The sequence below is a fragment of the Natronomonas salsuginis genome, from assembly GCF_005239135.1.
GTDB lineage: Archaea > Halobacteriota > Halobacteria > Halobacteriales > Haloarculaceae > Natronomonas > Natronomonas salsuginis.
This window is the reverse complement of the sequence record NZ_QKNX01000003.1, coordinates 1-222049: the sequence shown is the minus strand read 5'-3', so window position 1 is coordinate 222049 and position 222049 is coordinate 1. Positions and strand designations below refer to the sequence as shown.

General features: G+C 64.2%; 229 protein-coding genes, 3 tRNA genes, 3 rRNA genes and 1 pseudogene (1 of these 236 cut by a window edge). 127 read left to right on the top strand and 109 right to left on the bottom strand.

All coding sequences use genetic code 11. From position 1 onward, the window contains the following. Positions 1 to 833, bottom strand: partial view of a PrsW family intramembrane metalloprotease gene (locus DM868_RS09450; RefSeq protein WP_137276635.1) — the 5' portion only. It extends 217 nt beyond the left edge of the window; the window shows 833 of its 1050 coding nt (coding positions 1-833); it begins with the start codon at positions 831 to 833; its stop codon lies off the left edge, out of view. 105 nt (positions 834 to 938) lie between these two features. Here DM868_RS09450 and DM868_RS09445 point away from each other — a divergent pair, with 105 nt between their 5' ends. Both DM868_RS09445 and DM868_RS09440 read left to right on the top strand, forming a co-directional pair. Next, a complete protein-coding gene (locus tag DM868_RS09445; RefSeq protein ID WP_137276634.1) occupies positions 939 to 1313 on the top strand; it encodes a DUF7532 family protein in 375 nt (124 codons plus the stop codon). After that, positions 1310 to 2716, top strand: coding sequence for a DUF402 domain-containing protein (locus DM868_RS09440; RefSeq protein ID WP_137276633.1), 1407 nt, complete (start codon positions 1310 to 1312; stop codon positions 2714 to 2716). Before DM868_RS09445 ends, DM868_RS09440 begins: the two co-directional genes overlap by 4 nt. Here DM868_RS09440 and DM868_RS09435 read toward each other — a convergent pair. Beyond that, positions 2713 to 3801: a molybdopterin-dependent oxidoreductase gene (locus DM868_RS09435; RefSeq protein WP_137276632.1), complete on the bottom strand. Its 1089-nt coding sequence runs from the start codon at positions 3799 to 3801 to the stop codon at positions 2713 to 2715. The two genes, DM868_RS09440 and DM868_RS09435, sit on opposite strands and share 4 nt — an antisense overlap. A 64-nt stretch (positions 3802 to 3865) precedes the next feature. After that, positions 3866 to 5005, bottom strand: coding sequence for an SPFH domain-containing protein (locus DM868_RS09430; protein WP_137276631.1), 1140 nt, complete (start codon positions 5003 to 5005; stop codon positions 3866 to 3868). Between the two features lie 111 nt (positions 5006 to 5116). Here DM868_RS09430 and DM868_RS09425 point away from each other — a divergent pair, with 111 nt between their 5' ends. Beyond that, positions 5117 to 5314, top strand: a complete 198-nt coding sequence (locus DM868_RS09425) for a DUF7333 family protein (RefSeq protein WP_137276630.1) — start codon at positions 5117 to 5119, stop codon at positions 5312 to 5314. A gap of 22 nt (positions 5315 to 5336) precedes the next feature. Here DM868_RS09425 and DM868_RS09420 read toward each other — a convergent pair whose 3' ends face one another. The 3 genes from DM868_RS09420 to DM868_RS09410 all read right to left on the bottom strand — a co-directional run bounded on the left by DM868_RS09420 (position 5337) and on the right by DM868_RS09410 (position 8103). Next, positions 5337 to 6698 (bottom strand): MFS transporter, encoded by a 1362-nt coding sequence (locus DM868_RS09420; protein ID WP_137276629.1) that lies wholly within the window; start codon positions 6696 to 6698, stop codon positions 5337 to 5339. A 45-nt stretch (positions 6699 to 6743) separates the two neighbouring features. After that, positions 6744 to 7793 (bottom strand): quinone-dependent dihydroorotate dehydrogenase, encoded by a 1050-nt coding sequence (locus DM868_RS09415; protein WP_137276628.1) that lies wholly within the window; start codon positions 7791 to 7793, stop codon positions 6744 to 6746. Positions 7794 to 7905: 112 nt separating this feature from the next. Continuing rightward, the gene (locus tag DM868_RS09410) at positions 7906 to 8103 is read right to left on the bottom strand and encodes a hypothetical protein (protein ID WP_137276627.1); all 198 of its coding nucleotides are present in this window, start codon (positions 8101 to 8103) and stop codon (positions 7906 to 7908) included. Positions 8104 to 8344: 241 nt separating this feature from the next. On the opposite strand from DM868_RS09410, the gene DM868_RS09405 reads away from it, so the two are divergent. From DM868_RS09405 to DM868_RS09380, 6 genes are all read left to right on the top strand, one after another. Continuing rightward, on the top strand, positions 8345 to 8656 hold the full coding sequence (locus DM868_RS09405) for a non-histone chromosomal MC1 family protein (RefSeq protein WP_137276626.1): 312 nt from the start codon (positions 8345 to 8347) through the stop codon (positions 8654 to 8656). 1045 nt (positions 8657 to 9701) lie between these two features. Then, positions 9702 to 11168, top strand: a 16S ribosomal RNA gene (locus DM868_RS09400). A gap of 99 nt (positions 11169 to 11267) precedes the next feature. Next, positions 11268 to 11339 (top strand) — tRNA-Ala (locus DM868_RS09395). A gap of 209 nt (positions 11340 to 11548) precedes the next feature. Then, positions 11549 to 14468 (top strand): 23S ribosomal RNA (locus DM868_RS09390). Between the two features lie 112 nt (positions 14469 to 14580). Beyond that, positions 14581 to 14702: ribosomal RNA gene (gene rrf, locus DM868_RS09385) — 5S ribosomal RNA — on the top strand. The 16S, 23S and 5S rRNA genes sit together here with 2 tRNA genes alongside, the layout of an rRNA operon. A gap of 133 nt (positions 14703 to 14835) precedes the next feature. Then, positions 14836 to 14911: transfer RNA gene (locus DM868_RS09380), tRNA-Cys, on the top strand. An 87-nt stretch (positions 14912 to 14998) separates the two neighbouring features. On the opposite strand, the gene DM868_RS09375 is transcribed toward DM868_RS09380, so the two are convergent. After that, a complete protein-coding gene (locus DM868_RS09375; protein ID WP_137276625.1) occupies positions 14999 to 15730 on the bottom strand; it encodes a polysaccharide deacetylase family protein in 732 nt (243 codons plus the stop codon). 132 nt (positions 15731 to 15862) lie between these two features. Between DM868_RS09375 and DM868_RS09370 the strand changes: the two genes are divergently transcribed. Continuing rightward, positions 15863 to 16861 carry a quinone oxidoreductase family protein gene (locus tag DM868_RS09370; protein ID WP_137276624.1) on the top strand — a complete coding sequence of 333 codons (999 nt, stop codon included), beginning with the start codon at positions 15863 to 15865 and terminating at the stop codon, positions 16859 to 16861. Between the two features lie 98 nt (positions 16862 to 16959). Here the strand turns inward: DM868_RS09370 and DM868_RS09365 are convergent, their stop codons facing one another. Together DM868_RS09365 and DM868_RS09360 are read right to left on the bottom strand one after the other, a co-directional pair. Then, positions 16960 to 17196, bottom strand: coding sequence for a hypothetical protein (locus DM868_RS09365; RefSeq protein ID WP_137276623.1), 237 nt, complete (start codon positions 17194 to 17196; stop codon positions 16960 to 16962). Between the two features lie 43 nt (positions 17197 to 17239). Then, positions 17240 to 17422 (bottom strand): DUF7331 family protein, encoded by a 183-nt coding sequence (locus DM868_RS09360; RefSeq protein WP_137276622.1) that lies wholly within the window; start codon positions 17420 to 17422, stop codon positions 17240 to 17242. A gap of 160 nt (positions 17423 to 17582) precedes the next feature. Here DM868_RS09360 and DM868_RS09355 point away from each other — a divergent pair, with 160 nt between their 5' ends. Together DM868_RS09355 and DM868_RS09350 are read left to right on the top strand one after the other, a co-directional pair. Further along, positions 17583 to 18011 carry an HIT family protein gene (locus tag DM868_RS09355; protein WP_137276621.1) on the top strand — a complete coding sequence of 143 codons (429 nt, stop codon included), beginning with the start codon at positions 17583 to 17585 and terminating at the stop codon, positions 18009 to 18011. Positions 18012 to 18074: 63 nt separating this feature from the next. Beyond that, complete coding sequence (locus DM868_RS09350) at positions 18075 to 18779, top strand: CpsD/CapB family tyrosine-protein kinase (RefSeq protein WP_137276620.1); 705 nt, start codon at positions 18075 to 18077, stop codon at positions 18777 to 18779. Here the strand turns inward: DM868_RS09350 and DM868_RS09345 are convergent. Beyond that, the gene (locus DM868_RS09345) at positions 18772 to 19266 is read right to left on the bottom strand and encodes a DUF7858 family protein (protein ID WP_137276619.1); all 495 of its coding nucleotides are present in this window, start codon (positions 19264 to 19266) and stop codon (positions 18772 to 18774) included. The genes DM868_RS09350 and DM868_RS09345 overlap by 8 nt on opposite strands. 169 nt (positions 19267 to 19435) lie before the next feature. Between DM868_RS09345 and DM868_RS09340 the strand changes: the two genes are divergently transcribed. The 4 genes from DM868_RS09340 to mutL all read left to right on the top strand — a co-directional run bounded on the left by DM868_RS09340 (position 19436) and on the right by mutL (position 25546). Next, on the top strand, positions 19436 to 20302 hold the full coding sequence (locus DM868_RS09340; protein WP_394347528.1) for a transcription initiation factor IIB: 867 nt from the start codon (positions 19436 to 19438) through the stop codon (positions 20300 to 20302). A gap of 43 nt (positions 20303 to 20345) precedes the next feature. Continuing rightward, positions 20346 to 20636 carry a DUF5789 family protein gene (locus DM868_RS09335; RefSeq protein WP_137276617.1) on the top strand — a complete coding sequence of 97 codons (291 nt, stop codon included), beginning with the start codon at positions 20346 to 20348 and terminating at the stop codon, positions 20634 to 20636. Between the two features lie 104 nt (positions 20637 to 20740). Further along, positions 20741 to 23407: a DNA mismatch repair protein MutS gene (mutS, locus tag DM868_RS09330; protein WP_137276616.1), complete on the top strand. Its 2667-nt coding sequence runs from the start codon at positions 20741 to 20743 to the stop codon at positions 23405 to 23407. A gap of 63 nt (positions 23408 to 23470) precedes the next feature. Next, the gene (gene mutL / locus DM868_RS09325; protein ID WP_137276615.1) at positions 23471 to 25546 is read left to right on the top strand and encodes a DNA mismatch repair endonuclease MutL; all 2076 of its coding nucleotides are present in this window, start codon (positions 23471 to 23473) and stop codon (positions 25544 to 25546) included. Between the two features lie 53 nt (positions 25547 to 25599). Here the strand turns inward: mutL and DM868_RS09320 are convergent, their stop codons facing one another. The 4 genes from DM868_RS09320 to DM868_RS09305 form a co-directional block, all read right to left on the bottom strand. Beyond that, positions 25600 to 26715, bottom strand: coding sequence for a type I restriction enzyme HsdR N-terminal domain-containing protein (locus tag DM868_RS09320; protein ID WP_246049050.1), 1116 nt, complete (start codon positions 26713 to 26715; stop codon positions 25600 to 25602). 141 nt (positions 26716 to 26856) lie between these two features. Then, the gene (locus DM868_RS09315) at positions 26857 to 28680 is read right to left on the bottom strand and encodes a tRNA ligase subunit PheS family protein (protein ID WP_137276614.1); all 1824 of its coding nucleotides are present in this window, start codon (positions 28678 to 28680) and stop codon (positions 26857 to 26859) included. Then, on the bottom strand, positions 28680 to 30194 hold the full coding sequence (gene pheS, locus DM868_RS09310; protein ID WP_137276613.1) for a phenylalanine--tRNA ligase subunit alpha: 1515 nt from the start codon (positions 30192 to 30194) through the stop codon (positions 28680 to 28682). The genes DM868_RS09315 and pheS overlap by 1 nt, the downstream gene beginning before the upstream one ends. A 93-nt stretch (positions 30195 to 30287) precedes the next feature. After that, positions 30288 to 31283 (bottom strand): DUF5784 family protein, encoded by a 996-nt coding sequence (locus DM868_RS09305; protein ID WP_137276612.1) that lies wholly within the window; start codon positions 31281 to 31283, stop codon positions 30288 to 30290. A gap of 111 nt (positions 31284 to 31394) precedes the next feature. Between DM868_RS09305 and DM868_RS15110 the strand changes: the two genes are divergently transcribed. Then, a complete protein-coding gene (locus DM868_RS15110; RefSeq protein ID WP_222845519.1) occupies positions 31395 to 31565 on the top strand; it encodes a DUF5786 family protein in 171 nt (56 codons plus the stop codon). Between the two features lie 31 nt (positions 31566 to 31596). Here DM868_RS15110 and DM868_RS09300 read toward each other — a convergent pair whose 3' ends face one another. Then, complete coding sequence (locus DM868_RS09300; RefSeq protein WP_137276611.1) at positions 31597 to 32358, bottom strand: SDR family NAD(P)-dependent oxidoreductase; 762 nt, start codon at positions 32356 to 32358, stop codon at positions 31597 to 31599. Positions 32359 to 32494: 136 nt separating this feature from the next. Here DM868_RS09300 and DM868_RS09295 point away from each other — a divergent pair, with 136 nt between their 5' ends. The 6 genes from DM868_RS09295 to DM868_RS09270 all read left to right on the top strand — a co-directional run bounded on the left by DM868_RS09295 (position 32495) and on the right by DM868_RS09270 (position 38162). Beyond that, positions 32495 to 33247: an IclR family transcriptional regulator gene (locus DM868_RS09295; protein WP_137276610.1), complete on the top strand. Its 753-nt coding sequence runs from the start codon at positions 32495 to 32497 to the stop codon at positions 33245 to 33247. Between the two features lie 162 nt (positions 33248 to 33409). Further along, complete coding sequence (locus DM868_RS09290) at positions 33410 to 34273, top strand: ZIP family metal transporter (protein ID WP_394347527.1); 864 nt, start codon at positions 33410 to 33412, stop codon at positions 34271 to 34273. 306 nt (positions 34274 to 34579) lie between these two features. Next, positions 34580 to 35515, top strand: coding sequence for a methyl-accepting chemotaxis protein (locus tag DM868_RS09285; protein WP_137276608.1), 936 nt, complete (start codon positions 34580 to 34582; stop codon positions 35513 to 35515). Between the two features lies 1 nt (position 35516). Next, positions 35517 to 35948 (top strand): chemotaxis protein CheW, encoded by a 432-nt coding sequence (locus DM868_RS09280; RefSeq protein WP_137276607.1) that lies wholly within the window; start codon positions 35517 to 35519, stop codon positions 35946 to 35948. 92 nt (positions 35949 to 36040) lie between these two features. Next, positions 36041 to 36868, top strand: a complete 828-nt coding sequence (locus DM868_RS09275; RefSeq protein WP_137276606.1) for an SDR family oxidoreductase — start codon at positions 36041 to 36043, stop codon at positions 36866 to 36868. A 1-nt stretch (position 36869) separates the two neighbouring features. Further along, positions 36870 to 38162 (top strand): glycerate kinase type-2 family protein, encoded by a 1293-nt coding sequence (locus DM868_RS09270; protein WP_137276605.1) that lies wholly within the window; start codon positions 36870 to 36872, stop codon positions 38160 to 38162. A gap of 18 nt (positions 38163 to 38180) precedes the next feature. Here DM868_RS09270 and DM868_RS09265 read toward each other — a convergent pair whose 3' ends face one another. The 3 genes from DM868_RS09265 to aspS all read right to left on the bottom strand — a co-directional run bounded on the left by DM868_RS09265 (position 38181) and on the right by aspS (position 41604). After that, the gene (locus DM868_RS09265; protein ID WP_137276604.1) at positions 38181 to 39248 is read right to left on the bottom strand and encodes an ArsA family ATPase; all 1068 of its coding nucleotides are present in this window, start codon (positions 39246 to 39248) and stop codon (positions 38181 to 38183) included. A 93-nt stretch (positions 39249 to 39341) separates the two neighbouring features. Next, on the bottom strand, positions 39342 to 39947 hold the full coding sequence (locus DM868_RS09260; RefSeq protein ID WP_137276602.1) for a hypothetical protein: 606 nt from the start codon (positions 39945 to 39947) through the stop codon (positions 39342 to 39344). A 355-nt stretch (positions 39948 to 40302) separates the two neighbouring features. After that, the gene (gene aspS / locus DM868_RS09255) at positions 40303 to 41604 is read right to left on the bottom strand and encodes an aspartate--tRNA(Asn) ligase (RefSeq protein ID WP_137276601.1); all 1302 of its coding nucleotides are present in this window, start codon (positions 41602 to 41604) and stop codon (positions 40303 to 40305) included. A 140-nt stretch (positions 41605 to 41744) separates the two neighbouring features. Here aspS and DM868_RS09250 point away from each other — a divergent pair, with 140 nt between their 5' ends. Next, a complete protein-coding gene (locus tag DM868_RS09250; protein ID WP_137276599.1) occupies positions 41745 to 42659 on the top strand; it encodes a DUF6159 family protein in 915 nt (304 codons plus the stop codon). Between the two features lies 1 nt (position 42660). Here DM868_RS09250 and DM868_RS09245 read toward each other — a convergent pair whose 3' ends face one another. The 3 genes from DM868_RS09245 to DM868_RS09235 all read right to left on the bottom strand — a co-directional run bounded on the left by DM868_RS09245 (position 42661) and on the right by DM868_RS09235 (position 46232). Continuing rightward, complete coding sequence (locus DM868_RS09245) at positions 42661 to 43233, bottom strand: cysteine hydrolase family protein (RefSeq protein ID WP_137276598.1); 573 nt, start codon at positions 43231 to 43233, stop codon at positions 42661 to 42663. 63 nt (positions 43234 to 43296) lie between these two features. Further along, a complete protein-coding gene (locus tag DM868_RS09240; RefSeq protein WP_137276597.1) occupies positions 43297 to 43887 on the bottom strand; it encodes an NAD(P)/FAD-dependent oxidoreductase in 591 nt (196 codons plus the stop codon). Between the two features lie 131 nt (positions 43888 to 44018). After that, positions 44019 to 46232, bottom strand: a complete 2214-nt coding sequence (locus tag DM868_RS09235; protein WP_137276595.1) for a twin-arginine translocase subunit TatC — start codon at positions 46230 to 46232, stop codon at positions 44019 to 44021. A 179-nt stretch (positions 46233 to 46411) separates the two neighbouring features. On the opposite strand from DM868_RS09235, the gene DM868_RS09230 reads away from it, so the two are divergent. The 3 genes from DM868_RS09230 to tatC all read left to right on the top strand — a co-directional run bounded on the left by DM868_RS09230 (position 46412) and on the right by tatC (position 48288). Continuing rightward, positions 46412 to 47098 (top strand): AzlC family ABC transporter permease, encoded by a 687-nt coding sequence (locus DM868_RS09230; protein ID WP_137276594.1) that lies wholly within the window; start codon positions 46412 to 46414, stop codon positions 47096 to 47098. After that, entirely contained in the window at positions 47095 to 47451 is a 357-nt protein-coding gene (locus tag DM868_RS09225) for an AzlD domain-containing protein (RefSeq protein WP_137276592.1), read from the top strand. The genes DM868_RS09230 and DM868_RS09225 overlap by 4 nt, the downstream gene beginning before the upstream one ends. Positions 47452 to 47514: 63 nt before the next feature. Next, positions 47515 to 48288: a twin-arginine translocase subunit TatC gene (gene tatC, locus DM868_RS09220; protein ID WP_137276590.1), complete on the top strand. Its 774-nt coding sequence runs from the start codon at positions 47515 to 47517 to the stop codon at positions 48286 to 48288. A 56-nt stretch (positions 48289 to 48344) separates the two neighbouring features. Here the strand turns inward: tatC and DM868_RS09215 are convergent, their stop codons facing one another. The 5 genes from DM868_RS09215 to DM868_RS09195 form a co-directional block, all read right to left on the bottom strand. Then, positions 48345 to 49241, bottom strand: a complete 897-nt coding sequence (locus tag DM868_RS09215) for a hypothetical protein (protein WP_137276589.1) — start codon at positions 49239 to 49241, stop codon at positions 48345 to 48347. Then, positions 49238 to 50302, bottom strand: a complete 1065-nt coding sequence (locus DM868_RS09210) for a glycosyltransferase family 4 protein (RefSeq protein WP_137276587.1) — start codon at positions 50300 to 50302, stop codon at positions 49238 to 49240. Before DM868_RS09210 ends, DM868_RS09215 begins: the two co-directional genes overlap by 4 nt. Beyond that, positions 50299 to 50676, bottom strand: coding sequence for a 6-pyruvoyl trahydropterin synthase family protein (locus DM868_RS09205; RefSeq protein ID WP_137276585.1), 378 nt, complete (start codon positions 50674 to 50676; stop codon positions 50299 to 50301). Before DM868_RS09205 ends, DM868_RS09210 begins: the two co-directional genes overlap by 4 nt. Positions 50677 to 50726: 50 nt before the next feature. Further along, positions 50727 to 51716: a zinc-dependent alcohol dehydrogenase gene (locus DM868_RS09200; RefSeq protein WP_137276584.1), complete on the bottom strand. Its 990-nt coding sequence runs from the start codon at positions 51714 to 51716 to the stop codon at positions 50727 to 50729. 174 nt (positions 51717 to 51890) lie between these two features. Next, positions 51891 to 52769 carry a hypothetical protein gene (locus DM868_RS09195; RefSeq protein WP_137276816.1) on the bottom strand — a complete coding sequence of 293 codons (879 nt, stop codon included), beginning with the start codon at positions 52767 to 52769 and terminating at the stop codon, positions 51891 to 51893. Between the two features lie 88 nt (positions 52770 to 52857). Here DM868_RS09195 and DM868_RS09190 point away from each other — a divergent pair, with 88 nt between their 5' ends. The 7 genes from DM868_RS09190 to DM868_RS09160 all read left to right on the top strand — a co-directional run bounded on the left by DM868_RS09190 (position 52858) and on the right by DM868_RS09160 (position 59359). Beyond that, the gene (locus tag DM868_RS09190; RefSeq protein WP_137276815.1) at positions 52858 to 54831 is read left to right on the top strand and encodes an aldo/keto reductase; all 1974 of its coding nucleotides are present in this window, start codon (positions 52858 to 52860) and stop codon (positions 54829 to 54831) included. A gap of 49 nt (positions 54832 to 54880) precedes the next feature. Next, entirely contained in the window at positions 54881 to 55270 is a 390-nt protein-coding gene (locus DM868_RS09185) for a DUF7475 family protein (RefSeq protein WP_137276583.1), read from the top strand. A gap of 160 nt (positions 55271 to 55430) precedes the next feature. Beyond that, positions 55431 to 56204 carry a CDP-alcohol phosphatidyltransferase family protein gene (locus tag DM868_RS09180; protein ID WP_137276582.1) on the top strand — a complete coding sequence of 258 codons (774 nt, stop codon included), beginning with the start codon at positions 55431 to 55433 and terminating at the stop codon, positions 56202 to 56204. A 308-nt stretch (positions 56205 to 56512) separates the two neighbouring features. Then, a complete protein-coding gene (locus DM868_RS09175; protein ID WP_137276581.1) occupies positions 56513 to 56980 on the top strand; it encodes a metal-dependent hydrolase in 468 nt (155 codons plus the stop codon). A gap of 57 nt (positions 56981 to 57037) precedes the next feature. After that, positions 57038 to 57598 (top strand): phosphatase PAP2 family protein, encoded by a 561-nt coding sequence (locus DM868_RS09170; RefSeq protein ID WP_137276580.1) that lies wholly within the window; start codon positions 57038 to 57040, stop codon positions 57596 to 57598. Positions 57599 to 57965: 367 nt separating this feature from the next. After that, positions 57966 to 58580 carry a histidine phosphatase family protein gene (locus DM868_RS09165; protein ID WP_137276579.1) on the top strand — a complete coding sequence of 205 codons (615 nt, stop codon included), beginning with the start codon at positions 57966 to 57968 and terminating at the stop codon, positions 58578 to 58580. 83 nt (positions 58581 to 58663) lie between these two features. Continuing rightward, on the top strand, positions 58664 to 59359 hold the full coding sequence (locus DM868_RS09160; protein WP_137276578.1) for a sensor histidine kinase: 696 nt from the start codon (positions 58664 to 58666) through the stop codon (positions 59357 to 59359). Positions 59360 to 59389: 30 nt separating this feature from the next. Here DM868_RS09160 and larE read toward each other — a convergent pair whose 3' ends face one another. The 3 genes from larE to DM868_RS09145 form a co-directional block, all read right to left on the bottom strand. Then, positions 59390 to 60268 (bottom strand): ATP-dependent sacrificial sulfur transferase LarE, encoded by an 879-nt coding sequence (larE, locus tag DM868_RS09155; protein WP_137276577.1) that lies wholly within the window; start codon positions 60266 to 60268, stop codon positions 59390 to 59392. An 80-nt stretch (positions 60269 to 60348) separates the two neighbouring features. After that, a complete protein-coding gene (locus DM868_RS09150) occupies positions 60349 to 60564 on the bottom strand; it encodes a hypothetical protein (protein ID WP_137276576.1) in 216 nt (71 codons plus the stop codon). A 32-nt stretch (positions 60565 to 60596) separates the two neighbouring features. Beyond that, positions 60597 to 61967, bottom strand: a complete 1371-nt coding sequence (locus tag DM868_RS09145) for a phosphoglucomutase/phosphomannomutase family protein (RefSeq protein ID WP_137276575.1) — start codon at positions 61965 to 61967, stop codon at positions 60597 to 60599. An 82-nt stretch (positions 61968 to 62049) separates the two neighbouring features. Between DM868_RS09145 and DM868_RS09140 the strand changes: the two genes are divergently transcribed. Continuing rightward, complete coding sequence (locus DM868_RS09140; protein ID WP_137276574.1) at positions 62050 to 63486, top strand: single-stranded-DNA-specific exonuclease RecJ; 1437 nt, start codon at positions 62050 to 62052, stop codon at positions 63484 to 63486. A 51-nt stretch (positions 63487 to 63537) separates the two neighbouring features. On the opposite strand, the gene DM868_RS09135 is transcribed toward DM868_RS09140, so the two are convergent. Next, positions 63538 to 64020: a hypothetical protein gene (locus DM868_RS09135; protein ID WP_137276573.1), complete on the bottom strand. Its 483-nt coding sequence runs from the start codon at positions 64018 to 64020 to the stop codon at positions 63538 to 63540. A gap of 209 nt (positions 64021 to 64229) precedes the next feature. On the opposite strand from DM868_RS09135, the gene DM868_RS09130 reads away from it, so the two are divergent. Beyond that, the gene (locus DM868_RS09130; RefSeq protein ID WP_137276572.1) at positions 64230 to 66149 is read left to right on the top strand and encodes a beta-CASP ribonuclease aCPSF1; all 1920 of its coding nucleotides are present in this window, start codon (positions 64230 to 64232) and stop codon (positions 66147 to 66149) included. Between the two features lie 12 nt (positions 66150 to 66161). On the opposite strand, the gene DM868_RS09125 is transcribed toward DM868_RS09130, so the two are convergent. Continuing rightward, on the bottom strand, positions 66162 to 67511 hold the full coding sequence (locus DM868_RS09125; protein ID WP_137276571.1) for a DEAD/DEAH box helicase: 1350 nt from the start codon (positions 67509 to 67511) through the stop codon (positions 66162 to 66164). 88 nt (positions 67512 to 67599) lie between these two features. On the opposite strand from DM868_RS09125, the gene DM868_RS09120 reads away from it, so the two are divergent. Together DM868_RS09120 and dnaK are read left to right on the top strand one after the other, a co-directional pair. Further along, positions 67600 to 68256: a nucleotide exchange factor GrpE gene (locus DM868_RS09120; protein WP_137276570.1), complete on the top strand. Its 657-nt coding sequence runs from the start codon at positions 67600 to 67602 to the stop codon at positions 68254 to 68256. 134 nt (positions 68257 to 68390) lie between these two features. Continuing rightward, entirely contained in the window at positions 68391 to 70286 is a 1896-nt protein-coding gene (gene dnaK, locus DM868_RS09115; protein ID WP_137276569.1) for a molecular chaperone DnaK, read from the top strand. A gap of 263 nt (positions 70287 to 70549) precedes the next feature. Here the strand turns inward: dnaK and DM868_RS09110 are convergent, their stop codons facing one another. Further along, the gene (locus tag DM868_RS09110) at positions 70550 to 70747 is read right to left on the bottom strand and encodes a DUF7535 family protein (RefSeq protein ID WP_137276568.1); all 198 of its coding nucleotides are present in this window, start codon (positions 70745 to 70747) and stop codon (positions 70550 to 70552) included. A 136-nt stretch (positions 70748 to 70883) separates the two neighbouring features. Between DM868_RS09110 and dnaJ the strand changes: the two genes are divergently transcribed. Continuing rightward, complete coding sequence (gene dnaJ / locus DM868_RS09105) at positions 70884 to 72029, top strand: molecular chaperone DnaJ (protein WP_137276567.1); 1146 nt, start codon at positions 70884 to 70886, stop codon at positions 72027 to 72029. Here dnaJ and sppA read toward each other — a convergent pair. After that, positions 72026 to 73024: a signal peptide peptidase SppA gene (sppA, locus tag DM868_RS09100; protein WP_137276566.1), complete on the bottom strand. Its 999-nt coding sequence runs from the start codon at positions 73022 to 73024 to the stop codon at positions 72026 to 72028. The genes dnaJ and sppA overlap by 4 nt on opposite strands. A gap of 84 nt (positions 73025 to 73108) precedes the next feature. Here sppA and DM868_RS09095 point away from each other — a divergent pair, with 84 nt between their 5' ends. The 3 genes from DM868_RS09095 to DM868_RS09085 are packed head-to-tail and all read left to right on the top strand — an operon-like array spanning position 73109 to position 74768. Continuing rightward, positions 73109 to 73570 carry a PUA domain-containing protein gene (locus DM868_RS09095; RefSeq protein ID WP_137276565.1) on the top strand — a complete coding sequence of 154 codons (462 nt, stop codon included), beginning with the start codon at positions 73109 to 73111 and terminating at the stop codon, positions 73568 to 73570. Positions 73571 to 73608: 38 nt separating this feature from the next. Beyond that, positions 73609 to 73998 (top strand): nascent polypeptide-associated complex protein, encoded by a 390-nt coding sequence (locus DM868_RS09090; protein WP_137276564.1) that lies wholly within the window; start codon positions 73609 to 73611, stop codon positions 73996 to 73998. Between the two features lie 38 nt (positions 73999 to 74036). Further along, positions 74037 to 74768, top strand: a complete 732-nt coding sequence (locus tag DM868_RS09085; RefSeq protein ID WP_137276814.1) for a methyltransferase domain-containing protein — start codon at positions 74037 to 74039, stop codon at positions 74766 to 74768. 4 nt (positions 74769 to 74772) lie between these two features. Here the strand turns inward: DM868_RS09085 and DM868_RS09080 are convergent, their stop codons facing one another. From DM868_RS09080 to DM868_RS09070, 3 genes are all read right to left on the bottom strand, one after another. After that, a complete protein-coding gene (locus DM868_RS09080) occupies positions 74773 to 75450 on the bottom strand; it encodes a hypothetical protein (RefSeq protein ID WP_246049049.1) in 678 nt (225 codons plus the stop codon). After that, positions 75408 to 76673, bottom strand: coding sequence for a DUF3179 domain-containing protein (locus DM868_RS09075; RefSeq protein ID WP_137276563.1), 1266 nt, complete (start codon positions 76671 to 76673; stop codon positions 75408 to 75410). Before DM868_RS09075 ends, DM868_RS09080 begins: the two co-directional genes overlap by 43 nt. 115 nt (positions 76674 to 76788) lie before the next feature. After that, positions 76789 to 77115 (bottom strand): transcription factor S, encoded by a 327-nt coding sequence (locus tag DM868_RS09070; RefSeq protein ID WP_137276562.1) that lies wholly within the window; start codon positions 77113 to 77115, stop codon positions 76789 to 76791. Positions 77116 to 77235: 120 nt separating this feature from the next. On the opposite strand from DM868_RS09070, the gene DM868_RS09065 reads away from it, so the two are divergent. Then, positions 77236 to 78510, top strand: a complete 1275-nt coding sequence (locus DM868_RS09065; protein WP_137276561.1) for an MFS transporter — start codon at positions 77236 to 77238, stop codon at positions 78508 to 78510. A gap of 40 nt (positions 78511 to 78550) precedes the next feature. On the opposite strand, the gene DM868_RS09060 is transcribed toward DM868_RS09065, so the two are convergent. Then, complete coding sequence (locus tag DM868_RS09060; protein ID WP_137276560.1) at positions 78551 to 79564, bottom strand: arsenic resistance protein; 1014 nt, start codon at positions 79562 to 79564, stop codon at positions 78551 to 78553. A 272-nt stretch (positions 79565 to 79836) separates the two neighbouring features. Between DM868_RS09060 and DM868_RS09055 the strand changes: the two genes are divergently transcribed. Further along, entirely contained in the window at positions 79837 to 80205 is a 369-nt protein-coding gene (locus tag DM868_RS09055; RefSeq protein ID WP_137276559.1) for a DCC1-like thiol-disulfide oxidoreductase family protein, read from the top strand. An 18-nt stretch (positions 80206 to 80223) separates the two neighbouring features. Here DM868_RS09055 and engB read toward each other — a convergent pair whose 3' ends face one another. Next, positions 80224 to 80841 (bottom strand): GTP-binding protein EngB, encoded by a 618-nt coding sequence (engB, locus tag DM868_RS09050; protein WP_137276558.1) that lies wholly within the window; start codon positions 80839 to 80841, stop codon positions 80224 to 80226. Between the two features lie 612 nt (positions 80842 to 81453). On the opposite strand from engB, the gene DM868_RS09045 reads away from it, so the two are divergent. Both DM868_RS09045 and DM868_RS09040 read left to right on the top strand, forming a co-directional pair. Further along, the gene (locus DM868_RS09045) at positions 81454 to 82752 is read left to right on the top strand and encodes a TIGR00341 family protein (RefSeq protein ID WP_137276557.1); all 1299 of its coding nucleotides are present in this window, start codon (positions 81454 to 81456) and stop codon (positions 82750 to 82752) included. Positions 82753 to 82836: 84 nt separating this feature from the next. Then, positions 82837 to 83577, top strand: a complete 741-nt coding sequence (locus tag DM868_RS09040; RefSeq protein ID WP_137276556.1) for an SIMPL domain-containing protein — start codon at positions 82837 to 82839, stop codon at positions 83575 to 83577. 53 nt (positions 83578 to 83630) lie between these two features. Here DM868_RS09040 and DM868_RS09035 read toward each other — a convergent pair whose 3' ends face one another. From DM868_RS09035 to DM868_RS09020, 4 genes are all read right to left on the bottom strand, one after another. Then, positions 83631 to 84608, bottom strand: coding sequence for an NOG1 family protein (locus DM868_RS09035; RefSeq protein WP_137276555.1), 978 nt, complete (start codon positions 84606 to 84608; stop codon positions 83631 to 83633). Positions 84609 to 84816: 208 nt separating this feature from the next. Next, positions 84817 to 85341: a Holliday junction resolvase Hjc gene (hjc, locus tag DM868_RS09030; protein ID WP_137276554.1), complete on the bottom strand. Its 525-nt coding sequence runs from the start codon at positions 85339 to 85341 to the stop codon at positions 84817 to 84819. A 93-nt stretch (positions 85342 to 85434) separates the two neighbouring features. Beyond that, positions 85435 to 87273 carry a ribosome biogenesis/translation initiation ATPase RLI gene (locus DM868_RS09025; RefSeq protein ID WP_137276553.1) on the bottom strand — a complete coding sequence of 613 codons (1839 nt, stop codon included), beginning with the start codon at positions 87271 to 87273 and terminating at the stop codon, positions 85435 to 85437. Beyond that, a complete protein-coding gene (locus DM868_RS09020) occupies positions 87273 to 87590 on the bottom strand; it encodes an EMC6-like membrane protein (RefSeq protein WP_137276552.1) in 318 nt (105 codons plus the stop codon). Before DM868_RS09020 ends, DM868_RS09025 begins: the two co-directional genes overlap by 1 nt. 143 nt (positions 87591 to 87733) lie before the next feature. On the opposite strand from DM868_RS09020, the gene DM868_RS09015 reads away from it, so the two are divergent. Then, positions 87734 to 88015 carry a helix-turn-helix transcriptional regulator gene (locus tag DM868_RS09015; protein WP_137276551.1) on the top strand — a complete coding sequence of 94 codons (282 nt, stop codon included), beginning with the start codon at positions 87734 to 87736 and terminating at the stop codon, positions 88013 to 88015. A gap of 7 nt (positions 88016 to 88022) precedes the next feature. On the opposite strand, the gene DM868_RS09010 is transcribed toward DM868_RS09015, so the two are convergent. From DM868_RS09010 to DM868_RS09000, 3 genes are all read right to left on the bottom strand, one after another. Then, the gene (locus tag DM868_RS09010; protein ID WP_137276550.1) at positions 88023 to 88643 is read right to left on the bottom strand and encodes a class I SAM-dependent methyltransferase; all 621 of its coding nucleotides are present in this window, start codon (positions 88641 to 88643) and stop codon (positions 88023 to 88025) included. 232 nt (positions 88644 to 88875) lie between these two features. Next, on the bottom strand, positions 88876 to 89619 hold the full coding sequence (locus tag DM868_RS09005) for an endonuclease V (protein WP_222845517.1): 744 nt from the start codon (positions 89617 to 89619) through the stop codon (positions 88876 to 88878). Further along, on the bottom strand, positions 89620 to 90546 hold the full coding sequence (locus DM868_RS09000) for a rhomboid family intramembrane serine protease (RefSeq protein WP_137276549.1): 927 nt from the start codon (positions 90544 to 90546) through the stop codon (positions 89620 to 89622). A 177-nt stretch (positions 90547 to 90723) separates the two neighbouring features. Between DM868_RS09000 and DM868_RS08995 the strand changes: the two genes are divergently transcribed. The 5 genes from DM868_RS08995 to DM868_RS08975 all read left to right on the top strand — a co-directional run bounded on the left by DM868_RS08995 (position 90724) and on the right by DM868_RS08975 (position 93186). Continuing rightward, positions 90724 to 91257, top strand: a complete 534-nt coding sequence (locus tag DM868_RS08995) for a 50S ribosomal protein L16 (RefSeq protein WP_137276548.1) — start codon at positions 90724 to 90726, stop codon at positions 91255 to 91257. A 14-nt stretch (positions 91258 to 91271) separates the two neighbouring features. Then, on the top strand, positions 91272 to 91997 hold the full coding sequence (locus tag DM868_RS08990) for a creatininase family protein (RefSeq protein ID WP_137276547.1): 726 nt from the start codon (positions 91272 to 91274) through the stop codon (positions 91995 to 91997). A 64-nt stretch (positions 91998 to 92061) separates the two neighbouring features. After that, positions 92062 to 92487, top strand: coding sequence for a universal stress protein (locus DM868_RS08985; protein ID WP_137276546.1), 426 nt, complete (start codon positions 92062 to 92064; stop codon positions 92485 to 92487). Positions 92488 to 92538: 51 nt separating this feature from the next. Beyond that, the gene (locus DM868_RS08980; protein WP_170964469.1) at positions 92539 to 92994 is read left to right on the top strand and encodes a universal stress protein; all 456 of its coding nucleotides are present in this window, start codon (positions 92539 to 92541) and stop codon (positions 92992 to 92994) included. 107 nt (positions 92995 to 93101) lie between these two features. Further along, a tRNA-Ser gene (locus DM868_RS08975) sits at positions 93102 to 93186 on the top strand. 128 nt (positions 93187 to 93314) lie between these two features. On the opposite strand, the gene DM868_RS08970 is transcribed toward DM868_RS08975, so the two are convergent. Together DM868_RS08970 and DM868_RS08965 are read right to left on the bottom strand one after the other, a co-directional pair. Next, entirely contained in the window at positions 93315 to 94106 is a 792-nt protein-coding gene (locus DM868_RS08970; protein ID WP_137276544.1) for an enoyl-CoA hydratase/isomerase family protein, read from the bottom strand. Positions 94107 to 94148: 42 nt separating this feature from the next. Then, positions 94149 to 94442, bottom strand: a complete 294-nt coding sequence (locus DM868_RS08965; protein WP_187349120.1) for a hypothetical protein — start codon at positions 94440 to 94442, stop codon at positions 94149 to 94151. Positions 94443 to 94501: 59 nt separating this feature from the next. Between DM868_RS08965 and DM868_RS08960 the strand changes: the two genes are divergently transcribed. Further along, entirely contained in the window at positions 94502 to 94939 is a 438-nt protein-coding gene (locus tag DM868_RS08960; protein WP_137276543.1) for a bifunctional nuclease family protein, read from the top strand. On the opposite strand, the gene DM868_RS15105 is transcribed toward DM868_RS08960, so the two are convergent. Both DM868_RS15105 and DM868_RS08955 read right to left on the bottom strand, forming a co-directional pair. Then, positions 94940 to 95110: a DUF7556 family protein gene (locus tag DM868_RS15105; RefSeq protein WP_170964468.1), complete on the bottom strand. Its 171-nt coding sequence runs from the start codon at positions 95108 to 95110 to the stop codon at positions 94940 to 94942. A gap of 231 nt (positions 95111 to 95341) precedes the next feature. Next, on the bottom strand, positions 95342 to 95872 hold the full coding sequence (locus DM868_RS08955; protein ID WP_137276542.1) for a DUF7097 family protein: 531 nt from the start codon (positions 95870 to 95872) through the stop codon (positions 95342 to 95344). A gap of 104 nt (positions 95873 to 95976) precedes the next feature. Here DM868_RS08955 and DM868_RS08950 point away from each other — a divergent pair, with 104 nt between their 5' ends. The 3 genes from DM868_RS08950 (at position 95977) to DM868_RS08940 (ending at position 99831) form a co-directional block, all read left to right on the top strand. Further along, on the top strand, positions 95977 to 96327 hold the full coding sequence (locus tag DM868_RS08950) for a DUF192 domain-containing protein (protein WP_137276541.1): 351 nt from the start codon (positions 95977 to 95979) through the stop codon (positions 96325 to 96327). Positions 96328 to 96489: 162 nt separating this feature from the next. Beyond that, positions 96490 to 98025 (top strand): (R)-citramalate synthase, encoded by a 1536-nt coding sequence (locus tag DM868_RS08945; protein WP_137276540.1) that lies wholly within the window; start codon positions 96490 to 96492, stop codon positions 98023 to 98025. Positions 98026 to 98100: 75 nt separating this feature from the next. Further along, positions 98101 to 99831 carry an excinuclease ABC subunit C gene (locus DM868_RS08940; protein WP_137276539.1) on the top strand — a complete coding sequence of 577 codons (1731 nt, stop codon included), beginning with the start codon at positions 98101 to 98103 and terminating at the stop codon, positions 99829 to 99831. A 100-nt stretch (positions 99832 to 99931) separates the two neighbouring features. On the opposite strand, the gene DM868_RS08935 is transcribed toward DM868_RS08940, so the two are convergent. Further along, a complete protein-coding gene (locus tag DM868_RS08935; RefSeq protein ID WP_137276538.1) occupies positions 99932 to 100360 on the bottom strand; it encodes a hypothetical protein in 429 nt (142 codons plus the stop codon). Positions 100361 to 100473: 113 nt separating this feature from the next. Further along, entirely contained in the window at positions 100474 to 100689 is a 216-nt protein-coding gene (locus tag DM868_RS08930; protein WP_137276537.1) for a DUF7535 family protein, read from the bottom strand. 119 nt (positions 100690 to 100808) lie between these two features. Here DM868_RS08930 and leuS point away from each other — a divergent pair, with 119 nt between their 5' ends. Beyond that, positions 100809 to 103475 (top strand): leucine--tRNA ligase, encoded by a 2667-nt coding sequence (gene leuS / locus DM868_RS08925; RefSeq protein WP_137276536.1) that lies wholly within the window; start codon positions 100809 to 100811, stop codon positions 103473 to 103475. An 87-nt stretch (positions 103476 to 103562) separates the two neighbouring features. Beyond that, positions 103563 to 104567: a threonine aldolase family protein gene (locus DM868_RS08920; protein ID WP_137276535.1), complete on the top strand. Its 1005-nt coding sequence runs from the start codon at positions 103563 to 103565 to the stop codon at positions 104565 to 104567. Here the strand turns inward: DM868_RS08920 and DM868_RS08915 are convergent, their stop codons facing one another. After that, positions 104568 to 104750, bottom strand: coding sequence for a DUF7859 family protein (locus tag DM868_RS08915; RefSeq protein ID WP_137276534.1), 183 nt, complete (start codon positions 104748 to 104750; stop codon positions 104568 to 104570). A gap of 107 nt (positions 104751 to 104857) precedes the next feature. Between DM868_RS08915 and DM868_RS08910 the strand changes: the two genes are divergently transcribed. Beyond that, positions 104858 to 105604 (top strand): ArsR/SmtB family transcription factor, encoded by a 747-nt coding sequence (locus tag DM868_RS08910; RefSeq protein ID WP_137276533.1) that lies wholly within the window; start codon positions 104858 to 104860, stop codon positions 105602 to 105604. Between the two features lie 141 nt (positions 105605 to 105745). Here DM868_RS08910 and DM868_RS08905 read toward each other — a convergent pair whose 3' ends face one another. Continuing rightward, a complete protein-coding gene (locus DM868_RS08905) occupies positions 105746 to 106264 on the bottom strand; it encodes a metallophosphoesterase (RefSeq protein ID WP_137276532.1) in 519 nt (172 codons plus the stop codon). 105 nt (positions 106265 to 106369) lie between these two features. Here DM868_RS08905 and pdxT point away from each other — a divergent pair, with 105 nt between their 5' ends. From pdxT to hisE, 3 genes are all read left to right on the top strand, one after another. After that, positions 106370 to 106948, top strand: coding sequence for a pyridoxal 5'-phosphate synthase glutaminase subunit PdxT (gene pdxT / locus DM868_RS08900; RefSeq protein ID WP_137276531.1), 579 nt, complete (start codon positions 106370 to 106372; stop codon positions 106946 to 106948). Between the two features lie 86 nt (positions 106949 to 107034). Next, positions 107035 to 107481 carry a bifunctional nuclease family protein gene (locus DM868_RS08895; RefSeq protein ID WP_137276530.1) on the top strand — a complete coding sequence of 149 codons (447 nt, stop codon included), beginning with the start codon at positions 107035 to 107037 and terminating at the stop codon, positions 107479 to 107481. After that, positions 107478 to 107786 carry a phosphoribosyl-ATP diphosphatase gene (gene hisE, locus DM868_RS08890; protein ID WP_137276529.1) on the top strand — a complete coding sequence of 103 codons (309 nt, stop codon included), beginning with the start codon at positions 107478 to 107480 and terminating at the stop codon, positions 107784 to 107786. The genes DM868_RS08895 and hisE overlap by 4 nt, the downstream gene beginning before the upstream one ends. A 31-nt stretch (positions 107787 to 107817) precedes the next feature. On the opposite strand, the gene DM868_RS08885 is transcribed toward hisE, so the two are convergent. Further along, on the bottom strand, positions 107818 to 108027 hold the full coding sequence (locus DM868_RS08885; protein ID WP_137276528.1) for a hypothetical protein: 210 nt from the start codon (positions 108025 to 108027) through the stop codon (positions 107818 to 107820). A 145-nt stretch (positions 108028 to 108172) separates the two neighbouring features. Here DM868_RS08885 and DM868_RS08880 point away from each other — a divergent pair, with 145 nt between their 5' ends. Then, positions 108173 to 109201 carry a Cdc6/Cdc18 family protein gene (locus DM868_RS08880; protein ID WP_137276527.1) on the top strand — a complete coding sequence of 343 codons (1029 nt, stop codon included), beginning with the start codon at positions 108173 to 108175 and terminating at the stop codon, positions 109199 to 109201. 11 nt (positions 109202 to 109212) lie between these two features. Here the strand turns inward: DM868_RS08880 and DM868_RS08875 are convergent, their stop codons facing one another. Next, a complete protein-coding gene (locus DM868_RS08875) occupies positions 109213 to 110457 on the bottom strand; it encodes an RNA-guided endonuclease InsQ/TnpB family protein (RefSeq protein WP_137276526.1) in 1245 nt (414 codons plus the stop codon). Between the two features lie 368 nt (positions 110458 to 110825). Here DM868_RS08875 and DM868_RS08870 point away from each other — a divergent pair, with 368 nt between their 5' ends. The 6 genes from DM868_RS08870 (at position 110826) to DM868_RS08845 (ending at position 116554) form a co-directional block, all read left to right on the top strand. Continuing rightward, the gene (locus DM868_RS08870; RefSeq protein WP_137276525.1) at positions 110826 to 111518 is read left to right on the top strand and encodes a nucleotidyltransferase domain-containing protein; all 693 of its coding nucleotides are present in this window, start codon (positions 110826 to 110828) and stop codon (positions 111516 to 111518) included. Continuing rightward, positions 111505 to 112017, top strand: coding sequence for a hypothetical protein (locus DM868_RS08865; protein ID WP_137276524.1), 513 nt, complete (start codon positions 111505 to 111507; stop codon positions 112015 to 112017). The genes DM868_RS08870 and DM868_RS08865 overlap by 14 nt, the downstream gene beginning before the upstream one ends. 303 nt (positions 112018 to 112320) lie before the next feature. Continuing rightward, complete coding sequence (locus DM868_RS08860; protein WP_137276523.1) at positions 112321 to 113256, top strand: hypothetical protein; 936 nt, start codon at positions 112321 to 112323, stop codon at positions 113254 to 113256. A gap of 3 nt (positions 113257 to 113259) precedes the next feature. Then, a complete protein-coding gene (locus DM868_RS08855) occupies positions 113260 to 113565 on the top strand; it encodes a hypothetical protein (RefSeq protein ID WP_137276522.1) in 306 nt (101 codons plus the stop codon). 2 nt (positions 113566 to 113567) lie between these two features. After that, positions 113568 to 115733, top strand: coding sequence for a type B DNA-directed DNA polymerase (locus tag DM868_RS08850; protein WP_170964467.1), 2166 nt, complete (start codon positions 113568 to 113570; stop codon positions 115731 to 115733). An 86-nt stretch (positions 115734 to 115819) separates the two neighbouring features. Then, complete coding sequence (locus DM868_RS08845; protein ID WP_137276520.1) at positions 115820 to 116554, top strand: IS6 family transposase; 735 nt, start codon at positions 115820 to 115822, stop codon at positions 116552 to 116554. Positions 116555 to 116685: 131 nt separating this feature from the next. Here the strand turns inward: DM868_RS08845 and DM868_RS08840 are convergent. The 6 genes and pseudogenes from DM868_RS08840 to DM868_RS08815 all read right to left on the bottom strand — a co-directional run. Further along, positions 116686 to 116988, bottom strand: a pseudogene (locus DM868_RS08840) (restriction endonuclease); the annotation flags it as partial. Beyond that, complete coding sequence (locus DM868_RS08835; protein WP_137276519.1) at positions 116984 to 118330, bottom strand: hypothetical protein; 1347 nt, start codon at positions 118328 to 118330, stop codon at positions 116984 to 116986. The pseudogene DM868_RS08840 and the gene DM868_RS08835, both read right to left, overlap by 5 nt. Beyond that, a complete protein-coding gene (locus tag DM868_RS08830) occupies positions 118323 to 119891 on the bottom strand; it encodes an AAA family ATPase (RefSeq protein WP_137276518.1) in 1569 nt (522 codons plus the stop codon). Before DM868_RS08830 ends, DM868_RS08835 begins: the two co-directional genes overlap by 8 nt. A gap of 349 nt (positions 119892 to 120240) precedes the next feature. Then, on the bottom strand, positions 120241 to 120552 hold the full coding sequence (locus DM868_RS08825; RefSeq protein ID WP_137276517.1) for a hypothetical protein: 312 nt from the start codon (positions 120550 to 120552) through the stop codon (positions 120241 to 120243). Positions 120553 to 120583: 31 nt separating this feature from the next. Continuing rightward, the gene (locus tag DM868_RS08820; protein WP_137276516.1) at positions 120584 to 120862 is read right to left on the bottom strand and encodes an ArsR/SmtB family transcription factor; all 279 of its coding nucleotides are present in this window, start codon (positions 120860 to 120862) and stop codon (positions 120584 to 120586) included. Between the two features lie 88 nt (positions 120863 to 120950). Continuing rightward, the gene (locus DM868_RS08815; protein ID WP_137276515.1) at positions 120951 to 122360 is read right to left on the bottom strand and encodes a DUF4397 domain-containing protein; all 1410 of its coding nucleotides are present in this window, start codon (positions 122358 to 122360) and stop codon (positions 120951 to 120953) included. Positions 122361 to 122569: 209 nt separating this feature from the next. Between DM868_RS08815 and cbiT the strand changes: the two genes are divergently transcribed. The 12 genes from cbiT to DM868_RS08755 all read left to right on the top strand — a co-directional run bounded on the left by cbiT (position 122570) and on the right by DM868_RS08755 (position 132542). Further along, positions 122570 to 123109, top strand: coding sequence for a precorrin-6Y C5,15-methyltransferase (decarboxylating) subunit CbiT (gene cbiT / locus DM868_RS08810; protein WP_137276514.1), 540 nt, complete (start codon positions 122570 to 122572; stop codon positions 123107 to 123109). Next, positions 123106 to 123948, top strand: coding sequence for a cobalt-factor II C(20)-methyltransferase (locus DM868_RS08805; protein WP_137276513.1), 843 nt, complete (start codon positions 123106 to 123108; stop codon positions 123946 to 123948). The genes cbiT and DM868_RS08805 overlap by 4 nt, the downstream gene beginning before the upstream one ends. Then, positions 123945 to 124826, top strand: coding sequence for a cobalt-precorrin-4/precorrin-4 C(11)-methyltransferase (locus tag DM868_RS08800; protein WP_137276512.1), 882 nt, complete (start codon positions 123945 to 123947; stop codon positions 124824 to 124826). Before DM868_RS08805 ends, DM868_RS08800 begins: the two co-directional genes overlap by 4 nt. A 3-nt stretch (positions 124827 to 124829) precedes the next feature. After that, entirely contained in the window at positions 124830 to 125810 is a 981-nt protein-coding gene (gene cbiG, locus DM868_RS08795) for a cobalt-precorrin 5A hydrolase (RefSeq protein WP_137276511.1), read from the top strand. Beyond that, the gene (locus DM868_RS08790) at positions 125807 to 126790 is read left to right on the top strand and encodes a precorrin-3B C(17)-methyltransferase (RefSeq protein ID WP_137276510.1); all 984 of its coding nucleotides are present in this window, start codon (positions 125807 to 125809) and stop codon (positions 126788 to 126790) included. Before cbiG ends, DM868_RS08790 begins: the two co-directional genes overlap by 4 nt. 1 nt (position 126791) lies before the next feature. After that, positions 126792 to 127763: a precorrin-3B C(17)-methyltransferase gene (cobJ, locus tag DM868_RS08785; protein WP_137276509.1), complete on the top strand. Its 972-nt coding sequence runs from the start codon at positions 126792 to 126794 to the stop codon at positions 127761 to 127763. A 2-nt stretch (positions 127764 to 127765) separates the two neighbouring features. Continuing rightward, the gene (locus tag DM868_RS08780; RefSeq protein ID WP_137276508.1) at positions 127766 to 127999 is read left to right on the top strand and encodes a ferredoxin; all 234 of its coding nucleotides are present in this window, start codon (positions 127766 to 127768) and stop codon (positions 127997 to 127999) included. A gap of 227 nt (positions 128000 to 128226) precedes the next feature. Further along, positions 128227 to 128916, top strand: coding sequence for a cobalamin biosynthesis protein (locus DM868_RS08775; RefSeq protein WP_137276811.1), 690 nt, complete (start codon positions 128227 to 128229; stop codon positions 128914 to 128916). After that, the gene (locus DM868_RS08770; RefSeq protein ID WP_137276507.1) at positions 128916 to 130103 is read left to right on the top strand and encodes a CbiX/SirB N-terminal domain-containing protein; all 1188 of its coding nucleotides are present in this window, start codon (positions 128916 to 128918) and stop codon (positions 130101 to 130103) included. The genes DM868_RS08775 and DM868_RS08770 overlap by 1 nt, the downstream gene beginning before the upstream one ends. A gap of 10 nt (positions 130104 to 130113) precedes the next feature. Further along, positions 130114 to 130485 (top strand): DUF3209 family protein, encoded by a 372-nt coding sequence (locus tag DM868_RS08765; RefSeq protein ID WP_137276506.1) that lies wholly within the window; start codon positions 130114 to 130116, stop codon positions 130483 to 130485. Then, positions 130478 to 131677, top strand: coding sequence for an outer membrane protein assembly factor BamB family protein (locus DM868_RS08760; protein WP_137276505.1), 1200 nt, complete (start codon positions 130478 to 130480; stop codon positions 131675 to 131677). The genes DM868_RS08765 and DM868_RS08760 overlap by 8 nt, the downstream gene beginning before the upstream one ends. A 52-nt stretch (positions 131678 to 131729) precedes the next feature. Next, positions 131730 to 132542 (top strand): hypothetical protein, encoded by an 813-nt coding sequence (locus DM868_RS08755; RefSeq protein ID WP_137276504.1) that lies wholly within the window; start codon positions 131730 to 131732, stop codon positions 132540 to 132542. Here DM868_RS08755 and DM868_RS08750 read toward each other — a convergent pair. From DM868_RS08750 to DM868_RS08735, 4 genes are read right to left on the bottom strand one after another with little or no spacing between them, the layout of a single operon-like run. Then, positions 132539 to 132862 carry a (2Fe-2S) ferredoxin domain-containing protein gene (locus DM868_RS08750; protein WP_137276503.1) on the bottom strand — a complete coding sequence of 108 codons (324 nt, stop codon included), beginning with the start codon at positions 132860 to 132862 and terminating at the stop codon, positions 132539 to 132541. The two genes, DM868_RS08755 and DM868_RS08750, sit on opposite strands and share 4 nt — an antisense overlap. A gap of 7 nt (positions 132863 to 132869) precedes the next feature. After that, positions 132870 to 133634 carry a CbtA family protein gene (locus DM868_RS08745; RefSeq protein WP_137276502.1) on the bottom strand — a complete coding sequence of 255 codons (765 nt, stop codon included), beginning with the start codon at positions 133632 to 133634 and terminating at the stop codon, positions 132870 to 132872. Positions 133635 to 133637: 3 nt separating this feature from the next. Further along, a complete protein-coding gene (locus DM868_RS08740; protein ID WP_137276501.1) occupies positions 133638 to 133823 on the bottom strand; it encodes a CbtB domain-containing protein in 186 nt (61 codons plus the stop codon). A gap of 60 nt (positions 133824 to 133883) precedes the next feature. After that, complete coding sequence (locus DM868_RS08735) at positions 133884 to 135962, bottom strand: VWA domain-containing protein (RefSeq protein WP_137276500.1); 2079 nt, start codon at positions 135960 to 135962, stop codon at positions 133884 to 133886. A gap of 31 nt (positions 135963 to 135993) precedes the next feature. Between DM868_RS08735 and cobN the strand changes: the two genes are divergently transcribed. The 5 genes from cobN to DM868_RS08710 all read left to right on the top strand — a co-directional run bounded on the left by cobN (position 135994) and on the right by DM868_RS08710 (position 142755). After that, positions 135994 to 139869 (top strand): cobaltochelatase subunit CobN, encoded by a 3876-nt coding sequence (gene cobN / locus DM868_RS08730; RefSeq protein WP_137276499.1) that lies wholly within the window; start codon positions 135994 to 135996, stop codon positions 139867 to 139869. Next, on the top strand, positions 139862 to 140563 hold the full coding sequence (locus tag DM868_RS08725) for a precorrin-8X methylmutase (protein WP_137276498.1): 702 nt from the start codon (positions 139862 to 139864) through the stop codon (positions 140561 to 140563). The genes cobN and DM868_RS08725 overlap by 8 nt, the downstream gene beginning before the upstream one ends. Then, positions 140560 to 141303 (top strand): cobalt-precorrin-7 (C(5))-methyltransferase, encoded by a 744-nt coding sequence (locus tag DM868_RS08720; RefSeq protein WP_137276497.1) that lies wholly within the window; start codon positions 140560 to 140562, stop codon positions 141301 to 141303. Before DM868_RS08725 ends, DM868_RS08720 begins: the two co-directional genes overlap by 4 nt. Positions 141304 to 141365: 62 nt before the next feature. Next, positions 141366 to 142151, top strand: coding sequence for a helix-turn-helix transcriptional regulator (locus tag DM868_RS08715; RefSeq protein WP_137276496.1), 786 nt, complete (start codon positions 141366 to 141368; stop codon positions 142149 to 142151). A 154-nt stretch (positions 142152 to 142305) separates the two neighbouring features. After that, positions 142306 to 142755 carry a hypothetical protein gene (locus DM868_RS08710; protein WP_137276495.1) on the top strand — a complete coding sequence of 150 codons (450 nt, stop codon included), beginning with the start codon at positions 142306 to 142308 and terminating at the stop codon, positions 142753 to 142755. Positions 142756 to 142758: 3 nt separating this feature from the next. Here DM868_RS08710 and DM868_RS08705 read toward each other — a convergent pair whose 3' ends face one another. Then, positions 142759 to 143496: a CbiX/SirB N-terminal domain-containing protein gene (locus DM868_RS08705; protein ID WP_137276494.1), complete on the bottom strand. Its 738-nt coding sequence runs from the start codon at positions 143494 to 143496 to the stop codon at positions 142759 to 142761. A gap of 124 nt (positions 143497 to 143620) precedes the next feature. Here DM868_RS08705 and DM868_RS08700 point away from each other — a divergent pair, with 124 nt between their 5' ends. From DM868_RS08700 to DM868_RS15100, 3 genes are all read left to right on the top strand, one after another. Beyond that, a complete protein-coding gene (locus DM868_RS08700; protein ID WP_137276493.1) occupies positions 143621 to 144667 on the top strand; it encodes a nicotinate-nucleotide--dimethylbenzimidazole phosphoribosyltransferase in 1047 nt (348 codons plus the stop codon). Continuing rightward, a complete protein-coding gene (locus tag DM868_RS08695) occupies positions 144664 to 145959 on the top strand; it encodes a cobyrinic acid a,c-diamide synthase (protein ID WP_137276492.1) in 1296 nt (431 codons plus the stop codon). Before DM868_RS08700 ends, DM868_RS08695 begins: the two co-directional genes overlap by 4 nt. 143 nt (positions 145960 to 146102) lie before the next feature. Next, a complete protein-coding gene (locus DM868_RS15100) occupies positions 146103 to 146276 on the top strand; it encodes a hypothetical protein (RefSeq protein ID WP_170964466.1) in 174 nt (57 codons plus the stop codon). A gap of 248 nt (positions 146277 to 146524) precedes the next feature. Here DM868_RS15100 and hisA read toward each other — a convergent pair whose 3' ends face one another. Then, the gene (gene hisA / locus DM868_RS08690) at positions 146525 to 147241 is read right to left on the bottom strand and encodes a 1-(5-phosphoribosyl)-5-[(5-phosphoribosylamino)methylideneamino]imidazole-4-carboxamide isomerase (RefSeq protein ID WP_137276491.1); all 717 of its coding nucleotides are present in this window, start codon (positions 147239 to 147241) and stop codon (positions 146525 to 146527) included. A 170-nt stretch (positions 147242 to 147411) separates the two neighbouring features. Here hisA and fer point away from each other — a divergent pair, with 170 nt between their 5' ends. Next, entirely contained in the window at positions 147412 to 147801 is a 390-nt protein-coding gene (fer, locus tag DM868_RS08685; RefSeq protein WP_137276490.1) for a ferredoxin Fer, read from the top strand. A gap of 215 nt (positions 147802 to 148016) precedes the next feature. On the opposite strand, the gene pstB is transcribed toward fer, so the two are convergent. The 4 genes from pstB to DM868_RS08665 all read right to left on the bottom strand — a co-directional run bounded on the left by pstB (position 148017) and on the right by DM868_RS08665 (position 152793). Continuing rightward, on the bottom strand, positions 148017 to 148883 hold the full coding sequence (pstB, locus tag DM868_RS08680; RefSeq protein ID WP_137276489.1) for a phosphate ABC transporter ATP-binding protein PstB: 867 nt from the start codon (positions 148881 to 148883) through the stop codon (positions 148017 to 148019). Position 148884: 1 nt separating this feature from the next. After that, positions 148885 to 150654 (bottom strand): phosphate ABC transporter permease PstA, encoded by a 1770-nt coding sequence (gene pstA / locus DM868_RS08675; RefSeq protein ID WP_137276488.1) that lies wholly within the window; start codon positions 150652 to 150654, stop codon positions 148885 to 148887. Continuing rightward, the gene (gene pstC / locus DM868_RS08670; RefSeq protein ID WP_137276487.1) at positions 150655 to 151629 is read right to left on the bottom strand and encodes a phosphate ABC transporter permease subunit PstC; all 975 of its coding nucleotides are present in this window, start codon (positions 151627 to 151629) and stop codon (positions 150655 to 150657) included. It abuts the gene before it with no gap. Positions 151630 to 151737: 108 nt separating this feature from the next. Then, positions 151738 to 152793, bottom strand: a complete 1056-nt coding sequence (locus tag DM868_RS08665) for a PstS family phosphate ABC transporter substrate-binding protein (protein ID WP_137276486.1) — start codon at positions 152791 to 152793, stop codon at positions 151738 to 151740. Positions 152794 to 153150: 357 nt separating this feature from the next. Between DM868_RS08665 and DM868_RS08660 the strand changes: the two genes are divergently transcribed. From DM868_RS08660 to DM868_RS08650, 3 genes are all read left to right on the top strand, one after another. Beyond that, positions 153151 to 154914: a DUF2070 family protein gene (locus DM868_RS08660; protein WP_137276485.1), complete on the top strand. Its 1764-nt coding sequence runs from the start codon at positions 153151 to 153153 to the stop codon at positions 154912 to 154914. 432 nt (positions 154915 to 155346) lie between these two features. Continuing rightward, positions 155347 to 156684 (top strand): RNA-guided endonuclease InsQ/TnpB family protein, encoded by a 1338-nt coding sequence (locus DM868_RS08655; protein WP_137276484.1) that lies wholly within the window; start codon positions 155347 to 155349, stop codon positions 156682 to 156684. Between the two features lie 397 nt (positions 156685 to 157081). Beyond that, complete coding sequence (locus DM868_RS08650) at positions 157082 to 157357, top strand: DUF2270 domain-containing protein (RefSeq protein WP_137276483.1); 276 nt, start codon at positions 157082 to 157084, stop codon at positions 157355 to 157357. A 24-nt stretch (positions 157358 to 157381) separates the two neighbouring features. On the opposite strand, the gene DM868_RS08645 is transcribed toward DM868_RS08650, so the two are convergent. From DM868_RS08645 to DM868_RS08635, 3 genes are read right to left on the bottom strand one after another with little or no spacing between them, the layout of a single operon-like run. Then, positions 157382 to 157633: a hypothetical protein gene (locus tag DM868_RS08645; protein ID WP_137276482.1), complete on the bottom strand. Its 252-nt coding sequence runs from the start codon at positions 157631 to 157633 to the stop codon at positions 157382 to 157384. Beyond that, positions 157611 to 158213, bottom strand: coding sequence for a hypothetical protein (locus tag DM868_RS08640; protein ID WP_137276481.1), 603 nt, complete (start codon positions 158211 to 158213; stop codon positions 157611 to 157613). The genes DM868_RS08645 and DM868_RS08640 overlap by 23 nt, the downstream gene beginning before the upstream one ends. A 49-nt stretch (positions 158214 to 158262) precedes the next feature. Beyond that, on the bottom strand, positions 158263 to 158787 hold the full coding sequence (locus tag DM868_RS08635) for a SprT-like domain-containing protein (protein WP_137276480.1): 525 nt from the start codon (positions 158785 to 158787) through the stop codon (positions 158263 to 158265). Positions 158788 to 158920: 133 nt separating this feature from the next. On the opposite strand from DM868_RS08635, the gene DM868_RS08630 reads away from it, so the two are divergent. The 3 genes from DM868_RS08630 to DM868_RS08620 are packed head-to-tail and all read left to right on the top strand — an operon-like array spanning position 158921 to position 161357. Next, on the top strand, positions 158921 to 159196 hold the full coding sequence (locus DM868_RS08630) for a hypothetical protein (RefSeq protein WP_137276479.1): 276 nt from the start codon (positions 158921 to 158923) through the stop codon (positions 159194 to 159196). Continuing rightward, a complete protein-coding gene (locus tag DM868_RS08625; protein ID WP_342776378.1) occupies positions 159197 to 160309 on the top strand; it encodes a DUF4350 domain-containing protein in 1113 nt (370 codons plus the stop codon). Then, positions 160302 to 161357 (top strand): AAA family ATPase, encoded by a 1056-nt coding sequence (locus tag DM868_RS08620; protein ID WP_137276477.1) that lies wholly within the window; start codon positions 160302 to 160304, stop codon positions 161355 to 161357. The genes DM868_RS08625 and DM868_RS08620 overlap by 8 nt, the downstream gene beginning before the upstream one ends. A 25-nt stretch (positions 161358 to 161382) precedes the next feature. Here the strand turns inward: DM868_RS08620 and DM868_RS08615 are convergent, their stop codons facing one another. The 3 genes from DM868_RS08615 to DM868_RS08605 are packed head-to-tail and all read right to left on the bottom strand — an operon-like array spanning position 161383 to position 164124. Continuing rightward, positions 161383 to 162279, bottom strand: a complete 897-nt coding sequence (locus DM868_RS08615; protein WP_137276476.1) for a hypothetical protein — start codon at positions 162277 to 162279, stop codon at positions 161383 to 161385. Further along, complete coding sequence (locus DM868_RS08610; protein WP_137276475.1) at positions 162276 to 162644, bottom strand: hypothetical protein; 369 nt, start codon at positions 162642 to 162644, stop codon at positions 162276 to 162278. The genes DM868_RS08615 and DM868_RS08610 overlap by 4 nt, the downstream gene beginning before the upstream one ends. Positions 162645 to 162693: 49 nt before the next feature. Continuing rightward, on the bottom strand, positions 162694 to 164124 hold the full coding sequence (locus DM868_RS08605) for a DUF58 domain-containing protein (protein ID WP_137276474.1): 1431 nt from the start codon (positions 164122 to 164124) through the stop codon (positions 162694 to 162696). Between the two features lie 92 nt (positions 164125 to 164216). Between DM868_RS08605 and DM868_RS08600 the strand changes: the two genes are divergently transcribed. The 4 genes from DM868_RS08600 to DM868_RS08585 all read left to right on the top strand — a co-directional run bounded on the left by DM868_RS08600 (position 164217) and on the right by DM868_RS08585 (position 169305). Beyond that, on the top strand, positions 164217 to 166370 hold the full coding sequence (locus DM868_RS08600) for a hypothetical protein (protein WP_137276473.1): 2154 nt from the start codon (positions 164217 to 164219) through the stop codon (positions 166368 to 166370). A 48-nt stretch (positions 166371 to 166418) separates the two neighbouring features. Further along, positions 166419 to 167459 carry a DUF1616 domain-containing protein gene (locus DM868_RS08595; protein ID WP_137276472.1) on the top strand — a complete coding sequence of 347 codons (1041 nt, stop codon included), beginning with the start codon at positions 166419 to 166421 and terminating at the stop codon, positions 167457 to 167459. A gap of 182 nt (positions 167460 to 167641) precedes the next feature. Next, complete coding sequence (locus DM868_RS08590) at positions 167642 to 168697, top strand: ATP-grasp domain-containing protein (RefSeq protein WP_137276471.1); 1056 nt, start codon at positions 167642 to 167644, stop codon at positions 168695 to 168697. Next, the gene (locus tag DM868_RS08585) at positions 168694 to 169305 is read left to right on the top strand and encodes a PIG-L deacetylase family protein (protein WP_137276470.1); all 612 of its coding nucleotides are present in this window, start codon (positions 168694 to 168696) and stop codon (positions 169303 to 169305) included. The genes DM868_RS08590 and DM868_RS08585 overlap by 4 nt, the downstream gene beginning before the upstream one ends. A 92-nt stretch (positions 169306 to 169397) precedes the next feature. Here DM868_RS08585 and DM868_RS08580 read toward each other — a convergent pair whose 3' ends face one another. From DM868_RS08580 to DM868_RS08555, 6 genes are all read right to left on the bottom strand, one after another. Next, positions 169398 to 170891: a tripartite tricarboxylate transporter permease gene (locus tag DM868_RS08580; RefSeq protein WP_137276469.1), complete on the bottom strand. Its 1494-nt coding sequence runs from the start codon at positions 170889 to 170891 to the stop codon at positions 169398 to 169400. Continuing rightward, the gene (locus DM868_RS08575) at positions 170888 to 171526 is read right to left on the bottom strand and encodes a tripartite tricarboxylate transporter TctB family protein (RefSeq protein ID WP_137276468.1); all 639 of its coding nucleotides are present in this window, start codon (positions 171524 to 171526) and stop codon (positions 170888 to 170890) included. Before DM868_RS08575 ends, DM868_RS08580 begins: the two co-directional genes overlap by 4 nt. Before the next feature lie 29 nt (positions 171527 to 171555). Beyond that, the gene (locus DM868_RS08570) at positions 171556 to 172587 is read right to left on the bottom strand and encodes a Bug family tripartite tricarboxylate transporter substrate binding protein (RefSeq protein ID WP_137276467.1); all 1032 of its coding nucleotides are present in this window, start codon (positions 172585 to 172587) and stop codon (positions 171556 to 171558) included. 122 nt (positions 172588 to 172709) lie between these two features. Further along, complete coding sequence (locus DM868_RS08565; RefSeq protein ID WP_137276466.1) at positions 172710 to 173216, bottom strand: helix-turn-helix domain-containing protein; 507 nt, start codon at positions 173214 to 173216, stop codon at positions 172710 to 172712. Positions 173217 to 173367: 151 nt separating this feature from the next. Further along, positions 173368 to 173796 carry a type II toxin-antitoxin system VapC family toxin gene (locus DM868_RS08560; protein ID WP_137276465.1) on the bottom strand — a complete coding sequence of 143 codons (429 nt, stop codon included), beginning with the start codon at positions 173794 to 173796 and terminating at the stop codon, positions 173368 to 173370. Further along, complete coding sequence (locus DM868_RS08555) at positions 173793 to 174068, bottom strand: hypothetical protein (RefSeq protein ID WP_170964465.1); 276 nt, start codon at positions 174066 to 174068, stop codon at positions 173793 to 173795. The genes DM868_RS08560 and DM868_RS08555 overlap by 4 nt, the downstream gene beginning before the upstream one ends. Positions 174069 to 174308: 240 nt before the next feature. Between DM868_RS08555 and DM868_RS08550 the strand changes: the two genes are divergently transcribed. The 3 genes from DM868_RS08550 to DM868_RS08540 all read left to right on the top strand — a co-directional run bounded on the left by DM868_RS08550 (position 174309) and on the right by DM868_RS08540 (position 179929). After that, positions 174309 to 176738 carry an MFS transporter gene (locus tag DM868_RS08550; protein WP_137276464.1) on the top strand — a complete coding sequence of 810 codons (2430 nt, stop codon included), beginning with the start codon at positions 174309 to 174311 and terminating at the stop codon, positions 176736 to 176738. Positions 176739 to 176881: 143 nt separating this feature from the next. Then, the gene (locus DM868_RS08545) at positions 176882 to 178345 is read left to right on the top strand and encodes an oligosaccharide flippase family protein (protein WP_137276463.1); all 1464 of its coding nucleotides are present in this window, start codon (positions 176882 to 176884) and stop codon (positions 178343 to 178345) included. Positions 178346 to 178438: 93 nt separating this feature from the next. Then, positions 178439 to 179929, top strand: a complete 1491-nt coding sequence (locus DM868_RS08540) for an alkaline phosphatase family protein (RefSeq protein WP_137276462.1) — start codon at positions 178439 to 178441, stop codon at positions 179927 to 179929. Between the two features lie 53 nt (positions 179930 to 179982). Here DM868_RS08540 and DM868_RS08535 read toward each other — a convergent pair whose 3' ends face one another. After that, positions 179983 to 181917 carry a hypothetical protein gene (locus tag DM868_RS08535; RefSeq protein ID WP_137276461.1) on the bottom strand — a complete coding sequence of 645 codons (1935 nt, stop codon included), beginning with the start codon at positions 181915 to 181917 and terminating at the stop codon, positions 179983 to 179985. A 437-nt stretch (positions 181918 to 182354) separates the two neighbouring features. Between DM868_RS08535 and DM868_RS08530 the strand changes: the two genes are divergently transcribed. After that, positions 182355 to 183545 carry a glycosyltransferase family 4 protein gene (locus DM868_RS08530; protein WP_137276460.1) on the top strand — a complete coding sequence of 397 codons (1191 nt, stop codon included), beginning with the start codon at positions 182355 to 182357 and terminating at the stop codon, positions 183543 to 183545. 94 nt (positions 183546 to 183639) lie between these two features. Further along, positions 183640 to 184821 (top strand): agl cluster protein AglQ, encoded by a 1182-nt coding sequence (locus DM868_RS08525; RefSeq protein ID WP_137276459.1) that lies wholly within the window; start codon positions 183640 to 183642, stop codon positions 184819 to 184821. A gap of 205 nt (positions 184822 to 185026) precedes the next feature. Here the strand turns inward: DM868_RS08525 and DM868_RS08520 are convergent, their stop codons facing one another. Then, the gene (locus tag DM868_RS08520) at positions 185027 to 186070 is read right to left on the bottom strand and encodes a DUF354 domain-containing protein (RefSeq protein ID WP_137276458.1); all 1044 of its coding nucleotides are present in this window, start codon (positions 186068 to 186070) and stop codon (positions 185027 to 185029) included. A 112-nt stretch (positions 186071 to 186182) separates the two neighbouring features. On the opposite strand from DM868_RS08520, the gene DM868_RS08515 reads away from it, so the two are divergent. After that, entirely contained in the window at positions 186183 to 187391 is a 1209-nt protein-coding gene (locus DM868_RS08515; protein WP_170964464.1) for a sulfatase-like hydrolase/transferase, read from the top strand. Position 187392: 1 nt separating this feature from the next. Here DM868_RS08515 and DM868_RS08510 read toward each other — a convergent pair whose 3' ends face one another. From DM868_RS08510 to DM868_RS08475, 8 genes are read right to left on the bottom strand one after another with little or no spacing between them, the layout of a single operon-like run. Further along, positions 187393 to 188604, bottom strand: a complete 1212-nt coding sequence (locus tag DM868_RS08510; protein ID WP_137276456.1) for a carboxylate--amine ligase — start codon at positions 188602 to 188604, stop codon at positions 187393 to 187395. Then, entirely contained in the window at positions 188601 to 189257 is a 657-nt protein-coding gene (locus DM868_RS08505) for a PHP domain-containing protein (RefSeq protein WP_281280697.1), read from the bottom strand. Before DM868_RS08505 ends, DM868_RS08510 begins: the two co-directional genes overlap by 4 nt. 32 nt (positions 189258 to 189289) lie before the next feature. After that, entirely contained in the window at positions 189290 to 190174 is an 885-nt protein-coding gene (locus DM868_RS08500) for a polysaccharide deacetylase family protein (RefSeq protein WP_281280696.1), read from the bottom strand. A 13-nt stretch (positions 190175 to 190187) separates the two neighbouring features. Continuing rightward, entirely contained in the window at positions 190188 to 191279 is a 1092-nt protein-coding gene (locus DM868_RS08495) for a glycosyltransferase family 2 protein (protein WP_137276453.1), read from the bottom strand. Next, entirely contained in the window at positions 191272 to 192651 is a 1380-nt protein-coding gene (locus DM868_RS08490; protein ID WP_137276452.1) for a nucleotide sugar dehydrogenase, read from the bottom strand. Before DM868_RS08490 ends, DM868_RS08495 begins: the two co-directional genes overlap by 8 nt. After that, entirely contained in the window at positions 192648 to 193625 is a 978-nt protein-coding gene (locus tag DM868_RS08485) for a Gfo/Idh/MocA family protein (protein WP_137276451.1), read from the bottom strand. The genes DM868_RS08490 and DM868_RS08485 overlap by 4 nt, the downstream gene beginning before the upstream one ends. Before the next feature lies 1 nt (position 193626). Then, entirely contained in the window at positions 193627 to 194721 is a 1095-nt protein-coding gene (locus tag DM868_RS08480; RefSeq protein ID WP_246049044.1) for a DegT/DnrJ/EryC1/StrS family aminotransferase, read from the bottom strand. Then, positions 194711 to 195292, bottom strand: a complete 582-nt coding sequence (locus DM868_RS08475) for an acyltransferase (RefSeq protein WP_137276450.1) — start codon at positions 195290 to 195292, stop codon at positions 194711 to 194713. Before DM868_RS08475 ends, DM868_RS08480 begins: the two co-directional genes overlap by 11 nt. Before the next feature lie 256 nt (positions 195293 to 195548). Between DM868_RS08475 and DM868_RS08470 the strand changes: the two genes are divergently transcribed. Both DM868_RS08470 and DM868_RS08465 read left to right on the top strand, forming a co-directional pair. Further along, entirely contained in the window at positions 195549 to 196049 is a 501-nt protein-coding gene (locus DM868_RS08470) for a hypothetical protein (protein ID WP_137276449.1), read from the top strand. Position 196050: 1 nt separating this feature from the next. Further along, complete coding sequence (locus tag DM868_RS08465) at positions 196051 to 196551, top strand: metal-dependent hydrolase (protein WP_137276448.1); 501 nt, start codon at positions 196051 to 196053, stop codon at positions 196549 to 196551. Positions 196552 to 196667: 116 nt separating this feature from the next. Here the strand turns inward: DM868_RS08465 and DM868_RS08460 are convergent, their stop codons facing one another. The 4 genes from DM868_RS08460 to DM868_RS08445 form a co-directional block, all read right to left on the bottom strand. After that, a complete protein-coding gene (locus DM868_RS08460; protein ID WP_137276447.1) occupies positions 196668 to 197768 on the bottom strand; it encodes a tRNA (guanine(26)-N(2))-dimethyltransferase in 1101 nt (366 codons plus the stop codon). 55 nt (positions 197769 to 197823) lie between these two features. Then, on the bottom strand, positions 197824 to 198240 hold the full coding sequence (locus tag DM868_RS08455) for an FAS1-like dehydratase domain-containing protein (protein WP_137276446.1): 417 nt from the start codon (positions 198238 to 198240) through the stop codon (positions 197824 to 197826). A gap of 70 nt (positions 198241 to 198310) precedes the next feature. Continuing rightward, on the bottom strand, positions 198311 to 198595 hold the full coding sequence (locus DM868_RS08450; RefSeq protein ID WP_137276445.1) for a type II toxin-antitoxin system RelE family toxin: 285 nt from the start codon (positions 198593 to 198595) through the stop codon (positions 198311 to 198313). After that, complete coding sequence (locus tag DM868_RS08445; RefSeq protein WP_137276444.1) at positions 198588 to 198866, bottom strand: ribbon-helix-helix domain-containing protein; 279 nt, start codon at positions 198864 to 198866, stop codon at positions 198588 to 198590. The genes DM868_RS08450 and DM868_RS08445 overlap by 8 nt, the downstream gene beginning before the upstream one ends. A 131-nt stretch (positions 198867 to 198997) precedes the next feature. On the opposite strand from DM868_RS08445, the gene DM868_RS08440 reads away from it, so the two are divergent. After that, a complete protein-coding gene (locus DM868_RS08440) occupies positions 198998 to 199396 on the top strand; it encodes a methylated-DNA--[protein]-cysteine S-methyltransferase (protein WP_137276443.1) in 399 nt (132 codons plus the stop codon). Between the two features lie 34 nt (positions 199397 to 199430). Here the strand turns inward: DM868_RS08440 and DM868_RS08435 are convergent, their stop codons facing one another. Next, a complete protein-coding gene (locus DM868_RS08435; protein ID WP_137276442.1) occupies positions 199431 to 200936 on the bottom strand; it encodes a carboxypeptidase M32 in 1506 nt (501 codons plus the stop codon). Between the two features lie 118 nt (positions 200937 to 201054). Between DM868_RS08435 and DM868_RS08430 the strand changes: the two genes are divergently transcribed. The 7 genes from DM868_RS08430 (at position 201055) to DM868_RS08405 (ending at position 205697) form a co-directional block, all read left to right on the top strand. Next, a complete protein-coding gene (locus DM868_RS08430) occupies positions 201055 to 201315 on the top strand; it encodes an AbrB/MazE/SpoVT family DNA-binding domain-containing protein (protein WP_137276441.1) in 261 nt (86 codons plus the stop codon). A gap of 1 nt (position 201316) precedes the next feature. Next, entirely contained in the window at positions 201317 to 201724 is a 408-nt protein-coding gene (locus DM868_RS08425; RefSeq protein ID WP_137276440.1) for a hypothetical protein, read from the top strand. A gap of 70 nt (positions 201725 to 201794) precedes the next feature. Further along, a complete protein-coding gene (locus DM868_RS08420) occupies positions 201795 to 203639 on the top strand; it encodes a PINc/VapC family ATPase (protein ID WP_137276439.1) in 1845 nt (614 codons plus the stop codon). 66 nt (positions 203640 to 203705) lie between these two features. Next, positions 203706 to 204074, top strand: coding sequence for a helix-turn-helix domain-containing protein (locus DM868_RS08415; protein ID WP_137276438.1), 369 nt, complete (start codon positions 203706 to 203708; stop codon positions 204072 to 204074). After that, the gene (locus DM868_RS08410; RefSeq protein WP_137276437.1) at positions 204074 to 204397 is read left to right on the top strand and encodes a hypothetical protein; all 324 of its coding nucleotides are present in this window, start codon (positions 204074 to 204076) and stop codon (positions 204395 to 204397) included. Before DM868_RS08415 ends, DM868_RS08410 begins: the two co-directional genes overlap by 1 nt. Positions 204398 to 204576: 179 nt before the next feature. Further along, positions 204577 to 204714 (top strand): hypothetical protein, encoded by a 138-nt coding sequence (locus DM868_RS15095; RefSeq protein WP_170964462.1) that lies wholly within the window; start codon positions 204577 to 204579, stop codon positions 204712 to 204714. Then, entirely contained in the window at positions 204708 to 205697 is a 990-nt protein-coding gene (locus DM868_RS08405; RefSeq protein WP_137276436.1) for a YeiH family protein, read from the top strand. The genes DM868_RS15095 and DM868_RS08405 overlap by 7 nt, the downstream gene beginning before the upstream one ends. Before the next feature lie 111 nt (positions 205698 to 205808). Here DM868_RS08405 and DM868_RS08400 read toward each other — a convergent pair whose 3' ends face one another. After that, entirely contained in the window at positions 205809 to 206318 is a 510-nt protein-coding gene (locus DM868_RS08400; protein ID WP_137276435.1) for a universal stress protein, read from the bottom strand. Between the two features lie 103 nt (positions 206319 to 206421). Between DM868_RS08400 and DM868_RS08395 the strand changes: the two genes are divergently transcribed. Then, positions 206422 to 206847, top strand: a complete 426-nt coding sequence (locus DM868_RS08395; RefSeq protein ID WP_137276434.1) for a universal stress protein — start codon at positions 206422 to 206424, stop codon at positions 206845 to 206847. 42 nt (positions 206848 to 206889) lie between these two features. On the opposite strand, the gene DM868_RS08390 is transcribed toward DM868_RS08395, so the two are convergent. Both DM868_RS08390 and DM868_RS08385 read right to left on the bottom strand, forming a co-directional pair. Beyond that, positions 206890 to 209103, bottom strand: a complete 2214-nt coding sequence (locus DM868_RS08390) for a PKD domain-containing protein (protein WP_170964461.1) — start codon at positions 209101 to 209103, stop codon at positions 206890 to 206892. 654 nt (positions 209104 to 209757) lie between these two features. Then, on the bottom strand, positions 209758 to 210105 hold the full coding sequence (locus DM868_RS08385; RefSeq protein WP_137276432.1) for a hypothetical protein: 348 nt from the start codon (positions 210103 to 210105) through the stop codon (positions 209758 to 209760). Between the two features lie 137 nt (positions 210106 to 210242). On the opposite strand from DM868_RS08385, the gene DM868_RS08380 reads away from it, so the two are divergent. Together DM868_RS08380 and DM868_RS08375 are read left to right on the top strand one after the other, a co-directional pair. Next, positions 210243 to 210806: a TATA-box-binding protein gene (locus DM868_RS08380; RefSeq protein ID WP_137276431.1), complete on the top strand. Its 564-nt coding sequence runs from the start codon at positions 210243 to 210245 to the stop codon at positions 210804 to 210806. Positions 210807 to 210909: 103 nt separating this feature from the next. Continuing rightward, positions 210910 to 212103 (top strand): lycopene cyclase domain-containing protein, encoded by a 1194-nt coding sequence (locus DM868_RS08375; RefSeq protein ID WP_137276430.1) that lies wholly within the window; start codon positions 210910 to 210912, stop codon positions 212101 to 212103. A gap of 17 nt (positions 212104 to 212120) precedes the next feature. Here DM868_RS08375 and hisG read toward each other — a convergent pair whose 3' ends face one another. Both hisG and DM868_RS08365 read right to left on the bottom strand, forming a co-directional pair. After that, positions 212121 to 212966 carry an ATP phosphoribosyltransferase gene (gene hisG, locus DM868_RS08370; RefSeq protein WP_137276429.1) on the bottom strand — a complete coding sequence of 282 codons (846 nt, stop codon included), beginning with the start codon at positions 212964 to 212966 and terminating at the stop codon, positions 212121 to 212123. Between the two features lie 47 nt (positions 212967 to 213013). After that, positions 213014 to 213331, bottom strand: a complete 318-nt coding sequence (locus DM868_RS08365; protein WP_137276428.1) for a DUF7573 domain-containing protein — start codon at positions 213329 to 213331, stop codon at positions 213014 to 213016. Between the two features lie 80 nt (positions 213332 to 213411). On the opposite strand from DM868_RS08365, the gene DM868_RS08360 reads away from it, so the two are divergent. Continuing rightward, positions 213412 to 213633 carry a hypothetical protein gene (locus tag DM868_RS08360; protein ID WP_137276427.1) on the top strand — a complete coding sequence of 74 codons (222 nt, stop codon included), beginning with the start codon at positions 213412 to 213414 and terminating at the stop codon, positions 213631 to 213633. On the opposite strand, the gene DM868_RS08355 is transcribed toward DM868_RS08360, so the two are convergent. Continuing rightward, positions 213587 to 214573, bottom strand: coding sequence for a 5,10-methylenetetrahydromethanopterin reductase (locus tag DM868_RS08355; protein ID WP_137276426.1), 987 nt, complete (start codon positions 214571 to 214573; stop codon positions 213587 to 213589). The genes DM868_RS08360 and DM868_RS08355 overlap by 47 nt on opposite strands. Beyond that, positions 214570 to 215322, bottom strand: coding sequence for a coenzyme F420-0:L-glutamate ligase (locus DM868_RS08350; RefSeq protein WP_137276425.1), 753 nt, complete (start codon positions 215320 to 215322; stop codon positions 214570 to 214572). Before DM868_RS08350 ends, DM868_RS08355 begins: the two co-directional genes overlap by 4 nt. 129 nt (positions 215323 to 215451) lie before the next feature. On the opposite strand from DM868_RS08350, the gene arcS reads away from it, so the two are divergent. The 7 genes from arcS to DM868_RS08315 all read left to right on the top strand — a co-directional run bounded on the left by arcS (position 215452) and on the right by DM868_RS08315 (position 219356). Further along, positions 215452 to 217206: an archaeosine synthase subunit alpha gene (gene arcS, locus DM868_RS08345; protein ID WP_137276424.1), complete on the top strand. Its 1755-nt coding sequence runs from the start codon at positions 215452 to 215454 to the stop codon at positions 217204 to 217206. Between the two features lie 106 nt (positions 217207 to 217312). Then, on the top strand, positions 217313 to 217699 hold the full coding sequence (locus tag DM868_RS08340) for a hypothetical protein (RefSeq protein WP_137276423.1): 387 nt from the start codon (positions 217313 to 217315) through the stop codon (positions 217697 to 217699). A gap of 20 nt (positions 217700 to 217719) precedes the next feature. Next, positions 217720 to 218001: a ubiquitin-like small modifier protein 1 gene (locus tag DM868_RS08335; RefSeq protein ID WP_137276808.1), complete on the top strand. Its 282-nt coding sequence runs from the start codon at positions 217720 to 217722 to the stop codon at positions 217999 to 218001. 3 nt (positions 218002 to 218004) lie between these two features. After that, positions 218005 to 218265 (top strand): hypothetical protein, encoded by a 261-nt coding sequence (locus tag DM868_RS08330; protein ID WP_137276422.1) that lies wholly within the window; start codon positions 218005 to 218007, stop codon positions 218263 to 218265. Further along, positions 218262 to 218621 (top strand): hypothetical protein, encoded by a 360-nt coding sequence (locus DM868_RS08325; RefSeq protein ID WP_137276421.1) that lies wholly within the window; start codon positions 218262 to 218264, stop codon positions 218619 to 218621. Before DM868_RS08330 ends, DM868_RS08325 begins: the two co-directional genes overlap by 4 nt. Positions 218622 to 218686: 65 nt before the next feature. After that, positions 218687 to 219091 (top strand): prefoldin subunit beta, encoded by a 405-nt coding sequence (locus DM868_RS08320; RefSeq protein ID WP_137276420.1) that lies wholly within the window; start codon positions 218687 to 218689, stop codon positions 219089 to 219091. 4 nt (positions 219092 to 219095) lie between these two features. Further along, on the top strand, positions 219096 to 219356 hold the full coding sequence (locus DM868_RS08315; protein ID WP_137276419.1) for a DUF3194 domain-containing protein: 261 nt from the start codon (positions 219096 to 219098) through the stop codon (positions 219354 to 219356). Positions 219357 to 219538: 182 nt separating this feature from the next. Here DM868_RS08315 and DM868_RS08310 read toward each other — a convergent pair whose 3' ends face one another. From DM868_RS08310 to DM868_RS08295, 4 genes are all read right to left on the bottom strand, one after another. Then, positions 219539 to 220189 (bottom strand): GDP-mannose 4,6-dehydratase, encoded by a 651-nt coding sequence (locus DM868_RS08310; protein WP_137276418.1) that lies wholly within the window; start codon positions 220187 to 220189, stop codon positions 219539 to 219541. A gap of 156 nt (positions 220190 to 220345) precedes the next feature. Then, positions 220346 to 220618, bottom strand: a complete 273-nt coding sequence (locus DM868_RS08305; protein ID WP_137276417.1) for a hypothetical protein — start codon at positions 220616 to 220618, stop codon at positions 220346 to 220348. Between the two features lie 237 nt (positions 220619 to 220855). Continuing rightward, complete coding sequence (locus DM868_RS08300) at positions 220856 to 221473, bottom strand: class I SAM-dependent methyltransferase (protein WP_137276807.1); 618 nt, start codon at positions 221471 to 221473, stop codon at positions 220856 to 220858. Positions 221474 to 221691: 218 nt separating this feature from the next. Further along, a partial coding sequence (locus DM868_RS08295; protein ID WP_137276416.1) for a PIN domain-containing protein occupies positions 221692 to 222049 on the bottom strand: 358 nt, incomplete at its 5' end.

The following is a 222049-nucleotide window of genomic DNA, read 5'->3' as shown; positions in this document are numbered from 1 at the left end:
ACGAGCGTGTTGTACGTCGCGTGGATGAACGCCGCGATGAGGAGCCCCTTCACGACGATCGGTCCGGCGTTCTCGCGGTTGAACTTCGACAATCCGAGATAGTATCCGGCGAACGCCGAGTACACGACGTGCCCCGGTCCCGCGAGCCCCCGTACGGCGGTGATCTGACCGCCGGCCTCGAGGGTGTCGGCGAACCCGTCGACGACCCCGATGCCGGTCTGGATGAGCATCGCTCCGGGCGTCTGGAGGTTCTGTGTGATGTACAGGACGTTCTCGATCGCGGCGAAGCCCAGTCCCGCGATGGCCCCGTAGACCGCGCCGTCGACGACGGAGTCGAACCGCGAGTCGCGATACGGATACAGCCAGACTGCGAGCAGTTTCACCGACTCCTCGACCGGTCCGACGACGAGGTAGTAAAACAGGATGAACCCGACGAGCGGCAACAACTGCAGAAAGCCGAACATGGAGTTGATCACCGCGGCGAAGCCCGCAAAGAGGATCGACAGCACGAACGTAGCGACCAGAAGCGACGGTGGTTCCTTCGTCGTGATGTCGGCTCGGTAGATGTACAGCGCGAGGCCGGCCGCCGGAATGATCGACAGGAGCGCCAACCCGAGGATGAACGGGTCCCGAATGATGAGTCCGCCCGCCCCGCTGGCCCCTAGGATGACGAGCAGTATCAACACCCCGAGCCCGACGACGAACCGTCGGCCGGCCCTGACGACGCCGCGATACGTTCGGACCGCCAGCCGATCGAGCGCCGTTCGGGGCTCCCACGACGCGATGTCGTAGAGATCCTCGTCGCCCGAGCGTTTCGCGACCGGATCCTTCATGCACGTGTACTCTCGCGCCGCGACCCTAACTGTTTGGCATGGTTTCGACCGTGCGCTCCGCCCCGAAGCCGGGACGCTTTCGGTCCTCGACCCCCAACGACGCCCATGCACTTCGACCAACGAACGCAGACGGCTCTCCGCGAGTTCGGCCTCGACACCGAGGAGATCGCGGAGCTCTCCCGGTCGGTCGCCGACGCGGCCGCCGCGGACGCTCGCGACATCGAGCGCTTCTTTTCGGGGCTCGACGTGGTCCATTCGGATATGACCCTCGCACATTCGAGCGCCGAGTTCCCGGAACACCGCCTCGAGTACGTCGATCTGTACACCCACGGCGCGGATCTTCGGGGGTACGTCGCCTTCGACGGCTGGGGCGTCCCCGTCGAGGGCGGACGGCTCCTCTCGGATTCGATCGTCGAACTGACGCTCGGGCCGACGGTTCACGACCGGGTTCGGTTCGCCGCCGACCGCGACGAGCTATGAACGTCCGGATCCGCGGGATCTACACCACGGCGCTCACCGAACTGCTCCGAGACGACCACGACATCGTCGACGCGTCGCCGCCGATCCGCGATCGTTTCGAGGAGCTCTTCGAGGTCGATGTCGCTGATGCGACGCTCCGGACGACCGACGACCGCGAGGGAACTGGCGTCGCCGGCGCGCCCGACGCCGTTCCCGAACTCGTCGACCGACTGGCCGATATCTCTCGGGATACGCTCTCGTGGCCCGACCATACCCCCGAGGGCGCGGTGTTCGACGGCGAGGTTCGCGAGACGCTCGGCTCCGGGGCGGTCGTCGATCTTGGTTCGGTCGACGGACGGCCGGTCTCGGGCTTTCTCCCCTACGACCGCGTCGACGGCTACGTCGACGAGGGCGACCGCTATCGCCTTCAGGTCGCCTCGTCGGAACCGCCCTGGAGCGACGACCGGCCGACGCTCGCAACGGCCCTTCGCGTGCCGGGGGGGCTCGTCGAACTCCGCCGCGGCGACGGCCGATCGACGAGCGAGACCGCCAGACTGGCGGACCTCCTCCCGGTCGATCCGATCGACGGGTGGACGCCGCGGTGGTCGCCCGCCGCCGACGATGCCTCCCTCGACGCGATGGCCGCGGCGCTCGAACGTGCGAACGCGCGCGCCGAGGAGATCGAAAACGCGATCGCGTCCCGCGACGACGACGCGCCGGCCCGACTCGCCGCTCCCGTCGCGGGCGCGTGGGTGTGGTTCGGCCGCGAGGGTCGATTCGCCCTCGACGACCGTCGTCGCCGAGTCGAGACGACGATGCCCGGCCACCACCGGACGAAGGCCGCGACCAACGCCGCGAGCGCGGCCGTCGATTTCGTCGAATCGATCTGTTCGTCGCCATCCGACACCGCGGCCGCCGACGTCGATTTCCCCTTCGACGTCGTCACTCGACAGTTCGGGCCGACGGCGGGCGACTCGGTCGCCATCCGACACGGGAAACCCGCCGGCCGAACCATCACTCTCGGCCGCGGCGAGGTCACCGAACGCGACCCGACGGGATCGATCACCGTCGAACGCGAGATGACCGGCGGCGGCACCTACGATGCCCTCGGCGTCGATCGGAGGACCGGCGACGTCGCGACGACGACGTTCGTCGAGGGGCGGTGGTGGTACGCGACCGTCTATCGGAGCGCCGCCGGCGAACGCCGCGGCACGTACGTCAACGTCTGCACGCCGGTCGAGATCTTCCCCCGCGCGGTTCGGTACGTCGACCTCCACGTCGACGTGGTCAAGGGCCCCGGCGGCGAGGTCCGTCGCGTGGACGACGACGAACTCGACGACGCCGTCGACGCGGGGCTAGTCTCCCAACCGCTGGCCGAGCGCGCGCGAAAAGTGGCAAGCTCCATCGAGAACGCACTGGGCTAGTCGAAGCCGCTCACGAGCGTGACGATCCACTGCGCTGGATCGCTCCCTTCGCGCACGTCGATCCGCGTGACCCACTTGACCCACTGGAAGCCGCGGCGGCCGGGAGCGACGAGTCTGACGGGTGCCCCGTGACCGTGGGTGAGACGCTCGCCGCCGACGTGTGTCGCGAGCAGCGCGTCCCGTGCCTCCTCGATCGGGAGCGACCACCGGTAGCCGGTCACCGACACGAACCGGACGTAGGCGGCCGACTCGTCCACCGCGACCGAATCGAGGAGGTCCCCGACGCGGATTCCGCCCCACGACTGGACGGTGTACCAGCCGCTGGTGCAGTCCAACAGCGCCTCCTCGGTCGCTGTCGGCCCGTCCACGAGGTCGGCGTAGTCGAGACGCAGCGGCGTCTCGACGAGGCCGCGAACCCGGAGCTCGTAGCTCGACACGTCGATCGGATCCGGATCGTCGGCGACCCACATCGTCACGGGGAACGAGCCGTTCCCCTCCCCCTCGGTCGGCTTCGAGCCGGTGAACCGCCGATCCGCGCCTGGCGCGCCGGCGATGCGGGTCGCCGCGTCGCCCAACCGGACGGCGAGCGCTCCCGCCGCGAGCAGCCCGAAGTACTTGAGCGCGACCCTGCGCTCGGCGACGTCGCGCCGCCTCGGCAGTCGAAACCGAGTGCGCATGTGGGCGAGGATGAGCGGGACCAACAGCAGGCCGAGGCCGACGTGGACCGCGAGCAGCGGCCAGACGGCGATCCAGACGAGTCCGACGACGCCCCACGCGACGCCGGTCGCCAGCGTCGCCGAGGCGACGATAAGCGTCGCGACCGAGAGCGCGGTCGACCGCTGCCACCGACCCGGATCGGTTAACCGCTGTCGAACTCGGGCGATCTTGAACGCGAGCAGCGGGACGAGGACCACGCCGACGACGCGGTGGCTCCAGACCCACAGCCACCCGAAGCCGTCGGGGACGCCGACGGTAAAGGAGTACAGCCCCGTGCCGGCCGAAAACAGCACGACGACGAGGATCGACCAATCGACGGCCCTCGGCGGCGGGGCGTATCGAACCAGCCGGTCCGCGACGCTCGACATGCGTGTGATTGGGGCTGTTTCGGCCTGAATCTGTCGCCGGTGTTGGGCCGGATCGTCTCTCGCCCTACGCGATGTCGTCCTCGAGTTCGATATCGGCGCTTTCGACCTCGATATCGACGTCTCCGTCGCCCGCCGCGAGCGCCTCGATGCTGTCGATCCCGAGCAGTTCGCGGGTCTCCTCGTCGAAGGCCCTCGATTCGAGCTCTGGACCTCCCTCGTCGTCGACCTCGCTGCCGGTGAGGTGTTTGCCGTAGCGGCCGACGAGGGAGGTGAGTTCCTGGGGGAGGACGAACGTGGTCGACTCGCCCTGGCCGATGGTTTCGAGCGTTTCCATGCCGCGTTCGATGACGGCGCGCTCGCCCATCGACTCGGCGGATTTCGCCCGGAGGACCGTCGAGATCGCTTCCCCCTGCGCCTCGAGGATCTGGCTCTGCTTTTCGCCCTGCGCCTCGAGGATGTTCGCCTGTTTGTCACCCTCGGCTCGCTCGACGACGGAGCGGCGTTCACCCTGCGCTTCGAGGATCATGGCCCGTCGCCTCCGTTCGGCGGAGGTCTGCTGTTCCATCGCCCGCTGGACGTCGGGGCTCGGGTTGACCTCTCGGACCTCGACGGCCTCGACGCGGACGCCCCACTCGTCGGTCGGCCCCTCTAGCTCCTGTTGGATGCGGCGGTTGATCTTCTCGCGCTTCGAGAGCGTTTCGTCGAGTTCCATGTCGCCCAGGACGGCTCGGAGCGTCGTTTGGGCGAGATACAGGGTCGCCCGCTTGTAGTCGTCAACTTGGAGGAACGCGCGCTTCGCATTCATCACCTTGATGTAGACGACGGCGTCGGCGGTCACCGGCGAGTTGTCCTCCGTGATCGCCTCCTGACGGGGCACGTCGAGCATCTGCGTCCGCATATCGAACGGATACGTGCGGGAGACGAACGGGGGGACGAAGTGAATCCCCGGTTCGAGGAGCGTCCGGAACTCGCCGAACACCGTCAGCGCCTCCTTCTCGTAGGCCTCGACGATCTCGACGGCGCTCGACACTGCGGCGACGGCAACGAGCAACAGCGCCACCCCCGCGACCAGGAGGGGATCGAACTCGACCACGCCCAACGCGACGGCCGCACCGACGGCGAGGAGGGCGAACAGGACGACCGACGCGCGCGTGGAGAGCCCCGCAGTCTTGCGACCGAGTTCGCGGGCGACGCTGTCAGACATGGTTTCCCTTGGGGCCGACGACACTTGAACCTGTACCGGGGCCGTCACCGTCGTACGCTGGGGTTCCTCGACAGCATGAACTATGACGCCGGAACTCCAACGAGACCTCATATGGAATTCAGCCTTCCAGTCTCGCTCGGTGCACTACTCGTAATCGTCGTCATCGGTGTCGCCGGCCTCGCCGGAAGCGGAGTAATGCCACTCGAAACGACGCTCATGATGGTGGCCCCCTCGATGCTCGCCTTCGGGTTTATCGCGTTCGCGCTCGGGATGAAACACGGCGAGTTCCGCGCCGGCTCGGTGCGGTAATCCGGTCCATCAGCCGGAACCGTCAACGGGCGATCGCCGCGTCGAACTCCCGTCCGGCGACGAGGAACAGCGCGACGCCGACGATGCCAATCGCGCTCGCGCCGACGAAGGCCGTCTTCGGCGAGGCGGCGTAGATCGCGCCGCCGATGGCCGCCGACGGGATGACGACGACGTTTCTGACGAGGTAGTACGAGCCGGTCACGCGACCGCTGGCCCCCGCTTTCGCCGGGCCGACGATGAGCGCTTTGTGCGCCGGTAGCCCCGCGAACCGGACCCCCGAGAAGGCGAACAACAGCGCCAACGCGGCGGCGTTCGGCGGGGCGTAGATCAGCGCAACCGGGAACACGGCGTACACCGCAAAGCCGAGCGCGACGACGGGTTTTAGGCCGATTCGGCGCGACAGCCGCGACACCGGAACCATGATCGCGAGCGCGACGAACATCTCGATCGCGAGCAACACGCCGAAGTACGCGTCCGGCGAGAGCGCCCCGACGACCGGGACCCGCGCCCCGACCGCGAGGAACTCCGTGACGACGATGACGAAGAAGACGTAGACCATGCCGTTCGAAAAGCGGATGAGCGTGTCGGCCGCGAGTAGCGGGCGCAACTCCGCGGGCATCGCGCGAAGGTCACCGAGCACCGTCGAGACGCCCTCGAACGATTTGCCAAGGCGATCCTCGCTCGCGTCGTAGAGGACGTGCTGGGCGAGCGTCGCGCCGAGCCCGAACGCCGCCGCGACCGCGAGTACGATCCGAAAGCCCGTCTCGAAGGCGAACAGCGTCAGTATCGCTGCGGCGAGGAGCGGGCCCAAGAGGAACGCCGTCCGGCGGAACGTCTCGGTGCTCGCGAAGCCGGTCGCCAGCCGATCGGGTTCGACGGCTTGCTTGACGATGGCGAACGTCGCACCGAGCCCGAACGACTTCCACGCCTGCGCGAAGAGCAACCCGAGGAAGATCGCGACAGGGATCGACGCGGGTTCGAGCCACCCGAGGACGAGTTCGCGGCCGAGGAGATCGACCGTCGTTCCGATCGGCGGCACGACGACGGTGCCAAAGGCGTCCGCGAACAGCCAGATGACGAACCCCGCCGTGGAAGCCAATCCGAACAGCGTCAGCGCGACCCGCGAGCCGATCCGGTCCGAGACGGCGCCACCGGGGTACGGATAGACTGCGCCGATGAGGTTGCCGAACGTGCCGAACAGGCCGATGGCCACGGCACCCGATCCAAGCACCGACATGTATCGCGGGACGTACCGGCTCGTCATCTGAAAGCCGAGGCTGAAGGCGAACATCGCGACCGAGAGGACGAGCACGTCGCGCTCGAGGGCGAAAACCCGCCGGAACGTGGTCGTGATCCCCCCATTATCACCGGCAGGGGCGTCCATACTCGACGTCCGATCGCCGCCGTGATAAACGTCGGTCTCGCGGCTTCAGAGGTCGGCGCCGACGGCATCCTCGACCGAGTCGAACCCGTCGCGTTCCAGCCGCTCGAGCAGCCCGCGGTTGATCTCTCTCGCGATCGAGGGGCCCTCGTAGATCAGCCCGGTGTACAACTGCACGAGGTGAGCTCCAGATCTGATCTTCGCGTACGCGCCCGCGGCGTCCGTGACGCCGCCGACGCCGATGACCGGCTTGTCGGTCCGCTCGGCGATGAACCGAACCATCGCCGTGGACTCGGACTCGATCGGCTTCCCGGAGAGGCCGCCCTCCTCGCTCGCGTGCCGTCCGCGGAGCGACGCGGGTCGGCTCGTCGTCGTGTTCGTCGCGATGATGCCGTCGAGATCGAGTTCCTCGACGACCGCGAGGGCGTCCTCGATCGCGGCGTCGGTGAGGTCCGGCGAAAGCTTCACCAGGAGCGGATCGGCACCGTCGTCCTTGAGGCTCCCGAGGATGGATGCCAGCCGGTCCCGCTGTTGGAGCTCTCTGAGACCGGGCGTGTTCGGCGACGAGACGTTGACGACGAAGTAGTCGCCCGAACCGACGCGTTCGAAGGTGTAGCGGTAATCGTCCTCCGCGTCGTCATTGGGCGTTGACTTCGACTTGCCGATGTTGACCCCGACCGGGACCGGGCAATCGGTCCCATCGAGCCGTTCGCCGATGACGTCCGCTCCGTCGTTGTTGAAGCCCATTCGGTTTATTAACGCGCCGTCCTCGATCAGTCGGAACAGCCGAGGACGGGGGTTTCCGGCCTGCGGTTCCGCCGTCACGCCGCCGACCTCGACGTGTCCGAAGCCCAACGCCGCGAGCGCGTTCGGAATCTTCGCGTTCTTGTCGAACCCCGCCGCGACGCCGATCGGATTTGGAAACGTCCGGCCCAGCGTCTCGACGCGCAGCCGCGAGTCGACGACCGTGTAGCGATCGGCAATCACCCGCTCGATCGGCGTGTGCTGGATCGCTTCGAGCGCTCGGCCGCCGAGGCCGTGGGCCGTTTCGGCATCGAGTCGAAAAAAAAGCGGCTTCGCGAGGTCGTAAGGCGTCATTGTTCTATGGGGCCGGCGGATTCGCTTAAGCCCCGCGATTCCCGGCGTTCGGGTCACGCGATGCTCCCTCGGTGGCGTCCATCGTCCGGTTGGTCCGTTCGAATTACCTTCTCTAGAACTCGTGTTCGACGTCGTCCGCGTCGGCTCTTTGAATGATGATCTTTCCGTCACGGACCCGGACGAACACCTCGTCTCCGATCTCCATGCCGGCAACGGCGAGTTCGTCCTCGTGGAGGTTCACGTGGACGTTGTGGTATTTGCCGTCCTCGTCTTTGGCGCCACTGGGGCTGAGCTTCTTCTTTCGCACCATCGCGTTATGTTGGGTCGTTCACCACACGAGATACATAAGTGTACCGTGCGAGGACCGAAATCGGGCGCGCACGAGTGGAAACGAGCGCCGTTTCGGGGATTTGAGCGGCTTCGAGCCCCCAACTCATCGCCAGTTCCGTCACTCTCGCTGAGATGTTTATAAAAAAACCGTACCAAGGGGGCGACTCCGGGGATATATTTATATTGACGTATGTTCAGAAATCACACGGAGGTTCGAAACCATGGCACGTGACGACGATACCCGAAACTTCGCGCTTCGGGAGAACAGCGGCGACGAATCGAGCGTTTTCTCCGGACGAACACCGAGGCAGGCGGCACTGAAGGCCGCTCGCCGACTCGATCCGGCAGCAAGCGAGGCTGACGCCGAGACGACGGAGCTTCGACTTCGCGAGAAGGGGACGAAGAAGGTCCACATCTACGAGGGCTGGGCGTGGGAGGAGACGGCTCCAGACGACAGTCCCGACTGGATGCCCGAGGAGATCACCGAGGCGAACGTCTCGAAACAGGGGATCGAACACCTCGAAGAACTCTAACGCGGTGTAACGTTGCGGTGGGTGTCTCCATTTCTACCCGACCGACCGCCCCCCGAGCGACTGCTCTCCGTGGACACCGCAATGGCTATGGCTCGCGCGGGGAAACCCCTCGACGCGCGGTAACTCACTCGCCCCGACTCTGCGTACGCACGCGCGTGGGATGACGGGGTCGCCTTCCAGCCGCGCAACAGTCGTGCCTGTGGCCACGACGCTGTATCGTCCGATACGCGATAGTGTCATTTATATTTAATATGATTGATGTTCTCTTTCGAGATACGCGCGCGAGCCGGGTGGGTCCGCTACGGTTCGCCAACGACTCCGCCATGTGTGAACTGCGTCAACCAGTGCGTGCACCACTCACACGCCCCGAGCGGCATGAAATCGAGTGACGAAGCCGGCATACTTCGACGGGCTTAATATGCCGACTCCCATCGCATCGAATGCGAACGGCACGGGGCGCGGTGCCCCGACGGGATGGCCCTCCGGGTCGTCTCGTTTCCGATGCCCACTCGGCCTCGGAGCAGCGTGCGACGACGGCCCGATGTTCCGATCGCTCGGAGCATCGATCCGATGCCCTTAAGTGTAACAGGGCACTCGGACTGAAATACGAAGGCCGGTCCGGAATCGCATTCCGGCGTCGACCTGACTCCGATGCCCTTAAGTGTAACAGGGCACTCGGATTGAAATGCGAAAGGCGAACCGGACTCCGTTCGGCTCGCTTCCGATTCGACGCCCTTATACATACAAGGGTGCTCGGAAAAGATACAACGTGGTCGAAGATGGTTCGAACCCATCTTCGCTCGCGGACCGGATGAACTCCGATGGGTTTATGACCCGTCGCGGGGTACAATCAGGTCCGAAGGAAATGAGGATTCCACCCCTGCGGTCCGCCGTATAGATGGGATCTGATGTTAGCCTTGGCAGTTCGGTGACACTCGGTCGGTCCGATTGTCATCGAACGCCGATAGACATTGATGGTAACACACCCACGCGGGTGTGTTCCCGCCAAACCCTCCCCGAGCTGGGTAACAAGTTCGGGGAACACATTCCGGTTGATCCTGCCGGAGGCCATTGCTATCGGTGTCCGACTTAGCCATGCGAGTTGTACGTATAACGTAGCAAACTGCTCAGTAACACGTGGCCAAACTGCCCTATGGACTGGGATAACCTCGGGAAACTGAGGCTAATCCCGGATAGTACATCCAGCCTGGAAGTGGCGGATGTGTGAAACGCTCCGGCGCCATAGGATGTGGCTGCGGCCGATTAGGTAGACGGTGGGGTAACGGCCCACCGTGCCGATAATCGGTACGGGTCATGAGAGTGAGATCCCGGAGACGGACTCTGAGACACGAGTCCGGGCCCTACGGGGCGCAGCAGGCGCGAAACCTTTACACTGCACGCCAGTGCGATAGGGGGACACCGAGTGCGAGGGCATAGAGCCCTCGCTTTTGTAGACCGTAAGGAGGTCTACGAATAAGGGCTGGGCAAGACCGGTGCCAGCCGCCGCGGTAACACCGGCAGCCCAAGTGATGGCCGATATTATTGGGCCTAAAGCGTCCGTAGCTGGCCGCGCAAGTTCGTCGGGAAATCCACTCGCTTAACGAGTGGGCGTCCGGCGAAAACTGTGCGGCTTGGGACCGGAAGATCCAAGGGGTACGTCCGGGGTAGGAGTGAAATCCCGTAATCCTGGACGGACCACCGATGGCGAAAGCACCTTGGAAGGACGGATCCGACAGTGAGGGACGAAAGCTAGGGTCTCGAACCGGATTAGATACCCGGGTAGTCCTAGCCGTAAACGATGCTCGCTAGGTGTGGCGCAGGCTACGAGCCTGCGCTGTGCCGTAGGGAAGCCGTGAAGCGAGCCGCCTGGGAAGTACGTCTGCAAGGATGAAACTTAAAGGAATTGGCGGGGGAGCACTACAACCGGAGGAGCCTGCGGTTTAATTGGACTCAACGCCGGACATCTCACCAGCTCCGACAACAGTAATGACGATCAGGTTGATGACCTTATCCGACGCTGTTGAGAGGAGGTGCATGGCCGCCGTCAGCTCGTACCGTGAGGCGTCCTGTTAAGTCAGGCAACGAGCGAGACCCGCACCTCTAGTTGCCAGCAGCATCTCGCGATGGCTGGGTACACTAGGGGGACTGCCGTCGCCAAGACGGAGGAAGGAACGGGCAACGGTAGGTCAGTATGCCCCGAATGAGCTGGGCTACACGCGGGCTACAATGGCCAAGACAGTGGGATGCGACACCGAGAGGTGAAGCTAATCTCCTAAACTTGGTCGTAGTTCGGATTGTGGGCTGAAACTCGCCCACATGAAGCTGGATTCGGTAGTAATCGCGTGTCAGAAGCGCGCGGTGAATACGTCCCTGCTCCTTGCACACACCGCCCGTCAAAGCACCCGAGTGGGGTCCGGATGAGGCTTAGTTTCTAAGTCGAATCTGGGCTCCGCAAGGGGGCTTAAGTCGTAACAAGGTAGCCGTAGGGGAATCTGCGGCTGGATCACCTCCTAACGATCGGGACTGAGGCATCCGCCTCAGCCCACCTTTGGCGCTATCGGCCTCGATGCGTGACCGACCGAGCACCTTTGAACTGTCAAGGCTAATGGTAGGGCCCATAGCTCAGTGGTAGAGTGCCTCCTTTGCAAGGAGGATGCCCTGGGTTCGAATCCCAGTGGGTCCATCTCACGTGCCCGAGTCGAACCGTGTCCCTTAAGTGGGGAACGCGGCACGATTCGGGTACGCAGAACCGATGCACCACTCCGTGCAAGCGCGAGTGGGAAGGGTCGACACATGTCCGCAGTCAACGGATGTGTGCATGAAACCGTGTGTACATGCGATCCAGACGCTCACTGGACCCGTTTCATCGGGTTTATGAGCGATCTATAATCATTACCGTGGCTACTGTGCCACCTGGTGAATAGCTCGGCTCGAGCGCCGACGAAGGACGTGCCAAGCTGCGATAAGCCGTAGGGAGCCGCACGGAGGCGAAGAACTACGGATCTCCTAATAGGAATCCTCACCGCAATTGCTTTGCGCAATGGGGAACGCCCCGGATTGAAACATCTTAGTAGGGGCAGGAAGAGAAAGCGAACGCGATGTCGTTAGTAACCGCGAGTGAACACGACGCAGTCCAAACCGAAGCCTTCACGGGCAATGTGGTGTTCGGACTGACTCTCATCGGACGAACAGTTTCGAAAAGTCTCCTGGAACGGAGCGCGATACAGGGTGATAGCCCCGTACCGGAACTCAGTAATCCGTGCGTCAGCTCCAGAGTATCGGGGATTGGAAATTCCTCGTGAATTTGGCAGACATCGTCTGCTAAGACTAAATACGTCTCGAGACCGATAGCGAACAAGTAGCGTGAGCGAACGCTGAAAAGCACCCCGAGAAGGGAGGTGCAATAGGGCTTGAAATCAGGTGGTGATAGAACGACGGGGCATAAAAGGTCCGCTGTGAAACGACCGAGACGCGAGTCTCCAGTAGGAAACATCGGAAGCCGGTGTTCCGTCGTGCGTTTTGAAAAACGAACCAGGGAGTGTACTTATTTGACGAGTCTAACCCGTTCATCGGGGAAGGCGTAGGGAAACCGACATGGCCGCAGCGCTTTGCGTCAGGGCCGCCGTGTTCAAGCGCGGGGAGTCAGATGGGTACGACCCGAAACCGGGTGATCTACGCGTGGACAGGACGAAGCGTGGCGAAAGCTACGTGGAGGTCCGTTAGAGTTGGTGTCCTACAATACCCTCTCGTGATCTACGTGTAGGGGTGAAAGGCCCATCGAACCCGGAAACAGCTGGTTCCGACCGAAACATGTCGAAGCATGACCTCTGCTGAGGTAGTTCGTGGGGTAGAGAGACTGATTGGGGGAGCGGACTTCGAGAGAAGTTCGCCCTCCTGTCAAACTCCGAACTCACGGACGCCGTGGACGCAGGGAGTCCGCTGTGCGGGGTAAGCCTGTGCAGCGTGAGGGAGACAACCCAGAGCTGGGTTAAGGTCCCCAAGTGTAGACTAAGTGCGATTGAAGGTAGTCCCGAGCCCAAGACAGCCGGGAGGTGAGCTTAGAAGCAGCTACCCTCTAAGAATAGCGTAACAGCTTACCGGCCGAGGTTCGGGGCGCCCAAAATGATCGGGGCTCAAGTCTACCACCGAGACCCAGCGGCACGCCTTACAGCGTGTTTCCGTAGGTCGGCACTCCGGTTGGGTGGAAGCTCGGACGAGAGTTCGAGTGGACCGACCGGTGACGAAAATCCTGGTTGCAGTAGCAGCGATAGTCGGGTGAGAATCTCGACGGCCAAATGAGCAAGGGTTCCTCGGCAATGTTTGTCAGCCGAGGGTTAGTCGGTCCTAAGATCTATCGCAATTCGAATAGATCAAATTGGGAAGCTGGTTAATATTCCAGCACCGTTGTGGACTAAACGCTGACGCCTTGGGGTCGACCGAACCGGGCCTTCGCCCGGTCGAACTGTCCAAATCCGTGGAAGCCGTAATGGCACGAAGCGGACGAACGGCAGGATAGCGCAAGTCGGTTCAACCTGGGGCCCGTGAAAAGGCAATCACAACGACCGTACCGAGATCCGACACAGGTGCTCATGCCGGCGAAAGGCAAGGCCTGTCGGGAACAACCGACGTTAGGGAATTCGGCAATCTGGCCCCGTAAGTTCGCGATAAGGGGTGCCTGCCTCGGAAAGAGGCAGGTCTCAGTGACTCGGACGCTCCGACTGTCTAGTAACAACACAGGTGACCGCAAATCCGAAAGGACTCGTACGGTCACTGAATCCTGCCCAGTGCGGGTATCTGAACACCTCGTACAAGAGGACGAAGGACCCGTCAACGGCGGGGGTAACTATGACCCTCTTAAGGTAGCGTAGTACCTTGCCGCTTCAGTAGCGGCTTGCATGAATGGATTAACGAGAGCGTCGCTGTCCCAACGTTGGGCCCGGTGAACCATACGTTCCAGTGCGGAGTCTGGAGACACCCAGGGGGAAGCGAAGACCCTATGGAGCTTTACTGCAAGCTGTCGCTGGGACATGGTCGCTGATGTGCAGGATAGGTAGGAGACACTACACAGGTGCGTGCGCCAGCACGTCGCCGAGTCAACACTGAAATACTACCCGTCAGTGACTGTGACCCTCACTCCGGGAGGAGGACACCGATAGCTGGGCAGTTTGACTGGGGCGGTACGCGCTCGAAAAGATATCGAGCGCGCCCTAAGTCCATCTCAGTCGGGACAGAGACCCGACGGAGAGTGTAAGAGCAAAAGATGGATTGACAGTGATCTTCCCAACGAGGATCGCTGACGCGAAAGCGTGGTCTAGCGAACCAATGAGCCTGCCCGATGCGGGCCATTGATGACAGAAAAGCTACCCTAGGGATAACAGAGTCGTCACGCGCAAGAGCACATATCGACCGCGTGGCTTGCTACCTCGATGTCGGTTCCCTCCATCCTGCCTGTGCAGAAGCAGGCAAGGGTGAGGTTGTTCGCCTATTAAAGGAGGTCGTGAGCTGGGTTTAGACCGTCGTGAGACAGGTCGGCTGCTATCTACTGGGTGTGTTTGACGCTTGACAGGAACGACCGTATAGTACGAGAGGAACTACGGTTGGGTGCCACTGGTTTACCAGTTGTCCGAGAGGGCACTGCTGGGCAGCTACGCACCACGGGGTAACGGCTGAATGCATCTAAGCCGGAAACCCACCTGGAAAAGAAGCGTCGCCGAGGTCTCTCGTAGAAGACGAGATCGATAGACTCGGGGTGTACGCGTCGAGGCAACGAGACGTTCAGCCCGCGAGCACTAACCGACCGAAGCCACCAATCTTGATTGCTCCGCCCGATGAAGCGGGTCCGGGCGTAAACTGGATCGCATGTACAGCACGGTAGCACCACCGGTATCGGTATACCATCGTGGTTCGACTCCACGAACCGGCGTTAAGGCGGCCAAAGCGGCGGGGCCACTCCCGTACCCATCCCGAACACGGAAGATAAGCCCGCCAGCGTCCCAGCGAGTACTGGAGTGCGCGAGCTTCTGGGAAATCTGGTTCGCCGCCTGCCACTCATTCAACCCCTGCACAGCATCCGCTGTGTGGGGGTTTTGTATTTTTATACGGCGAGTGACGTCGTCGCCGACGTAGCGGTCGCTTTGCACCGCTACGCTTAAATCGGCGTCTCCGTAACTCCTAGACGCGCCAAGGTGGCAGAGTCTGGCCTTACGCGGTTGCCTGCAGAGCAGCTACACGCCGGTTCAAATCCGGCCCTTGGCTTTTTACATCGGGCGAAACGCGCCGCTAGCGACGCGATCTGTCGTACGCATCAGCTGCGAATAAATAGGGTTGGATCCCCAAACTGCCTCACTCGATCCGAACGGGACGGATGCAGTCGAGGACAACGCCGCTCCCGCCGTTCTCGAACTGTTCGGCGACGGAGACGGGGTCGACGTCGGCGATCCACTGTTCAAACGCGTTGAGCCCATCGTGGTACTCGACGACTGGCGGGTGAAACAGGAACGGCCGATCTCCGCCGGCGTCCTCGCGGAGTTGGGCCATCACCTCACTCGGCGGGTGGTCGGGCAACAGCGCGATGTCGAACGGCGTCACGGGTGAGCGAATATCGACGTGGGAGTCACGCTCCGCGGAGCCGAGCACCCATTCGAATCCGACGTCTTCGATCGCCCGGACCGATCCATCGCTGAGATCGAGGAAGGGAACGAAGAAGCCGTCTGGGGTGACGCCGGTGGCGTCCTCGATAGCGGCCATGCCAGTGGTGATCGCGTCGTGGGCGTCGTCGTAGGAGAGGTTGGCGTAGGTGTGGTGGCGGTGGGAGTGAAACGCGATCTCGTGGCCGCCAGCGTCCAGTGTTTCGATGATCGCCGCCTGCTCGTCCGCATCGCGCCCCAAAAATGCGAAACTCCCCGACGCGTCGTTATCCGTCAGCATCGCCGACTGCGCCTCGAAGTCGTCGAGCTCGTACTCGGCGACGCAAAACCACGCTTTCCATCGGTCCTTTTCGGGCAGTTCACCGTCGGTAAAGAGGCTCAACCATGTCTCGAACTCGCGTAGTGTGGGTGCCTCGGCGTCGCGCATGTCGCTGCTCAATTTCGCGGAGACGGGATTAACGCTTTCGTAAAAGGCGGCTTTTATAATAACTGGTGGAGGCTCGCGGTGATTTGGGAACGTGTGGGTAGGTATATTATCTCGTGGAAGGTACCCGTGGGCATGCGCGCAGTACGCTTTCACGAGTTCGGCAAGTCCATCGATATGTATCAGGTCGACGAGATCGATCGCCCGGACCCCCGCGACGACGAGGTGCTGGTCGACATAAGCGCGTCGAGCGTGAACCCCGCGGACACGTACATGACCGAAGGGATGTACGCGCCGCCGGAACTCCCGTGGGTCCCCGGAATTGACTTCGCGGGGACGGTCGTCGAGGTTGGCGATCGGGTCGGCGACCCCGACGCAGCGGGCCAAGCGGCCCACTTCGAGGTCGGAGACCGCGTCTTCGGGACGGGTACCGGAAAGCACGTTCACGGCGGCTACCAGGAGTACGCGGCGATCCCGACGTCACGGGTCGTTCACCTCCCGGACAACATGGATCTGATAACGGCCGGCGGCGTCGGCTGTGCGGCCGTGACGGCGTGGCTGTGTCTCGTCGACTTCGCGGACCTGCAGGTCTCCGATCAGTGTCTCATCCACGGCGGCAGCGGCGGCGTCGGTCACACCGCGGTGCAGATCGCCGACGCCGCGGGTGCGCACGTCATCGCCACGGCGTCACCGGAAAACCACGATCGCGTGCGCGAGCTGGGCGCGGATATCGTCCTCGATTACGCGCGCGACGACCTCGCCGAGGCGATCATCGAGGCGTCCGGCGGCGGCGTCGACGTCATCCTCGACCACCGCCTCGACGAGTACCTCGATCTCGACGCCGAGGTCGCCAACATGGAGGCTCGCGTGATGGGTATCGGCGAGGCGGAGATGGACCCGTCCGTCGGCGTTGCAGCCTCCTCCGCCCCGCGACTGAAGAACCTTACCGTGAAGTTCATGAAGATGTTCAACACGCCCGACCTGAAACCCCCGCTCGAAGGAATCGCCGGGATGATCGAGCGCGACGAGTTGGTCATCGACGTCGCTCGCGAGTACACCCTCGAAGAGGCCGGTCAGGCCCACCACGACGTGATGGCGGACAGCTTCTTCGGGAAACTGATCATTCGACCCTGACCCGTCCCACAGTGCGCTTTTTGTAGTCGATTTCGCTCTGTCACGCGACCCGAAGTGAACGCCGGATACGGCTTTCTTGAACGCTCAGTCGCTGCGCACTACGACTCGTCGACGGTGTCTCGGAGCCGCGGAAGGACTTCGTCGAGTCCCAGTGCAACGATACCCGCGTACAGAGCGACCGCTCCCATGACGGACAGCCAGACCGCGAAGTGCAGGTTCCCGGCGGCGAGGTACTCGGCGCTCGTCAGTTCGGCGAGGACGCCGGCGACGGTGAACCCGGCCGCGATGACCGCGTAGACCAGCAGTTCAACGATCGGAGCGAGGAGCTCTTTCATACCGGTCGGTAGGCCGAGTGTCGTATAAAAAACTGCCGCAGTGCTACGCGCCGACTTCGACGACGAAGTCAGATTGGACCCACATCTCCGGATCGTTCCGGTCGTAGATGACGACCTCCCCGTTGTCGAGCGAAAGATGTCCATACTGTTGGGAGTCCAGCGGCGTTTCCGGCGGTTCGGTCGATGATCCGGGCGATTCGTCCGTATCGGAGGGTGCGTTACTCATTAGCATATATACCGTGGCGGTGGATCGCTATAAGGGTTCGGTCGCCGGTGGCTGGATCGTACATGTTATATGATGAATATGACGCGGACGGTACACACTCGCTCGGTGTCGGATCGGGCCGAGACCAACGTTCATAGGGTTCGACGTCCGAATCTCATTCATGTCCGACAGAACGATCTTCGAACGGATCATCGACGGTGATATCCCCGCGAACATTGTCCACGAAACCGAGCGCGCGGTGGCCTTCCTCGACGCGAACCCGCTCGCCCCCGGCCACACGCTCGTGGTCCCACGGGAACCGCACACCCGGCTTCGAGACGCCCCGCCCGAGGTCTCGGAGAGCGTCTTCGAGGTGGTCCGAACGATCGCGCCCGCCGTCGAGGAAGCCGTCGACGCCGACGCGACCACGGTCGGCATCAACGACGGCACCGCGGCCGGTCAGGAGGTTCCGCACCTCCACGTCCACGTCGTCCCTCGCTTCGAGGGCGACGGGGGCGGTTCGATCCACACCGTGATGGGCTCACTCGCGGACCTCTCCAATCAAGAGCAGGCCGAGATCGGTGAGCGGATCGCCGCTCACATCGAGTGACAGCGGACGAACGTCCACTTGGAGAACAGTACGCTTTTGTTCCGAACCGACCCGTCCGTACGTATGTCCACGACGGTCGCGTTCGTCGGTGCCGCTGGCGGAGTTGGAACCACGAGATTGACCCTCGAATCCGGTCGATTGCTGGCGGGTAACGGGATCGACACGGCAATCCTCGACGCGTCCTACGGGACGCAGGGACTCTCCGACCGTGTCTCCGGACGGCTCGATCCGGACGTGACCGCGCTCTGTCTCCGGGAGACGCCCCTGGAGGAGGGCTTGGTCGACCTGCCGATGGAGGGGGCCGGCCGGCTGGCCGCTTGTCCCGCCCACGCGCCGTTCGAGCGACTCGCTCGCGCGAAGGCCCCCGACGCCGCCGAGCGGTTCGGCGAACTGATCGACGAGGCGGCCCGCCACTTCGAGTGCGTCCTCGTCGATACGCCACCGGTGGCGACGAATCCGGCCGTCGCGGCCGTCACCGCGGTCGAGACGGTCGCGATGATCTGTGACGACGATCGTGCGCAGTCGGCGCTGCCCCGTACCGAGGATCGGTTGGCGGACGTCGGAACGGACTCGTCGGCGACGTTCGTCACCCGGACCTCAGAGCATCCAGACGCGGACGTGGCGATCCCGACGTTCGAGAGGTCGCCGGCGACTGCTCGCGAGACGGCCATCTACGACGCGCTCTGTGACGTGGTTGAGACGGTCACCGATGTGTCGATCGAACGCCCCGAGTCCGAAGGAGTTCTCGACCAACTCCGGTTCAAATGAGGTCGCTGAGACCGCTTCTGGCGTCCGAGAGCGGGTCCTCGTCGTCGAGCGAACACGCGTCGGCGATCGCGGCGTCGGCTCCCTCGATCGGATCGTGGGTCGCGACGTACGCGCCGAGCGCGAACTCGTTGTCGCCGACGCCAGCGAGCGTGCGCGCGTCCGTCCGCGACAGGTCGCCGGTCAGCCAGTCGTCGACGACCCGTTTCGCCGTCGGCGTCAGCGGATCGATCGGCTCCCCGAGGAGGTACAGCGTTTTGGCCGCGGTCGTCTTCGGCACGGTCGCCACGGCGGCCGCGCGGCCGACGCTCGCCCCCTCGGTGTAGGTTTCGACGACTGCGGCCGCGCGTTCGGCCGAACAGGGGAGCTGATCCTCGAACGCGGTGAGTCGCTCTCGAAGCGACGCGTTGGTTCCGTCCGCCGTCGCCACGCCGCGGTCGCGCTGGCGGGTCGTGACTTCGAGTCCGGCGGCGATCTCCGAGAGCGTCATGGATACTAATGGTATGTACTACGTAATAAATCTCGGGGTGATTCGAGACCCCCTCGACGAGCCATCGGATAGAGCGTACCAGTTACCGATACCCTTCTCGGGACGTTTCCCCGCTTATTTCGGCACCTACGCTCCGTTTTTAAAGTACCGTTGCGCCGAAGTCTCACATGTGATGAGCACGACGACACGACAACACTGCCCCGAATGTGATGGCCGACTTCGAAACGCGCGTGCGGAAACCGTTTGCAGCGAGTGTGGTCTCGTCGTCTCCGAGGGCGAACTGGACCGCGGTCCCGAGTGGCGTTCGTTCGCGAACGACGAGACGAATCCCGAGCGGTGCGGCGCTCCGTTGACGCGCTCGCGGCACGACCGGGGGCTCTCGACGGAGATCGGTCGATCGACACGCCTCAAGGGTCGGAAGCGTCGTCAGGTCGCCCGGATGCGAAAACAGCACAATCGGGCGCGGATCTCCTCGAAGCGTGAGCGCAATCAGGTGTACGGCTTCACCGAGATACGACGGCTCACGGGTCAACTGGAACTTCCTGAAACGGTTCGCGATCGCGCGTGCGTGCTCTTTGAGTCCGCACAGGAGGCCGACCTGCTTCAGGGCCGCTGTATCGAGGGGTTCGCGGCCGCGGCGGTGTACGCCGTCTGCCGAACCGCCTCGGTGTCGCGGACGCTCGACGAGATCGTCGCCGTCGCGAGCGCCGACGATGCGGAACTCAAGGTCGCCTACGGCGCGTTGAACCGCGAACTCGAACTTCCGACCGGGCCGATCGATCCCACCGAATACCTCGCGCGGTTCGCCTCGAAGCTCGACGTGCCGATCGACGTCGAACGGGCCGCGCGACAGCTGGCGACCGACGCGCACGAGTCCGGTCTCGCGACGGGACGGAATCCGAGCGGCGTGGCCGCCGCCTGCCTGTACACCGCCGCGCGCGAGGCGAGCTACGATCTCACACAGGCGGCCGCCGCTGACGTCGCGGGCGTTTCGGCGGTGACGATTCGGAACACCTTCCAGGATCTGCGCTCGTGAGGTGGTTCGTAAGGATTAGGATGGGACGTGCCGAAGCACGGCCATGAGCGATTCCGACGACGAAGCAGAAGGGCCTGCGGTTCCGCTCGGGGCGGGCGAGTCCGTCGAGGGCGCGCCGCTCGCGCGGGTGTCCTCGCGGCTCCACTACGCCATCGGCAAACGCGAGATCGTTCGCCGCGAAGGCGACACGGTCATCCGGACGCCAGACGGCCCTCGTGAACTGGCGTCGGTGCTCGAGGAGACTGACGAGGTGTATTTCGACACCAGACGGGCCTTCGAAGCGGCCGTCCAGGACGTCGTCGGGGTCGGTCCGGTGCCGACGGCTGACGAGTGACGATCGCTGCGTTCTGCGTTCAACGACACCGGAGCGGCAGCTTCGACCGCCGTCGCCGCGTCGCACCCGTCACGTTTTAGCGCTCCGCACCCGCCGGTGCGAACATGGCTTCGGGTATCGTCGGGGATTTTTTCGAACTGAAGGCCGACAGCGGGGCCGATCTGTTGGCGATGCAGATGGGTGATTTCTACGAGTTCTTCGGCGAGGACGCCGAGCTGGCCGGTGAGGAGCTCGATCTGAAGGTCTCGGAGCGATCTTCGGGTGGCGAACCGTACGCGATGGCAGGCGTCCCGGTCGACGACCTCACGCCGTATCTGAAGGCGCTCGTCGAGCGCGGCCACCGGGTCGCTGTCGCCGATCAGCGCGAGGTCGACGGCGAGATCGTCCGCGAGATCGTCCGTATCGTCACCCCCGGGACGCTCCTCGAAACCGACGACGAGACCGCACAGTACCTCGCCAGCGTCGCGCGCTCGGGCGACGAGTACGGCCTCGCGCTCTGCGACGTGACGACCGGCCGGTTTCGGGCGACGACGCTGTCGGGCGACCGCGCGATCGATCGGACAATGACGGAGCTGTACCGGTTCGATCCGGTCGAAGTGCTCCCCGGCCCGACCGTCCGCGGCGACGACGACTTCCTCGCGGGGATCCGGTCGGACCTCGACGCTCGATTGACGCTCCACGAGACGGAGACGTTCGCGCCGGGAAGGGCGCGCCATCGACTCGCTCAACAGTTCGGCGACGCCGTCGAGACGGTCGGTCTCTCCGAGGCGGCGACGGCGGCCGCGGGGGCGGCGATCGACTACATCGACGAGACCGGCGTCGGCTCGCTCGCCGCCGTGACCAGACTCGGCGCGTACGAATCCGACGACCACGTCGCGGTCGACGCGACGACCCAGCGCAACCTCGAACTGACTGATCCGATGACCGCGGGTGGAAAGACCCTCTTCGAGACGATCGATAACACCGAGACGAGCGCCGGCGGGCGGCTCCTCGGGGAGTGGCTCACGCGACCCCTGCGTCGGCGGGCCCTCCTCGAATCCCGACAGGCCGCTGTCGACGCGCTGCTCGGCGACGCGCTGGTTCGCGAGGGGATCGCCGAGACGCTTTCGAGCGCTTACGATGTCGAGCGGGCCGCCTCCCGGGCGGTCTCCGGAAGCGCCGACGCCGACGCCCTGCTCCGCGTCCGCGAGACGCTCGCATTGGTGCCCGATCTCTCGGAGCGCATCGACGGCTCGCCGGAACTCGCCGCCTCGCCCGTCGCGGCGCTGTTTTCGGACCTCGACCGGACCGCGATCGCCGATCTCCGAACGGACCTCGACGCCCTCGCGGACGACCCGCCGAAAACGCTCCGTGAGGGCGGGCTGATCGAGCGCGGCCACGACGACGATCTCGACGAACTCATCGAACGCCACGAGTCCGCCCTGGAGTGGTTCGAGACGCTCGAGGAGCGCGAATCGAAACGGCACGGTCTCTCTCGGCTGACCGTCGGCCGGAACAAGACCGACGGTTACTACGTGCAGGTCGGCAAGTCCGAGTCCGACGCCGTCCCCGACTCCTACGAGGGGATCAAGACGCTGAAGAACGCCGAACGGTACGTCTTCGACGAGCTGCGCGAGAAGGAGCGACAGGTCCTCCACCTGGAGGACAAGCGCGCCGAGCGCGAGTACGAGGCGTTCTGTCGGCTCCGCGACGCGGTTGCCGAGCGGGCCGAACTGCTCCGCGCGGTCGGCGAGGCGCTCGCCGAACTCGACGTCTACTGTTCGCTCGCGACCCACGCTGCGAGACAGGGGTGGTCGCGCCCGGAACTGGTCGACGAGCCCGTCCTCGATGTCGAAGCGGGCCGCCACCCCGTCGTCGAGACCGACACCCAGTTCGTCCCGAACGATCTGTATCTCGACCGCGACCGACGCTTCCTGCTCGTCACCGGCCCCAACATGTCCGGGAAGTCGACCTACATGCGGCAGGCGGCGCTCGTCACGCTGCTCGCGCAGGTCGGCTCGTTCGTCCCCGCAACGGCGGCCCGCGTCGGCCTCGTCGACGGGATCTACACGCGCGTCGGCGCGCTCGACGAGCTCGCCGGCGGGCGATCGACGTTCATGGTCGAGATGGAGGAGCTGTCGAACATCCTGCACTCGGCCACCGAGGACTCGCTCGTCATCCTCGACGAGGTCGGCCGGGGGACGGCGACCTACGACGGCATCTCGATCGCGTGGGCGGCGACGGAGTACCTCCACAACGAGATCGGCGCGTTCACGCTGTTCGCGACGCACTACCACGAACTGACCGCGCTCGCCGACGAACTGCCTCGCGTCGAGAACGTCCACGTCGCGGTCGCCGGCGAACCGGACGCCGAGACGCGGACCGGCGCCGCCGTGGACGGATCCAGCGAAGGCGTCACTTTCCTTCGAACGATCGAACCGGGGCCGACCGATCGATCCTACGGCGTACACGTCGCCGACCTGGCTAGCGTTCCGGCCCCCGTCGTCGATCGCGCCGGCGACGTTCTCTCGCGGCTCCGCGAGGAGCGCGCGATCGAGGCGAAAGGCGGCGACTCCGGTGAGCCGGTTCAGGCGGTCTTCGACCTCGCGGATGGCGAGTTCCAGGCCGACGAGCCCGCCGAAGCCGACGGACGCGACGACGCGGACCCGTCGGTCGATCCCGACACCGAGGCCGTCCTCGACGAGCTCCTGAACACGTCGCTCGCCGAAACCTCGCCGGTCGAGCTCATGACCCGCGTTCGAGAGTGGCAGCGACGGCTCGAGGAGGAGTGACGCGATCGGATCGGCCGAGCGAAACGATTACGCCCGATCCGACACACCCTCCGATAGATCCACATGCCGGAGATCAGGGAACTCGACGCGAAGACGCGCGATCGGATCGCCGCCGGGGAGGTCGTCGAGCGCCCCGCCTCCGTGGTCAAAGAACTCGTCGAGAACGCCCTCGACGCGGACGCGACCCGGATCGACGCACGGGTCGAGTCGGGCGGCACCGACCGCATCGCCGTCAGCGACAACGGCCTCGGCATGTCCGAATCCGACGCCCGACTCGCGATCGACGAACACACCACGAGCAAGCTCCAGTCGGTCGACGACCTCGATTCGATCGGCACGCTCGGCTTTCGGGGCGAGGCGCTCCACGCGATCGGTTCGGTCGCCCGGCTTCGCATCGAGACGAAACCGCGCGGCGGCTCGCGCGGGACGGAACTCGTCGTCGAGCACGGCGACCTCCTCTCGTGTGGCCCGACCGGCTGTCCCGAGGGGACGACCGTCGAGGTGACGGACCTCTTCGGCTCCGTTCCGGCGCGGCGGAAGTATCTCAAGACCGAGGCAACGGAGTTCGACCACGTCGCTCGGATCGTCACCGGCTACGCCCTCGCGCGCCCCGACGTCGCGATCTCGCTGCACCGCGACGGTCGCGAGACGTTCGCGACGACGGGCGACGGCGACCGGAAAAGCGCCGTCATGGCGGTCTACGGCCGCGAAGTCGCCTCGTCGATGCTCCCCGTCGAATCCAGTGGCGGCGACGCTCCGCTGTCCGGCGTCGAGGGGCTCGTCAGCCACCCGGAGACGAACCGCGCGGGCCGCGAGTACGTGACGACGCTCGTCGACGGCCGGTACGTGACCGCGGGTGCCGTCCGCGAGGCGATCGTCGACGCCTACGGGAGCCAGCTCGCACCCGACCGCTACCCCTTCGCCGTCGTCGACTTGCGGTTGCCGCCGGGCGGGGTCGACGTGAACGTCCACCCGCGAAAACTGGAGGTGCTGTTCGCCGAGGAAGCCGAGATCAAAGCCGGTGTCACCGACGCGGTCGAGTCGGCGCTCTCGGAAGCCGGATTGCTCCGTTCGCGCGCGCCGCGCGGGCGCTCTGCCCCCGAGCAGACCGAGGTGTCGCCCTCGAACCCCGACGCGGGTTCGCGCTCGTCCGATGAAGCCCGGGTGGACGAGACGAAACCGGACCGTTCCTCCCAGCCGGATCGCCCGTCGCCCGTCGACTCAGCACCTGAATCGAAGATTGACGACCGTTCGACGCGGATCGATGCGGACGATCGAACTGCCGACGGCGATGCCGCCTCGACGCTGTCCTCCCGGTCCGACCCCGACACGACGGACGCGGCCGCGACGCCCGACACTGTCGACGCGGTCGAATCCTCCCCGAAATCGGACGACCCCCGAGCGCCCGACCAGTCGGGGACACGACGCGACGAGCCGGGGTCCTCGCCCGCCCGAAACGCATCTCGGACCACGCAGCGAACCCTCGACGGCGCGTCGACGACCGGCACGCCGTCGGGCTTCGACCGCCTTCCAGCCCTGCACGTCCTCGGGCAGTTCGACGACACGTATCTGGTCGCCGAGTCCGACGACGGCCTCCTCGTGATCGACCAGCACGCCGCCGACGAACGGGTGAACTACGAGCGATTGCGGGCGGCGTTCGACGGCGACGTGACCACCCAGACGCTCGCGGAACCGGTGACCGTCGGCGTCACCGCCCGCGAGGCGGCCATCGCCGAGGAGTATGGGGAAGCGCTCGCGAAGCTCGGATTCAGAACGCACCTCGACGACGACCGGACGCTCGCGGTGACGACCGTCCCCGCGTTCCTCGCCGACCACGTCGGGGAGACCGCCCCCGAGATCGCCCGCGATTTGCTCGGGGAGTTCCTCGGCGGCGACCCCGATGGCACCGTCGAAGCGGTCGTCGACGACGTGTTGGGCGATTTGGCGTGTCATCCCTCGATCAAGGGCAACCGCTCGCTGCGGGAGGGGACGATCGCGGGGCTACTCGACGCACTTGACGATTGTGAGAACCCCTACGCCTGCCCGCACGGCCGGCCGACGATTCTGGAGTTCTCGACCGAGGAGATCGAGACCCGGTTCGAGCGCGACTATCCGGGCCACGGCGGGCGGCGGCGGTAGCCCGGCCAATATTGTTTATATGTGGTAAAAGTCTTTTTAAATAGCAACACTTCCTACCACTCGCCAAGAAATTCGACGGAAAGCCCCACGTGCTCCGCGAGATCACGAATACGAGTTTTCTTTCCTCTGACATTGAGTGATGTGTGGAGGTAGTATCCATTTACCAATTCGTACGGTATCCTCATTTCTTCCCCGTTTGGGTGCACTGGATCGGTGTTGATCGAGCAATTCTTTCGAGCCTGCGGAGGAAAATGTGGTATCTCTATCTGCTCGATCAATCCGTGTTCCTCTATTAAATAATCAACAGCTCGCCCCATGTTTCGTTTTTGTTTCGTATGTCCCCGATCGCTATTCTCTGGAATCCGTTTACCATCTGAAAAACGTATAATGTATCCACCTGTGGATTTTTCAGTATCTGGCGGTGGTGTCTCTATTGTTGTTCCTGTTTGACTCTCTGATCGGCTTGTATCGTCCGTTCCCGGTTCCTCGCTCACGAACTGCCGTTGTTCGCGGAGAACGTCGACGAGGTTCTGTGTGAATTCGCGCGACTGTTCTTCGAGATCGATCGTGAGTTCGCCGACCTCGTTTTCGACCGCTTCGGTCACCGCCGCCGTGACGCTGTCCTCGTTCCCCCGGAGATCTCGAATCGCGCGGTTCGTCTGTGCGACCTGTTCGGCCACCTCGTCGGATTTCCCGGAGCGTATCGACTCCTTCGTCAGCAGTTCGAGGACGTTCGGGTTTCCGGCGAGGTCGTCGAGGTCGAACTGCACGACCGACACCTCCTCGCCGCCGTTCTGCTGACGGTTCTTCGTCAGCACTTCGAATGACTTTCCGTTGGTCAAAATCCCCCAGTCCACGTCCAGCTCTTGGCGCATGTAGCTCCGCAACTGACGGATCTCTCCCTCGCTGAGCGTCGACCTGACTGGTTTCGCCTCGACGAACACGACGGGAGAGTCGCCGACCAACAGGGCGTAATCGACGTGTGTACTCCCCGACGCCATCGGAATCGTGTACTCCAGCGCAACTTCGGTCGAGTAGAGGTCCCAGCCGAGCAGTTCGAGAAACGGCTGTACGAGTTTGACCTTCGTGTTCTCCTCGTCCATCTGCGGTGACGCCTCGATGAGTTGCTGACTCCGCTGGATGTACTCGTCGATCGCTGCCCTGTCCATCGTCGGGGTGTCCGTAACGAACCCTTTTAAAAGGTGGTATGAGAGCGAGATGATCCCTCGAATTAGCAGGTAAATCTCGGAATAGCTCTGTCCGATTGCTTATAAACACGAAACCGGACCGCCCAGTCTACTTATAAACCCCTACCGCAGTCCGTCGAGTCGGAACTCGAACGCCGCGACCGGCAGTTCCAGATCGTGTTCGACCAACACCTTCGGGTGAACCTCGCCGAGGACGCCCACCGACTCGCCGTCGAGGACGATCTCAGCGGTCCGGCCGGATATAAACGAGGGGTGCTCGGCTGGCGGCGTTTCGAGCGTCTTGCCGAACGCCCGGGCGAGCGCCTGCAGGCGGGCCTTCGCGTCCTCGTAGGAGGCGTCGGTTCGGGCGAGCGCCCCGGCGACGGATCGGTGTTCGGCGACGCCCGTCGCCTCGTCGGGATCGACCGCCGAGACGAGACCGATCTCGGCGAGGTCCTGCGGGTACGCCCGGTGGGTGTTGTTCTCTAGGACCATCATGAGCGAGGGGAGCGCCCACGTCCGCACGACGGTGTACTCCTCGCTGTAGGGGCCGGTGATGGCCGGCGGATCGCGCGCCCCGAGCGCGTTGTCGTCTGGCGAGAGAGCCATCCGGTCGAACAGGGCGGCCTCGTTCGTCATGTAGAAGTTCAGCAGGTCCTCGAAGCCGAGGCCGACGAGGGCGTCGCGGGCGGCGTCCTCGAGCCGCGATCGCTCGTGGCGGCCGCCCACGGTCGAGACGTCGGGGTACGTCGGTTCGAGGTCGTTGAACCCGTAGGCGCGGCCGACGTCGTCGACGATGTCCATCGGGTGCAGCACGTCGACCCGGTAGGGCGGGATTTCGACCTCGTAGATCAACCCGTCGTCCGCCGTCGCCGTCGATCGGGCGGCGGTGTCGGGCTCTTGCGTTCGCCTCGGCACCGTTTCGAGCTCGACGTCGTCTGCGGGGATCTCCGGTTCGTCTCCGCCCGCGTCGCTCGTCGTCTCGGCGCTGAGGCCCGCCCGTTCGAGTAGGTCGACGACCTCTTTTCCGGGAATGTCGATGCCGAGCGTCCGCTCGATGCGGTCGTGGGCGACGCGCTTCGTCTCCGTCGAGAGGTCCGGGCGGACCAACTCGCGGTCGTCGTACCGCACGTCGACCTCCTCGATTCGCCCGCCGCGGGCGTCGAGGGCGTAGCAGACGATGGTGAGCATCCGATCGATCGTCCACTGGTCGGTGCCGGTCATCTCGATGAGCAGATCCCGGGAGTCCTCGTCGACCTCGGTCCGCTTGCCGTTGATCACCGGTGGGAACGAGAACAGGCCGATGTCGTCGTAGATCGCGGGGTAGCGATCCAGCCCCTCGACGAGATCGCGGTAGGTGTCACCCGTCGGGTGCGTCTCCAGCACCTCGGCGGGGGTCCGCTCGTCGTCGTCGTCGAGCGGAACGAACCGATCGCCGTCGGGTTCGACGCCTCGGTAGGTGATCGTCTTGGGCGCGTCGCCGTCACCGCTGGCCGCCCGGCCCTTGATCATCGCGAGGTCGTGGACGCCGATCGCGCCCTTGGCGCGGCCGCGCCCCATCGTCGCGTGGAGTTTCTCCTGCAGTTGGATGAGCGATTCGAGGCGGCTCTCGTCGAGGTCCAGCCCGCGGACGATCGCTCCCGTCACATAGGGGCGCTCCTCGGGAACCGATTCGTCGACCTCGATGATCCACTCGGCGTCGTTCGTCGTCGGGACGTAGACGCCGCGGTCGTGGCCGTACTGGTAGCGGAGCGATCGGGCGATCCCCTCGACGGAGAGTCGATCGAGCCGGTCGGGAGCGAACTCCAGTTCGAACTCGCCATCGTCGGTCTCGCCTTCGAATTCGAGGCCGAGCGCGAAGAGATCGTCTTTGAGCTCCGCGTCGGATTTGTCCTGAACGCTCGCCAGCGTCCGAAGCTCGTCGGGATCGACGTCGACGACAGGCATCAGTACACCACCTCCACGTTCCGAAGCAGGTCGAGATCACACAGCGTCCCGTGCACGTCGCGGATATCCTCGAAGCCGTACATGAGCATGAGCAGCCGCTCTAACGCGAGCCCCCACGCCATCACGTCACAGTCGACGCCGAGCGGGCTGAGCACCTCCTCGCGGAAGATACCTGAGTTGCCGATTTCGATCAGCTCGCCCGTCTCGGGGTGTTTGCCGAACAGCTCGAAGCTCGGCTCCGTGTAGGGGTTGTAGTGCGGTTTGAACTCCAGGTCGGTGATCCCGAACTGCTCGTAGAACTCCGTGAAGGTGCCCATCAGATCGCGCACGGAGAGTTCCTCGGCCATCACCCATCCCTCGATCTGGAAGAACTCGAGCAGGTGGGTCGGATCGAGCGTGTCGTTGCGGTAGACCTTCTCGACGCTGAAGTACCGCTGAGGCGGTTCGAGCTCGCCCACGGCGTGCCCCGAGAGGTATCGCATCGACAGCGAGGTGGTGTGTCCGCGCAGGGCAACCGCGCGGGCGAAGTCCTCGGACCACGGGGAGTGGTAGCCGTCGCCCTCGGTGCCGACGCCGTTCCGGTGGGCGTCCTCGACGCGCTCCATGAGGTCCTCGGGGAGGTCGTCCATCAGCGGCACGTCGAGGGCAAACCGGTCCCAGTGGGTCCGCGCCGGGTGGTCCTGCGGCATGAACAGGCAGTCGTTGATCCAGAAGTCGGCGTCGGCGTGGGGACCCTCCATCTCCTGAAAGCCCATGCCGACGAGGACGTTCTTGACGCGGTTGGCGGTCTGTCGGAGGATGTGCTCCTTGCCGCTGTGGACAGTTTCGGCGTCCGCCTCGACGTTGTACTCGGTGAACTCGACCTCGCGCCACTCCCCGGAGGTCAACAGCTCGGGGGTGACGGCGCTGACGGTCTCGGTCGCCTCGACGCCCTCCATGAGCGCCGTCACGCCGTCGTCTGTCAGCGTGACGCTTCGGACCGTCGTCTCGGTCCGCTCGATCAGCCCGCGGGATTCGAGCCGGTCGAGGATCCCGGAATCGAGATAGCCCGCGTTCCCGTCGGCGATGTCGTCGAGCGCCTCCGCTTCGGGGTCCTCGTCGGGGTCGTATTTGGGATCCGCGCCCAGCTGAACCGCCCCGCCCTCGATCGAGCCGTACCCCTTCCGGGCGAGATTCGACAGCGCGATGTCGACCTCCGGTCCCTCGAGGCCGGACGCGCCGATCAGTCGCCCCATCTCGGCCGGTTCCGCGTCGGCACCCGCCTCGACGGCGGCGGCTCGGAGGCGGAGTTCGGGAAGCCCGGCCTCGCGGTAGCGCTCGCCCTCCTCGGTGAGCGCCACGTCCTCGGCGACGTGTTCGTCGACCGCGAGCAGCCCCGCCTCCTCGAGTTCGAAGGCGGCTCGCGTGACCGCGGCCGTGTCTTCGCCGAGCTCGCCGGCGAACTGTGCAACTGTCCGCTGTTCCGTCGCGCTGGCGGCCTCCAGCAGCGCGAGTTGCGTTTCGGGCAGTTTCATTGTGTCGAGTTGTGCGAGGCTGGCTGTTAGCGGTTCCGACTCGGCGACGGCTCCGTGGGCCGCTGGCGACGCTATTGTATAAAAACCCTTCGGCTACAGGAGTTCGATCCCGCCGTCGAGGTCGAACGGGAGCGGTCCGTATCTGTACCCCTCGATCCACCCCTCGGGTCGCGCTCGGAACACCACGGTCGGCTCGTGGCCGACGCCCGGGCGCTCGCCCGTCACGGCCGCCCACTCCGCATCGGTAAACGAGGTGCAGTCGACGAACAGGGTCGCGTCGGGGTGTTTCGCGAGCTGGTCGCCGCGTTTCGCGCCGCCGGTCTCCTTGACGGCCGCGACCGGGTGATCGGCGTGCGAACGGCGCGCCGGCGGTTCGGGTCTGGTCACCTCGACGAGCCGCGAGCCGACGGCGAAATCGAGTGCGTGGCCGCTGTCCTGTTCGACCTCCGGGACGAACTCGAGTCCGGCGTCGGCGAGGATCTTCGCGACCGTAAACTCGCCCATCGTCGCGCGCATCCGGGTGAGGTCGAACCCCGGGGAGGTGCCGAGCTTCGAGGCCATCGTGTAGCGGTACTCGTCGAGCGTGCCGGTCGAGAACAGCGACTCGTAGAACTCGAGGCCGGCCTCGCGGCTCGCGTCGGGAAAGCCCGCCGCGTCCTCGTTGAAAAAGCGCCGGGTCGTGTCCCGGCCGTCCTTCGAGAAGAAGACGGGGAGGAAAAACCACGTGAGGTACTCGTAGTCGGCGAGCCACGGGTCCGTCACCTCGAGTCTGGCGGTGAGCTCGCGCTCGGCCCACCGCGAGACTGCGTAGGGTGCCTCGGCGAACGTCTCCTTGTCCGTCCGCCACAGCGCCTCGGGCGTCTCGGTGTTGCCGAGCCAGTACGCCCGCTCGGGGCTGAACGCGACGAGGGCGAAGTCGCCGTTCTCCATGTCGAGCCGGACGGCGTCGTATCGGCTGTCGCCGACCGAAAACCACGTGCCGTCGAGCCGGGCGCCGAACCGCTCGTCGAGCGGCGCGAGAAGTTGTGTCCGGATGCGATCGCGTGTCCACGTCCCCTCGGAGCGGCGGAATCGAAGCGGGCCTGCCACGCCCGTTTATAAGATATCGTCGCGTTTACCGGTTCCGCTTTTTTTCGTCCGCGCTCACTGTCACGGGTCCCGATACATTCATAGTGAACAATCGCCAAGGAGACGTATACCATGTCAATGGGTGCCTATGACGAGGACGAACACGAGCGCCGCGAAAAGAAAACCGCCACGGTCGACGCCGCCTTCGACGACGAGCGAACGAGCTACGAGGGGACCATCGAGTACGACTCCGGCGATTCGGCCGAAGCACTCATCGACCAGTTCAAGCGAATGCGCGAGTGACGGTACTGTTCTCGGGACGGCCTCTATCCGATCAACTCACCGAGTAGCCGCCATCGACCACGAGCCCGTGGCCCGTGATGAACGAGGCTTCCTCGGAGAGCAGAAACGCGATCGCGTCGGCGATCTCCTCGGGTTCAGCGAAGCGACCGAGCGGATACTGTTTTTCCGCCTGCGCTTTGGCTTTCTCCGGGTTCGACATCGACTCGAAGTGCATGTTGCCGAGCGAGGTCTCCACGAACCCCGGACAGACGGCGTTGGCGCGAACCCCGTCGCGTCCCGCCTCCGCGGCGATGGCGCGCGTGAAGTTCATCACAGCCCCCTTCGTCAGCGAGTAGACCGACTGTTTCGGCAAGCCCAGAAACGAGGCAAGCGAGCCGACGTTGACGATCGCGCCGTCGCCGCGCGCTCTGAAATGCGGGAGGGCGGCTCGACAGCCGTTCCAGACGCCGCGGACGTTCACGTCGACGACGCGCTCGAAGGTCTCCTCGGTCACGTCCTCCGTATCGGCCGGGGAGTGGCCGATCCCGGCGTTGTTGACGATGGCGTCGAGACCGTGCTCCCCGATCGCCGTCTCCACGACGGCGTCGAAGGCCTCGGCGTCGGTCACGTCGAGCTCGTGAAAGACCGCTTCGCCGCCGATCGCTTCGACCGCCTCGACGGTCTCGGTACCGCCCGTTTCGTCCACGTCGGTCGCGACGACGAACCCGCCGTCCTCGGCGACGCGAAGCGCCGTTGCCCGGCCGATTCCCGATCCAGCACCGGTGATGAACACCGTCCGATCTTCGAATCGCATACCGCTAGAAGCGATCCGCGCGACATAAATCCCGAGTGGACCGCGATCGCGGGTCGCGTCGGTGACTATCCGCGCCGACCGGGCCGTCTCCCGGCATCGAACAACGCTTATCAGCGGAGGTATCGAAGGGCCGCGCATGGAGGACGACCGCGTCCGCGCGACCGAGACCTCGATCCGGATGCTCGAGGGAATCATCGACCTCGGCGGCGAGGCGGGGATCACGGAACTCGCGACGCATCTATCGGTCGCCAAGAGCACCGTTTATAAACACCTCAGTACGCTCGAATCCAACGGCGTCGTCGTCAAGCACGACGATCGGTTCCGAATCGGGCTTCGAACCCTCGAGTTCGGCGGCTACGCACAGCGTTACGACGGCGTCTACGACACCGCCCGTCCGCAGATGCGAGCGATGGCCGACGAGACCGGCGAGCTCGCGAACCTCATGTTCGAGGAGAACGGCTGGGGCGTCTACATCCACACCTCGCGCGGCGAGGACGCCGTCGAGATCGACACACAGACCGGCCGGCGCGCGTATCTCCACTCGACGGGGCTCGGCAAGGCGATCCTCGCGAGCTTCGACGACGAACGCGTCGAGGAGATCGTCGAGTCCGTTGGTCTCCCCGCCGTGACTGAGCACACGATCACGGAGCCGGCGACGCTGTTCGACGAGCTCGCGGAGATCCGTGCGACCGGGTTCGCCTACGACCGCGAGGAGTGCGTCGACGGGATGGCGTGTATCGCCCGCTCGCTCTCGACGCCCGGGGACCGCCCGGCCGCGATCAGCATCACCGGCCCCGTCAGCAGGGTGACGACCGGCGAAGCCGAGCAGTCGATCCGGACGGTGCTCGAACAGGCGGGCAACGTCATCGAACTCAACCTCACCGGATAACGCGGGAATCACGCTTCGCTCGGACCGACGAGACGATCTCGTACGGCCGGGTGATGGACCAACCGATCTCGTCGCCCCCGATGCCGAATTTTTGTTTTAGGATGACCAAAATATATTATTGAATTGAAAAGTTTTTATACGCTCCCCGATCAACACGTGTCCGTGGAGAACTTCGTCTTCGTGTTCGTCGCCGGACTCGTTACCGCCTTGGCGACCGGCCTCGGCGCGCTCCCGTTTTTCTTCGTCGACGACTTCAGTGACCGGTGGAACGTGGCGCTGTGGGGAGTCGCATCGGGAATCATGGTCTCGGCGTCGCTGTTCGGGCTCGTCGACGAGGGGCTGGCGTACGCCGCGGACGAACTCCCGACCCTGCTGATCGGCGGCGTGATCGCGGGCATCGTGTTGGTCGAAGCGTCCGATCGCCTCCTAGACGGTGCCGAGTTCGGCGTCGCGGACGACGATGGCGACGTTCGCCTCGGCCAAGAGGGCGGGAACAGCGAGCGCGTCCTCGGCGCTCGGGCGTTCGCCGAGGGCGACCTGAAGAAGCTCGTCCTCATCCTCGGCATCCTGACGGTCCACAGCTTCCCCGAGGGCGTCGCAGTCGGCGTCTCCTTCGCGGAACTCGGTCTGGACGGCGGTCTCCGGATACTCGGATTCTCCGTGCCGCTGCTCGCGGTGTTCATGACGGTCGCGATCTCGATCCACAACGTCCCCGAGGGGACCGCCATCGCCATCCCGATGCGCGCGATGGGGCTGTCGAACTGGCGAATGGTCGGCGCGGCCGTCTTCTCGAGTCTCCCACAGCCGATCGGCGCGGTCATCGCGTTCGCGTTCGTCACGTGGGCTCAGGCGTTCCTGCCGTTCGGCTTCGGGTTCGCCGCGGGCGCGATGGTGTATCTGGTCGTGACGGAGTTCATCCCGGAGGCGCTCGAAACCGGCGCGGAGTTGCCACGTGGCGGTCGCCTCGAACTCGTCGCGGGGGTCGCTGCGGGCGTCGCGGTGATGCTTCCGCTGTTATTCATCTGATAGAGATACGAGCGCATGCCCTTGCCTTCCCGAACAGGCGGGGGTCGAGCGGACAACTCAGCGTCTCGCGCTCGGCCGTCTCCCAGCGGCTCACGGCGGTCGAATCGAAGCTCGTCGCCGAACTGATGCGGGGCGACGACAGCCGGATCGAGCCCGCTGCGACGGAGTGAGCGCGGAACGTCAGTCCGCCCTCGTTGCGCCGTTGCTGCGCGTTCGCGTATATATACGCTGTGACCGTGTGCCTCGCCGATCCGGCCGCTGAGACACCACCACTTCATATCGTCCGTTCGTGAGAAAAACGCACGAATGTCATCCATATCCGGTAGCGGGGACGACACACGCACTCACGAGGGCGACGGGGCCGATTCGGCGGAGCGAACCGAACGGGGGACCGACCTGACCTCCTCGATGGAGGAACTGCTCGAGGCGTCGACGGAGGTCGCCGAGAGCAGCGAGGAGATCAATCAGATGGCCACCGAGCAGGCGAAAAACCTTCAGGAGGTTTCACAGGAGGTGTCGAGCCTCAGCGCGACTGTCGAGGAGATCGCCTCCGGCGCCGAGGAAGTCAAATCGACCAGCGAGAACGCCAATCGGCTCGCCGAGGACGGCAAGCGATCCTCCGATGACGCGATGGACGCGCTCGAGAACGTCAACGAGGCGACCGATCAGGTCGACACCAACATGGAGGAACTGTTCGAGAAGGTCGAGGCGATCGACGAGATCGTCTCGGTCATTAACGACATCGCCGACCAGACGAACCTGCTGGCGCTGAACGCCTCGATCGAGGCCGCCCGAGCGGGCGAGGCGGGTGACGGGTTCGGCGTCGTCGCCGACGAGGTCAAATCGCTCGCCGAGGAATCCCAAAAGAAGTCCTCGGAGATCGAGCAGATGGTCGCCGAGATCAAATCGACCACGAACCAGACGGCCGAAAGCGTCACGATGGCCAACGAGGAAGTCGACACGAGTATCGACGAGGTCACGACGGCGCTGGAAAGCTTCGAGGAGATCTCCAACGCGGTCGAGGAGTCCGCCGACGGGATCTCTGAGGTCGCCGAGGCGACCGACGACCAGGCCGCGAGCACCGAGGAGGTCGCAAGCTTCGTCGACGACGCCGCCCAACAGGCCGAGGACGTCGCCCTCGAAGTCGAGAACGTCGCCGCGGCGAACGAAGAACAGACGGCGAAACTAGAGGAACTCTCGACGCACCTCGGCGGTGTCGGCGAATTTGAGCGGGACCGATAGCATGGCCGCCGCTTCGAACACTCAGGTCCTCGAGTTCGATCTCGGTACCGAACGGTACTGCATCGATATCGAATTCGTCAGCCAGATCGTCGACCGACAGCACATCACCCCGCTCCCGAACGCGCCGACCCACGTCGAGGGGGTGACCGACCTCCGCGGCGAGACGACGACGATCGTCGACCCAAAGGTGCTGTTCGACATCGAGGCGACCGGAGACGAGGATCACATCGTCGTCTTCGATTCGGACCAACTGGGCGAAGGCTCCGCGATGGGCTGGCAGATCGACATGGTCCACCGCGTCGTCGACGTCGCCCCCGACGAGATCGAGTCGTCGCCGATCGACGGGCAGACCGGGATCGAGGGAGTCATCGATCGCGGCGAGGGCGAGGGGTTCGTGATCTGGGTCTCGCCGGACGCCGAACCGCCCGAGTAGCGACCTCGCACTCGGTCCGTTCATTCTCATACCCCTTTCGCGATCCTCGCTTCCCTCGAATGGTATAACTACCGTCCCCTCGATCGGTCGATATGAGCAATCGGACGGTACTGATCACCGGCTGTTCGTCCGGCATCGGCCGGGCGGCCGCCTACGCGTTCTTGGACGAGGAGTGGCAGGTGTACGCGACCGCACGGAATCCCGCCGACATCGAGACGCTCGGCGAGGCCGGCTGTGACATCGGAACGATAGACGTTCGAAACGATGAGGACGTCAACCGGGTGATCGATCGGATCATCGACGAGGAGGGCCGCCTCGATGCGCTCGTGAACAACGCGGGCTACGGCCAGCACGGCCCCCTCGAGGACATCGACGACGAACTGTTCGCAAAGCAGTTCGACGTAAACGTCTTCGGCCCTCACCGACTCGTCCGCGCCGCGCTGCCGCACATGCGCGAGCGCGAGGACGGGACGATCGTCAACGTCTCCTCGCTCGCGGGGCGGGTCGCCGCGCCGGGGATGGGCGCGTACGCGGCGTCGAAACACGCGATCGAGGGGTACAGCGACTCGCTCAGACGCGAACTCGACCCGTTCGGGATCGATGTCAGCGTCGTCCAGCCCGGGCCGGTGCAGACGAGCTTCCGCGATCGGGTCGACGACGAGCTTCGGCGGCTCGATCGGACGGACGCCTACGAGGACCTCTACGAGTTCCAGGAGGACGCGACGCTCATCGGCGGCGACAGCCCGTTCGCCGTCCACCCCGCCGAGGTCGCGGAGGCGATCGTCGAGGCATCGGTGTCGCCCGACCCCGAGCCGCGGTACGTCGTCGGCCGGGCCGCGCAACTGCTGGTCTACGCCAGCTACCTGCCCGATCGGATCGCCGATCAGCTCTTCGGCGCGGTTCGGCGGTTCACCTCCTGAGATGTTCGATCGGTTCGAGACGCTCGCCGAGTCGCCGGCCCACGAACTCGCGTTGGACTGTCTCGCGGGCGGCATCGACGCCGTCCATCCACGGCGGGCGGTCGAACGTCACTGCGCGCTCGCGGGCGAGACGCTTCGGATCCGGAACGTCGAGTACGACCTCTCGGCGCACGATTCGATCCTCGTGCTCGGCGGCGGGAAGGCGGCCGACGAGCTCGCGGCGGCGTTCGAGACGCTGCTCGGCGATCGGCTCGACGGCGGTGTAGTCGTCACGAACGAACGGACCGCCGACCCGACGCGCGTCGACGTGCTCGAGGGTGAGCACCCGTCGCCGGGCGAGGGGAGCGTTTCGGGTGCGCGAATCGTCCTCGACCGGGCCTGCGCGGCCGACGACCGGACGCTCGTCATCGCTGCGATCGCCGGCGGCGGCAGCGCGCTGCTTTGCGCCCCCGCGTCGGGGCTCTCGGTGGGCGATCTGCGTGCGGTCACCGACGCGCTCCTCGACGCCGGGGCGTCGATCGACGAGATCAACGCGGTTCGGCGCGCCTGCTCGTCGATCAAGGGCGGCGGGCTCGCGGCGGCCGCGGCTCCGGCGACCGTCGTCGGCGTCCTCGTCAGCGACGTCGTCGGCGACGATCCGTCGGTCATCGCGAGCGGCCCGACGGTCCCGACGGGCGTCGATCTCGAGGCCGCGACCGCCGTGCTCGATCGATACGATCTCGACGTGCCGGCCGTCCGCGCACGCCTCGCCGAACCGGAGTCGAGCGCTCCGCCGGACGTCGACGTCGAGAACTACGTCATTGCATCCGGTCGCGACGCGATCGACGCCGCCCGCGAGGTCGCCGCGGATCGAGGGTACGAAACGTGCGTCCTCTCGACGCGGATCGAGGGCGAGGCGGCGGCGGCCGGCCGGCTCCACGCCGCGATCGGGGCCGAAGCCGCCGACAGCGGTGATCCCGTCGAGCCACCGGCGGTCGTCCTCTCGGGCGGCGAGACGACGGTTCGCGTGACCGGCGACGGGATCGGCGGCCCAAACGGTGAGTTCGTCCTCGCCGCCGCTACGGGGCTCCCCCCGGACGCGGTCCTCAGTGCGGTCGACACCGACGGCGGCGACGGCAGCACCGACGCCGCCGGTGGGTTGGTCGACGGCCGGACGGTCGACGATCCCGAGGCCGCCCGCGCGGCGCTCGCGGACAACGACAGCTACACGTTCTTGGACTCGAAGGGCGCGCTCTTGCGGACGGGCGCGACGGGGACGAACGTCAACGATCTCCGCGTGCTCGTCGTCCCCTGATAGGGCCAGGCGCGGCCATCACTCGAGACAGCGGCCGACGATCCCGAGCATCGCCTTGCCGTGTACCGCCTCGGCGAACAGCGGCACCCGCTTCACCTCTCGACCGCGGAACAGTTCGTGGGCCCGGGCGAGCGCGTCGCGCTGGACCTCCCATCGTCGCCGGCAGAACTCGCAGTGTTCGGTCTCGGGGGCGACGAACCAGTCCGCGTCGAGGCCGGTCACGGACGTGAGATCCTCGCTGACGCGGTTGACGACGACCGTCCGGACGGGGATGCCGAACTCCTCCAATCGACCGACGAGCCGCTCGCTCTCGACGACGCTCATCTTCTCGGGGACCATGACGACGCGGAAGTCGGTCCGTGACGGGTCTTCGAGCGCCGTCCGCAAGCGCTCGATCTTCGCGGATAGCTCGTCGAGGTTCGCGCTCGCGGCGGCATCGTCGTCCCCCCCGCCGAACAGCCCGCTCACGCTCCCCATCACCCCCGACAGAGACTCCCGAAGCGACAGCAGACGGCCCAGCATCGAGTCCATCACGTCGGGCAGCTCCAGCAGTCTGAGCGTGTGGCCCGTCGGCGCGGTGTCGACGACCACCCGCTCGAACCGCGGGTCGTCGAGGTACTCGATCAGAAGCGACATCGCGGCGGCTTCGTCCGCGCCGGGCATCGCGCCGCCCGCGAGGGGGTGGCTGCCCTCGCCCAACAGCGATTCGAGCCCGCCGAGTCCCACGTCGCTCGCGGCGTCGTCGTCCCACGCATCTTCGTCGAACGCCCCGTCATCGGGGGCGAACGGCCCGCCCGCCGACTCGGGATCGATCTCGACCGCGAACAGCGGAATTTCGTCGTCGATCCGCCCCGGCTCCGACGGGATCTCCGTTTCGAGGGTGTCCGACAGCGAGTGTGCGGGATCAGTCGAGACGACGAGCGTTGACGTGCCACCGCGCGCGCTCGCCAGCCCCGTCGCGGCCGCACAGGTCGTCTTCCCGACGCCGCCTTTCCCGCCGTAGAGGACGTACTCCGGGGCGTCGACGCCGGCTGGGAGGCCCGCCGCGTCGAGGGAGTCGACCGCCTCGACGGTGAGTTCGGTCATACTTGTCGTGGGTGATCACCGTTTGTGTACCCGTCGGTACTGGACGCGGCGTCGAAAGAAAATCGGTGGTGAACGAACGGACGAGCTCGGCGCTTACGCCGCGGTCGTCTCGCTGGCGGCCTCTTGGACGTTCTCCGTCACGTCCTCGAGTTGCTCCTGGATCGCCTCGGCCTGGGCTTCGAGCTGCTCTTGCATCTCCTCGCCGCGGGCCTCGAACTCGGCCTGCAGGTCCTCGAGACTGTCCTCGAGTCGCTCGAGCATCTCGATCGTCTGGCCTTCGAGGTCCTCGTGGGCGTTGAGCAGGGTCGTGACCTGCTCGTCGAGCGCCGAGAGGAACTCGTCGAGCATCTCGCCGGTCGCCTCCGCGCTCTCGTCGAAGCCGCTCTCGAGCTGATCGATGGCGTCGAGCTGACTCTCCTCGAACAGGTCGAGCTGCTCGTGGGTGATCTCGCGAACTTCCTCGACGCCGCTACCGGCGGGGACGACGGCCTCGATGGCGTCGAAATACGTGTCGACGCCCGTTCGGACGATATCCGTGCTACGCTCGGAGGCGTCGCGGGCCGGGGCGAATCCGTCGACCATCGCCGCGCTGAACTGCTTTTGCGCCTCGATGCCGTTCTCGACGACCTCGTGGGCGCTCTGGATCGTACTGCGCTGGAACTCGAACGCGACCGAAACCGGGGTGCTGTATTCGCTCATTGTGGCTTGACAGATGGCTTCCAACATAATAAACATGACGGCAAAAACCATCTCTTACCATCTGAGTACATCTGAAACCTCAGTTACCCGTGTGTTCGGCACGAAATGGGCGTTTCGTGTACGCACGGCCGGTTTCATCCACGATTGCCGTCGCTGTTCGGTGCACTCGTTTTCGTCGCAAAGATCGGTCGGTTTCGGGGTCGTCTACGGACTCAATCGCTGTCTGTCTTGGTGAGATTCGCTTCGCTCACCTCACTACCTCTCAACGCCTTCCCCCTATGGGCTCAGCCGTTGCCGGTCACGCGGGAACACCGTTGGACTCGCTTCGCTTGCCCAACGAGCACCCACGCGACCGTTACGGCGAGAGCCGTTGCCGGTCACGCGGGAACAATACAGCCTCGCGGATGTTGTCCAGATCGAGCATCGTCATGATGAGCCGCTCGGCACCGAGTCCCCAGCCGGCGTGCGGCGGCATCCCGTATTTAAACATCTTCGTGTAGTACTCGAACGCCTCGGGGTCCAGTCCCTGCGCCTCGAAGCCCGCGATGAGCTCCTCGCGGCGGTGTTCGCGCTGGCCGCCCGAGACGAGCTCCATTCGCGGGTGCATCATGTCGAACCCCGTCGACAGCGTCTCGTCGTCGTCGTGGTCCATGATGTAGAACGGCTTGATCTCGGCCGGCCAGTCGGTGATGAAGTAGTGACCGCCGACGTCGTTTCCGAGCGCCTTCTCGCCCTCGGTCGGCAGGTCGTCGCCCCACACGAGCTGCTCGTCGAGCTCGCCGGTCGCGTTGATGCGCTCGATGGCCTCCTCGTAGCTGATGCGCGGGAAAGGCGTGTCGGGCACCTCGAACTCGTCGAGTCCGAGCGCATCGAGTTCCTCGGCGCAGTTCTCCGCGACGGCCTCGTAGGCGGCGACGACGACCGACTCGCAGACGTCCATCGCGTCGTTGTGGTCGCAGAAGGCCCCCTCGAAGTCGATCGAGGTCGCCTCGTTGAGGTGCCGGGGCGTGTTGTGTTCTTCGGCGCGGAAGATCGGACCGATCTCGAAGACGCGCTCGAGGTTCGAGCCCGCGATGAGCTGTTTGAACAGCTGGGGGCTCTGGTTCATGAACGCCTCGCGGCCGAAGTAGGTGATCGGGAACAGCTCCGTGCCCCCTTCAGTCCCGGTGGCGACGATCTTCGGCGTGTTGATCTCGGTCGCGTCGGCCTCGCGGAACGCCTCTCGGACCGCGGCTTGGACCTCGCTTCGAATCGAGAAGATCGCCTGTCCTGCCTCCCGGCGGAGGTCGAGCGTCCGGTTGTCGAGCCGCGTCGAGAGCTCGGCGTCGACCTTCCCGGTCGGATCGAGGGGGAGTTCGGTATCGGCCCGCGACAGCACCTCGACGGACTCGGGGACGACCTCGACGTCGGTCGGCGCGCGCGGCTCCTCTTTCACGTCGCCGGTCACCGCGACGACTGACTCCCGGGAGACGCCGAGCCCCATCTCGACCAGTTCGTCGTCCATCTCGTCCTTCTCGAATTTGACCTGAATGCGTCCGGTCGTGTCGCGCAGGATGAGGAAGGCGATGCCGCCCAGATCGCGGATCTCGTGGACCCAACCGGCAACGGTTACCGTCTCGCCGGGCGTCGCCTCCGCCGTGTACGTTCGATCGTCCATACACTAGATTCTCCACGGTCGGACTTAAGCGCGGGGAAACGCGGCGGAGACGATCCGTCACCGACGAACCACGCTCCCGCGCCGACCGGTCGGCACTACGCCAGTACCGATAAGTCCTCTCGACGCGTCCCGTCTGGGGTATGGCACTACGTGCGCGATCGAACGGGGTGGGATTCGTCGATCGGCTCAAGACGGGGTGGACGCTGACGAAAGACAGCGTCGGCGTGATTCGTGAGTACCCGAAACTGCTCGTCTTTCCCCTGTTGGCGGCCGTCGCGAGCGTCTTCTTTCTCGTGTTCCTGTTCCTCCCGCTGGTGCTCGCCGACGTCATCGGCGGCGGGCTCGAGTACGTCGTCCTGTTCGTGCTGTACTTCCTGACGACGTTTGTCAGCACCTACTTCGCCGCCGCGCTCGTGTACGCGGCCAACGAGACGTTCCACGGTCGAGAGCCCGAAATCCGATCGAGCATGCGCGCGATCAACGGCCGACTCGGACCGATCGCGGTCTGGGCCGTGATCTCCGCGACGGTCAGCGTCCTCCTTCGGACGCTCGAAGACGCCGACAATCCCGTCGCCTCGATCCTGCGGTCGCTGTTCGCGCTCGGTTGGTCGATCATGACGTTCTTTATCGTTCCGGTCCTCGTCTTCGAGGACGTCTCGGCGACGGAGATGTTCGAGCGAAGCGGTGAGACGTTCAGGGACACGTGGGGCGAGACGCTGGGGGCCGGCTTCGGCATCACGGCGATCGTGGCGGTGCTCGGCGTCGTCCTCGTCCTCGCCGCGCTCGTCGTCTCCGCTCCGCTGGTCGCGGCGTTTCAGGGCGCGGGGGTCGCCCTCGCGATCGTCCTCGTCGCGCTCGCGTTGGTGTTCACGTATCTGATCAGCCAGACTGTCTGGGGAATCGCAAAGACCGCGCTGTACGTGTACGCTGCCGAGGGGACCACACCGTCGCAGTTCGAGAACTTCGACTTCCAGACGCTCGGCGGCCGTACCGAGCGCAGGGCGACGCCCGGGTCGCGGTCGGATCGCAGACCCGGCGAGTCGTTCGTCGAGTGAGTTACCGGAACTCGATCTCCGACCGCGAGTGCACTTCGCCGAAGAGCCACTTGGCGTGTTCGAGCGCGTACTCGCGGTGATCCTCCTCGATCGCGCCGACGGCGTCTTCGAGCAGAATCGGCCGGTAATCCCGCAACCCGGCGGACGCGGCGGTGTGGAGGACGCAGACGTTCGCGAGCGTCCCGCAGATCACGAGGTCGTCGACGCCGTGGCGTTCGAGCCACCCCTCCAGCCCCGTCTGATAAAAGGCGTCGTAGGTGTGTTTCTCGACGACGAGGTCGGCCGCATCGGGGTCGAGATCCTCGACGATCTCGGCCTCCCACGAGCCCTCGACGACGTGCTCACCCCAGCGGTCGAACTCGTCGTAGTAGTGGTTTGCCTCGAACTGCTCGGGCGGGTGCACATCGCGGGTGAAGACGACGGACGCGCCGGCCTCGCGGGCCGCCGAGACCAACTCGGCGCAGGGGTCGATCGCCGCCTCGCTCCCCGGCGCGTACAGCGAGCCGTCGGGATGACAGAAGCCGTTCTGCATGTCGACGACCACGACCGCGGTCTCCTCGGGATCGAGCTTCATACGCGCACTTCCGTCGGAAGCGACAAACCGTTTTCGCGGCGATGGACGGCTGTTCTCGCGGCGCTACTCCTCGGCCATCCCGCCGAAGACCGCGTCGGCGTCGGCGGGCACGTCGAAGTCGTGATAGTGTTCGCCCTTCTCCTTCGAGAGGATGTTCAGCGCCGCCGCGGCACCGTCGCCGGCGGAGATGATCGCCTGCCACTCCTCGGCTCGGACCATCGCACCCGTCGCGTAGGCGTTCTCGACGCTCGTCTCCATCGTCACGTCCACGTCGACGATCTCGTCGTCGAACGCACAGCCGAGCGAGTCGGCGAGGTCGCGGTTCGCGCCGGTCGCCAACACGACGTAGGACGCGGTGTACTCCTCGCCGTCGGCCTCGACCGCGAAGCCGTCGTCGGCCTCTGATACGTCGGTCACCTCGGCCTCGACGCGCTCGACGCCGAAACTGTCGACCTGCGATCGAGCGGCCGTCATGAACGCTGAGCCGTCGATCGAGTCAACGCCGAGGTAGTTGAACAGGTGCGCTTTGTGCATCCACGTCCCGTCGGTGTCGAAGCAGATCGTCTCCAGTCCGTTCTTCCGCGCGAAGAGAGCCGCACTCAGTCCGGCGGGGCCGCCCCCGACGACGAGCACGTCGGCGTTGGTTTCAGCCATACGCGATCTGGTTTGCCTTCCACGGACAAATATTCGTGGATGGCGTCAAATTCGCCCTCGCCGAGCCCGCCGTTCGTAATTGTAACTCCCTGGCGCTCGAAGACGACGCCGAGTGAGCGGCTCGCGCCGCTTCAGTCGGCCGGCTCGGTCGCTTCCGGCACCCGCCGACCGCCGAGCGTGTAGAGCCACAGCAATCCGAGGCCGAGGCCGTAGGTGGCGATCACCGGCAGGCCGAGCAGGAACATGGTGAAGACTCCCCGCGGCGACAGGAAGGCCCCCGCCGCGAGCACGGCGATCGAGACCTCCCGCCACCGGCCGCGCATCGCCGCGTAGGGGACGATCCCGCCGCGGTGAAAGAGAAGCATCGTGACGGGCACCATGACGAGGATCCCGATCCCGACGGTCAGGAAAAACACCAGCCAGCCGTAGTTGCTGATCCGGTAGGCGATCACCATCTCGGCGCGCAACACGTCCGTCGCGAGCCACGAGATGACCGAGGGGGCGACGTAGAGGAAGCCCAACAGGCTCCCGAGCGCCATCGAGGTCAGGAGGCTGCCGCCCCACAGCAAGAGGACGCGCCGATCGCCGCGGGCCACGCCGCGCTCTTTCAGGGCCGGCCACGCGTAGTACATGAGCAGCGGCACGACGGCGGCGAGGCCGAAGATCACGGCGACCTTGATCATGAAGATGAGCGCCTCGACCGGATGGAGCGTGACGATCGACACCTGTTCGGCGGCGAACTCGGAGGGCATGCCGCGCACGAACTGCTCGTGGAGACGGCCGATCCCGCCCTGATACAGCACGAAGAACGTCCCGGCCATGATGGCCATGAACAGTCCGACCAGTCGGAACGATTTCGAGGTGATGCTATCGAAGACGAACTTGAGATCGTAGGCGTAGCCGCCGATGTCGTCCTCGTCGATCTCGTCCTCGCTGAACGCGCCCAGGATGCCTGCCCCGCGGGCCGCCATGATCCGGCTGTCGTCGATCTCCTCAGTTTCGGCCGTTCCGCCGGTTTCGGCCGTGGGGGCGGTCGATTCGGCGTCGTCAGATTCGGCTGTTTTGGTCGCTTCGGCCTCGTCGCCCTCCGCGTCGGTGTCGACCGCGTCGAACCGATCGAGGATCGCCTGCGCACGGTCGACATCCTCATCGTCCATCGCCCGTCCGGCGAGGGCGACTGCCTCGGACTCCTCCATCGCATCGAACACCGCGTCCGGGGCCGACCGGATGCCGTCGAGGTCGAGCTCCGCCACGTCGATATCTTCGGGATCGACGCCCACGACGCTTGCCGCGGGCGCTTCGAGCCCGTCGTAGACGAAGTAAGCGAATCCGACGAGCCCGAAGCCGAGTCCGTAGAGCGATCCGACGACGGCGATGTACGTCGTTTCGGCCAGTCCGATCCCCGCGCCCGGCGCGAGGAACCGATAACTGGACCCGGCGGACGCGAGGACGTCGTTGACAGCGAGGTAGCCGCCGTAGGTATAGAAGGCGTACACGAGGGCGAGTCCCACCACGAACAGCCCGAGGAGGACGTTCCACCGGTCGCGCGCCGTCCCCCGCAGATCGATCGAGTCGCTCGATCGTTTCGTCGTCACGACGATCTTGCTCACGTAGAGAGAGGCCCCGTACAGCACGACCAGCGGCACCGCCCACATGATCTGCGTGAAGGGATCTGGCGGCGAAAACAGCGCGCCGAAGACGAAGATTGCGACGACCGCGTACTTCCACTTGTCGCGGAACGTCTCGTAGGGAACGATCTCCGTGTACGAGAGCGTGCTCATGAACAGCGGCAGCTGCGCAGCGAGTCCAAAGGACAGAGAGAGAAGGAAGATGAACTGCGCCCACATCGAGATCGAGTAGGTCGGCTGAAAGCCCGCTCCGACGGCGTTGTCCGCGAGAAACGCGAACATGATTGGGAAGAACAGGTTGTAGGCGTAGGCGACGCCGCCGAGAAAGAGCGTCGCGCTGATCAGCGCGAACGCGGCCCCCTTCCATCGCGGGAGGTTCTCCGGCCAGCGCCCGCGCTGTTTCAGCGAATCGCGGCCGAAGTACGCGAGCGCTGGGAACATGATGATGAGCCCGGCGACCAGTCCGATCTTCGCCTGCAGGAGGATGACCTCGAAGGGCGTGATGGCGACGACGACGATGTCCGGGTGGGCGTTGAGATCCCGCTTGAGGATATCCCAGATGTAGAGCCGCAATACGGTGAACGTCCCGAGGAAGCCGATCACGAAGACGATGAACACCTTCTGGAGATGCTTCTGTGCGGTTCGAAGCAGCGCGCCGAGGTGTGCGCGACCCTCCGAGACCGTCCGGACGACATCGTCGTCTACGGCGCTAGACACGGTGAACGGTTATTCGCTCGCGGTTATCAACCTTTTCCGTTAGTCCTCGGGATACAAGACTTTTCACCCCGCCGTGCGCGTCGTCGGCTGATGTCTACTGGTACCGGCTCCCGTGAAATGCCGATACGTCCGAATCCTGTCGTCTCGGGACGAACTCGCCTCCCTCGGGACCGTACGCGATGATCGACATCCATCCGGATCTCCGCGCCGGTATTCGCGATTCGGTCCCGTTTTACCTCGGGATTGTCCCGTTCGCGATGATCACCGGAATCGCCGCCATCGAGGCCGGCCTCTCCCCCGTGCAGGCGGTCGTGATGTCTGTCATCGTCTTCGCGGGCGCGTCCCAGATCGCCGCGTTCGAACTGCTCAGTAATTCGGCCCCGCTGCTCGTCGTGATCGGCACCGCCGTCGTGGTCAACCTCCGGATGCTCATGTACTCCGCCTCGATTGCGCCGCATTTCACCCGGTACAGCCGGCGCGTCCGAGCGGCGCTGGCGCACCTGCTCGTCGATCAGGTGTACGCGATGTCGATCGCAGAGTTCTCGCGCGACGACTCGCGCGACCGACTCCGGTACTACGCCGGACTCGGGCTCGCCTCCTGGGTCGTCTGGTCGGTGGGGACCGCCGCCGGTGTCCTCGTCGGGACGGGCGTGCCACCGGAACTCGAACTCTCGTTCGCCATCCCGCTCGTATTTATCGCGTTGCTCGTCCCGTCGCTGAAGGATCCTCCGACGATCGTCGCGGCCATCGTCTCCGGCGCGGGCGCGCTGCTCGCGGCCGGCGTCCCGTTCAACCTCGGGCTCTTCGTCGGCACTGTCTCCGGGATCGCCATCGGCCTCGCCGTCGAGGCGTGGGGGAACCGATGAGCCTGAGCGCCGGCGCGGGCGGCTACGGTTCGGCGGCCATCTGGTTCGTCATCGTCGTTCTCGCCCTCGCGACCTACGCGATCCGGCTCTCGTTCATCTACCTGTTCGGTCGGCTCGAATCGGTCCCCGAGGTCGTCGAACGCGTGCTCCGATTGGTCCCGGCGGCCGTTCTCGCAGCGCTGGCTATTCCGGCGATCGTCACGATCGAGCCGTCGCTTTCGGCGACCGTGCTCGACGAACGGATCGCCGCCGGGACCGTCGCCGTCGTCGTCGCGTGGCGGACCGAGAACGTGTTCGCGACGATCGCGAGCGGGATAGGGACGCTGTGGTTGCTCCGCGTCGTCGTCGTGTAGCCGACGCCCCCGACACTCACCCGAGAGAGAAGGCTTACAAACGCCGGGGACGGATGCACGCCAATGGCAGAGACGGCCGACGGGGGGTACGACGTCGACGAGGGGTTCGTCGGCGAGGGCCCCGAGAGCGACGAGGAGATGCCGCTGGCGGACCACATCGAGGAGATGGTCTACCGGCTGGGCATCGTCCTCGTCGTCATGGCGATCATCTCCGGGATCGTCTTCCCGTTTGGCGATCGGATCATCAACTTCCTGTGGTACTCCGTGCTTCCGGGCGGGGACATCGCCCGCCCGCGGGTGTATCACCCCCTGGGGCTCATCCTCGCGCGGCTGAAAGTCGCGACGCTCGCCGGCTTCGTCGTCGGCCTCCCCGTCTTCGTCTATCAGACGTATCTGTTCATGCGCCCGGGGCTGTACACCCAAGAGCGGCGATACTATCTCGCCTCCGTCCCGACGAGTCTCGTGTTGGGCGTGTTCGGCGTCCTCTTCGCGTACTTTCTCGTCCTGCCGGCGATCTTCACGTACTTTCTGACCTACTCGCAGGACGCGGCCACGATCGCGTTCGGCCTCACCGACACGTTCGATCTCATCGTGTTGATGATGGGGCTGTTCGCCGCGGTGTTCCAGATCCCGCTGTTCATGATGCTGGCGATCATGATGGGGTTGACGACCCGCGCGTGGCTGGCCGCGAAGCGGCTGTACTTCTGGGGCGCGTTCCTCGGCATCGCCTTCCTCTTCAGCCCGGATCCGACGGGAATGGCACCGATCATCGTGTCCGCGACGATGATCGGGCTCTTCGAGGCGACGCTTTTGGTGTTGCGGTGGGTCCGCCGCTAACGCAATCTCACCGTCGTTTCCTCCGATCTGTCCATCGGCGGGCTTTCCCTTTCAAATCATTTCTTGACGCACCCCAGGACGTCGAGTTGATGCGTAAAGTAGCACAACTCGGCGGAATCGATCTGTCTCCGACGCTCGGCCAGCCACGCTTCGAGCGTCTCGGTATCGTCGGTCACCTCACCGACGGCTTCCTCGATCGTATCGAGAATGTGCCGGAGAAAGTACGCCTCGTCGGCAGGATACGTTCCCTCGATAGGGCGGACGACCCAGTCCGAGCCGGCAACGCCGAGAAGCGTCACCCCGACGGCTCCCTGTAGCCGAGCGACGACATCTCCACCCGCCCGACTGCTTCCCCCCGGTTTCGCGTCCATGTGAGCGTGGTAGTGACGCTCGATCGTCCGGTCGCCCGGGAGTTCCGGCCGGAACCGAGTCCCACCGTCAAACGTGATGGGGAAATAACAGAGTCCGCCGGGCGAAAGCGCATCGAGCAACCGATCCAGCGCCTCGAGTTCGAGGAGATCCAGCAGCGCGCTGCCGACGACCAGATCCCACTCGCCAGTCGTTCGCTCGGCGTGCGCGACGGCCTCCGAGACTACCGGTTCGAGTTCGATACGACGGTTCGATCCCTCGAGAACGATCCGGTCCGTCTCGGAGACCGAAACCGATCGTTCGGCGGCCCACTCTCGGACGTACGGCACGACGGCTTCGATGGTGTCCGATTCGATATCGACCGCTGTGTATCGGATCTCTCCCGGCGGGAGTACGTCCCACTCGACGAGGCGGGCGAGCATCGTCCCGATGCCAGCCCCGACTTCGAGGACTCGAAGCGGGCCGTCACCGGCTTCCGTTCGGTTCCGGAGGCGTTCGCGAAGCGTTCCGACGAGCCGTTGATCGATCGCACGGTCGTCGACGGTCCGTTTCGCCCGAAGATAGCGCCGAAAGTCACCCGTCATGGTATCACCTCGAGAGCGGCGACGGCTTCGAGCAGCCCGCGGACGCGGGCGGTCGTCTCGCGCCAGTCTGGATGCGATTCGTATCGTCGTCTGGCGGCTTTACCCATCGAGGCCAGCCGATCGCGGTCAGCGTCGAACCGCGTCAGCGCCCCCGCGATCGCCGCTGAGTTCCCCGGATCGACGAGTACGCCCGTCTCGCCGTCGGTGACGACATCTGTTGCTCCCCCCGCTCGTGAGGCGATCGCCGGGAGCCCGAAACTCATCCCCTCCAGATAGACGATGCCGAACCCCTCGTATCGGGACGGCACTGCGAGGACGTGACTCGACCGGAGCACCGTTTCGAGTTCCTCCTCGGAGAGTTCGCCCGCCAGATCAACGCGGTCGGCGAGACCCTCTCGGCGGACGCTGCGTCGCACCGCGGCGGCGTATCGCTCGTCGGCCGATCGTCCTACGACGGTCAGTTTCACGTCGGTTTCGGCGGCCGACAGCCCCTCGATGAGCGTTTTCAGCCCCTTTCGGGGGGTAACGTTGCCGACGAAGACTACCCGAAGCGGTCGCTCCCGTGCGCGATGCTCGATCGTCCCGTCGTCGAGGTCGGGATCGAACTGGTCGCCGGCGGGCGGTGCGACGGCAGTCAATCCAGGATCGACGCCGAGGCCGGTAACGATGTCTCTGGTCGTCGTGCTGTTGCAGACTGCGCCGTCGACCGTTCCGAGATACCGGCGCTCGATGGCGCGGTACAACGGGGACAGACGTCTCGATTCGCTCGCTCGCAGGTGATGGACGATGCTGACGATCGGATACGGCAACTGACGGTTTGCCCGGAGCAGGGACGGATGGGCGAGTTCGTCCTGCAGCATGACATCGACATCGACATCCAATCGATCCCGGAGCCGTGGCGACGCGTTGTCGAGGAGTCCCCGAGGGTATCGCCGCCAGGGCAACTCAACGAGTTCAACGGTATCGCCGGCCGCTCGAAGCCCCTGGAGTAGTTTTCGATCGTAACGAAACCCCCCGGAGCGCTCGTCGATGTCACCGTACAGCGTCAGTCCGACTCTCATACCGAAACATCGTATGTGGCAGCCGCCGCGTCGTCTTCCCAGACCGTCACAGCCAGCTCGGTGACGGTCTCGTCGGTCACGGCCGCGGTCACGCGCTCGAAAATGACGCGGGCAAAGCGTTCGACGCTCGGGTTGTAGCCCTCGAACTCCGGAAGATCGTTGAGCAGCGTATCGCGGTACCGATCGGCCAGTGACGCGAGTGCAGCCTCGGCGTCGTCGATGTCGACGAGGTAGTCGTACTCGTTCAGTTCGGGACCGCAGAAGGTCAGTTCCACCTCGAAGTGATGGGAATGCGGGACTCCCTCGGGGCCCGGATCCGGAACTGTGAGGTAGTGCTGTGCCACAAAATCGGTCAGCACCGTCGTGGAGTACACGGACACGACAACGGGTGGCGGGCACCTAAATCCGGAGGATCGTTCTCGCATCACTCGTAGGTGAACACGATCTGGACGGCCTCGTCCTGTCGTTCCTCAAGCAGTCGGTAGGCATCGGCCGCGTGCTCGATGTCGAACTCGTGGGTGAAAAGCGCCGAGAGATCGTGCTCGGCCAGCCACGACCGGACGACGTCCAGCCGGCGGTCCTTGTCCCACCGGTCGGCGTGGTCGGGATCGATCCGGCTTACTTGGCTGCTCCGGAGGCGGATGTGGCTCCGATGGTACGTTCCGCCGAGATCCAGCGCCACGTCCTTCGTGCCGTACCAGGACCCGACGATGACCGTCCCCGCATAGCCCGCGACGTCGATAGCGTCGTCGAGTGCCGTCGGGTTTCCGGAGAGTTCGAACGCGATGTCGGCGTCCGCCTCGATCGCGCTCCCGAGGGCGTCGGGCGAGACGGCGCGGTCGGCACCCAGCGATTCCGAGAGCCGCCGCCGGGGCTCGTAGCGATCAACGGTGACGAGTTCCGAAAGCGGGAACTCAGATAGCAGCGCCGTCGTCAACAGCCCGATCGGTCCCTGGCCGAACACCACGACCCGCGCGCCGATCCGGGGCCGCGCGTCCATGACGAAGTTGACTGCCGTCTCGGTGTTCGGGATCAGGAGGGCTCGCTCGTCGGACAGCGCCGTCGGGACGAGCGTCTCGGGGTCAGCGAGGAAGTGACTCTCGTGGGGGTTGAACGCAAACACCCGCTGTTCGAGCCACTCGTCGTCGACGCCCTCGCCGACGGCCGTCACGCGCCCCACAGAGGCGTAGCCGTACTGCAGCGGGTACGAAAACGTGTTATCGAATGCGTCGATCGTCTCGTCGACCACCAGTTCCGGAGGGACCTCGTCACGGTAGACCAGCATCTCCGTGCCCGGACTGACAGTCGACCGTCTCGTCTGAACCCGGACCTCACCAGCGTCCGGATCAGGGATTGACGAGGTTCGGACTTCCACCGATCGAGGCCCGGTGAAGTACAGTGCCCGCCGAGTCATCCCCGCTCACGCCGCTCCGGTCTCCTGGGATGCTCGATCCGAGGGGTTGGATGTGGCGATCGATCGCGTCGGCGTTTCCCCTGGTGATTCACAGTCGAATCTATGTGGGTCTTTAACTAAAGATTACGGCTCCCGGCCCTGTGGTCCTCAATCACAACGACGGATCTCACCCCGTTATTGGGTTGATAAATACCCCAGCGCCGCCAGCCGCTCGCTGTCGGTCTCGGCACCGTAGATACGGCCCACTGGGAGCGGTTCCGGAGGTTCGAGGGTCGGGACGGAGCTCCGTCGACCCTGGCCGTCCGTCTCCGCCCACGGAACTGCGAGCAGAGCCGGCACCGGCGTGTGCATCGGATGACCGTAGAGACCCCACTCCCCGAAGAGATTGCCGTGATCGGCGGTGATCGCGACACGACCGGTAACGTTCTCGACGAGCGTCCGTACCTCGGCGAGCACGTACTCGAGGTTCGCTCTGTAGGCCGATCGAACCCGTTCGGTCGTGATTTCGCCACGGCGGAGTAACACCCACGGGTTCGCGTCGTTGCTGTGGCTGCCGGTCCGAGCCATGCCGTCGTCGCCCGCGATCGGATCCGGAACGAACGGGTGATGGGGTTGCATGTAGTGGACGACCAGCCGATCGGGATCATGCTCACGATCGAGCGCGATCGCTCGGTCGGTGATCGTCGCCGGCCGCACGGTACCGAGATCGTCGTCCCAGGCATACTTCCAGACTTCGTCGAGGGCAGCGAACGCGTCTGCCTCGAGGTACCGATCAGTCCAGGTGTTTCCGGTGACCATGACCGTCCGGCCGGTCTCGGCGCGGCCGCCGAAGGTGTTCTCGAGCCACTCCGAGGAGGAACTCCCGACCGACCGAACGGTTTCGACGGCGTCGAGAAAATCGACATCGGTCGCGACCGACCGCAGCAGATCCGCCCGGCAGGCGTCCAGCACGACGAGCACGTCCCACTCGCGGTCGTAAACGTTCTCGCCGTAGTCCATCCGCCGGCCGATCGCCTGCAGACATCGCAGATAACCCGTGCCGAGCCGGCTCATTCCCGGTTCCATCACGTTGGTCGGTCCGCGCCGTGTCGACTAAACGCCTCCGCCGAGGGAATATATGTCCGGCCGTCCTGGTACCGTCGTGAACTGTCTGTTCGTGGGCGCCGGGGCGATAGCGACCGAGTACGCGGCCGGACTGTCCGACAGTCCGCTGTCGCTGGCCGGCGTCTGTGACCTTGACGGCGAGCGGGCGGCAGTGCTGGCCGAGGACCACGTCTGTCCTTCGTTCACCGACTTGCAAGTGGCTCTCGAGACGGTCGACGCGCCGCTGGTGGTCAACCTGACGAGTCACGCCGCCCACGCGTCGGTGACGCGGGCGGCGCTCTCGGCGGATCGACACGTCTTCTCGCAGAAGCCGCTGGCGCTCGACGGCGACACGGCCGGCGAGTTGCTGGCGATGGCCCGCCGCCGGGGACTGGCACTCGGATGCGCGCCGACGACGTCGCGGGGCCCTCCCCAGCGCCGGGCAGCACGACTCCTCGCGGACGGGCGGCTCGGCCCCATCCAACTGGGCTACGCCCATGCTCACGTCGGTCGGGTCACCGACTGGCACGACCGTCCCGAATCGTTCCTGGAGATCGGCCCGCTGTACGACGGCGGCGTGTATCCACTTTCGCTCCTCGTCTCGTGGTTCGGCCCCGTCGAGCGCGTCCGTGTCGCCGACGCGCTTCACCTCTGGCCCGACCGTGAAGCGAGGCGGCCGACCGCGCCGAGCCACGTCGAGGCCACCCTCGCGTTCGCCTCGGGACCGACCGTCCGGTTGACGGCGAGCCTCTATGCGCCTCACCGGAGCCGGGAGTTCTACGGCCTCGAACTCCACGGCGACGACGGATCGCTGTATCTTCGGGGAACCGGTGCGATGGAATCATCTACCGACGACGTTCAGTTCGGCCGTCTCGGCCGTGAATACACGACCGTGCCGCCGCAGTCTCCCGCCGAATCACTCTCGTATCTCGACGCCGTCGAGCGACTCGCGACAAGCGTCGCCGACGGAACGCCCTCGAGATCCGGCGGTCAACGGGGTGCACACGTTGTTGCCGTCTGCAACGCCATCGAGACGGCTGCAGCGGACGGCGGTCCGATCCCGGTTCCCGCACACGGTGTGACGAGTGACTCCCTTCCAGAGCCGGTCGTCACTCCGCCGGGACGACATCTGCCTTCCGACAGCCCCAGATCACTCCGCCTCCCATCGATCGGGTTCGGTTGTTCGCGCTACCGCAACGGGGAGTACATCGATCGGATCGATTCGATCGTCACCGCCCTGGACGCCGGCTATCGGCTCCTCGACAGCGCGGAACTGTACGGCAACGAACACCGGATCGGGGACGTACTGGCCGCCCCTGGCACGCCAGATCGCGAGCGCCTCTTTATCATCGGGAAAGCGTGGCGCACCAATCACCGCCGCGAGCACCTGCTCGAAGCGTGTGCGGGCAGCCGCTCGGAACTCGGTATCGACGCGTTCGACTGCTACACGCTGCACTGGCCGTCGGCGCTGGCTTACCGCGGTGAACTCTCCCGTCTCGCCGAGAAACCGATCGAGCAACAGGAAGCGTTGACTTTCCCCAATGACGACGACGGTGATCTAGAAGCGGCGAACGTCCCGCTCTCGACCGCCTGGCGGAACCTGGAAGAGACCCACAACCGCGGCTGGGCACGCACTCTGGGCGTCTGTAACGTCTCGCGGACGCAACTGGAAACGATTCTCGAGACCGGTACGGTCCGGCCGGCCCTCGTTCAGATCGAACGCCATCCGTATCGACCACAGCACGAACTCGTTGCGTTCTGTCACGAGCGCGGTATCCGGGTCGTCGCTCACTCGCCGCTGTCGGCCCCCGGTCTCCTCGAGGAGCCGGTCTTGGCGGAGATCGCCGCCGATTGCGGGCTCTCACCGGCCGGCGTCGTCCTCGCGTGGAACGTCACACAGGGTATCGTTCCGATCCCTGCCAGTACCACGCCGTCACACGTCGTTGCGAATCTGGCCGCGGCTGCCGAACGGCTGCCCCCGGAGGCGTGTGCCCGCCTCGAGACCCTCCGGGATCCTGACTTCGATCGATAGCCCGCCTGTTTTGCAGTACAACTATGTCATCTCGTATCATATATGCGGTATGGCAACGAGCGAAACCCAGGGATTCAGCACAGAATCGTTGCGCGGCCCCCACTGGGTGGGTATCCTCGCGGCGCTGGTCTCCGCCGTTATACACGTTCTGCTCGGGGTTAGAATGAGCATCAGTATGTCCCCCTCGGCGATGAGCATCAGTTTCATCCTCGCCGGGTTGGGCTTTCTTGGCGGGATCGTACTCGTCGTCCTCGATCGCCGTCGGCGGGCGGTCTACGCCGCCGGGATCCCGTTCACGCTGCTCCAGATCGTCCTGTGGTACTATCTCAACTTCGCCGCCGGTCCGAAATCGTTCCCGGCGGATATTGGCACGCTCGGCGCCGTCGACAAGGTCGCACAGGTCGTTCTCGTCGCCGTCCTCGTCGTCTTGCTGCGGTAGCCCGTAGTCATGGATTTTGCCGCCTCACTCGCGTTTTAACCGATGTCTCCTCTAATCGCCTTACGGGTATTCCGAATGAACGATTTCGATGGTGTCGGGGTTTCGTTCCCCTCGACACGACGACGGCTGCGGCCCAGACAGCGCGGACCGGGAGGCGGTGATGGCTGAACTGCGGCGTAAGCGGTCAGTCTCGGTCGGTCTCGGGGTCGGTCTGCCGGCGTTCGCCGCGCTCTGTCTGGCTGCCGTCCTTTGGGGGGTTCTCCCACTCGACGAGACGGAACAGCTGCTGGTCTCTCCGGCCGTAGTCGCTGGGATCTGCTGGGCGGGACAGCTCTGGTACGTGGGGTACAGCGTCGACACCGTGGGCTTGACCGGTGGCGTCCGGCGTCGCCTGTTCGGGCTGGCGAACACGCTTACACTGCTCCGGGGGGCGCTCTATGCGGTCGTGGCTGGGTTCGTCGTCGTCCCGGCTACGACGGATCTCGCCTGGGTCCCGGCACTGTGTTACGGCGTTGGCGCCGTCCTCGACAAACTCGACGGCACCGTCGCCCGGAGCGTCGGCCAACAGACGGCTCTTGGAGCTCGCCTCGATACGGCCTTCGACACCTTCGGTTTCGTTGCCGCCCCGCTGTTAGCGGTGTTGTGGGGTCTGTTACCGATCTGGTATCTCTCGATTTCGGCCGCTCGATACGTCTTTCTCGCGGGCATTCGTTGGCGGCGCCTCCGTGACCGTCCCGTGTTCGATCGCCCCGACAGCGACCTCGGGAGGTATCTCGCAGGTGTTCAGATGGCCTTCATTACGATCGCGCTCGTCCCGTCGACGCCGACTGATCTCGTCTGGACCGTCGCGCCGATCGTGCTCGCGCCGTCGCTGGCCGTGTTCGCCCGGGACTCCCTCACCGTCAGCGGCCGGCTTCCCCGCACCAATACCTGATACTGTCGGTTATGGTACGTTGAGGGCCGTTGCGCGATTTGATCGACTTGGGCCCGTCGTTCAGCAGTTTCGAGGCGGAGCCTCCGGCCTCAAGGAGCGAGGACTTCTGACCCCGATCGGAAGGACGACGCGAGTCGGCCGGAGAGGACAGCGAGGCGCTGCGCGCCTCGGGCCGTGCGAGCGGGCCTGCGGCCCGCGCGCAGAAGCCGTGAGCGAGTAGGATGGGGTAGTTTACGTCGGCGATCGCTACCGATCGTTCACGGAGTTGTGACCGACAGTATGAGTACGTTCGCGACGACAGTACACACATGCTCTTTCTGACGCATCTCGCTGCTGCCGCCGTCGCCGGGAGAGTGTCCCGGTTATCGACGCCGTGGCTGCTCGTCGGCGCGGCGCTCCCGGACCTCATCGATAAGCCACTCGGGGCGCTCGGCGTAGTCGAGCTGTACCACTCAATCGGCCACAGTGTCTTTCTCGCCTTGCTTCTTGTCCCGATCGCACTGTACGGTCGGGCCGGGATGGCCGCCGCGATCGGGTGGGGCTCACATCTGTGTCTCGACGCCATACACGTCGTGATCAACGGGCGGCCCGGCCACGCGCTGTTCCTGCTGTGGCCGTTCGTCGAATCTGCCGACCCGCTCGCGATCCCTCCAGGAGCGTTCTTTTGGTACTACCTCGGCACGCCGTCGTTCTACCTCGAGGTCATCGTGTGGATTGCGTTGTTCGCTGCTCTCGCCGCCGATCGGTTCCTGCCGTCCCGCGTTCGGGCCGAATGAGCCGGGGCGACGGCGGGTGGGTATATCACTCTCCGACTGGAACCGTTCGGACGACCCATGGTGCAGTTACTCGGCGAACTCTTCGAATACGTCCTGGCGATCGATGCGCTCACTGTGGAGCTGATCCTCGAGCTACGCCACCCAATCCTGACAAATCTGATGACGTCCGTGACCGGACTGGGCTCCGTAGCGGCTGGACTCGCTGTCGTCGGACTGTTCTACCTGGCGGAGTGGCGCGAGGAGTTCCTGGTTACGCTCATCGCGCTTTCGATCACAGCGGTGGTCGTCGCGGTCCTGATGACGGTCGTCCAGCGCCCGTTTCCGACCCAGCCGGTCTGTCTGACTGACGGTGCCGGGACGCCGACGACGTCGTTCCCGTCCGGCCACGCGGCCGCCGTCACGGCGTACGCGATGGTGGCTCGGAACTCCGACGAGTTGCCGTTCAGATCGGTCGCCACGCTCGCCGCCGTCGTCGCCGTATCGCGGATCTATCTCGGTACCCACTTTCTGTCCGATACTGTGGCGGGTATCGCGATCGGCATCGCTTCGGTGATGATCGCCGAGCGAGTTCTTGCTTGCACGGACCTCGACGCAGTGTTCAGAAAACTGCCACAGTAGGCGGCTTCGAACCGGTTGCCGCCCTCACCGATAGGCTGAACGGACCCGCCGAATGCCCTGTCAGGCCTCGATTTCGGGCCCCCAGCTGGTCGCCTCACGCGGCTTCGAAACGTCGGCACAGATGTCGTGGACCTAACCGATTCGGGGATCGGGTTCTCGACGCATCCGGGTTCAGGGTTTGCCCCTAGCGTCTCGTTGATCACGTCGATGGCCACGTTAAAACAGTGGCGCCCGCCGGTCCCGACGCTGTAGGTCCATCCAGTTCGTCTCTCCCCGACGACTCCGGCGCGCGCTACTACCGGCACACGGACAGCGGATTGCACACTCTTCCGGTAGTCTGATACTGCTTTCGGGACTACAACGTCCCATGACGCGCGTGGTCGCCGTCCGTCACGGCGAAACCGACTGGAACCGAAACGGCCGGATGCAGGGGTGGGCCCCCGTTCCGCTGAACGAGACCGGGCGTGAGCAGGCGCGAAACGTCGGCCAGTGGCTGGCCGAGTCCTACGATGTCGACCGCGTCCTCGCCTCAGATCTCCTTCGAACGCGTGAAACGACCGATCTGCTTCTCGATTCGGTCGGCGATCGATCCGTTTCGTTCGAGTCGGCCTGGCGAGAGCGCGGCCTCGGGGTGTACCAGGGGCTCAGCTACGAGGACGTCGAGGAACGGTTCCCGATCTACGGTCTCAGCGAGACGGCCTACCGGGCGGTCGAGGCAACCCCGGAGGGCGGGGAGTCATTCCGCGACGTGAAAGAGCGCGTCGTCGGTCGGTTCGATGGTCTCGGCGGTGGCGACGACGAGACGCTCCTCCTCGTCACCCACGGCGGCCCGCTGTGCATCCTGCTCGGCCACGTCAAGGGGCTCGGTCTGACGGAGTCGCTGGTGAACCATCACCCGGAGAACTGCGCGGTCACGGAGCTTCTGGTGAACGGCGGCGAGACGACGATCGTTCGCGAGAGCGCCGTCCCGGACCGGGAGTAGAACGTCGCCGATGAGTGTGGGAGCCGGTCCCACGACGGAGGATTCTCGAACACTGATTTATTTCAGCCGGACGTAGTCCGAATATGGCCGACGACTCTCCCGAGCAGGCACGTCTTGAATCCCAGCGCGACGACCTCCGGCTGCTCAATCAGGTCATGCGACACGATATCCGAAACGATCTCCAGCTGATCGGCGCGTACGCCGAACTCCTCGAAGATCACGTCGACGAGGAGGGCGAGCAGTATCTCGACATCATCAAAGAGAGTACCGAGAGCGCGACCAAGCTGACGACGACGGCGCGAGATCTGGCTCGTGTGATGCTCGATACGGACGGTGGGAACCGGTCAGTATCGCTCGATGGCGTCCTCGCCCGACAGGTCGACGAGGTTCGGTCGAGCTATCCCGGCGCGGTGATCACCGTCGAGGAGCCCATCCCGAACGTCGACGTGGTCGGCAACGACATGCTCGGGTCGGTCTTCCGGAACCTGCTCTCGAACGCGGTACAACACAACGACAAGACGCCGCCAGAAGTCGAACTCTCGGCGACCGAAGCGGGCGACCACGCCGAGATCCGCGTCGCGGACAACGGTCCCGGAATCCCCGATACGCAGAAGGAAGACATCTTCGGGAAGGGCGAGAAAGGCCTCGATAGCTCGGGAGCCGGGATCGGGCTCTACCTCGTGCAGTCGCTCGTCGAAACGTACGGCGGCGACGTTTTCGTCGAGAACAATGATCCGGAGGGATCGGTGTTCGTGGTCACGCTCCCGACCGCCGAGTGAGTTCGCCCCCGCCCCGATCGGGCTCCGCGCTCAGTCGTCGACGGTCGGGTACTCCGTCCCCAGTACGGTCTCGACGTCGACCGCCGACTCGTCGCTTCCACCGTCGCTCGCCGGCGAGACGCTCCCCGTCCGGTATCCCTCCAGATCCAGCGTGACGTGATCGAAGCCGACGTCCGAGAGGTGTCGACAGACTGCTGCCGCGAACTCCGGATCGAGCGCCTGTTCGAGTTCGTCCGCTCCGACCTCGATCCTCGCGAGCCCGTCGTGATCGCGCACGCGGAACTGCTCGAACCCCCACGTTCGGAGCAACGTCTCGGCCTTCTCGATGCGGCTTAACCGCGATTCGGTGACTTCGAGACCGGTTGGGATGCGCGAGGAGAGACACGCCATTGAGGGTTTGTCAGCGACGGAGAGACCGTACTCGCGCGCGATGGCGCGCACGCCCTCCTTCTCGATGCCGTGTTCGAGCAACGGCGAGTAGGCGTCCAGCTCCTCGACGGCACGCAGGCCGGGGCGATGCCCCTCCCCGGGGTCGGAGGCGTTCGTCCCGTCGCAGACCGTCTCGATACCGAGTTCGCGCGCCGTCTCGAACATCTTCCCGAGCCGCATCGACCGGCAGTGATAACAGCGCTCGTCGTCGTTGGCGACGAACGCCTCGCTGTCGAGCTCCGAGAAGGAGACGACCTCGTGGCGGATGCCGATCTCCTCGGCGACCCGCGCGGCGTCCTCCAGTTCGGCGGCCGGCAGCGTCTCGCTTTTCGCGGTGCAGGCGACGGCGCGATCGCCCAGCGCCGCCTCGGCGAGTGCGGCGACGACCGCCGAGTCGACGCCGCCGGAGAAGGCGACGAGCACCCCGTCGAACCGACGGAGGTCCTCGATCGCGTCGTCGCGTGTGGCCTCGATATCCATATCCCACTCCTCGGGGTGCGCGTAAAAAAGCCCGGCGACGCGACGTGGGGCGGCGTGTCGGTCGATCCTCCGACCGTCGGTCAGGTCGATCGGCCGGATCCACGGCGGGCGATGTACCGAACCGCGACGCTGGCCACGAGCGTGTTCATGCAGACACTCGACAGCAGGAGGCACAGGTCCCGTCGCGTTTCCCACCGTTCGCGCGCGTCCCCGAACCGTGCGAGGACGTGCGCGGTGGCGGCCCCGAGCCAGCCGCCGATGGCGACGGTCAGTAGGATGCGGTGTATCGGTCGCATATCAACGATACAGGCCGAACCGCATTCAACGTTCACACGAGCGGTTCCAGCAGCGCCATCCCGGCCGAGAGCAGTTCGTCGACGCGTTCGTCGCTCCCGGCTTCGGCGTAGACTCGCAGCTTCGGCTCCGTGCCACTCGGCCGGACGAGGACCCACGAGCCGTCCGACAAGAAGAGCTTGAAGCCGTCGGTGCGGCCGACGCGGTCGATCGCGGAGCCGGCCACGGTCTCGGGCAACTCCTCGCCGAGGCGATCCAGTACGGCCGCCTTCCGGTCGTCGGGGCAGTCGATGCTCCGTCGGTCCTGGACGATGTCGCCGTACTCGGCTCGGAGGCGGTCGAGTCGGTCGTCGAGCGGCTCCTCGCCGTGGGCCGCCGCGACGACGAGCGCGATCAACACGCCGTCCTTGTTGCGCAGGTGCGCCGTGATCCCGAACCCGCCCGACTCCTCGCCACCGACGAGCGCGCCGTGATCGGCCATCGCCTCCGCGACCCACTTGAACCCTACGGCCGTCTCGTGGACCGCGCGCCCGTGCGCCTCCGCGATCCGATCGAGGATCGCGGTCGTCGAGACGGTTCGGACGGCGTCGCCGCCCGCCGATTCCAGCAGGTGGTCGTACAGCGCCGCGAACACCCAGTTCGGATCGACGACGCCGCGCTCGGGGGTGACGACCGCGATCCGGTCGGAGTCGCCGTCGTTGGCGATCCCCAACTCGGCGTCGCCGGATCGGACCTCGGCCTCGAGTTCCGCGAGCCGCTCGGCGGACGGCTCGGGCGGTGAGCCGCCGAACTCGGGATCGGCTTCGTTCCGGCGACGGGTGACCGTCGCCCCCGCACGCGAGAGCAGTTCGTCGGTGACGCCGCGGCCGCTGCCGTGCATCGCGTCGTGAGCGACGGCCATCCCGTCGAGGTCGGTCCCGACGAACGAGACGGCGTGGTCGAGGTACGGTCCGATCATATCGATCTCCCGGACCGATCCCCACCGCTCCTCGTCGATCGGCTCCGGCGGCTTCAGTTCGGCGACCAGCCGGTCGGTCACGTCGGGCAGTGCCGGTGCGCCGTCGCTCGGGACGAACTTGATCCCGTTGTACGTCGCCGGGTTGTGGCTCGCCGTCACCTGCAGCGCGCCCGACAGGTCGCGGTCGGTCACCGTCCACGCGACCACCGGCGTCGGCGTGTCACGCTCGGGGACGAGCGCGTCGAAGCCGTTGGCACAGAGGACGCGAGCAAGCTCTTCGGCGGCCGGTCGCGATCCCTCGCGGGGATCGTAGCCGATGGCGACGGGCGCGTCCTCGCCGGTTTCGCGCAGGTGGTCGGCGACCGCCTGCCCGACGGCGCGGATCCGCGGCGCGGTGAACTCGTCGACCGTCGTCCGCCAGCCGTCGGTGCCGAATTCGATGTCCATGCCGTCGAATCGACGGGATCGATTAAAAAGACCGTGGCAACGGCTGCGGGGGTTTAAATCTAAGAGCGCGCTACTGCGGCGTATGGCTGCCGCCGACGGTCCCGTCCCGGAGTTACAGAGTCGCGCCGACGCGTGCGCCGAGCGGCTGTGTTCGGCCGATCGCGTGTTGCTCGCCTCGCACATCGACGCCGACGGCCTGACGAGCGCGGCGGTCGCGGCGACCGCGCTCGAACGGGCGTCGATCCCCTTCGAGGCGGTGTTCGAAAAGCAACTCGACGCCGAATCCATCGCGTCGATCGCCGCCCGCGAGTACGAGACGGTGCTGTTCACCGACTTCGGCAGCGGACAGCTCGACGTCATCGCCGAACACGAGCGCGACGGCGCGTTCGTCCCCGTCATCGCCGACCACCACCGCCCCGCCGAGGCGGATACGGATCTCCACCTCAATCCACTGTTGGAGGGCATCGACGGCGCGTCGGAGCTGTCAGGCGCGGGGACCACTTACGTCCTCGCGCGGGCGCTCGCGGCGTGCTCGGACGCCGACGAGCGCCACGACAACCGGGATCTCGCGGCGCTGGCGGTCGTCGGCGCGGTCGGCGACATGCAGGCTTCAGACGGCGAACTCCACGGGGCGAACGCCGGAATCGTCGCCGAGGGCGTCGCCGCCGGCGCGCTCGAGGAGACGACGGACCTCGCGATATACGGCAAGCAGACCCGGCCGCTGCCGAAACTGCTCGAGTACGCCTCCGACGTTCGCATTCCGGGAATCACGAACGACGAGCGCGGCGTCGTCTCCTTTCTCGACGGGCTCGACGTCGAATGTCGCGCCGACGGCGCGTGGAAGCAGTGGGTGGACCTGACCGACGACGAGAAACAGCGACTCGCGAGCGCGCTCGTGCAACACGCCGTCTCGCGCGGCGTCCCGGCGTTCAAGATCGACCGGCTCGTCGGCACGAGCTACGTGCTCGCGGGCGAGACGGTCGGCACGGAACTCCGCGACGCCAGCGAGTTCTCGACGCTTCTGAACGCGACCGCGCGCTACGAGCGGGCCGACGTCGGCCTCGCGGTCTGTCTCGGCGACCGCGAGGAAGCGTTCGACCGGGCCAAAGAGCTGCTCGCGAACCACCGGCGGAACCTCTCGGAGGGGATCGAGTGGGTCGAAGAACACGGCGTCACCCGCGAGGAGCACATCCAGTGGTTCGACGCCGGCGGCGAGATCCGGGAGACGATCGTCGGCATCATCGCAGGCATGTCGATGGGGGCGGACGGCGTCGCGCGAGACGTTCCGATCGTCGCGTTCGCGCGGAAGGGAGACGAGGAGACGAAAGTCTCCTCGCGGGGGACCGGCCCGCTCGTCGGTCGGGGGCTCGATCTCTCGGCGGCGATGGGCGAGGCCGCGCGCGCGGTCGGCGGCGACGGCGGCGGTCACGACATCGCCGCGGGGGCGACGATCCCGGCCGGGACCGAGCCGGAGTTCGTCGAACGCGCCGATCGGCTCGTCGGCGAGCAGCTCGACTAATCGTCGCGCGTCGTCTCATCTCTCTCGCTTCGGCTACTTCGGCTGACCCGCCTACCGTATCGAATCGAACGGACTCGCCCCGTCGGTCCAGTCCCACCCCGGCAGCCGCGTCTGAAACCCGGCCGCGAGCGCCGCATCGAGGTCGTCCGCGCCGGCCGTATCATCGGGAGAATCGTGAGTGTGCATATCGGCGAAGTGGAAGGTCGCCTCCGCGAGGAGCGCGAACGGCTCGCCGCCCGCGATCGTCGCCGCGAGCTTTCGGCCGAGGAACTCGTCGACGACGAAGCCGGGGTAGTCCCCCGCACAGTCGAGATCGCGAAGCAACGCGCAGAGCGCCGCGACGTTGACCGCCAGATCGCCCTCGGCGAAGACCGCGTCAACCTCCCGTCGGTACGCCTCGACGGGGACGTGCTCGACCTCAACGCCGAAGAGTGGACCGAGTCGGTCCCGCGTCTCGTTTATCAACTCGGGAATCGTTTCGTCCGCTCTGAGCCGTTCGTGTTCCTCGGCGACGGTTTCGGCCGTGATCTCCATACCTCTCTTTGCGAAGGGTTTTATATGAGTAGTGGGTTAGAGTCGATTACGAGCGGGTTTTCCGGTTACCTCCCGCGGCCGTCACTCGACGACAGCCACCGCAGATCCGAATCCATGACCTGTTGTCACTACGCAGTCGGCGAACCTATCCATCACCGCCGAGAGCGGTACACGGAGCGACCGGAGCCCGATTCAAGGATTTCTAACGTATGAGTGCAGTAGAGCGGAAACTCGACAATATCAAGGCGACGATCGTCAGCGAAGTGCCGAACAACATTTCCGTGTCGGAGGTGACCTACGAGGGCCCGGAGCTGGTCGTCTACACGCGCGACCCCAAGAAGTTCGCGAGCGACGGCGATCTGATTCGTCGGCTCGCCTCGAAGCTCCGAAAGCGGATCACCGTCCGACCCGACCCCGAGGTGTTGGCTCCGCCGAGCGAGGCGCGCGAGCGAATCATGAACGTGATTCCCGAGGAAGCGGGCGTCAGCGATCTCGACTTCCACGCCGACACCGGCGAGGTCGTCATCGAGGCACAAAAGCCCGGAATGGTTATCGGCCGACACGGCTCGACGCTCCGGGAGATCACCCAGAAGGTCGGGTGGACGCCGGAGGTCGTTCGAACGCCGCCGATCGAGTCGTCGACCGTCTCGAACGTCCGCAACTTCCTGAAACAGGAGCGCGACGAGCGCCGCGACATCCTCGAACGCATCGGCCGGCAGATCCACCGCGAGGAGCTGTCCGACGACGAGTGGGTCCGGATCACGACGCTCGGCTGCTGTCGCGAGGTCGGCCGCGCCGCGTTCATCCTCAACACGCCCGAAACGCGCGTTCTCATCGACTGCGGCGACAAACCCGGCGCGGAGGGCGAAGTGCCGTATCTGCAGGTCCCCGAGGCGCTCGGCGCGGGCGCATCGAACATCGACGCCGTCGTCCTCACCCACGCTCACCTCGACCACTCGGCACTCGTTCCCCTGCTGTTCAAATACGGCTACGACGGACCGATCTACTGCACCGAGCCGACCCGCGATCTGATGGGGCTACTCACGCTCGATTACCTCGACGTCGCCGCCAAGGAGGGTCGCGCGCCGCCGTACGAGTCCGCGCAGGTCCGCGAGGCAATCAAACACAGCATCCCGATCGAGTACGGCGACGTGACCGACATCGCGCCGGATCTGAAGCTCACCTTCCACAACGCCGGGCACATCCTCGGCTCGGCGGTCACGCACTTCCACGTCGGGGACGGTCTTTACAACGTCGCGTTCTCGGGCGACATCCACTACGACGACACCCGGCTGTTCAACGGCGCGGTCAACGACTTCCCGCGCGTCGAGACGCTCGTCATGGAGTCGACCTACGGCGGCCGAAACGACTACCAGACCGACCAGGCCGATTCCGAGCGGAAACTCAAGGAGATCATCCGGGAGACGACGACAGAGGGCGGCAAGGTGCTCATCCCCGCCTTCGCGGTCGGCCGCTCCCAGGAGATCATGCTCGTCTTAGAGGAGGCGATGCGCGAGGGCGAGATCCCGACGGTCCCCGTCCACCTCGACGGGATGATCTGGGAGGCGACCGCGATCCACACCACCTACCCCGAGTACCTCCGCGACGACCTCCGCGATCGGATCTTCCACGACGACGAGAACCCCTTCCTCGCCGACCAGTTCAACCACATCGACGGCGGCGAGGACGAGCGACAGGACGTCGCCGACGGCGGCCCCTGCATCATCATCTCCACCTCGGGGATGGTCGAGGGCGGCCCGATCATGTCGTGGCTCAACCACGTCGGTGGCGAGGCCGACTCGCGGCTCGTCTTCGTCGGCTACCAGGCGCAGGGGACGCTCGGCCGTCGGATCCAGAACGGCTGGGACGAGATCCCGATGAACGACCGCGCGAACGGCCGCGGGACGCTACAGTTGAACATGGACGTCGAGACGGTCGACGGCTTCTCCGGACACGCCGACCGACAGGGGCTGATGAACTTCGTCCGCACGATGAACCCACGTCCCGAGAAAGTGCTCTGCGTCCACGGCGACGAGTCGTCGGTGCAGGACCTCTCCTCGGCGCTGTACCACGAGTTCAACATGCGGACGTTCGCGCCGAAGAACCTCGAAACGTTCCGGTTTAAATAGGCGCCGCGCGCCTCACCGCCGCCGCCGCGACACCCGTTCTTCGGCCGTCTCGTTCGTGACGACCTCGTAGAGGATCGCTCTCCCGTTATCCGCCTTCGGCCGCAACACCCGGCCGAGCCGCTGGGTGAACTCCCGCTCGCTGCCCGACCCCGAGAGGACGACGGCGACGCTCGCGTCGGGGACGTCCACGCCCTCGTCGAGTACGTTCGCGGCGACGACCCGCGAGTAGTCGCCGCGGCGGAACCGATCGAGGATCTCGCGGCGCTCCTCGGCCCCCGTCTCGTTCGTGATCGGCGGGATGAGGAACTTCGAGGCGAGCTCGTAGACGAGGTCGGTGTAAGCGGTGAAGACGATGATCCGGTCCCCGCGGTGGCGATCCAACACGTCGGCGAGCGCGCCGATCTTCCGCTCGGCGTTCATCATCACCTCGCGGGCGCGCTGTTTGGCGAGCAGCGCTTCCCGGGCCTTCGGGTCCGTCCCCGAGCGCTTGACGAGCTCCTGATAGTCGCTGCCGGAGCGGAGCTGGATCCCCGACTGCGCGAGGTAGTCGGTGAACGTCTCTTGGTGGGCCTCGTACGTCTCGCGCTCGTCGGCCGTGAGATCCACCTCGATCCGCTTGATGTCGTAGTCGGCGAGGTGCTCCCCGGCGAGGTCGTCGGCCGACAGCCGGTAGACGACCTCGCCGACCAGTTCCTCGATCGCCCCGTGTGCGCCGTCGGGGCGCTCGAACGTCGCCGTGAGGCCGAGGCGAGCGGGCGCGGCCATGAGCCGGGCGATATCTCTGTACCCCTCGCCGCCGAGATGGTGGACCTCGTCGAAGATCACGAGGCCGAACCGGTCGCCCAACTCGTCAGCGCGGAGGTACGCTGAGTCGTACGTCGAGACCGTGATCGCCTCGACGCGCTGGGTGCCGCCGCCGAGGCGGCCGATCGCGGTCGCTTCGCCGAACTCCGCGTCGAGTTCGGTGTGCCACTGTTCGAGGAGGTCGATCGTCGGAACGACGACGAGCGTCGGGACGTCGAGCGCGGCGATCGCGCCGATGGCGACGACGGTCTTCCCGCTGCCGGTCGGGAGTTCGATCACGCCGCGGTCGTTCGCGTCGCGCCACGCGTCGAGCGCCTCTGTCTGGTAGCCGCGGAGGTCGTACTCGGTCCTGAGATCGCCGATGTCGGCCGTTCGGAGCACGCGATCGTCCAGCGGGAGTCCGCGGTCGACGCAGATGCGCCGCACGAACGGGTACCGGTAGGCGGCCGCTCGATGGGTCTTCGAGCGCGGATCGGATTCGACGAACGACAGCCGAGCGACATCCGTGGGGGCGTCCTCGATCCGAATCGTCCCCTCGTCGTATCGGAGCGTGACCACGGTGAGGGTCGGCGGCCGGCCGGCTTAACTCCGGTGGGAGGCGGGCGCGTTTCTCAATCCTTATTGTCACCGACGGGTACCGTCGAACATGAGCGACGAGGACGGAGACGCCGTCGAAACGACGGCCGCCGCCGACGATTCCTCGGCGGTGTCCAGGGATGTGGAGGAACCGAACGAGCCGTCGGGTGGCGACCCGCCGATCGAGGAGATCGCCGCGCGGATCGAAGGCGAACCATCGGCGTCGGTCGCCGAGGAGATCGCGACGCTTCGCGAGGAGGTCGCGACTCTCCGAACGGACCGCGACGACCTCGAAGCGCGGCTCAAGCGCAAGCAGGCAGAGTTCCAAAACTACAAGAAGCGCCAAGAGAAGCGCCGCGAGCGCGAGAAGGCCCGCGCGACCGAGGCGCTCGTCGAGGACCTCCTCGAAGTCCGTGACAACCTCTCACGAGCACTCGAACAGGACGAGAGCGCCGACATCCGCGACGGCGTCGAGGCCACGTTCCGTGGGCTCGACGAGGTGCTCGACGGCGAGGGCGTCGAACCGATCGAACCGGAGCCCGGAACCGAGACCGATCCCAACCGCCACGAGGTCCTGTTGCGCGTCGAGAGCCGCGAGCCGGAGGGGACCGTCGCGGATCTCCACCGCCCCGGCTACGAGATGGCCGGTAAGGTGCTCCGGACGGCGCAGGTGACTGTCTCCGACGGCTCCGCCGGGGACAATCCTCAGGACGAATCGGACGAGTAGCGGTTCTGTTTATATCTCTCGGTTCGAGAAGCGGCAATTTTTAAAAATCACCCGACTGCGGTGCCGTCGTATCTCGCCCCGACTCGGCGCATCTAGCAACTTTTAACCGATTCAGTCCGGTAGGTACGAGCAACATGGCGACTAACAAGATTCTCGGTATCGACCTCGGTACCACCAACTCGGCGTTCGCGGTGATGGAGGGTGGCGACCCCGAGATCATCGTCAACAGCGAAGGGGAGCGAACCACGCCGTCGATCGTCGCCTTCAGCGACGACGGCGAGCGACTGGTCGGCAAGCCGGCCAAGAACCAGGCCGTCCAAAACCCCGACGATACGATCGCGTCGATCAAGCGCCACATGGGCGAGGACGACTACGCCGTCGAGGTGGGTGGCGACGAGTACACGCCCGAGCAGATCTCGGCGATGATCCTCCAGAAGATCAAACGCGACGCCGAGGAGTACCTCGGCGACGAGATCGAGAAGGCGGTCATCACGGTGCCGGCGTACTTCAACGACCGCCAGCGCCAGGCAACGAAGAACGCCGGCGAGATCGCCGGTTTCGAGGTCGAGCGGATCGTCAACGAGCCGACGGCGGCGGCGATGGCGTACGGCCTCGACGACGACTCCGAGCAGACCGTCCTCGTCTACGACCTCGGCGGCGGTACTTTTGACGTCTCGGTGCTCGATTTGGGCGGCGGGGTCTACGAGGTCGTCGCGACGAACGGGGACAACGATCTCGGCGGCGACGACTGGGACGAGGCGATCATCGACTACCTCGCCGAGTCGTTCGAAGAGGAACACGGGATCGACCTCCGTGAGGATCGACAGGCGCTCCAGCGGCTGACCGAGGCCGCCGAGGAGGCGAAGATCGAACTCTCCTCGCGAAAAGAGACGACGATCAACCTCCCGTTCATCGCCGCCACCGACGAGGGGCCGCTCAACCTCGAGGAGAAGCTCTCCCGCGCGAAGTTCGAGTCGCTCACGAGCGACCTCGTCGACCGGACGGTCGGCCCGACCGAACAGGCCCTCGCGGACGCCGGCTACTCGAAGGGCGACATCGACGAGGTGATCCTCGTCGGCGGCTCGACGCGGATGCCGCAGGTCCAAGAGAAAGTCGAGGGACTCACGGGGCAGACCCCGAAGAAGAACGTCAACCCCGACGAGGCCGTCGCGCTCGGCGCGGCGATCCAGGGCGGCGTTCTCGCGGGCGATGTCGACGACATCGTCCTGCTCGACGTGACCCCGCTCAGCCTCGGGATCGAGGTAAAGGGCGGGCTCTTTGAGCGGCTCATCGACAAGAACACGACCATCCCGACGGACGCCTCGAAGGTGTTCACGACTGCCGCGCCGAACCAGACCTCGGTCAACATCCGCGTCTTCCAGGGCGAACGCGAGATCGCCGAGGAGAACGAACTGCTCGGCGCGTTCCAGCTCACCGGCATCCCGCCGGCCCCCGCCGGGACGCCGCAGATCGAGGTCACCTTCGACATCGACGAGAACGGCATCGTGAACGTCTCCGCGGAGGATCAAGGCTCCGGCAACAAGGAGGACATCACGATCGAGGGCGGTGCCGGCCTCTCCGACGAGGAGGTCGAACGGATGCAGGCCGAGGCCGAGGAGCACGCCGAGGAGGACGAAAAGCGCCGCGAGCGCATCGAGGCGCGCAACGACGCCGAATCGACGCTCCAGCGCGCCGAGACGCTGCTGGAGGAGAACGAGGAGGCCGTCGACGACGCGATCCGATCGGACATCGAGGCCGCGATGGACGACCTCCGCGAAGTCGTCGAGGACGAGGAGGCGACGACAGAGGATCTCACCGACGCGACCGAGGCGCTCGCCGAGGAGCTCCAGGAGATCGGCAAGCAGATGTACCAACAGCAGGCCGCGGGTGCCGAGGGCGCTGGCGCCGGTGCCGGCGGTATGGGCGGCATGGGCGGCGCTGGCGGTATGGGCGGCGCTGAAAGCAACGACTCGGACGAGGAGTTCGTCGACGCCGAGTTTGAGGACGTCGACGACAGCGACGACGAATGAGTCGCTGTCGTCGGCTCGAAAGCCGAGCGTAGCGAGTCTTTCGGTGTTTCGATATTCGGTCGTGAAGCGAGAGCGAGCGACCGAATATCGGGGGTCAAAAGCCGAGCGTAGCGAGTCTTTCGGTGTCTCAGCACGCGAGCGGATGCGAGCGTGCTGACGTTGACGACGATGATGAAGAATAAGTCGCTGTCGTCGGTGGTGACGAACAATAAGCCGCATTCGCGGTAGACGGCACAGAACCACACCGACCGCGGTTCGACGGGCTACTCGCCGCGTTCGGCTTTATTGTGCTGCAATCGATCCCACAGCCACAGCGCCAGCAAGAACGGGGCCAGCGGCAGCAGGAGGATCAGCGCGCCGATGCCGATGGCGGCGTCGAGGATCTTGTTGCCGATCGACGTCTCTTTGGGCGTTATCGGGGTGACGGTCCGTATCAGTGACTCGTTGTCAGTATCGGACATGCCCTAGACTACGCCGTCGCCGCGCATAATCGTACTGCGTCTCGCGCTCGTCTCGCCGACAGTTCGGTCGTGACGGCGTATCGGCGCCCGCGACCCGTTCTTTTCAAGTATCTCAACCCTCTATGCCCGACAACGAATGAGCGAGGACTTCTACTCGGCCCTCGGCGTCTCTCGAGACGCGGACGAAGACGAGATCAGACGGGCGTATCGGAAGAAGGCAGCCGAATACCATCCCGACGTGTCCGACGACCCGGACGCCGAGGAGAAGTTCAAGACGGTCCAGAAGGCCAAGGAGGTGCTCCTCGACGACGAGAAGCGGCAGATGTACGACCAGATGGGTCACGACCGCTTCGAGGAGGCCGACAAGCGCGGCGCGACCGACGCCGGGCGCGGTGGCGGTATGGGTGGCATGGGCGGTATGGGTGGCGGCGGCATGGGCGGGATGAACGACATCTTCGAGCAGTTCTTCGGCGGCGGCGGGTCGCGCTCCCGCAACGGTCCACGGGAGGGGTCCGACCTCAAGACCCGCCTTCGGATCGACCTCGAGGACGCCTACGAGGGCGTCACGAAGCAGCTGACGATCACCCGTCCCGAGCGCTGTCCCGACTGCGACGGCGCGGGCCATCCGCCCGACGCCGACTCGCGGACCTGTTCGGCGTGTAACGGTCAGGGCCAGCAGACGACGGTCCAGCAGACGCCGCTCGGGCGCGTCCAACAGACCCAGACCTGCTCGCAGTGCGGCGGCGAGGGGACGATCTACTCCGAAACGTGTTCGACCTGCCGCGGCGATGGACAGGTCCGAAACGAGGCGACCCTACAGGTCGAGGTGCCCGGCGGCATCCGGAGCGGGCAGACCCTCAGGATGGACGGCGAGGGCGCGCCCGGCGAGAACGGCGGGCCCAACGGCGATCTGCTGGTCGAAATCCAGATCGAAGAGCACGAGGTCTTCGAGCGCGACGGCGACGACCTCCGGCTCAGACACCCGATCTCGTTCCCGCAGGCGGTGTTCGGCGACACCGTCGAGATCGAGACGCTCGACGGCTCCGTCGAGATGGACGTGCCGGCCGGCACCCAAAGCGGCGAGACGTTCCGGCTCCGCGGGAAGGGCATGCCCCGACTGCGACGGCGCGGACACGGCGACCTCTATGTGCAGGTGCGGATCGTGACACCGGACAGCCTCAACGACGAACAGCGCGAGGCGTTAGAGGCGTTCGCCGAGGCCGGTGGCGAGGAGATCGACGTCGAAAAAGGGTTCTTCGAGAAGCTGAAACGGAGCTTTTAGAGGCGGAACCGGAACTCTCCGCTCGGATCGTCGAAGCGGGCGGCGATTCCGGCTCCGAACGCGTAGGCAACGCCCTGTGCCCCGCCCCGAAGACGTTCGCCGAGGCCGACCGACGGCTTTAGTTCGGTCGTTTCGACCGCCGATCCGAGCAGCTCTTCGAGCCGCGTCTCGACGTCCTCGCGCGTTCCGAGCTGATCGACCAGCCCCATCTCCGCGGCTTCCTCGCCGAGAAATACTCGCGCCTCGGTGTCGCGCAGCGTTTCGGGGTCGGCGTCGCGCCCCTCGGCGACCGTCTCGACGAACTGCTCGTAGTAGTCGTCGATGATCCCCTGGAGGTACGCGCGCTCGTCGTCGGAGAGCTCGCTGAACGGGCTGCCGGCCTCCTTGTACTCCCCCGCGGTCAGCTGTTCGTACTTCAGTCCAGCCTTCTCGAGCAGTCCCGAAGCGGTCATGCGCGACCCGCGGACGCCGATCGAGCCGACGATGCTCCCCTCGCGGGCCCACAGCTCGTCACAGCCGCTCGCGATCCAGTAGCCGCCGCTAGCGCAGACGTCGGTCGTGTACGCGACCGTCGGGCCGTCGAACGCCCTCGCGGCGAGTCGGATGTCGTCGCTCGGGACGACCGCCCCGCCCGGCGTGTTCAGTTTGAGGACGAGCGCCTCGGCGTTCTCGTCGGCGTCGGCCTCCTCGATCAGCTCGACGATGTCGTCGGCGCTCGCCGATCCGGGCGCCCGGATCGGGATCCCGCCGCCCCCGTCGCGGGTGATCGCCCCCTCAACTGCGACTTCGACGGCGTTGTACGCCGGAAAGACGCTCTGCGCGATTGACCCGCCGAACCGGAGTCCTCCGACGGCGACTCCGATGGCGAGGAGGACGCCGAACAACTCGGCCGTGCTCGTCGGGAACGCGACGAACAACATCCAGCCGACGGCGGCCGCGAGGAGCCCCACGACGAGAGCGATCGCGAGCCGACCTGCGGTGTTGAGTCCGTTCATCGGGCGTACCGACGGTCCGGACGCTGTTAAGTGTGGGAGTGCGAGATTCGAAAGCCGTATTGGATCCGCCGCCGACGATCGGACATGGCAAGCGACATCGACGCGCTCGCGACGGTCGCCGACTACCAGTTCGGAGCTGGTGCCGGCCGGGCGCTCTTCGACGGCGAGGTGGTCGTCCAGCGGACCGGGTCGGGCCGGCCACAGCAGATCCTTGCCGACGGCGAGCGCGTCGTCTCGTACAGTACCGACGGCCGGTTCACCCTCGGCGCGGCCGGCGGTCGGCGGCTCCAGCGCGTCCTCGACGCGCCGGCGTACCGGGTCGTCGTCGGTGACGATAGCGAGCCGTTCGTCCGCGACGGCAAGAACGTCTTCGCGAAGTTCGTCCGCGAGGTCGACTCCCAGGTCCGTCCGGGCGACGAGGTGCTGGTCGAACACGAAGACGGCGGGTTGATCGCTGTCGGTCGTGCGGAACTATCGGCTGACGCGATGATCGATTTCGACACCGGCATGGCGGTGAAAGTTCGGGACGGGATCGAAGAGCCGTAACATCAGGCTTTTTGCGCGGCCCGCCCGTCCGTAGAGGTATGTTTGGAGGAGGCGGCGGGTTGAACCCGCGCAATATGAAGCAGATGATGAATCAGATGGGAATCGACCTCGAGGACATCGACGCCGAGGAGGTCATCATCCGAACCGCGGATGAGGACCTCGTCTTCCACGACGCCGACGTGCAGCGGATGGACGCCCAAGGCCAACAGACCTACCAGATCGTCGGCGAACCGGAGTCCCGACCGCGCGGCGAGGGCGGCGATGCGGCCGCCGCCATCGACGCCGATTCGGATTCGGACTCCGAGAGCGGATTCTCCGACGACGACGTCGAGATCGTCGCCATGCGGACCGGCGCGTCCGAGGCCGAGGCCCGCGAGGCGCTTGAGGAGACGGGCGACCTCGCCGCGGCCGTCCAGAAACTGGAGTGACGGGGGCCGATAGCGACGCGGGGCAAACCGACCGCCGAGTGCTCGTCGTGCGCGGATCCCGCGAGTTCTTGCTCGCGCCGGGCGACACTCAGGAAACTGATCTCGGCATCCTCGACTTGCCGGCGGACGTGACCCCTGGGACGGTCGTCGAGACGCATCTGGGCGAGCCGTTCGAGGTCCGTCGGCTCCGCGGCCCCGACCTGTTCGACCACCTCGAACGGACCGGCGCGCCGATGATGCCTCGCGACATCGGCCTCGTCATCGGCCACACCGGCGTCGCATCGGGAGATCGCGCCCTCGACGCCGGCACCGGAACCGGCGTGTTGTCGGCGTATCTCGGCCGCCTCGGCGTCGAGGTGACGACCTACGAGCGTGACCCCGAGTTCGCCGACGTCGCTCGACAGAACATGGAGACGGCGGGCGTCTCCACCCTCGTCGACGTCCGGACGGGCGATCTGACTGAGGCGCTCGACGAGCTCGATGGCGGGTTCGATCTGCTCACGCTCGACACCGGTGACGCGCCCGCGGCCGTCGAGCGCGCGCCCGACCTGCTGGCCCCCGGCGGCTTCCTCGCCGTCTACTCGCCGTTCGTCGAGTCGACCCGCGAGTGCGTCGCGGCGGCGCGCTCGGCCGGCCTCGCCGAGATCGAGACGCTGGAGACGATTCAGCGCCGGATGGATTTCGACGACCGTGGTTCCCGGCCCTCGACCGCTGGCGTCGGCCACACCGGCTACCTCACCTTCGCGCGTTTTCTGCCCTCGTTCGAGTGAGCGATCACGCGGGGTCGATCCGAACCCGACTCCCAACCCACAACAACGTTCCCACGAGCGACGCGACCGCGAGCGGCACCATCCACTGCAGCGCGGCGACGAGCCCGGCCGAGGCCTGCGCCCCGATCACGACGAGCAGCTGCGGCCCACAGCAGGCGACCCCCGAGAGGAGTCCCGGGAGGCCCGCCGTCGTCCCCGCGCCGGCACCGATCCGACAGGCGTCCGGCCCGCGCCAGGAGACGACGGAGACGGCGAGCGTCGCGCCGACCAGGAGGCCGAGCGCGAGCCCGATCGCGACGTTGACGGGGCTGAGGAGGTAAACGATCGCCCCGGCCTCGACGACGGCGACCGGTTCGAAGAGAAACGGCGACCGCCGAATCAGCGCCGTCCTGACCGGATCGTCGACGATGAACACGTCGACGCCGCCGGTCCCCGACAGCGTCAGGTGTCTGAGCGCCCACAGGTACGTGCCGAGATAGAGGCCGGTCGCGGCGAGTAGCACCGCGCGCCCGTCGCGCCGACCGAGCGCCCCCCGGACGGCGACGCCGGTCCTCGCGAACAGGCTGCCGAGCCAGCCGATCGGCGCCGTTCGCGGCGGGGGCGGCTTCCGGCGTCCGGTGTCCTCGCCCGCCGGCATCGTCAGATCCCCACCCGGTCGGTGTCCGGATAGAACCCGTACCACGCGAACCACATGGCGTCGAACGCGTCGAGTCGATCGAGCGGCAGCCCGTCGGGCGGTGCCGTCCGACCGTCGACCGCGTACTCGTCGCCGTCCGGTTCGACCTCGACTCCTTCGGGGTTCGCGTAGACGTAGCCGACCGCCAGCTCCCGATCGGCCACCGCGACGACCGGCGTGTCACCGATCGCACCGGTCAGGACCGACGACTCCATCAGCGCCCGCTTGTCGAAGGCGACCGCCCCGTCGGGGGTTCTCGCGCCGACGACCACTCGCTTCTCGTCCGCCTCGTCGTAGGTCAACAGCGGAAAGTTCGGTCGTCGCGGCTCCCCGGGCGCGTAGTGTCCCGAGACCGGCGGCCCGTAGGAGCCGTACGGATCGCGGTTGTAGTTCCGCGCGAGGCCGGTCTCTTCGGTCATGACGAGGGTGTCCGGGTGACGGCTCAGCCAGCGGTTCCACGTCGTCCAGAACAGCCGGAACTCCCGAAGCGACCGCCCCAACAGCCCGCCGTCGTCGCTGCCCCGCTGGTCGCCGACCTCGAACGCGGTCGCGGCGACCTGCGACCAACGGACGTCGCGGTGACGGTCCCACATGACGAGGTTCGAGTTGACGAGCTGCCCGGAGACGCCGAACTCGACGCCCCCGCGATAGAACCCCTGCGCCGTCCCAGTCAACGGACAGTACGTCACTGCGACCGGTTCGCCGCCGATCACGTCGTTGACGATCTCGTGGCGGACGAGGATCCGCTGCGGATACGCCCGCACGTCGCCGTCGAGGTCGACGCCGAAGACGCGCGCACAGCCCGGGAGCTCGATCTCGTCGCCTCGGGCGAAGCGAGGGGCGTCGATCGAGGGGATGCCATCGTGATTGACCCCGCCGCTCATGTCGTGATCGGCGAGCTTCGTCAGCTCGTGTCCGAGATGAAGCGCCGTTTCCCGGAGCGGGATCTCCCCGTCGGCGTACTCGGCCGTCGGCGTGGCCGCCGCGCGCTCGAACTCGGTTGCCGGACGGCCGCCGGAGAGATCGACGACCCCCTCGGGGCCGGTACACGGGACGCCGAGATCGACGAGTGGTTCGTCGCTCGTCTGGGACCCAGGTGTCGGTTCCGGTGTGCCGGTCACCGCGGAACCGTCCTCGGGCGGGTCACGCGACCGGCCGAGACAGCCGGCAACGGCTCCCGACGCTCCCCCAGCGAGCGATCCCAGGACCCCCCGTCGCGTGTAGCTCATCGCCGGACTAGTGGCGAGAACCGGTGATAAGCCCTCAGCGATTGTGTGTTGGTGTCACACGAGGGCGAAACGGTTCGGTCCGATTCCGGCGCTCAGATCGAACGTCGCCGGGCCGCTAGTGGTCGTCCTCGCGCCACTTCTTGCCGCACTCCACGCAGGTGAAAAACCGGGTTTCGGACTCGTCGGCGGCGCGGATCTGCTTCATCTCGTAGCGCGCTCTGTCGTGGCCGCACTCCGGGCAGTGGACCGCCGTCGTCGGCCCGATCTCGGCGTCGTCCACGTCGGACATATCGACGGGGCCGCTGTCGGTGTCTTGGCCCTCCGTCGTGACCATTCCGGCTTCGCTGTCGGCGTCGCGCTCCTTCTCGAATCCGCAGGATCCGCACACCCAGAACCCGTCCTGGCTGTGCATCATCGAACCGCACTCGTCGCAAAATTCCATACCGGGAGTTCAGTCGCGCTGCGTATTTAACGGCCGGGATTCACGCTCGCCGAGTGACGTTCCACCGATCCCGGGCCCCCTTCGGAAACGTGATACGTCACCCGCGCTTCCGTCCGGTGGATGTTCGGGACCGATCGCAGAGTCGTCGTGTTGGCGTTCGCTCGGATGGCCGACGCGGTCGCGAACTCGTTTCTCATCATCGTCCTGCCGCTGTACATCGCGAGCGGCGAACTCGCGCTCCCCGGCTTCGAGGGAGCCACGGTGTTCGGCGTCGCCGTCACCATCGAACTCCTCATCGGCTTCGCGCTGTCGCTGTTCGGATTCCTGAACAGTTTCGCACAGCCCTTCACCGGCCGGCTCTCGGACCGGACGGGCCGCCGGAAGGTGTACATCCTGTTCGGACTCGTCGTCCTCGCCGTCACGAGCGTCGCCTACGCGCTCGTCGAGAGCTACGAGGCGCTGCTCGTCGTGCGAGCGTTGCAGGGGCTGGGCGGCGCGTTCGTCATCCCGACGACGATTGCGCTCGTCAACGACCTCGCTCGAAGCGATGCCGAGCGCGGCGGCAACTTCGGCGTGTTCAACACGTTCCGGCTGCTCGGGTTCGGATTCGGGCCGGTCGTCGCGGGGCTCGTGATACAGCGTGGGCCCTACGTGCTACTCTTCGACGTGACGCTCTCGGGGTTCAACGCCGCCTTCGGCGTCGCCGTCCTCGGCGCGCTCGTGAGCTTTCTGCTCGTGACGGTGCTCATCTCGGAACCGCCAATGTCCGCGGCCGACGCGGGCGACGACCTCTCGATCGCGGTGACCGGCGACGACCGGCTGCTCGATCCGATCTTCGTCCTCGGCGTCGGCACGCTGTTCATGGCGACCTCGATCGCGCTGTTCGCGACGCTGCAGGAGCCGATCAACGCCAGACTCGACCAGGGGCCGACGTGGTTCGGGATCCAGTTCTCTGCGGTCGTCATCGCGAACGTCGCCTTCCAGGTGCCGATCGGACGCGCCGCCGACCGGTTCGGCAGAAAGCCCTTCTTGGTTTGGGGACTCGTCCTCCTCGCGCCAGCGGTGTTGGCACAGGGGCTCGTCACGTCGCCGTGGACGATGCTCGTCGCGCGATTGGTTCACGGCGTCTCGGTGGCGATGGTGTTCGCCCCCGCGCTCGCGGTGGCCGGCGACCTCGCCACGGAGGGCGAGTCGGGGACGACGCTATCGGTGTTGACGATGGCGTTCGGGCTCGGAACGGCCGTCGGGCCGCTGGCGTCGGGGGCGCTGTTCGCCTACGGGTTCGTGGTTCCCTTCGCCGTCGGGGCCGTCCTCGCCATCGCGGCGCTCGTCCTCGTCGCCACGCAGGTCGAGGAGACGCTCGACGGGGCGGTTTCGCCGACGCTTTTGTCGTGAGGGGCGGGTCGTCCCGTCGCGGAGATCGATCCGTAACCGGTCACAATCGGGGCATCCGCGCTTGGAACGCGGCGACGAGGCTTCGGTCCTCGTCGACGAAATCGCGCCGGTACTGCATGTACACCGCGCCCAGCGGCGGCTGGACGAGATACGCGAGCGCGATCGGTAGGACCGATTCCGCGGGCGGGAACCCGGGAGCGGCCGCGATGGCCAGCGCGATCGAGAGGTTCCGCATGCTCGTCGCGTACACGAGCGCGACCGACTGCGGCTCGGCGAGGAGCGCTCGGCCGATTCCGGCTCCGACCGCGAGCACGATCGCGTAGAATGCTACCAGCGGAACGATCGTGAGCGCCGACGCGATCGGATCGGCCAGGATGCTCTCGGAGCGAATCGCCATCGCGATGAAGACGATCAACATCACGCCGAACGAGGAGACGCCACCGAACGTCGGCTTGAGTCGTTTGAACCCCTCGTCGCCGTATCGTCGCAGGAGGAGCCGCCGCGTCAGATTGCCGGCGACCATCGGGATCGCGACGACGATGGCCAGCTGTCGATAGAGCGCGTTCGGATCGAACCCGACGTCGCCGCCGACGAGCACCGAGAGATACACCGGGAGGACGAACACGGCGGCGACCAGATTGGCCGCGATCGCGACCAGCGCCGCCTCCAGGTCCCCGCCGGCTAAGCCGGTCCACGCGGCGGTCATCCCGGACGTCGGGATGAGCGCGATCAGGTAGAGGCCGATAGCGTAGGCGGGGTCCCCGGCGAAAAAGAGCCGCGCGAGACCGATCGCGACGAGCGGCGCGATCCCGAAGTTGACGAGCAAACTCGCGCCGACCGGTCCAAAGTGCTCTCTGATCGAGAGCACTTCCCGGAGATCGATGGTGATCATCATCGGATAGATCATCACGAACAGCACCGGGATGATCGCGGCCTGCAGAAGGGACTGCGTCGTCGTCCCGATGAACTGCCCGATGAGGAGGCCGGCGGCGAGCGATCCGACGACGACGTAGATGAGTTTCGACTTCAGATATCGGAGCGCGCCACCGATCATCCGAGATCCCCCCGTCGGGACGGTTCGGCGATGGATCGTGCCGGGAGATGCTCCCGAGTCGGGAGCGTCTTCCGACGGCCGTTCCTTCGTCTTCGCGCTACGTGGCTCATTAGTGTATTGTATATATTGCACAATACACAAACGTTCCGGTCGGACTCCGGACCGGTCCCGCCGATCGACCGCGGTGAGGAACCGACGGACCCGGCGGCGCGGGCGCGATTGTGCGCGATCGTTCCGGGGTACATATGAGTCTCGCGGTGTAACGAGTGCGCATGAGCGGCGACGTGCTCGTCTACGACGACGACTGTGGATTCTGCACCTGGTGGGCCGACTACTTCGGACGGCGAACCGACCTGGAGTTGGTCGGCTTTTCCGATCTCACCGACGACCAGCGCGCGCGACTCCCCGACGACTACGAGTCGTGTGTGCACCTGTTGACCGACGAGGCGGTCTACTCCTGCGGCGCGGCGGCCGAACAGACGTTCGCGCGGGCCGACGTGCCGCCGGGAACGCGCGATCTGACCCGATTTCTCGGCCAGTTCGAGGATTACGAGCGGTTTCGCGAGCGGGCCTATCGGGAGATCGCGGACCGCCGCGATCTGTGGGGACAGTTCCTCTCGAAGGATCGGCCAGAAAACTAGCCAGCGTGGCGACGACCGTCAGAAGAACTTGAACAGGTCGTCTCGCTTCGCCTCGTGGAGGTGCTCTCGGACGGCCTCGTTGAGCGGGTCGACCGATCCGCGCTTCGCCGAGACCGGTGCGATGGTCTCGGCGAACTGCTGCCACGGGGTGTAGAGGCCGAGCCGTTCGGCCAGCGCGTCGAGGCGCTCGTCGCGGTCGTCGACCTTGTCCATCTTGTTGACCGCGACGACCGCGGGAATTTCGAGCTCCTGGAGGAAGCCGAACATCTCGACGTCGTGGGGGATCTCGTCCGGCCCGGAGTGTCGGTCGATGATGTCGATCACGGACTTGCCGTCCACGACCAAGATCCCGACGAGGATCTTCTCGGCGTTCGCCTCGATGTATCGCACCACGTCGGTTTTGATCCGTTCGCGGACGTCGTCGGGGACGCCGGACATGAACCCGAAGCCGGGGAGGTCGGTGATGACGAAGTCTTCCGACGACCAGTCGTAATGGTTCGGCTTCTTTGTGACGCCCGGCTTGCCGCCCGTGTCGAACGTGTGACCCGTGATCTCTCGCATCAGCGTCGACTTGCCCACGTTGGACCGCCCGATGAGGACCACCTCGGCGTCGCGGTCGGGGCGCGTCTCGAACATACCCGCCGTTGGCCGGTGACGCGTATAAGCCGACCGATCCGGTGGATTCGGACGGTTCGATCGACCGGGCCGATCGCCCCCGGCTATGCGCCGCGCGGCTACTCGAAGTGCGCCGCGACCTCGAGGGTGCACGTTTCGGGCGCAGCGTCGATCGTCCGCTGATCGTGTACCGTTTAGAGTAGTCGAGCACGTTCGCGATCCTGGTCGCGACGTCCTCGACGGCTCTTTCCTCCGGGTCCAACAGCCCGGTCGCGTCGGCGACGCCGGCGACGTGCCACTGCCCCAGCGGGGCGAACGGCGCGATCCACGCCACGTCGCCGATTTCGGGCTCCGGCGCGCCGTCCGGATCGGGGTTCGGAGCCGTCTGTGGGACGACTCTGACGCTGCGCCCCGTCAGCGGATCGCTCCGGTGCCCGATCTCCTCGGACACCGTCTCGAACTCCTCGAGGGGACTCTTGAAACGCGCTTCGTCGGCCGACCGCTCGAACTCGATGGACGTGTGCGACGATGTGTCCGCCGTCCACCTAGCCGTTGTGCCGCCACGGTCCGCGTCCGGTTCGTGAAGCCCACCGAACGGTTGGGTTTATCGGCTCGGGGAGCGACGCCTACGGCGTGCGACTCGTTCAAGTGACGATCCCAACCGGGAAACGCCAAACCGTCCTGAGACTCCTGGACGAGGAGGGGATCGACTACGTCGTCACCGACGAGACCAGCGGGCGAGGGTACACCGCCGTCGCGTACTTCCCGCTGCCGACGAGCGCCGTCGAGCCGGTACTCGAACAGCTCCGGAACGTCGGCCTCGAACGGGAGGCGTACACCGTCGTCATCAGCGCCGAGACGGTCGAGTCCGAGCGGTTCGAGGCGCTCACCGAGGAGTACGCCGGGAAAGAAGAAAACGAGGAGCGAATCGCGCGCCAAGAGCTGGAGTCCCGTGCGGAGGAACTCGCTGCCGCGCTGCCGACGTACATCATCATGACCGTTGTTTCGGCGGTGATCGCAACGGCCGGACTCCTGCTTGACTCCCCCGCGACCGTGGTCGGCTCGATGGTGATCGCGCCGCTCATCGGACCGGCGATGGCCGCTGCCGTCGGGAGCGTCATCGACGACGGAGAGCTGTTCCGCCGAGGCGTCGGCCTCCAACTCTTCGGGGTCGTACTCGCGGTCGCGTCCGCGACGGTCTTCGCGATGTTCGTCAAACTGACGAACCTCGTGCCGCCGGGGCTGGACCCGCTCACGCTCTCTGAAGTCGCCGAGCGGCTCTCGCCGAGCGTGCTCTCGCTCGCGGTCGCGATCGGCGCGGGGATCGCCGGTGCCGTGAGCCTGATGACCGGCGTCTCGTCGGCGCTCGTCGGCGTCATGATCGCCGTCGCGTTGATCCCGCCCGCCGCGACGGTCGGGATCGGGATCGCCTACGGCAACCCGGCGCTCGCGGTCGGGTCGGGCGTCCTCGTCGCGGTCAACGTCCTCTCGATCAATCTCGCCGCGCTCGTCGTGCTGTGGTACGCCGGGTACCGTCCCGAGCAGTTCTTCAGACACGACCGCGCCAGGATGGCGACGCTGAAGCGCGTCGCCGTCCTCGTCTTCGCCATCGCGCTGTTGTCGGTGTTCCTCGGCGGCGTCACCTACGACTCCTACCAGATCGCTCAGACCGAACAGGAGATCCGCGACGGCGTCGCCACGGAACTCGAGGATCCGGCCTACTCGAACGCCGAACTCATCGAACTCGACGTTCAGACGCAAACCGACGACTTCCTCTTTCATCGCCCCACCGAGGTCATCGTCACGGTCGGCGTCCCGCCGGACGCTCCACGGCGCGGCTTGGCGACGGACATCGAACGCCGACTCGGGACCGACCACGGGATCGACGCGGACGTGCAGGTGTTGTACGTCGAAATAGAGCGCGCGGGCTGACCGCGGTGATCGGTGTCCCGCATGACTCAAACGGCCGTTTGACTCTCCGTCGTCTATACGGCCGATCCCGTCGTTGGTCCGGCTATGCAACGCGACAGACTCGCTGTACTGATAATCCTGGTTTCAATCCTGGCGATGACGCTCGTCGGCGTCGCGGTGGTCTCGCCGATCGGCGCACAATCGCCGGACGACGCCGCGGATCGAACGATCTCGGTCGACGCGGTCGGCGGGGCCGACGCGCCGCCGGACCGCGCCGTGGTCCGGGTCGCGGCCGTCGCGGAGGGTGACGATCCCGGCGCGGTCCGAGACGACCTCGAATCGACGGCCGACGCGCTCCGGTCGAACCTCGACGAGGCCGGCGTGAGCGACGACGCCTACGAGACGACCGACTACCGGATCGACAGCTACCGCCCCCGACCACAGGACGGGCGTGATGTCCCCGAGTACCGCGGCGCGCACGCCTTCGAGGTGACGCTCGACGACCCCGCTCGCGTCAGTGCGGTCATCGACGCCGCCGCCGATGCAGACGCCGAGGTCCAGAACGTCGAGTTCACGCTCTCGGAGGCCACTCGGACGGAGCTCCGAGAGGAGGCGATCGCGAACGCGATGGGCGACGCGCGGACGCAGGCCGACGCTATCGCGAAGAACGGCGAGCTGCACGTGACGAGCATCGCGACCGTCGACGCGACCCAGCGGAACTTCACTCCCGTCCGCTACGGGATGGCGGCGGGCGACGGCGCGGCCGGCCAGTCGACGAGCGTCGACCTCGGCGACGTTTCCGTCGAGTACGCGGTGAAAGTGACGTACAACACGACCACCGGCTGATCGTCTCCGACGGCCACGTCGGAACCGATCGTACCGTTTTCCTGACGCCTGCGTTAGCCTTCGAATGGCAACTCCGGCTCGTAGCCGACGGCGTCGATCGCGGCGTCGAGGACGTTCTCGACGCCCTCGCCCGTCTCGACGCTCATGTACAGATCGGCCTCGACGTCGGTCGACCGGTCGGATTTGTTGCAGACGACGAGCACCGGGGCGTCGAACGTCGCCTCGATATCGGCGAGCAGTTCGAGCTGGTCCTCGATCGGGTAGCCGCACTCCCCGCTGGCGTCGAGCATGACGAGGACGGCATCGGCGAGGTGGGTCAACGCCGAGACGGCCTGGGACTCGATCGGGTTGCGGTCCTCGGCGGGTCGGTCGAGCAGGCCCGGCGTGTCGACCAGCTGATACCGGATGTGGTCGCGTTCGAGGTGGCCGACGCTGATCCGGGTGGTCGTGTAGGGGTAGGCGGCCGTCTCGTTTCTGGCGTTCGTCACGCCGTTGACGAACGAGGACTTGCCGACGTTGGGGTAGCCGGCGACGACGATCGCGGGCTCGTCGGCGCGGATGTCCGGCAGCGTCTTGAGGGCGTCCCGCGCCTCGCTGATCGCGAAGAGTTCGTCTTCGACTTGTTCGGTGATGTCCGCGAGCCGCGCGAACGCTTGCTTTCGATGCTTCCGCGCGGTGTCGCTGTCGGCGTTCCTGATCCGGCCGTGATACTCCTCCTTGATCGAGTCGGTCTGTCTGGAGGCCCACATTACCTCCGAGAGGTGCTGTCGGAGCCGGTCGACGCCGCCGACGTCCGTGTCCGCGAGCGTCGCGTCCGCGAGTTCGTAGTAGAAGGGGTCGACCAGCTCGAAGTCGGGCCACGAGGTGACGACGTTACCGAGGTTGTCCGAGAGGATGTTCGCGGCCGTCTGCAGCATCGACTCCTGGGCCTCCGTGCCCTGTTTCGCCCGCCCCGCGCGCGCCGCCCGAGAGAACGCCTTGTCGACCAGCTCCTCCGACCGGGGCGTCGTCGGAAGGTCCTCGAAGTGCATACCCACGTTTGTGCGCCACCACGTATAAGCGCCGTGTCTCCCGCCGAGACGGCGGCTACGGCCCGAACGAGTTTATAAGCGGCTCGCCCGCCTCGTGACGATCATTTATAAGCGATCCGCCGCCTCGGCGCAGTTGTTCATACGGGCCGCTCGCGCCTTCCGACGGGGTTTAAATACCGTCCCGACGGCCCGCGGCGGCATTTCCCACTTACAGCATCTCGACCGCGTCGTCCACCGAGAGGTCGCCGCGCTCGACCGCGCCGACGATCTCGCGGACGTCCTCGTCGCCGTCGTCCGCGTCCTCGACGGCGATCTCGTCGAGCGTCACCTTCTTCGATCCGCCGGTGAACTCCGCGAAATCCGTTCCGTCGGCGAGCGCGGTCTCTTTTTTCACACGGTAGTTGCCGCCGTCGGTCTGATACAGATCGCCGGGGTGGAAAAAGTACCAGTCCTCCCGGTCGAACCGGACGCCGACGCGGGGTTTCGCGCCGAAGTTCCGCGCGAAGTACACGAGCGCCTCGATCTCCTCGCCGGAGAGGTAGATCGGGTTGCCCGCCGAGGACTTCGCCTCGATCGCGTAGAACGTCTCGCCGTCGCCCGCGAGCACGTCCGGGAGCTCGCGCTCGGTCGCGCTGCCCGAGGCGGGCGCGCGCATGACCGCGAAGCCGGCCTCGTCGAGCTTCGTGACGAGTTCGCGCTCGCGGCGATCGCCCTTCGCGTTCGGATTCGCCATTGGCGAGTCTGGGGGACGCGGCGATTTAAAAGGGGCGATGGGTGTTGGCGGCGATTTCCGGCCGACCCGGCGCTCGTCGGTGAACGCCCCCGATCAGTTCGAGTCGGTCGGCGCGTAGTAGTACTCGCCCGCGTTCTTCTGTTGGCGATCTTTCTGGGAGCCGGGCTTGTTGATTCGGGGGCGACCCGTGCGCTCGTCGCGACGAAACGTCACATCGAGGTTCGCGAGGAAGGTGTTCATCCCCTCGCGCATCCCCATCGGGCGGCCGGCGTGACCGCGCTCGGCGGGCGTCCCCTCGAACACCTGCAGGCGATCCGAGAGCAGGTCGATCATGTAGATGTCGTGGTCGATCACCATCGCGGTCTTGTCGTGGTTCTCGGTGTAGCGGCGAATGGCCCGCGTCGCGAGCACCCGCTGTTCGACGTCGAGGTGCGCGGAGGGCTCGTCGAGGAGGTAGAGGTCGGCTTCCTTCGAGAGACACGCCGCGATGGCGACCCGCTGGCGCTCGCCGCCGGAGAGATCCGAGAGGTTCTGCTCCATGATGCGTTCGAGCTGGAGCGGATTCGCGATCTCGGTGGTCCAATAGGAGGAGCCGAAGTCGTCGGTGATCGACGAGAGGAACGCGTCGACGCGCATCGGCTGATCGATCTCGACGTACTGCGGTTTGTACGAGATGTCGAGGGTCGCATCGAAGCTCCCCTCGTCGGGCTCTAAGCGCCCGGCGAGCAGCTTCGCGAACGTCGACTTGCCGATCCCGTTCGGGCCGACGATGCCCAGCACCTCGTTTTGACGGATCTCGCCGGCGTCGATCTCGAGGCTGAACTCGCCATCGCCGTAGGACTTGGTCATCGCGGGGTACTCGACGAGCGTGTCGCCGTAGCCCTCCGTTCGCGGGGCGTGCTCCTCGAACTCGATCGCTCCCGGCCGGATCCGCATGTTCTCGTTTTCGAGGTAGCCGTGGAGGTACTCGTTGATCCCGCCCTTCGTCGATTTCGGCGGCGTGATGACGCCGAAGACGCCCGGCTCACCGTAGGCGACGTGGAGCGCGTCGGCGAGCAGGTCGAGCACCGCGAGGTCGTGTTCGACGACGAGCATCGAGCGATCGTCCGCCGAGAGCTGCTGGATCAGCCGCGCCGCCGTCACGCGCTGGCCGATATCGAGATACGGCGTGATCTCGTCGAGGAAGTAGAAGTCGGCGTCCCGGACGAGCGTCGCGGCCAAGGCGACGCGCTGGAGTTCGCCGCCGGAGAGCGTGTCGATCGGCTGGTCGATCACCGCCTCGATCTCGAGTCGCTCGACGAGCTCGTCGGCGACGCCGCGTTCGTCGACGCCCGCGAGCAGCTCGCTCGTCTTCCCGTCGAAGGTGTCGGGGATCTTGTCGACGTACTGCGGTTTTCGGGCGACCGTCACGTCGCCGTCTTGGAGGTCTTCGAGGTACTCTTGCAGCGCGGTCCCGCGATACTCCGCCAGCACTTCTTCCCAGTTCGGCTCGTCCTCGAACCGACCGAGGTTCGGCGTGATCTCGTCGGCGAGGATGTGGACGGCGGTCGTCTTCCCGATCCCGTTCGGTCCCAAAATCCCGGTCACCCGCCCCTCCTGAGGGGCGGGCAGCCCGTACAGCGCGAAGCTGTTCTCGCCGTACCGGTGCGTCGGGACCTCGTCGAGTTCCTGCGGGAGGTTGATGATCTCGATCGCGTCGAAGGGACACTTCTCGACGCATATCCCGCAGGTCTCGCCGAGACACAGCTCCTCGGAGATCGAGATCTGGTCGGGGCCGCCCGCGTAGTACTCGTCGTCCCCGTGGCGCTCCTCGCGGGTGACGATGCACTCCTCGCCGGTCCGGTTCGGCGGACAGAAGTTCGCGCATTCGTAGTTACACCGGTCGGGCTGGCAGCGGTCCAGATCGACCACGGCGATGCTGTCGTCGGCCATCAGAAGCTCGCTCCGGTCTCGAGGAGGATCGCCCAGCACACGAACCAGAAGGCGAACGTCATGAACGCGACGTAGAGGTAGTCTTTCGCCCCGAAGTCGTCGGCGTTCAGTTCGAGGCCGACCATCTCGAGGACGCGAAAGAGCGGGAACTGCACGATGACCGCGCTCGCGAGGATGTAGACGGCGAGCGTGTCCTCGGCTCCCGCCGCGACGGTCGTGGAGATGACGGCGGCGATGACGCCGGCAAGACACGCGATCGTCGTGACGGTGACGCCACGGACGTGTGCGGTCCGACGCTCGACCGTATCGGTTGCCATACGTACCGTTGGGCCATCCGTCGTCAAAAGCGGTTCGTTCCCGCGACGCCAGCGTTTCGGACGCTGGTCCGGTTCCATCGACGACGTCCGTCTTCGTGCGACTCCAATATTTATACGCTTGGCGGCCCTTCTGTGGAGTAGAGATGGCCGATTCCGACGGGGAAGCACTCACAGATCTTCCGCCCAGCGCGAAGCTCGTTTATAAAGTACTTGAGTATAACGGTGGGATGACGCAAAAACGCATCGTCGAGGAGTCGATGCTTTCGGCTCGAACCGTCCGCTACGCCCTCGAACGGCTCGAAGCGATCGAGATCGTCTCCGAGGACGTGTACTTCGCCGACGCGCGACAGAACCTCTACGAACTCACCGATACCGGGGAGGTGGCCACCGACGGCACCGCTGACCCCGCCGTTTCGGACGACTGATCGTCGGCTACGTCTCGGTGTCCGCCGCTTCGAGCGGCGGGTACGACTGTCGCTGCCCCGACGTGTTCCGGGCGACTACGCGGGCGATCGCTCCGGATCGCCCGTCAGAGCGGCGCTCGGTCCGTTCCTCGTAGGCGAGGACGGTGAGATCCAGCGTCGCTCGGAGGAGTTCGTTCGCCGCGAATCGGTAGCGGTCACCGCTGGGGCCGCTCGACACCGAATCGGTCGTGCGCAGGTGGTGTTCGGCGAAGAGGATTCCGCCCTCGATCAGCGACGCCTTGATGTCCGACAACCGATCGACTGCGCGGTAGAAACTGATCGTCACGAGGTCGTAGGTGTCGGTCGGGAACTCGTACGTCGGAACGTCCGCCTGCACAGGGTCGAGCCGGTCTTCGACGCCCCGCTCGGCCGCCCGATCGCGCGTGATTTCGAGGCCGACCCGCGACGCGTCGAGCGCGTCGACCCGGTGGCCGCGCTCGGCCAAGAAGACGGCGTTCCGCCCGGTGCCCGCCGCCACGTCGAGCGCGCGGCCCGTCGGGAGCGAATCGACGTAGCGCCGCAACAGCGCCGAGGGTTCCGGCTCTTGGGGGTACTGTCCGCTGCCGAATCGCTCGTCCCAATCGGTCATGTCGGCGGTACGCGCGGCCATCGGTTCAAACCCATCGATCGATCCGACCGTGCGAACCGGCAGCTCGTCGTTCGGAACGGTGGCTCGGGGAACATCCCTCATCACAAGGGGCTCAGAGGGGGTAACTGTCGTCACCGCCACCGGGTCGGATCTTGGCCCCCGAGCGGCTTGAAGGCTCGGTGTTTGCGCTTCGTCCTCGCGTCGTCGCGCGTGTCACGTTCGACGTTCGAACTCACCCACCGTGCTCACGTTTCAGTTCGTCGGCGTACCGGTCGGCGAGCCGCGTCGGCCGCGGCAGTTTGTACTCACCACCGCAGGCGATCACGCACTCGAGCGCCGTCGCCGCCGACAGCCGGTGGCCCGAGGAGACGTAGACCGGGTTGATACGCTTCGACTCCGAATACTGCCGGCTCTGGTAGGCGTAGCCCACGACGGTCCCGTCGGGCGCGGTCATCGAGTCGTCAGCCTCGATCGCTACCCGATCGCCTTCCGCGAGGCCGTCGGTGGGGTCGCGCGGACGCCCACAGAGGAGGTTCTTCGTCACGCCAATCGCGGGCGCGTCGAAACAGCTGCCGACGTGGGTCGCCAGCCCCGCCTCCCGGTAGTGGATCCGGCCGCTGCCGTCGAAGACGAGCAGGTCCGGCTCGACGTCGAGGGTCTCCAGCGCCGCGACGATCGGCTCACCCTCCCGGAAGGCGAGGAGGCCGGGGACGTACGGCATCGAAAGCGGCGTGATGGCGTGGGCGCGAGCGACGACCTCGCCGCCGCGGACGAGGACGACGGCCGACACCGCCCGCTCGCCCAGAAAGGCCTGATCGATCCCCGCGACGAGCGCTTCGCCGTCTCGAATCGCATCGGGCGTGAAGTCGATCGCGTCCTCGAACACCGCGGCCGCCGCGATCTCGCGTTGCAGCGCCTCCATCCCCTCGCGGTCGTCCGGGGCGGTCGGCCGAAATCGGTCGGCACCAACGCGCATCTACGGGAACCGTCCGGGGCCGCCGGGGCCGCCCGGTCCCCCGGGGCCGATGTTCAACTGCCGCGGCCCCCGTCGTATGCGGTCTTTGATTCGGGTGCCGTACCACAGGCCGATCACGAGGCCGGTGAGGTGGGCGAAGTGGGCGACGCCGTCGAGAACCCCGCCGTTCGAGACGAACGCGAAGATCGAGAACGCCGCGAACAGCACCGTCAGCGTCCGGATCGACATCGGGATGACGAAAAACAGCAGCACCTTCAGCTCCGGCGAGGTGATCGCCAGCACGCCCATGATCGCCATGATCGCGCCCGAAGCGCCGAGGACGGCGACCTGTTCGCCGGTCACGAGGGCGACGCCGACCTGGCCGAGCCCCGCGACGATCCCGCTGACGACGAACAGCGCCGCGAACTTCCGGGAGCCGACCTGTCGCTCGACGAGCGGGCCAAAGAAGTACAGCGCGATCGCGTTGAACAGCAGATGCGCCGGGCTGCCGTGTGCGAACACCGAGACGATCCACGTCCAGACGTACTCGGGGTGGGCTGAACTTAAAGTAAATATCGCTTCCCAGATGCTACTACCAAATTGAACGAAAAGGATATTCTGAAGCAGAAACACGACGACCATAATCGCGAGAAAGAGGTAGGTGAGATTGTTCCGGAAGTAGCCGAGTACGCCGCCCGGACCGGTGTTGAGGCCGAGTCGGTCGAGGACGCCCCGCCGACCGGTGTTCCCGAAGCCGCCTCGCCCACCGTCTCCGCCGACCGAGTCGTCGAAACCGCTGTCGAAGACGCCGCTCGGGTCGTTCCAGTTTTCCAGACCGGGGCAGCCGTGGTTCTCCGGCAGCCGGTGGTCGCCGCAGTAGGTGCCGCCGCAGTGGCGGCAGTTGTACGGCATGTTCTCGTCCTTGCCACAGACGTCACACGTCGCCATTGGTTCCCGTACCCGCCGCGCGGGCAAAGTCGTTGGGATGCGCCGTGCCCCCGGTCTCGATCGGTCGCCGTCAGCCGTCGAATCCGGCCCGAACGCGGCGTCTCTCCCCGCGAACGGCTCCCACGAGGCCGTCGCTTCGAAGCCTTTATCAGCGGACTGACCCTCAATCGAGGTACTATGAGTGACAAGCCCGCCTCAATGTACAGGGACATCGACAAGCCCTCGTACACCCGACGGGAGTACATCACGGGCATCCCCGGCTCGAAGGTCGCCCAGTACAAGATGGGCAACTTCGACGCCGAGCCCGACGATTACGAGGTTCAGATCAGCCTCATCGTCGACGAGGAGGTCCAGATCCGCCACGGATCGCTCGAAGCCGCACGGCTCTCGGCGAACCGCCGCATGCTCAAAGAGCTCGGCGAGAACGGCGACTACAAGATGATCCTCCGGAAGTTCCCCCACCAGGTCATCCGGGAGAACAAGCAGGCGACCGGCGCGGGCGCGGACCGTGTCTCGGACGGGATGCGGCAGGCGTTCGGCAAGATCGTCGGCACGGCCGCCCGAATCCCGCGTGACGACCGCCTATTTACCATCTGGTGTCACCCCGAGGACGCCGCGGTCGCGAAGGACTCGCTCCGCCGCGCGTACAACAAGATCTCCCCGCCGTGCACCGTTCGCGTCGAGCGCGGCGAAGACCTGCTCATCGCGTAACGCCCCGATATTTTATGCGGCTCGACGAATCGACGTGGACCGACGCCCGAGACGCCGAAACAGAGCTCGCGCTGTTGCCGGTCGGCAGCACCGAACAGCACGGGCCGCACGCCCCCCTCGGGGTCGATTCACTGACCGCCGAGGCGATCGCCGAGGCGGGCGCGGATCGCTACGCGGCTGACTCCGGCGACGAGCCGGTCGTCGGCCCGACGATCCCCGTCGGGATCGCCGAGGAACACCGCGCCTTCGACGGGACGCTTTGGGTTTCGGAGGACACGTTTCGCAGCTACGTTCGAGAAACCGTCGAGAGTCTCGCCGCTCACGGCTTCGATCGGATCGTCGTCGTCAACGGCCACGGCGGCAACACGGAGGCGATCCGCGAGCTGTGCGCGCGGGTGAGCCGCGACGGCGACGCCTACGCGGCCGGCTACACGTGGTTCGACGCGGTCGACTTCGACGCGTTCGGTCACGCCGGCCCGGCCGAAACCGCCGTAATCCGCCATCTCCACCCGGAACTGATACGCGACGATCGACTCGACGAGGCCGGCGACGGAGCGGCCGACGGCTGGGGCGAGTGGGTCGCCGGCACGAACCTCGCGTACGATTCCGACGAGTTCACTGACAGCGGCGTCGTCGGCGATCCCCGCGACGGCGACGCGGCGCTCGGTGAGGAGCTTCTCGATTCGGCCGCGGCCGAACTCTCGAAGCTTCTGGAAGCCGTCGCCCGTCGCGGGCGCTGACGCGGCGTCGATCGCCGGTCGCCCGCCGCTCGGATTTATATACCATGGCGCGCAACGTTCGAGTATGCGTGTTCTCGTCCCCGTCGATGGTTCCCAACCGTCCGACGATTCGCTCGCGTACGCGCTCGAACAGTTCCCAACGGACGACATCGTCGCGCTCTACGTGATGGATCCGGTCGACGGCACGACCGCCTGGGGCCCCGGAAGCGTCGATAACTGGCTCTCCGCCGCCGAGGAGCGCTCGGAGACCGTCCTCGAGGACGCGACCGCGGTCGCGGCCGATGTGGGCGTCGAACTCGCGACGGATTCGGTCGTCGGCCGCCCGTCGAAGGCGATCGTCGAGTACGCCGCCGAACACGATATCGATCACATCGTCATCGGGAGCCACGGCCGTGCCGGGATCTCCCGCGTCCTCCTCGGGAGCGTCGCCGAGACGGTCGTCAGACGCGCGCCCGTCCCCGTCACCGTGGCTCGCCCGACCGCAGAGTGAGCGTCGGCGTCGGGAGTCGCGTTTATTTCGATGGCCCGTGTAGGCCGTCACATGTACGGGACGATCCTGTTGGCGACCGACGGGAGCGACGACGCCGCGGCCGCGCTCGACCACGCGATCGAGATCGCTCGCTCGACCGGCGCGACGCTGCACGCGATCTCCGTCGTCGAGACGCGAACCGCCTACGACAACGCGATCATCGACCCCGAGGAGGTGCGCGAGAACCTCCGAGCCGACGCTGGAGACGCCGTCGAACGCGCGCAGGCGGCGGCGACCGAGGCGGGCGTCGAGTGTCACACTACCGTCGCCGAGGGGCCGCCGCCAGAGCGCATCCTCGAGGCGATCGACGAGGTCGGGGCGGACGCCGTGATCGTCGGGGCGACCGGTCGATCTGGGTTCAAACGGCTCGTGTTGGGCGGGACGGCCGAGCACCTCCTCGACGCCGCGTCGGTCCCGGTCATCGTCATCGGCGGGACGCTCCCCCACTCCGGCGACACGAGCGGGTGATCCGATGGCGGCTCGCGTCTCCTCGCACGGTTCGGCGGCGTCCCGATGGCGGCCCGCCGAGCGTCGATCGAAACGCATAAACTCGACACCGACCGACGTACGAGCGAGCCGAGGTAGCCTAGCCCGGCCAAGGCGGTAGATTCGAAATCTACTGTCCGAGAGGACACGTGAGTTCAAATCTCACCCTCGGCGCTTTCTCCCCGTTTCTCACGCCAAAAAAGCGATCTCTGTCCGCTGAGCATCCGGTCGTCCCCGACGGCTCCGACCGTGTTCTCGCTCGCGTCTGTGGTGGCCGTCCGATGGCGACGCCGCCTTCCCGATCACTCGCCCTCGAACGCCGGCTCCCGCCCCTCGATCCGCGCGTCGAATCCCTCGCGGTAATCGCGTGTGTCGTCCAGTTCCCGTCCGAGTTCCCGTTCGAACGCGAGTCCGTCCTCGAGCGACCGCTCGAACGCTTCGTCGAGCGCGCGCTTTCCGTGCTGAACCCCAAGCGGCGCGTTCTCACAGAGTCGATCGGCGAACGCCCGCGCGCGGTCGTCGACGGCGTCGGGCGCACAGACCTCGTGGACCAGTCCGCACTCGAGCGCCTCCGACGGCGGAACGTACTCCCCGGTCAGCACGATCTCCTTGGCCTTCGAGAGCCCGACGAGCCGCGGAAGCCGCTGTGTCGCGCCGACGTGCGGAAAGGTGCCGAGTTCGACCTCGGGAACGCCGTAGCTTGCTTCCGAACCGAGCACGCGGAAGTCACAGCCGAGCGTCAACTCGAACGCCCCGGCGACCGCGGCGCGTTTGATCCCGACGACGACGGGCCGTCGGGTCGCTTCGATAGCGTCGATGAGCTCTGAGAGCGCCTCGAGGGGATCGGGAGCGCCGTCGTCCGCCTCGACGCGACGCCGCATGTGCTCTAGATCCATCCCGGCACAGAACACCGGTCCCTCACCGAGAAGCGTGATCGCCCGAACGTCGCCGCGATCGACCGCCTCGAAGGCAGCGATCACGTCCTCGATCAACGGCGCAGTCATCGCGTTTCGCTTCGCCGGCCGCGAGAGGTACACGTCGGCCCTGTGGCCGTCTCTATCGACCGTCGCCAGTCCGGTTCCAACCGTCTCCATACGCTGTCGACGACCCGAAACGGGATCAAAGGCGGGGACGCCTCAGCGCCGCTGTAACTCCGCGAAGCCGATCTGCTCGCCCGGCAACTCCTCCTCGTTGCCCCGGAGGCTGCTCGGCCGAGCCAGCAGGTAGCCGTCCGCGCCGCTGTCGTCCCGCGGATGGGCGTCTTGGACCCACAGCGTCCGCCCGTCGGGACTCGCATCCTCGGCCCACACGCGGGCGACCGCCTTCGAGTCGAACCGCCGCTGCTGGCCTGACTCGACGATCCACGCGCCAACCGCGGCGCTGACTCGCCGTGCGGACGGTTTCGCCGCGACGACGTAGCCGTCTCCCATACGTCTCCGTCGTCGTTGGAGGCGAAAAGCTTTGGTGACGTTCGGTACAACGTTACACGATGACACACGAGGCAACGGTTCACGGCCTCGGGATCAGCGTCGACGACGAGGGGTCGGAGGGAGCGCCGGTCGTCGTCCTGCGGGCGCGGGGACGGGCCCTCCCGATATTCATCAGCGCCGATCAGGCGAAGTCCATCTCGCACGCCGTCGACGGCCGCCCCTTCCAGCGGCCGCTCACGCACGACCTGTTCGTCGAGATGCTGGCCGAGTTCGGCGGGGCGATCGACCGGATCAGAATCGACGGCCTCGCTGACCGGACGTTTCTCGCGAAAATCGACGCCGAACGGTACGTCGACGGGGGGCGGCGCGAGCTCACCTTCGACGCCCGTCCCAGTGACGCCATTGCCCTGGCGCTCAGAGTCGAGTGTCCGATCCTCGTCGACGACGAGGTCATCGACGCGGCCGGCCGGCCGCCGGACGCCTTCGAGGTCCGGTAGCTACCGACTGGCCTCGACGGAGGCCTCCTGTCCCTCCGGCACCGCGATCCACGCGCCGTCGACCGCGGTGTCCGCGATGATGAACGCCGAGCAGCCCTCGCAGTAGTCGTACGCGCCCTGAACGTGTCCGGTCCCCCCACGCTTTCTCACCCCTCCGGTGTCGTTCACCATACCTATATGAATATCCTGGAATAGTAATACTCTTGCGGATTTTGTTCGCTTATGACATTAGATGCGGGTCAGTTGGTCTATATATGTGCCCATATCCGTACTATTTCACTCGAAACCCGACCGGCCGTGTACTCCCGCGATCGTCTCGAGGGGCCATCGGTGCCCGGTGATGAACCGGGGGAAACACCGAGCGGCGGGCGGTGATATCCCCGGCCGGCTCCGGTGACCTCATCACCCGTCGTCGCCGTATCGCTCGGCGGCGGACTCGAACGCCAGTTCGGCATGCTCTTTCGTCCGCCGTCCCTCCGCCGCCGCGATCGCCTCGGGGTCGGGCGTCGCCTCATCGTCGATCCGCGCCCACGACCCGTGGATCTTCGCGTGACACCACCGACACAGCGACACCGTGATCTCGTGAGCGAGTTCTTTGCGGCCGTCGTCGGGGTATTCGAGGTGGTGTTCCTCGAGGAGTGGCCGGCTCTCCTCACCCGTGAGCCGCCGTTCTTCGAGCCCGCACCGCCGACACTCGCGGGCGGTGTCGGTCGCCCGGAACTTCGGGCAGTCGGCCCAATCCCACGCCCCGTGCGGATCGGCCGCGGGACACCGGAGGTCGTCCTCGTGGCGCGTCCGCGCGAACTCGGGGTCGTGATGGCCGTACTCCGCGGCGTACCGACACCGCCCGTCGTCGGTGAGAAAGTCGCACCGCTCGACGAGGTCGTAGGGGTCGTCGACCCCGACCGACGTTCCCCGCGGCGTCTTCTCCATGGGACTTGTTCGGGCCGGCGGCCACCTCAACCTTCTGACGAGCCGCGGCCTCACCGCCCGATACGTCCCGATGACTTTTGCCGTTGCCCGCGGTCACTCAGCCCGTGCGGATCGCTCACGAAACCGCCGACGGGGATCGGACGCTCGCGACCGAGGTCGAGGTCGCCGAGGGGATCGTCTCGCAGGGACTCGGCCTGATGTTCCGGCGGTCGATCCCCGACGAGTACGCGTTGGTGTTCCCGTTTTCGAGCGTCTCGAAGCGCCGGCTGCACATGGTGTGCGTCCCGTTCGACATCGACGCGGTCTGGCTGGTCGACGGCGAGGTCAGCGCGAAAAAGCGGCTGTCGGCGTGGACCGGCCGCGGTCGGGCCGCGGCCGACACCGTGATCGAACTGCCCGCGGGCGCGGCGGCCGACGTCTCCGTCGGCGACGCGCTCCGGATCGAGGGGCGGTGATCGCGCTCGGCGGCGAGCGCGCAATCAGCAGGTTAATGAACGTCCGTGTCGACTGACGACGTACAACCATGCCGAACTCCGATGCGGCAGAGGATAGAGTAAGTCGCCGAGAGGCGGCTGGTCGAGAAATTCGACCGCTCGCCAACTAACGAGGTTTCTACTGTGACGACGCTATTCGGGGATCACCCAGCGACTGCTCCCCTCGAAGACCGTGATGTACAGTTCTTGGACACCACGCTGCGCGACGGCGAACAGGCCCCGGGCATCTCGCTGACGCCCGCCGAGAAGGCCGAGATCGCCATGGCGCTCGACGAGGCGAACGTCGCCGTCATCGAGGCCGGCAGCGCCTGCACCGGCCCGGGCGAGCGCGAGACGATCTCTCGCGTCACCGATCTCGGGCTCGACGCGCGGGTGACGAGCTTCACCCGCGGCGTGAAAAACGATATCGACCTGGCGCTCGACTGCGACGTCGACGGGATCAATCTCGTCGTGCCCGCCAGCGACCGCCACGTCGAGCGGAAAGTGAACACCACCCACGACGAGACCGTCGAGACGACCGTCGAGCTGGTCGAGTACGCCAAGGATCACGGCCTGTGGGTCGAGGTCCTCGGCGAGGACGGCTCCCGCGCCGACCTCGACTTCCTCGAAGAGCTCATGCGCGCGGCCTTCGACGCCGGCGCGGATCGGGTCTGTGCGCCCGACACCGTCGGTCACGCCACGCCCGACCGGATGCTCGAGATCTACGCGCGGCTCTCGAAACTCGGGCCGACCTCGATGCACACCCACGACGATCTCGGGCTCGCGGTCACGAACGCCCTCGTCGGCGTCGCGGCGGGCGCGGACCTCGTCCACGGGACGATCAACGGGATCGGCGAGCGCGCGGGCAATGTCGCCATCGAGGAGGTCGCGATCGCACTCGATCACGGCTACGGCGTCGAGACGGTCGACACCGAGATGCTGTACGACCTCGGCCAGCTCGTCGCCGCGAAGACCGGCGTCCCGCTCGCGCCGAACAAGGCCGTCGTCGGCGAGAACGCCTTCACCCACGAGTCGGGCATCCACACCGACGGGACGCTCAAAGACGACGCGATGTACGAGCCGTACCCGCCCGAGAAGGTCGGCCGCACCCGTCGCCTCGTCCTCGGCAAACACGCCGGCCGCGCCGGCGTCGAGGCCGCCCTCGCCGAGCACGACCTCGAAGCGTCCGAGGACGAACTCGCCGAGATCGTCAGCCGGGTCAAGCGGCTCGGCGACCGGGGCAAGCGCGTCACCGACGCCGATCTGCTCACGATCGCCGAGGAGGTGCAGGGCCGCGAACACGAGCGCCGGGTCGAACTGGTCGACCTGACCGCCGCCTCCGGGAGCGGGACGCCGACCGCATCGGTTCGACTCGAGGTCGATGGCGAGGAGCGCGTCGCCTCGGGCACCGGCAGCGGGCCGGTCGACGCCGCCATCGCGGCGGTCAAGTCCGCGCTCGGGTCGGCCTCGAACGCGCAGCTGGAATCGTATCACGTCGACGCGATCACCGGCGGTACGGACGCCGTCGTCACCGTCGAGGTCGAGATGTCCAGCGGCGACCGGACGGTCACCGTCGCGGCCTCCGATTCGGACATCACGACCGCCTCCGTGCGGGCGATGGTCGACGCGCTCGACCGACTGCTGGCGGACGTCGACACCCCCGTGCTGTCGGACGACTGAGCCGTCGCTCCGTTTCCGCCCCCGCTTTCGCCTCGAACGCGTCACGCTGATACGGATCGGCCACCACGATGGCGTATGGACGCGGCGGCGGTCAGCGCCCGGGCGTCGGAGCTGCCGACCGATCCGGGGATCTACCAGTTCGAAGCGGGCGATCGGGTGCTGTACGTCGGGAAGGCCGTCGACATCCGCAGTCGGGTTCGCTCCTACGCCGACCCCCGCGGTGAGCGCATCCGCCGGATGGTCGAGGCCGCCGAGCGGATCGACTTCGCCGTCACCGACACGGAGACGCAGGCGCTCCTCCTCGAGGCGAACCTGATAAAGCGTCACCAGCCGCGCTACAACGTCCGGCTGAAGGACGACAAGTCCTACCCGCTGGTGGCGATCACCGACCACGCGATCCCCCGAATCGAGGTCACTCGCGACCCCGAGGAGGGCGCGACGGTGTTCGGCCCGTTCACCGACAAGGGCCGCGTGGACACCGTCCTCAAGGCCGTTCGGCGGATCTACGGGCTCAGGGGCTGTTCGGATCACAAGTACGAGGGGCGCGATCGCCCCTGTCTCGATTACGAGATGGGGCTGTGCACCGCGCCCTGCACCGGCGAGATCGGAGCCGACGCGTACCTCGAGGACGTCGAGTCGACCGTCCGGTTTCTCGAGGGCGAGACGGGCGCGCTCGCCGAGCCGATCCGGCGGCGCATGGGTGAGGCGGCCGAGGCGGAGGCGTTCGAGCGCGCGGCCACGCTGCGCGACGAACTCGACGCCGTCGAGGCGTTCCACGGCGGCGGCGGCGACGCCGTCGTCGGCCGCACCGAGGAGTTCGTCGACGTGCTCGGCGTCGCGATCGAGGGCGAGGCCGCCACCGTCGCCCGACTCCACAGCGAGGGCGGCAAGCTCGTCGACAGAGAGCGCCACCGCGTCGACGCGCCGGAGGAGGGGTCCGACGTCGTGGCCGTCCTCGCGGCCTTCATCCCGCAGTTTTACGCCGACCGGACGCTGCCGGACGCGCTGTTGCTCCCCGAGCGCTACGACGACTCCGATCTCGATCGGTGGCTCGACGCCGAGGGCGTCGCCGTCCGAGTGCCCGGTGCGGGTCGGGAGGCCACACTCGTCGAGTTGGCGATCAAGAACGCCCACAGCCGCGCCGGCGAGGTCGACGCCGCCGCGGAGCTCGCCCGCCGGCTCGGACTCGCCCGGATCGAGCGGATCGAGGGGTTCGACGTGAGCCACAGCGGCGGCCGATCCGTCGTCGGGAGCGACGTCGTCTTCGCCGGCGGGTCGGCCGAAAAGCGCGGCTATCGCCGGAAGAAACTCGACGAGACGAACGACGACTACGCGAACATGAACACGCTGCTGCGGTGGCGCGCCGAGCGCGCGGTCGCGGGCCGCGACGACCGACCGGACCCGGATCTACTGTTGATCGACGGCGGCGAGGGGCAGCGAAACGCCGCGCTGGCGGCGCTCGAAGCGGTCGGCTGGGACGTTCCGGTCGTCGGGCTGGCGAAGGCCGACGAGCGCGTCATCACCGCCGATGGGAGCCTCAGTTGGGACGCCGACGACCCGGCGTTGCACCTCCTCCAGCGCGTCCGAGACGAGGCCCACCGCTTCGCCGTCCAGTACCACCAGACGATCCGGGATACGGTGTCGACGCCGCTCGACGACGTGGCGGGCGTCGGCCCGGAACTGCGCAAGCGCCTGCTCGGCCGCTTCGGCAGCCTCGACGGGATCCGCGCCGCCTCTCTCGAGGAACTCGAAAGCGTCGACGGCGTCGGCACGGCGACGGCCGAGGCGATCGACCGGGCGCTGTAGGTGACGCTCGCTGGTATATAAATGTCTCCGGGCGTGGGGCTGGTTAGTATTTAAATGGCTCTCGGCGGCTACGGATGACTATTTAAATCCATTCCGTCACTCACCGCCGCTCCACCACGAGATACAGCGCGAGGAGGGCCACGACGTACAGCGCCATCCCGCCGACGACGCCCCACGTCAGCGCGTTCGAGGGGTCGAAGTCGTCCCCCACCCGCGGGACGCCGGCCAACACCAACGCGAACCCGAGCAGCTGACTCTGGATCGGGATCCGAGCGGCGCGCCAGCGCGGATCGCGGGCGACGAAGAGATTCACGACCCCGAACAGGGTGAACCAGCCGGTCAGCGGGGAGACCGCCAACGGCCACGCCCCGATCATCGGTCCCGGAACGGCGAACAAGGCGACGGCGCTACCCGTCACGACGAGGCCGAGCCCGCCGCCGAGCAGTCGAACCCTGCGTGGAATCTCGGTGGCGGTGGCCCCTCGCGCGCTCGGTTGCTCCAACGCCGTCCCCCGATCCGTGGATCCCATTGGCTATCGCCCGAACACATACGTCCCACAATAGCACATATTTTGACACGTCGTTCCGAAAATCGCCCACTCTCCGCCACGAGACGTTCTCGCCCGCTGATACGCCGACTCCGTCACTCCCAGGAAACGCGCTTTCGGACGCCCCTCAGTGTCTTCGAGACCATCCAGACGATCACGAGAAACGGCACCAGCGGCAACAACACGACGAGCAGCGCCGCTGCCGCGGCGATTTTCGGATTCGCGAGCTGATCGTTCTCCGGTTCGGGTTCGGTACCGCGGATCGATCGCACCGCGCCCTTCAGTCGCCCCGCTGCCGTCTCTTTGATCATATGCCGAATTCGGCACGGGCACGTATGGTCTTTCTCCCCGATTCTCAGCCCGTGGACACGGCCGGCGGGATGGAAAGTTTAAGGGCCGAACCGACGGAAGGTCCGGTACCTTCCTCTCTATGTACGACGACGGATACGACCACGCCGCGGTCGAACGACGCTGGCAGGACGCCTGGGACGACGCCTCCGCGTACCGGATCCCGGACGACGCCGAGGATCCGACCTACGTCCTCGGGATGTACCCCTACCCGTCCGGACAGCTCCACATGGGCCACGTCCGGAACTACACGATCACGGACGCGTACGCCCGGTATCGCCGGATGTGCGGCGACGAGGTGCTCCACCCGATGGGATGGGACGCGTTCGGCCTTCCCGCCGAGAACGCCGCCAAGGAGCGCGACACCAATCCCCGCGATTGGACGTTCGACTGCATCGACACGATGAAGGGGCAGATGGAATCGATGGGCTTCGGCTACGACTGGGAGCGGGAGATCACGACCTGCACGCCCGAGTACTACAAGTGGAACCAGTGGCTCTTCACGCGATTCCTCGAGGAGGGACTTGCCGAACAGCGCGACGCCGAGGTCAACTGGTGCCCCACGTGCGAAACGGTGCTGGCCGACGAGCAGGTCGAGACCGAGGCCGAACTCTGCTGGCGCTGTGACACCCCCGTCGAGACGCGCGAGCTCGAACAGTGGTTCCTCTCGATCACCGAGTACGCCGACGAGCTGATCGACTACATCGACGAACTGGAGGGGTGGCCCGACTCCGTCCGACAGATGCAGCGCAACTGGATCGGCCGCCAGCACGGGACGACGCTCCAGTTCGACCTGTCCGGCGACGACGCCGAGTACGGCGCGGTCGAGGCGTTCACCACCCGCGTCGACACGATCTTCGGCGCGACGTTCTTCGCGTTGGCCCCCGACCACCCGATCTCGGAGGAGCTCGTCGAATCCGACGAGGCCGTCCACGAGTTCGTCCATCACGAGGCCGATCCCGAGGGTGACGAGCCGAACGGCGTCGAGACCGATCTCACCGCGACGAACCCGATCACGGGCGAGGAGCTGCCGGTGTTCGTCGCGGACTTCGTCCTCTCGGACGTGGGGACGGGCGCGCTGATGGGCGTCCCCGGCCACGACCACCGCGACCACGCCTTCGCCGAGAAGATGGGCGTCGATATCGTGCCGGTGATCGCGCCCGAACCGGGGGGCGGCGACGACCCCGAAGCCCCCGACGTGAGCGAGGAGGCGTTCACCGAGGACGGCGTGTTGGTCAACTCCGGCGAGTACGACGGCCTCGGCAGCGCCGAGGCGCGCGAGCGGCTGACGGCTGATCTCGAGGGGGCAAGCCACCACACGCAGTATCGGCTCCGCGACTGGGGTATCTCCCGACAGCGCTACTGGGGGACGCCGATCCCGATCGTCCACTGCCCCGACTGCGGGGCCATTCCGGTCCCCGAGGAGGAGCTTCCGGTCGAACTCCCCGAGTTCATCAACACGACGGGCAACCCCCTCGACGCCGCCGAAGAGTGGAAACACACGAGCTGTCCGGAGTGCGGCGGCGACGCCGTGCGGGAGACGGACACGATGGACACCTTCGTCGACTCCTCGTGGTACTTCCTGCGCTACGTCTCTCCGGACCTCGACGACGCGCCCTTCGACCTCGATCGGGCCAACGACTGGATGCCGGTCGACCAGTACGTCGGCGGCATCGAACACGCCGTGATGCACCTGCTGTATTCGCGGTTCGTGACGAAGACGCTGGCCGACCACGAGGGGCTCGAACACCGCGAGCCGTTCACGAACCTGCTCGCGCAGGGGATGGTCCAACTGGAAGGCGAGAAGATGTCGAAATCGAAGGGCAACGTCGTCTCGCCGCAGGCGATCGTCTCCGAGTACGGCGCGGACACCGCGCGGCTGTTCATGATGCAGGCCGCCCAGCCCGAGCGCGACTTCGATTGGTCCGAGCAGGGTGTCCGGTCCGCCTACCGGTTCCTCTCGCGGTTCAAAGAGCTCGTCGAGGCCTACGCCGCCGACGAGATCGAGACGACCGACGAGGCGGGGCCGATCGCCGGATACGTCGACGGCGAGATCGAGGCCGCGGTCGTCGTCGCGACTGAGGAGTACGACGAGTTGGTGTTCAACACCGCCGTCCGCGGGGCCCAATCGCTCGTCGGGACGCTCAGACAGTACCGCGACTATACAGCTGTCCACGCCGAGACGGTCGAGCGCGCGCTCTCGGTCGCGATCCGACTGCTCGCGCCCGTCGCGCCCCACCTCTGTGAGGAGCTGTGGGAGACGCTCGGCGAGGATGGCTTCGTCGTCGACGCCACGTGGCCGACTGCCGCTGCGGACCGTGAAACGATCGAGAAACGGCAACGGCTCGTCGAGAACACCCGCGAGGACGTCCGACAGATCGTCGACGTGGCGGGGATCGACGATCCCGAACGGATCGACATCGTCGTCACACCCGCCTGGAAACACAAAGCGCTGAACGTCGCGATCGACAGCGACGCGCCGAACGTGATCGGTGAGTTGATGCAACACGAGGAGATCAAGCGGCACGGACAGGACGCCGCGTCCTACGGACAGGATCTGCAGGAAACCCGGGAGGCGCTCCAGCGGACCCTCGATCCCGACACCGAACTCGCCGCGCTCGAATCCGCGGCGTGGCTGATCGAACGGGAGTTCGACGCCGAGGTGCGCGTGCTGGCCGCCGATGACGCGCCCGGCGAGGCAGCGGCCAAGGCCGAGCCCTCCCGGCCGGCGATCGACATCGAGGAGTAGGCGATCCACTCATCGACGCGTCTATCCCGCCCCTCCCCCGGAGGACAGATCGCGGCAATTCTTATGCATCCGACGCCTCCGTCGTATATGATCGATCTGCGGAGCGACACGGTGACCAAGCCCTCCCAGGCGATGCGCGCGGCGATGGCCGACGCCGCGGTCGGCGACGACGTCCACGGGGAGGATCCGACGGTGAACGAGCTCGAAGCGACGGTCGCCGAGCTCCTCGAGACGGAGGCCGCTCTGTTCGTCCCCTCGGGGACGATGGGCAACCAGATCGCCGCCCGCGTCCACGCCGACCGCGGCGACGAGGTGCTCGTCGAGCGCGAGAGCCACATCTACAAGTGGGAGCTCGGCGGGCTCGCCCAACACGCCGGGTTGCAGGTCAGGACGGTCGACGGCGGCTCGCGCGGCGTCGTCACGCCCGAGTCGATCGCCGAGGGATACGTCGAGGCCGACAGCCACCGCGCCGGGACCGGGCTCGTCTGTCTCGAAAACACCCACAACAGCAAGGGCGGGACCGCCATCTCCGCCGACGAGATGGATGCTGCGGCGCGGGCCGCCCACGAGCGGAACGTCCCGGTCCACGTCGACGGCGCGCGACTGTTCAACGCCGCCGCGGCGCTCGACGTCGAAGCCGCGCGGCTGGTCCGCGAGGCGGATTCGGTGATGTGCTGTCTCTCGAAGGGGCTCGGTGCGCCCGTCGGCTCGATGCTCGCCGGCACCGAGCCGTTCATCGAGAAAGCCCGCCGGGTCCGAAAGCTGTTCGGCGGCGGCATGCGGCAGGCGGGCGTCCTCGCCGCGCCTGGTCTGCTCGCGCTGGAGAATCGAACGCGATTGGCCGACGATCACGAGAACGCCCGCGCGCTCGCGGCGGGGCTCGCGTCGATCGACGGCCTGTCGGTCGCCGACCCGGAGACGAACATCGTCATGTCGGAGCCAGCCACGCCCGTCGAGCGGTTCGTCGACGCCTGCGCGGCCCACGGCGTGAACTGCGGCCCGTTCGGCGAGGGGCGCGTCCGCTTCTGTACGCACCTCGGCGTCAGTCGCGAGGACGTCGAGACGGCCGTCGAGGCGATCGCCGGGATCTAGTCACCGGCGTTTCCCGTCGCGCATGCCCTCCGAGAAACTGAGCAACGTTCGTCGGATGAACAGGAAGATCGCGAAGACGATGAGCAACAGCACCAGAATGATGCCGACGAGGACGGGGTCGATGCCGAGAGAGAGCGGCGACGGGGTGACGGCCTCGACGAACGCCGGGGCGGATGCTGACATACGCGGGGGTAACGGTCCCAGGACAAAACCGTTTCGGGGCCGTCGTCCGACGCCGGGCTGACGACGTTGATAAAAGTTCATGGCCAAGGACCTGATACGCCTCCCCGATGAGCCTCCTGCCCTCCAGTCCGGACATCTCGCCGGACAGCGAGCCGCGGGTCGTCGGCCTCGACAGCGAGGAGGCCGACGAGCTGATGGCCGCGCTCTCCTCGCAGACGGCTCGCCGAATCCTCGCGGCGCTCCACGACGAGCCCGCACCGCCCGGCGAGCTCGCAGACCGCGTCGACACCTCGCTGCAGAACGCACAGTACCACCTCGCGAACCTCGAGGACGCTGGCGCGATCGAGATCGTCGGCACCGCCTACTCCGAGAAGGGCCGCGAGATGTCGATCTACGGTCCCGCCGACAGCCCGCTCGTGATCTTCGCCGGCGAGAAAGAGCGCGCCTCGGGGCTTCGGGCCGCCGTCTCGCGGCTCTTCGCGGGCTTTCTCGCGCTTGGCGTCGGCGGCGCGGTGGTCCAATCGCTGTTCGGTGAGGGGCTCGTTGGAGGGCCCTCCGCCCCCGGCGGCGCGTCTACCGACCGCGCGGAACCGACACCCGAGCCCTCGGCGACGCCCGGCGATGGTGATGTCGGCGCGTTCGGTGCGGCGGAACGAACGCCGGAGCCGACGTCCGCCCCCGAACCGACCGTCACGCCGACCTCCGAGGCTACGGACGTCGCGACCGAAACCGCCGACGGGCTCGCCGTGCTGTTCGGCGGCGGGATGCCGCCCGGCCTTGCCTTCTTCCTCGGCGGTGCGATCGTGCTCACGATCGTCGTCGGGGTGACGTATCTCAGGTCGCGCCCACGATAGCTCAAACGCCGATTTTACCCTTCGGTGGTCTCTTTATATACTCGTACGACGTGTCGAACGCGCTGGACGCTTCGGCCCTCCATCATTGCAAGTCGATCCCCGCACCCGCGTTCGGCGCACGCTCCTGCCGCGTAGCCGTGTTTAGACGCCTCGCGGCTCGACCACGAACCGCTCGAAGACGGTCCCCGACGGTTCGAGGAGCCGCCCGCGTGCCACGCTCTCCTCGTCGTCCCACTCCAGTTCGGCGTACGCCGGTCGGTTCCAGCGCGGATCGGCGTGACTGCCGGGGTTGAGCACCGGGACGATCCCCGGGCGGAACTCGGGGGCGTGCGAGTGCCCGACGATCACGAGGTCGGCGTTCGACTGTCTGGCGAACATCGACAGCGCCGTGTCGGTGTGTTCGTGGCCGTGGACGACGGCGATCCTGAGCCCCTCCCATTCGACGATCCGATCCGTCGACACGCGGTCGCACACTACGGGCGTGTCGTTGTTCCCGGAGACGCCTTCGATCGGGCCGTAGGTTTCGAACGCGTCGAGCACGTCGGCGGTCATGAAATCGCCCGCGTGAACGATCGTGTCGGCCGTTCGGAGCACTTCTTCGAGTCGGCTCGTGAGGTGTGCGTCCTCCCGGCCGTGCGTGTCGGAGAGCGCGACGAGCATACACGCGCTACGATGCACGCGAGCAAAGCCCCTCCGACTTACCGGGCGGCGCTCGGAGTCGCAGTGGACCGAGCCCTTTTTCGGATCGACCGGCCTACGCGTAGTATGCTCAAAGCGGGCGTCATCGCGGTTCAGGGCGATGTCGCCGAACACGCCGACGCCGTCCGACGCGCCGCCGACCGACACGGCGAGAGCTGTACCGTCGAGATCGTTCGAACCGCGGGCGTCGTCCCCGACTGCGACCTCCTCCTGTTGCCCGGCGGCGAGTCGACCACCATCTCACGGCTCCTCGCCGACGAGGGGATCGACGAGGAGATACGGGCGTTCGCCGCCGCCGGAAAACCGATGCTCGCGACCTGTGCTGGTCTGATCGTCGCCAGCTCGGACGCGAAAGACGACCGCGTCGCGACGCTCGACCTCCTCGATGTCACCGTCGACCGTAACGCCTTCGGCCGGCAGGCCGACAGCTTCGAGACGGCCCTCGACGTCACGGGGCTCGACTCGCCGTTTCCGGCCGTGTTCATCCGCGCGCCCGCGATCGACGAAGTCGGCCCGGACGTCGAGGTACTCGCCACGGTCGACGGTCGGCCCGTCGCGGTCAGACAGGGCGCGATCCTCGGTACGTCGTTTCACCCCGAGTTGACCGACGACTCGCGGATCCACGGCCTGGCGTTCTTCGAGTAGCCGGGCCTCCGCGGGTCGCGCTCGACCCCGGGCCGCGAAGTCCGCCGAACACGCGGATTTTTACCGCTTCGACGCCTCTATCCCCCATGGACGCACACATCGAGGGCGTCCGGTTCGCCGAGTCGCCCTCGGGCGTCGTCGCGGTCGTGACGATCGCCGTCGACGGCGAGTCGGACGTCCTCCCGATCTTCGTCGGCTTCGAGGAGGCGGCGAGCATCGCGCGCGGGCTCGACGCGGTCGACATCGGGCGGCCGCTCACCCACGATCTCCTGCTCGACGTAGTCGAGGAACTGGGGGGTCGTGTCGATCGCGTGGCGATCTCGGACATCGACGACGGCACCTACATCGCCGATCTGTATCTCGACACGCCGCGTGGCGGTGTCGTCGTCGACGCCCGTCCGAGCGACTCGCTCGCCCTCGCCGCGCGGACGAACGCCGACATCGAGCTCTCGACGGCGGTGTTCGACGACGGGCGCGAACCGCTCGCGGAATACGAACACTTAGACGACATCCGGACCTTGATGGGGCCATGAGCGACGCCCACGACGGACGCGAAGACGTCCTCGACGACCTCTCCGCGCTGATCGAATCGCGAAAGGCCAACCTCCCCGAGGACTCGTACACGACGTCGCTTTTCACCCACGAGAAGGGCGAGAACGCCGTCCTCGAAAAGCTCGGCGAGGAGACGACGGAGCTCATCTTGGCGGCCAAAGACGACGACGCCGAGGAACTGACGCACGAGGCGGCCGATCTCGTCTATCACCTGCTCGTTCTGCTGTCGATGAAGGGGCTGGATCTCGAAACCGTTCGTTCGGAGCTTCGGGAGCGACACACCTAACGACTCGGATGACGACCCGCGCGAATCGAGGTCAGACCGGCGCGTCGATATCGACGTCGAGAAGCGCCAGTACCTCATCGATCCGCATCAGTTCGTCGTCCCCGCTCGTGTCGTCGACGGCGTCCATGATGCCGCGTTCGAGCTCCTCCAATCGGTCCGTCACTTCCTCGAGATTGAGGATTCGGGGCGCCAACGTCACGTAGGTCGTGCCGTCGCGTTCGTAGGTATCGTCTTCGTCCATCTCCGGAAGCCTCGACTTTCCACGAACACAAATCGGGATACGGCGTAGGTTTTTGGGTACTCACGATGGTACTATCATAGGAGTTTCCGGAAACAACCCGGTCAGGCTTATGTAACCTGAACCGAAATCAATCTCTCAGAGAAAGATGATCCGCGATGCTCGCGTCCTCCGCGCCGGGTTCGTCCCTCGGGAAGTTGAGCATCGCGACGCCGAAGTCAACCATCTCTCCAGCGTTCTTGAGCCCATCACGAACGGCGAACCCGCCGACACGGCCATCGTCACCGGGCCCAGCGGCGCCGGCAAGACCTGCATCTCGCAGTTCGTCACCGAACGACTCCGGGAAGAGGTCCTCGACGTCGAGACCACCTACGTCAACTGCTGGCGCAACTACACCCGATTCCGAACGCTCTATCAGATTCTCGACGACCTCGGCGCGACTATCGACATCCACCGGCAGTCAACGCCCCACGACGAACTCGTCGACCGCCTCCAACAGCACGACGGCCCGCGAACCGTCGTCATCCTCGACGAGGTCGACCAACTGGAGGACCCCAGCGTCATCTACGACCTCCACAGCCTCCCGCAGTTCGCGATCATCTGCATCGCGAACACGGAAGAGGAGCTGTTCAGCCGCGTCGACGACCGCCTCGTGAGCCGGCTGCGCTCCAGCGAACACGTCCGGATGGACAAGTACCACGACGAACAGCTGTACGACATCCTGAGTGCGCGGGCAAAGCGGGGGCTCGACGAGGACGTCGTCACCGACGACCAACTCTATCGGATCGCCGACGCGGCCGCCGGCGACGCCCGCCTCGCAATCGGGATCCTCCGAACGGCCGCCGGCAAAGCCGATCGCGAGAACCACGAGCGCATCACCGACGATATTCTCCTGGACGCCGCCGAGGATGCTCGGGCCCAGATTAAGCAGAGGAGCCTCGACTCGCTCACGCCGCACCAGCGCGTCGTCTACGACATCGTTCGCGAGCATGGCCCGGTCGGGCCGAGCGAGATACACGAGCGCTATTCCGAGGCGGTCGACGATCCACGGACGAAACGGACCGTCCGAACGTACCTCTCGAAGATGGCGCAGTACAACCTCCTTGAGGCGGAGGGAACGAGCCGGGATCGAGAGTACTCGCTCGTCGATTCGGCCGCTGCGTCGCCGATGCAGTGAACTACCCTACCCTACTCGCTCACGGCTGACGCCGTTCGCTCCTTGAGGGTAGGGCTTCCTGCTTCGACGACGCGTTTTGCAGATACAGGTGTATCCACAGCGAGCGCAGTCTCCACAGGCGTTGATTCGGAGTATCCCACTCCTACATCTTCGAGGCCGCGAAAAAGAATGTTCCACGCCGCGTTCGCGTCCCTGTCCGCCTCAAACCCACAGGCGGGACACGAGTGTTCACGGACCCATAACGGCTTCTCCGTCGAAACGCCACATGACGCGCACTCCTTGGTCGTCCCTCTCGGGTTGACCGCCACGAAGTGCGTCCCCGCTCGTTCGCACTTGTAATCAAGCATCCGAAGGAACGTCCGCCACGCGGCAGACGCCGTATTGCGGCTGTACGACGGACTTTCCATCATCCCCTTCACGTTCAGGTCTTCGACCGCCACAAAGTCGTACTCGGTAGCGTAGTAGTTCGACAATTTGTGGAGAAAGTCGCGGCGCTTCCGTCGGAGGTCGGCGTGACACTCCGCGACGCGTCGCCGTTGTGTCTCGTAGTTATTCGACCCGTGTTGCTTCCGCGAGAGCTTCCGTTGTTCGCGCTCCAAGCGGTCGCGTTCGTCCGAGAGGTCGAGTGACCCGACCGCCGTGCCGTCGGTGTCGTGGGCGTACTTCAGGATGCCCACATCGATTCCGACGCACTCCTCGGGATTCTCAGGCGGCTCGGTCGGGTCACGCTCCATCTCGACGCCGAAGGTGGCGAACCACTCGCCCGTTGGCTCTTTCTTGAGCGTGACCTGCTTGAGTGTGGCGTCGTCGGGGATGGGTCGGTGGAGCCGTATCGGTATCTCCGCGAGTTTCGAGAGGGACAGGACAGTCTGACCGCCCTTCTTGTCGAACTTGAAGCCAGACTGACTGTACGTGAAACTGCGGAACTCCCGTGGCGGCTTCCACTTGAGCTGACCGACGCCGTAGCCGTTCTCCTTGAGTCCCCCGAGTGACTTGACGTTCTGCTCGATTCGCATGACCGCTGTTTGCAGAACTGTCGAGTACACATCCGAGAGGTCATCCCACCAGTCTTTCAGGGACGGTATTTCGTCTCGGATGGAGCGAACGCGCCGATTGAGCGTGCCTGTATCCTCGGGGATTTGGTCGAAGCGGTAGAGCGCGTGGTTGTACAGTTGCCTACAAATGTCTCGGTGGCGGTCCAACTCCTCACGGTGGGCGTCGGACGGCTCAAGATGATACTTGTAGGCGTAGTACATGGCGCTATTCGTGTTCCTCGATGTACTCGTCAAGTCGCTCGCGGAGTGAACGACGAGAGATTCAGGTGGTGTTCCTGAATCCACTCGTGTTGGTCCCCTCGGAGCGTGATTGTGGTCCGCTTCATCGTATGTATAGTATATACTCTATGCACAAAACGTTGCGACTGCGTGGGCCTGTGAGCCTGCAACAGAGCAGTGTATGGACAGATGATGACGGCGCTGTATCCCCGCCCTACTGCGCTACTCGGCCTTCGGCCTGCGTTGCTCCTTGAGGACGGGGGCTTAGCGCCTGCATTCAGCTAATCGCGACATGCCTCCGGTCTCACTACGACCAAAGGTTCTTATTCATTTGAACCGTTTCAGCATTCATGACTGCTGAAACAGTTCGGTCCGGTAGGAAAAAGGAAGGGACCTACGTTCGACTTCCCGTTCCCCTCGGTGATCCAGATGCGTTCCGGTATGGAGCAACCGCCGACATCCTGCAGATACTCGTCGACAATCCGGAACAGGAGTTCACAAACCGGGAGCTCCACCGGGTGACGGGAAACGGATTGAGTGGTGTCAACGCCGCCGTCGATTCGCTCGAAGCACTTGGCGTGATCGACGTTGATCGCTCCGGGCGGGCAAACGCCGTCCGGATGGATTCGGGGATGCTCATCAAAGCTGATGATCCGGTAACGACCATCCCTCAATCGGAGTATCACGAGCCGGTCAGAGCGATCCTCGCCGACATTGAACAGCGGATTGCCGACGACGTTGGCATCATTCTCTTTGGCAGCGTCGCACGGGGTACCGCCGACCGAACGAGTGACATCGACCTGTTCGTCGTGATTGACGGAGAGAGAATGAAGGCCCAGCGTGAGGCCCACACCATCGAACAGGACATCGCCGATATGCAGTTCGACGGCGATCGCTATGAGGCACACATCGTGGTCGAACCCGAGGAAACGGCTGCGAACCACGACCGAATCGACGATATCTTTACAGAGGGGCTGACGCTTCGAGACTCGTCAGCACTCGATGCGGTGAAACGGGAGGTGTTTGGCGGTGGGGCTGAGTGAGGTTGTCGCCGCGCTCGAACACGCCGAACAGCTGTTAGAGGACGGCGAAACCGGCCCAGCACAGGACTCACTCTCCTGGCAACGAGCTAGCGACGACGCCGACATTCAGCTCGGAAAGGCGTGTGCTATGCTGGGGACGTGTCGACAGCTTCGGCAAGGAACGAACAACTACGTGAGTATCGTCGAACTCTCGTTCAACGCTATCGAGCGGTCGTTCCAGTTTTACCTCGTCGAGATGACAGTGGCGGAGTCAGCGGATTATCGGAAACATGAAGAAGTATTCGACGACATCGCGGTGCGAAATATCTTTTCCGACGAGGAGGTCGCCAGCCGGATCGACGCCTTCCGCTCCGAGCACCGCTCGCGGTTCTATTATCACATCGACCGCCCCGGTCGAGACTTTGCGATGGCAATGCACGATTTAGCTGAAGAAATCCACCAATATCTCGTCGAGTTTGCCGACGCTCACTCACGGCGTAACTGCGACAAACGGGAGTGACGCTCCCACGCCAACCCGAGCCTCGAACTCGTCCCCTTCTATAAAAAGAAATTTTACTCATGTGGTCGAGCGGAAAAAGTGTCAATAGCGATCACGCTTGACCAACATCTATAGCGCTTGTTCGGAGATGTTGGTTAATACTGTCAGAGGAGACTGCTACAACTCCGGAAATCTTCTCGGAAGCGGGCGAACACCGATGGAAATCGGGTGACTCACTCCGATTTGAGTCGGAGCCTCTCTCTTTCCTGAAACGCGGAACCGCCACGCCGCGGCTTATTGGGAACATCCGTCATCTAGTCGAATATGCCAGATCATTCGACATCGAATCGATTGGCCGTGGGACAGCCAACTCGAGGGGCAGAGAGAAATCGAACCCTTGCTGACCAGACCGATCCGGCGACCGACGGGATGTTGCTTCCCTCGCTCGATGACGGTATCACGCTACTCGACGTGGAGGGAAGCCGTGGCGTCCCGATCCTGCAGTCGCTCGCGCTCGATCATCTGCTCCTCCACGACGGCCCTGCCTTCTGGATCGACGCCAACGGGCACGCGACGACGACGACACTCGCCCGGATCGCACCCAGCCAACGGTTGCTCAACCGAATCCACGTGGCACGCGGATTCACCGCCTACCAGCACTACGGCGCCGTCTGTGATCTCCCGGCGGCGGTGAATCAGTCCATCCGGGAATCGACGACCAACGACACCGTCCGAGATCGGCAGCCGGCGGATAGTGACGATGCATCACCACACACACCATCACTCATCGTCGCGCCGGCCGTCGACGCCCAGTACCGCGCCGACGATACCCTCGGCGAGACCCACGCGAAAACCCTCCAGGCTCGAACTCTCGCCCGGTTGGCGACCTACGCCGATGGGTACGACATCCCGGTGCTCGTTACGCGAAACGAACGAAACGAATTCACCGAACCGGTCGCGACGGTCGCCGACCACCACTTGGAGTGTGAGCAAACTCGAATGGGGCCACGGGTCGTCGGCGAGGACTTCGAGACGCTCGTCTATCCCGTCGACGACGGCGCGTACTACCAGACGACGTTCGCGTACTGGCGGCAGCTGCTCGCGGCACGCGCCACGCAGGTCGGCATGGAGCCGACGACCACGCCGTCGACGCCAACACCGGAGGGCGTCGGGAGCGGTGTCACAGTTGATGGAGAGTCAGTGGCAGTCGGAACAGATCCGCTGCTCGACGCGTGGACAGCCAGCGCTGGAGGACGATAACCGATGGGCCGTACGAACCCGACGTATCGGGACGCACTCCGGGCCATCGAGGAACGCTGGGCGGATTTCCGGCGGGCACTGCGGCGTCGCGACCAACCACGGTTCGACCAGCTGTTCGAGTACGCTCGTGAGCACGCCGACGCGAGCGGACTTCTGAACCACCAGAACCCGCTCCTCCCCGCGCTAGTCAGTATCGACCTCGAACAGGAAGCCCGTCTCGACGACCACGAAGAGCGCCTCGAGGAGCTCGAAGCCGCGGTCGCGGCACGCGATGACCAGGAAGACGGCTTGCCAGAAGCAGACACCTGACGATGCCGTTCACTATCGACTTCTTGGACGACGGGCGCATTATCGAGTGGGATGCCACCGGCGGCGGCGCCGTCGCAACCGAACACGACGACTACACGCCACGTTTCTACGTCGCTGCTCGAGACCCTGACGCAGATATCGATCTTACTGCGCTCCAGTCGATCTACGACCAACATCCCGACGTCGTCGCGACCGAGATGGTGAGGCGTCGCCCCGGATTCCGTCGCGACGAGGAGGCCGTTCTCGCCGTCGACGTCGCCCACATCGACCGCGTCACCCCACTCGCCCGGCAGGCACGCCAGCTGTCGGACTATCCAGTCGGGGATCTCGCCTGTTTCAACGTCGACTTCTCGCGAGAGTTCCGATACTGTCTGGAGACAGACGCCGATCCGACGCCGGCGAGCGAGCTGTCGACATTCCGGCTCAGCGTTCCGGTGACCGAAACGAGCAACGACGTCTACGAGAAACTGTCCGTCGGCGGCGACGCCGTCACCGGCTCGCCGACGGATATCCTGACCGCCGTCCAAGGGGCGCTCGACGCACACGATCCGGATGTCCTGGTCTGCTCGACGAACGAGATCGTCCCGACCCTCCACGAGATGGCGACGGACGCCGGCGTCGACGACTTCTCGATGAGTCGGTGGCCGGACGTCGACTACCAGCAGCTCGCGAGCCGGTCGACCTACTCGAGCTACGGTCGCGTCGGCCACTCACCGGCGCGGTACAACGTGCCCGGTCGGGCGATCATCGACGAGTCGAACACGTTCTTCTACGGGGAAACGAACCTCGACGGCGTCCTCGACCTCGTGTCGCGCTCGAACAAGCCCGTCCAGGAGCTCGCGTGGGCGTCGATCGGGAACGTGCTCACGGCGATCCAGATCTGCGAGGCCCACGACCGCGGGGTTCTCGTCCCCTGGAACTCTTGGCGCCACGAGTTCTACAAACCGATGGGGACGCTCCACGACGCCGACCGCGGCGGCTTCATCTTCGCCCCCGAGGTCGGCCTCCACGAGAACGTCCACGAACTCGACTTCTCCTCGTTGTACCCGAACATCATCTGTACCCGGAACGTCTCGCCGGACGTCATCCGGTGTGACTGCCACAGCGACCGCGACGACGTCCCCGGCCTCGGGTACTCGATCTGCGACGATCGGGGCTACCTCGTCGACGTGCTACAGCCGATCATCGACGCACGCGACGAGATCAAGGCGGCCATCCGGCGCGAGAAGGAACGGGACGGCCCCGACGAGGACCGACTGGCGGAACTCGAGGGGCGGTCGGGAGCGTTGAAGTGGATCCTCGTCGCCTGCTTCGGGTATCAAGGGTTCAGCAACGCGAAGTTCGGCCGCATCGAGTGCCACGAGGCGATCAACGCGTTCGCTCGCGAAATTCTGCTGACGGCGAAACAACGGCTGGAAGCCGGCGGCTGGCGCGTCGTCCACGGCATCGTCGACTCCATCTGGGTGACCCCGGACCCTGACGTCGACGACGAGGACCGCGAGGACCTCGGGACGCTCGCGACGGAGATCACGGAACGCGTCGAGATTCGACTCGAACACGAGGCGCACTACGACTGGGTGGCGTTCGTCCCGCAGCGTGAGAGCGACTCCGGCGCGCTGACGAAGTACTTCGGGAAGGTCGCCGGCGACGACGACTTCAAGATCAGAGGTATCGAAGCCCGGCAGCGTTCGACCCCGCCGTTCACCGAGGATGTCCAGCGAGACTGTCTCGACCGGCTCGATGCCACGCGGTCACCGGACGCGGTACTCGGACGTCTTCAGGATGCAATCGACCAGCTACACGCTGGTCAGGTCCCGATTGAGCAGCTCGTCGAACGGAATCGTGTATCCAAACCACTCGAGGGCTACACCCAAAACACGCAGAACGTGGCGGCGCTGAAGCGCGCTCGTGACCAGAACCTCGCCGTCCATCCGGGACAGGACATCGAGTACGTCGTCGTCGACGATCGGAAGACCTCGCGAGAGCGGGTCGCATTGGCTCACGAGGAAGTCGAGATGTACGATCCGGACTACTACGAGACGGAACTCATCAGAGCTGTCGAGAGCGTTCTCTCACCGTTAGGCTGGACCCGATCAGACCTCCGTCGGGAGCTCTCGGAGACACGGGTGCCAGAGCTGACAGCGTTCACGGAGTCGAAGGGGAATTAACCAACATGAATCCGATTGGCCGGATAACGTTGCACTGTCTAGTTCAGGGAGTTTGAGAAGCGAGCAGGTCGTAGTGAGTGGTGTCCATGACACTCGCAAACCTGCTCAGGGAGACGTTAGACGTGGATTGTGATGAGGTTTGGGAGAATGAGCCGACCCCGACACCCGTCAGGGTGTTCGGGGTCCGGCTCCATTCAATGGGGTTGTCGGTACGGGAGGTGGCCGCCGTGTTAGGGTTACTCGGCGTTAATCGCTCTCACGGAGCGGTCTGGAATTGGACACACGATCTCGCTGAATCGCAGGGCGACCCGCCGACGGCGGAGCCGTCGCGGGTTGCCGTCGACGAGAAACAAATCGAGATTGATGGTGAGAAACAGTGGCTGTATGCGGCGATCGATACGGGGTCGAAGTTACTGCTTGAAATCGACGTATACAGCCGCCGCGGGATCGGTCCCGCGGCAGCGTTCTTGCATCAGTTAACCGAGAAACATGACGTTTCGGACACCGAATTCCTGGTCGATGCTGGTGGGTATCTGACTGCCCTCTTTCAACACGATTTGAGCGGTCAGCTCAACTACACAGAGCGGAACCACATCGAAAAGTGGTTCCAGACAGTATCGATGCGAATCGACCGCTTTCACTCCTTTTCGCGGGGCAGTCAATCGAGCGCCCGACGCTGGGTACGCCGCTTTCGCCACTACTACAATCACGATCGGCCGAATCAAGCGCCAGATAATCAAACGCCCGTTGAGGCGGTGCTCAACCAGACAGTGCCCTCCCGACTTTTTGTCGTTCGAGAGAGCGTATGCACTCTCTCGTGATGTGGCCAGAACGCTCTGCGTTCTGGCTGCTTGCCGGACCGTGTCCGGCAATGACGAAAGACTGCCCTGCGGTCTTTCGAACCACATCGGGTTCAGCTCGGAGAACCGCGCTCACTTCGCTCGCGCGGATGTTACTCCCCGACCGCTTCCTCGACGATCGCGATCTCCTCGTCCGTCAGCCCGTACAATTCATAAACGATCTCGTCGATCAACCGATCGGTCTTTTCGATCTTCGCCTCCAGCTCCTCGGCGCGCTCGACGGCATTTATATACCGTTCCAGCCCGTCCGCCACGTCCGCGAGCCGCGGCAGCGTCAGCGCTTCGAGGCGATCCACCAGCGAGTTCGTCTTCGTCGCCGTCTCCCGAAAGCCCGCGAAGCCGCCGGCCTCGTCGACGGCGTGGGGGACGAAGGCGTTTATAAGCGCTCGATCAGTTCACGACCGATTCGAGGACCGTCCGCAGTTTCGACTCGACCTCGGACGCTTGGAGAATCCGGATCGAACGCTGTTCGTCGAGCGCCGCCGTTTGGGACTCCTCGATGTCCTGCACGACGAGCAGCCCGTTCCAGCCGGAGCCGAAGTACGCGGTGTCGTCTTCGAAGACGAACTCGCCGTTCTGCCGCAGGAACGCGAGGTATTCGAGCGTCTCTTTGATCCCCGACCGGATCGTCTGTGGGTTCGTCGAGTTCTTGATCTCGGTTATGAGGTACTCCTGCCGACCGTCGGCGTCAATTTCGAGGACGATGACGTCTGGTCGTCCGGTCGTTCGGCGGAACTCGTCGTTCTCGAAATACGTAGAGAGCACTTCACGGGTCTCGCGTTGGACCATCTCGCTTCGCGTGAGGTCAGTCCGCTCCTTTTCGAAGTTTTCCGGGACGAACGAGAGCCCTCGTTCTCTCGCGGAGTTGTCGTGATACAGCGTTATCTCGGCGTCGTCGTCGACCATCCGGGCGATCGCCTGTGAGTCCGAGACGATCGTCGAGAGGGTGAACGACTCCTCGCGAAGCGATTCGATCGCGGCGACGAATCGAAAGAGGACGTAGAGCTCCAAGAGCGTCTCCTCGTCGTCCGGCGTGATCGCCGTCTGTTCAAGCAGTTCGGTCATGGCCTCCCGATCGGCGTCGAGGCTATCCCGATACGACCGAAGCAGCGCCGCCGCGTCGGTATATAAAGGCGTTCGCGCCGTCTCGGCTCGCTGTAACATCCGATCCGTCGGCTCGTACGTTTCCGGATCGCGAATTCGTTTGACGTGGACGTTCCGCTCGAACGTCCGGCGCATGACATCGACGAGTTCGAGGTTTTCGCGCCACCGATGGGTCACCCACTCGTAGTCCGCCCGGAGATACGCCTCACAGTCGTCCAACGTGTTATAAATGACCGAGAGCAGCCGCTTCAACACGATGTTCTCGGCGATCTCGTAGCTCTCGGATCGGTCGTCGCAGACGAACAGCGCGCGATTGTGCGGGTTCGTGGAGTAGCGCTGTTTCACCGTCGATGGCCAGTCTATTCGACCGGAAACGCTCCCCCGAGAGACCGTCGTGGTCGTCTCGGTCCCCGTCTTGATGTTCCGGAGCCGCTTCGGGAGCGCTTCGACGAAGTCGACGACGCCCGGCTTGAGTATGAAGTGCAGCCGAACGAGCGACTCGAAATCGTCGAAGCGCTCGTCGAGCCCGTTCGGTTTGAGTTCTGCCGCGACGTGGTTTTCGGGAAACGAGCCGTGCATCACGTACGTAAGGATGTCCTGTGAGAGCCCGGCGACGAGTTCGTCTCTATCCATCGACGGTCACACCGAGAACGTCACCGGCCAATCGACCCAACCGCCCGCGATCGACCACGTCCGTATGGGCGATTCGCGAAACGATCTGGCCTCTGTTCGGCACACCTTCCAACTGCGGGAACACGTAGCTCGCGACGGCACCGGAGAGGGCGGCTCGTCGGTCGATCTCTCGTCCGTTGACGTGCGACAGAATGTCTTTGATTATCGCGGGTCCGATATTGCGTCCGTTTTCCGTCGCGTTGACCGCGAACCAGATCTCCCCTACGTCCCGAAGCGTGTCGTCGTTGGCGTCGATTCCCCACACGTCTGCGTACGATCGAACGAGTTCACTGCTTTCCTCGCGTCCGGGCGGGATTTCGGGCGCGTCGACGTGGATGAACGCGAACCGACGCATGAACGCGTACGAGAGTTCGTAGAGGGAGGTCTTGTCGTAGGAGTTCATCGTCGCGAAAATCCGCCACGAAGCGGGGACGACGTATCGGTTGGGTGCCAGTTGCCCGTCGAAATCGGACGCCGGAACGACCTCGATTTCCTCGCCGTCGCGTCGGTACGGCAACTGGACGGCCTGCCCCGATAAGAGGGTGAACAGCTGGCCGAACGACTTGTCGATATCGGCGCGGTTGATCTCGTCGATGACGAGCAGTTCGTTCCGCTGCGTACGTTCCTTTTTAAACCGTCGCAGGACCTGTCCGGGCTCGAACGAGAGGTTCTCCCCGTCGGATTCGCCCGGCATGTACCCGCCGACCGTCTCGAACGTCGACCAATCCGCCGTCGCGGTCGTGAGCTGCTGTCCGGTATATATATGCGGATATTCAGTATTTAAATACGAACAGAGCTGCCGGGCGATTTCGGTCTTTCCCGTTCCGGGTGGGCCGGTGAATATGAGGTGTTTTCCTGCGTTCAACGCGGCCGTTATCGATTCGATCAGTTCCTCGCGTTGCTCGTCGTGGAAATACAGCGAATCGAATGTTTCAGCCGGCAGATCGATCGACGGCTCCGTATATATATCCGGCTCTGGGCCGCCGTCGAGCGTCGCCTGTTCCGTCGATCGATCGCTGGCGGCCGGGCGTCCGTGAACGAGGTTCTCGACGGAACCGTACCGTCCGCGGATGCCACCGAGTCCGAGGTCGTTCAGCGAACTGAACCCCATCGTATAGGAGATATCGTGGCCGGCGAGACCGTGGATCTCTTCGGAGTCGATGTTTGTCTCGATCGGCTCTTTTAAATAGATGATACAGACCCACGGTTTTCCCTCTTCGTGATTCGGCCACACCGCTCGGCCGAGCGATTCGTTTCGCTCGGTCGAGATGACTTCGGCGGCGTGATCGTAGCCACCGTCTTTATAAAACAGGAGGTAGTCGCCGGGATCGATCTGCCGCCACGTCCCCGAAACCGTCTCCTTCGTACCCCACATGCGAACGGTGTCTCCGGACGAATGTGAATCCGAGTAGGCCGCGACTTCGGATCCCGAAAGCCCATCGAGAACGGTTCGCTGAAAGTTTTCCTGCGCGGCGGCGTTCCCGTACGGCGCGAGGAAGACTGTCGGCCCGTCGTATGCCATTACGTAGCGCTGTCCCGTCAGGGGTATAAAAGTATGCGACCGCGATGGCGGCGTTTATCAACGATGACGCGGGGACGCTTTCCCGAGATGTTGTACAAAAAGCACCCCTCTGCTCGCTGTCGATATTGCGCCGAACCTCTCTATTACGGACTCAAAGACGAGGCGACGGGCTGGAAGGTTCACTACTGCTGTCTACTACCCAACGGATGCGGTCGGGAGTTATCTCTCGGTCGAATCGGGCTTGAGTCGGTTGACACGAAAGACGACGCTCACGAGCGAGCAGAAGCGTTCGCCGAACGTCTAAATGAGAGATTCGGAGCCGAGCGATATAGACCAATATGACCGCCCGTCAGTCCCACGTCACCCACAGCAAGAACACGAGCGCGACCGTCTGGAACACGTGGATGACGATGTTCGCCTGCCACGCCAGCGGCGGCATGTCGGTGGCGAACCAGCCCGCGAGCACCGGGTGGAACAGATAGAAGTACAGCGACAGCGCGTTCTGTGCGAGGAGCAGGCTGCCGAACGCCGCCAGCCCGAGCGAGTGCTTCGAGCGGAACGTCGCGTAGTTGCGGCCCCAGATCCACACGAGCGCGAGCAACATCCCCGTGTTCGCCGCCACGCTGACGCGTGCAATATCTATCCAGTCGATCGTGGTCATGCGCGGTTCGCTCCCGTGTGCGTCGTGTCGGTCATAGTGGTAGCTCCTCGGCGATCTCCTCGACGAGATCCCAGTTCCGTTGTGTGTACTCCGTCGGGTAGTACACCGTCCCGTAGTCGTCGCCCGTCCGGCCGACGATGTCGTGCTCTCTGAGCACGTCGAGGTGGTGTCGCACCGTCGTGTAGTCGAGACCCAGATGGTCCGCCAACTGGTTCGCGTTCCGGGGGCGATCGTCGACCGCCCGGAGGATGCGAACGCGGTTGGGGCCGCCCCGGGTACCGGTCAAAACGTACCACAGGACGGCCTCCATGTCCGCACAGACTCCGCGTACTCGCCTAAAAGTATCGCTGCGACGAGCCGAGATCGGTCGGGCATCTGCTGGAGGGCCGATTCCCCGGCTACGCGCCGGAATCCACGACGACTTCGAGGTCGAAGGGTTCGTCGGCGGGGGCGTCGCCCGGCGCGAGGTAGCCGGCGGCGAAGGCGGTGTACACCGTGCCGGCCTCGGGTGCGAGGTCGAAGGTAGCGACGACGTCGCCGTCGGTGTTCTCCGTCGCCGGTCGCACTTCGAGTTCGTAGTTGTCAGCGGGGACCTCGACCGTGCCGGCCGCACCGAAGGGCACGTCCGTGAACAGCGGTTCGCCGTCGACGGTCACGTCGACGTTGGGCGCGTCGGGCGACGCGTGGATCAGGCGAACCCGCGCCATATCGCCGGGGTCGGACACGTCGTCCTCGTACACTTCGACATTGAACGGCTGATTCTCCTCGGCCAGCTCGCCGAGCGCCGCCGCGGTGAACTCGTTCCCGGTCAGCGACAGCGTCTCGTCGAAGACGACGGTGTCCATATCGCCTGCCGCCGTGATCATCACGCCGTACTCGCCGGCCGGAAGCTGGAGGTAGTCGCTCACGGCGCGGAAGGGCACGTCCTGAAGTACGGCGTCGCCGTCGACGTAGACGTCGACGTTGGGTGCGTCCGGCGACATGTGTGCAACCCGCAGCGACGCCTCGGGGTCGGGCTCCTCGACGTCGTAGCTCGCGTCGACGACGACTTCGAGGTCGAAGGGCACGTCGGCGGGGGCGTCGCCCGGCGCGAGGTAGCCGACCGCGAACGCGGTGTACACCGTGCCCGCCTCGGGCGCGAGATCGAAGGTGGCGACGACGTCGCCGTCGGTGTTCTCGGTGGCGGGCCGGATCTCCAGTTCGTACTCGTCAGCGGGGACCTCGACGGTGCCGGCCGCACCGAAGGGCACGTCCGTGAACAGCGGTTCCCCGTCGACGGTCACGTCGACGTTGGGCGCGTCCGGCGACGCGTGGACCAGTCGAACTCTGGCCATCCCCTCGGGATTCGACACGTCGTCCTCGTACACCTCGACGGCGAACGGCTGGTTCTCCTCGGCCAGTTCACCGAGCGCGGCGGCGGTGAACTCGCCGGCCGGTACCTCGAGCGTCTCGTCGAAGACGACGGTGTCCATGTCGCCCGCGGCCGTGATCATCACGTCGTACTCGCCCGACGGGAGGTCGAGGTAGTCGCTCACGGCGCGGAAGGGCACGTCCTCGAGCACGGTGTCCCCATCGACGTAGACGTCGACGTTCGGTGCGTCCGGCGACAGATGCGTCACGCGGAGCGCCGCGTTCGCTTCCGGCGTCGGTTCCTCGGTCGGTTCTGGCGTCGGTTCCTCGGTCGGCTCCGGTGTGGGTTCTGGCGTCGATTCCGACTCGCCGCCGTTCCCGGCGCACCCCGCGAGCGTTCCGACGACCGCGACACCGCCCACCGTCTTGAGAATCGTCCGTCGTTTGTGGTTCGACATCTGCGGGCGAACGGTCGACCGTCGAGCAGATGAAGAATTTCCGAGATATGTCCGGGATGTGTTCGGAGTCACACCGAACTCTCTCCAAAATTCGTCCGGAATCGCTCGTCAGCCGCGAGCCGCAGCCACCTCTCGACTTTCACTCCACCAAAGTAAAATTGTTCTAAAACAACCAAAATTGTTTTGAAGCTCGATGCAGTTGTACGCCCATGGCACGCACAGCGCTTCCACACGACGCGAAGGCCGGGCCGACGAAACCGGCGGTCCGGTCCGTCACGCTCGGGAAGCTCGACCTCGGCCCCGACGACCACTTCGTCGATGTCGGCTCCTGCACGGGCGCGGTGACGATCGAGGCCGCCCGCCGCGCCGGGCGCGTGACGGCGATCGAGCGCAAGCCCAAACGGCTCGAAACAACGCGACAGAACCTCGCGGCCAACGGGATCGGCGGCGTCGAGCTGATCGAGGCCGAGGCCCCCGACGGGATCCCCGACGACGCCGATGCCCTGTTTCTGGGCGGCTCGCGGAACTACGAGGCGGTGCTCGACCGCGCGGCCGAGATCGGCGTCGACCGCATCGTGATGAACGTCTCGCGGCTCGAAGTGGCGGGCGACGCCGTCCGGGCGTTCAAGGCCCGCGACCTCTTCGATGAGGTCCTGCAGGTGCAGGTGTCGACGGGCTACGAACTCGCGGGCGCGACGAGCTTCGATTCCGACAACCCCGTCTACGTCGTCTCGGGAGGGGCGAAATGACGCTGTACGGCGTCGGCCTCGGCCCCGGCGACGCCGGCTTGATCACCGTGCAGGGTCGCGAAACGCTCGAAAACGCGGACGTGGTGTACGCCCCCGGCCGGCTCTCGCGAGGCGTCGCCACCGAGTACGTCTCCGAGGATCAGCTCGGCGACCTCGACTTCCCGATGACGCGCGACGAGGACGAACTCCGCCGGGCGTGGAAGGCGGCCGCGGGCGAAGTCGCCCCCGCCGCCCGCGACGGCACCGCGGCCTTCGTCACGCTGGGGGATCCGAACGTCTACTCGACGTTCGGCCACCTGCGTCGGACGCTCGATCGGTTCCACCCCGACGTCGACGTGGAGACTGTCCCGGGCGTCTCGACGGTGACCGCCTTCGCGACCGCGTTCGGCGTCGAAATCACGGCGGGTTCCGAACTCGTCCTCCGGGAGGCAGCGCGCGGGGCGGCCCCAGTCGGCCCCGACCGGCTCGTCCTGTTCAAGGTGACCGACGTACCGGCGACCCACGAGACGCTGGTCGAGGCCGGCTACGAGGTGACCTACGGCCGTCGGCTGTTCATGCACGGCCACGAATCGATCGTCACCGACGATCCCGCGGAACTCGCCGAACGCGACTACTACACCGTCGCCTACGCCGAGAAACCCGACGCGGGCAGGACGCCCGCCACGGCTGCCTTCGGCGAGGAGACGACGGCCGATGGTGGTGAGCGGACTTGCCGGACGGCAGGTCCGCGATCCTCGCTGGACGCGAACGCGTCTTCCGCCGGTCCGATCCTCGACCAGCTCGCCGCCGCCGAATCGGCGGGCGACGGCGAAGCCTACCGGAGCGGGGGTGACCGATGACCGACGCACCCGATCCGCAGGCCGCCATCGACGCCCAGCGGGAAAAACACGCCCACGAGCGCGACGAGCGCGTCTACGAACACTCGGCGGGCGACGAGCAGCCGGGCATCCCGTTCGTCGGCGCGGGGCCGGGACACCCCCGGTTGTTGACCGTCGCCGGCAAGGAAGCGCTCGAAGGCGCGGACCTCGTCGTGCACGCCGGCTCGCTCGTCAACAGCGAACTGCTCGACGCCTACTGCGACGACGCCGAGTTGGTCAACAGCGTCGGCAAGGACCTCGAAGAACTCGTCCCGCTCATGCGCGACGCCCACGAGGACGGGCGCGCGGTCGTTCGCCTCCACAGCGGCGACCCGGCGATCTACGGGGCCGCCATCGAACAGATGGACGCCCTCGAACACGAGGGCGTGCCGACCTACCTCGTCCCGGGCGTCACCTCCGCGTTCGCCGCGAGCGCGACGCTCCGGACGCAGTTGACACTCAACGAGACCGCAAACCACGTCGCGTTCACCCGCCCGCAGGGCAGGACGCTCGACGCTGAGGACGACCACATCGCCGAGTTCGTCGGGATGGGCGACGTGACGACCTGTGTCTACCTCGGCACCCACGCGGTCGCCGACACGATGGACCGACTGCTCGCGGCGGGTGCGCCCCCTGACACGCCGGTCACGGTCGTCTACCACGCCTCGTGGCCCGACGAGGACGTCATCGAGGGGACGATCGCGGACGTCGGCGAGAAGGTCGACGACGCGGGCTACCGCGCCTCCGCGATGGTGGTGATCGGCGACGCCGCGGCGGGTGCGAGCTACGAGCGATCGTACCTGTACGGCGGCTGGGCGAACCGAGGCGAGACCGAGAGCGAAAGCACATCCGATGACTGATCTATGAGCACTGACACGAACGCCGACACCGACACAGACGACGCGGGCGGCCACTGTTCGACGCCCGACTCCGACGGCGAGGTGGCCGAGGAGATCGCGATCGTGAGCTTCGAGCGGAAGCTCCCGGTGGCCGAAGAGATCCGAGCCGAACTGGCCGACGATTACGAATCCATCGAGATCCTCGAGTACCACGGCGACGTCTTCGCCGAGCACTGGGGCGAGTACGACTGCTTCGTCGGCCTCATGGCCTCGGGGATCGCGATGCGAAAAACCGCCGGCCTGCTCGACGACAAGTGGGACGACCCCGCCGTCGTCGTGATCGACGAGGAGCTGACGTGGGCGATCCCGCTGACGGGCGGGCACCACGGCGCAAACCAGGTCGCCCACGACCTCTCGAAACTCGGCGCAGTGCCGGCGATGACGACCGCGAGCGAGGCCGCAGGTAAGCAGGGTATCGAGTCGAAGGCGAAGGCGCTCGACGCCCACGTGATCAACGGCGACTCGACGGTCGCGACGAACCTCGCCGTCCTGAACGACGATCTCGATGTCGTCGAACGTCTGGACGGCCCGCGCGCCGTGTTGGTCGGCGACGACGTGACCGTGATGAAGCGCAACGACGACGGGGTCGTCCTCGGGACCGGCACCGTCAGCGGCGTCCGGAAAGCCCAGGTGATCGAGGCCTGGCGGGCCGCCCTCGACGATCTCGACCTCGACGTCTCAGACGTCGAGTTCGTCGCTACGGCCACCAGAAAGGAGGGTGAGGAGGGCCTCTACGAGGCCGCCCAGGAGGTCGGGTTGGGCGTCGTTCTCTTCGAGAAGGACACCCTTCTGGAGCACGAGGGACCGACCCCTTCGCGCGCGAAGGAACTGATCGGCTGGCCGGGGATCGCCGAGGCGTCGGCCATCGCCGGCGGACGCGACCACGAACTGCTCCGCGAGAAGGAGCGCTTCGACGACGCCGTGACCGTGGCGGTGGGAAAATGAGCGAGGACGACCGGAGGGAGTCCTCGAAGGAAGCGAGCGGTGACGAAGGAACCGCGAGCAGTCAGGATCGAGCGGAGCGGGATTCTCGTGAAATACCCCCCGACGACTACGGCACCCTCTACGTCGTCGGGATCGGCCCCGGCCTGCCGCACGCGATGACCCAGCGGGCGACGGACGTGATCGAGACCGCCGACTGCGTGATCGCCTCGAACCTCTATCAGGAGTTCCTCCGGGGGGACGGGACGATCCCTCCGGAGGCCGCCGCCGACGGCGGCAGCGCGGCGGCCGCCTCCCGCCCCGAGAGCTGGACCGACGGCACCGTCGCCACCAGACCCGACGGCACCGAACAGGAGATCGTCCGGTCCTCGATGGGCCGGCAGGTCGAGTTGACGCGGGAGGCGTTCGACCGCGTCCGGGCCGGGCAGGACGTTGCGCACGTCTCCGGCGGCGATCCGAACGTCTACGGCAAGAGCGACCTCGTCTTCTTGATGGCCGACGAGGAGGCCGCCGAGGACGTCCCGATCGAGATCGTCCCCGGCGTGACGGCGGCGCTGGGCGGGGCGGCCAACCTCGGCGCGCCGCTGTCGAACGACTTCTGTACGATCTCGCTGTCCGACAAGTGGCGCGGGTGGGCGGAGATCGAGGAGAAACTGCGGGCGGCGGCGATCTCGGGGTTCGTCGTCGTCCTGTACAACTGCTGGCGCGACCACGAGCGCGCGATCGACGTAATCCGCGAGCACCGCTCCGACGACGTGCCGGTCGCCATGTTCAACGACGCCGGCCGCGGCGAGGCCGGCCGCAATCTCGAAAACGAGACGCACACCATCACCACGCTCGGCGAGACGGACGAACACGCCGACGAAGTGGGGGGGATGGGTACGTCGATCCTCGTTGGCACCGCGGACAGCCACGAGTGGGCGAACGACTACGGAACGTACCTCGTGACGCCGCGCGGCGGCCGCGAGGTGGAGGACTTCTAACATGAGCACCGACGACACCACCACGACGGAGACCGAGGTATCGACATCCAACTGCGGCGGCGCGACGGCGGCCGACGCAGAGACCGAGACGGAGCGCAAATGTGGCGCATCCTCCGACTCGAACGGTTCGAAGTCGTCTTGCGGCGCGTCGACAGACGACGAACCCGAGGTCGGCTCGACGGCCGACGACTTCGACGCCGACCCGGGCAAACTGATCACCGTCGGCCTCGGCCCCGGCAAGCCGGAAGGGATGACAGCCCGCGCGAAGGCCGCCCTCGCCGACGCCGAGCACATCGTCGGCTATCGGACCTACGTTGACCTGCTGCCCGACGAGATCACGGAGGACGCCGAGGACATCTACTCGACGCCGATGTGCGGCGAGGTCTCCCGGACCGAGGAGGCGATCGACCGGACGCTCGCCGGCAACGACGTGGCGATCATCGGCTCGGGTGACCCCAACGTGTACGCGCTGTCGGGGCTGGCGCTCGAGATCCTCGAATCGAAGGGCGGGTCGGCCGACGCGGTCGACTTCGAGGTCGTCCCCGGCGTCCCCGCGGCCCAATCCTGCGGGGCGCGGCTCGGCGCGCCGCTGGTCAACGACACCGTCTCGGTGTCGCTGTCGGATCACCTCACACCGATGGCGGAGATCGAATCGCGGCTCCACGCCGTCGCGCCCGAGGGGTTCACCATCGCGATCTACAACCCCTGGAGCCGAAAGCGCCGGGAGAACTTCCAGACCTGCTGTGAGATCCTGTCGGAGCACCGCGACCCCGACACGCCCGTCGGGGTCGTCCACGGCGCGTCCCGCGATGACGAGGCGACGATGATCACCGACCTCGAAACGCTGCCGGAACTGGGCGAGGAGGAGATCGTCGACATGACGACGACGATCATCGTCGGCAACGAGGACACCTACGTCTTCGAGGATCGGATGGTGACTCCCCGTGGCTACGAGACGAAGTACGACTACTGACCATGTCCTACGAGATCACGGTCGATCTAACGACCTGCGACGGGATCTTCGCCTGTCTCGTCCGCGACGGGCGCTTCGAGGAGGCCGACGACGGGCTGGTGACGCTGCCGGACGGTCGCCGCGAGGACGGCGAGCTGCGCGTGACGTTCGACGACGACCGCCTCGGCGAGGCGCGCGACGCCGCCGCGGCGTGTCCGCTCGACGCGATCGACGTTCGGGAGGTGACGGAATCGTGAGTCGCGAGGATGAGCGAAGCGAATCCTCGAAGGAGCGAGCGGGAGGAGCGGGGCGACGACACGCGAGCCGCGAGGGCGAGCGAAGCGAGCCCTCGAAGGAGCGAGCGGGAGGAGCGGGGCGACGACACGCGAGCCGCGAGGGCGAGCGAAGCGAGCCCTCGAAGGAGCGAGCGGGAGGAGCGGGGCGACGACACGCGAGTCGCGAGGATGAGCGAAGCGAATCCTCGATGGATGCGAGCGGTAAAACCGCGAGCCACGAACTCGACGCGCCGACCGACCTGCTCGACGCCCACCCTGAGACGGCGTACTTTTCGGGGCGCGCCGTCGGCGACGGCGAGGTGACCGCCGAGAGCGTCACGGTCCGGACGAACGACGAGATCGCCGCCGAACGGTTGGCGGCGGTAGCTGGGGCCGATTCGGTCAACCACCGGAGCACCGAACGCGAGTACGCCCACGACACGTCGATCACCCGCAGCGAGGACACCTACACGGTCCGGATTCACGGCCCCGTCGGCGACCGGGCCGCGGCCGCGCTCGGTTTGCCGTTCGAGGGCCAGCCGGACGGCTACCGGCTCGACGCGCTCGCCGAGTACGACAGACAGCTCCTGCGCGGACTCCTCGAAGGCTGCGGCACCGTCTGTTTCAAATCGTCGTCGGGAACGGTCGGGATCTCCTTCGTCGCCGACGACCGCAAACTGCTCGAACGGATCGCCGGCCTGCTCGATTCGGCCGACGTGGACGCCCCGTACGGCGAGATCTCCGAGACCTCCTCGGGTGGTCACTGGTTCGGGCTCGACGACGAGGCGGCTCCGGACGTCGGCGCGTGGCTGTATCGCGACTGCGCGGAGACCGGGCTGTTCGCGCCGACTCGTCGCCGCAAGCTGCGACGGAGCATCGAGGAGGCCGACGCGTACTAATGTTGGACGACGAGGCGATCGTGCTGGCGGGGCACGGCTCCCGCAGGGAGCGCTCGAACGAACAGGTTCGCGAGCTGGCGGTTGGGCTCGAAGCCCGCCTCGGCCTCCCGGCCGACGCCGGGTTCATCGAACTCGCCGAGCCGTCGATCGAGGAGGCGATCGCCTCGCTCGCGCCCGCCGTCTCGGACGTGACGGTGATCCCGCTGTCGCTGTTCGCCGCCAGCCACGTCAAGGCCGACGTGCCGCTCGTCGTCAACGAGGCGCGCGCGGAGCACGACCTCGCGATCCACAGCGGCCGCCACCTTGGCGTCCACCCGTCGATCGTCGAACTGCTCGACGACCGCGCGGCCGCGGTCGAGGCCGACCTCGGCGTCGACAGAGCCGACGACGACGTGGTGGCGGTCGTCTGCGCCCGCGGCTCCTCGGACCCCGACTCCAACGGTGACGTCCACAAACTCGCGCGGCTGCTGTACGAGGGGCGCGACTTCCTCGACGTCGAGGCCGCGTTCATCGGCGTGACCGAACCCCTCCTCGAAGACGCGCTGCACACCGTCTCGAAGCGCCGCCCCGACGCGGTCGTCGTCGTCCCGTACATGCTCGGCGACGGGGTGTTGACCGACCGGATCCGCGAGCGAACCGCCGAGTTCGACGCGGACTACCCCTACGCCGTCGCCGGCTGCGGCGAGCCGCTCGGCACCGACGACCGGCTCCTCGAGGTGCTCGCCGATCGGTTCGAAGAGGCCCGAACCGGCGACGTGTCGATGTCTTGTGACACCTGCAAGTACAAGGTCGACCTCGAGGGGTTTGAGGGCGAGGCGGGCGGCGCGCGGGCCATGCTGCGCGCGATGACGCACCGGGCGGCCCACGAGGACCGCTCGGACATCGACGCGGAGCCGCACGTCCACGACGCGCCCGACAAACACGTCTCCGTCTGCACGAACCGGACCTGCGCCGGACAGGGGGCGACGGAGCTGTTAGAGCGGCTCCGACAGGCCGCGAACCGCCGCGACGTCGACGTGACGATCACCCGCTCGTCGTGTCTCGACCGCTGCGGAGAGGGGCCGAACGTCGCGGTCTACCCCGACGGCGTCTGGTACGGCGGCGTCGCTCCCGACGAGGCCGACTCGCTGGCGGCCTCGCTGGCCGAGGACCGAATCGTCTCCCGACTGGTCGATCAAACGCTGTAACCCACTCACCATGACCTGCCACGAAATCGAAGCGCTGCGACTCGGACTGATGAACAGCCTCGGCGTCGGCGACGACGCCACGAAGAAACACGCCCGCGACGAACTGGGGGACGACCCCACCCCCCACATCGAGGCGCTCGCGACGGCGGAGACGCTCGCCGCGTGCAAGCGCCACCTCGACACCGCCGTCGTCGAACTCGAATCCGAGGTCGCCGCCACCGACGCCGACGCACCCGACTTCGATTATCTCCGGGGGCGACTGGTCGCGGTTCGCGACGCCGAGGCGGCGCTCGACCGCCTCCTCGACCACGGCGAGGGGATCCTTGACGACCTCGGCGAGACCCACCACGGGCTCCACGAGATCTTCCCCGCCGATGGATGACGCCGTCCCCGCTCCCGAACGTCGGGTCGACCTCGGCGACCTCGACCCCTGTGGCTCCCGACAGGCGGGCCGGCGGTCGGGCCTCGCGCTGATCGACGGCGGTCCGGTCGTCGGCCTCGCCGACGGTTCCGTCCGGGCGTTCGACGACGCTGGCGAGGAACGCTGGCGCGTCGACGGCGAGGGCAGCGCGATCACACTCGCCCCGTTCGCGGATGGCGTCCTCGTCGGCGAGCGCTCCACACGCGGTGCGATTCGGTTCCTCGTCGATGGCGAGGAATGCTGGCGATACGAGGCGGTGGATGACGTTGGCGCGCCGGCGAAGGACACCCGATTTTTTCTGCCGATGGTCGTCGACGCGGCCGTTTCGGACGGAACCGCGTACGTCGCCGCCAGACGCTACGAGTGCCGCGACGAACGGTACTTCGAGAGCGCGGTGTACGCGCTCGCCCCCGACGGCGAACTGCGGTGGCGGTACGACGCCGACGCGTCGCCGGTCTCCGTCACCCCGTTCGACGGCGGCGTCGCCGTCGCGTACAACCGCTGTCCGAGCGATCACGACGACGGGCTCGTCGTCCTCGATGCGGAGGGCGCGGCGCGGTGGACGTGGGACCCCGACCGGTCGGCGACCCGGCGCGTCGGCGACGTGGCGGCGTTCGGTGACGGTCTCGTCGTCGCGAGCCACGCCGACTACCGCGGCTACCGACTCCTTGACGGCGAGGCGGTCTGGCGCGTCGACCTCGGGCGGCCAGAACCCGAGGGAGACGAGGTCTACACGTATCCGAACCACGTCGCAGCCGGCGAATCCGGGGTCGTCTTCGTGACCAGCAACTCCTTCCCGAGATCGGGCCGCGAGACCGACGAGCGCCACCCGAACGAGCAGTCCGCGTTCGGCTACACCGCCGGGGGCGAGCGACGCTGGCGCGCCCCCGTCGGCGGCTTCTGTCACGAGATCGCGACCGATGGCGATCGGGTGCTCGCGCCCGTCGCCCAGCACTTCCGGGATCGCAACCGAGCCGTCCACGGCGTTCGGCTGTTCGACGCGGCCGACGGGCTCCGCCACGCCCGCGATACCGAGGGCGTCTGTACGGCTGCCGCCCTCGGTGGCGATCGAACGGCCGTCGTCGAGGAGCCGGTCCGATACCACGACGGCGACGGGGCGGCGCTCGGCGCGTACGCGCTCGTCATCGAGTGACGCGCGGCGCTCCCGCGGGATATTTGACGACCCGCCGGCGACGTAGCGTACGATGCAAGAAGCAGCACTCGCGTTCGCGGCGGTCATCGGCGTCGCCGGATTCGCCGCGATACTCGCCGCGCGCGAGCGCTATCTCCGATATGTAGCGTTTCGGGACGCTCTCGCCGCTTCGGCGGTCCCTCGCGGACGTGAGCCGACCGTCAGCGGTCGGCTCGACGTCGACGCGCCCGCGACGCCCGAGCAGTCGCCGCCGCCGGAGTTCGACGAAAACGGATCGCCGGGGCTCTGGGCGTGGCGCATCCGCCGGAAGGTAAGCGCCGTCGGCCAGTCGCGACCCCAGTGGACCACCGCCGACGGCGGCCTCGCAGTCGGCGAGATCTCGATTCGTCGGAACGGCGACAGCGTCGGGATCGATCACGCGTGGCTCACCGACGAGGGCGGCACGCTCGACGGGCTGGTCGATCCGTTCGAAACCCCGTATCTCTGCGTCGGCAAGCCGGACGCGAGCCTCCCGCTCGGTAGACTCGACCCGATGACGCGGCGGTTGGAGCGGTGGGCGATCGACGGCGAGGACGGCATTCTGAACGAGCTCGGGTTCAGCCGTCCCGACCGCGGCTCGATGACGCCGGACCGGTATCAGGCGACCGTCATCCAGGAAGGAGACGAGATCGCGGTCTACGGCGACCTCGACGAGACCGGAGAGGAGGCGGTCGTTCGGGGGACCGACGAGTCACCGCTCGTGCTCGTGTTCGGCGAGCCCGAGTCGAGACTGGCCGCGCTCCGCGGTGCGGTGTTTCGCCGCGCCGGACTCGGAGCCGCACTGCTGCTCGTGGCCGGTATCGCGCTGGCGACGAGCGGTATCTAGCGCACCCGTTCCGCGTCGGGGCCGAACGCCTCGGCCAGGAGCCCGGGCACGTCCTCGGGGCGAACCTCGGCGTACCACTCGTTCTGTGGCTGGATCGTGATCGCGGTACCGGCCTCGCTACAGAGCCCGAGGCAGTCGGTCGTCGAGACGCCGACGGGTGACCAGAAGGCGTCTCGCTCGCGGAGCCACCTCTTCACCGCCGCCGTCGTCTCCTCGCCGCCGGCGTCCGCACAGCAGGCGTACTCGGCGTCGCGGTCGTTGACGCAGACGAAGACGTGGGCGGCGAGTCGGGTCGTCTGCTGGTCGGTGCGTCGTTTCACGGACGGTTCATCCAACGAGCGCGTCGTCGCTTGGACCTGTCGGTTCGGTCGTCGGCGCGGTCCCCCGGCGTCCGAGCGCGTCGAACGCCGCCGCGACGAGCAGCCACAGCGCCGCCTGGCTCAGGACGGCGAGCGCCCGATACGCCGAGACGAGATCGGTCGGCAGCCCCGGGTGCGTCGTCACCGTCGGGGCCGCGAGCGAGAGGGCGACGACGACCGCGAACGGGAGCGCACCGGCCGCGAGGCCCGCGCCGACGCCGTGGGAGCGACCGCGTTCGTACGCCGCGGCAGCGGCCGCGACCGTGATCGCACCGAGCGCGACGAGGCCGACGTAAATCCCGAGTCGGGCGTCGATCCCGTAGGCGTGCTCGGCCCCCGGCGCGGCCGGCGGCAGGACGAGCCACGGCACGCCGGAGACGGTCAAGAAGCCGGCGGCGGCGAGCAGGTACGGTTTCGCTGCGCTCGGCCCCGGAACGGCCGGTTCGAGGAAGTACAGCGCGACGGCGAAGACGCCGCCGAGGAGTATCGCCCACAGCAGGCCGCTGCCCGCGCTGACGGCGGCGACCGTCGTCTCCGAGACGACGGTCCCGGCCTCGTGAGCGTGCCCACCCGCTTCGTGCGCGTGTGCGTGACCGTGGTCGTGGCCGGCCTCGGATCCCGCCTCGTGAACGTACTCGCTGAGGGGGTTCCCGACGAACACCATGTACGCCGCGTAGGCGATCCCAGCGGCGACGCCGGCCGCGACGCCCCGCCGGAGGTAGCGTGCGAACATCGATCAGTGGCAGGTGATGCCGGCGGCGTGCCGGAAGTTGTGCATCGAGTCGTGGGCGAGCGGCTCCTGTACGAACAGGAGCAAGAAGACGATGGCGGCCCCGAGCGCGAGGCCGGTGGCGATCTGCGTCGGCGTCAGTCCGTGTCGGGCGAGTTCGAGTCGATCCCCGACGGTTTCGTTCGCGTTCATAAATTCTACTTGTTCTTCTGAAAGCTAGATTGTAAAACTTCGGGTTCGATCGCCCGGCGGCTACTGCGACCCGCCGAGTTCGCGCTCGACGCGCTCGGCAGTCAGCGCCTCCAGTGGGACGACCGATCCGTCCGCCGCGTTCGCGACGTCGGCGAGGAGGCCGCGTCCCTCCCCGGCCTCGACGCAGACGACCCGAGCGCCGGTCGAGGCGAGCGCGGCGGCGGCGTCGCGTGTCTCCGCGGTCGGGTTCGCCCCGGCGTTGGCGCGGCCGTCCGAGACCACCACGGCGACGGCCGAGTCGGGTTCGGCGCGGTCGATCACCCGCGCGGTCGTCCGCAGGCCCGCCGGGAGGGGCGTCCGATCGCCCGTCGGTAGCGTCTTGAGATGGCGCGCCGCGAGCGCGACGGAGTCGGTCGGCGGCAACAGCACCTCCGCGTCCTCCCCGGCGAAGGCGACGACCGCGACGCTGTCGCGCTCGGTGTAAGACCCCTCCAGCAGCTCGAGGACGACGCCCTTCGCCGCCGCCATCGCGGGGCGCATCGACGCCGAGGCGTCGACGGCGAAGACGACGAGCGCCTCCCCGGATCCGGACCGAACCGACCGCCGGAGGTCGCGGGTCTCGACGCGGTCGCGCCCCCGGGCTGCGGCGGCGCGAACCGAGGCGGCAGCGTCGACGCTCCCGCTCGGGTCGGCCGGTTCGGTCCGGACGCGAACGCCGCCGTTTCGGGTGGAGCGCTTCGATTTCGCCCGCCCGCCATCGCTTCCGTCTCCGACCGATGGCGTCTCGAGGTCCGGTGCGGTCGCGCCGTCGATCGGCTGCCTCGATTGCCCCGGAACGAGGGGGGTTGCCGGTTCGGCATCGTCAGCCTCGGACGCTCCGTCGTCCGCCTCGGCGGGGTCGCTCCCGCTCCCCGCTTCCGGTGTCGGTGCTGGCTCGCTGTCCGTCGTATCCGTCTTCCGACCTTCGTCCCCATTCGACGTTTCGGCCGATTCGTCCGCCGATCCGCCCCCCTCGCGTTCTTCTCGCGCTCGATCCTGCTCGTCGTCCGGGCCAGTTTCAGTGTCCGAACCCTCCGCGTCGGTCGGCCCCTCGCCGCCGTCGTCCGTCCCGGTTTCCGACCCGTCTCCGGAGTCCGGCTCCCCGAAGTGGTCGTCGATCACGGCCTCGGCGTCGGGGGCGTCCTCGAACGGCGTCGAGCGCATCCGGTGACCGAGCGCGAACGAGGCCGCCCGCCGAACGTCGCCGTCGGTGACGGTCGGCCGCCCCTCGAGCGCAGCGAGCGTGCGGGCCGCCCTCGCGGTCGCAATGTCGGCGCGGTGGCCGTCGACGCCTGCTTCGAGGCAGAGCTCGGCGATCTCGCGTTTGTGCGCGTCGGTCAGTTCGACGGCGTCGAGCAGGTTGCGCGCGCGTCGCAGCCGCTCTCGGTGCGCCTCGGTGTCGTCGTCCGGTTCGGCGTCGCCGAGATCGCCGTCGATGATGGCGACGCGATCCTCGACATCGCGCTCGCCCTCGACGTCGACCGAGAGCGCGAAACGGTCCCGCAGTTGGGGGCGGAGGTCGCCCTCCTCGGGGTTCATCGTTCCGACGAGCGTGAACTCGGCGGGATGGGTACGGCTGACGCCGTCGCGCTCGACGCGGTTGGTTCCCGAGGCGGCCGCGTCGAGCAGCGCGTCGACGAGGTGGTCGTCGAGCAAGTTCACCTCGTCGACGTAGAGGATCCCCCGGTTCGCCCGCGCGAGCAGCCCGGGGTCGAACGTCGCTTCGCCCGCGAGCGCGTCCGACACCGAGAGCGTGCCGACGACGCGTTCCCGGGTCGCCCCGAGGGGAAGCGTCACGAGCGGGACAGCCCGCGTCTCCACGGGGACCGTCGCCCGCTCGCGGCACTCGTCGCACTGCCGCTGGCGATCGGCCGGCGGGCACCCGTACGGGCAGTCGGCCACCGCGCGCTGTTCTGAGAGCAGATCGGCGAGCCCCCGGACGAGCGTCGACTTGGCGGTCCCCTTCTCGCCGGTCACGAGCAGCCCGTCGAGGCCGTCGTCGGTCGCGACGCACAGGAGCGCCTCCTTCAGCCGCTCCTGTCCGACGACCGCGCCGAACGGCGTGGAAACGCTTTTGTCGTCGGCGAAATCAAACACAATTGAATTAACACAAACAGAGTTTATGAACCTTATGCCAACCGTCGGACTCTACACCGCGACCGAGAACGAACTGGGCGCGCTCGCCCGTGCCGCCGGCGAGGTCGACGCAGACCTCGTCGTCCGCTCCGAGAGCGACCTCGACGAACCGGAGTCTGTCGAGGCGTTCTGCGAGGAACTGACCGACTGCGACGTCGTCGTGCTGTGGCTCCACGGCGCGGAGGACAGCATGCCCGGCTACGACCGGGCGATCGATAGCTGCTACGAAGCGGGCGTCCCCGTCGTCGTGAAGGCGACCGGCGACGCCTTCGCCGTCGAGGACACGACCGTCCCCTCGACCGTTCGCGAAACCGTCTCCGAGTACCTCGACCGCGGCGGGAGCGCGAACCTCGCCAACTGCGTGCGGTACCTCACGGATCGCTTCACGCCCGCCGACCCGGCGTACGACGATCCCGTGACACTGCCGACGGAGGGGGTGTATCACCCCGATCACCCGGGGGCGTCCGTCGAGGAACTGTACGCGACGCTCGACGACGCCAAGCCGACCGTCGCCGTCTGGTTCTACGAGTCCCACTGGACCCACGAGAACACCCGCTACGTCGACGCGCTGGTGCGAGCGATCGAACGCGAGGGTGCGAACGCCCTGCCCGTCTTCTGCAATCCGGTCACCGACTCGGAGGAACAGCAGGACGCGGAGTGGGTCGTCGACACCTGGCTCACCGACGACGCCGGCGACCCCATCGTCGACGCGGTCTGCTCGTCGTTCATGTTCTCGCTGTCGATGGCCGAGCGCGGCCGCGAGGCCGCGGACGAGGGCAGCGACGCCGAGGAGGTGTTCTTGAAGCGCCTCGGCGTGCCCGTGATCCAGACGGTGACGACGATGCGCTCTCGCTCGCGCTACGAGTCGAGCGACACGGGCGTGATGGGCTTCGAACTCGCGCTCTCGGTCGCCCTGCCGGAGTTCGACGGCAACGTCATCACTCACCCGATCTCCGGGAAGGAGCGCACTGACGACGAGGCCGGGATCGGCTCCGCGCCGAAACAGCACTTCCCGATCGCCGACCGCGTCGGCCACGCCGCCTCGCTCGCGGTCAACTGGGCGACGCTTCGACACACGCCGAACGCCGACAAGCGGGTGGCCGTCGTCCTGCACAACTACCCGCCGAGCGACGACGGGATCGGCACCGCCTTCGGGCTCGACTCGCCCGAGTCGACGGTGAATCTGCTCGATGAGTTGCGAACGCGGGGGTACAGCTTTGACGGCCGGTTTCCCGACTCCGGCGCGGAACTGATCGACGCGCTCACCTCCCAGCTGACGCTGGACGACCGGTGGGTCGCCCCGGAGGACGTTCGTGACCTCTCGGTCGACGTCGTGTCGACCGAGCAGTACGCCGAGTGGTGGGCCGACGCTGACGCGGGCTTCCGCGAAAACGTCACCGAGGAGTGGGGCGACCCGCCCGAGCGACCCTTCGCGATTCCTGGCGTCGAGTTCGGCAACGTCCTCGTCACGGTCCAGCCGCCCCGCGGGTTCGGGATGGACCCCTCGAAAGTGTACCACGACTCGGACCTCCAGCCGCCGCACGACTACTACGCCTTCTACGCGTGGCTGCGAAACGACTTCGACGCGGACGCCGTCGTCCACCTCGGCACCCACGGCTCCCTGGAGTGGCTGCCGGGCAAGACCGTCGGGCTGGACGCCGAGAGCGCCCCCGACGCGCTCGTGGCTGACCTGCCGAACGTCTACCCCTACATCGTCAACAACCCCGGCGAGGGGACGCAGGCCAAACGGCGCTCGTACGCCGCCGTCGTCGACTACCTCACGCCGCCGATGGCCAACGCGGGCACCTACGACGACCTCGCCGAGCTCGAAGAACTCGCCGATCGCTACCGCGAGGCCGGCGGCGAGGCCGGCGAGACGGTCGAACGGCTCCTCCGGGAGACGATCGACGAGTTGGACCTCGCCGTCGAGTTGGGGATCGCGGGCGAGATCTCGGAACGAGCGGACGTTCGCGGCCCCGACGAGGCCGGGACGACGCTCGCGGAGGGCGAGGTGGCGGGCGACCGCGTGGCGATCGACGAACTGGTCGAGCGCGTCCACGCGTATCTGACCGACGTGAAGACCACCCAGATCCGGATGGGGCTGCACACGATGGGCGAACCGCCCGCGGGCGATCGCCTCGTCGAGTACCTCGTCGCGCTCACGCGGCTCAAAAACCCCGGCGGGCCGTCGCTGCGCGAGTCGGTTGCCGGCGTGTTGGGCGTCGATTACCAGCGCATGCTCGACGCGCCCGGCGAGTACGACGAGACGCTCGGGATGACCTATTCGCAGGCCGCCGACGAGGTACACGAACTGAGCGTCGAACTGATTGGGACGCTCGCCGACCACGGCTTCGACGTGCCCGAGGCCGAACCCGACGCCGGGCCGGACGACGAGACGACGATGAACCTCCTCGTCGTCGATATCGAGCCACTCGGCGACGCTCGCGTGCGCGGCGGCGCGCACGACGACCTCCGGAAGGCGCTCGCGTACATCTGCGAGGAGGCCGCCCCCCGCGTCCTCGACGCCGAGGTCGAGGTCCCACGAACCGCCGACGCGCTCGCCGGGGAGTACGTCCCGCCGGGCGGTTCCGGCGCGCCCACGCGCGGGGGCGTGGACCTGCTGCCGACCGGGCGGAACTTCTACACGCTCGACCCCCGGAAGGTGCCGGCGCGGTCGGCGTGGGCGGTCGGCCGGGAAGTCGCCGAGGGGACGCTCGAACGCCACCACGACGCCGAGGGCGAGTATCCCGAGGAGGTCGGCGTCGTCGCGTGGGGCACGCCGACGGTCCGAACCCGCGGGGAGACGATCGCGCAGGTACTCGCGCTGATGGGCGTCGAGCCGGTCTGGACCGACGCGGGCCGGATCGACGACGTCGAACCGATCCCGCTGGAGAAACTCGGTCGCCCCCGCGTCGACGCGACGACGCGCGTTTCGGGGCTCTTCCGGGACGCCTTCCCGCAGGCGGCGGGTGTGATCCACGACGCCGTCGAGGCCGTCGTCGACCTCGACGAATCCCACGAGATGAACTATGTGAAAAAACACGTCGACGAGGAGGCCGAGGCGCTGGAGGCAGACGGACTCGACCCCGACGACGCCCGCGAGGCCGCCCTCCCCCGCGTGTTCACCACCCGCCCCGGCGGCTACGGCGCGGGCACCAACAAGGCCGTCGACGAGGGCAACTGGGAGGATCGCTCGGACCTCGCCGACGTGTACGTCCAGTGGGGCGGCTACGCGCTCGGCTCGCGGGGTCGCGTCTCGGCGGACCACGAGGCCTTCCGGCGACGGCTCGGGAGCGTCGAGGCGACGGTCAAGATCGAGGACACGATGGAGCAGGACGAGTTCGACTCCTCGGACTGGTACGCCTTCCACGGCGGCTTCATCACCGCCGTCGCGGAGGTGGCCGGCGAGGAGCCGGCCTCCTACGTCGGCGACTCCTCTGACCCTGACAACGTCTCCGTCTACACCAACGAGGAGAAGGTCCGCAAGGCGATGCGCGCCCGCGTGCTCAACCCCGAGTGGCTCGACTCGATGGAAGAACACGGCTACAAGGGCGCGGGGGACCTCTCGACGACGGTCGACGTGACGCTCGGCTGGGACGCGACGACCGGCGTCGTGAGCGACGCGCTGTGGGCTGACGTGGCCGAGAAGTACGCCTTCGACGAGGACAGACAGGCGTGGATGCGCGAGGTGAATCCGTGGGCGTTCGAGTCGATCACCGACACGCTGTTGGAGGCGATCGATCGCGGCCTCTGGGATGCCGACGAGGGGACCGAGGAACGGCTGGCCGATCTGAACCTCTCGGTAGACGGCGACCTCGAAGAGCGAACGTCGAACCCCGGCGTCGTCGGGGAGGTGACGAGCGATGACTGACGCGACCGACGACGAGTTCGAGGCGTACGCCGACCTCGGCGCGACGACCGCCGACGCGATGGAGATCGCCGAGACGAGCATGGACCGGGTCCACGAACTGGTGCCTCAGGAGACGCTCGCAGATCGGATCCGGGCCAAATCCGTCCACGCGACCGGCGACTCGGAGTTCCAGCATCTCGTGCGCTTCACCGGAACCGACGACTCCGAGCCGGTTCGGGCTGGCGCGCGCGCCGTGTCGAACGAGCGCCCGATCGTCACCGACATCACGATGGTGCAGGCGGGGATCACGGGCCGGGGCCACGACTGCCCCGTTCGCAAGGCGATCGGCAACGGTGCCGAGTTGGCCGCCGAGACGGGGATGACGCGGACGGCGGCCGCGGTGCTCGAACTCGACCGCGAGGGCGTCTACGACGACGCGATCGCGACGATCGGCAACGCCCCGACCGCCGCCCTGGCGCTCGCCGACTGCATCGAACAGGGCACCCGGCCGGCGGTCGTCGTCGCCACCCCGGTCGGCTTCGTCAAGGCCGCCGAGAGCCGCGAGCGGATCCGCGAGGTGTGTGCCGACCACGGCGTCCCGGCGATCACCAACGTCGGCCGCCGCGGCGGGAGCGGGCTCGCCGCGGGGCTGACGAACGAGCTGATCCACGTCGCGAGCGACGCCCGAAACGGTGACGTGGTGCTGGACGAATGACCGACGCCGTCGACTTCCCCGACGACCCGGGTGCGTTCGCTGCGCGTCGCCCCGAACCCGATCCGACCGACGACGCGCCCGTCCACGCCGTCGGGATCGGCCCCGGCAACCTCGAATACCTCACCCCGCGCGGTGCGCGCGCGATCCGCGAGGCGGACGTGGTCGTCGGCTTCGAGACGGTCGTCGACTTCGTCCAGGACGAAATCACAGGCGAGGCGCTGACCTGCGGCTACAGGGACGAACCCGAGGTACTCGCTGAGTTCGCCGACCGGGTCGCCGAGGGCGCGCGCGGGACGGCCGTCCTGATGGGCGATCCGAACCACTCGGGCTACCAGTTCGTCGGTAAGGTCGAATCGGCGGTCGACGCGCCAGTACGGGTGATCCCGGGGATCTCCTCGCTGCAGATTGCCGCCTCGCGCGCCCGGACGCCGATGGAGGAGACGACGTTCGTCACCCTCCACAAGAGCGGGCCGATCGAGGCCGATCTCGAACGCCTCGAACGCGACGCCGGCGACAGACACCTGCTCGTGTTGCCGCGCCCGTTCGATTGGATGCCCGAGCGGATCGCCCACCGGCTGCTCGAATCGGGCGCGCCTGACTGCGAGGCCCTCGTCTGCGAGCGACTGACCCACGACGACGAGGCGATCACACGCGCGTCGCTGTCGGAGCTGGCCGCCGATGTCGACTCGGAGGAGGGCACCGCCTTCTCCGATCTGTCCGTGCTCGCCGTTCGGCGGTAGCCGCCGTCCGCGAAAGTTGTCGGTCCGCAACAATTTTCTCCCCGCTATCATATACGAACGGTATGGACGGGATCGACGAGGAACTCGCCTTTCTACTGCGATCCGACAACCGGATCGAGGTGCTTTCGGCGCTCGACGACGCGGCCCCGCTCGACCGATACGAACTTGAGGGCCGCCTCGGCGCGTCGAGGCGGACGATCACCCGTATCGTGGGGACCCTCTCCGAGCGCGGGTACCTCCGCGAGCGCGACTCGGGATACGCGCTCTCGGCGTTCGGGATCGCGATCGCGCGTGCATACAACGGCTACCGAGAGACCGCCGGGCTCGCCGACCGGTACCGACTGCTCCTCCGACATCTCGACGCCGATCGGCTCGCACTCGACCCCGAACTGCTCAGGGGTGCGGAGCTGATCGTCGCGACCGAGTCCAGTCCGTACGCCATCCTCGATCGGATGCTCCAACTGCGGGCGGAGGCGACGCGGGTCCGAGAACTGGCCCCGACGGTCGGGGCCAAGAGTCTCGGCCAACTCGCCGAGCGGGTCGAGGCTGAGGAGGGGTTCGAATTCGAGGCCGTTCTCCCGGCCCCGGCGCTCGACGACGCCGCATCACACCCGGAGTACGCCGAGGCTCAGCGGACGATCCAGGCGTCCGGGGCGGTCGATCTCTACGTCTCCTCGGCGTCGTTCTCGTTCGTGCTCGGCGTTATGGACGGAACGGCCGTCGTCGGCGTCCAGGTCGACGACCGCCCGTACGCGCTCGTCGAGAGTACACGCCCCGAGTTCCGCGAGTGGGTCGACTCCCGCCTCGACGAGTATCGGGCCGGGGCGACCCCGATCACCAAGTGCTAATGGCTTTTACACTCGACACGCCGTGTCGTGGCTGCCAGCGGGTGTCACTATACGCTCGCGGATCCTGATCGGCATGTCGGGGCGGGGAGGGATGTGCCGATCGCGCGAACGGCACTGTCAAGCCTTTTGCTGTCTAACCGTCGCTCGAACGCGCATGGTAACCAGACGGACACTCGTACTCGGAGCGACGAGCGCGCTCGCCGCGAGCGCCGGCTGCGTCGGGCTCGGTGACGAAGGTGCGCCGACCGACCCGCCGGGAGACCGGGAGGGCGGGACTGGCGGAACCGATCCGGAGGACCAGCCGACGCCGACCGATTCCTCTCCGGCGAGCTACCACTTTCGGGCCGCGCCGGTCGAGGTCGACGATCTCGAACCGGTCCTCTCGACGGACGAGCCGGCCGTGGCGGAGCTCGATGCACTCGTCGCGGTGGTCGTCGAGGTCACGGAGTCCTTCGAGGTCGTCTACCGGTCGATCTCGGCGGCGGACGCGGCAGCGTTCGAGGCGCTCACCGAGGACGTCCAACGGTATTACGCCGGCAACCCGCCGGGATACTACATCGGTCACGAGGGAAGACGCGTCTCGGTGACGCTCGGCGGCGGCTGAGCGTCAGTGCCCGCGACCGTCGGTCGCGACGGGACGGACCGTGGCGGTTCCGGAGCCGAGCGCGCGCGCCTTCGCGAACTCTGCTTCGATGGCGTCGGTGACGGCTTCGTGGGTGCCGAGCGGATCGGCGTACGCGAGGCCGCCACGATCGAGTTCGAGCTTCTCGGGGATCGCGCGCTCGCTCTCCTCGCAGGCGGCGAGGAAGAAAGGAACGACGACGGTGCGGTCGCCCGAGAGATTGTACCGAAGGCACTCGACGGCGGGGTTCTGCACCAGATACGCCGTCGCGACCTCGCCGTAGGTGGTCGTCTCGCGGAGCCTGGTCGCCTGTTCTTCGGTCGTCGCGTGCGATTTCGACCCGGCCGTCTCGCCGAAGGCGACGAGCGCCAGCGACGCCTCCTCGCCGGGGGTGACCACCGCTTCGGCCCTGTCGGCGAGGCCCCGAACGATAGCTGGGCTCGTCCCGACCGGCTCGCAGTGGTGAGCTCTGGGGAGCGCCCCGGGGATCGCCCGCGTCGTGTCGTGGTCGGGCGCGGGTGCCATCGGCACGACGTACGTGTCGTCTCCGGCATCGACTCTCGACGTCCGAATCGCCGCGCTCTCCGCGAGCTCCGTCGGCTCGTTTTCGTAGGTCGCGACGACCACGCGGTCGGCGACCGCCCGATCCCGAAGCCGCTCGGCGTGCCGTCTCGACGCACGCTCTGTGTGGCGTCTGCCGACGAGCACGAGTGTGTCTGTCATTGACCTTTAATTAAACTAAACTTTATTTAGCCCAACTATGCTTGTTCGACCGTGTGGGCCCATCCGACAAATAGCTTTCGGGAGATTCCGGGGATTCAAGTCTGCTTGTACGAAAGCAATCCCAATGACTCGATTCGTGCTCTGCGCCGGGACGACCCGGACCGCCCAGATCGACGAAATTAGCGCGGCCGGTGCCGATCCCGAACTGATGGTTCACACGCCCAGCGCCGACAGCGAGATCCTGACCTACGGCCGGCCGGTCCGGTCGCCGGTCGTCCCCGTCTCGCCGACCGGCTGTCCGACGCCAGCTGTCGTCACGCGCGCCGTCGTCGAACGGCTCGGCCTCGACACGACGGTCGTTGACGCCGGCTTAGCCGAACCGACCGGCGCGCCGACGGTCACCGTCGGCGCACACTCCGGTGGCGACATCAGAGAGCGCGACCCAGTCCCCTCCGCACCCGGTGCGTTCGCCGCGGCGCGGCAGTTCGGCCGACAGCTCCCCGACGACGAGCTGTTTCTGGCCGAAACGGTCCCCGGTGGGACGACGACGGCCCTCGGCGTGCTGACCGCGCTTGGAGAGGCCGACGTGTTGGGTCCCGACGACGAGGTCGTCGACGGCGCGGTCTCCTCGTCGCTCCCGGAGAACCCCCTCGAACTGAAACGGGAGGTCGTCGCCGAGGCGCTCGGCTCGTCGGCGCTCTCGCCCGGCGACGCGGCCGGCGAACCGACTGTCGCGTTGCGTCGGGCCGGCGACCCCGCCCTCGCCGTCGTCGCCGGCCTCGCCGCGGGCGCGCTCGAAACCGACACCGCGGTGACGCTCGCGGGCGGGACCCAACTCGTCGCCGCCGCCGCCTGCCTCCGCCACGGCGGGTACGGGGGCTCGCTGTCGCTCGCGACGACCTCCTTCGTTGCCGAAGACTCCTCGATCGACCTCGACCGGGCCGCCTCCGAGCTCGATCTCGACCTCACCGTCACCGATCCCGGCTTCACCGACGACCACCCCGCGATGGCCGCCTACAACGCGGGCGAGGCGAAGGAAGGGGTCGGGATGGGCGGCGCGCTCGCGCTCGCCGACCGGGCCGCGGTGCCGATGGCCGAGATCCGCGAGGGGATCCGCGAGGTGTACGATCGCCTCCTCGCCGAGGCCGACCGCGAGGTGCCCGCGCCGTGAGGGGTGTCGTCCTCGCGGGCACGTCCTCCGGCGTCGGCAAGACGGTCGCCTCGATCGCCCTCTTCGAGGGACTGAAGACGGCAGGCTACGAACCACAGCCCGCCAAGGGCGGCCCGGACTTCATCGATCCCAGCCACCACGCCGCCGTCTGCGACCGCCCCTCCCGGAGCCTCGATCCGTGGCTCTCCGGCGAGGACGGCTGTCTGCGCAACTACTGGCGCGGGTCGGGCGACGTCTGCGTCGTCGAGGGGATGATGGGGCTGTACGACGGGACGAACTCGACGGCGTACATCGCCGAGACGCTCGACCTCCCCGTGGTGCTCGTTGTCGACGCGAAGGCGGGTATGGAGAGCGTCGCCGCCTCGGCGCTCGGTTTCCGGGAGTACGCCGCGGTGGCCGGACGGGAGATCGACGTCGTCGGCGTCATCGCCCAGCGCGCCCACGGCGGCCGTCACGCCGAGGGGATCCGCGATGCGTTGCCTGAGGGTCTCGCGTATCTCGGCCGCATCCCGCCGTTGTCGGGGCTCGAAATCCCCGACCGACACCTCGGCCTCCACATGGGCGGGGAGGCCCCGATCGAGCCCGAGACGCTCCGGGAGGCGAGCGAGCACCTCGAGATCGAACGGCTGGTCGACCTCGCCCGAGAGCCGCCACGCCCCGAGCCCGAACCCTCGGGAGCAAAAACGGACGCGACGGTCGCCGTGGCCGACGACAGCGCGTTCTGTTTTAAATATCCCGCGACCGTCGAACGGCTCGCGGAGCGCGCCTCGGTCCTCACGTTCTCGCCTGTCGCCGGCGATCCGCTGCCGGACTGCGACGGCGTCTACCTCCCCGGCGGCTATCCCGAACTCCACGGCTCGGCGCTGGAATCGGGCGGCACCCTCGACGAACTGGGCGAGCGCGCCGCCGACGGCCTTCCCATCCTGGGCGAGTGCGGTGGGCTGATGGCGCTCGCCGAGACGCTGACCGACGCCGACGGCGAGACGCATCGGATGGCCGGCGTCCTCCCCGCCGACGTGCGGATGTGCGACCGCTACCAGGCGCTCGACCACGTCGAACTGCGCGCCCGCGACGACGCGCTCACCGCCGAGGCGGGCGAGACGATCCGCGGCCACGAGTTCCACTACTCGGCGGCCGACGTGGCCGCCGACGCGACCTTCGCCTTCGACGTCGAGCGCGGCGACGGGATCGCCGACGGGAAGGAGGGGCTCTCCGAGTACCGGACGCTCGGCACCTACGCGCACGTCCACGCCGACTCGGGCGCGTTCGACCGGTTCGTCGACCGTTTATAAATGGTCCGGGACGGTGGCGTTTCGTCCTTATAAATAGCGTCGAAACCGCCGAAATCAGCTTATAAACCCCAACGTGTCGGACGGACAGACTGTCAGCGTCGCTGTCGCCGCTCCTTTTACGTCGTCGTCCCGAACGCCGCGGCATGCTCGAACTGCTCGGCGTCGCCTGGTCGGCCTGGAAACTCAGCGCGAAGCGATTCGGCCCGGTCGGCGGGCTGCTGTTCGCTGCGGTCGCCGTCGTGGGGTTCGTCCTCCTGCGCGACTATTTAAACGAACGCTACCCGAAGCTCGGTAGCGCCGTGGAGACGGCCGCGTGATCTCGCCGCCGCGTGGGTGACGATCCGCACGTCGACCGATCGGTCACCTCCTGCGATTCTTTTAGAAGCGAGAACGTGGGACGGTCAACGCGCTGATCGATCCCGACTCCCTGGCGGCCCGCGAGTGGGTCGAATCGCTCCACGAGCGGTATCGCGCCGACGCCAGGCCCCTCGATCCCGACGTAGTCGCGGAGTGATCCCGTCGCCGACGATTCGCACGAACCGCCGCCGTCAGGATCTCTCCCTTCTCACGCCCGCATCGCCGCGTCGAGCGTGAACCGCCCCTCGTACAGCGCCGTTCCGACGACGACCGCGGCGGCCCCGACCTCTCTGAGCGCCCGCACGTCGTCGAGCGTCGAGACGCCCCCGCTCGCGACGACCGGGATGTCGACCGCCTCGACGACGCGCTCGACTGGCTCGCGGCGGACGCCCTCGAGTTGCCCCTCCACGTCGACGTCGGTAAAGAGGATCGCGCCCGCCCCCGCTGCCTCGTAGCGCGCGGCGGCCTCGGCGGGATCGAGCCCGGTCCCCTCGGTCCATCCGGAGACGACGACCTCGCCGTCCTTCGCGTCGAGGCTCACCATCACCGTCCCCGGATGCGTCTCGCTGATCTCGGCGACGATCTCGGGGTTCTCGACGGCCGCCGTCCCGAGGATGACACGGTCGACGCCCGCCTCGAGGAGCCCGACCGCGTCCCCAGCGGTTCGAATGCCGCCGCCGAGTTGGAGAGCCACGTCGACCGACTCGACGATCGCCTCGACGGCGGCGGCGTTCGCCCGTTCGCCCTCGAAGGCCCCGTCGAGGTCGACGAGGTGGAGGGTGTTCGCGCCGGCGTCGACCCACCGCTCGGCCGCCTCGACCGGATCGCCGTACCGCTTGCCCGTCCCGCGCTCGCCGCCGACGAGCTGGACCACCTGTCCGTCCTGCATGTCGACGGCTGGGACGACTTCGAAAGAGGGGAACACAGCTACGCGGGCGCGCCGAGGGGACAAAAGCGTATCCGTCGGTCGCGTCGGCTTCGGCCCGTTTCGGCGTCCCGCCGCGTGCCGGTACGAATCGGACAATCGTTGGGGTCGGTCCGCAGGCCGGAAATAACAGCAAGGTTCAACATACCCGAGCGTTAAACTCCGTAGTGATGCCCACTGTAGAATACCTCAATTACGAAGTGCTGGACGACAACGGCTGGGACATGGACGACGACGACCTCTTCGACAACGCGGCCGACGCCGGTCTCAGCGACGAGGACCACGGCTCGCTTGAGGTCGCCGAGGGCGAGTACATCCTCGAAGCCGCCGAAGCCCAGGGCTTCGACTGGCCGTTTTCGTGCCGCGCCGGCGCGTGTGCGAACTGCGCCGCCATCGTCAAAGAGGGTGAGATCGACATGGACATGCAGCAGATCCTCTCCGACGAGGAAGTCGAAGAGAAGATGGTCCGACTGACCTGCATCGGCAGCCCCGCCGCCGACGAGGTTCAGATCGTCTACAACGCGAAACACCTCGACTACCTGCAGAACCGCGTCATCTGAGGATCGACGCGACGTGTTCGCCGCCGCTACCGCGGCTTCCGGGCGATCCGACGTTTTCTCCGCGTTCTCCTGCCGCGAGTACTGACACCGAACCGTCGGGGTACGCCGCTGGAAAAACGGTGCTTCGAGCGGTCGTGAACGATTCTACCGCGAAAACATCCGAAAGCCGATCCGGTCGAACGAGGTCGAAGCGCCGACTCACCGACCGAGCCGCGCTATCCGAACTTGCCGGTGATGTAGTCCTCGACGCGGCTGTCGCTCGGGTTCTCGAAGATCGTGGCGGTCTCGTCGAACTCGACGAGTTCGCCGCCGGTGAGAAAGACGGCGGTCTTATCCGAGATTCGCGCTGCCTGCTGCATGTTGTGGGTGACGATGACGACGGTGTACTCCTCGGCGAGGTCGTCGATCAGATCCTCGATCTTCGAGGCGGCCACCGGGTCGAGCGCCGACGTGGGCTCGTCCATGAGGATGACCTCCGGGTCGGGGGCGATCGCGCGGGCGATACAGAGTCGCTGTTGTTGACCCCCGGAGAGGTCGAGCCCCGACGAATCGAGTTGGTCTTTGACCTCGTCCCACAGCGCCGCGCCCTTGAGCGCGCGCTCGACATCCTCGTCGGTGGCTGATTTGCCCTGCACTTCGAGGCCGTACGTGACGTTCTCGCGAATCGACTTCGGAAACGGGTTCGGCTTCTGGAACACCTGGCCGATCGTCCGCCGCAGGGCGACCGGATCGACGTCGTCGTCGTAGACGTTCTTGCGCTTGAAGACGACCTCGCCTTCGACGCGACAGGCGTCGATCAGATCGTTCATCCGGTTGATACACCGCAGGAACGTCGACTTGCCGCAGCCGGAGGGGCCGATCAGCGCCGTCACGCCGTGCTCCGGAATCTCGATCGAGACGCTATCGAGCGCCTGCTCGTCCCCGTAGTACACGTCGAGATCACGGGTCTCGATGACCGTCTCGGACACCCCAGTGCGTTCGGTGGTCTCGGCTTCGACCGCCGTCGTTATCAGTCGGTTCGCGTCCGTCTCTGCGTCCGTGTCCGTCTCCGAACCGGTCGCAGTGAGTTCGTTGTTTGCCATATTAGCTTCCTCGCTCCATTTTGTTCCGAACGACGATCGCCGTGGCGTTCATCGCGAGCAGCACGATCAAAAGTGTCACGACGCCCGCGGCGACCACGCCGTATCGGAACTCCGCCTGCGGATAGTTCGCCCACGCGTAGATCTGCAGCGGCATCGCGCTGAGCCGACTCCAGATGTCCGCCGGCGCGCTGAAGACGGTCGTCGCCCCGCCGATCATGATCAGCGGCGCGGTCTCCCCGATCGCTCGCCCGAGCGCGAGGATCGTCCCCGTCAGGATCCCCGGCGTCGCCTCGGGGAGTACGACCTTTTTCGTCGTCTGCCACCGCGTCGCGCCCATCGCGTACGACCCCTGTCTGAGTTCGTCCGGCACCGAACGGATGGCCTCCTGTGCGGAGATCACCGTGATCGGGAGGATGAGCAGCGACAGCGTCAGCGAGGCTGTCACGGCTGTCCCGAAGCCGAATCCAAGCAGATTCGCGAACAGCCCGAGCCCGAGCAGGCCGTAGACGACCGACGGGACGGCGGCCAGGTTCGCGATGTTGATCTGGATGATCCGGGTGATCGTCCCGACGACGCCCGTTCCGGCGGTGTACTCCTCGAGGAAGACCGCCGCGCCGACGCCGAGCACGAACGACAGCACCGCGACTAACGCGATGATGATGACCGAGCCGACGATCGCCGGATACAGCCCCGCTTCGACGGCGTTTCGCGACGGAGCCTCGGTGACGTAGCTCGGGTCGAGCCACGGATCGGGCGCGGCGATGCCGAACGTCTGGACGAGGAACGCGCCGAGTAACGCCCCGCCGCCCACCAACACCGGGAGGAGCAGGCCGATCCGCGCCTCGCCGGCGTCGAGCGCGCCGTGGAGGTACACTGTGGTCGGTGCGACGGCGGCGACGAACACGATGACGGCCGAGCCCTCGGGGAGCGGCGACGCGCCGACGACCGTGCCGAGGCCAGCCGCCGCGAGCGACAGGCCGCCGACCACGCCGGCCGACAGCTCGCTCCCGCCCCGCGAGAGGACGAGCGCGCCGGCCGTGAGCGCGACCGGAACGCCGATCGCCCACGCGAAGATGAACGGCGGCGTCAGGTACGTCTGGATGATCGTCCGGAGGACGACCGCCGCGACGATCCCGACGACGCCGATCGGAACGGACAGCGTGATCGCGCGCTTCCGGTCACGAACGTACCCGTACGCGCGGATGATCCCCGCCGGGAGGACGCCGAGCGTGTACACCAGAAACCACAGCCGCACGTCGAGGATACTGAACACCATCGCGACGGCCAACCCGAGGGCGGCCCCGCCAACGATCCGACCGAGCAGGCCGACGCCGTTTCGACCTACCGGACGCTGACTGCCGACGAAGACCACGTACGTGACCACCGGGACGGCGACGACGAACAGATACGCGAGCTGCCACGAGAGCCGCGGAATCGGCCTGATCAGCAGTTCGATCGCCTCGAAGACCACGGCGGTCGCCACGAGCCCACCACCGAGGACGAGCACGACCCGCTGGACGAGCGCGCGGTCGCCGGCGCTGTAGAGGTTGAATCCGATGAGCGGGAGCACGAGCGTGACGAAGTACACGAGGAGCCACTGGGGGCTGGCGTTCGAGAGGTCGAACGCGTCGATGAACACGTAGATCAAAAGCGCCGCGAGCGCGACGAGGCCGACGACCGACGCGCCGAAGGAGAGATACCGGAAGACGACCCCCTTCGTCCGACTGACCTGCCCGAACGCCATCTCGCTCGCGTCCTGTTCGACCGCCATTCAGTACGCCTCCCGATATCGTTCCGCGATGAGATCGCTGAGGACGTTCATCACGAGGGTGATGACGAACAGCGCCAATCCGAGCGCGAACATCGAGTCGTAGGGCAACGTGCCGCCGGTGAGGTCGCTGCCGGCGATCTGGACCATCGAGACGGTGATCGTCATGCCGGAGTCGAAGAGCACGTCGCCGGGGTGGATGTAGGGGATGCCGAACAGCGCCTCCCGGATCGCCGGCATGTTCGCCTGTGCGCCCATGGCAACGACGACGATCATCGTCTCGCCGATCGCGCGGGAGATGGCGAGGATGTACGAGGAGGCGATCCCCGACAGCGAGGCGGGGACGACGACCCCAGTCGAGACCTCGAACTTCGTCGCGCCGAGCCCGTAGCCCGCCTGCCGGAGCGAGTCCGGAACGGCGCTCATCGCGTCCTCGCTGATCGAGGAGACCATCGGGATCGTCATGATGCCGACCATGATCGATGCCGACAGCGCGTTGAACGTGCTCATCTCCGGGAACAGCGTCGCTTTCAATGCCGGCGTGACGTACACGAGCGCGAAGTAGCCGTAGACGACTGTGGGAACGCCGGCAAGCACTTCGAGCATCGGTTTCAGAATCGATCGCACGCGCGCCGTCGCGTACTCGCTGAGGTAGATCGCGGTGAGCGTTCCGATCGGGAGGGCGATGAACGCCGCCGTGATCGTCACGGTGATCGTCCCGATCAGGAGGGGGATGATCCCGAACGACAAGCCGCCGCCGCGCGGGTTCGGACTCCATTCGGTGCCGAACAGGAAGTCAGTGACCGGTACCTCGAAAAAAAACACGAGCGTGTCCGAGAGCAGCGTCGCGAAGATCGCGATCGTCGTCAGGAGCGTGATCGCGGCGCAGGCGACGAAGACGCCGCCGTAGCCCGTCTCTTTGAGCTGCTGGACGCCGCTCGGTCGCTGAAGGTCCGGGGCTCCGGAGCGTTCACTCATCGGCGATCACCCTTCCGACTCCGGACGTGGCTGTTCGCCACCGGATCACGGCGACCGAGGCGCGTCGTCGACTCGATCGACAGGGGTGTCGCCGGTACATCGGTCGCGTTAGCCCTGCGCCTCTTCGATCGCGTCCTCGAGTTTCTGCATCTGCGCCTCCTTCGTCTCCTGTGTGGCCGGCACGTACCCGACGTCGCCGGCGACGATCTCCTCGTTGTCCGTCTGGCTGACGAAGTAGCGGGCGAACTCGGCGACGTGTTCCTTGCCGAGCGACTCCATGGAGGGGTAGGTGAAGAGCGGACGCGAAAGCGGGGCGTACTCGCCGGAGGCGGCCGTTTCGAGGCTCGGTTCGACGGGGCCGTCGCCGTTGTCGATCGCGACGGGCGTGATCTGGTCTTGGTTCTGGTACCAGTAGGCGAAGCCGAAGTAGCCGATCGCGTACTCGCTGCCCTCGACACCCTGGGCGATCGTGTTGTCCTGTTCGGTCGCCTGGTAGTCGTCGGTGTGGCCGCGCTCGCCCATGACGTTCTCGAGGAAGTAATCGTAGGTGCCGGACGTGTCGGCGGCACCGTAACGCTCGATCTCCTCGTTCGGCCACTCGTCGCGGATCTCGTCCCACGTCTCTGCCGCGTCGGCCTCCCATATCTGGGCCAGTTCCTCCACCGTCATTTCTGTTGCGAAGTCGTTCTCGTTATTGATGACGACGGTGAGCGCGTCGGTCGCGGCGATGAGTTCGACGTACTCGACGCCGTTTTCCGCACAGAGATCCTCCTCTTCGGGCTTGATCGGTCGACTCGCGTTGTTGAAGTCCGTCTCGCCGACGCAGAAGTAGTTCGCGAAGCCGCCGCCGGACCCGGTCGAACTGATATCGATGCGCACTTCGGGGTTGTCCTCCGCGAAGTCCTCCGCGATCGCGGACATCAGCGGGAAGACGGTGCTGGATCCGGCGATGTTGATATCGCCCGAGAGGGTTCCGCCGCCGTTTCCGTTACCGTTGCCGCCGTCGTTTCCGTTACCGTTGCCGCCGCCGTTTCCGTTACCGTTCCCTTCGGTTTCTGTACAGCCCGCGATGGCCGCGCCACCGAGAGCCGCGCTGGCGAGGAGAAACTGCCGGCGGCTGTTTCGGTTCGAGGCTTCATTACGATCGGGTGTCCTTTCGGGCATCACCCGTGGAAAGTGGAGGGGATCATAAGAACGATGCTATGATATCTATATATTCAACTATACTCCTATAGTATCGGTCGAGCGGTCGATCGTTATCTGCTGTGCGACCCGCATGAAGTAGCGTTTTTGCACGTACGGCCACGATCTTTCGCGTGTATGTGTGTCAATGGTATATCGGATCCGCGAGGTTCCGATCCGGTCTTTCGCGTCGCATAACGGGTTTCTACCCCGGACTGTGTCGGGTCTATATATTTCTTAGTAGTCGAATAGAGGTGCGGATCGCTCCCGTCAACGCCCCGTCTCGGGGACGGTCCCGGACCGAGCCAATTAACCGACGCACAACCCTCCCATGCGACAATGACCCGGACCCAGCGCGACCTGGCGGCGTTGTCGCGGTTCGTCTTCCGGGCGCCGGATTGGTCCGTGAGCCTGTTCGGCACGCTTCTCGTCGCCGCGGCCGTCGGCGTCGCCGCCTTCGATACCGGATTCGCTCTCGACGACGCCTACTTCGGGATGCTCTACGTCGGCGTGCCGACGGTCGTCGCCGCGTTTCTCACCGCGCCGCTCGACCGACGTCTCGGCGGGCAGTTCACCTACAACCGCTCGGCGCTTCTGGCGTTCGTCTGCGAACTGCTCGCGGTCGCGGTTCTGCTCGTCGCGGCCGTCGTCGCGTCGGTCTCGTCGTTCGGCCAGCCGTTCGTCGTCGACGCGCTGCTCGTCGCGCTCGCGTCGATCTTCGCGCTCCGCCTGTTCGTGATCGTCGCCGTCTCGCGCCGCTCTATCGCCGTCGCCGTGGTCCCGGCGAGCGTCCAGACGGTCGTCGCGGTCGCCTTCGTCGCCGCCTACGACGGGACCGCGAACTACGCGCTCTTGTCTCTCCTCTGTGTCATCTACGCGGCCGCAGTCTCCGTCTTCGTCTTCGCCATCGACCGTCCGTGGCGCCGGGGCCACGACGTCTCGGTGTTGGATTTCGTCCGCGGCTTCGTCGGGCACGTCGCCGAGGGGTCGAGCGAACTCGAAGCGTTCTTCGAACACCTCGGCGAGCAGGCTGTCGTTCCCGTGACGGTCCTGTGCGTCCGGCGGCTCGACGGCACGGAGAAGGCCCGATTCGTCCTCCCGATGGTCCATCCCGGCCCCATGGGTGAGATCGGCGGTGGCAACCTTCCCGAACGGATCGCGACGGCGACCGACGGGCTCGCCTTCGTCCCACACGCGACCGCCGGCCACGACTTCAACCTCGTCACCGAACGCGAGATCGATACCCTCCTCGCAGCCGCGAGGGGGGCGGCAGACCGGGTCACGTACACGCGCGAAGCCACCCCAAGTCGCCGCGAAACCGAGGCCGAGTCGACGTTCCTGGGGCAGGCGATCGACTCTGACCTCATCCTCGTCGGCACGCACGCCCCCGAATCGGCCGACGACGTGGATTTCGGCGTCGGCCTCTCGATCGCCGCCGAGGCCGGGCGCGCAGACGCCGACACCGTCCTACTCGTCGACGCGCACAACTGCAGCGACGGGCTCTCGGAGCGGTCGGGCCGCATCGGGCCGGGATCGAAACGCTCCTTCGACATGCTCGACGCCGCCGGCCGGCTCGCCGATCGGCTCGCCGCGGCCGATCGGGATGCACTTTCGGTCGGCGTCGCGTGGGACGAAACCGAGTGGGGCCAAACCGACGGAATCGGCCCGCTCGGCATCCGCGTCGCCGTCTTTGAGGTCGACGGCCACCGGACCGCCTACGTGTTGATCGACGGGAATAACATGGAGCCGGGCCTCAGAGGGGCGCTCCTCTCCGCGATCGACGCCGACGCCGCTGAGATCATGACGACGGACACGCACGTCGTCAACACAGTCGATGCGGCGAATCAGGTCGGGGACGCGATCGAGGGCGACCAACTTGTCGAGGTCGTCACCGGGCTGGTCGACGATGCCGTCGACGACCTCGACCCCGTCGAGGCCGGCATGGCGACCGAACGCGCCGAGGTGACCGTCTTCGGTACCGACCGGACCGAGTCGCTCGCCGCCACGGCGAACGCGATGGTCAGCATGGGCGGGGCGCTGTTGCTCGTCACCGTCGGCGCGGCGATGGCGCTGAGTCTGCTCGTGTTCGTGTTTACGGGATAGCGGCTTTGGAACCCTCTCTCAGTGGCTCTGGTGCAATCCTATTTCTCAGACACACTCTTGCCTGAAACAGTCGGTCGGTGAGAACCGCGAATTGACTTCTGATAGTCCTACCAGCTACCTGTAACAGCGAGAGAGTCCTGCCCTTCCCGTGAGGCGAGAGTGTTCCGACACTCTGCTGTCGGAACCGAGCGCCGAACAGGGCGGGCGTGAATCGCGTAAGCTCTGGTGAGAAACCGCCGCGTTACTGCTGGTCTTGAGTCTCCAATGTTTCGAGTCCCGTTTCCAGTACCTCGATATATGCTTCATCGAGCGATTGGTCGTTTGCTTCGGCGTAGTCTTTCACCCGTCCGTGTAGGCCATGCGAAATATCTATTGCTGGTCGCATTGTCTCACAAGACTTATTTGACACAGAGACGTGAAAACAATTGTGGCATGAAGCGTACCAACACGTTCGCAGTGCGACCGCTTTCCGATACCGGAGAGCAACTGCTACGGGACCTGTTGGACGCTTCCGCCGCTCTCTGGAACGAAGTCAACTACGAACGCCTCATGCGGTATAACGACGAGGACGGCTTCGAGGGCGAGGTATGGGACGCCGATACAGGGCGTCTCGAAGGCAAGTACAAAGGCGTGCTTGGCGCGTCCACCGCCCAACAAGTGATACGCAAAAACAGCGAAGCATGGCGCGGGTTCTTCGATACGAAGAACAAGTACGACGACGAGTCGAACACATCGGTTACGGAACACCCGGAACCGCCGGGCTTCCGTGGCAACGAGGACGATGGGCGGCAACTCAAAGGCGTCATTCGCAACACATCGTACACCGTCGAATGGGGCGAGCGGTCCCGGCTTGAGATACTGGTCGGGAGCGAGTTGAAAGACCGATACAACCACACCGGACGGCTCCGGCTGGAAATCGCTGGCGACCCGACGTGGCCCGACTACGAGAAACAGGGTCGGTTGGACCTGTGGTACGACGAGACTGACAGCACCTTCCGAGCTTCGCAACCCGTGACTGTTTCTGACGATGCACGGGATACTCCACTGGCCGACGAAAAGGCCGCTCTGGATATTGGTGCAAACAATCTCGTTGCCTGTACCACCACGACCGGCGAGCAATATCTGTACGAAGGCCGCGAGTTGTTCCAGCGATTCCGTGACACAACACGAGAAATTGCCCGGTTGCAGTCCAAGCTACGAGAAGGCCGATACAGTAGCAAACGTATTCGGCGGCTGTACCGGAAACGGACTCGTCGCCGCGACCACGCACAAGAGGCACTGTGTCGTGACCTGCTGGACCGACTGTACGCCGAAGGTGTCGATACCGTCTATGTCGGTGGGTTGACTGGCGTGCTGGACACGCACTGGTCGGTCGAAACCAACGCCAAGACCCACAACTTCTGGGCGTTCAACCAATTCACCGACCGACTGGTCTGTACCGCCGAGGAATACGGTATTTCAGTCGAGGTTCGGTCGGAAGCGTGGACCAGTCAAGAGTGCCCCCAGTGTGGCGGGACAGACCGAACGACACGGCATCAGGACACGCTCACCTGTCCCTGTGGGTTCGAGGGCCACGCCGACCTTACAGCTTCAGAAACGTTCCTGAGACGGCACACAGAACAGGCAACCAGGCCGATGGCACGGCCCGTGCGGTTCGAGTGGGACAGCCACGATTGGCTGGAGGTATCACACTCTCACCGTCCCAAAGAACAGCGCACAGACCCAAGTACCGTCCACCGTGACGGGAATGTTGCTTCCGGGGAATCTTAGACCGGCTGAGACTCCCACGGAGGAAACCCCGCCGTTCGCGGTGGGGAGGATGTCATAGATGATGTATGGATTCAAACTTCACAGCTCTTGCTTCGATTATAGGTATCCCAAATCCTGGAGTCGTGCTTCGGTTTCTTCGTCGATCTCTGCGTTTCCTAACGTCTGTTGAAACGCATCCATCTCGTCTTTGCACGCAAGACTCAGTTGTCGGGCCGTACGGAGTTTGAAAATAAGATCAGGGTCGTTGATCTCTTCTTGCACGGAGGCTAACAAGGCATCAACTGTATCACAGATTGAACTCCCCATAGGATAATTTATTTTCATACAGAGTTAAATTTTGTCCCGTTCCTCGAAAGTGAGCGTTCACCCCGAAGGCTAATTCAGTCACGTCTACAGGCTGAGCAGGCCGAGTGCCTCGAGGCTTGACCCCGAGGCGATTCACTTCCCGCTGCTCTCCGTCTTGGGTGGTGCGTGGCTGATCCGCCTGACCGTGTTCGCACCGACATCGGCCGGCGTCGTTCGCACCGCGGCCGTCGGTGGTATACCGGGCGAGGCGGTGCTCTTGGCCGTCGGTGGCGCGTATGGAGTGGCGCTCCTGTTCACGTTCTGGCCGTGGCAACGACAGGCCAAAGGGGAACTGCGGTCACAGACGCGTTCCAACGGCTGGAAGTGATAGCTTCGATCGTGGGCCAATTCGTTACAATTCGCCGTCTTTTGCGTCCGCAATATCGGCCGCGATATCTCTCACGTTTCGTTGGTGCGTTGCCGACGTACCGACGTGTCGAGCCGCGTCGAGTTGGTCGTCGACGATCGCGTTCTGTTGGGGGCCCCAGACCTCCGGCGGCTCGGATTGGATGTATTCGACCCAGCGTTTGACGGCCTCGATGCGTTGCTCGCGGTTCCGCTCGTGTTTCGCGTCGAGATCCTCACGCACGTTTGAGTCGGTCATATTCGGCTTCGACGTCGAGCTTCGATACCCACGTTTCGAGTCGATCAATACTAAGGCTTTGTTCGAAAAGCGCGTACAGGTGAACCGCATCCTCGAGATCCTTCTGCGCGCCGAGATACAGTTTGTACGCGATTTGGAGTTCGAGTGGGCCGATCGGGATCGTCTCCTCGCCGATTCTCGCGGTGATCGCGTTCGTCAGCGACGCCCGATCGAACTCGTCACGGGCGAACTTCACTTCGAGGTGTGGGGTGACCTGATCGTCGGTCGCAACCCAGATGTTGTCGCCGTTCGAAAGCACCTCGTACAGCGAGTCGAGCGGCATCGCTGCCCCCCAAAATCCCTCCTCTTTGAGCGTCGCTGCGAGTTCGTCCGCATTCGCTTCATCGATCGTCTCGATGAGGACATCGACATTCTCGGTCGATCGCGCACGTCCCGCAAGAATAGACACGTATCCCGAGATATACACGTGCTCGATGTCCAGTCGATCGAGGATCGTCGAAAACCGGATCGCGAGGTCGTCGAGTCGATTCGGCTCACGATCAACGACGAGTGTTCCGTCTCGTAGCTCGATCCCGCTCATACGTATGTATTATCGATTGGCCGTTTGAATGTATCCCGTCGAATTCCAATCAGCCGTTGTCCGGACCCGCTTCGACCCGAAGCGACCCGCCACACTCACCACACCGATACGACTCTGGCGATTTGACGACCTCTGAGCGTCGATACCGACCGAACTTGTGTCCACACCCCTCGCAGACAATCCACCACTTCGGGTCGCTGAATCGGTCGCAGGTAACGCGCGTGTCGAGTTGGTCGGCGAGCGCTTCGAACGCCGCCCCGTGTGAGCCGTCGCCTGCCGTGTTGAGTAAGTGGACGTGGATCAGCTCGTGGCGGATGATCTCGGCGACGCCCGACCAGCCGTGCGTCTCGAAGTATCCCCACGTGAGAGAGACGGTCTTCGGGACACCGTCTCGGTGTTTCACCGCCCCGGCGCGTCGCTTCGCGCGCTTGCTGATCTCCCACTCCAGTTCGGAGACGGACACCGATAGGTCGCGGTCATCGACGACGGCTCTCGCGTACAGTTTCGACGCGGCGAGAAACTCCGCATCCGTGGCGTCGGGCGTGATGCGGTAGTAGTCGAGGGCGACGGGCACGTCACCCTAGTGAGGGACAGCGAATCAATATGATCATTTCGCCTCGATTCACCGTGTGTGATGAAATGATCGAGAATACCCCAAAACCGATCCCGACAGCTTCTAAGGGGACAGTCGGCAATCGGTAATACGAATGGCCACCCGCCGGCGACAGCAGTTTGTTCACGGCCAAGCCCTGTGGATGGGGATGGCACTAATACTGCTTACGGCGCTCGATGCTCTCACGTTGGATCTGTACTTCGTCCTCTCGTTGATCGGATTTCTGGTACTCGTCGAACTCAGCGCCCCGTTTGCCGTCACGCCAGCATGGCGTGAGCGGTTGAAATGGATCATCTTTGTGGGGTTGATTCTGTTCGCGGGGATCGTCTTTCGACGTATCATTGAAATTATCCCGTCGGGGCTGATCTAAGTGGATCCGTTCAACACAGACCTTGTGGACATAGACTATCCACGTGCAGTATTGCTGGTCTTACTGATCGTGATTAATTTCACGGTGATCAGCGCCATCGCGACTTCGGGAACCGCATACGGACCGTACAACAGCGGTTGGGATGGGACCTCCGAACTGCGAACGATTGCCGACGATGAATCCGACATGACAGTTGTACACGAAGCTGGGAGGTATGAGACAGCCTCAGCGGATGGCGTCGCGATCATCGTCGCTCCCCAAGAATCGTACGGACCAACCGATCGGGCACAGGTGGCTCAGTTCGTCCAACGGGGTGGAACGCTGATCGTCGCCTCGGAAGACGACCGAACAAACCAGTTCCTTTCGGAGATCGGTGTGAATGCACGCATCGACGGCGCACTCATGCGCGATGAACAGAATAACTACCGAAACGCATCGTTACCGGTTGCTACAGAAGTCTCCGAACATCGCTACACAGAGGCCGTCGAGGGCGTGACGCTCAACTACGGAAGTGCGATCAACACCTCAGTTGTTCCGGCTCAGCGGGGGACGGAATGGCAAGGTCAGCACCTCGTCAACTCCTCTCAGTTTGCGTATCTCGATCGGAACCGAAACGAACGGCTTGACGACGATGAAGTGCTCGAAGCGCGCCCGGTCGTGACCGAAGAGTCGGTTGGTGCAGGGACGGTTGTCGTCGTCAGCGATGCTAGCGTGTTCACGAACGCGATGGGTGAACGGGACGGCAACCGACGACTCATCGAAAACATCGTCACCGATCACGATCGGGTGCTTCTCGATTACTCACACGGCCCCTCGTTGCCACCGTTGATGTACGCGCTGCTCGTGCTCCGCTCGAGTCCGTTCATCCAATTCTTCCTCAGTCTTACGGCGATTGGTGGTGTGGTCATATGGGTGTGGGGGCCCCCATCACGACGATGGCTTCCGGCTAGAATCCGTGGACGGAAGACATCGCCAAAGCACCCCGGGCGGCTGTCGAAGGAGGAGCTGATCGAATATTTGACAACGGAACATCCCGAGTGGGAGGAAAAGCGCCTCCGTCGCGTGACAGAAGCGATTATACGTCGGCGGGAGCAATCGGCGGACAATGACTGACCCCGCTGTCCTGTATGAAACCGTCGAGGCGGAGGTTGGGACGGTTCTCATCGGAAAAGAAGACGTCATAGAGCGTCTCACGGTGTCGCTTTTGACGCGTGGACATATCCTCCTTGAGGGCGTCCCAGGCGTCGCCAAAACGACCGTCGCGAACCTGTTTGCCCGCGCCACGGGGCTCGAATACAATCGAGTTCAGATGACGCCGGACATTCTTCCAGCAGATATCACCGGGACGTACATCTACCGGGAACAAACCGGCGAGTTCGAACTCAGAAAGGGACCAATCTTCGCCAACGTTGTCGTCGCCGACGAGATCAACCGTGCGACACCCAAAACACAGAGTGCGCTCTTGGAGGCGATGCAAGAGCGGACGGTGACGGTCGAAGGCGAGACACTCGAACTGCACGAACCGTTCATGGTCATCGCCACACAGAACCCGATCGAGATGGAGGGGACGTTCGAGTTACCCGAAGCACAACGCGACCGCTTCCAGTTGAAACTCACCGTCGATGTTCCGACCCGTAACGAAGAGCGCGAACTGCTCGATCGCTTCGATGAGGAACCCGACCTCGGTCCAGAGGCAGTCGAACAAGTCATCACCACCGACGAGCTGCTTGACGCCCGAGCAGCGGTCGAGGACGTGTACGTCGACGAAACCGTCCGCATGTACATACTCGATATCGTCCACGAAACCCGCGAGAGTCCAGATCTCGAATACGGTGCCTCACCACGGGCGACGATCGCGTTTCTCAACACCGCCAAGGCGAGAGCGGCGATTCACGGTCGCGAGTACGTGATTCCAGACGATGTCAAATCGCTCGCCGAGCCGATTCTCGCACATCGGCTTGTATTGAGCACGGACGCCGAACTCAGCGATATGTCTGCTAATGATGTGGTGACCACCATCGTTGAGACAGTCGAGCCACCTGGTCGAGAGGTCGTCGAAAACGCTGCACGGCCGGCTGTGGGTGACGGTGGAGAGACAGCAGAAACGGGCGTAGACAGGGACACCGAGACGAAGCCCGAAGCCGACTCAGACTCGGCATAAATCGTTCGTGAACCTCGAGTCGAGGCTACTCTGATGGAGGCCACCGACAGGTGACGAGATAGTCCACGCGATCGTCCGCTTCGGGTGTTTCAACTGAGAGGGAAACTGGCTCGTCAAGCCCGACGGCAAGTCCGACAGCAAGAAACGACCCAACGGGGTGATCGAACGTATCGATCGGCCCATAGCTGCTGTCGGTGAGCGCAACCGTTAGACGACCGCTCTCGGTTGCCGTCTCGACGGCGGCCGTCTCGACCAACTCGAACTGCTCGACGAGGGCGTCTGTCAGTTGTGCGGCGAGCATCGAGGGAGAGTTCGTCGTTTCGGTATCGCCGTCACCTGCAAACTCGAAGTCGGAGACGAGCGCAGACCCGGTGGGACGTAACGAAACGCCACGTTCGCTGTTGCGGTCGGTGACGACAAGGAGATCGTCCAATTCGGCATCGTCTGGCAGATCGTACGCCGAGTGGTGCGGAACGAACAGCCGAGCCGTCTCGGCCCCGGTGCGCGGTACGTACACCCGATCGTCGTGGAGACCGAGCTCCGAAACGAGCGCCGCCTCGTTACGAGCGAGCGCCGTGTACACATCGCGACCGACCGACGCGGAAATAAACCGCTCGGGCGTCAGATAGTACGTCAGTATCCCGAGAAACACACCGGTTCCACCGAGCGCGAGGAGCACGGTCCGAACGTCCGGAAAAAACGCGCTCGCAAGGACGGTCACACCCCCGATGATACCTAGCGTGAGGGCGGTCGCACGATACTGTGACTTTCTGGCGCGGACGTACTCGTCTCGCAATCGCTCATTTTCCTCCCGGATGACATCGAGTTCGGCGGTGAGTGCGGTCTCATCCGACGGTTCTGAGCTGATCTCGGTAGATGATTCGGTGTCCATCTTGGACAGCTCAGTGGTGGAGTCGCTCATGCGTTCACCATCCCGAGGAACACCAGTTCGTATCGGTGTAGGCCGTACATGAGGAGAATACTCATCCCACTCAGCAGGATCGACGCGATCGCGAGTGAATCAACAACTAGTACGAGCCCCCACGTCATCGCAAAAAAACAAACGAACGTCGCGACCAGTGGAACAGCGTCGGTGGCCGACGCGCCCGACAGGAGTTCGAGCCCGAGCAAAAGTGCTAGCAGCGCCGCTTCGAGAACGACGAGAGATGTCAGATCCAGTCCGCCCGGAGCGGCGATCAACAGACCAAGATGGACAAACACGATCGCCGCGACAGCACCCACAGCCGCCCACTCATGCGTTCGATCGGTAAGTCCGGACGCTCCCATCGGCTTATCTGCGACGGCGATCAAAATTAAGTGTGTTGATACATCACGATCACCGACGGCGGCGGCCGGCGGTGAGTACCGCTTCGATTCGGTCACTGGGAGCGACTTCGAACGCCGAAACTCCGTCGATGCGCGAAAGCTCCCGACGGAACTCCTCGAAGTCGACGTACTCGTCGTAGGCAGTATCGAGATCGACGAGCCCATCCCGCTCGAAAAGCACGGAGGGAGTCATGAAGACGACGACACCGGCCCCTTCGTTGGCCCCGAGTTTGGCGGCTTCACGAAGCTCTGCACGAGCGGTGTCATCGGCGAAAAGCAGAATCCAGGAGCCGCTCGAAAGCTGTGTCAAACGCGTTCGGACAGTCTCGAACAACGGCTCGGCAGCCAACTGCTGGACGTAGCCGCTCGCATCATCCAAAAACGGGCGGATCCGTGAGCTGAACTGTGAGCCGTCGCCGGCCAGTAGTGTCGCCTTCCGACGACTCGCACTAACGCTGTGGGTGTGTTCATCCGATGGATCACCATCTGGCGTACCAATCGCTTCGAGGTCGTGGAGAGTCGTTCGAGCAGCGTCATAGGCTGCAGGGTCCGTACTCGGTGAGTTCCAACGCGTCGTGCCTTCGGGGCCGATCCCGGCGACCCCAAGCGGGTCTGAAAGTCTCTGTGCGTTGCCGACGACGGTCAGCGCCACTTCGCGGAGATAATCGAGCTTCGTTCGTCCTTCAGATCCGACACCCATCGATCCGCGCTGATCGACGAACAGGATCGTCTGCTGGTCGGTTTCGACCTCGTATTCGCGGACGTGCGGGTAATCGAGCCGAGCTGTGGCTTTCCAATCGATATTACTGACTGAGTCGCCCGGGACGTACTGGCGGAGTTCGGCTGGATCGATTCCCCTCCCATGCCTGTCAGATCGATGGCCGCCGAACGCCGCTGTGACCTGCGTTCCACCTTCGCCGATATGTACGTTCCGTGGGATCCGTGGATCGACGGTGACGGTCGGTTCCGTGCCACGTTCGAACGCCGATCGGAACAGTCCAAAGCGGTCCTCAGTCGTGACCTGCGGTGCAGAAAACGTCCCTCGGCCGACGACTGGCCAATTAACGTCGAACGTCGTCTCGGTCGATCGATCTCCCGCTTCGATGTGGATCGTTCGTTCCTCCATGGCTGGCCCATCCGCGAACAGCGGTGGGATTGCAGTCACAGTAACCCCAAGTGGAGTCGGCCGTGAGAGTCGGGCGGAGAGGGTGACGACAGTTTCACCGTCCGTGTCAACGTGATTGCTCGTGACCGATTGCTCGACGGCAAGTGTGTCACCGACCATCCGAACGGCATCGAGATACCGGAGCTGTCGATACATCAAGAACGCGCCGACTGCAGCCGCACCGTAGAGCAATTGCGACCGAGCGAAGAGTACCGCCAGCGCCGCGAGTGTCAAGCCGGTGGCGGCGAGCACCCAGGATCGACGCGTCAAGTCCATTGCTCCAGGCAAGCGTCCTCCGACAATTCAACATGTCGGTTCGGTCGTCGACAAGAGAAGGGTTTTACCCGGTCGTCCGTCTCTTTGGGAATGTGGTTGCCCGTGACGGTCGTTTGAACCGCGCCGTGATCGCACTCGCCATCGTTGGCTTTCTGCTTCTAGCTGGCGGTGTGCTCGTTGGAAGCGTCATCAGCGGCGCCGGCGGCGGGATCGGAACCCCCAGCAGTGAGGCGGTCGACACAAGCCAACAAAACCCACAGGATATCGAGTCACAGCGAGATCTGAGCGCGATCGAGCGACAACTCGCAGAACGGGCCGCCGAGCGGATTCAAAGCGGCGAGATCGACCTCAGCGGCGATGACGTCGGGAACATTCGAGAGTCGCTGGGTGAGTCAGAGTTTAACGCGCTTGTCGAGCGGTACGCGGAAATTTCCGAGGAAACTGGCTCGGAAAACCGTGCAGCTGCATTTCTCCAGATCCGGTCCGATCGGCAAGCTTACGCTGCGGCGATAGCCGATTATCAGCGCGCCTATCGGGTGTACAACGGAACCGCCAACTACAGCGATGCAGAAACGGAGACGGTCGTAGAGGAGTTTGAGTTCATCACCGAGGATGACGTACGCTCGAATGAAACGACCGGCGGAACGACCCGGTTCAAGCTGAACGAAAGCCAAGAACGGGCCTTAGCACGGACGCTCGAAACGCGGTGGTACCGTGTCAACAGAACGGCGGACCGGCTCATCGACTCATATCGAACCCTCGAAGAGATCGACAACGAATCGTACGCAGAGGGGATCGAAACTGTTGAGCAAAGCCGAGAGAACGTGAGCAGGCGACACGAACGCGTCCGCGATGAGTGGTTCGTTCGACTTCAGCTCACCGCCGCGACGAGCGACCCGAAGGGGTCGTTTCTCGATCCAATCGAGGTCTCGGGCCGGGTTGCCCACGCGGACGGGACGCCGTACGGAAACGGAACGATGCAGTTGCGAATCAACGATCAACGGTACGTCACCGAGACGAACGCTACGGGACACTACACCGTTGGGTACCGTCCGGCGACGATACGAACGAATGCAACCGAAGTTCCGGTCGAGATAGTCCCCACACCCGACTCGATGGTCATCGGACTCACTCGTCCGAACGTCCCGGTCGACATCGAGCGGTCCACGCCGACGGTGGCAGTTTCGACGCCTCCGAGAGATGTTGGGTTCAACGAGACGTTGACCGTGACCGGACACGTCGGAGGGGACGCAGGCGGTGCGGCTAACGTTTCGTATCGGGTGTTGACTGCCGGAAACGCCCTCGTCGAGGGACGGACGAACGAAACTGGGCATATCGACGAGGAGCTGCCGCTACCGGCCGATGTTCCCGCGGGCGACCAACAGCTTCGGCTGGCGGTCGGGGACTCCAATCGGGCATTGACGCCGACCAACGAGACTACAACGGTCACAGTTCGAGAGCGCCCGACCGAGTTATCGATTGAGGCGAACCAGACGGACGAGCGGACGATTCAGCTCGCCGGGGAATTGGTCGTGCCGGATGGGCCCGGGGTTCCCGGTCGGTCCATCGAGCTACTGGTCAACGGGTCGAATCTCGGAACGACCACGACCGGCGTGAACGGAACGTTCGAGACGAGTCTCGTCGTCCCAGAATCGGAGATCGGTAGCGGCGCCTCCGATAGCGCTGCGACGCTATCGGTCGGCGCCGCATACCAGGACGAAAGGGCCAATCTCGGCGCTTCGAACGCTGAGACGGCGGTTATACTCACCACGGAGACGCTCTGGGGTGTACTCGCCGGAGTCGGTCTGTTCGTGTTGATCGCGGGAGGTGTCGGCGTCACCGTGTTGTCGTGGCGACGGGGGCAATCCGACTCGTTCGAGACGTTCGAGGAACCGGCTGGCTGGAGCGACGCGCTCGTGGAAGACGGTCGATCCAGCGAGTCGTTACTCGAGAGCGCCTACGACACCCTGGCTGACAGACCGGTCATCGCCGCACAGTTGGGGTATGCCGCGTTGCGAACGTGTCTCGAAGCCGAATACGGCGGTCAATCGGCCCAGACCCACTGGGAGTTCTACAGGGCGTGCGAAGCATCCGCAGACGAGGAGATCGTCACGACGCTTCGGAACGTAACCGAACTGTATGAGCGCGTCGTCTTCGCCTCCGAACCGATATCTGCGGAGACGGTGAAACCGATGCTCGATCGCACCGAGCGAGTCGTGGGGTCGATGATCGGCGCTGACGAGTGATCGAGGTATCGAGGGGCTTATTTTCGCGACTGCGAAAGAACGGACACGATGGGTGACGATACTGGGCGAGATCGGTCGCTTCGACTGTTGTTGCCCAGTCAGATCCGTACGCTGCCGGCGGATTTGGCGGCGGTGCTCATTCTCGTTTTGGCGACGAATCTGGCCGTATTGCTGCCGTTCGTGAATCGGACGCCGCTTCGCATCGCGTTCGGACTGCCGTTTCTGCTGTTTTTACCCGGCTACGCGTTCATCGCGGCGCTGTTTCCGGAACAGGGGTCAGCACCGGGTCACAGCGGCGAGGATACCGAACGCGCCGCGAACCTGGGTGGGCGCGGCATCGACGGCGTCGAGCGCGTCGCGCTATCGATGGGGCTTTCGATCGCGATCGTGCCGTCGGTCGGACTGGTGTTGAATTTCACGCCCTTCGGAATCCGATTGGTGCCGGTTTTGGTCGGCGTGAGCGCGATTACGGTCGGGTTCGTTGCGCTGGCGGCAGCGAGACGGAAGGCGCTCCCGGAAGCCGAGCGCTTTCGGGTGCCCTACGAAGAGTGGCTCGAAGCCGGGCGGGCGGAGATATTCGAGCCGGAGACGCGCCTCGATGGGCTGTTGAACGTCGCGCTCGCCTGCAGCATCGTGTTGGCCGTTGGTGTCGTGGGATTCGCGATCATGGTACCGCCCGATGGCGAATCGTTCACGGAGTTTTATTTGCTGGGCGAAGACGACGACGGCGAGTTGGTGATCGACAACTATCCAGAGGAGTTCGTCGTTGGCGAGTCACAGTCGGTGGTCGTCGGGATCGGCAATCACGAAAACCAGCCGATGGACTATACGATCGTCGTGCAACTGCAGGAGGTCGAGATATCCGGAAACGAGACGACCGTCGTCGAGCGACGGGAACTCGATCGGTTCGACTCGCCGTCGATCGCGGACAACGAAACGTGGCAAACCGAGCACGATATCACGCCGACGATGACAGGAGAGGACCTTCGGGTGCAGTACCTGCTATATCGCGACTCGGTTCCGGGGACGCCGACCGTCGAGAACGCCTACCGAGACAACCACCTGTGGGTCGACGTATCCGAAGTGTGACTAAAGTGTACTGTCGTGCCAATACAGATCGTCACGCCGTTACATTTATCAATGACATGCCGTAGTTGGTCTCCCGTGAAAAACGACAGCTCTCGTTTTCGTGCGAACCCAAAAGATGCACATCCGATCCCGGCATACTTTTTTGGTCTCGAGAGAGACATCTCGATCAAGGATCTATTTACATGACGGATAATCTGAAAATCATCCTGACCGCCTGTGGATGCCCCGGCGCATCCACGTTGATTCGGATGCTGAAGGAGGTTCCGGATAGAGACATAACGATCATCGGGACCGATACCGACGAGGAAGCGGTGGGTCGATTTCTGGTCGACGATTTCTATCAGGTTCCTCACGGCCAATCCGACGAATACATCCCCGCGATGTTGTCCATCGTCGAGACCGAGGAACCGGACGTGCTTTTTCCGGAGTCGACGTTCGAAGTCCATCCACTCGCGGAACACCGGGAGAAGTTTGAGTCTCTCGGGACCGAAGTCGTCGTCTCCGATCCGGAGGCAATCCAGACGGCCAACAACAAATTCGAGATGTACCAGGCGATCTCCGAACAGACCGACGTAGATCTGCCAGAGTACTCTCTAGTCCAGAGCCACGAGGAATTCCGCGCGGCCGCCGATGAACTGGGCTATCCCGACGAACCGATCGTGTTCAAACCGCCCGTTGGGAAGGGGAGCCGGGGCGTCCGAATTATCGATCCCGAAGTCGACCGTCGCGAACTCCTGTTAGAAGAGAAACCTAACAGTCTCTATATCGACATGGAAGAGGTTGAGCAAATCTTCGCCGACAAACCATTCCCCGAACTGCTCGTCATGGAGTACGTCGGCGGCGAAGAGGAGACAGCCGACTCCCTCTGTCTGCGGGGCGACGAACTCCTGACATCGTTCAAAACCGTCGAGGACGCACGCTGGGGCGTCATCGTCCGTGGCGAGCTGGTCGAACGACCGGAGCTGCTGACGATGACGCAAAAAATTCTGGACGCGATTCCACTCAGCTACTGCGTCAATTTACAGTTCATCGACGGAAAGTTGATAGAGATTAATCCTCGGGTGTCGACATTCATTTATCAACGGGATTTCCTACAGGCATATCTCGCGATACAACTCGCGCTGGACGAGGTCTCAAATGAGGACGTCCGAAGCTATCGAGACGATATCGACTACGGACGACGGATGGTCAGGTATATGGATCAAGTCTTTCATACGGACGGTAACCGACTACTATGAGTACACTGTCGTACGATAACGTTTTGGCGCTATCCCCACACACCGACGACGCCGAGTTGGGGGCCGGCGGAACGCTCTCGAAACTAAAACGGAGCGGGGCCAATATCACGGTATTCGGGTTTTCGGCACCCAGAGACGTGAATCGAACAGAGTTCAAAGCGTCGACCGATGTCTTGGGAGTCGACGAGATCGAAATATTTGATTTCGAGACCCGACGATTCCCCTCGAGTAGGCAGGATCTCCTTCAGTTGCTGTACGACTACGATCAAGAGTACAAACCGGACCTCGTGTTGACGCCGTCCACGAACGACTTACATCAGGATCATCAGGTCGTGACTGAGGAGGCGATGCGGGCTTTCAAAAGCTCGACCATCTTCGGCTACGAGCTTCCGTGGAACAACATCCACTTCGACCAGAACTGCTTCGTCGAGCTCGAGGATATCGATCTCGAGATAAAACTCGAGATGCTCCGAAAGTACGAATCGCAGATCGATCGTCGAGATTACTTCGAGGAGGACTACCTTCGAGGGCTTGTTCGGACTCGGGGGGTCCAGATCGGATCGCAGTTCGCCGAGGGGTTCGAAGTTATCCGTCTCGTCATGAACTGAGCCAGTGACTCCTGAATCGAGGACATTGTAGCAGTATTCTCTCAGAAACAGCTCCGAAACCGCATATCGAACGTGTATAAAGACGAGTCTCGTCAGTTTTGTAACGCTGTAACGAGAACCGATGCGAGTATCAGTCCGAGCAACAGCAGGGATACAGAACTGCTGAAGAGGAAACTCATCGGATCGCCTCCGTGGAGGAGCCACCCCGTGACAAAGCCAGATTCCGCGATTTCGCCCAATATCACACCGAGAACCGGGCTCACGAGTGGATAGTCGTACTTGACGAAGAGGACGCCGAGCAAGCCGAACAGTAGCACGAACCACAGATCAAACAGGGAGTTTCGAACGGCAAATCCGCCGACGACGGCCAACACGACCACAGCGGGGATGATATACTTCGGCGGCGTGTACGCGAGTTTTCCGAAATACCGCGAGCCGGGGATCCCGTAGACGAGTATGAGTACGTTCCCGACGAAAAGCGAGAGGATCATCGCGTAGACGATGGCTCCGGATCGATCGAACAGCCCCGGCCCCGGCTGTAACCCGTGAATCGCGATCGCCCCTAACAGCGCGGCCGTCGAGCCGCTGCCGGGGATACCGAGCGTGAGCGTCGGAATGAGCGCCCCGCCTTGGGTCGCGTTGTTGCTCGAATCCGCGGCAATGACGCCCTCGATGATTCCCGTCCCGAACTCGTCTTTGCGGTCAGCACTCGCCCATCGACGCGCCTCGTTGTACGAGACGAAGTTGGCCACGTCCGCGCCCGCCCCTGGAAGCGAACCGATGAATGTCCCGATGAGCGTCCCCCGAAGGAAGGCGACAGGCCGATCGATCACCGCCCGTGCGGCCATTTTGATCTGGTCGACGCCTCCCTCGATCCCGACTGCGTCCCGTTTGACGGTCCCGCGGAGGGCCAACTGTAACATCTCCGCCAGGACGAACAGGCCGATGAGGACGACGACGAAATCCACGCCGTCCCGAAGGATGGTTACTCCGAAGGTCGCACGGGGTTGGGCCCGCTGCGGATCGCTTCCGATGGTCGCGACGAGTAACCCGAACGCCCCGCCGAGCAGCGCCTTCTGAAGCGAGGAGCCCTTCGCGGCCGGAATGATCGTGAGTGCGAACACCGCCAAGAGGAACATCTGCGGCGGACCGAAATCGAGCGCGAACGACGCCATCGCCGGCCCGACGACGAGGAGAAACATCGCCGCGATCACGCCGGCGAGCCCGGAGACGATCGCCGAGACTGCGAGCGCGTAGACCGCCTGCCCGCGCTTCGTGAACTCGTAGCCGTCCCAGCACGTGACGACCGATCCCGGTGCTCCGGGCGTGTTGATGAGAATCGACGGAATCGATCCCCCGTAGACGGCCCCGCCGTACGCCGAGACCAAGAAGATCAGCGCCGGCGCGGGATCGAACGGGATCGTGACGGGCGTGAACAGGATGATCGTCATCGTCGCCGAAAACCCCGGGATCGCCCCGAACACGATTCCCAGCGCGACGCCGAGACAGATCGCGAGTATCACTGCCGGATCTGCTAACACGGAGAGGCCGCCCAGGATAGACGCCGGTGCGACGACCCCGATCATGGAAGCGGCACCCTGAGCCAGAAGATGAATACGAGCCACAGCAGGAGCGTACAGCCGACCGAGTAGGCGATGACCCGGAGTCGGTTACGTTCGCCGAAGAGGATCACGGCCGCCGCGAGAAACGGGGCCGTCGCGAGCGCGAACGGGACGACGTACAACGCGAGCACGTATCCGGTGGAGAGGAGCAACAATCCGATCGACGATCGGACGTTGAAGTGTGACTTCTCGGTCGCTTCTTTTGAGGCCGGCGACGCATCACTGTCGCCGTGTTTCTCCGCCGGAGCATCGGTTCGGCCCTGTGGGTGTTCCCGCTCGGCGACGGCGCTTTCGACCCCCCAGACGACCGATCGCCTCGACTCGGATCGTGATCGCGTCGGCTCACCGTCGGCACCGGTGTCGATCGACACCGCGTGTCCACCTATCGTGACCACCGCTACCACCGCAGTCGCGTATAGGAGCGGGTCGGCGTACAGCAGGGATTCGTTCGGCAATCCACGCGTCTCGAGGAAATACGCCGAGCAAAAGAGGAGTACGAGCAGCGGAAACAGCAACTCGCCGGTGTCGATGTGGAGATCGAACCGGCGGTTTCGGAGCGTGATCGTCGGGAGCGTGACGTGTGCGTCGTCGGCTGTCATTGTGCGTCTCGATCTCCGGAATCGACGGGTCAGAACCGATCGAACAGCGGTTCGAACTCTTCCATGAACTCGGAGTAGCTTTCGACTTCCGTCGCCGTCGATTCCGGATCGTTGTACTCGAGAATCTCGTCGAGGCCACCTTGTTCTTCCGCTCTGGCGTGGAACGCATCCCGCTCGAACACCTCGGCGTACGAATCCACGAGCGCCTCGTAGCGATCCGGGTACTCATCTTCGAGCCCCCCGGGGGCCACGATCAGTTTCCACTGGCCGAATCCCTCCTCGACGAGTGGGATTTCGTCGAGTCCCAGCTCGCCAAAGGCGGGTGCCGGCCACAGCTCTTGTCCTCCGGAGTCGTGCGTGCCGAGGGCGATCACGTCGCCGACGTGATCGGGGTTGAACGCCCACGGCTGATTGACCGCGGCGTCGACGTCCCCGGCGAGCGTCGCCTGTCGGGTGGGCGTCCCGCCTTCCAGGTTAACGAGGTTGAACTCGAGATCGTCGTAGGTGTCCTCGACGAGCAGCGCGGACAGCGCCGTGTTGCCGATGGCGGCGGTGGTCCCGACGGTGACCTCGTTCTCACGGGCGTACTCGATGAACTCGGCCATGTCCTCGTAGGGACTCCCCGGCGGCGCGAACCACATCGTCGGATCGAGGTGGTGGGTGCCGACGTAGTCGAAGTCGTCCATCCCGTAGGGGGCGTCCTGAAAGAGCCACGTCGCCTGCATCTGCGGCATGTTCCACATCGCGACGGTGTAACCGTCCGGATCGGCGTTGTACAGTCGCTCCCCGCCGACTTGCGTCGACCCGCCGGAGTAGTTCTGGACGACGAAGTCGGCGCCAAGCGTCTCGGCCCACGTGGGCGTCGTCGCTCTCGTCGCGCGGTCCGTGCCGCCCCCCTGTGACCAGGGGACGATGACCTCGATCCGGCCGTCCGGATAGCTCCCGTCGGATCCGGATCCGGCGATGTCCTGACAACCGGCGAGGCCCGTCAACCCGACGATACCGACGGACTGCAGCAGGCGTCGGCGAGTCGGACGGTCGTGTGTTTCGTTCGTGCTCATTGTGTATGTCCCGTCCCTCGGTGTGACTACGTGAGCCGTTTCGCCGACGTGATATAAATTTTCCTCTTACAGGACAATAGTGTCCTCATAAGGAAATTATCGGAACATATATTTCCCACATATTAGTCGAGTCGTCCCGCGAAGTCCGTCATCGACTCCCGTATGAGATCCTGGGTGAACTGCAGTCCGCCGACGGGAACGTCGACGACCTGCTCGAGCGTTACAGCCGCGATCGGCCCGCAGACGATCCCGTCGATCCCGTCTCGATCCGCCTGCACGCCCTTGATGATCTCGTCTTCGATGGTCTGTGCTGGCAGCGGTTTGATCGTGTACGTCTCGCCGCCCGCCTCGATGCTCGACGGGGCCCGATCGCAGGCACCCCTCGTCGTGATCAGGCCGATCGTCCGCCCGCCGTACCCTTCCTCCTCGCGCAGCGCGGCCGTGATCGACTGCAGCGTTTCGACCCGGACGTTCGTCCGATCCCCGCTCGTGATCTTGTACAGCGTGCTCTCCGAGAGGTCGTGCCGCTTGGCAAACTCCTTGACAGTGAGGCCGCACGCGTTGATCGCCGCCTCCAACGTCGAACTGAACTCCTCGGTCCCCGCCGCCAGCTGGACGTCTCGCCACATATTGAGCGACGGTTGGTGTTTCAGCCAATTAACCTATTGGTTGCGAGAAGATGTTACGTGACACCCGCCTGTGGTTCAAACGTATCGCAGGCGTGAACATGAGACGTCCGTCATCGAATGAGATCGGTGAAACCGCACGTGGAGACTTCGCTCAACCGTAGGGATCGACTCGTTCGACGAGACCGTCGAAGTCCGAATCGAAGCTGCAAACGACGTCGAATCCGCGCGATTCGCAGAGGCGAATCGTCATCGCGTCGGTGAAACTGAGATCGTGGTCGGCGTATCGGCGGTATATATCGAGCGTCTCGGTGACATCATCTGGGACCGTGTGACAGAGCTCGACGACGGCTGGATACGGACCCGTCCCGCAAACCCGCTTGGCGAGTGAATTCGCCGCCTCGAACGATCCCGTTCGAGCACGAGTGAGTGTGATCGCCTCGTCGAGAACGTAGTCGCTGGTGTAGGGCTGTCCGTACCGGCCGTCCAAGATCTCGTCGAAGACCCGGACCGCATCCTCGTGACGGTCGGCGTCCACGTCGTGGTGAGCGTAGAACACGCCCGTATCGACGAACACGCTCATCCGTACAGGATGTCGTCGATATCCGCTTCGCGAGTCACCACGCCGGAGGAGATCGTCCCCGCGTGGAACGCCTCGCGTTCAGATTCGGAGACCGGCACGCGCTCGTCACGAAACGAATCGATGAGTCGAGCCTTCGATTCGATCGCATCCTCGACGAGCCGCGTCAGTATCTCCTGTTGGGTCACGCGGTTGCCCGTCCGGAGTTTAATCTCGGCTTGGAGCCGCTCAAGTCGTTCTTTGGTTTCGTCGTCCATTTTCACCGACGTGGCCATGCAGTTGGTAGTATCCTCTTCTAAGTAAACGTTTCCACCGAATCGCCGCTGTCGTGTGTGACAGCCTCGCCGCGCTAATTCGCGCCGCTGCCTCGAATGTTCCGTACAGTGCGATACTGAAGACGCGCGCCGAAACCGCACAGCGATCGCGATCAGTGCCGGGGTGAGAGAAGATATCGAAGCACCGTCGCACACGCCGGCCCGGAAAAGCGAAACTGACTTTCCGGAGAGCGCGCTACCATGGGGAAAGTGACCGACGACCGCACGGGGGTGTACGAAGACACGGCAGCGTTTCTCGACGAGCGCGACGATGGCGAGCGCGTCGTCGAGGCGCTGTTGGCGGTCGGCGACGGGGCGGAGACGTGGGAGTTCGACGATGTCGAGCTTGATTCGGGAACGTTCGGGGAGGTCGTGTCATCGGATATCGTCGAGAAGGTCGACGGCGCGTATCACATTGTAGATCGGGAGGCCGTCCGGGCGGCACTGGAGGGTGAGGCGTTCGTGGACGCGAACGAGGGCGACGCCGGGTTCACCGTCGATTTCGACGTCGAGTGGCCCACCGTCGCGGGGCTCGTGGGCGCGCTCGTCGTGTTGGTGGCGGCGCGAACGTTTCACTACAAGTCGGTGTTCGTCGAAGGCCGCGTGGTGTCGCCGGGGAACGATCCGTACTTTTTCCGCTACTGGCAGGAACAGCTGATCGCACAGTCGTCGGGACCGTTCGATTTCGGCGTGCTGGTGAACCCACCCTGGGACGACGGCAGTTTCAATCAACGGCCGCTCACGCATGCGACGAACTGGTGGTTCACCGAACTGCTGGGCGGCGATCAGTGGGCGGCGGACATGGTGGCGGCGTTTTTGCCGTTGGTGTTTACAATCATTCTGGCAATCGCGCTGTACTATCTGGCGTTGCTGTTGACGCGGGATTATCGCGTCGGCGTCGCGTCGGTGTTGGTGCTGGCGCTCGCGCCGGTACACGCCAACTACACCGGCCTGGGATTGCTGCACCACCGATACAATCAGTATCTGTGGTTCGGACTGATTCTGGTGACACTCGCGTGGCTCGGGGTCGATTTCACGCGGCGTCGAGAGATGGTCGGGACGGATGAAGCGATCTCTGGACATCTGAACGCTCGGAAGACGTGGCTCGTCGCGTTCGCCTTCGGGCTGGTCTTCGCCGCGTGGACGCACTCGTGGGGCGGGTCGCTGGAGCTGTTCGTCGGGCTGGGAGCGTTCGTCGGGCTTCGGGTCTCTATGGACGTTCGAGACGGCGTGTCGCCGGGGCGTGTTAATTTGCCGCTTGTATTTGGATTCGGTGTCGGGGCAGCGTTGGCGATGGCGCTGCATCTCGGTCTGGGATGGCATGGGATTCCCGCACCGGCGCTGGCCGTGGTGACGTTTCTTGGCGTCGTCGGAGTCGTCGGGTTGGGGGAGCTGTGGGCGAAGCAGGGGTGGTCGGCTCGGTCGTTGCTCGTCGTGCAGCCGGTGATTGCGGTGGTCGGTGTCGTGGGGGCGCTGCTCGCCGTCGGAGAGATACAGGCGGTCGTAGACAGAGTTCTCCGAAGTATCGGACCGAGTTCGGCCCCGAGCTGGCAGGTGAGCACGCAAAGCCAGTCGCTGTACTCGGCGGATCTATTCTACCTGTACGGCCCGGTCGCGCACATCGGCATCGAATTCTACATCGGATTGGCGATGCTCGCGTGGTGTCTCTATTACGTGTATCGAGAGTACGACCCTGCCTGGTTGTTGATTTCGGTACTCACGGTACACTACGTGATCGTCGCCGGGATACTGGCGCGGTTTGCGGGTCGGTTAGTGATTGTTATTTCGGTGCTAAGTAGTCTCGGAGTCGTATATCTGCTGTCGGTCGTTGATTTGGCCCGAGAGCCCGTGCTGTTCGAGCGAATGGGGGGACGACAGATGGGGGAAAAAGTTGGGTCGGCAGTTAGATCGCTGGAGCTCCGTCGAGCCGGCTTGATTTTTGGGGTGGTATTGTTGGTGTCCAGCGCCAGTCTGTTGTACCTCCCGACGATGATGGGACAGATCACTCATGATCGAGCGCACGTCGAAACGGCGATGGAGATCTCCGAGCACGCCGAGTCGCTGGATCGGGAATATCCCGAGAACCACGTGCTTGCACCCTGGGCGGAGTATCGGATGTACAATTACTACGTAAGTGGAGAATCAGCAGATGAAAGTCTTGGACGATATGTATATACACCATTGTTTGTTGATGAGAGTATCGATGAGAGGTTAGAATGGCTCGATGACCGGATTGGGTATCTCGTTTTGGCAGACCCACCAGTGAGTATTCCCGAAAAGCGCGCTCAGCCCCGATTGACAGACCAACTTGGAGTACCCGATGATCGTTTCGAATCCCTCGAACGATACCGATTGATCTATCTCAATGCTGATGCCAATATCGCGCTCTTCTCTGTCGTTCCAGGTGCTCATATTGAACTTAACGGCGTTGAACGAGATATTACTGTTGCCGAAGCCGAGGTCTCCGTTCAAGATCGAACATTTACTTATTCGCGAGAAGTCGCAGTCACTGACGATGGCGTCGCAAACATGACAGTTCCGTATCCAGGAACTTACGAGATTAATGGAGAGCGTGTTGAGGTTTCAGAGCGGGACGTTATGCATGGGAACTCAATTAGCGTGGGGGAATGACATCCAGCAAGATCTGCTATGGTGGCTGATTTGTACGAATTTAATGGATCTACAACGCCTTTCTGATACTTCTGCCTCGCCAGTTAATCGCTCAAGTCAATTTGGACAACACTAAACCAGCCAATGCCCTCGGTGAGAAACGAATGAGTTTGTCGTCTAAGTTGGGAACTCGTTTCAAAATTGAGTTTGTCGGGCGTTTCATTGCGGTTGTTTCTGGCGCAGTCTTGACTGTTGTGCTGGCACGACTATTGGGTTCCGATAGCTATGGGCTTTTTTCGCTAACTATTTCCATTTTAGCGATCGCTCAAATTTTCAGTCGGCTGGGGATATCCAAATCTGCTGCCCGATACATCGCCGAATACAAGGAAATCAACGCTGGACAAATCCCACATATATTAAAATATTCTTTTTTGTATACTATCGTTTCGATTTTACTGGTTTGCATAGTGTTTGTCATCGGCCATCGGTACTTCGCTAGTCTTCTCAATGAACCTGATCTCGCCCCTCTGTTGCTGGCAGGGGTACTCATCGTCGTATTCGAAACGTTGAACCGCTACGCTCGAACCATTCTTCATGGGTTCGAGAAGATCCAAGCGGGTGCTATTCTTCACTCTATCGACCGCATACTTCGATTCGGTGTAGTTATTATATTTGTAATACTTGGGTACGGGGCTCTTGGTGCTCTTTTCGGGTACGCTCTCGCGTTCATGGTTTCGAGTAGTGTTGGATTGCTCTATATTTATTTCAAGTTTTATCGCGACATCGAGCGTAGTCAGATGGAGAGTATCATACCAAAACAGATTCTCGAGTATGCTCTTCCGCTAACAGCGACCAACACAGGTAACGCGATTGATCGACGGGTTGACTCAATTTTGGTCGGGTTCTTTGTCGGGCCAGTTGGTGTCGCGTATTATGTCGTCAGCAAGCAGATAGTAAACTTCGTTAGGATGCCTGTTGACGCACTTGGTTACACTCTTGAACCGACATACAAATCGCAACAGGCGAAAGGGAATACGGGGACTGCTGCGAGGATGTATGAGGAAGCACTCTCGCATGGACTTCTCATGTATACACCGATCGCAGCAGGAATAGCACTAATCGCGGAACGATTAATTCAACTGATATTCGGGGGTGAGTATCTCGGCGCAGTGCCGGTTCTGCGCATCATGGCGGCTTATGCGCTGCTGTTGGTGATATCTTCTCTCTCGAGTGGTGCTCTCGATTACCTCGGACGTGCCCGTGCGCGAGCGATTATCCGAACAGTAAGTGCTGTGGCAAACGTTGTTCTGAACATTATCCTGATTCCCCGGTTCGGCGTCGAAGGTGCAGCTATCGCAACTGTCGTAACGTATTCAGCTTACACTTTCGCCACGGTCTATCTTATGTTATCCGAACTCGAATTGAGGGTCAATTGGTTGTTCCGTCGGCTCGTGAGTATCTTCGCGATTACTGGGGTGATGTCCGGTATTGTTTGGGTTCTCATGGATTATGTAGAGGGCATCCTAACTCTGGGCTTGGTCGTCTCAGTTGGTGCATTAGTTTGGGCAATATTATCAGTAATATTCGGACTACTCGACGTTAGAAGAATTGTTTCCCTGATCAAGTAAGATCTGCACACTCAATATTGACAGGCGATTATTCGAGATACTGATTCCAAGAAGAGTGTAAAACTACTTGTGTATTCATAAGTAGGCCCACATATGGGCAAGACGGTCGTTATTGGGCTTGATGCTTTTCACACAGATCTCCTTGAATTCACTCCCTACATCGAGTCATTATATAACGAAAATTTGAGCGGTGAACTGGAGAGTACCCAACCACCCGTCACAGCTCCTGCCTGGGCGTCTTTTCAGACGGGAAAAAATCAAGGCAAACACGGTGTGTACGACTTTATCACGTTCAACGAGGACTTTGATCCTGAATTTTTGGATGGAACTGCGCTCCGTACCAAACCGTTCTATGAATCCTTAGATGAACATGGGTTCGATTGCTGTCTGTTTAATCTACCATTTTCTCTACCGGCCCGAATTGAGGGTGATATTGTGCCCTCCTGGCTCGACGCGGACGACCGCCCGCCAGTTCCGAGAGATCTGTACGATACATATGGGATCAAACCGCCAGAGTACCCTACGCTGAAGGGAAATCCTCTCGAATGTATTCGAAAATTAAAAGACTCGTTCGAACACAACCGGGACCAATTCCTCAAAGTGCTCCGTGCAGATGATCATGACTTCCTTTTTCAGTTGGTGAGTGAGACGGACTGGCTTCAGCATCAGGCGTATCTGGATCTCGTGAGACATCCCGAAAAGAAGACCGCCGAGAAAGCCCGAGAACTCCTGCGTGTAGTTGATGAATACGTTCGAACACTCGACTCAACACTGGATGATGACGACACGCTACTTTTGATGAGTGACCATGGGTTCCAAGTATTCGATCGACAGTTCTACATCAACGATTGGCTTGAAGCGAATGGGTATCTAGAGTTTGGTGAGACTCACATCGGTTCCAAGAACGAAATCGGAGGTTCAATTAATATCGGTGGGCTTGGACGCTTCCTCTTCCAGCAAGAGTGGCTTCATCCCGTCCTCCGACCAATCCGAAATTTCGCAACTAGTTCTTTGGACATTGATGTCTCCTTCGAGGCTGGTATCGATACCGAACAATCGTCAGCTTACTGCCGATCAAAAGATGAGGCTGCAATCCGTCTCTCCCCAGCGGTAGCAGAGACTGAAAAAAAACGGCTCATTGACAACCTAGTTTGTGATCTTCAAGACGTATCTGGAGTTCGCGCGTACCGACGTGAGGATGTCTATGAGGGAAAGTTCACGGATGAAGCCGGTGAAATAATACTCGCTTCGGAGACGTGTAAAATTTGGCGAGGACCCGTCGGACAGATCTGGCGTGAATCTCTGAAAGACCATCATAGTTCTAATGGGATGTTTGTTGCTGTCGGTGTACCCTCTAGTGATGACGGTCCAATTGCGGCATCACTACTTGATATTGCACCCACTCTTTTAATTAAATACGAAATCCCAATACCGATCGATACAGATGGTGAGATACTACCTGAATATCCTACTGAAGAACCGGAGTTCATTTCCGTAGATGAATATACACCACAGTTCGTTTCTGATGAAGTGTCGTCGTATGATGGCGTTCAACGGCGGCTTGAAGATCTGGGGTATCTCTGAATATTGATCAACTCATAATGTTTAAGAAGTAATATTATACATCGATGAGTTAGTCATACCCGATAATACGTTAATGAGTTATCCCCACTATTGTAAAGTTGGCTTTTATTATCAACCGGCAAATGCTTAAGCGGGAATGCCCCATGAACTACCATCCGCTGATCATTATACTCAACTTCATATTGTGCATGCTTAGTATGAATGTATTTACGATTGACAATTATTGATGGCTGATATAGAGACGCTGGTTCATTATAATCAATGTATAGGGTACGTGAAGATACATCGTAATATCGAGAAAATATCGCAGATAGTCGGCGATCAGTTATAATATCAAGATCGCCTTGATAACGTTCAGAGTGCTCAATCAGTTCTTGGTCCTGATCAGATATGCTCAGACTCTCAGCTCCCGGAGCATCATCAAGGAATGGCTGATCGGGCGCACCCGCATGGTTTCCTACCATCAAGACAGTATATGGGGATATAAACAGGAGTAGAACTACAAACCCAATCACCATTTCTGATCTTCCAGTCCATTTATATCGCATCTCTTGAACCAAAACCAATAATCCGGGGCCGGCTAGTATAGTTAACGGGAGATACAAAAATGCCCACCATCTATTCGGTAAGAGGTTGCGGAGTCCGATAGCAGGACCGGCGAGTGTCACCGCGAGTAGCGCTGTAACAATTCCACTCAAAAGAACGCCTGTAAAGAATTCACGGTTTGTTCGTTGCATAGACAACCAATACAGTGCGCCGAAAACGGCGAGCAGGAGAAGGAGTGCTGATCCGGTTACCTGTAAAAGAGTGAGAGCCGCCGCCCCACTTGGACTAATCGTCGGATCCTGTGGCAACTTAATTTCTGAACGGGTTAAAGCACCCATAGATAGTAGCGCAGCCAGTAAATTACCGAGAACTACATCAAAGAAGCTTGCTTCTCCACTTGGTCCGCTATATTTCGTGACAATAAAGTCCACGAACATTGAAAAGCCAGCTACTAGCCCGAGATTTAACGCGGTCTCGGAGAGTTCCATTCGGTAGATAAGTATAACGAGGGTTAGGACCCCTATCGCAGTGATTCCAATAAACAGGCTGACTTGGTGAGTAAACATCAGTGAAACAATAAAGGAAATAACGAGCCCGTACTGACGTTTCTCTTTTAGATTGGTGTACTTCACTAACGAGAACAAAAGGAGTGCGAAGAATACAACGCCGAGCGAAGTTGGAATTACTTGAATTCCCCAATTGATCGCAAAATCAGCCGTGACGTACAGCCATCCGGCGATCAATCCGACCTGTCGATTCCAGAACGCAGACGTGATTGAATAGACGATAATTACAGGTAAAACGGTAACGGCGAGAAGTACAGTAAGTGCGATTGCATCTCGAGTTGGAACGCTATAGGTGAGTTCACCAACGGCTACCAAGATGTGGTAAAAAGGGGAATAAAAATACTTATTCGTTGAGAAAACTATTAGTGATCCTTCCTGCGCGGTAGTTTGTACAAAGTGACTATGGGAATATATATCGACACCGCTATACAGGGCGCTGTTATAATATGAAGTCAGCCTGTTTGTAATCCCTATAAGCAGAATCGTCAAGAGTCCGATCGTCTCATGAGAGCTACTAAGGATGAAAAGTGCTGAGAAGACGTAGGCTGCGAACGTAAAATAGAACACGATATTAGTTCGATGAAATCCCGAAGCACGGTACTGGAGTATGAGTAGGGAACAAAGTACAAAGATGACTACTAAAATCGCTTTCAAATAGGTAGTTTCCAGTATGACCATCTTGATCTCTGTATGAGGACGGAGCAGGTAGAAAGCGCTTACTGCACCGATGAGAACTAACGGATAGAGTATTGTATACGGATTTCGAACGATGGTTGAGAAGTATAATCCGATGAACCCGATGATGATTAGCAACGGGCCAAGAATTTGAGGGCGGATAAGCTGTTCTATCCATTTGTTCGGCTCTAAATTATTCATGATTATACTGGTTCATACACATGGACAATAGATACCTCTATACTCCTCAACCACTATCTGTTTAAGTATTTTTGACCATCTGATTATTGGCAAGATCTGAGTACTACCTCCATCTGGTCCTGAACTTTTTCGACTATATTGAGCTAGTTCTGGATTCCTTTGGATTTATTATGACGTTTAGTAACTGTTCCGATTTGATTACTTGCTTGGGTTCAATTATTGATAACTACTTCTTGCTATTGCTTTTTATTCGATTATATCTCTTCTGGATTTCCTTGATGCTCAAGGAGAATGATTCTGATTGGTTGATCTATTTTGGCGCTCTATGCTCTATTGATAAATCACTTCATATAATCATTTATAAATATGATCTATTATAGTGGGGCAATATGTTGTAATGCGAAATCCTTACCAACAGGACAGGAGATAATTTGGTAATGAAAGTACTACAAATAGGCCCTTTACCACCGTCTGTCGGGGGTAAAACAAGCGGTGGGGTTCATACGCACGTTTGGCAGCTATCAAAGAAATTGGTAGAGCAAGGGCATGATGTTGCTGTCTTTGCTGAAAATATTATTACTAAAACGTCTAAGCCGAAAATAATTGATGGTGTTTCTATTTTTGGAATGAACCCGGAATCTTTATTCAGATCTTTATTTTTAGATGAAAATTTGACTAATATAAAATACCTTACGCGTAAGTTTGATCAATTTTCTATTACTGACAAGTTGAAATATATACTGTATTTTTTAAACGCAAAGCAGTCCACGATAGGATGGAATCCACATATAGTTCATGTCCACCATATACAACAACGCTTCCCGATAGCTAGATGCATAGCAGAACAGACACCACTTATAACATCCGTACATAGTTTTACCAGTATTGAGGCTACGGATGATGAAGTTAGTCAAATGATGTATGACCTTATTAGGAATAATATATATGAAGCAGATCATCTGATATTCATCAGCGAGAAACTCCGAAATGATGCGGAGATTTATTTCGATTGCCTTCCAGAAAATTCTAGAGTTATACTTAACCCAGTGGATGTCGGTTATATATCGTCAGATGGTGTGGCTCCCGATGCATATCGTGATTATGATTATAATATTATGTTTGTAGGGGATTTAATTAAAAGAAAAGGAGTGTATGTATTGATTGATGCAGTTGAACAATTAATAAAACAATATCCGCAGATGGGTGTCCATATTTTTGGCGATGGTGGGGAGAGAAAACAAGTAGAAAATCAAATAGATCAAAGGGGACTTGATCAAATACACCTGCATGGTTATGTTGAAAATATATCAAAATATTACAGTCATTCTGATTTAATGGTTTTGCCAAGTGAGGGTGAATCGTTTGGGTTAGTTTTTATTGAGGCGATGATAAACGGTATTCCTGTAATTGGTACAACAAATGTTCCTGAAGAGGTAATACCATCTAATGAAGTTGGTTATAGAGTACCACCCAAAAACCCTCAAATACTTTCGGAAACAATTGATGATGCCCTGTCAAGATCATGGGATAAAAGAAAGATCCAATCATTTGCCGAGACTTTCTCCTGGAGAGAGAATATTGATGAATTTGAAAACATATATCAGCAGTCATTACCTAATCTACGTTAGTCATAATTGACTTTTAGTGAAATGATTATAGAATGTTCTGCCAGGCATCAGAAGAGATGAATATTATATTTTGATAGGTATTCAATAGTTAACAATGAAGCTATGTGATTATATACGTGTTGTCGCAGATAATGCTGTCAGCCAGCAGCGTTCAGATGGTTCCTTTCCCCCAGGATGTAATGGCCCTCATCAGGACTCAGAAACTCCAGTGCGTAATACATCCCACTATTTAGTACTTCTTTGCGAACTTTATTTACAGACTGAAGATGAGGCATATTTAAATAGCGCAAATTCTGCAGCTGCCTATTTATCATCTAAAGAAGCTAGGCCCTATGGGTATACTTTTCATCATCGTGACTCGAATGTTAAGGACCATTGCAACGGGCTCATAGGACAAGCTTGGACTATCGAAGCGATTGCTAAATACAGTAATATCGTAGATTGTCCAGAACTTATTAAAACCGCTGAAGAGGTATTCCTTCAACATCCATTTGATGATCGTCTCGGACTCTGGAAACGGGTCGAAATTAATGGAAAAGTCCTCTGTTTCGATTCAACATTTAATCATCAACTCTGGTTTGCATCTGCCGGGGCATTGTTATCAACATCCAATGATGTAGATCCGGAAATTAACAAACGGATAAGTCATTTTCTCGATAAGATTGAATCACAGATCAATATTGATAATAGAGGTTTAATAGAACTCGGGGCTCAGCCACCAAAAAAAATGTGGCCTTACATCGCGATTGCAGATCAACGAGCCCGCATGACACTAGTATTACTGGCTGTTCGAATACCGATGAGGGATTCAGATCTATTCAGAGAATTATTTATTAAATTGACTCCATTCTCTCGACTCCCCGCAACTTCTAAGGTCGCTCGAGAAAAAAAAATCGGTTATCAATCTTTCCACCTATACGGGTTTGCCTTACTAAAGAAGGTATATCCGGACCATAAACTATGGTCAACATCCTGGATTGACCGGATCTTCACGGCCATAGAATCGGATACTTTTGTCGATGAATTAGAAGATACTATTTATGGGTATCCGTACAACGTGTCTGGCATAGAGCTTGCGTATGCGCTTGACGAGTTCGATCGGGGAACAAAACTCGATCAAGAGCAGTGGTTATCCCGACAGTTCAAAAAGTGCTGGGATAACGAAAAAGAGACGTTCGCACGAAACAATCCCGATCCAGAAACACTCACAGCTCGATTGTACGAAGCAGCGAGGCTCTCGGATTGGGATATTGAAATCTCATTGGAAGATAAATAATTCTCCTCAGAAAATGTGTAATCATGTTATTAGGCAATCGTATATTTTTGACAGGAATGATAGTTTATTTCATCAATAGTGTTCCAATATGTTTGGAAACCTGGTGGATAAAAGGTAATGAGCCGGTTTTAATACAAACTTACGACCTACGACCAATCGAGGCAACGAAGAGTAGTTTTTTGAGCACCTCGAAGACCCAGGTTATTTATGACTGCCTCGAGGTAATCTGATCAATGATAAAATCAGTCGTATCGATTTTTTCCTTGAGCAGCTGTTCCCTCCGCTTCCGCCACACAGTCTCGTCGTACTCGTCGAGAATCGATATCGCTTGATTGAGTCCATTTATTTGTCGATTCGGCCCAGAATAATTGAAAACCAGTCCATATTCGTCCTCCAGTTCGTTAGTGTACCCACGCCGACTGGATGATACGAAAATCGCAGGCGTACCGAGGACAGCACTTTCAGTAGCCATCGTAGCGCTCTCCCCAATAAAGAGATCTGCGTAGTACATCAGGTCATGAATACGATGGGGTTCAATTGTGAGACGCCGATCGGAAACTGATTCAGGAAGCGGCGCTTCGGAGGTGATAAACACCTCTACTCCAGTCTCTTCTAGAGCAGTAACGATATCGTGAAGATTTTCGAAACCACTGTCACCCATGTCATGAATCGCATTCCATGCAACAAGTCGCAGAATGACAAACGAATCATCAGGATTAACGTTAACATCGTCTAAAACTGTTGGATCTGGTTCGAATCGTTTAGGGTGCAGATATGCCAACTCGTGATAACTTGGGTAACGAACTTGTTTTATGCCAATGTCTCCGATATAACAATCTGGTGTATAAATACGATCGGCAAACGGAAACGTGATTCTATTCGCTAATTCAGCATGTTCTGTATCCGTAAAGATCAGGGATTCGCAATCAAAGATAGCGGAAGCATGTGATAACGGAATATTCCCGACACCAGTAACGACTGAAGGATTATGCTTTCTGGCTTCGTTGATCATGTCCAGTTCAAACGAAGCAAAAGATAAAGCCGTCTTCAGAAGACTATCATGCTGAATTCTTAACCGACCTGCAACTTTGTGTTCAATGCCATAGTTCTGTAACAAATCTATTGCTAATGGCCGTCGTTTGCTAACGACATGAACTTTGTATCCAGACTCGCTGAGTTCCTTGATAGCGTTCTTGTAGAAGTGAACGTGGGCTGGATGTCCAATTCCAATTACAATATCTGAGTTCATCTATCGCTCTGGGTGTCGGTACATTGTGCTGCTGTCTGGTGCATACAACTTTTTCTAAATACCTGCTGTTGAATCTTCATATTTATATTGGCTGGACTCACTACTTCTGGTAGTGACACTAAGCGATTTAGATATTAAAAACGTATATATATTCGTTGGAGATGCGGTTCGATATGACAAAACCAAGGAAAAATTAGCCGAACGTGGGAAGACATTGAAGACAATTGCAGCATCAACCCATACTCCAACATCATTTGCGTCAATTTTTTCCGGCAAGCAACCAACGACACATGGAATTCACGGATTTTTTCAGCAGCTCGGAGATACGCCACATCTTTTTGACCTCGAAAATCATAATGTAGTATTCGATGAAAGCGGAACTGACTTTCACGAATGGCTACGTATCGAACAACAATTATTCGGTTACCAACAACAGAAACCGTTAGCGGAGATCGATGAACCGTTTGTTGCGGTTGACCGTGATATAGGTGGCCACGCGCCGTATCCGCCAGAGCTGGAAGACCCAAAGGAAGGAAGCCGTTATTTCAAGCGTACTGGCCACGATATCGACACCTTGCAAACGGATTATGATGACGCGATAGACGACTGGTTTAATAGACTTGACCGCCGTTTAGAAATTCTCCGGGAGCGTGGAATCGAAGACGACACGCTCGTCATCGCCATGTCCGATCACGGAGAATATCTTGGTGAATACGGTCAAATCGGACACGACTACCCGGCAGGCCCAGAGTTGGTGTACGTTCCGACAACGTTCATTCATCCAGATATTGACCCGGATCTCGACACAAGCGGTTTATTCCGACACGTCGATCTAATGCCGACGCTACTGGATATTTTGGGATACGATCCGTGGCCCGACCTTCCTGGAAAAAATCTTCTCAATAAAGATCTCGCCGATATTGGTATCTGCTATTACAACCGAAGTGTGAACGATTACTTACGTCGGGTGAACCCGACCGTCGCTAATACGATGCCGACAATGCATTACGAGGTAGAAGCTGTGTACGACCGGAGTGGCGGTCGAAGCTTTGTACAGTCTGGCTATCAGATAAGACTCCTCGTCTACCTCTTTCGTACCTTCGCCCTCCCGAACGGGAAATATACGAGATATAATAGGCAGTTCCAGGCGAGCTATCAGGCAATTGTCGATACGGAGCAAAAGTACGGTTCTCCTGCCTTTTCGGCGTCAGAAGCGAGAGACATTTTCGAGACCCACAGCGCCGGTGAGGAAATCGTGCGAGACGATATCGACCTTTCCGATGAGTCAATCAAACAACTATCCGACCTCGGCTATCTTTAGACTAGCTTTTTTTAGTCACCTCGCCCGAGAGGTTCCGCTTTCCCTTCAAAACGTTGAATCCCTGATGGAGCATATTTTGTAGCGCACCGACGACCGGAAGCGGATCCGAGGGCGAGAGAATATCATAATGCTGATTGCGGACAGAAGTGAATGTGCGGAGAGTTCCAAGTCGATTCGACCTGTTTTTGAGTGACGACGCGAACCAAAGAATATCTCCCGGGAAGAGCCATCTGCTTGTGACGTCGGTATCGTAGTCGACATCCGGAATAGATTCGCCACGATATAGCCGATAGAGGAGGTATGGGAAATCGATTCCAGCCGCGATGGCGAGCGGGAGCGACCCCCAGAACCGCCCATTTACTTCCATTAATTTTGGTAACCCGTCCCGCTCGTCAAGCCTAAACTCAACCATCGCGACGCCGTGCCAGTCCATTGCTTCAAGTAGGTCAACGGCCGGCTCTTCCAATTTAGATTTGTAAATGCTTTCCCGGTACGTACTGGCTCCACCTGTGATAGGATATTCACGCAGCCGGTGATGCATAAACAGTGCCCGTGAACTCCCGCGATCGCACAGTAGTTCGACACCATATCCCTCCCCAGGGATGTACTCCTGAATCAACGGCATCATGTTGACGGCGTCGTAAATTTTCTCAGAGACAGATTGTAACTCATCGAAGTCGTCAACGTAATTTTCTTCAGTGACTTTCAACATCCTAGGCTGGTCGCCGACCCAGGTCGTCTTCGATTGTGGTTTGACGACCAGTGGATATTCCAGCTGATCATCGATCTCTGTGAGCTCGTCCGGCTCACAGAGAGTGTACGTTGTTGGGGTGGGAATACCGATATTGTCTGCAATCGTGAACGTTCTGGATTTGTCTACTGTCAATTCCATTGTCTCCCGGTCGGGAAACGGGATGATTGTTTCTTTTTTTAGTTCAGATTTAAAATACGAAAGCGGTATAGTAGTCACCTCTCTCGAAGCGAACACCATCTCGTAGTCAGATTGTTGCAGGATTCGTTTGAGATCTTGAATGAACAACTCTCGACTCTCTTGAGGATCTGCATAGGTGACGCTTTTGTTGGCATATTTCGAGAACGAACAGAGCGACGGAGTGTGTGTCTCACCTACATGGACCGACAAGCCGTGATGCCCCAAAGATCGAACCATCGCCAAGGACGCTCGCTGGCTTCCGTCGAGGACCAGAATCGTCATGATCTCGTCCCTTCCACTAGATTCTTTAGTCTTCCGCTAACGAAGCTTATTCCGTGGGTTAAGAGATATGGGAGAGGTGAGCCGCTCACCTCTCGTTCTGCATCGAGAAGCAGTGCAGTTTTGTCGTAATTCGAGTCGCTGGCCTCGTTCGAAAGGACCGTTCGGATCTGTCCTACCTCCCAGTACATATGTGCGTCACTACCGCCAATAATTGGAACGTCATTTTCGTCTCCGAGTTCGCCTGCTCGCTCGTTCTGTACCGATTTACATCTTCCATTAACCACCTCGATCAGGTCGATGTGTGAGAGGAGATCAGCAGGATCGCAATCCCGATGATACGGATGGGGTAGTACGACAATCCCATCCATTTCTCTGATCTGTTCGACGACACTTTCAAAGCCGTTTCCAGAAACTTCCTTATCGAGAAATAACCCAATGATATCGCCGCGATTAGTTTCTATTTCCATACCTGGGATAACAAAGACGCCGTGCTTTTCGAGTATCCGTTCTCGATTTTCTCGAGAAAACTCATTCGCGTAAATATCCATATTTCCGTGGTCAGTTACTGAAATAACGGACAGATCACGAATTTTTGCTGTATAAATAATCCGATTTGGGCTCATAAAACTATCAAAGGAATACTTCGAGTGCATATGGAGGTCACACGTAATCGAATCGAGCTCGGTTATTTGCATATTGTCTGGCAGTCAGTTAGTACGTTATCTCCCATGCTAGATAAGAGCGTCCGTACCCTTTTTTCAGTTCGCTCGCCTTTGAACAGCCAATAGGCAGGGCGACGTGTCATATTGCCCACGTTTGGAAAGTCCGCCCGGGCGATGTCGATTGGATGGAAATAGAAGACTGAATCACCGCGTGCGAGACTCTGCTCAATGCCCCGCTGGACAATTCTGCGGCCGAATAGGCGAATCAGCGGCCCGCCGCCGGCGGGGATCTTCCCGAAGGGTGTGTCCCAATACGGCCAGGGGAGTTCAATAATATCGCGATCACCGCCGGGATCGAGCGCGTTCTCTTTCGGAGTATACGGTGTGGTCCCGACCGCGTCGAGATCTTGGTCGGTCTTGTTGTAAAGCGAGTTCCTGGCGACGGAAGAATCGTACTCGAAACCTACGTCGTCGAGCACGTCGATGACCCACCCGCCGATGTACGCACCCGGCGCTCGGAATCCGACTACCTCTTGGCCGGACGCATCTTCGAGTTTCGCTTTCGCCGTCCGAAGGATCTCCCGGTACTCCTCTGGCGTGAAGCGGGGCTCCTTCGTGTCGGGATTGATAACACACTCGTGATGGAGACCGTGGCATCCGATCTCGTGTCCGTGGTCGGCGATCGTTTCCACGAGGCCGGGGTAGTTGTCGACGACGTCCGCGACGACGAAGAACGTCGCTCTGACACCGAGTTCGTCGAGTATCTCCAACGTCCGGTGGGTTGGCTCCGTGAGGTAATCGTACTCCTCGTCCCAGTATGCGAAGAACTCGTGGACGTTCTCGAACTCGGAGAAAGACGACCCAGTGACGGCGGGAACGTGATACCAATCCTCGACGTCGACCGACACTGCGAGCCTGCCATCAGTCACGTATCTGGACCTCTCTGTCCTCGTTCACCTGCATGTCGAACAGCATCGCGAACATGAGGAACAAGCTCCCGATGGTGAATATCATCAAACTGAGCGCAGCACGGACGAACAGCGGATTATTGCCTATGATTTTCCCATACACTGACCATCCGACGGCAGACATACCAAACAGCGTCGTCAGAATCCCAAACAGATAGAACAGCGCCAATGGATGAAAATCCAACACTAAATACTTCACTTTCAGCCGCCAGAAGAAGTTCCGCAACAACATTCCCGACACTTTCCGAATGTACGTACTATATCGAATACTCGACGCCTCGTCGCCGTACACCGCGGGCATCGCCACGTCCGCGACGCGCATCCCCTTGGCGTTCAGCTTCACGAGCAGGTCGTTGCAGTAGCCGTAGTACTCGTACATCGACTCGATGCCGACGTTCTCCAACGCGTACTTCGAGATCGCGGTGTAGCCGTTTTGGGGGTCCATCGTCTTCCAGTAGCCCGAGGCGACCTTCGTCAGGAAGGTCAGAATCGAGTTGCCGAAGAAGCGCCACTTCGACATGCCCCGACGGTACTCTTTGTACAGCAAGCGATTGCCCTTCGCGTAGTCGGCCTCGTCGTCGACGATCGGATCGAGGAACGTGTGCAGGATGTCGGGATCCATCTGGCCGTCCCCGCCCATCACCGCGGTGATGTCGAGGTCGTCCCGCAGGGCGCGCGTGTAGCCCGTCTTGATCCCGCCGCCGACGCCCCGGTTCTCCTCGTGTTGGATCGGGACGATCCGCGGATCGTAGAGCAGGCCGCTCTCGGCGACGCCGCCGTCCGCTTCGATGAACTGCGCCGGTGCGTCGTCGTCGACGGGGACGGGTTTGAGATCCGCATCGACCGCGAGGGGGCCGTGCTGGCGGGCGCGCTGGTTCGCCCGTTCGGCGTGCGCTCTGATCTCGTCCCACGTGCCGTCCGTCGAGCAGTCGTCGATGACGTACGCCCGGTCGACGTACTCGGGGAGGGTGTCGATCACGTCGCCGACGAACCCCTCCTCGTTGTACGCGGGGATCACCACGCCGATCGAGTGGCCCCTATACATCGTAGCCACCCCCGATCGTGTACACCCGGTGGGCCGTCTCGGAGAGGTCGAGCGTCTGCCGGCCGTCGACGACGACCGATCCGCCCGCCCGCCCCAGTCGATCCCACTCGATCGCCTCGAACTCCTCGTGGGGCGTCACCGAGACGACGCCGTCGAACGCGCGGTCGTAGATCGCCGACAGCGCGATCGGCTCCAGATCAAATTCCTCGAAATCGTCGAGCATCGGATCGACGCCGTACACCGACGCGCCCGCCTCGCTCAGCTCCGAGGCGATCGAAATCGCGGGTGACGCGCGGATCTCCTCGACGCCCGGCCGATACGTCAACCCGAGGACGAGCACCGAGGCGTCAGAGAGGTCGAGCCCCTCCGCCTCGAACTCCTCGCGAAGCTTCCCGACGGTGAACGCCGGCATCGAGTCGTTGACCGTTCGCGCGGTCTCCAGAAGCGGCGCGTCCGTCTCGAAGGGGTCGATGACGAAGTATGGATAAAACGGGATGCAGTGGCCGCCAACGCCCGGCCCCGGCGTGTGAATGTCGCAGAAGGGTTGGGTGTTCGCCACCTCGATCGCCTCGTTCACGTCGATGCCGAACTCGTCGGTGAACGTCGCCAGCTCGTTCGCCAGCGCGATGTTGACGTCGCGGTACAGCCCCTCGAACACCTTCACGCACTCGGCGGTCGTCGAATCCGACACCTCGATCACGCCCGCGTCGTTGATCCCCTCGTAGATGCACTTCGCGACGCGCGTGCTCTCGGCGTCGACGCCGCCGACGACCTTCGGATACGCGCCGCGGATGTCCTCCAGCGCTCGGCCGCTCGACGTCCGCTCCGGACAGAAGGCCACGCCGAACTCGTCGGAGTCGAGCCCCGAGCGCTCGGCCAACCGTGGCGCGATCCGATCCGCCGTCGTCCGCGGCGGCACGGTACACTCGACGAGCACGAGATCGCCCGCAGATAGCCCCGACCCGATATCTTCGACGACCGAATCGAGGATCGAGAGATCCGGCTGCTTCGCGTCGGTGATCGGCGTCGGCACGATGACGACGTGCACGCTCGCCTCGCGTGCGGCGTCTGTGGGCTCCGTCGTGGCTTCCAGCGCCCCCGCCTCAACGCGCTCGCCGACCAGTTCGGCGAGCCCCGGTTCGCGCTTGACGTGACACGAGCCATCGTTGATCGTCTCGACGACGTCGGGATCGACGTCCGCGCCGATGACGTTCCCTGTCAGTTCGGCGAAGACGGCCGCCAGCGGCAGCCCCATCTTGCCGAGCCCGTACACCGCGACCGGGACATCGCCCGACTGGATCGCCGCCTGGAGGCGGTCATCGGAGACCGCCCCACCGTACAGTCGCTCGGGCGTCTCCGACTCCGATCTCATTCACGCATCACCGGGACGGCCTTCTGTTCGTCGCCGAACGCCGCCGCGTTGATCTCGCGGGCGATTTCGAGCGCGCGAAGCCCCTCCTCGCCCGTTACCGGCGGCTCGGTATCGTTCGCGCACGCCTCGATGAACGACCGCAGTTCGTACTTCAGCGGCTCGCCGTTGTCGACCGCCGGGTTCTCGACGACGCTCTCGTGTCGGTACCGCACGTCGCCGTTGTTGGTGACGAACTCCGGGACCGACTGGCGGTGAATCTGTACCGACTGATCGATGTAGTCGGCGGTGACGTAGCAGTCCTCGGCGGTGATCGACAGCGTCCGCGTCTTTGTTTGGGTCACCCGACTCGCCGTGAGCGTCCCGACGACGCCCTCTTCGAACGCCAATGTTGCGGTCGCGTGCCGACCCTCGGCCGCGCCGACCGCGTCGATCGATTCGACGGACGACCCCACCAGCGAGCGCACGATGTCGATGTCGTGGATCATCAGGTCGATGACCGCCGAGTCGAGGATGCCCCGATCCGGCGTCGGCCCGAGTCGTTCGGCCTCGAAGGCGATCACGTCGAGATCGGGGACGATCTCCTCGAGCGTCTTGACGACGGGGTTGTGCCGCTCGATGTGGCCGACCTGTAGCGTGACGCCCGCTCGGTCCGCGGCCTCGATGAGCGCACGGCCGTGTTCTGGATCCTCGACGATGGGTTTCTCGATGAGCAGGTCCACCCCGGCGTCGATGCACTGCCGGGCTAGATCGTAGTGGAATTTCGTCGGCACCGCGATCGTGACGGCGTCGACCCGATCGATCAGTTCGTCGACGGCGAACGACCGCGTCGAGTACTCCGCCGCGATCTCCGCCGCGCGCTCCGCGTCCGCGTCCGCGACGCCGACGAGCTCCGCTGTCGGCAGTTCGTTGTACACCCGCGTGTGGTGTTGCCCCATCGTCCCGACCCCGATTACGCCGACTCGTGTCTCTGTCATCCTAGAAAAATCCCCTCACAGCATCGACGATTCTGTCGATGTCATGTTCGTTGATCGACGGGTGAACTGGTATCGATAAGACTTCTTCGGTTGCGGCTTCGGCGATCGGTGCGGACACGTCGAACGCGTCGTACGCCGGCTGCTCGTGGATCGCCACCGGATAGTAGATGCCCGCGCCGATATCGTGCGCATCGAGATGCTCCAGAAGTTCGTCTCGCCGTTCCGTGCGGATCGTGTACTGGTGATAGACGTGCCTCCGATCGGCGGGCTCGATCGGCGTCTCCACGGGCGTGTCAGCCAATCCAGCCGTTAGCCGTGCAGCGTTCTCACGCCTGGCTTCGACGTACGCGGGGAGTTTTTCGAGCTGCGCCCGCCCGATCGCGGCGGCGATCGAGGTCAGCCGGAAGTTGTGCCCGACGTCGACGTGTTCGTACGTGTCGGAGCGACCGTGATTGACGAATCGGGCGGCCCGGTCGGCGACGTGCCCGTCGTCGGTGACGACCATGCCGCCTTCGCCGGTCGTCATGTTCTTCGTCGGATAAAACGAGAAACACGCGGCGTCGCCGAACGCGCCGACGCGCGTCTCCGAGACAGTCGCGCCGTGGGCTTGCGCGGCGTCCTCGATTAATAAGAGGTCGTACTCCGCTGCGATCTCGCGCAATCGCTCGACGTCAGCCGGCAGTCCGTACAGATGCACCGCGAGGATGGCGTCGATCGCCCCGTCGTACGTCTCGATCGTCTCGACGACCGCGTCCGGATCGAGGTTGTACGTCTCTGGGTCGATATCGGCGAAGACCGGCTCGGCACCGCACAGCTGGATCGCGTTCGCGCTCGCGATGAACGAGAACGGCGTCGTCAGGATTCGATCGCCCCCTCCAAGGTCGAGCGCCTCGAAGGCGGTCTGCAGGGCAGTGGTCCCGTTCGAGGTCGCCACGCCGTGGTCAACCCCGCAGAACGCGGCGAACTCGGCCTCGAACTCCCGCACGATCGGTCCGTCGGCCACCATCCCGCTGTCGAGCACTTCCGCAACCCGCCGTTTTTCTTCCCTACCGAAATCCGGATTGGCGATCGGGATCGGATCCGGCTCACTCGGCAAGCGTGTTCCCCCCCGAAAGCGCCGTCGGCAGCGATCGGTGCGCCGCCGGAACGCCCGTCGCGAGCGTGTCCGCCGGGACGTCCTCGGTGACGACCGCGCCGGCTGCGACGAAGGCGTTTTCACCGATCGTCACGCCCGGCAGGACGGTGGCGTTCGCGCCGATCGAGACGCCGTCTTCGATCGTCGGTCCAGCGAGGTCGACGTCCCGCCGAATCGGATAGGGATCGTTCGTCAACACCGCATGCGGGCCGAGAAAGACGTTGTCCCCGATCTCGGTGTTGGTTGGGACGTACACGCCCGTTTGCATACTCACGTTAGAGCCGATTTTACACGTCCCATCGATGACGGCGTTAGTCCCGAGCAACACGTTGTCACCGATCGTCGTGTCCTCGCGGACGAGTCCGTTGTGCCCGGTCGCGAACCCGTCTCCGATCGACACATCGCGGTAGATGATCGTTCCTGCGCGGACGATCGCGTTCGACCCGATTCGAACCGGCGCAGCGTCGTCGCGATATTCGTAGCCGACCGTTGCGTCCGGGTGAATGGCGGCGTTCGATCCGATGTGTCCCATGTATGTATGAACTCCGTGGCCCCTCGGAGGCCCGAGTAGCCACTGATTATTGACACCTGTTTCAACCGGGTGTAGCGTTAAAATCTTTACCCTGGGCATCGACACCCCGGGTCGGGACCGACCGGAGGACACGGGAACCGCGTTGGCGGCCCGCGACAGACTCTTGGCGTCTGTACAGCGCCATCGAGCGCTCGCAACCCCCCAATAGAGACCGCTACAAAACACCCATTTGACCCACCGCCGTGTGAACACGTAGATGGACGACCGACTCGGGATCCGACTCCTCGCGATCGCGACCCTCGTCGCAGTGCTGTTCGGTTGCTTCGTACTCGCTGGTACCGTCCAGCCCAGTCCCGACGACCGCAACTACCCAAACGAAGCGGATATCGCCGCCGACGGGGAGCGATACGTCGGCGACCGCGTCGTCGTCGGTGGGACCGTGATCGAAACCGATCCGCTCACCATCGAGGCCGAACCGATCCCGGGCGAACCGATCGCGTTCGTCGTCGAGGACACCGCCCGAACGCCCGAGGTCGGTGACACGCTCACCGTCTACGGGACGCTCCGTTCGGAGAACCGTATCCGCGCCATCGAACCGATTCACAGGGAGCCGTGGGAGATGCAGTACATGTACCTCGTCTCGTTTCTGGGCGGCCTGTGGGTGCTCGGCCGGCTCTGCAACGGCTGGCGGTTCGATCGCGAGTCGATGAGCCTCGTCCCGCGAACCGCCCCGCTGATTTCGGTCGGGGGGCGCTGAGATGCCGGATATCCTCACGCACGTGCTGGTCGGATACGTTCTGGGAACGCTGGTGTCGTTTCGGCTCCAATGGCTCACCCCACAGCACGTCACGGTCACAATGCTCGGGGCGATGGTTCCGGATCTCACCAAGATCAAACTTCTCGTGCCGAGCACGCAGGTGGAACTGTGGCTCGGACTCCCGTTCGATTGGTTCGCGATTCACACTCTCGGCGGCGCGTTGGTCGCCGTCGCAATCGGCGCGCTCTGCACTGCGGGCCAGCATCGCCGTCGCGTGTTCGGCCTGCTGATCCTCGGCGCGATCTCACATCTCTCTCTCGACGCGCTGCTAATCAACGCCTCCGGCTACTCCTACGCCGTGTTCTTCCCGTTCAGCGCGGTCCACCCGCCGACGCCGGGGCTGTTTCTCAGCAGCGATCGCTGGCCGGCCGCTGTCGGTGCGGTGCTCGCGGGCGCGATCTGGACGCTTCGGCGTCGGTACCGGCCGGGGCACGGGAGCTGAATCAAGGCGATCGACGAGATCGAGCGACGAATCGTGACGTGACATCCTTTCGACAGAAGATGGATCGAAAACGCAGTTCCTCGGGGGACAATCTCGTCGGCAAAGGGTAGGCGAACTCACCGCACCGCGTCGGCGATCTCGGTCACGTCGGCGTCGGTCTTGAACGTCGTCCCGCCGTAGTGGGTCCGCGACGTCTCGAACCCCGCCTCGCGAAGCAGGTCCAGAAAGTCGTCCATCGCGATGTTCGGCTCGCCCCACCGCTTGTAGAGGCGATGCTGGTCGTAGTGGGTCGGCTCGTCGAGTTCGCCCGCGATCGTCGCGAGCAGGTCGCGAGCCTTCGCGGCGGTGCCGAACGATTCGGTGACGTTCGCCGCGACCCGTTCGACGAACGCGGCGTTGTGAGCGGGGCCGAGCCAGACTGGGCCGGCGGTCCACGTCGACTGCCCGCAGTTCGGGCAGGTCGTCGTCGGGTCGGCGATGAGCGTCCGCTCGGCCTCGCGCCACAGACAGCGCTGGCAGTGATCGACGTAGCCGAGGTCGCCGATCCGGGCGTCGGCGGCTCGCGCGCCGCCGTCGACTCGGAGATACGTCCGGACGTAGTGGCTGGACACGTGGCTCAACACCGGCGTCGCGGCGATGTCGTAGCGGGCGGCCGTCCTGACGAGCGCCGAAAGCAACACGCGAAGCCCCATCTCGGCGTGGAACTCGGTGTTTCGCGGGACGGCAGCGTAGCTTCGGACGCCGCTCTCGAAGTGCGCGCCACAGAGGGGTGCGGTGTCGGTCGCCGTCACGCAGACGTACTCGCGGCCGCTCCGAAACGCCGCGTCGGCGAAGGGGATCGGCGTCCCGAACGGGTCGAGGTCGACCACGTCGTGGCGGTGTTCGTGCATGTGCGCGTTGACGTTCCGGTGGTGGATCTCGCCCGCGAGCCCGTTCCGCTCGAGGTTCGAGCGCGCGAGGTCGACAGCGTCGGAATCGATGTCGCAGCCGGTGACCGCGTAGCCCGCGTCGGCCGCCCGAACCGCCCGGATCCCGCTGGCCGTCATCGCGTCGAGATACGTCTCGCAGTCGTCGGCGACGGTGCGGAGGACGGCCTCGGTGATGTCGCGGTTCAGCTCCTGAACAGGGTTATAAAAGACCCCGTCGCCGGACCCCTCGCTCGCGCCGTGTCGCGCCTCGGGCACCTCGATCGTGACGGCTCCCTCACGGACTTCCATACCGTCCGTTCAAAACCGGGGGCGAAAAGGGATGCGCTTGCGAGGCGGGCGGCCACTACGTCTCGTCCTTCCAGATCAGCCCCGACGTGCTCGCATCGACGACCGTCTTGTCGTCTTCGTTGCGGTAGACGACGTCGTTTTCGAGCAGGTAGCGGTCCTCTCGCTCCGCCACCGATTCGACGGTCCACTCGCAGGTGACCGTCTCGCCGGTGAACACGGGCCGCCGGAACTCGTAGGTCATCGTCTGGGCGATGTAGCGTAGATGGCCCCCGATCTTCGTCATGAGCGATCCGGTGAGCAGCTCCTGGACGATCAGCCGCCCGTCCGCGTCGGGATCGGTGTGAATCGACTGCTGATCGCCGGTGATCTCGCCGAACTCGCGCACGTGCTCGACTGTGAACGTCCGTTCGTGGGTGATGACGTCGCCCTCGGCGGGGATATCGGCGCGTTCGTCCGACCTATCAGTTGGCATGGGCGGCGGTTCTCCGTGCGGTGACAAAAATATAAGTTGGAGAGGGAAGCGAACACCAACATCTCGGTCATCAATCGTCGTCAGCGGTGTACGCCCCGCTGCGTCGTTTGATTCGTGCAACGATCATTCGTTTTTCCTCCCGTCGGAACGTCACCGAGAGTCGAAACTCGCCAATACGCACCTTCCGGTAGGGGCTGTTCTGCAGCGGTTCGCCGTAGTCCGGTGGATCGCGCCACGGAGAGTCGACGATGTCGTCCAGTTTTTCCATGATACGGCCTCGTGTATCGGACGGAAGTCGGCCGAGATCGGACTGCGCTTTCGACGAGAGCTCCCACGTCCACTCGCCGTCACTCATCGCTCCTAAACCGCTCGCGGGCTTCGTCCGCACTCATCGTCCGACCCTCGCGGATGTCCTCCTCGGCGGCCAAGAGCGCGACGAGCTCGTCCCGATCGAACGACGGAAATTCCACCGCGTCTCGGAGCGTATACCGAATGAACTCGCTTCGACTGTTGAATCCGCGCCCCTGCCACGTCTCGTCGATTTTGTCCACGAACGACCTGGTGGCTTTAAAATTCACCGTGACGACCTCTTCCTCATCGCCGCCGTTGGTGGTTGCTTCTGACATACCATGGTATTACTATAGTCTTACCAATAGGTATTTCGCTGAAACGATGCGGACCAACAAAACACCCGTAATCGTAGCTGCAGGAGTGACGCCTATGCTCACCCCGGCCGTCGAACCAACAAGAACACACCATGGAAGTCGAGCTATTCGGGTCCACGTTCGCGGTCGACGAGACGTACGTCGAGGAATCGCCCGCGGAGATCCGCGAGCAGATCGAAGAGTACGAGCGCGGCGAGCGGCGGACGTTCGACCTCGCCATCGACGCGCCGGACACGTTCACTGGGAGGGTGATGGGGCAGATGATCGAAATCCCGTACGGCGAAACGCGAACCTACGGCGGGATCGCCGATGCGCTCGATACGTCGCCGATCGCGGTCGGCGGTGCCTGCGGGCGAAACCCGGTTACGGTGGTCGTACCGTGTCACCGCGTCGTCAAGAGCGACGGCGGGCTGGGCGGGTTCTCCGCCTCCGGCGGCGTGGCGGTGAAGCGGCGCATGCTCGATCACGAGGCGGAGCACGCGTCGGCGTGAGGTCGTCGCGGGGGAAGAAGGCGGTGGCCGACGCTCACCGATCGAGGTCGTACAGCTCGCCGAACTTCTCCTCCGCGTACTCGAGGAAGTATTCGGCGGTGAGCGGTTCGCCCGTCGCTCGCTCGATCAGTTCGTCGGTGCGGTAGCGGCGGCCGTGTTCGTGGACGTTCTCGCGCAGCCACGCCTGCAAGGCGTCGAACTCGCCGGCTTCGATCTTCGAGTCGAGGTCGTCGATCTCCGCGGCGGCGGCCGCGTACAGCTGGGCGGCGAGGACGCTCCCGAGCGAGTACGTCGGGAAGTAGCCGAACGAACCGTGGCTCCAGTGAATGTCCTGCAGACAGCCCTCGTCGTCGCCGTCGGGACGGACGCCGAGGTACGCGTCCATCCGATCGTTCCAGACGGTCGGCACGTCCTCGACGGCGAGGTCGCCCACGACGAGTTCGCGCTCGATCTCGAAGCGCAACACGATGTGGAGGTGGTAGGTCAGCTCGTCGGCCTCGACCCGGATGCAGTTGTCGTCGTACACCCGATTGGCCGCCTCGTAGGCCTGTCGAGCGGTAAGATCGGTGTCGTACTGGGCGTTGAACCGGTCGACGAACAGCCGCCAGAACGCTTCCGAGCGACCCACGTGGTTCTCGAAGAGCCGCGATTGGGACTCGTGGACCGTCAGGCCGCGGTGTTCGCCCAGCGGCGAGCCGTAGGCGTCCTGCGGCAGCCCGAGCGTGTAGTTCGCGTGGCCGAACTCGTGGATCGTCGAAGCGAGCGAGTCGAGCGGTTCGGACTGATCGAAGCGCGTCGTCACGCGGGCGTCGAACTGCGTTCCCATCGAGAACGGGTGCGGCGCAGTGTCGAGGCGGCCACGCTCGAAGTCGTAGCCGAGCGTCGAGAGCGCCTCGTGGGTCAGTTCGAGCTGGTCCGACTCCGGGAACGTCCCAGAGATCGCGTACGGTTCGGTGTCGGAGTCGGCGATCGCCTCGATGAGCGGGACGAGCCCCTCGCGGAGCTCTTCGAGGACGCGCTCGGCCGTCGAGAGGTCGAGGTAAGGCTCGTAGTCCGCGAAAAGAGTCGCGTAGTGGTCGGCGTCGGGATCGACGTGCTCGGCGTAGCGGCGCTTGAGATCGAGCAATCGTTCGAGCGTCGGCGCGAAGGCGTCGAACTCGTCCGCCTCCCGGGCGTCGGCCCAGACGGGGTGGGCCTCGGCGGTCGCCGTCGAGATCTCCTCGACGAGGTCGGTCGGCACGCGTACCTTGCGTTCGTGCTCGCGTCGAATCTCGCGGACCACGGCACGCCGTTCGTCGGAGAGGTCGGCTCCGTCCAGTTCGTCGAGCAGGTCGGCCACCTCGTCGTCGACGAGGATGTCGTGGGCGACCGCCGAGACCGCGCCGCGCTGTTTCGACCGCGCCGGCGTTCCGCCCTCGGGCATCATCACCTCCTGATCCCAGCTCAGAATGCCGTTCGCGTCGCCCAGATACGTCGCCCGCCCGTATCGGTCCAGGAGGTCCTCGTACGCCGCCGGGACGGAGTCGTCAGTCGTGGCCATACGGGCGGTGCGGTCGCGGCGGACAAAGAAGGCACGGAACGGGCGATTTCGGGGCAGCGAGTAGGTCGGAGAACGCACCGTAGCTCAAATTAAAGTATTACGGATGGTATTACTGAGTATGAGCAAATCAACGCACATCACGGAGAAGGGGCAGGCGACGATCCCGAAAGAGCTCCGTGAGAAATACGATCTCAAGCCCGGAGACGAGGTGATCTGGATGGATACCGAGGATGGGATCGTGGTCAGGAAACGGACACGCACCGGGGGGCGCGGGATGCTCGTCCCTGATGACCTGTCGGACGAAAAGCGGAAAGAAGTTGCTGACGCGCTGAGCGAACGCGTCCGTCAGCGCCGCGACCGCAACTACGAGGAAGTCTGAGATGGCGATGTACACAGCCGACGCCGTTTCGCTCCTGGTGTATCTCGTCGATGCACTCCCCGAGCGGGCGAATCGGTTGTTCGCCGAAGCGGAAGCCGGAGAGACAGTGCTTCAGGCACCCAGTACGGCGCTTGCCGAGGTGCTGTACGCGGTGTCTCACGACAAGAACGTTCGCGGGATCGACCTCTCAGGAACGCCGAAGGAGGCCAAACAGGCGTTGATCGAGAACGGCCCGATCACGGTCGCTCCGGTCGGCGACGAGGAATTGGCCGAGTACGCACAGGTTGTCGACGAGTTCACGATCCACGACGCGCTGATCGTTGCCAGTCACCGTGCTCGGCAGACGGATGGAATCATCACGACTGACGGCTCGATTGGCGACGCCGGATACGACATCGTTTGGGAGTGAACACCCGACGGGCACCCGTCCGAAACCCGAGCATCACGGTATTTATACGCGCTCGGATCCGATTTCGGATATGAATATTCTACCGGACACGAGCGCGGTGATCGACGGCCGCGTGTCGGAGCGAATCGACGCCGACGGCGTCGAGACCGTCTACGTCCCGGAAGCGGTCGTCGGCGAGTTGGAGGCCCAGGCCAACGACGGCCGCGACAGCGGGTGGACCGGATTGGAGGAGTTACAGCGGCTCGCGGCGCGCGACGACGACAGCGAGATCGCCCTCGAATACGTCGGCCGCCGCCCGGACGCGATCGAGAAACGCGACGCCGGCGAGGGCGAGATCGACGCGCTCATCCGCGATTTGGCGGAGAAACACGGCGCGACGCTTCTGACGAGCGACGTCGTCCAAAGCGAGGTCGCGAAGGCGAAAGGCGTCGCCGTCGAGTACATCGAGCCGCGGGTCGACGAGGACGCGTCGCTGTCGGTCGAGGAGTACCTCGACCCCGAGACGATGTCGGTACATCTCAAGACCGGCGTTCGCCCGATGGCCAAACGCGGCACGATCGGCGAGATGGCCTACGAACCGATCGCCGACGAGTCGTTGACCGAAGCGGAGATGCGCGCCGTCGCCGACGACGTGATCAACACCGCCCGCTCCTCCAGCGAGGGGTTCGTCGAACTCTCCGGGAAGGGCATGACGATCGTCCAGATACGCGACATGCGGATCGCGGTCGCCGAGCCGCCCTTCGCCGACGGGATCGAGGTGACCGTCGTCCGGCCGATCGTCAAGACCGATCTCGACGACTACGAGGACGCGGACGCGCTTCGCGAGCGGTTCACCGAACGCCAGCGCGGCGTCCTCATCTCGGGCGCACCAGGCGCGGGGAAATCGACGTTCGCGCAGGCGGTTGCGGAGTTCCTCGACGACTCCGGGTTCGTCGTCAAGACGATGGAGAAGCCGCGCGACCTCCAGGTCGGCCCCGAGATTACCCAGTACACCGAACTGGACGGCTCGATGGAGAACACCGCCGACTCGTTGCTCATGGTCCGGCCGGACTACACCATCTACGACGAGGTCAGAAAGACCTCTGACTTCCAGACGTTCGCCGACATGCGGCTGGCGGGCGTCGGGATGATCGGCGTCGTCCACGCGACGCGGGCGATCGACGCCCTCCAGCGACTCGTCGGCCGCGTCGAACTGGGGATGATCCCCCAGATCGTCGACACGGTCGTCTACATCGAGGCCGGGCAGGTCCACACGGTCTACGACGTGACGACCGAGGTGAAAGTGCCCCACGGACTCGTCGAGGAGGACCTCGCCCGACCGGTCATCGTCATCCAGGACTTCGAGACCGGCAAGCCGGCTTACGAGATATACACGTTCAACCAGCAGGTCGTCACCGTCTCCCTCGACGGGGCGGCGGGCGGCGGCGAAGAGACCGGCGTCGAGCGCGTCGCAAAACAGGAGATCGAACGGGAGATCCGCTCGGTCGCCCACGGTCACGTCGAGGTCGAGCTGAAGGGGTCGAACACCGCGGTCGTCTGGGTCGAAGATAACGACATCTCCTACGTCATCGGCAAGGGCGGCGGTCGGATCAGCCAGATCGAAGACCGACTCGGCATCGACATCGACGTGCGGACGTTCTCGGACCGACCCGGCGGAAAGTCCGGCGGGGCGTCGGGCGGAGCGTCGAGTACGGCCGGCGAGATCGTCACCCCCGAGGTGACCAAGCGCCACGTCATCATTCCGCTCGGCGACCACCACGGCGACACGGTCGAGATCCGCGCCGACGGCGACTACCTGTTCACGGCGACGGTCTCCCGCGGCGGCGAGATTCAGGTGTCACGCGGGTCGGCCATCGCCGAGGAGCTCGAGAGCGCGATCGACCGCGGGAAGACGATCACCGTCGTGCCGCAGTAGGGCGAAATCGTACCGTATTTCGAATCCGACCGTAGACTTATTACATTCAATTACGTGTGGTTACGCATGCCAGTCGAGTTCGACAGGTACCGACCGGACGATCTGCCGGACGAGGGAACGAACGGCAGACGGATCCTCGAATTCCTCGCGGAGACGCCCGAATTGGGATACCGGCCGAGCGAGATCGCCGAGGAACTCGCCATGCCCCGTGGAAGCGTCGGCACGACGTTGCGTCGTCTGGAACGGCGAGGGTTCGTCCGCCACAAGGGCGAGTACTGGGCGATCAACCCCGAGGCGTACGACGCTCAGACCGCGAGCGCGATCGGCCTGGCAAGCGTCGCCGAGGCGTTCGAGGGCGATTTTTACGATCGGAATCCGGAGTGGGATTCGGGGCTTCCGGACCTCGACGATGATGGATCGGCCGAGGAAACGTGATGTACGAGCGCGGAACCGTCGTCGTCGCGTCGGACCCGTTCGGGAACACGCCGAAGCGGCCGTATCTCGTCTGCAGCGACGAGACGCACCCGTTCGCCGGCGAGCAATACATCGTGCTCGGAATCACGACGAAGGCGTACGCGGATTCGATACCGCTTTCGGGAGCGTTCGTCGCGGGATCGCTCGCCCACGAATCGTTTCTCTCACCGTGGGCGATCGTCTCGATCCTCGAGAAACATGTCGATCGGGCGGTCGCCCGTATCGCCGAAGACACGATCACGGAGGCCCTTCAGCGCGCGGCGGGGTACGTTGGAGTACGGTGACCGGATCAGAACTCACATCGGGCGAGTGTCGCCGAGGAGCTCGAGAGCGCGATCGACCGCGGGAAGACGATCACCGTCGTGCCGCAGTAGGGCGGACCCGGGTTCAAAGCCGGAGATAAAATCCGCTACCTACGACGGAGAACGGTACCTATACAATCGAGGTTCGTCATAGCAGTGGTATGCGCGGCGATCCGAGCGAACTGATCGCGGGGACGCTCACTCGCTGGAGCGATCTCGATACCGACTGGCAGGGCGTCCTCGTCGGCGCGGCGATCGTCGCTCTGGTCGGGCTGTTCGGCGTCGACATTCCATGGTAGCGGACACGCTCGAGGCGATCCCCGGATTTCTCGCCCTCTGTCTCGGCGCGCTCGTCGCTCGCGGCCTGTCGGGGGTCGTCGGGGTCAACGAACTGCTACTCGCGATCGGTCTCGGGGTCCTTGCGACCAACGTCGTCGGGATACCCGACCGACTCCGCCCGGGAACGGCGACGCACGGCGTCTGGCTCGCCGCGGGGATCGTCCTCTTGGGCGCGTCGCTGACGGTCGAGCCGGTCCTCGAAACCGGTAGCACCGTCCTCCTCTTGCTGCTCGGGACGGTGCTCGCCACCGTCGCCACCGTCGAAGTGATCGCCCGGAACGTGGCCGGGCTTCCCGAGCGGCTCGGCTCGCTGCTCGCCGCGGGAGCCGGGATCTGCGGCGTCTCCGCGGTCGTCGCCGTCGGCGGCGCGGTCCGCGCTCGCGAGACGCAGATCGCCTATGCCGCCGGCGTCGTCCTGCTCGTGGATGCGATCACGATCGTCGTCTACCCGATCGTCGGCTCGCTGCTCGACCTCCCCGCGAACGTCTTCGGCGTCTGGGCGGGCGTGAGCATGCTCTCGACCGGCCCGGTCGTCGCCGTCGGGTTCGCCCACTCGGAGGCCGCCGGCCAGTGGGCGACGCTGACGAAACTCACGCGCAACGCCCTGATCGGGGTCGTCGCGCTCGGCTACGCGACCTACTACGCGCGCCGCGAAGCCGACGGAACGGTGTCGCCTCGCGTCCTCTGGGCGAACGTTCCGACGTTCGTCCTCGGCTTTCTCGCGCTCGTCGCGCTCGCGAGTCTCGGTGCGTTCTCGCCGGGACAGCAAGCGTCAATCTCGAACGCCGTCGACTGGCTATTCTTACTCGCGTTCGTCGGCCTCGGGACGGAGATCCGACTGGACGACCTCAGACGGACGGGGATCCGCCCGGCGCTCGTCGTGTTCGCGACGATCGTGCTCGTGAGCGCGCTGTCGCTGTCGGTCGCGCTCGCAGTGTTATAAGATCCGACAGGATCGTTCGCGATTACGGAGAATCAAGGAGAAAGCCTCGCCGTTCACCGCAGGGATGAATCCGACAACCTGTGAACACCCTACGTTCGATAGATTCGGCGTTCACTCGGGGAGATAAAAATCCGACTTCGGGTTTTTCGCCGGCGAGGCATTTTTGAGCTTGGCAATTTTAGCAGGGCTCCGATGTCGAACGATGACGACATCGTAGGCCTCATCTGTCGCAACAGTTGACCCTACGCTACCCACCGCTGAAACGAGATGGCCGGCATTCTCACTACCGAGGAAGACCATTGAGGCGTCCTCTTCCCGTGCCACTTTTCCCAGACGTTTCGCTATAGAGCCAGATGGAGCATAGCGATCTACAACTTTATGTCGGAAATCAGCACTTGGACATAGGTCTGCAACTTGATTATGTAATTTTGACACAACAGATTCCAAATCAAACTCTTCGTCCTGCCTGACCCAGCCGTGTTCTCTGGCATAGTCTTTATTTCCTTTTGGGATTACACTTACAGCTAGCACATCTTCGTCAAATACGCTCCCGAACTCAGTTGCCCGGACAAGTGCTGCTTCAGCGAGGTCAGACCCATCGAACGGAACGACCAGTGTCATACCCTAACTTTTCCGACGGTACAGAAAGTTGCTCGGATTCTTGTCCAAACGATGAGATAGCGTGTGGCCATACGCTTTTGAGAGACGACTCCCCAAACAGGGTATGGATGAAACGCTGTTCGATCGGATCCTGCTCCCGCTTGCCGATCCGGACGACGCTGAACGAACTGCCCGGGCGATTCGTCCCTATCTCGACGAGGAAACCACGCTCATCATCACCCACGTCACCCAAGGTGAGGCTGCTGGAACGACGGTTGCGATGGGACGAGACCGGTTCGCAGAAGAGATCTACGAGACGTTTATCGCTGTCCTGGGCCGACAGGACCTCACAATTGAATGGGTGACGCTCGAAGGGCGGGACGTTTCGGAAGCCATCATCGACGCGATCGGCACACTCGAGGCAACGCTGATGGCATTTACGCCCAGAGACCTTGACACGTGGAGCCGAACGCTCGCCGGCGACCCCGGGAGTCGACTGGTGCGGGACGCCGATATCCCGGTGATGGTTTTTCCCAGTCGGACCGAGTGACGTACGGAGAAGCCCTCGGTGGATGGAGTTAGAGTGGTCTCATTACCCGAGTGCGTCGGTAAGTTCCCGGAGCAACTTCCCGAGCATATCGAGTATCCCCTCGTCCGATTCTTCGGTCGGGGGAGCAGTCGCCGTGCTCGTCTGTTCGCCAGGGGTATCGTCGGTTGTCGAGGGAGCGGCCGCGGTCGTTGTTGGCGTCGTCTTGGTACGTCCCTCGGCAGCGTTCTCGACGGGTTCTGTTACCGTCGCAGAGCTACCCACGTCGTCGATGACTAACAGTTCGACGTCACGTGAGTCCGTCGCTGGAGCGTCGTAGGTGACTCGCTCGCCCGTCATCACCGTTCCATTCTCGAAGAACCAGACGTACTGGGTGATTGTCCCGTCGTCGTCGTTGGACGCGCTCGCGTCGAGCGTCACGGTACCGGCCTCCCGGTCGACCGATGAGGTAAACGCGGCGATCGGCTGCGCGTTCGGCACGGTGACGGTAACGATCTTTTCACGAACAGCAGTGTTCCCGCCGTCGTCGGTGACCGTCAGCCGAACGGTGTAGATCCCACCACTCGCGTAGGCGTGTGTCTGCGTCGGTCCGGTCGCACTCGACCCATCGCCGAACGTCCAGCGATACGAACTAATGGGGCCTTCAGCGTCGGTCGACCCACGGGCGTCGAACGACACAGATTCGCCCGTCCGCGCATCGAACGTACTCGGGGCAAACACGGCTTGCGGTGATGTGTCTTCGACAGTGATCGTCTTCGTCGACGTGTCCGTGTTTCCGTTGCCGTCCCGGACTGTTAGCTCGACGGTGTACGTCCCCGGGCTGGCGTAGGCGTGTGTCCGACTCGAGGTTGAGAGCCGACCTGTGGTGCTGCCGTCGCCGAAGGACCACTCGTAGGCCGTGATGCTACCGAGGAGACTGTGGGATTGTCCCGCGGTCAGCGTCACCGGTTCGCGGACGCCGACCGTCGTCTCACTCGCCTCGAACCGTGAAGCGATCAACTCGACGTCTCGTATCTGGCGCAGGTCCGCTTCGAGTGCCGCGGCGGTCAGGTCTGTGTTCGTGACCATCAGTTCCGACTCGGAACTGTTGTCGCCCGTCGTCTCAGTCGACGTATCGGTCGAGCCGCTGGGCGATGTGTCGTCGAGTGACGGTTCAGTGATGCTGGTGATCAGACTGTCGTTCACGAGTTCGGTCGAGATGGTATCGCCGGCCCTGACGCCGGTGAACTGGCGCGGAGCCTTTCCATCGGCGCTGACGAACACGTCGTAGGATCCTTCGACCCACCGCTCTCCACTCCACGGTGTCACTCCGACGACCTCACCGTCGACAAAGACGGTCGCCCCCGGCGTCGCAGTCCGAACCGTTATGGGTTGCTCGATCTTCGTCAGCCGCGTGTCGATATCGCGTGGCTCGGCCATGCGACGCGTCTCCGGGAGGTATCCCCGGTCGGCCACGGTGACGCGAACCGGGCCGTCCCTACCCACGTCGGTCGGGACCTCACCAGTCCACGGCGTTGTCCCGACCCGTTCTCTATCGATTGTGACGACCGCTCCGTCGACGTTCGAGGTGACCGTCATCGTCTCAGTCTGGTCCTGTTCCGGCGACTCGACTTTCAGTGGCTTCTCGGGCGTGAAAATGAACGGTGGAGTACCGTAGAGCGAGTCCAAGATAGCGGCGAAGCCTTCGTCGGGGATATCCGTCGGCTGGAGACAGGCGTCGAAGTCCTTGCCCGTTAGCGACCCTCTCGCTTCGGGGTCCCAGCAGGCTTCGAGCCTTATGTGTTCAATGGTCGTTCGCCCCTCGTCCGGCCCGAGGAACCGCGACATTTCGACGGCGTGGCTCTCGTGTGACCACACTTTGTCCTCGCGGGCGGTCCCGACGTACAGCGGTGTCTCGTCGGTTTTCTCGCCAGGGCCGAAGTACCGCTTTGGCCCAACCGGCCGGTAGGTCCCGACGTCGCGAGTTCCGTCCGTGGTGGTCGCGCTCATCACCTGTCCGGGAGTAAAGAACTCGTCTGAAGCTTCCTTGGTGAAGAAATTGTGCAGCTTCTTGAATGGGCCACCGATGAGGACCGAGAACAGTTTGGCCGTTGACCGTCCGGCTTGGCCGTTCTCTTTCGGGTCTTTCGGGCGCGTGTCGCTAACCACTTTGAGCTGGAATCCCGAGGCGTAGCCGTCGCCATCACGGTCGACACGCTCGACAACGACCAGCTCGTCTACCGCCCCCGATCCCTCCGTCTTGAACTCGACGTTCGTCATCGGTGACAGCGCTCCGCTCATGTCTACGGAAGGCCTTATTTCCGGTGACGGTTGTTGATCAGCGGGCGGGGGAGCCGGTGTAGTCGCCCCCATCGACGGGACGGCGGCGAAAACGACCATGGCGGCGAAAAGAATCGTTAGCGTGGTGTGAAATAGATGTTTCATGCTATTGTCGAAAATCAGGAATGTATTTATTTCTCTGTGATATAGTTCTATGGGGTAACGGACAGCGGTGTCATCTCTGCGGAACCCTCTGTGGACGCTGAAACGCGTCCGCATGGCTAGTGGCAAGATCGAATCTGAAGAGTCTCACAGTTGCGATTAGTCCGGTTCAGCCGACACACGTTTCAGGTTGTTTGATAAGAATGTTGATAGAACTATCAGCGTACACAAAGACCACTGATCGGTGTGACGCTGTCGTAATCTGTCTGGATCATGAACGTTGAGCGACGCTTTCCTCAAAAGCTCCCGTGGTACCGGTTGCCCCCGGCCAATACGCCGTAATTCCGCTTAGAAGCTGTCAGCCCGGTGAATTGCCCCCGTTGAATTCGCAGAAAGCGACGAGAGAGCATCGCCATGAAAAGCGCTATGCTGCCAGTCAACGGGCGGTTCGAACCGATCGATCACTACAGGGGTCGACGACGCCTAACATATTCAAAGGAACTCGCGGACCTCGGAGTACCACATGTCGTGGTGATCGACGGCGTCGATCCGCGTGGCGATCTTCACGGCGATGACGTGCCAACACAGCTGCGTGGGGTCCTCGGGATCGAGGTTGTACTGACTGTCCTCGCAGTCGCAGCCCTCGCCCTCGACGACGTACTCCTCGGAGTGGCCGACGACGACGGTGAAGTCCCGATACCCCTTCACCCGCCGCTCGCCGACGGCCTCGATGGCCGTCACGCCGCGGTCGCCGTGGGCGGCGATGATTCTGTCGGCGGCCTCGCTGGTCAGCTCGCCCGCCGATTCGAGCAGCCGTTCCCACTCGTCGACTGCGCTCACGGCGAGCTATTTCGGAGCGGACGGCAAAACAGGTTCGATCGTGCGATCGCGCTCGGCCACTCGAACCGGTCACCTGTGTCGCGCGGGAAACGACCACCTACATTTATAAACCTTAAATACGTGATTTAAGTCGAGTCATGAAGGATCCCAAGGAGACTATCAATATCGAGAACGTCGTCGCGTCGACGGGCATCGGTCAGGAGCTCGATCTGCAGAGCGTGGCCATGGACCTCGAAGGCGCGGACTACGATCCCGAGCAGTTCCCCGGACTGGTCTACCGGACACAGACCCCGAAATCTGCGGCGCTCATCTTCCGCTCCGGAAAGATCGTCTGCACCGGCGCGAAATCGACTGATGACGTACACGAGTCGCTCCGAATCGTCTTCGATAAGCTCCGCGAACTCGAGATTCAGGTCGACGACGACCCCGAGATCGTCGTCCAGAACATCGTCACGAGCGCCGATCTCGGTCGCAATCTCAATCTCAACGCCATCGCGATCGGTCTCGGTCTCGAGAACATCGAGTACGAACCCGAGCAGTTCCCCGGTCTCGTCTACCGCCTCGACGACCCCGACGTCGTCGCCCTGCTCTTCGGCTCCGGCAAACTCGTCATCACGGGCGGCAAAGAGCCCGACGACGCGCGAGAGGCGGTCGACAAGATCGTCTCCCGACTCGAGGAGCTCGGCCTGCTCGAGAGCTAACGGCGACGGTCGATCTCTTTCTCTGCGGTCCGTTTCTCACCAACCGCGAGCGGCGGCCGGGGCGTCCCCCCATTCTTAACCCCGAGTAGTGCCTTGTTGACACATGGCAATCGCTCGGCACGATCGGGGGGTGCGGGCGGATCTGCGAGCGCTGGGATCGCAGATCCATCCGGTGTTCATGCTGCCACCGCTGGCCGCTTCGTGGTTCGGCGCGGCCGTCGCGGGCGAGTTCACGCTCGGCGTCGGGGCGCTCCACATGGCTGCGATGTTCTTCGCGGTGTACACCGCGCACGTCAAGGACGGCTACGTGGATTTCTACCGGCGCGGCGAGGACGACGACCACCCGATGACGGTTCGTGGCTGTCGGCTCGCGCTCGTCGCCGCCGCCGTCGGCTTCGCCGCCTGCGCGCTCGCGCTCTGGGCGCTCGTCGGGCCCGGCGCGGCGCTCGTAACGCTTCCGACGTGGGTCATCGGCTACCTCCACGCCCCACAGCTCGACACGAACCCGCTCACCACGACGCTCGGTTATCCGACTGGGATCGCGCTCGCCATCCTCGGCGGCTTTTACGTCCAGACGACCGCCGTGACGGCACCGATACTCGGCTTTTGTCTCGTGTTCCTCGTGACGCTCGCGGGCGTGAAGATCATCGACGACGAGACGGACTACGCGTACGACCGATCGATCGATAAGCGAACGGTCGCCGTGGCGTTGGGTCGGCGCCGCGGGCGGGCGCTGGCGACGTATCTGCTGTGGCTCGGGATCGTCGGCGTCCTCTGGGGGACCGTAAGCGGCCGGTTCCCGCCGTCGACGCCGATCGCCGCGCTCGCCTTCGGCTCGGTCGTCCTCGTCGCCCGGCGAGCGGAGCCGACGCTCGCGACGATGCTGTTGGTTCGGGGGGCGTACGTCTTTCTCGCGCTGTTGCTCGTGGCAGTCTGGTTTCGGCCACTCTCCGGGACGGCGCTTCCGGATATCACCGCGTTGGGCCCCTACACCTACCTCGCCACGGAGGTCGTTTTCGGTGCGGTTGCGTTCGGGCTGCTCGCCCACGCGAACGCGTTCCGCAGCGCGGCCCGGACGATCGTCGTGCTGTATCCGATCGCGTATCTGTGGGACTGGTACACCCTGGAGGTCGGCGTCTTCGAGATCGCGATGCGAACGGGCTACGAGCTGTTCGGGATCCCGATCGAGGAACATCTGTTCATGATCGTCGTGCCGGCGCTCGTCTTGGGGATTCACGAGACGCTCGAAAAGCGCGCCCGGGCGTCGGTCCCCGAGACGGAGTCGCGAACCGCATAGCGCGATCCGCTTGACGGTCAGGGCACCAGTCGCTCGATCTCGGTCACGAGGATATCCGTCGCCCCGGCGGCCTTGAGATCGGGGATCACCTCGAACACCTCGCGTTCGTCGACGACGACGTGGACGGCGACCCCGTCCCCGCCGGCGATGTCCATCACGGTCGGGCCGCCCATCCCGGGGATCTGTTCTTTCACGTCGTCGAGGGCGTCTTCGGGGACGTTCATCATCACGTATCGCTTGCCATCGGCGTCGAGGACCGACCGGAACGCCGTCTTGATCTGTGCGATCTTCGGATCGTCGGCGACCGCCGGATCGGCGAACAGCCGGACCGACGATCCGAGCACCTCGTCGACGATCGAGAGGCGGTTCATCCGCAGCGTCGTCCCAGTCGAGGTGATATCGACGATCGCGTCGGCGATATCGACGTGCGGCGTCAGTTCGGTCGCGCCCGAGACCTCGACGATCTCCGGGGAGACGCCGATCTCCTCGAAGTAGTTCCGGGTGATCGTCGGGAACTCGGTGGCGACGGTGCCGCCCGAGAGCTCCTCGGGCGAGGTGACGCCGCCCTCTTCGGGGGAGGCGAGGACGAGCCGACAGCTCCCGAACTCGAGGTCGAGGAGGTCGACTAACTCGACATCTGACTCGGTCGCCTGATCGAGCCCCGTAATTCCGAGCGCCGCCGCGCCGTCACTGACGTACTCGGGAATGTCGGCGGCGCGGGCGAACAGCACCGACACGTCGGGGTCGACGGTGTTCGCGTAGAGCTTCCGGTCGGCACCGTCCTGTACGTGGAGACCGGCGCGTTCGAGCAGTTTCAGCGCCGGGTCGTGGAGACGCCCCTTGTTGGGCACGGCGATACGCATACCACCGTTTGCGGGCGACGGGTCTTTTCGTTATCGGAGCCGCGGCGCTACCACGCCTTACACTCCGCGCAGACGAGCCGATCGCCGTCGCGCCAGCGGCGGTCGACGGCGTCCCCACAGTCGGCGCAGACGGGCCCGTCGGGCGACCACGCGTACGTCGAGGTCGCCGGCTCGACCGAGTGCCTCGGATCGTCGCCGCCGTCGCGTCCGGTCGCTTCGTCGCTCGCATCCGCTCCCTCGTCTCCCGTGCTCGCGTGCCCGTCCGCCCCCTCGCCGCCGACCTCACGCCCGTTCGCATCCCGCTCGTCGTCCTCGCCGTCGCGTTCGCCCCCGTCGAGAAAGTCGTCTATCGAGGCGTCCTTCATACCACCACGTAGGGGTCGATCCACTTGAACGGTGAGGACGAGACGGATACACACAAGTAGGTTCGGTTCAACGGGGCGATATGGTCGAAATCGAGAGCGGAATTCGGGAGAACACGGTCGGAGCGATCGAGCAGTTCGCCGAGATCGCGAGCGTCGATCCGCTCGTCGCGGCGATGTTGCTCAGCGGCGCGATCATCACGGGCTTTTCGGTGACTGTCTTCGGCGTCGCCACGCTCGGCGCGGTCGTCGCGTCGATCAAGCGCGGTCTGACCGGTGCCGAAGAGCCGAACCAGCCAGCCTGATCGCCTCGTCGAGGTCCGGCCCCAGCGGCGAGCCGGCGACGAAACTGTCGGCGTGTCTCAGGACGGCGTCGATGCGTTCGGTCACTTCCTCCGGCGTTCCCGCGATGCAGAACGCCTCGGTCATCTCCTCGGTCACCGCGCCGAACGCGGCTTCGAACTCCCCCGCGGAGATGTGCGTCCCGATCGTCTCGGCTCGCTCGCGGTCGATCCCGTGGCGGTCCAACACCGGCGGGGCCGCCCCGGCGGCGATGAAGGCGACGGGCGGACGGGCGGCCTCCCTCGCGGCGTCCCCGTCTCGGGCGACAGAAACCGAGGCGTAGGCGGCGAAGTCGAACGCGCCGCGTTCGTCGGGGCGCTCGTCGAGGCCGGCCTCGACCTGTTCGGCCGCCCACGCGAAATCGCGGGGGTGTGAGCCGTTCAACAGGACGCCATCGGCGTGTTTCGCGGCCATCCGAATCATGTGCGGCCCCTGCGCGCCGACGTAGATCGGGATCGACCCCTCGACGTCGAAGTTGAGCCCCGCGTCGTGCGCGCGGAACGTCCCGTCGTGATCGACGCGCTCGCCCGCGAAGAGGTCCTCGGCGACTTTGAACGCCTCCAACACGCGGCGGAGCGGGCGGTCGTGGTCGTAGCCGAGGTTCTCGAGCGTCGATCGGTCGCCCGCGCCGATCCCGAAGACGGCGCGACCGCCCGAGGCTTCCTGCAGCGTCGCAACGCGCGAGGCGAGCGTCACGGGGTGCGTCTCATAGGGGTTCGCGACGCCGGGGCCGACGCGGATCGAATCGGTCCGTCGAGCGATGCGATCCAGCGCGAGCAAGGGGTCGCGGTTGTTGTAGTGCGACGAGCAAAAGGCGGTGTCGAACCCGTTGGCCTCGGCGCGCTCGCCGAGGTCGGCGATGCGGCGCACGGGGTGTTCGGGGGTGAGTTCGATCCCGATCATCCGTCGAACTCCCAGTTGCGGAGCGCCTCGCGGACGATGTCGTCCTCCTCGCGGCGAAACAGTTCTTCGCTGCCGGCGTGGTCGCCGAACGCCCAGTCGCGAACGACGACGGCGGGCGTCCCGTCGTTCCCTTCGCCTGCGACGAGGTTCGCCGCGCCGGCGAGTTCGTCGACGACCGACTGGACGGTCACCCCGAGTTCGCGGCCGTCGCGGTCGAACTCGCCGCGCCAGTCGCGCGAGGCCGGAATGCCGGCCCAGCCGACGGCGACGCCGCGCTGGCCGTATCGGAAGGGCCGCCCCGACGTGTCGGTCACGACGACCGGGACGCCGAGCGCCTCCGAGAGCCGTTCCGCCGACGCGCTCGGATCCTCCGGCAACAGGAGGAGGTCCGCGTCGGGGACGTTCGAGCGATCGATCCCCGCGTTGACCGTGATATGCCCGAACCGCGTCACCGCGAGCAGGAAGGGGGCGTCGGTGAGCAGTTCCTCGCTCTCCTCGATGACCGCCTGTGCGAAGCGGGGGTCCTTCGACTCGCCCGTGATGGATTCGAGCCGCTCGGCGATCGATTCGGCCCGTTCTGATGGCGGAAACGCCGAGAAATCGGCCTTTCGTCCCTCGGCTTTCGAGACGACGGTGCTCGCGAGACAGAGCACGTCGCCCTCCTCGAAGTCGAACCGGTCGTCGATGAGCGCCGCGAGGTCGTCACCCGCGTGTATCTCCGGCAGTCCCGAAACCGCGCGCGTCTTCATGTCGCCGTGGAGGGGTCGAACGAGTAAAAAAGCGCGCGATACCGGAGACGGGTCGCCCCCGGCGTTCAGCGGCGTCCGATCGGCGGCGAGAACCGACGAACAATTACCCCCGCGGCGACGACGGGGCGTATGACCGAGTATTTCGAGGTGCACGGCCGCGACGGCGCCGCCCGTCGCGGAGAAGTGCGACTCGCCGACCCGCTCTCGACGCCGGCGCTCGTCGACGCGGTCGTCGAGGACGCGGGCAGTCGCTGGCACGAGGAACAGCCGATGCCAGCGGGCGACGAGGCGACGCTGACGATCCTACCGCACCGAGCGCTGCCGCCGGGCACCGAAGCGCCGGTCGAGGAGGCCTTCGCCGTCGAGTATCCCGACGTCGAGTTCCCGAGCGCCGCGGTCGTCTCGCCGGGCACCGCGGCCGACCACGGCGCGGACGCGTACGTGCTGTCGAACGCCGGCGGGTACGCGGGTCACGCCGAGGCGTTCGTCGACGCCGTGCGCTCGGTTCGCGAGGCCGTCCCGGACGACACCGCGCTGTACGTCCCCGGCGTCGCGACGCCGGCGAACGTCGCCACGCTCGCGTATGCGGGCTGTGACCTTTTCGACGAGAAACACGCCAGGGCGCGGGGACTTGAGGGATTTTACCTCACCGGCGACGGCGAAGCGTTCCTCGAGGATCTCGACGAGTTGCCGTGTGCGTGTCCGGCCTGCCAGCGGTCAGTCGAGGCGTTCGACCGCGGCGACTGCGCCGAGCACAACGCGAACGCCCTCCGCGCCGAACTCGCCCGCGTCCGTCGCCGGATCGCCGATGGCCGCCTCCGTGATTACGTCGAGGGGCAGGCCCGCCACGAGGTGTGGCTGACGGCGACGTTCCGCCTGCTCGATCAGCAGTACGGCTACGTCGAGGAGCGAACCCCCGTCTTCCGGCGCAACGAGCTGCTGGCGGCGACCGACGACTCGCTCCGCCGACCGGAGATCCAGCGCTTCGCCGAGCGGGTGACGAGCCGGTATCGCCGCCGCCTCGACGCGCCGCTCGTGTTGGTGCCGTGTTCGGCGCGAAAACCCTACAGCGAATCGCAGAGCCACGAGCAGTTCAGCCGCGCGATCGGCTATCGGGGCCACATCGTCTCGATGACCTCGCCGATCGGCGTCGTGCCGAACGAGCTCGAAACGACGTACCCGGCCCAACACTACGACAGCGTCGTGACCGGCGAGTGGACGGCGACCGAGATCGAGTTCGTCGCCACCGTCTTGGAAGCGTACCTCGAACGCGCCGACTACGACCGCCACATCGCGCACGTCCCCGGCGAGGGCTACCGCGAAATTTGCGAGCGCGTCGAGGACTCCCTCGGCGTCGAGTTCGAGTACACCGTCGCCGACCATCCGACGACCGACGAGTCGCTCGCGGCGCTCGATTCGGCGCTTGAGGGCGAGTCGAGCTACTACAAGAGCGAGCGCGAGGCCGCGACGGTGCGGGCGATCGCGGACTTCCAGTTCGGCGACGGTGCGGGCGATGCAGTGTTCGGCCCCGACGTGACGACCGAGGGGATCTACCCGAAACTGCGGGTCCGCGACGGCGACGGCGACCACCTGGCGACGATGGTTCCGCAGTACGGCACGCTCTCGTTGACGGCCGCCGGGGCGCGGGCGTGGATCGACAGCGACGCGCCGACGAAACGCGTCGAGATCGACGGGTTCGTCCCCAGCGGGAGCGTCCTCGCGCCGGGGATCACCGCCGCCGACGAGGCAATTCGACCGGGCGACGAGGTCGTCTTCGAGGGGCCGAAGGCGTTCGGCGTCGGCCGGGCGACCTGTCACGGGCGGGCGATGGTCGAGTCGACCCGCGGGATCGCGGTCGACGTGCGCCACTGTAGGGAGCGCTGAACGACGGAACTCTTCAGCTGGAAAACGATAGCCGAGCGGAGCGAGCTTCGAGGCAAGTGACGGTCGCCCTACCCACCTTTTTATTCGTGGCACGCCACCCCAGAGTATGGACGAGATCCAGCTCGGCGTTCCCCAGCCGCTTCTCGATTCGCTCCCCGAGGACGGCGCGAACGCCCGCCAAGACATGCAGCGCGCCGTCGAGGGATACAACGCGCGCGTCGCCACCGCGGTCGAGACGGCCGAAGACGAGGGCGACGCAGCCGCGCGCATCCTCGACATCATCGAACACTTCGAGGACCGGGTCGAGCGCTTTCACGCGTTCGTCCCCGAACTCCGGGCGTGGGGGCAATCGCCCATCTTCGCCATCGCGTGGCGGAACCTCTATGCGGACCTCATCGAGCAACTGTACGAACACGAGTGGCTCGCCACACGGCTCGACCGCGAACGCAACGCTCGCCTCGTCGAGGACGGCATTCGGCTCTCGGACCTATGAGCGGGGCGATCGACGAGCCGATCGAGCTCGAGTTGCGGTTTTTCGCCACGTTCAGAGCCGCGGTTGGCCAGAAAGTCATCGAACGGGAGTTCGACGCGGGGACGACCGTCGGCGAGGTGCTCGCGGCGATCGAATCGGAGTTTCCCGAGGTCGCGGGCGACATCCTCGACGACGAGGGGGGAATCAAACCGCAGCTGAGCGTCCTGAAGAACGGGCGGGAAGTGATCCACATCGAGGGAACCGAGACGGTCATGGAGGACGGCGACACGCTGAGCGTCTTCCCGCCCGTCGCGGGAGGGTAGGCGATGGAGGAAACGCGCGAGTTCCGGGGCATCTCGAAGCGACTCGCCGTCCAGTACCTCGAAACGCTCGGCGGCGAGCGCGCCGACGAGGTGAGCGATCGGATCGAAAGCGATGGCTGGACGGCGGAGCTCTCGGAGCGAACGGTGAACCCGGTCGGCTCGATAACGCTCAACGAGGTGCGGATCCACTTCGAGGGCGACGAGTCGACGCTCGGACCGGTCGTCGAACGGTTCGCCCAGAAGGCCATGCGAGCCGGCGGATGACCGGAACGGGCGGGCCGCTCGACGGCAACGCGATCGTCCTCGCGGCCGCGAAAGCCTCCGTCTCGGGCGAGCGGCTGCCCGAACTCGTCGACCGGGCGCAGGCGACGTTGGAGACGAGACGCGACGAGTATGGCCGCCGATACGAGTGCGTCCACGAGGAAAACGGACAGGTGGTCTTCTTCGTCGAGGAGGGCCACTGGGCCGACCTCGGCGCGGAGCTCGGACTCGAACGCCGCGAGTGGGCGGCGCTCCGGCGCGCCCACGCGGAACACCTCAGACAGCTCGGCGGCGAACTCGGTCGTCGAGCCGAGTTCGAGACCGCACTGGACGTGCGCGAAGTCGTCGTGATCGGGTGAGCGACGTTCGGACGTGTCGCGATCGAAAAGTGGGGGTTTTTCCGTCGTGAATCCCAGGTTCGAGTATGCAAGGCAATCTTCCCCCGGAGGCCCAAGAGAAGATCGAGGAGCTCCAGGATCTTCAGGAGACAGCACAGCAGGTCGCCCAGCAGAAACAGCAGGCCGAGAGCCAACTGCAGTCGTCGAAGACGGCGCTCGAAACGCTCGACGGCATCGAAGGCGAGACCGAGATGTACCGCGAGGTCGGCGAACTCCTCATCGAGACCGACTACGACGAGGCCCACGAGGACCTCGAAGACAAAGTCGACAGCCTCGAGATCCGCGTCGAGACGCTGAAGAAACAGGAAGATCGCGTCCGAACGCAGTTCGAGAGCCTCCAAGAGGAGCTCCAGCAGATGCTGCAGGGCGGTGCGGGCGGCCCCGGCGGCGGACCGATGGGACCGGGCGGCCCCGGCGCGGGCGGCGCGTAGAGCCGTGACAAACGCGGGTGCGTCCGAATCGGAGCCGACCGACGAGGCGGTCGTCGAGGCCGCCTCCGACGCGGCCGAGGGGGTCGTCCTCTCGCGGTACAAACAGTCCGAGGTGACGGATCTCGACGTGACCGTCCGGTTCGAAGACGGGATACTCGAGGTCGATGTGTACCTCAACGCGCCCGACGACCCCGATCCCGAGGCGGTCGTTCGGGAGGCCGTCGAAGCGGCCGAGACGGCCGTCGACGAACTGTTCGGGCGCTGAAACCCGCGATTCGCGGGAACTTCTTATCGGGCTCTGTTGAATCCATCAGCGATTGGTAGGAATCGCACGCTGAAGAGAGGGCGTATGCAGGATACGATCTCTATTATATTGGGTAAGAAGAAGCCGTGAGCGAGTAGGACGGGGTATATACTATGACCACGGTGTCTGTATGCGTGTATAGTTCAGGACGCCAACACGAGCGGCTCGTACCACTCGCGGTTCTCGCGATACCACGCGATGAACTTCGCCACGCCCTCACGGATCGTGTGCTCTGGATCGTATCCCAATAGCGCCTGTGCCTTCGTCGTGTCGGCGTGGGTGTGCTCGGCGTCGGCGTCGTAGCGCTCGGCGGCGAGTTTCGACGCCCCGTACGGCGAGACGGGCAGTGTCGGGTCGGTTTCGGAGAACGGGACGTACTCCTCGCGGCCGCCGTAGACGGAGGACGAGGAGGCCATCACGAACCGCTCGATGTCCGTCTTGCGGGCGGCGTCGAGGAGGTTCAACGTGCCGTCGACGTTCACCTCGTCGTACTCGCGCGGCGCTTCGACGCTCGGGCGGACGCCCGCCTTCGCCGCCTGATGATAGACGTAGTCGGCGTCGGCGACGAGCTCGTCGACGAGGTCGGCGTCGCGAACGTCGCCCTCGACGAACGAATAGTCGACGCCTCGCTTGGCCGCCAGTTCGCGGTGGACGTCTCTGGTGTGTTCTTTGATACCGAGATCGTAGAACGGATCCATCATATCGAGGACGGTCACGTCGAGACCGTCCGCCAGGAACCCCTCCGCGAGATGGCCGCCGATGAACCCTGCCCCACCGGTAACGAGAACGTGCATGGCGTTCGATCCCATCCGCCGGATAAAAAGTCGCCCGGAATCGCCCCGTCTTCGGGCAACCCGGGACAGCCGTCCACCGTCTCGGTTCGAAATGACCGTCACGAGACCCCCGACGGTGGAGTCCTCGTGCGGGGAGATCTCAATGTAGATCCGTCGCTACTCGGTGTCCTCGTCGGTTTGGCTCTCGTCGTCGGTATTCTCGACACTCTGCAGGAGAAGATCGGTCCCCGCCGCGGCGACCATGCCGACGCCGATCGCGCGCAACTGCCGGACGTACGCTGGCTTCGGCTTGAGTTCGGCGGCGTTTTCGAAGTTCATGCCGATCATCTTCTTCACGAACCTGCTACTCGACCGAGGGAAGAGCGCGGCCACGAGCCCTTGGACCAACACGAACACCGTTCCAGCGGTATTACACTTTTGTTTGTTCATCACACTGTTACATAGCACTCGACACACATTAGTATTGTCGTTATTGAACTATATCGGACGCTCCGGTAACAGTTATAAGGTGCTTTTGACGTCTTCATCGAATCTGACGCCACGCTATATTGTTATTATGCTACTTTATTCTCGGGTGAGATGATCGGTGCCCCCGATCGGACGACCGGGGTCTGGACCCCCCTCTTCGGGCTGACGGATGTCCCGTTCACCGCGGTCGAACGGGCCTCAAACCGCCCGAAACACGCGAACCGTATCGCGTTTGCCGGACTCACAGAGCAGATGCGCCAGCCCCAGTTCGGAAAACACCGCCTTCCAGTCGCGGTGATACAGCGGGAAGTCGTCGTTGACGGTGCTCACCTTCGAATCGACGCGGCCGCGATCCGGGCTGTTGCCCTCGTTCTCGGCCGTGATCACCAGATCCGAACCGACGCGGGCAACCTCCTCGAAGACCCACTCGTCGTCGGGGTGGACGTGCTGGAGCGTCTCGACCGAGTAGACAACGTCGAAGTGGTCGTCGGGCACGGTCGGGAGGTACTCCTCGATCGCGCCCGTGTGGAAGGTCCCGGTCTCGATGAGCCGGGGGAAGTACTCGGCCATGACCTCGAAGGAGTTGTCGTTGAGATCGATTCCGGTGAGGTCTGTGTATCCCTGTTTGCGGAGGTGTTCGAGGTGACGACCGGAGCTACACCCCAACTCCAAGATCGCGGCGCCGGAGGCGACGTAGTGATCGAACACCGCGGCGAGCGTCTCGCTCACCTCGTTGGCCCCGATCTCGGCGTAGTATTCCGGCGAGTACTCCTCGGAGCGCTCCGCCCAGGTGCGATGGTTGTCGTCGGGGTTTATCTCCATGTCAGAGGGAACGGGGGCCGGAGGTAAATGGTTCGTGGGATCAGTGTCCGGACGGTTGTACGGTGGACTGCACCGAGATCAATTCGTTCGAGACACAAGCGGCTCTTCGCCACCGGCAAGACGGAGGCTTCCGACGACCCGACGTACTCGGATCGCCCCGCTCGTAGACGTGTCATTTCGTCAGTAGCATGGAAGCTAGCTATAGCGGTGACTCACCGGTATGTCTCGTGCGTAATCCCGGAGATGTTTCTGAAGTGTTTATCTTCTGTGAGGACCGGCTCGCCCCGTTCCAGAGCCGTTGCAGCGATCACCGCGTCGCCTTTCGCGATTCTTGATCCCTCCCCGTCATTCGCAGCGGCCATCCGTTCGCCAAGCAGTCGTCCCGCGCGCCGAGAAATCCGTGGCGTCATGCCCGCGATGGGATACGAATCGAGCACTGTATCGACCGTCCGGCGCTTTTCAGCGTCTTTCGAGGCGGAGCCCCCGGCCTCAAGGAGCGAGGGCTTTCGACGCCGAGTCGGAAGGACGACGCCAGTCGGCCGGGGAGGAAGCCGACACGGTGGGAGACAA

Bases quoted from the DNA above. Each gene is read 5' to 3' on its own strand.
- DM868_RS09110 (WP_137276568.1), bottom strand. From the start codon at position 70,747: ATGTCCGATACTGACAACGAGTCACTGATACGGACCGTCACCCCGATA.
- DM868_RS09225 (WP_137276592.1), top strand. From the start codon at position 47,095: ATGAGCCTGAGCGCCGGCGCGGGCGGCTACGGTTCGGCGGCCATCTGG.
- DM868_RS08725 (WP_137276498.1), top strand. From the start codon at position 139,862: ATGACTGACGCGACCGACGACGAGTTCGAGGCGTACGCCGACCTCGGC.
- DM868_RS09300 (WP_137276611.1), bottom strand. From the start codon at position 32,358: ATGCGATTCGAAGATCGGACGGTGTTCATCACCGGTGCTGGATCGGGA.
- DM868_RS08860 (WP_137276523.1), top strand. From the start codon at position 112,321: ATGCCAGATCATTCGACATCGAATCGATTGGCCGTGGGACAGCCAACT.
- cobJ (WP_137276509.1), top strand. From the start codon at position 126,792: ATGAGCACCGACGACACCACCACGACGGAGACCGAGGTATCGACATCC.
- DM868_RS08355 (WP_137276426.1), bottom strand. From the start codon at position 214,573: ATGATCGGGATCGAACTCACCCCCGAACACCCCGTGCGCCGCATCGCC.
- DM868_RS08565 (WP_137276466.1), bottom strand. From the start codon at position 173,216: ATGTGGCGAGACGTCCAGCTGGCGGCGGGGACCGAGGAGTTCAGTTCG.
- DM868_RS08640 (WP_137276481.1), bottom strand. From the start codon at position 158,213: ATGAGCGGGATCGAGCTACGAGACGGAACACTCGTCGTTGATCGTGAG.
- DM868_RS08970 (WP_137276544.1), bottom strand. From the start codon at position 94,106: ATGGAGACGGTTGGAACCGGACTGGCGACGGTCGATAGAGACGGCCAC.
- DM868_RS08550 (WP_137276464.1), top strand. From the start codon at position 174,309: ATGGGGAAAGTGACCGACGACCGCACGGGGGTGTACGAAGACACGGCA.
- DM868_RS08990 (WP_137276547.1), top strand. From the start codon at position 91,272: ATGCGGCTCGACGAATCGACGTGGACCGACGCCCGAGACGCCGAAACA.
- DM868_RS08620 (WP_137276477.1), top strand. From the start codon at position 160,302: ATGACTGACCCCGCTGTCCTGTATGAAACCGTCGAGGCGGAGGTTGGG.
- pheS (WP_137276613.1), bottom strand. From the start codon at position 30,194: ATGAAACTGCCCGAAACGCAACTCGCGCTGCTGGAGGCCGCCAGCGCG.
- DM868_RS08800 (WP_137276512.1), top strand. From the start codon at position 123,945: ATGACCGACGCACCCGATCCGCAGGCCGCCATCGACGCCCAGCGGGAA.
- DM868_RS08935 (WP_137276538.1), bottom strand. From the start codon at position 100,360: ATGGGATCCACGGATCGGGGGACGGCGTTGGAGCAACCGAGCGCGCGA.
- DM868_RS08470 (WP_137276449.1), top strand. From the start codon at position 195,549: ATGGACGACCGACTCGGGATCCGACTCCTCGCGATCGCGACCCTCGTC.
- DM868_RS08340 (WP_137276423.1), top strand. From the start codon at position 217,313: ATGGACGAGATCCAGCTCGGCGTTCCCCAGCCGCTTCTCGATTCGCTC.
- DM868_RS08830 (WP_137276518.1), bottom strand. From the start codon at position 119,891: ATGGCATACGACGGGCCGACAGTCTTCCTCGCGCCGTACGGGAACGCC.
- DM868_RS08895 (WP_137276530.1), top strand. From the start codon at position 107,035: ATGGACGCACACATCGAGGGCGTCCGGTTCGCCGAGTCGCCCTCGGGC.
- larE (WP_137276577.1), bottom strand. From the start codon at position 60,268: ATGGATATCGAGGCCACACGCGACGACGCGATCGAGGACCTCCGTCGG.
- DM868_RS08540 (WP_137276462.1), top strand. From the start codon at position 178,439: ATGGGCAAGACGGTCGTTATTGGGCTTGATGCTTTTCACACAGATCTC.
- DM868_RS08485 (WP_137276451.1), bottom strand. From the start codon at position 193,625: ATGACAGAGACACGAGTCGGCGTAATCGGGGTCGGGACGATGGGGCAA.
- DM868_RS08775 (WP_137276811.1), top strand. From the start codon at position 128,227: ATGGATGCGAGCGGTAAAACCGCGAGCCACGAACTCGACGCGCCGACC.
- DM868_RS08585 (WP_137276470.1), top strand. From the start codon at position 168,694: ATGAGTACACTGTCGTACGATAACGTTTTGGCGCTATCCCCACACACC.
- DM868_RS09250 (WP_137276599.1), top strand. From the start codon at position 41,745: ATGGCACTACGTGCGCGATCGAACGGGGTGGGATTCGTCGATCGGCTC.
- DM868_RS08630 (WP_137276479.1), top strand. From the start codon at position 158,921: ATGGCCACCCGCCGGCGACAGCAGTTTGTTCACGGCCAAGCCCTGTGG.
- DM868_RS08720 (WP_137276497.1), top strand. From the start codon at position 140,560: ATGACCGACGCCGTCGACTTCCCCGACGACCCGGGTGCGTTCGCTGCG.
- DM868_RS09375 (WP_137276625.1), bottom strand. From the start codon at position 15,730: ATGCGCGACGCCGAGGCACCCACACTACGCGAGTTCGAGACATGGTTG.
- DM868_RS08495 (WP_137276453.1), bottom strand. From the start codon at position 191,279: ATGTATAGGGGCCACTCGATCGGCGTGGTGATCCCCGCGTACAACGAG.
- DM868_RS09370 (WP_137276624.1), top strand. From the start codon at position 15,863: ATGCGCGCAGTACGCTTTCACGAGTTCGGCAAGTCCATCGATATGTAT.
- DM868_RS09055 (WP_137276559.1), top strand. From the start codon at position 79,837: ATGAGCGGCGACGTGCTCGTCTACGACGACGACTGTGGATTCTGCACC.
- DM868_RS08590 (WP_137276471.1), top strand. From the start codon at position 167,642: ATGACGGATAATCTGAAAATCATCCTGACCGCCTGTGGATGCCCCGGC.
- DM868_RS08825 (WP_137276517.1), bottom strand. From the start codon at position 120,552: ATGACCACGATCGACTGGATAGATATTGCACGCGTCAGCGTGGCGGCG.
- DM868_RS09315 (WP_137276614.1), bottom strand. From the start codon at position 28,680: ATGCCTGTCGTCGACGTCGATCCCGACGAGCTTCGGACGCTGGCGAGC.
- DM868_RS09245 (WP_137276598.1), bottom strand. From the start codon at position 43,233: ATGAAGCTCGATCCCGAGGAGACCGCGGTCGTGGTCGTCGACATGCAG.
- DM868_RS09005 (WP_222845517.1), bottom strand. From the start codon at position 89,619: ATGCGCGTTGGTGCCGACCGATTTCGGCCGACCGCCCCGGACGACCGC.
- DM868_RS08325 (WP_137276421.1), top strand. From the start codon at position 218,262: ATGACCGGAACGGGCGGGCCGCTCGACGGCAACGCGATCGTCCTCGCG.
- DM868_RS08700 (WP_137276493.1), top strand. From the start codon at position 143,621: ATGACTCGATTCGTGCTCTGCGCCGGGACGACCCGGACCGCCCAGATC.
- DM868_RS08845 (WP_137276520.1), top strand. From the start codon at position 115,820: ATGACACTCGCAAACCTGCTCAGGGAGACGTTAGACGTGGATTGTGAT.
- DM868_RS09335 (WP_137276617.1), top strand. From the start codon at position 20,346: ATGAGCGATTCCGACGACGAAGCAGAAGGGCCTGCGGTTCCGCTCGGG.
- DM868_RS08940 (WP_137276539.1), top strand. From the start codon at position 98,101: ATGGACGCGGCGGCGGTCAGCGCCCGGGCGTCGGAGCTGCCGACCGAT.
- DM868_RS08710 (WP_137276495.1), top strand. From the start codon at position 142,306: ATGGTAACCAGACGGACACTCGTACTCGGAGCGACGAGCGCGCTCGCC.
- DM868_RS08450 (WP_137276445.1), bottom strand. From the start codon at position 198,595: ATGAGTGACGGCGAGTGGACGTGGGAGCTCTCGTCGAAAGCGCAGTCC.
- DM868_RS08805 (WP_137276513.1), top strand. From the start codon at position 123,106: ATGACGCTGTACGGCGTCGGCCTCGGCCCCGGCGACGCCGGCTTGATC.
- aspS (WP_137276601.1), bottom strand. From the start codon at position 41,604: ATGGACGATCGAACGTACACGGCGGAGGCGACGCCCGGCGAGACGGTA.
- fer (WP_137276490.1), top strand. From the start codon at position 147,412: ATGCCCACTGTAGAATACCTCAATTACGAAGTGCTGGACGACAACGGC.
- hisE (WP_137276529.1), top strand. From the start codon at position 107,478: ATGAGCGACGCCCACGACGGACGCGAAGACGTCCTCGACGACCTCTCC.
- DM868_RS08955 (WP_137276542.1), bottom strand. From the start codon at position 95,872: ATGGAGAAGACGCCGCGGGGAACGTCGGTCGGGGTCGACGACCCCTAC.
- DM868_RS08645 (WP_137276482.1), bottom strand. From the start codon at position 157,633: ATGACCGACTCAAACGTGCGTGAGGATCTCGACGCGAAACACGAGCGG.
- DM868_RS09140 (WP_137276574.1), top strand. From the start codon at position 62,050: ATGGCTGCCGCCGACGGTCCCGTCCCGGAGTTACAGAGTCGCGCCGAC.
- DM868_RS09270 (WP_137276605.1), top strand. From the start codon at position 36,870: ATGTTCGATCGGTTCGAGACGCTCGCCGAGTCGCCGGCCCACGAACTC.
- DM868_RS09145 (WP_137276575.1), bottom strand. From the start codon at position 61,967: ATGGACATCGAATTCGGCACCGACGGCTGGCGGACGACGGTCGACGAG.
- DM868_RS08530 (WP_137276460.1), top strand. From the start codon at position 182,355: ATGAAAGTACTACAAATAGGCCCTTTACCACCGTCTGTCGGGGGTAAA.
- DM868_RS09040 (WP_137276556.1), top strand. From the start codon at position 82,837: ATGCAACGCGACAGACTCGCTGTACTGATAATCCTGGTTTCAATCCTG.
- DM868_RS09320 (WP_246049050.1), bottom strand. From the start codon at position 26,715: ATGGACAGGGCAGCGATCGACGAGTACATCCAGCGGAGTCAGCAACTC.
- DM868_RS08910 (WP_137276533.1), top strand. From the start codon at position 104,858: ATGAGCCTCCTGCCCTCCAGTCCGGACATCTCGCCGGACAGCGAGCCG.
- DM868_RS08655 (WP_137276484.1), top strand. From the start codon at position 155,347: ATGAAGCGTACCAACACGTTCGCAGTGCGACCGCTTTCCGATACCGGA.
- DM868_RS09215 (WP_137276589.1), bottom strand. From the start codon at position 49,241: ATGACGGGTGACTTTCGGCGCTATCTTCGGGCGAAACGGACCGTCGAC.
- DM868_RS08375 (WP_137276430.1), top strand. From the start codon at position 210,910: ATGGCAATCGCTCGGCACGATCGGGGGGTGCGGGCGGATCTGCGAGCG.
- DM868_RS08545 (WP_137276463.1), top strand. From the start codon at position 176,882: ATGAGTTTGTCGTCTAAGTTGGGAACTCGTTTCAAAATTGAGTTTGTC.
- cbiT (WP_137276514.1), top strand. From the start codon at position 122,570: ATGGCACGCACAGCGCTTCCACACGACGCGAAGGCCGGGCCGACGAAA.
- DM868_RS09135 (WP_137276573.1), bottom strand. From the start codon at position 64,020: ATGGAGATCACGGCCGAAACCGTCGCCGAGGAACACGAACGGCTCAGA.
- DM868_RS09230 (WP_137276594.1), top strand. From the start codon at position 46,412: ATGATCGACATCCATCCGGATCTCCGCGCCGGTATTCGCGATTCGGTC.
- DM868_RS08985 (WP_137276546.1), top strand. From the start codon at position 92,062: ATGCGTGTTCTCGTCCCCGTCGATGGTTCCCAACCGTCCGACGATTCG.
- DM868_RS08850 (WP_170964467.1), top strand. From the start codon at position 113,568: ATGCCGTTCACTATCGACTTCTTGGACGACGGGCGCATTATCGAGTGG.
- DM868_RS08765 (WP_137276506.1), top strand. From the start codon at position 130,114: ATGACCTGCCACGAAATCGAAGCGCTGCGACTCGGACTGATGAACAGC.
- DM868_RS08570 (WP_137276467.1), bottom strand. From the start codon at position 172,587: ATGAGCACGAACGAAACACACGACCGTCCGACTCGCCGACGCCTGCTG.
- DM868_RS08660 (WP_137276485.1), top strand. From the start codon at position 153,151: ATGACCCGGACCCAGCGCGACCTGGCGGCGTTGTCGCGGTTCGTCTTC.
- DM868_RS08980 (WP_170964469.1), top strand. From the start codon at position 92,539: ATGTACGGGACGATCCTGTTGGCGACCGACGGGAGCGACGACGCCGCG.
- DM868_RS09240 (WP_137276597.1), bottom strand. From the start codon at position 43,887: ATGGCTGAAACCAACGCCGACGTGCTCGTCGTCGGGGGCGGCCCCGCC.
- DM868_RS08770 (WP_137276507.1), top strand. From the start codon at position 128,916: ATGTTGGACGACGAGGCGATCGTGCTGGCGGGGCACGGCTCCCGCAGG.
- DM868_RS09365 (WP_137276623.1), bottom strand. From the start codon at position 17,196: ATGAAAGAGCTCCTCGCTCCGATCGTTGAACTGCTGGTCTACGCGGTC.
- pstB (WP_137276489.1), bottom strand. From the start codon at position 148,883: ATGGCAAACAACGAACTCACTGCGACCGGTTCGGAGACGGACACGGAC.
- tatC (WP_137276590.1), top strand. From the start codon at position 47,515: ATGGCAGAGACGGCCGACGGGGGGTACGACGTCGACGAGGGGTTCGTC.
- DM868_RS09035 (WP_137276555.1), bottom strand. From the start codon at position 84,608: ATGCACTTCGAGGACCTTCCGACGACGCCCCGGTCGGAGGAGCTGGTC.
- DM868_RS08740 (WP_137276501.1), bottom strand. From the start codon at position 133,823: ATGAACGCGAACGAAACCGTCGGGGATCGACTCGAACTCGCCCGACAC.
- DM868_RS09150 (WP_137276576.1), bottom strand. From the start codon at position 60,564: ATGCGACCGATACACCGCATCCTACTGACCGTCGCCATCGGCGGCTGG.
- DM868_RS09355 (WP_137276621.1), top strand. From the start codon at position 17,583: ATGTCCGACAGAACGATCTTCGAACGGATCATCGACGGTGATATCCCC.
- DM868_RS08575 (WP_137276468.1), bottom strand. From the start codon at position 171,526: ATGACAGCCGACGACGCACACGTCACGCTCCCGACGATCACGCTCCGA.
- DM868_RS08525 (WP_137276459.1), top strand. From the start codon at position 183,640: ATGAAGCTATGTGATTATATACGTGTTGTCGCAGATAATGCTGTCAGC.
- DM868_RS08310 (WP_137276418.1), bottom strand. From the start codon at position 220,189: ATGCACGTTCTCGTTACCGGTGGGGCAGGGTTCATCGGCGGCCATCTC.
- DM868_RS08380 (WP_137276431.1), top strand. From the start codon at position 210,243: ATGAAGGATCCCAAGGAGACTATCAATATCGAGAACGTCGTCGCGTCG.
- DM868_RS08715 (WP_137276496.1), top strand. From the start codon at position 141,366: ATGGACGGGATCGACGAGGAACTCGCCTTTCTACTGCGATCCGACAAC.
- DM868_RS09410 (WP_137276627.1), bottom strand. From the start codon at position 8,103: ATGGTGCGAAAGAAGAAGCTCAGCCCCAGTGGCGCCAAAGACGAGGAC.
- DM868_RS09210 (WP_137276587.1), bottom strand. From the start codon at position 50,302: ATGAGAGTCGGACTGACGCTGTACGGTGACATCGACGAGCGCTCCGGG.
- DM868_RS08790 (WP_137276510.1), top strand. From the start codon at position 125,807: ATGAGCGAGGACGACCGGAGGGAGTCCTCGAAGGAAGCGAGCGGTGAC.
- DM868_RS08920 (WP_137276535.1), top strand. From the start codon at position 103,563: ATGATCGATCTGCGGAGCGACACGGTGACCAAGCCCTCCCAGGCGATG.
- cobN (WP_137276499.1), top strand. From the start codon at position 135,994: ATGCCAACCGTCGGACTCTACACCGCGACCGAGAACGAACTGGGCGCG.
- DM868_RS08435 (WP_137276442.1), bottom strand. From the start codon at position 200,936: ATGGCCACGACTGACGACTCCGTCCCGGCGGCGTACGAGGACCTCCTG.
- DM868_RS09090 (WP_137276564.1), top strand. From the start codon at position 73,609: ATGTTTGGAGGAGGCGGCGGGTTGAACCCGCGCAATATGAAGCAGATG.
- dnaJ (WP_137276567.1), top strand. From the start codon at position 70,884: ATGAGCGAGGACTTCTACTCGGCCCTCGGCGTCTCTCGAGACGCGGAC.
- DM868_RS08745 (WP_137276502.1), bottom strand. From the start codon at position 133,634: ATGTTCGCACGCTACCTCCGGCGGGGCGTCGCGGCCGGCGTCGCCGCT.
- DM868_RS09440 (WP_137276633.1), top strand. From the start codon at position 1,310: ATGAACGTCCGGATCCGCGGGATCTACACCACGGCGCTCACCGAACTG.
- DM868_RS08365 (WP_137276428.1), bottom strand. From the start codon at position 213,331: ATGAAGGACGCCTCGATAGACGACTTTCTCGACGGGGGCGAACGCGAC.
- DM868_RS08505 (WP_281280697.1), bottom strand. From the start codon at position 189,257: ATGCACTCGAAGTATTCCTTTGATAGTTTTATGAGCCCAAATCGGATT.
- DM868_RS08455 (WP_137276446.1), bottom strand. From the start codon at position 198,240: ATGCCAACTGATAGGTCGGACGAACGCGCCGATATCCCCGCCGAGGGC.
- leuS (WP_137276536.1), top strand. From the start codon at position 100,809: ATGTACGACGACGGATACGACCACGCCGCGGTCGAACGACGCTGGCAG.
- DM868_RS08965 (WP_187349120.1), bottom strand. From the start codon at position 94,442: ATGGGAGACGGCTACGTCGTCGCGGCGAAACCGTCCGCACGGCGAGTC.
- DM868_RS08885 (WP_137276528.1), bottom strand. From the start codon at position 108,027: ATGGACGAAGACGATACCTACGAACGCGACGGCACGACCTACGTGACG.
- DM868_RS09285 (WP_137276608.1), top strand. From the start codon at position 34,580: ATGTCATCCATATCCGGTAGCGGGGACGACACACGCACTCACGAGGGC.
- DM868_RS09020 (WP_137276552.1), bottom strand. From the start codon at position 87,590: ATGGCAACCGATACGGTCGAGCGTCGGACCGCACACGTCCGTGGCGTC.
- DM868_RS09180 (WP_137276582.1), top strand. From the start codon at position 55,431: ATGGCTGAACTGCGGCGTAAGCGGTCAGTCTCGGTCGGTCTCGGGGTC.
- DM868_RS08960 (WP_137276543.1), top strand. From the start codon at position 94,502: ATGACACACGAGGCAACGGTTCACGGCCTCGGGATCAGCGTCGACGAC.
- DM868_RS15095 (WP_170964462.1), top strand. From the start codon at position 204,577: ATGCGCGGCGATCCGAGCGAACTGATCGCGGGGACGCTCACTCGCTGG.
- DM868_RS08815 (WP_137276515.1), bottom strand. From the start codon at position 122,360: ATGTCGAACCACAAACGACGGACGATTCTCAAGACGGTGGGCGGTGTC.
- DM868_RS08330 (WP_137276422.1), top strand. From the start codon at position 218,005: ATGGAGGAAACGCGCGAGTTCCGGGGCATCTCGAAGCGACTCGCCGTC.
- DM868_RS09120 (WP_137276570.1), top strand. From the start codon at position 67,600: ATGAGCGACGAGGACGGAGACGCCGTCGAAACGACGGCCGCCGCCGAC.
- engB (WP_137276558.1), bottom strand. From the start codon at position 80,841: ATGTTCGAGACGCGCCCCGACCGCGACGCCGAGGTGGTCCTCATCGGG.
- DM868_RS08320 (WP_137276420.1), top strand. From the start codon at position 218,687: ATGCAAGGCAATCTTCCCCCGGAGGCCCAAGAGAAGATCGAGGAGCTC.
- DM868_RS08535 (WP_137276461.1), bottom strand. From the start codon at position 181,917: ATGAATAATTTAGAGCCGAACAAATGGATAGAACAGCTTATCCGCCCT.
- DM868_RS09165 (WP_137276579.1), top strand. From the start codon at position 57,966: ATGACGCGCGTGGTCGCCGTCCGTCACGGCGAAACCGACTGGAACCGA.
- DM868_RS08930 (WP_137276537.1), bottom strand. From the start codon at position 100,689: ATGATCAAAGAGACGGCAGCGGGGCGACTGAAGGGCGCGGTGCGATCG.
- DM868_RS09350 (WP_137276620.1), top strand. From the start codon at position 18,075: ATGTCCACGACGGTCGCGTTCGTCGGTGCCGCTGGCGGAGTTGGAACC.
- DM868_RS08780 (WP_137276508.1), top strand. From the start codon at position 127,766: ATGTCCTACGAGATCACGGTCGATCTAACGACCTGCGACGGGATCTTC.
- DM868_RS08760 (WP_137276505.1), top strand. From the start codon at position 130,478: ATGGATGACGCCGTCCCCGCTCCCGAACGTCGGGTCGACCTCGGCGAC.
- DM868_RS08465 (WP_137276448.1), top strand. From the start codon at position 196,051: ATGCCGGATATCCTCACGCACGTGCTGGTCGGATACGTTCTGGGAACG.
- DM868_RS09275 (WP_137276606.1), top strand. From the start codon at position 36,041: ATGAGCAATCGGACGGTACTGATCACCGGCTGTTCGTCCGGCATCGGC.
- mutS (WP_137276616.1), top strand. From the start codon at position 20,741: ATGGCTTCGGGTATCGTCGGGGATTTTTTCGAACTGAAGGCCGACAGC.
- DM868_RS09345 (WP_137276619.1), bottom strand. From the start codon at position 19,266: ATGACGCTCTCGGAGATCGCCGCCGGACTCGAAGTCACGACCCGCCAG.
- DM868_RS08870 (WP_137276525.1), top strand. From the start codon at position 110,826: ATGACTGCTGAAACAGTTCGGTCCGGTAGGAAAAAGGAAGGGACCTAC.
- pstC (WP_137276487.1), bottom strand. From the start codon at position 151,629: ATGAGTGAACGCTCCGGAGCCCCGGACCTTCAGCGACCGAGCGGCGTC.
- DM868_RS15100 (WP_170964466.1), top strand. From the start codon at position 146,103: ATGCTCGAACTGCTCGGCGTCGCCTGGTCGGCCTGGAAACTCAGCGCG.
- DM868_RS09265 (WP_137276604.1), bottom strand. From the start codon at position 39,248: ATGACCGAACTCACCGTCGAGGCGGTCGACTCCCTCGACGCGGCGGGC.
- DM868_RS08580 (WP_137276469.1), bottom strand. From the start codon at position 170,891: ATGATCGGGGTCGTCGCACCGGCGTCTATCCTGGGCGGCCTCTCCGTG.
- DM868_RS09070 (WP_137276562.1), bottom strand. From the start codon at position 77,115: ATGGAATTTTGCGACGAGTGCGGTTCGATGATGCACAGCCAGGACGGG.
- DM868_RS08430 (WP_137276441.1), top strand. From the start codon at position 201,055: ATGAGCAAATCAACGCACATCACGGAGAAGGGGCAGGCGACGATCCCG.
- DM868_RS08400 (WP_137276435.1), bottom strand. From the start codon at position 206,318: ATGACACTGGTCGTTCCGTTCGATGGGTCTGACCTCGCTGAAGCAGCA.
- DM868_RS09130 (WP_137276572.1), top strand. From the start codon at position 64,230: ATGAGTGCAGTAGAGCGGAAACTCGACAATATCAAGGCGACGATCGTC.
- DM868_RS09435 (WP_137276632.1), bottom strand. From the start codon at position 3,801: ATGTCGAGCGTCGCGGACCGGCTGGTTCGATACGCCCCGCCGCCGAGG.
- DM868_RS08520 (WP_137276458.1), bottom strand. From the start codon at position 186,070: ATGAACTCAGATATTGTAATTGGAATTGGACATCCAGCCCACGTTCAC.
- DM868_RS09010 (WP_137276550.1), bottom strand. From the start codon at position 88,643: ATGACCGATTGGGACGAGCGATTCGGCAGCGGACAGTACCCCCAAGAG.
- DM868_RS08415 (WP_137276438.1), top strand. From the start codon at position 203,706: ATGCCAGTCGAGTTCGACAGGTACCGACCGGACGATCTGCCGGACGAG.
- DM868_RS08305 (WP_137276417.1), bottom strand. From the start codon at position 220,618: ATGAACAAACAAAAGTGTAATACCGCTGGAACGGTGTTCGTGTTGGTC.
- DM868_RS09000 (WP_137276549.1), bottom strand. From the start codon at position 90,546: ATGGCGACGTGTGACGTCTGTGGCAAGGACGAGAACATGCCGTACAAC.
- DM868_RS08835 (WP_137276519.1), bottom strand. From the start codon at position 118,330: ATGGATAGAGACGAACTCGTCGCCGGGCTCTCACAGGACATCCTTACG.
- DM868_RS08605 (WP_137276474.1), bottom strand. From the start codon at position 164,124: ATGGACTTGACGCGTCGATCCTGGGTGCTCGCCGCCACCGGCTTGACA.
- DM868_RS08475 (WP_137276450.1), bottom strand. From the start codon at position 195,292: ATGGGACACATCGGATCGAACGCCGCCATTCACCCGGACGCAACGGTC.
- DM868_RS08410 (WP_137276437.1), top strand. From the start codon at position 204,074: ATGTACGAGCGCGGAACCGTCGTCGTCGCGTCGGACCCGTTCGGGAAC.
- DM868_RS08905 (WP_137276532.1), bottom strand. From the start codon at position 106,264: ATGCTCGTCGCGCTCTCCGACACGCACGGCCGGGAGGACGCACACCTC.
- DM868_RS09160 (WP_137276578.1), top strand. From the start codon at position 58,664: ATGGCCGACGACTCTCCCGAGCAGGCACGTCTTGAATCCCAGCGCGAC.
- DM868_RS09170 (WP_137276580.1), top strand. From the start codon at position 57,038: ATGGTGCAGTTACTCGGCGAACTCTTCGAATACGTCCTGGCGATCGAT.
- DM868_RS09060 (WP_137276560.1), bottom strand. From the start codon at position 79,564: ATGATCGGTGGCGCGCTCCGATATCTGAAGTCGAAACTCATCTACGTC.
- DM868_RS15110 (WP_222845519.1), top strand. From the start codon at position 31,395: ATGTCAATGGGTGCCTATGACGAGGACGAACACGAGCGCCGCGAAAAG.
- DM868_RS08610 (WP_137276475.1), bottom strand. From the start codon at position 162,644: ATGGGAGCGTCCGGACTTACCGATCGAACGCATGAGTGGGCGGCTGTG.
- hisG (WP_137276429.1), bottom strand. From the start codon at position 212,966: ATGCGTATCGCCGTGCCCAACAAGGGGCGTCTCCACGACCCGGCGCTG.
- DM868_RS09425 (WP_137276630.1), top strand. From the start codon at position 5,117: ATGGAATTCAGCCTTCCAGTCTCGCTCGGTGCACTACTCGTAATCGTC.
- DM868_RS08405 (WP_137276436.1), top strand. From the start codon at position 204,708: ATGGTAGCGGACACGCTCGAGGCGATCCCCGGATTTCTCGCCCTCTGT.
- DM868_RS09445 (WP_137276634.1), top strand. From the start codon at position 939: ATGCACTTCGACCAACGAACGCAGACGGCTCTCCGCGAGTTCGGCCTC.
- DM868_RS08510 (WP_137276456.1), bottom strand. From the start codon at position 188,604: ATGACGATTCTGGTCCTCGACGGAAGCCAGCGAGCGTCCTTGGCGATG.
- DM868_RS09075 (WP_137276563.1), bottom strand. From the start codon at position 76,673: ATGAGCTACACGCGACGGGGGGTCCTGGGATCGCTCGCTGGGGGAGCG.
- DM868_RS09360 (WP_137276622.1), bottom strand. From the start codon at position 17,422: ATGAGTAACGCACCCTCCGATACGGACGAATCGCCCGGATCATCGACC.
- DM868_RS08820 (WP_137276516.1), bottom strand. From the start codon at position 120,862: ATGGAGGCCGTCCTGTGGTACGTTTTGACCGGTACCCGGGGCGGCCCC.
- DM868_RS08360 (WP_137276427.1), top strand. From the start codon at position 213,412: ATGGTCGAAATCGAGAGCGGAATTCGGGAGAACACGGTCGGAGCGATC.
- DM868_RS08440 (WP_137276443.1), top strand. From the start codon at position 198,998: ATGGAAGTCGAGCTATTCGGGTCCACGTTCGCGGTCGACGAGACGTAC.
- DM868_RS09065 (WP_137276561.1), top strand. From the start codon at position 77,236: ATGTTCGGGACCGATCGCAGAGTCGTCGTGTTGGCGTTCGCTCGGATG.
- DM868_RS09195 (WP_137276816.1), bottom strand. From the start codon at position 52,769: ATGAGCCGGCTCGGCACGGGTTATCTGCGATGTCTGCAGGCGATCGGC.
- dnaK (WP_137276569.1), top strand. From the start codon at position 68,391: ATGGCGACTAACAAGATTCTCGGTATCGACCTCGGTACCACCAACTCG.
- DM868_RS08395 (WP_137276434.1), top strand. From the start codon at position 206,422: ATGGATGAAACGCTGTTCGATCGGATCCTGCTCCCGCTTGCCGATCCG.
- DM868_RS09025 (WP_137276553.1), bottom strand. From the start codon at position 87,273: ATGGCCGACGACAGCATCGCCGTGGTCGATCTGGACCGCTGCCAGCCC.
- pstA (WP_137276488.1), bottom strand. From the start codon at position 150,654: ATGGCGGTCGAACAGGACGCGAGCGAGATGGCGTTCGGGCAGGTCAGT.
- pdxT (WP_137276531.1), top strand. From the start codon at position 106,370: ATGCTCAAAGCGGGCGTCATCGCGGTTCAGGGCGATGTCGCCGAACAC.
- DM868_RS08425 (WP_137276440.1), top strand. From the start codon at position 201,317: ATGGCGATGTACACAGCCGACGCCGTTTCGCTCCTGGTGTATCTCGTC.
- DM868_RS08880 (WP_137276527.1), top strand. From the start codon at position 108,173: ATGATCCGCGATGCTCGCGTCCTCCGCGCCGGGTTCGTCCCTCGGGAA.
- DM868_RS09415 (WP_137276628.1), bottom strand. From the start codon at position 7,793: ATGACGCCTTACGACCTCGCGAAGCCGCTTTTTTTTCGACTCGATGCC.
- DM868_RS09185 (WP_137276583.1), top strand. From the start codon at position 54,881: ATGGCAACGAGCGAAACCCAGGGATTCAGCACAGAATCGTTGCGCGGC.
- DM868_RS08390 (WP_170964461.1), bottom strand. From the start codon at position 209,103: ATGACGAACGTCGAGTTCAAGACGGAGGGATCGGGGGCGGTAGACGAG.
- DM868_RS08490 (WP_137276452.1), bottom strand. From the start codon at position 192,651: ATGAGATCGGAGTCGGAGACGCCCGAGCGACTGTACGGTGGGGCGGTC.
- DM868_RS08755 (WP_137276504.1), top strand. From the start codon at position 131,730: ATGCAAGAAGCAGCACTCGCGTTCGCGGCGGTCATCGGCGTCGCCGGA.
- DM868_RS09095 (WP_137276565.1), top strand. From the start codon at position 73,109: ATGGCAAGCGACATCGACGCGCTCGCGACGGTCGCCGACTACCAGTTC.
- DM868_RS08665 (WP_137276486.1), bottom strand. From the start codon at position 152,793: ATGCCCGAAAGGACACCCGATCGTAATGAAGCCTCGAACCGAAACAGC.
- DM868_RS09420 (WP_137276629.1), bottom strand. From the start codon at position 6,698: ATGGACGCCCCTGCCGGTGATAATGGGGGGATCACGACCACGTTCCGG.
- DM868_RS08595 (WP_137276472.1), top strand. From the start codon at position 166,419: ATGGGTGACGATACTGGGCGAGATCGGTCGCTTCGACTGTTGTTGCCC.
- DM868_RS09280 (WP_137276607.1), top strand. From the start codon at position 35,517: ATGGCCGCCGCTTCGAACACTCAGGTCCTCGAGTTCGATCTCGGTACC.
- DM868_RS08420 (WP_137276439.1), top strand. From the start codon at position 201,795: ATGAATATTCTACCGGACACGAGCGCGGTGATCGACGGCCGCGTGTCG.
- mutL (WP_137276615.1), top strand. From the start codon at position 23,471: ATGCCGGAGATCAGGGAACTCGACGCGAAGACGCGCGATCGGATCGCC.
- DM868_RS09430 (WP_137276631.1), bottom strand. From the start codon at position 5,005: ATGTCTGACAGCGTCGCCCGCGAACTCGGTCGCAAGACTGCGGGGCTC.
- DM868_RS08615 (WP_137276476.1), bottom strand. From the start codon at position 162,279: ATGAGCGACTCCACCACTGAGCTGTCCAAGATGGACACCGAATCATCT.
- DM868_RS08915 (WP_137276534.1), bottom strand. From the start codon at position 104,750: ATGTCAGCATCCGCCCCGGCGTTCGTCGAGGCCGTCACCCCGTCGCCG.
- arcS (WP_137276424.1), top strand. From the start codon at position 215,452: ATGACCGAGTATTTCGAGGTGCACGGCCGCGACGGCGCCGCCCGTCGC.
- DM868_RS08705 (WP_137276494.1), bottom strand. From the start codon at position 143,496: ATGACAGACACACTCGTGCTCGTCGGCAGACGCCACACAGAGCGTGCG.
- DM868_RS08875 (WP_137276526.1), bottom strand. From the start codon at position 110,457: ATGTACTACGCCTACAAGTATCATCTTGAGCCGTCCGACGCCCACCGT.
- DM868_RS09015 (WP_137276551.1), top strand. From the start codon at position 87,734: ATGGCCGATTCCGACGGGGAAGCACTCACAGATCTTCCGCCCAGCGCG.
- DM868_RS08350 (WP_137276425.1), bottom strand. From the start codon at position 215,322: ATGAAGACGCGCGCGGTTTCGGGACTGCCGGAGATACACGCGGGTGAC.
- DM868_RS09260 (WP_137276602.1), bottom strand. From the start codon at position 39,947: ATGAGCGAATACAGCACCCCGGTTTCGGTCGCGTTCGAGTTCCAGCGC.
- DM868_RS08560 (WP_137276465.1), bottom strand. From the start codon at position 173,796: ATGAGCGTGTTCGTCGATACGGGCGTGTTCTACGCTCACCACGACGTG.
- DM868_RS08855 (WP_137276522.1), top strand. From the start codon at position 113,260: ATGGGCCGTACGAACCCGACGTATCGGGACGCACTCCGGGCCATCGAG.
- hjc (WP_137276554.1), bottom strand. From the start codon at position 85,341: ATGGCGAATCCGAACGCGAAGGGCGATCGCCGCGAGCGCGAACTCGTC.
- DM868_RS08445 (WP_137276444.1), bottom strand. From the start codon at position 198,866: ATGTCAGAAGCAACCACCAACGGCGGCGATGAGGAAGAGGTCGTCACG.
- DM868_RS08460 (WP_137276447.1), bottom strand. From the start codon at position 197,768: ATGGAAGTCCGTGAGGGAGCCGTCACGATCGAGGTGCCCGAGGCGCGA.
- DM868_RS08555 (WP_170964465.1), bottom strand. From the start codon at position 174,068: ATGGCCACGTCGGTGAAAATGGACGACGAAACCAAAGAACGACTTGAG.
- DM868_RS09405 (WP_137276626.1), top strand. From the start codon at position 8,345: ATGGCACGTGACGACGATACCCGAAACTTCGCGCTTCGGGAGAACAGC.
- DM868_RS15105 (WP_170964468.1), bottom strand. From the start codon at position 95,110: ATGGTGAACGACACCGGAGGGGTGAGAAAGCGTGGGGGGACCGGACAC.
- cbiG (WP_137276511.1), top strand. From the start codon at position 124,830: ATGAGCACTGACACGAACGCCGACACCGACACAGACGACGCGGGCGGC.
- DM868_RS09295 (WP_137276610.1), top strand. From the start codon at position 32,495: ATGGAGGACGACCGCGTCCGCGCGACCGAGACCTCGATCCGGATGCTC.
- sppA (WP_137276566.1), bottom strand. From the start codon at position 73,024: ATGAACGGACTCAACACCGCAGGTCGGCTCGCGATCGCTCTCGTCGTG.
- DM868_RS09175 (WP_137276581.1), top strand. From the start codon at position 56,513: ATGCTCTTTCTGACGCATCTCGCTGCTGCCGCCGTCGCCGGGAGAGTG.
- DM868_RS09200 (WP_137276584.1), bottom strand. From the start codon at position 51,716: ATGACTCGGCGGGCACTGTACTTCACCGGGCCTCGATCGGTGGAAGTC.
- DM868_RS08995 (WP_137276548.1), top strand. From the start codon at position 90,724: ATGAGTGACAAGCCCGCCTCAATGTACAGGGACATCGACAAGCCCTCG.